The organism is Plantactinospora endophytica (assembly GCF_016862915.1).
GTDB lineage: Bacteria > Actinomycetota > Actinomycetes > Mycobacteriales > Micromonosporaceae > Plantactinospora > Plantactinospora endophytica.
On record NZ_BONW01000012.1, the window covers coordinates 1 to 205,639 of the forward strand.

At 72.4% G+C, this 205,639-nt stretch carries 185 protein-coding genes, 2 pseudogenes and 2 riboswitches; of the genes and pseudogenes, 95 read left to right on the forward strand and 92 right to left on the reverse strand.

All coding sequences use genetic code 11. The features are described from left to right. Positions 1–66: 66 nt before the first annotated feature. Positions 67–1,023 (reverse strand): annotated as a pseudogene (locus Pen02_RS12110) (RecB family exonuclease); the annotation flags it as partial. 136 nt (positions 1,024–1,159) lie between these two features. Between Pen02_RS12110 and Pen02_RS12115 the strand changes: the two are divergent. The 8 genes from Pen02_RS12115 to prcA all read left to right on the forward strand — a co-directional run bounded on the left by Pen02_RS12115 (position 1,160) and on the right by prcA (position 10,415). Further along, positions 1,160–2,314: a M50 family metallopeptidase gene (locus Pen02_RS12115; protein WP_372445602.1), complete on the forward strand. Its 1,155-nt coding sequence runs from the start codon at positions 1,160–1,162 to the stop codon at positions 2,312–2,314. Then, positions 2,311–3,261 (forward strand): tRNA (adenine-N1)-methyltransferase, encoded by a 951-nt coding sequence (locus Pen02_RS12120; RefSeq protein WP_203866090.1) that lies wholly within the window; start codon positions 2,311–2,313, stop codon positions 3,259–3,261. Before Pen02_RS12115 ends, Pen02_RS12120 begins: the two co-directional genes overlap by 4 nt. 164 nt (positions 3,262–3,425) lie before the next feature. Beyond that, positions 3,426–3,998: a hypothetical protein gene (locus Pen02_RS12125; RefSeq protein ID WP_203866091.1), complete on the forward strand. Its 573-nt coding sequence runs from the start codon at positions 3,426–3,428 to the stop codon at positions 3,996–3,998. Between the two features lie 477 nt (positions 3,999–4,475). Then, positions 4,476–6,257 (forward strand): proteasome ATPase, encoded by a 1,782-nt coding sequence (gene arc, locus Pen02_RS12130; protein WP_203866092.1) that lies wholly within the window; start codon positions 4,476–4,478, stop codon positions 6,255–6,257. A gap of 281 nt (positions 6,258–6,538) precedes the next feature. Beyond that, complete coding sequence (dop, locus tag Pen02_RS12135; RefSeq protein WP_372445603.1) at positions 6,539–8,056, forward strand: depupylase/deamidase Dop; 1,518 nt, start codon at positions 6,539–6,541, stop codon at positions 8,054–8,056. A 96-nt stretch (positions 8,057–8,152) separates the two neighbouring features. Next, positions 8,153–8,368 (forward strand): ubiquitin-like protein Pup, encoded by a 216-nt coding sequence (locus Pen02_RS12140; protein ID WP_101366062.1) that lies wholly within the window; start codon positions 8,153–8,155, stop codon positions 8,366–8,368. Between the two features lie 285 nt (positions 8,369–8,653). Beyond that, on the forward strand, positions 8,654–9,493 hold the full coding sequence (gene prcB, locus Pen02_RS12145) for a proteasome subunit beta (RefSeq protein WP_203866093.1): 840 nt from the start codon (positions 8,654–8,656) through the stop codon (positions 9,491–9,493). A 61-nt stretch (positions 9,494–9,554) separates the two neighbouring features. Then, positions 9,555–10,415, forward strand: coding sequence for a proteasome subunit alpha (gene prcA / locus Pen02_RS12150; protein ID WP_203866094.1), 861 nt, complete (start codon positions 9,555–9,557; stop codon positions 10,413–10,415). A gap of 202 nt (positions 10,416–10,617) precedes the next feature. On the opposite strand, the gene rfbD is transcribed toward prcA, so the two are convergent. Both rfbD and rfbB read right to left on the reverse strand, forming a co-directional pair. After that, entirely contained in the window at positions 10,618–11,592 is a 975-nt protein-coding gene (rfbD, locus tag Pen02_RS12155; protein ID WP_275413569.1) for a dTDP-4-dehydrorhamnose reductase, read from the reverse strand. After that, positions 11,589–12,605, reverse strand: a complete 1,017-nt coding sequence (rfbB, locus tag Pen02_RS12160; RefSeq protein WP_203866095.1) for a dTDP-glucose 4,6-dehydratase — start codon at positions 12,603–12,605, stop codon at positions 11,589–11,591. The genes rfbD and rfbB overlap by 4 nt, the downstream gene beginning before the upstream one ends. A gap of 96 nt (positions 12,606–12,701) precedes the next feature. On the opposite strand from rfbB, the gene rfbA reads away from it, so the two are divergent. The 3 genes from rfbA to Pen02_RS12175 all read left to right on the forward strand — a co-directional run bounded on the left by rfbA (position 12,702) and on the right by Pen02_RS12175 (position 15,314). Beyond that, entirely contained in the window at positions 12,702–13,574 is an 873-nt protein-coding gene (gene rfbA / locus Pen02_RS12165; protein ID WP_203866096.1) for a glucose-1-phosphate thymidylyltransferase RfbA, read from the forward strand. 114 nt (positions 13,575–13,688) lie between these two features. Next, positions 13,689–15,047 (forward strand): Pup--protein ligase, encoded by a 1,359-nt coding sequence (gene pafA, locus Pen02_RS12170; RefSeq protein ID WP_203866097.1) that lies wholly within the window; start codon positions 13,689–13,691, stop codon positions 15,045–15,047. 60 nt (positions 15,048–15,107) lie between these two features. Then, positions 15,108–15,314, forward strand: a complete 207-nt coding sequence (locus Pen02_RS12175; RefSeq protein ID WP_203866098.1) for a hypothetical protein — start codon at positions 15,108–15,110, stop codon at positions 15,312–15,314. 198 nt (positions 15,315–15,512) lie between these two features. Here Pen02_RS12175 and Pen02_RS12180 read toward each other — a convergent pair whose 3' ends face one another. Together Pen02_RS12180 and Pen02_RS12185 are read right to left on the reverse strand one after the other, a co-directional pair. After that, on the reverse strand, positions 15,513–16,595 hold the full coding sequence (locus Pen02_RS12180; RefSeq protein WP_203866099.1) for a DUF3866 family protein: 1,083 nt from the start codon (positions 16,593–16,595) through the stop codon (positions 15,513–15,515). Positions 16,596–16,613: 18 nt separating this feature from the next. Further along, positions 16,614–17,546 carry a cation diffusion facilitator family transporter gene (locus tag Pen02_RS12185; RefSeq protein WP_203866100.1) on the reverse strand — a complete coding sequence of 311 codons (933 nt, stop codon included), beginning with the start codon at positions 17,544–17,546 and terminating at the stop codon, positions 16,614–16,616. A 103-nt stretch (positions 17,547–17,649) separates the two neighbouring features. Between Pen02_RS12185 and Pen02_RS12190 the strand changes: the two genes are divergently transcribed. The 6 genes from Pen02_RS12190 to Pen02_RS12215 all read left to right on the forward strand — a co-directional run bounded on the left by Pen02_RS12190 (position 17,650) and on the right by Pen02_RS12215 (position 22,532). Further along, complete coding sequence (locus Pen02_RS12190) at positions 17,650–18,651, forward strand: helix-turn-helix transcriptional regulator (RefSeq protein WP_203866101.1); 1,002 nt, start codon at positions 17,650–17,652, stop codon at positions 18,649–18,651. Positions 18,652–18,707: 56 nt separating this feature from the next. Then, positions 18,708–19,799 (forward strand): helix-turn-helix transcriptional regulator, encoded by a 1,092-nt coding sequence (locus Pen02_RS12195; protein ID WP_203866102.1) that lies wholly within the window; start codon positions 18,708–18,710, stop codon positions 19,797–19,799. Positions 19,800–19,809: 10 nt separating this feature from the next. After that, entirely contained in the window at positions 19,810–20,064 is a 255-nt protein-coding gene (locus Pen02_RS12200; RefSeq protein WP_203866103.1) for a hypothetical protein, read from the forward strand. A gap of 219 nt (positions 20,065–20,283) precedes the next feature. After that, a complete protein-coding gene (tatA, locus tag Pen02_RS12205; RefSeq protein WP_203866104.1) occupies positions 20,284–20,583 on the forward strand; it encodes a Sec-independent protein translocase subunit TatA in 300 nt (99 codons plus the stop codon). Positions 20,584–20,598: 15 nt separating this feature from the next. After that, the gene (tatC, locus tag Pen02_RS12210) at positions 20,599–21,546 is read left to right on the forward strand and encodes a twin-arginine translocase subunit TatC (RefSeq protein ID WP_203866105.1); all 948 of its coding nucleotides are present in this window, start codon (positions 20,599–20,601) and stop codon (positions 21,544–21,546) included. Positions 21,547–21,581: 35 nt separating this feature from the next. Beyond that, positions 21,582–22,532, forward strand: coding sequence for a diacylglycerol kinase family protein (locus Pen02_RS12215; protein ID WP_203866106.1), 951 nt, complete (start codon positions 21,582–21,584; stop codon positions 22,530–22,532). 270 nt (positions 22,533–22,802) lie between these two features. On the opposite strand, the gene Pen02_RS12220 is transcribed toward Pen02_RS12215, so the two are convergent. Continuing rightward, entirely contained in the window at positions 22,803–23,579 is a 777-nt protein-coding gene (locus Pen02_RS12220) for an HAD family hydrolase (protein ID WP_372445604.1), read from the reverse strand. 86 nt (positions 23,580–23,665) lie between these two features. Between Pen02_RS12220 and Pen02_RS12225 the strand changes: the two genes are divergently transcribed. Next, positions 23,666–26,446, forward strand: coding sequence for a DEAD/DEAH box helicase (locus Pen02_RS12225; RefSeq protein ID WP_203866107.1), 2,781 nt, complete (start codon positions 23,666–23,668; stop codon positions 26,444–26,446). Between the two features lie 213 nt (positions 26,447–26,659). Next, a complete protein-coding gene (locus Pen02_RS12230; RefSeq protein WP_203866108.1) occupies positions 26,660–27,553 on the forward strand; it encodes an MHYT domain-containing protein in 894 nt (297 codons plus the stop codon). Positions 27,554–27,701: 148 nt separating this feature from the next. Here the strand turns inward: Pen02_RS12230 and Pen02_RS12235 are convergent, their stop codons facing one another. Next, on the reverse strand, positions 27,702–28,631 hold the full coding sequence (locus Pen02_RS12235) for a 5'-3' exonuclease (RefSeq protein ID WP_203866109.1): 930 nt from the start codon (positions 28,629–28,631) through the stop codon (positions 27,702–27,704). A gap of 80 nt (positions 28,632–28,711) precedes the next feature. Then, positions 28,712–29,176, reverse strand: a complete 465-nt coding sequence (locus Pen02_RS12240) for a DUF6069 family protein (protein WP_203866110.1) — start codon at positions 29,174–29,176, stop codon at positions 28,712–28,714. A 230-nt stretch (positions 29,177–29,406) separates the two neighbouring features. On the opposite strand from Pen02_RS12240, the gene Pen02_RS12245 reads away from it, so the two are divergent. The 3 genes from Pen02_RS12245 to Pen02_RS12255 all read left to right on the forward strand — a co-directional run bounded on the left by Pen02_RS12245 (position 29,407) and on the right by Pen02_RS12255 (position 32,283). Then, a complete protein-coding gene (locus Pen02_RS12245) occupies positions 29,407–30,519 on the forward strand; it encodes a M24 family metallopeptidase (RefSeq protein ID WP_203866111.1) in 1,113 nt (370 codons plus the stop codon). Then, on the forward strand, positions 30,516–31,655 hold the full coding sequence (locus tag Pen02_RS12250; protein WP_203866112.1) for an acyl-CoA dehydrogenase family protein: 1,140 nt from the start codon (positions 30,516–30,518) through the stop codon (positions 31,653–31,655). Before Pen02_RS12245 ends, Pen02_RS12250 begins: the two co-directional genes overlap by 4 nt. A gap of 103 nt (positions 31,656–31,758) precedes the next feature. Next, positions 31,759–32,283: an Lrp/AsnC family transcriptional regulator gene (locus tag Pen02_RS12255; protein ID WP_203866113.1), complete on the forward strand. Its 525-nt coding sequence runs from the start codon at positions 31,759–31,761 to the stop codon at positions 32,281–32,283. On the opposite strand, the gene Pen02_RS12260 is transcribed toward Pen02_RS12255, so the two are convergent. Continuing rightward, a complete protein-coding gene (locus tag Pen02_RS12260; protein ID WP_203866114.1) occupies positions 32,195–32,824 on the reverse strand; it encodes a histidine phosphatase family protein in 630 nt (209 codons plus the stop codon). The two genes, Pen02_RS12255 and Pen02_RS12260, sit on opposite strands and share 89 nt — an antisense overlap. A gap of 8 nt (positions 32,825–32,832) precedes the next feature. Next, positions 32,833–33,045 (reverse strand): hypothetical protein, encoded by a 213-nt coding sequence (locus Pen02_RS12265; protein ID WP_203866115.1) that lies wholly within the window; start codon positions 33,043–33,045, stop codon positions 32,833–32,835. A gap of 366 nt (positions 33,046–33,411) precedes the next feature. Between Pen02_RS12265 and Pen02_RS12270 the strand changes: the two genes are divergently transcribed. From Pen02_RS12270 to Pen02_RS12280, 3 genes are read left to right on the forward strand one after another with little or no spacing between them, the layout of a single operon-like run. Beyond that, a complete protein-coding gene (locus Pen02_RS12270) occupies positions 33,412–34,242 on the forward strand; it encodes a basic amino acid ABC transporter substrate-binding protein (RefSeq protein WP_203866116.1) in 831 nt (276 codons plus the stop codon). Positions 34,243–34,299: 57 nt separating this feature from the next. Further along, entirely contained in the window at positions 34,300–35,163 is an 864-nt protein-coding gene (locus Pen02_RS12275; RefSeq protein WP_203866117.1) for an amino acid ABC transporter permease, read from the forward strand. Positions 35,164–35,169: 6 nt separating this feature from the next. Further along, positions 35,170–35,958 carry an amino acid ABC transporter ATP-binding protein gene (locus tag Pen02_RS12280; RefSeq protein ID WP_203866118.1) on the forward strand — a complete coding sequence of 263 codons (789 nt, stop codon included), beginning with the start codon at positions 35,170–35,172 and terminating at the stop codon, positions 35,956–35,958. Here the strand turns inward: Pen02_RS12280 and Pen02_RS12285 are convergent. Then, positions 35,955–37,202, reverse strand: a complete 1,248-nt coding sequence (locus tag Pen02_RS12285; RefSeq protein WP_239140519.1) for a DUF2786 domain-containing protein — start codon at positions 37,200–37,202, stop codon at positions 35,955–35,957. The two genes, Pen02_RS12280 and Pen02_RS12285, sit on opposite strands and share 4 nt — an antisense overlap. 277 nt (positions 37,203–37,479) lie before the next feature. On the opposite strand from Pen02_RS12285, the gene Pen02_RS12290 reads away from it, so the two are divergent. Beyond that, on the forward strand, positions 37,480–38,742 hold the full coding sequence (locus Pen02_RS12290) for an endonuclease/exonuclease/phosphatase family protein (RefSeq protein ID WP_203866119.1): 1,263 nt from the start codon (positions 37,480–37,482) through the stop codon (positions 38,740–38,742). Between the two features lie 51 nt (positions 38,743–38,793). On the opposite strand, the gene Pen02_RS12295 is transcribed toward Pen02_RS12290, so the two are convergent. Then, positions 38,794–39,243: a carbohydrate-binding protein gene (locus tag Pen02_RS12295; RefSeq protein ID WP_203866120.1), complete on the reverse strand. Its 450-nt coding sequence runs from the start codon at positions 39,241–39,243 to the stop codon at positions 38,794–38,796. 150 nt (positions 39,244–39,393) lie between these two features. Here Pen02_RS12295 and Pen02_RS12300 point away from each other — a divergent pair, with 150 nt between their 5' ends. After that, on the forward strand, positions 39,394–40,026 hold the full coding sequence (locus Pen02_RS12300; RefSeq protein ID WP_203866121.1) for a hypothetical protein: 633 nt from the start codon (positions 39,394–39,396) through the stop codon (positions 40,024–40,026). A gap of 120 nt (positions 40,027–40,146) precedes the next feature. On the opposite strand, the gene Pen02_RS12305 is transcribed toward Pen02_RS12300, so the two are convergent. From Pen02_RS12305 to Pen02_RS12335, 7 genes are all read right to left on the reverse strand, one after another. Then, positions 40,147–40,818: a DNA alkylation repair protein gene (locus tag Pen02_RS12305; protein ID WP_239140522.1), complete on the reverse strand. Its 672-nt coding sequence runs from the start codon at positions 40,816–40,818 to the stop codon at positions 40,147–40,149. 164 nt (positions 40,819–40,982) lie between these two features. Continuing rightward, positions 40,983–41,624, reverse strand: coding sequence for a hypothetical protein (locus tag Pen02_RS12310; protein WP_203866122.1), 642 nt, complete (start codon positions 41,622–41,624; stop codon positions 40,983–40,985). Between the two features lie 150 nt (positions 41,625–41,774). Next, a complete protein-coding gene (locus Pen02_RS12315) occupies positions 41,775–42,920 on the reverse strand; it encodes a GDSL-type esterase/lipase family protein (RefSeq protein ID WP_203866123.1) in 1,146 nt (381 codons plus the stop codon). Continuing rightward, entirely contained in the window at positions 42,917–43,912 is a 996-nt protein-coding gene (locus tag Pen02_RS12320) for an NADPH:quinone reductase (protein WP_239140524.1), read from the reverse strand. Before Pen02_RS12320 ends, Pen02_RS12315 begins: the two co-directional genes overlap by 4 nt. Beyond that, positions 43,912–44,211, reverse strand: a complete 300-nt coding sequence (locus Pen02_RS12325; protein ID WP_203866125.1) for a hypothetical protein — start codon at positions 44,209–44,211, stop codon at positions 43,912–43,914. Before Pen02_RS12325 ends, Pen02_RS12320 begins: the two co-directional genes overlap by 1 nt. Positions 44,212–44,240: 29 nt before the next feature. Then, positions 44,241–44,846 carry a TetR/AcrR family transcriptional regulator gene (locus Pen02_RS12330; RefSeq protein WP_203866126.1) on the reverse strand — a complete coding sequence of 202 codons (606 nt, stop codon included), beginning with the start codon at positions 44,844–44,846 and terminating at the stop codon, positions 44,241–44,243. 500 nt (positions 44,847–45,346) lie between these two features. Beyond that, positions 45,347–46,807 carry a glycoside hydrolase gene (locus tag Pen02_RS12335; protein WP_203866127.1) on the reverse strand — a complete coding sequence of 487 codons (1,461 nt, stop codon included), beginning with the start codon at positions 46,805–46,807 and terminating at the stop codon, positions 45,347–45,349. 201 nt (positions 46,808–47,008) lie between these two features. Between Pen02_RS12335 and Pen02_RS12340 the strand changes: the two genes are divergently transcribed. From Pen02_RS12340 to Pen02_RS12350, 3 genes are all read left to right on the forward strand, one after another. After that, the gene (locus Pen02_RS12340; RefSeq protein WP_203866128.1) at positions 47,009–47,164 is read left to right on the forward strand and encodes a hypothetical protein; all 156 of its coding nucleotides are present in this window, start codon (positions 47,009–47,011) and stop codon (positions 47,162–47,164) included. 312 nt (positions 47,165–47,476) lie between these two features. Beyond that, the gene (locus tag Pen02_RS12345) at positions 47,477–48,229 is read left to right on the forward strand and encodes a hypothetical protein (protein WP_203866129.1); all 753 of its coding nucleotides are present in this window, start codon (positions 47,477–47,479) and stop codon (positions 48,227–48,229) included. Positions 48,230–48,795: 566 nt separating this feature from the next. Then, positions 48,796–48,993 carry a CsbD family protein gene (locus Pen02_RS12350; RefSeq protein WP_203866130.1) on the forward strand — a complete coding sequence of 66 codons (198 nt, stop codon included), beginning with the start codon at positions 48,796–48,798 and terminating at the stop codon, positions 48,991–48,993. A 12-nt stretch (positions 48,994–49,005) separates the two neighbouring features. On the opposite strand, the gene Pen02_RS12355 is transcribed toward Pen02_RS12350, so the two are convergent. Further along, a complete protein-coding gene (locus tag Pen02_RS12355) occupies positions 49,006–50,445 on the reverse strand; it encodes a KamA family radical SAM protein (RefSeq protein WP_372445605.1) in 1,440 nt (479 codons plus the stop codon). Between the two features lie 173 nt (positions 50,446–50,618). Here Pen02_RS12355 and kdd point away from each other — a divergent pair, with 173 nt between their 5' ends. The 9 genes and pseudogenes from kdd (at position 50,619) to Pen02_RS12400 (ending at position 61,550) form a co-directional block, all read left to right on the forward strand. Further along, a complete protein-coding gene (kdd, locus tag Pen02_RS12360; RefSeq protein ID WP_452623659.1) occupies positions 50,619–51,692 on the forward strand; it encodes an L-erythro-3,5-diaminohexanoate dehydrogenase in 1,074 nt (357 codons plus the stop codon). Positions 51,693–51,696: 4 nt separating this feature from the next. Beyond that, a complete protein-coding gene (locus tag Pen02_RS12365) occupies positions 51,697–53,298 on the forward strand; it encodes an amidohydrolase (RefSeq protein WP_203866131.1) in 1,602 nt (533 codons plus the stop codon). A 21-nt stretch (positions 53,299–53,319) separates the two neighbouring features. After that, positions 53,320–54,927 carry a lysine 5,6-aminomutase subunit alpha gene (gene kamD / locus Pen02_RS12370; protein ID WP_203866132.1) on the forward strand — a complete coding sequence of 536 codons (1,608 nt, stop codon included), beginning with the start codon at positions 53,320–53,322 and terminating at the stop codon, positions 54,925–54,927. Positions 54,928–54,977: 50 nt separating this feature from the next. After that, the gene (kamE, locus tag Pen02_RS12375; RefSeq protein ID WP_275413570.1) at positions 54,978–55,778 is read left to right on the forward strand and encodes a lysine 5,6-aminomutase subunit beta; all 801 of its coding nucleotides are present in this window, start codon (positions 54,978–54,980) and stop codon (positions 55,776–55,778) included. Continuing rightward, positions 55,775–56,173 (forward strand): annotated as a pseudogene (kal, locus tag Pen02_RS12380) (3-aminobutyryl-CoA ammonia lyase); the annotation flags it as partial. The gene kamE and the pseudogene kal, both read left to right, overlap by 4 nt. A gap of 83 nt (positions 56,174–56,256) precedes the next feature. Beyond that, positions 56,257–57,600: a glutamate mutase L gene (locus tag Pen02_RS12385; protein WP_203866134.1), complete on the forward strand. Its 1,344-nt coding sequence runs from the start codon at positions 56,257–56,259 to the stop codon at positions 57,598–57,600. Positions 57,601–58,382: 782 nt separating this feature from the next. Further along, positions 58,383–60,026 carry an apolipoprotein N-acyltransferase gene (gene lnt / locus Pen02_RS12390; protein WP_372445608.1) on the forward strand — a complete coding sequence of 548 codons (1,644 nt, stop codon included), beginning with the start codon at positions 58,383–58,385 and terminating at the stop codon, positions 60,024–60,026. Continuing rightward, positions 60,023–60,835, forward strand: a complete 813-nt coding sequence (locus Pen02_RS12395) for a polyprenol monophosphomannose synthase (protein ID WP_239140528.1) — start codon at positions 60,023–60,025, stop codon at positions 60,833–60,835. The genes lnt and Pen02_RS12395 overlap by 4 nt, the downstream gene beginning before the upstream one ends. 157 nt (positions 60,836–60,992) lie before the next feature. Further along, a complete protein-coding gene (locus tag Pen02_RS12400) occupies positions 60,993–61,550 on the forward strand; it encodes an FxsA family protein (RefSeq protein ID WP_203866135.1) in 558 nt (185 codons plus the stop codon). 203 nt (positions 61,551–61,753) lie between these two features. Here Pen02_RS12400 and Pen02_RS12405 read toward each other — a convergent pair whose 3' ends face one another. Both Pen02_RS12405 and Pen02_RS12410 read right to left on the reverse strand, forming a co-directional pair. After that, entirely contained in the window at positions 61,754–62,095 is a 342-nt protein-coding gene (locus Pen02_RS12405) for an RNA polymerase-binding protein RbpA (RefSeq protein WP_101366032.1), read from the reverse strand. Between the two features lie 236 nt (positions 62,096–62,331). Beyond that, a complete protein-coding gene (locus tag Pen02_RS12410; protein ID WP_203866136.1) occupies positions 62,332–63,486 on the reverse strand; it encodes a coiled-coil domain-containing protein in 1,155 nt (384 codons plus the stop codon). 191 nt (positions 63,487–63,677) lie between these two features. Here Pen02_RS12410 and Pen02_RS12415 point away from each other — a divergent pair, with 191 nt between their 5' ends. Together Pen02_RS12415 and Pen02_RS12420 are read left to right on the forward strand one after the other, a co-directional pair. Further along, complete coding sequence (locus tag Pen02_RS12415) at positions 63,678–64,388, forward strand: class I SAM-dependent methyltransferase (RefSeq protein WP_203866137.1); 711 nt, start codon at positions 63,678–63,680, stop codon at positions 64,386–64,388. Positions 64,389–64,567: 179 nt separating this feature from the next. Further along, positions 64,568–65,245, forward strand: coding sequence for a DUF899 domain-containing protein (locus Pen02_RS12420; RefSeq protein WP_203866138.1), 678 nt, complete (start codon positions 64,568–64,570; stop codon positions 65,243–65,245). Between the two features lie 74 nt (positions 65,246–65,319). Here Pen02_RS12420 and Pen02_RS12425 read toward each other — a convergent pair whose 3' ends face one another. Both Pen02_RS12425 and Pen02_RS12430 read right to left on the reverse strand, forming a co-directional pair. Further along, positions 65,320–66,324 carry an NAD(P)H-dependent glycerol-3-phosphate dehydrogenase gene (locus Pen02_RS12425; protein ID WP_203866139.1) on the reverse strand — a complete coding sequence of 335 codons (1,005 nt, stop codon included), beginning with the start codon at positions 66,322–66,324 and terminating at the stop codon, positions 65,320–65,322. Positions 66,325–66,465: 141 nt separating this feature from the next. Beyond that, a complete protein-coding gene (locus Pen02_RS12430; protein ID WP_203866140.1) occupies positions 66,466–67,101 on the reverse strand; it encodes a TetR/AcrR family transcriptional regulator in 636 nt (211 codons plus the stop codon). A gap of 88 nt (positions 67,102–67,189) precedes the next feature. Here Pen02_RS12430 and Pen02_RS12435 point away from each other — a divergent pair, with 88 nt between their 5' ends. Beyond that, complete coding sequence (locus tag Pen02_RS12435) at positions 67,190–69,604, forward strand: PEP/pyruvate-binding domain-containing protein (protein WP_203866141.1); 2,415 nt, start codon at positions 67,190–67,192, stop codon at positions 69,602–69,604. A gap of 335 nt (positions 69,605–69,939) precedes the next feature. Beyond that, the gene (locus Pen02_RS12440) at positions 69,940–70,821 is read left to right on the forward strand and encodes an endonuclease/exonuclease/phosphatase family protein (protein WP_239140530.1); all 882 of its coding nucleotides are present in this window, start codon (positions 69,940–69,942) and stop codon (positions 70,819–70,821) included. Positions 70,822–70,874: 53 nt separating this feature from the next. Here Pen02_RS12440 and Pen02_RS12445 read toward each other — a convergent pair whose 3' ends face one another. After that, positions 70,875–71,828 carry a helix-turn-helix transcriptional regulator gene (locus Pen02_RS12445; protein WP_203866142.1) on the reverse strand — a complete coding sequence of 318 codons (954 nt, stop codon included), beginning with the start codon at positions 71,826–71,828 and terminating at the stop codon, positions 70,875–70,877. 91 nt (positions 71,829–71,919) lie between these two features. Here Pen02_RS12445 and Pen02_RS12450 point away from each other — a divergent pair, with 91 nt between their 5' ends. After that, entirely contained in the window at positions 71,920–72,336 is a 417-nt protein-coding gene (locus Pen02_RS12450; protein WP_203866143.1) for a VOC family protein, read from the forward strand. 129 nt (positions 72,337–72,465) lie between these two features. Here the strand turns inward: Pen02_RS12450 and Pen02_RS12455 are convergent, their stop codons facing one another. From Pen02_RS12455 to Pen02_RS12470, 4 genes are all read right to left on the reverse strand, one after another. Then, positions 72,466–73,590, reverse strand: coding sequence for a serine/threonine protein phosphatase (locus Pen02_RS12455; RefSeq protein WP_239140532.1), 1,125 nt, complete (start codon positions 73,588–73,590; stop codon positions 72,466–72,468). Between the two features lie 153 nt (positions 73,591–73,743). Beyond that, entirely contained in the window at positions 73,744–74,283 is a 540-nt protein-coding gene (locus Pen02_RS12460) for a DUF1062 domain-containing protein (protein ID WP_239140534.1), read from the reverse strand. A gap of 389 nt (positions 74,284–74,672) precedes the next feature. Beyond that, positions 74,673–74,927, reverse strand: coding sequence for a hypothetical protein (locus Pen02_RS41750; protein WP_239140536.1), 255 nt, complete (start codon positions 74,925–74,927; stop codon positions 74,673–74,675). Positions 74,928–75,156: 229 nt separating this feature from the next. Further along, a complete protein-coding gene (locus Pen02_RS12470; protein WP_203866145.1) occupies positions 75,157–75,624 on the reverse strand; it encodes an HNH endonuclease in 468 nt (155 codons plus the stop codon). Between the two features lie 178 nt (positions 75,625–75,802). Between Pen02_RS12470 and Pen02_RS12475 the strand changes: the two genes are divergently transcribed. Both Pen02_RS12475 and Pen02_RS12480 read left to right on the forward strand, forming a co-directional pair. Continuing rightward, positions 75,803–76,798 carry a tyrosine-type recombinase/integrase gene (locus tag Pen02_RS12475; protein WP_203866146.1) on the forward strand — a complete coding sequence of 332 codons (996 nt, stop codon included), beginning with the start codon at positions 75,803–75,805 and terminating at the stop codon, positions 76,796–76,798. Positions 76,799–77,095: 297 nt separating this feature from the next. Then, positions 77,096–77,776 (forward strand): histidine phosphatase family protein, encoded by a 681-nt coding sequence (locus Pen02_RS12480; RefSeq protein ID WP_239140537.1) that lies wholly within the window; start codon positions 77,096–77,098, stop codon positions 77,774–77,776. Positions 77,777–77,800: 24 nt separating this feature from the next. Here Pen02_RS12480 and Pen02_RS12485 read toward each other — a convergent pair whose 3' ends face one another. The 3 genes from Pen02_RS12485 to Pen02_RS12495 form a co-directional block, all read right to left on the reverse strand. Next, positions 77,801–78,292, reverse strand: a complete 492-nt coding sequence (locus Pen02_RS12485) for a cytidine/deoxycytidylate deaminase family protein (RefSeq protein ID WP_203866251.1) — start codon at positions 78,290–78,292, stop codon at positions 77,801–77,803. A gap of 528 nt (positions 78,293–78,820) precedes the next feature. Beyond that, positions 78,821–79,837, reverse strand: a complete 1,017-nt coding sequence (locus tag Pen02_RS12490; RefSeq protein WP_203866147.1) for an ABC-2 membrane transporter-related protein — start codon at positions 79,835–79,837, stop codon at positions 78,821–78,823. Continuing rightward, positions 79,834–80,751, reverse strand: coding sequence for an ABC transporter ATP-binding protein (locus Pen02_RS12495; RefSeq protein WP_203866148.1), 918 nt, complete (start codon positions 80,749–80,751; stop codon positions 79,834–79,836). Before Pen02_RS12495 ends, Pen02_RS12490 begins: the two co-directional genes overlap by 4 nt. Before the next feature lie 118 nt (positions 80,752–80,869). Here Pen02_RS12495 and Pen02_RS12500 point away from each other — a divergent pair, with 118 nt between their 5' ends. From Pen02_RS12500 to Pen02_RS12525, 6 genes are all read left to right on the forward strand, one after another. Continuing rightward, positions 80,870–81,400 (forward strand): hypothetical protein, encoded by a 531-nt coding sequence (locus Pen02_RS12500; RefSeq protein WP_203866149.1) that lies wholly within the window; start codon positions 80,870–80,872, stop codon positions 81,398–81,400. Between the two features lie 113 nt (positions 81,401–81,513). After that, on the forward strand, positions 81,514–82,770 hold the full coding sequence (locus tag Pen02_RS12505; RefSeq protein WP_203866150.1) for a sensor histidine kinase: 1,257 nt from the start codon (positions 81,514–81,516) through the stop codon (positions 82,768–82,770). Then, a complete protein-coding gene (locus Pen02_RS12510) occupies positions 82,767–83,426 on the forward strand; it encodes a response regulator (protein WP_203866151.1) in 660 nt (219 codons plus the stop codon). The genes Pen02_RS12505 and Pen02_RS12510 overlap by 4 nt, the downstream gene beginning before the upstream one ends. A 140-nt stretch (positions 83,427–83,566) precedes the next feature. Next, on the forward strand, positions 83,567–83,818 hold the full coding sequence (locus tag Pen02_RS12515) for a hypothetical protein (protein WP_203866152.1): 252 nt from the start codon (positions 83,567–83,569) through the stop codon (positions 83,816–83,818). Beyond that, on the forward strand, positions 83,815–84,132 hold the full coding sequence (locus tag Pen02_RS12520; protein ID WP_203866153.1) for a type II toxin-antitoxin system PemK/MazF family toxin: 318 nt from the start codon (positions 83,815–83,817) through the stop codon (positions 84,130–84,132). Before Pen02_RS12515 ends, Pen02_RS12520 begins: the two co-directional genes overlap by 4 nt. Positions 84,133–84,373: 241 nt before the next feature. Beyond that, positions 84,374–85,468, forward strand: coding sequence for an RNA polymerase subunit sigma-70 (locus tag Pen02_RS12525; protein ID WP_239140539.1), 1,095 nt, complete (start codon positions 84,374–84,376; stop codon positions 85,466–85,468). Between the two features lie 256 nt (positions 85,469–85,724). Here the strand turns inward: Pen02_RS12525 and Pen02_RS12530 are convergent, their stop codons facing one another. After that, positions 85,725–86,312, reverse strand: a complete 588-nt coding sequence (locus Pen02_RS12530) for a dihydrofolate reductase family protein (RefSeq protein ID WP_307837712.1) — start codon at positions 86,310–86,312, stop codon at positions 85,725–85,727. Positions 86,313–86,497: 185 nt separating this feature from the next. After that, positions 86,498–87,016, reverse strand: a complete 519-nt coding sequence (locus Pen02_RS12535) for a MarR family winged helix-turn-helix transcriptional regulator (RefSeq protein ID WP_203866154.1) — start codon at positions 87,014–87,016, stop codon at positions 86,498–86,500. Positions 87,017–87,085: 69 nt separating this feature from the next. Here Pen02_RS12535 and Pen02_RS12540 point away from each other — a divergent pair, with 69 nt between their 5' ends. The 3 genes from Pen02_RS12540 to Pen02_RS12550 all read left to right on the forward strand — a co-directional run bounded on the left by Pen02_RS12540 (position 87,086) and on the right by Pen02_RS12550 (position 89,460). Continuing rightward, on the forward strand, positions 87,086–88,321 hold the full coding sequence (locus Pen02_RS12540) for an MFS transporter (RefSeq protein ID WP_203866155.1): 1,236 nt from the start codon (positions 87,086–87,088) through the stop codon (positions 88,319–88,321). A gap of 61 nt (positions 88,322–88,382) precedes the next feature. Beyond that, complete coding sequence (locus tag Pen02_RS12545) at positions 88,383–88,883, forward strand: GNAT family N-acetyltransferase (protein ID WP_239140543.1); 501 nt, start codon at positions 88,383–88,385, stop codon at positions 88,881–88,883. A 151-nt stretch (positions 88,884–89,034) separates the two neighbouring features. Continuing rightward, positions 89,035–89,460 (forward strand): Hsp20/alpha crystallin family protein, encoded by a 426-nt coding sequence (locus Pen02_RS12550; RefSeq protein WP_203866156.1) that lies wholly within the window; start codon positions 89,035–89,037, stop codon positions 89,458–89,460. A 75-nt stretch (positions 89,461–89,535) separates the two neighbouring features. On the opposite strand, the gene Pen02_RS12555 is transcribed toward Pen02_RS12550, so the two are convergent. Further along, positions 89,536–90,552 carry a helix-turn-helix transcriptional regulator gene (locus Pen02_RS12555; RefSeq protein ID WP_203866157.1) on the reverse strand — a complete coding sequence of 339 codons (1,017 nt, stop codon included), beginning with the start codon at positions 90,550–90,552 and terminating at the stop codon, positions 89,536–89,538. A 90-nt stretch (positions 90,553–90,642) separates the two neighbouring features. On the opposite strand from Pen02_RS12555, the gene Pen02_RS12560 reads away from it, so the two are divergent. Next, positions 90,643–91,635 (forward strand): tyrosine-type recombinase/integrase, encoded by a 993-nt coding sequence (locus Pen02_RS12560; protein ID WP_203866158.1) that lies wholly within the window; start codon positions 90,643–90,645, stop codon positions 91,633–91,635. Positions 91,636–91,675: 40 nt separating this feature from the next. On the opposite strand, the gene Pen02_RS12565 is transcribed toward Pen02_RS12560, so the two are convergent. Together Pen02_RS12565 and Pen02_RS12570 are read right to left on the reverse strand one after the other, a co-directional pair. Further along, positions 91,676–92,047 (reverse strand): VOC family protein, encoded by a 372-nt coding sequence (locus Pen02_RS12565; protein ID WP_239140545.1) that lies wholly within the window; start codon positions 92,045–92,047, stop codon positions 91,676–91,678. Positions 92,048–92,119: 72 nt separating this feature from the next. Then, complete coding sequence (locus tag Pen02_RS12570; protein WP_203866159.1) at positions 92,120–93,826, reverse strand: acyl-CoA dehydrogenase family protein; 1,707 nt, start codon at positions 93,824–93,826, stop codon at positions 92,120–92,122. Between the two features lie 278 nt (positions 93,827–94,104). Between Pen02_RS12570 and Pen02_RS12575 the strand changes: the two genes are divergently transcribed. After that, a complete protein-coding gene (locus Pen02_RS12575; protein ID WP_203866160.1) occupies positions 94,105–94,566 on the forward strand; it encodes an Rv0361 family membrane protein in 462 nt (153 codons plus the stop codon). An 84-nt stretch (positions 94,567–94,650) separates the two neighbouring features. Here Pen02_RS12575 and Pen02_RS12580 read toward each other — a convergent pair whose 3' ends face one another. The 4 genes from Pen02_RS12580 to Pen02_RS12595 form a co-directional block, all read right to left on the reverse strand. After that, a complete protein-coding gene (locus tag Pen02_RS12580) occupies positions 94,651–95,322 on the reverse strand; it encodes a thymidine kinase (RefSeq protein WP_372445609.1) in 672 nt (223 codons plus the stop codon). Between the two features lie 238 nt (positions 95,323–95,560). Next, on the reverse strand, positions 95,561–95,932 hold the full coding sequence (locus Pen02_RS12585) for a hypothetical protein (protein ID WP_203866161.1): 372 nt from the start codon (positions 95,930–95,932) through the stop codon (positions 95,561–95,563). Positions 95,933–96,002: 70 nt separating this feature from the next. Continuing rightward, complete coding sequence (locus tag Pen02_RS12590) at positions 96,003–97,379, reverse strand: MFS transporter (protein ID WP_203866162.1); 1,377 nt, start codon at positions 97,377–97,379, stop codon at positions 96,003–96,005. A gap of 43 nt (positions 97,380–97,422) precedes the next feature. After that, positions 97,423–98,196, reverse strand: a complete 774-nt coding sequence (locus tag Pen02_RS12595) for a glycerophosphodiester phosphodiesterase family protein (protein WP_203866163.1) — start codon at positions 98,194–98,196, stop codon at positions 97,423–97,425. Between the two features lie 77 nt (positions 98,197–98,273). Here Pen02_RS12595 and Pen02_RS12600 point away from each other — a divergent pair, with 77 nt between their 5' ends. Further along, entirely contained in the window at positions 98,274–99,626 is a 1,353-nt protein-coding gene (locus tag Pen02_RS12600; protein WP_203866164.1) for an Hsp70 family protein, read from the forward strand. A 162-nt stretch (positions 99,627–99,788) separates the two neighbouring features. Here the strand turns inward: Pen02_RS12600 and gnd are convergent, their stop codons facing one another. From gnd to Pen02_RS12620, 4 genes are all read right to left on the reverse strand, one after another. Next, the gene (gene gnd, locus Pen02_RS12605; protein ID WP_203866165.1) at positions 99,789–101,255 is read right to left on the reverse strand and encodes an NADP-dependent phosphogluconate dehydrogenase; all 1,467 of its coding nucleotides are present in this window, start codon (positions 101,253–101,255) and stop codon (positions 99,789–99,791) included. A 108-nt stretch (positions 101,256–101,363) separates the two neighbouring features. Continuing rightward, positions 101,364–101,999, reverse strand: coding sequence for a hypothetical protein (locus Pen02_RS12610; protein ID WP_203866166.1), 636 nt, complete (start codon positions 101,997–101,999; stop codon positions 101,364–101,366). Beyond that, a complete protein-coding gene (locus Pen02_RS12615) occupies positions 101,992–103,920 on the reverse strand; it encodes a dynamin family protein (protein WP_239140554.1) in 1,929 nt (642 codons plus the stop codon). The genes Pen02_RS12610 and Pen02_RS12615 overlap by 8 nt, the downstream gene beginning before the upstream one ends. Next, positions 103,917–105,434: a dynamin family protein gene (locus tag Pen02_RS12620; protein WP_203866167.1), complete on the reverse strand. Its 1,518-nt coding sequence runs from the start codon at positions 105,432–105,434 to the stop codon at positions 103,917–103,919. Before Pen02_RS12620 ends, Pen02_RS12615 begins: the two co-directional genes overlap by 4 nt. Before the next feature lie 211 nt (positions 105,435–105,645). Between Pen02_RS12620 and Pen02_RS12625 the strand changes: the two genes are divergently transcribed. The 4 genes from Pen02_RS12625 to Pen02_RS12640 all read left to right on the forward strand — a co-directional run bounded on the left by Pen02_RS12625 (position 105,646) and on the right by Pen02_RS12640 (position 114,123). Further along, on the forward strand, positions 105,646–108,306 hold the full coding sequence (locus Pen02_RS12625) for a helix-turn-helix transcriptional regulator (protein ID WP_239140555.1): 2,661 nt from the start codon (positions 105,646–105,648) through the stop codon (positions 108,304–108,306). 112 nt (positions 108,307–108,418) lie between these two features. Next, complete coding sequence (locus Pen02_RS12630; RefSeq protein WP_203866169.1) at positions 108,419–108,949, forward strand: LuxR family transcriptional regulator; 531 nt, start codon at positions 108,419–108,421, stop codon at positions 108,947–108,949. Positions 108,950–109,156: 207 nt separating this feature from the next. Next, positions 109,157–111,079 (forward strand): RNA ligase family protein, encoded by a 1,923-nt coding sequence (locus Pen02_RS12635; RefSeq protein ID WP_203866170.1) that lies wholly within the window; start codon positions 109,157–109,159, stop codon positions 111,077–111,079. Between the two features lie 2 nt (positions 111,080–111,081). Continuing rightward, positions 111,082–114,123: a poly(A) polymerase gene (locus tag Pen02_RS12640; protein ID WP_203866171.1), complete on the forward strand. Its 3,042-nt coding sequence runs from the start codon at positions 111,082–111,084 to the stop codon at positions 114,121–114,123. A 115-nt stretch (positions 114,124–114,238) separates the two neighbouring features. On the opposite strand, the gene Pen02_RS12645 is transcribed toward Pen02_RS12640, so the two are convergent. Then, positions 114,239–115,021 carry a lysophospholipid acyltransferase family protein gene (locus tag Pen02_RS12645; protein ID WP_203866172.1) on the reverse strand — a complete coding sequence of 261 codons (783 nt, stop codon included), beginning with the start codon at positions 115,019–115,021 and terminating at the stop codon, positions 114,239–114,241. Positions 115,022–115,227: 206 nt separating this feature from the next. Here Pen02_RS12645 and Pen02_RS12650 point away from each other — a divergent pair, with 206 nt between their 5' ends. From Pen02_RS12650 to Pen02_RS12660, 3 genes are all read left to right on the forward strand, one after another. Continuing rightward, a complete protein-coding gene (locus Pen02_RS12650; protein ID WP_203866173.1) occupies positions 115,228–116,718 on the forward strand; it encodes a cytochrome ubiquinol oxidase subunit I in 1,491 nt (496 codons plus the stop codon). Positions 116,719–116,780: 62 nt separating this feature from the next. Next, a complete protein-coding gene (gene cydB / locus Pen02_RS12655) occupies positions 116,781–117,779 on the forward strand; it encodes a cytochrome d ubiquinol oxidase subunit II (protein WP_203866174.1) in 999 nt (332 codons plus the stop codon). 171 nt (positions 117,780–117,950) lie between these two features. After that, positions 117,951–118,820, forward strand: coding sequence for a siderophore-interacting protein (locus Pen02_RS12660; RefSeq protein ID WP_203866175.1), 870 nt, complete (start codon positions 117,951–117,953; stop codon positions 118,818–118,820). 137 nt (positions 118,821–118,957) lie between these two features. Here the strand turns inward: Pen02_RS12660 and Pen02_RS12665 are convergent, their stop codons facing one another. From Pen02_RS12665 to Pen02_RS12680, 4 genes are all read right to left on the reverse strand, one after another. Beyond that, the gene (locus Pen02_RS12665) at positions 118,958–120,268 is read right to left on the reverse strand and encodes a hypothetical protein (protein ID WP_203866176.1); all 1,311 of its coding nucleotides are present in this window, start codon (positions 120,266–120,268) and stop codon (positions 118,958–118,960) included. After that, positions 120,265–120,789 (reverse strand): SigE family RNA polymerase sigma factor, encoded by a 525-nt coding sequence (locus Pen02_RS12670; protein ID WP_203866177.1) that lies wholly within the window; start codon positions 120,787–120,789, stop codon positions 120,265–120,267. Before Pen02_RS12670 ends, Pen02_RS12665 begins: the two co-directional genes overlap by 4 nt. A gap of 232 nt (positions 120,790–121,021) precedes the next feature. Continuing rightward, on the reverse strand, positions 121,022–122,476 hold the full coding sequence (locus Pen02_RS12675; protein WP_203866178.1) for a glycine hydroxymethyltransferase: 1,455 nt from the start codon (positions 122,474–122,476) through the stop codon (positions 121,022–121,024). Positions 122,477–122,495: 19 nt separating this feature from the next. Next, a riboswitch (ZMP/ZTP riboswitch) is annotated at positions 122,496–122,586 on the reverse strand. A gap of 77 nt (positions 122,587–122,663) precedes the next feature. After that, positions 122,664–123,383, reverse strand: coding sequence for a hypothetical protein (locus Pen02_RS12680; RefSeq protein ID WP_203866179.1), 720 nt, complete (start codon positions 123,381–123,383; stop codon positions 122,664–122,666). 213 nt (positions 123,384–123,596) lie between these two features. Between Pen02_RS12680 and Pen02_RS12685 the strand changes: the two genes are divergently transcribed. Both Pen02_RS12685 and Pen02_RS12690 read left to right on the forward strand, forming a co-directional pair. Continuing rightward, positions 123,597–124,325, forward strand: a complete 729-nt coding sequence (locus Pen02_RS12685) for an SDR family NAD(P)-dependent oxidoreductase (RefSeq protein ID WP_203866180.1) — start codon at positions 123,597–123,599, stop codon at positions 124,323–124,325. A 529-nt stretch (positions 124,326–124,854) separates the two neighbouring features. Next, on the forward strand, positions 124,855–125,871 hold the full coding sequence (locus Pen02_RS12690) for a tyrosine-type recombinase/integrase (protein ID WP_203866181.1): 1,017 nt from the start codon (positions 124,855–124,857) through the stop codon (positions 125,869–125,871). A gap of 143 nt (positions 125,872–126,014) precedes the next feature. On the opposite strand, the gene Pen02_RS12695 is transcribed toward Pen02_RS12690, so the two are convergent. The 3 genes from Pen02_RS12695 to def form a co-directional block, all read right to left on the reverse strand. Continuing rightward, positions 126,015–128,717, reverse strand: coding sequence for a hsp70 family protein (locus tag Pen02_RS12695; protein ID WP_203866182.1), 2,703 nt, complete (start codon positions 128,715–128,717; stop codon positions 126,015–126,017). Between the two features lie 237 nt (positions 128,718–128,954). Continuing rightward, on the reverse strand, positions 128,955–129,734 hold the full coding sequence (locus Pen02_RS12700; protein ID WP_203866183.1) for an endonuclease/exonuclease/phosphatase family protein: 780 nt from the start codon (positions 129,732–129,734) through the stop codon (positions 128,955–128,957). 284 nt (positions 129,735–130,018) lie between these two features. Then, positions 130,019–130,522, reverse strand: a complete 504-nt coding sequence (gene def, locus Pen02_RS12705; RefSeq protein WP_203866184.1) for a peptide deformylase — start codon at positions 130,520–130,522, stop codon at positions 130,019–130,021. Positions 130,523–130,878: 356 nt separating this feature from the next. On the opposite strand from def, the gene Pen02_RS12710 reads away from it, so the two are divergent. After that, positions 130,879–133,875: an SCO1167/SCO6262 family helicase gene (locus tag Pen02_RS12710; RefSeq protein WP_239140557.1), complete on the forward strand. Its 2,997-nt coding sequence runs from the start codon at positions 130,879–130,881 to the stop codon at positions 133,873–133,875. A 151-nt stretch (positions 133,876–134,026) separates the two neighbouring features. Further along, on the forward strand, positions 134,027–135,265 hold the full coding sequence (locus tag Pen02_RS12715; protein ID WP_203866185.1) for an SWIM zinc finger family protein: 1,239 nt from the start codon (positions 134,027–134,029) through the stop codon (positions 135,263–135,265). Between the two features lie 137 nt (positions 135,266–135,402). Here the strand turns inward: Pen02_RS12715 and Pen02_RS12720 are convergent, their stop codons facing one another. Further along, a complete protein-coding gene (locus Pen02_RS12720) occupies positions 135,403–136,617 on the reverse strand; it encodes a chorismate-binding protein (protein WP_203866186.1) in 1,215 nt (404 codons plus the stop codon). Positions 136,618–136,740: 123 nt separating this feature from the next. Here Pen02_RS12720 and Pen02_RS12725 point away from each other — a divergent pair, with 123 nt between their 5' ends. Beyond that, positions 136,741–136,941, forward strand: coding sequence for a DUF5999 family protein (locus Pen02_RS12725; protein ID WP_101365960.1), 201 nt, complete (start codon positions 136,741–136,743; stop codon positions 136,939–136,941). 55 nt (positions 136,942–136,996) lie between these two features. Here Pen02_RS12725 and gcvP read toward each other — a convergent pair whose 3' ends face one another. Then, positions 136,997–139,858 (reverse strand): aminomethyl-transferring glycine dehydrogenase, encoded by a 2,862-nt coding sequence (gcvP, locus tag Pen02_RS12730; protein WP_203866187.1) that lies wholly within the window; start codon positions 139,856–139,858, stop codon positions 136,997–136,999. Between the two features lie 79 nt (positions 139,859–139,937). Continuing rightward, positions 139,938–140,034: riboswitch (glycine riboswitch) on the reverse strand. A gap of 330 nt (positions 140,035–140,364) precedes the next feature. Here gcvP and Pen02_RS12735 point away from each other — a divergent pair. From Pen02_RS12735 to Pen02_RS12755, 5 genes are read left to right on the forward strand one after another with little or no spacing between them, the layout of a single operon-like run. Further along, positions 140,365–142,038 (forward strand): ABC transporter substrate-binding protein, encoded by a 1,674-nt coding sequence (locus tag Pen02_RS12735; RefSeq protein ID WP_203866188.1) that lies wholly within the window; start codon positions 140,365–140,367, stop codon positions 142,036–142,038. A gap of 9 nt (positions 142,039–142,047) precedes the next feature. Next, positions 142,048–143,031: an ABC transporter permease gene (locus Pen02_RS12740; protein ID WP_203866189.1), complete on the forward strand. Its 984-nt coding sequence runs from the start codon at positions 142,048–142,050 to the stop codon at positions 143,029–143,031. After that, complete coding sequence (locus Pen02_RS12745; RefSeq protein ID WP_203866190.1) at positions 143,031–143,954, forward strand: ABC transporter permease; 924 nt, start codon at positions 143,031–143,033, stop codon at positions 143,952–143,954. The genes Pen02_RS12740 and Pen02_RS12745 overlap by 1 nt, the downstream gene beginning before the upstream one ends. After that, positions 143,951–145,051: an ABC transporter ATP-binding protein gene (locus tag Pen02_RS12750; RefSeq protein ID WP_203866191.1), complete on the forward strand. Its 1,101-nt coding sequence runs from the start codon at positions 143,951–143,953 to the stop codon at positions 145,049–145,051. Before Pen02_RS12745 ends, Pen02_RS12750 begins: the two co-directional genes overlap by 4 nt. After that, positions 145,048–146,013: an ABC transporter ATP-binding protein gene (locus tag Pen02_RS12755; RefSeq protein ID WP_203866192.1), complete on the forward strand. Its 966-nt coding sequence runs from the start codon at positions 145,048–145,050 to the stop codon at positions 146,011–146,013. The genes Pen02_RS12750 and Pen02_RS12755 overlap by 4 nt, the downstream gene beginning before the upstream one ends. A 42-nt stretch (positions 146,014–146,055) precedes the next feature. Here the strand turns inward: Pen02_RS12755 and Pen02_RS12760 are convergent, their stop codons facing one another. Next, positions 146,056–146,847, reverse strand: coding sequence for an ABC transporter permease (locus Pen02_RS12760; protein WP_203866193.1), 792 nt, complete (start codon positions 146,845–146,847; stop codon positions 146,056–146,058). Next, on the reverse strand, positions 146,844–147,806 hold the full coding sequence (locus tag Pen02_RS12765; protein ID WP_203866194.1) for an ATP-binding cassette domain-containing protein: 963 nt from the start codon (positions 147,804–147,806) through the stop codon (positions 146,844–146,846). Before Pen02_RS12765 ends, Pen02_RS12760 begins: the two co-directional genes overlap by 4 nt. A gap of 205 nt (positions 147,807–148,011) precedes the next feature. Here Pen02_RS12765 and Pen02_RS12770 point away from each other — a divergent pair, with 205 nt between their 5' ends. Beyond that, entirely contained in the window at positions 148,012–148,746 is a 735-nt protein-coding gene (locus Pen02_RS12770) for a GbsR/MarR family transcriptional regulator (RefSeq protein WP_203866195.1), read from the forward strand. Positions 148,747–148,778: 32 nt separating this feature from the next. Here Pen02_RS12770 and Pen02_RS12775 read toward each other — a convergent pair whose 3' ends face one another. Continuing rightward, positions 148,779–149,951, reverse strand: a complete 1,173-nt coding sequence (locus Pen02_RS12775; protein WP_372445610.1) for a macrolide family glycosyltransferase — start codon at positions 149,949–149,951, stop codon at positions 148,779–148,781. Positions 149,952–150,079: 128 nt separating this feature from the next. Between Pen02_RS12775 and Pen02_RS12780 the strand changes: the two genes are divergently transcribed. Further along, entirely contained in the window at positions 150,080–150,679 is a 600-nt protein-coding gene (locus Pen02_RS12780; protein ID WP_203866197.1) for a TetR/AcrR family transcriptional regulator, read from the forward strand. A gap of 80 nt (positions 150,680–150,759) precedes the next feature. Here the strand turns inward: Pen02_RS12780 and Pen02_RS12785 are convergent, their stop codons facing one another. Continuing rightward, on the reverse strand, positions 150,760–151,395 hold the full coding sequence (locus Pen02_RS12785) for a carbonic anhydrase (protein ID WP_203866198.1): 636 nt from the start codon (positions 151,393–151,395) through the stop codon (positions 150,760–150,762). Between the two features lie 258 nt (positions 151,396–151,653). Here Pen02_RS12785 and mgrA point away from each other — a divergent pair, with 258 nt between their 5' ends. Together mgrA and Pen02_RS12795 are read left to right on the forward strand one after the other, a co-directional pair. Then, a complete protein-coding gene (gene mgrA, locus Pen02_RS12790) occupies positions 151,654–152,649 on the forward strand; it encodes an L-glyceraldehyde 3-phosphate reductase (RefSeq protein ID WP_203866199.1) in 996 nt (331 codons plus the stop codon). A gap of 170 nt (positions 152,650–152,819) precedes the next feature. Further along, on the forward strand, positions 152,820–154,373 hold the full coding sequence (locus tag Pen02_RS12795; RefSeq protein ID WP_203866200.1) for an FAD-dependent monooxygenase: 1,554 nt from the start codon (positions 152,820–152,822) through the stop codon (positions 154,371–154,373). On the opposite strand, the gene Pen02_RS12800 is transcribed toward Pen02_RS12795, so the two are convergent. Next, positions 154,269–155,027, reverse strand: a complete 759-nt coding sequence (locus Pen02_RS12800; protein WP_203866201.1) for an HpcH/HpaI aldolase family protein — start codon at positions 155,025–155,027, stop codon at positions 154,269–154,271. The genes Pen02_RS12795 and Pen02_RS12800 overlap by 105 nt on opposite strands. A gap of 184 nt (positions 155,028–155,211) precedes the next feature. Between Pen02_RS12800 and Pen02_RS12805 the strand changes: the two genes are divergently transcribed. Together Pen02_RS12805 and Pen02_RS12810 are read left to right on the forward strand one after the other, a co-directional pair. Beyond that, the gene (locus Pen02_RS12805; protein WP_203866202.1) at positions 155,212–155,673 is read left to right on the forward strand and encodes a Het-E N-terminal domain-containing protein; all 462 of its coding nucleotides are present in this window, start codon (positions 155,212–155,214) and stop codon (positions 155,671–155,673) included. A gap of 53 nt (positions 155,674–155,726) precedes the next feature. Further along, positions 155,727–158,465, forward strand: a complete 2,739-nt coding sequence (locus tag Pen02_RS12810; RefSeq protein WP_203866203.1) for an ATP-binding protein — start codon at positions 155,727–155,729, stop codon at positions 158,463–158,465. Positions 158,466–158,591: 126 nt separating this feature from the next. On the opposite strand, the gene Pen02_RS12815 is transcribed toward Pen02_RS12810, so the two are convergent. The 17 genes from Pen02_RS12815 to Pen02_RS12895 all read right to left on the reverse strand — a co-directional run bounded on the left by Pen02_RS12815 (position 158,592) and on the right by Pen02_RS12895 (position 173,355). Beyond that, a complete protein-coding gene (locus tag Pen02_RS12815; protein ID WP_203866204.1) occupies positions 158,592–160,331 on the reverse strand; it encodes a GumC domain-containing protein in 1,740 nt (579 codons plus the stop codon). Then, complete coding sequence (locus Pen02_RS12820) at positions 160,316–161,071, reverse strand: ABC transporter ATP-binding protein (protein ID WP_203866205.1); 756 nt, start codon at positions 161,069–161,071, stop codon at positions 160,316–160,318. Before Pen02_RS12820 ends, Pen02_RS12815 begins: the two co-directional genes overlap by 16 nt. Before the next feature lie 289 nt (positions 161,072–161,360). After that, the gene (locus Pen02_RS12825; protein ID WP_239140559.1) at positions 161,361–162,077 is read right to left on the reverse strand and encodes a DivIVA domain-containing protein; all 717 of its coding nucleotides are present in this window, start codon (positions 162,075–162,077) and stop codon (positions 161,361–161,363) included. Beyond that, positions 162,074–163,252 carry a globin domain-containing protein gene (locus tag Pen02_RS12830; RefSeq protein ID WP_203866206.1) on the reverse strand — a complete coding sequence of 393 codons (1,179 nt, stop codon included), beginning with the start codon at positions 163,250–163,252 and terminating at the stop codon, positions 162,074–162,076. Before Pen02_RS12830 ends, Pen02_RS12825 begins: the two co-directional genes overlap by 4 nt. A 2-nt stretch (positions 163,253–163,254) precedes the next feature. Beyond that, positions 163,255–163,701 (reverse strand): group I truncated hemoglobin, encoded by a 447-nt coding sequence (locus Pen02_RS12835; protein WP_239140560.1) that lies wholly within the window; start codon positions 163,699–163,701, stop codon positions 163,255–163,257. A gap of 252 nt (positions 163,702–163,953) precedes the next feature. After that, positions 163,954–164,709 (reverse strand): SanA/YdcF family protein, encoded by a 756-nt coding sequence (locus Pen02_RS12840; protein WP_203866207.1) that lies wholly within the window; start codon positions 164,707–164,709, stop codon positions 163,954–163,956. Positions 164,710–164,920: 211 nt separating this feature from the next. Beyond that, entirely contained in the window at positions 164,921–165,559 is a 639-nt protein-coding gene (locus tag Pen02_RS12845) for a MerR family transcriptional regulator (RefSeq protein WP_372445606.1), read from the reverse strand. A 214-nt stretch (positions 165,560–165,773) separates the two neighbouring features. Then, complete coding sequence (locus Pen02_RS12850; protein WP_101365933.1) at positions 165,774–166,238, reverse strand: bifunctional nuclease family protein; 465 nt, start codon at positions 166,236–166,238, stop codon at positions 165,774–165,776. A 289-nt stretch (positions 166,239–166,527) separates the two neighbouring features. Then, positions 166,528–167,235: a transcriptional regulator FtsR gene (ftsR, locus tag Pen02_RS12855; protein WP_203866208.1), complete on the reverse strand. Its 708-nt coding sequence runs from the start codon at positions 167,233–167,235 to the stop codon at positions 166,528–166,530. Between the two features lie 152 nt (positions 167,236–167,387). Continuing rightward, positions 167,388–167,840 (reverse strand): oxoglutarate dehydrogenase inhibitor Odhl, encoded by a 453-nt coding sequence (gene odhI, locus Pen02_RS12860; protein WP_101365931.1) that lies wholly within the window; start codon positions 167,838–167,840, stop codon positions 167,388–167,390. Positions 167,841–168,054: 214 nt separating this feature from the next. Then, positions 168,055–168,435 carry a glycine cleavage system protein GcvH gene (gene gcvH / locus Pen02_RS12865; protein ID WP_203866209.1) on the reverse strand — a complete coding sequence of 127 codons (381 nt, stop codon included), beginning with the start codon at positions 168,433–168,435 and terminating at the stop codon, positions 168,055–168,057. A 67-nt stretch (positions 168,436–168,502) separates the two neighbouring features. Next, entirely contained in the window at positions 168,503–169,504 is a 1,002-nt protein-coding gene (locus Pen02_RS12870) for a DUF881 domain-containing protein (protein ID WP_203866210.1), read from the reverse strand. 11 nt (positions 169,505–169,515) lie between these two features. After that, a complete protein-coding gene (locus Pen02_RS12875) occupies positions 169,516–169,848 on the reverse strand; it encodes a small basic family protein (RefSeq protein ID WP_203866211.1) in 333 nt (110 codons plus the stop codon). Continuing rightward, positions 169,845–170,747, reverse strand: a complete 903-nt coding sequence (locus Pen02_RS12880; RefSeq protein WP_203866212.1) for a DUF881 domain-containing protein — start codon at positions 170,745–170,747, stop codon at positions 169,845–169,847. Before Pen02_RS12880 ends, Pen02_RS12875 begins: the two co-directional genes overlap by 4 nt. Continuing rightward, entirely contained in the window at positions 170,744–171,394 is a 651-nt protein-coding gene (clsA, locus tag Pen02_RS12885; RefSeq protein ID WP_203866213.1) for a cardiolipin synthase ClsA, read from the reverse strand. Before clsA ends, Pen02_RS12880 begins: the two co-directional genes overlap by 4 nt. Positions 171,395–171,750: 356 nt before the next feature. Continuing rightward, positions 171,751–172,191: a DUF2267 domain-containing protein gene (locus Pen02_RS12890; protein WP_203866214.1), complete on the reverse strand. Its 441-nt coding sequence runs from the start codon at positions 172,189–172,191 to the stop codon at positions 171,751–171,753. Between the two features lie 45 nt (positions 172,192–172,236). Next, complete coding sequence (locus Pen02_RS12895) at positions 172,237–173,355, reverse strand: golvesin C-terminal-like domain-containing protein (RefSeq protein WP_239140568.1); 1,119 nt, start codon at positions 173,353–173,355, stop codon at positions 172,237–172,239. 177 nt (positions 173,356–173,532) lie between these two features. Here Pen02_RS12895 and Pen02_RS12900 point away from each other — a divergent pair, with 177 nt between their 5' ends. Beyond that, positions 173,533–174,939 (forward strand): selenium-binding family protein, encoded by a 1,407-nt coding sequence (locus tag Pen02_RS12900; RefSeq protein ID WP_203866215.1) that lies wholly within the window; start codon positions 173,533–173,535, stop codon positions 174,937–174,939. Continuing rightward, entirely contained in the window at positions 174,936–175,574 is a 639-nt protein-coding gene (locus Pen02_RS12905; protein WP_203866216.1) for a hypothetical protein, read from the forward strand. The genes Pen02_RS12900 and Pen02_RS12905 overlap by 4 nt, the downstream gene beginning before the upstream one ends. A 56-nt stretch (positions 175,575–175,630) precedes the next feature. Here Pen02_RS12905 and Pen02_RS12910 read toward each other — a convergent pair whose 3' ends face one another. Further along, the gene (locus Pen02_RS12910; protein WP_203866217.1) at positions 175,631–176,788 is read right to left on the reverse strand and encodes an XdhC family protein; all 1,158 of its coding nucleotides are present in this window, start codon (positions 176,786–176,788) and stop codon (positions 175,631–175,633) included. A gap of 263 nt (positions 176,789–177,051) precedes the next feature. Between Pen02_RS12910 and Pen02_RS12915 the strand changes: the two genes are divergently transcribed. After that, a complete protein-coding gene (locus tag Pen02_RS12915) occupies positions 177,052–177,264 on the forward strand; it encodes a phosphatidylethanolamine-binding protein (RefSeq protein ID WP_203866218.1) in 213 nt (70 codons plus the stop codon). A gap of 14 nt (positions 177,265–177,278) precedes the next feature. After that, on the forward strand, positions 177,279–177,782 hold the full coding sequence (locus tag Pen02_RS12920) for a hypothetical protein (RefSeq protein ID WP_203866262.1): 504 nt from the start codon (positions 177,279–177,281) through the stop codon (positions 177,780–177,782). 39 nt (positions 177,783–177,821) lie between these two features. Here Pen02_RS12920 and Pen02_RS12925 read toward each other — a convergent pair whose 3' ends face one another. Continuing rightward, entirely contained in the window at positions 177,822–178,043 is a 222-nt protein-coding gene (locus Pen02_RS12925) for a hypothetical protein (protein ID WP_203866219.1), read from the reverse strand. A 212-nt stretch (positions 178,044–178,255) separates the two neighbouring features. Between Pen02_RS12925 and Pen02_RS12930 the strand changes: the two genes are divergently transcribed. Further along, positions 178,256–178,909, forward strand: a complete 654-nt coding sequence (locus tag Pen02_RS12930; RefSeq protein ID WP_203866220.1) for a hypothetical protein — start codon at positions 178,256–178,258, stop codon at positions 178,907–178,909. Between the two features lie 107 nt (positions 178,910–179,016). Here Pen02_RS12930 and Pen02_RS12935 read toward each other — a convergent pair whose 3' ends face one another. Further along, a complete protein-coding gene (locus Pen02_RS12935; protein WP_372445607.1) occupies positions 179,017–179,196 on the reverse strand; it encodes a hypothetical protein in 180 nt (59 codons plus the stop codon). Positions 179,197–179,460: 264 nt separating this feature from the next. Here Pen02_RS12935 and Pen02_RS12940 point away from each other — a divergent pair, with 264 nt between their 5' ends. After that, entirely contained in the window at positions 179,461–180,552 is a 1,092-nt protein-coding gene (locus tag Pen02_RS12940; protein ID WP_203866221.1) for an SRPBCC domain-containing protein, read from the forward strand. Between the two features lie 10 nt (positions 180,553–180,562). Here the strand turns inward: Pen02_RS12940 and Pen02_RS12945 are convergent, their stop codons facing one another. Together Pen02_RS12945 and Pen02_RS12950 are read right to left on the reverse strand one after the other, a co-directional pair. Then, a complete protein-coding gene (locus Pen02_RS12945) occupies positions 180,563–181,978 on the reverse strand; it encodes an exo-beta-N-acetylmuramidase NamZ family protein (protein WP_239140572.1) in 1,416 nt (471 codons plus the stop codon). A gap of 63 nt (positions 181,979–182,041) precedes the next feature. Next, positions 182,042–182,239, reverse strand: coding sequence for a hypothetical protein (locus tag Pen02_RS12950; RefSeq protein ID WP_203866222.1), 198 nt, complete (start codon positions 182,237–182,239; stop codon positions 182,042–182,044). A 142-nt stretch (positions 182,240–182,381) separates the two neighbouring features. Here Pen02_RS12950 and Pen02_RS12955 point away from each other — a divergent pair, with 142 nt between their 5' ends. Further along, a complete protein-coding gene (locus Pen02_RS12955; RefSeq protein WP_203866223.1) occupies positions 182,382–183,422 on the forward strand; it encodes a DUF6461 domain-containing protein in 1,041 nt (346 codons plus the stop codon). A 113-nt stretch (positions 183,423–183,535) separates the two neighbouring features. On the opposite strand, the gene Pen02_RS12960 is transcribed toward Pen02_RS12955, so the two are convergent. Beyond that, on the reverse strand, positions 183,536–183,835 hold the full coding sequence (locus tag Pen02_RS12960; RefSeq protein WP_203866224.1) for a hypothetical protein: 300 nt from the start codon (positions 183,833–183,835) through the stop codon (positions 183,536–183,538). Positions 183,836–184,088: 253 nt separating this feature from the next. Here Pen02_RS12960 and Pen02_RS12965 point away from each other — a divergent pair, with 253 nt between their 5' ends. Beyond that, the gene (locus Pen02_RS12965; RefSeq protein WP_203866225.1) at positions 184,089–185,264 is read left to right on the forward strand and encodes a low temperature requirement protein A; all 1,176 of its coding nucleotides are present in this window, start codon (positions 184,089–184,091) and stop codon (positions 185,262–185,264) included. A 94-nt stretch (positions 185,265–185,358) separates the two neighbouring features. On the opposite strand, the gene selB is transcribed toward Pen02_RS12965, so the two are convergent. Together selB and selA are read right to left on the reverse strand one after the other, a co-directional pair. Next, entirely contained in the window at positions 185,359–187,131 is a 1,773-nt protein-coding gene (gene selB, locus Pen02_RS12970; RefSeq protein WP_203866226.1) for a selenocysteine-specific translation elongation factor, read from the reverse strand. A gap of 1 nt (position 187,132) precedes the next feature. After that, complete coding sequence (selA, locus tag Pen02_RS12975; protein WP_203866227.1) at positions 187,133–188,476, reverse strand: L-seryl-tRNA(Sec) selenium transferase; 1,344 nt, start codon at positions 188,474–188,476, stop codon at positions 187,133–187,135. 158 nt (positions 188,477–188,634) lie between these two features. Here selA and selD point away from each other — a divergent pair, with 158 nt between their 5' ends. Then, complete coding sequence (gene selD, locus Pen02_RS12980) at positions 188,635–189,648, forward strand: selenide, water dikinase SelD (RefSeq protein WP_203866228.1); 1,014 nt, start codon at positions 188,635–188,637, stop codon at positions 189,646–189,648. 109 nt (positions 189,649–189,757) lie between these two features. On the opposite strand, the gene Pen02_RS12985 is transcribed toward selD, so the two are convergent. From Pen02_RS12985 to fdh, 6 genes are all read right to left on the reverse strand, one after another. Beyond that, positions 189,758–190,867: a substrate-binding domain-containing protein gene (locus Pen02_RS12985; protein ID WP_203866229.1), complete on the reverse strand. Its 1,110-nt coding sequence runs from the start codon at positions 190,865–190,867 to the stop codon at positions 189,758–189,760. A 73-nt stretch (positions 190,868–190,940) separates the two neighbouring features. After that, entirely contained in the window at positions 190,941–192,242 is a 1,302-nt protein-coding gene (gene mmsB / locus Pen02_RS12990) for a multiple monosaccharide ABC transporter permease (protein ID WP_203866230.1), read from the reverse strand. Continuing rightward, on the reverse strand, positions 192,239–193,786 hold the full coding sequence (mmsA, locus tag Pen02_RS12995; RefSeq protein ID WP_203866231.1) for a multiple monosaccharide ABC transporter ATP-binding protein: 1,548 nt from the start codon (positions 193,784–193,786) through the stop codon (positions 192,239–192,241). Before mmsA ends, mmsB begins: the two co-directional genes overlap by 4 nt. A 502-nt stretch (positions 193,787–194,288) precedes the next feature. Next, complete coding sequence (gene nrfD, locus Pen02_RS13000) at positions 194,289–195,431, reverse strand: NrfD/PsrC family molybdoenzyme membrane anchor subunit (RefSeq protein ID WP_239140573.1); 1,143 nt, start codon at positions 195,429–195,431, stop codon at positions 194,289–194,291. Then, positions 195,428–196,477, reverse strand: a complete 1,050-nt coding sequence (locus Pen02_RS13005) for a 4Fe-4S dicluster domain-containing protein (RefSeq protein ID WP_203866233.1) — start codon at positions 196,475–196,477, stop codon at positions 195,428–195,430. Before Pen02_RS13005 ends, nrfD begins: the two co-directional genes overlap by 4 nt. A gap of 2 nt (positions 196,478–196,479) precedes the next feature. Continuing rightward, on the reverse strand, positions 196,480–199,815 hold the full coding sequence (gene fdh / locus Pen02_RS13010) for a formate dehydrogenase (RefSeq protein ID WP_203866265.1): 3,336 nt from the start codon (positions 199,813–199,815) through the stop codon (positions 196,480–196,482). A gap of 247 nt (positions 199,816–200,062) precedes the next feature. Between fdh and Pen02_RS13015 the strand changes: the two genes are divergently transcribed. The 3 genes from Pen02_RS13015 (at position 200,063) to Pen02_RS13025 (ending at position 203,250) form a co-directional block, all read left to right on the forward strand. Beyond that, the gene (locus Pen02_RS13015; RefSeq protein WP_203866234.1) at positions 200,063–201,331 is read left to right on the forward strand and encodes a cytochrome P450; all 1,269 of its coding nucleotides are present in this window, start codon (positions 200,063–200,065) and stop codon (positions 201,329–201,331) included. 56 nt (positions 201,332–201,387) lie between these two features. Then, positions 201,388–202,047: a maleylpyruvate isomerase N-terminal domain-containing protein gene (locus Pen02_RS13020; protein WP_239140575.1), complete on the forward strand. Its 660-nt coding sequence runs from the start codon at positions 201,388–201,390 to the stop codon at positions 202,045–202,047. A gap of 180 nt (positions 202,048–202,227) precedes the next feature. Next, entirely contained in the window at positions 202,228–203,250 is a 1,023-nt protein-coding gene (locus tag Pen02_RS13025; RefSeq protein WP_203866235.1) for a magnesium transporter CorA family protein, read from the forward strand. Between the two features lie 220 nt (positions 203,251–203,470). Here Pen02_RS13025 and Pen02_RS13030 read toward each other — a convergent pair whose 3' ends face one another. Beyond that, positions 203,471–204,238 carry a hypothetical protein gene (locus Pen02_RS13030; protein WP_203866236.1) on the reverse strand — a complete coding sequence of 256 codons (768 nt, stop codon included), beginning with the start codon at positions 204,236–204,238 and terminating at the stop codon, positions 203,471–203,473. Between the two features lie 269 nt (positions 204,239–204,507). Here Pen02_RS13030 and Pen02_RS13035 point away from each other — a divergent pair, with 269 nt between their 5' ends. Both Pen02_RS13035 and Pen02_RS13040 read left to right on the forward strand, forming a co-directional pair. Next, positions 204,508–204,864 (forward strand): hypothetical protein, encoded by a 357-nt coding sequence (locus Pen02_RS13035; protein WP_203866237.1) that lies wholly within the window; start codon positions 204,508–204,510, stop codon positions 204,862–204,864. After that, on the forward strand, positions 204,861–205,520 hold the full coding sequence (locus Pen02_RS13040; RefSeq protein ID WP_203866238.1) for a nucleotidyl transferase AbiEii/AbiGii toxin family protein: 660 nt from the start codon (positions 204,861–204,863) through the stop codon (positions 205,518–205,520). Before Pen02_RS13035 ends, Pen02_RS13040 begins: the two co-directional genes overlap by 4 nt. Positions 205,521–205,639: the final 119 nt, after the last annotated feature.

Below are 205,639 nucleotides of genomic sequence, written 5' to 3' on the forward strand. Positions count from 1 at the left end.
CCTCGGAGCCGGAGCCGGAGCCGGAGCCGGAGCCGGAGCCGGAGCCGGAGCCGGAGCCGGAGCCGGAGCCGGAGCCGGAGCCGGAGCCGACCGGGCGCCGGGCCGGGACGGTGGCGGGATCTGGACCGGGGCCGTCGGGTCGGCCGAGGCGGTCGGCTCGGGAAACGGCGGGGGAGTTCCACCGAAGGTCGGGCAGTGCGCCTGGTGGCTGCACCAGTCGCAGAGCCGGCTCGGCTTGGGCCGGAAGTCGCGGGCCCGGGTGGCCTGCTCGATGGCCCGCCAGAGCGCCAGCACCGTACGCTCGAACCGGACCAGTTCCTCGGCGTCGGGCGTGTAGTCGCACACCTCGGCGTCCTTCAGGTAGAGCAGGCGCAGCACCCTGGGCACCACGCCCCGGGTACGCCACAGCACCAGGGCGTAGAACTTGAGCTGGAACAACGCCCGAGCCTCGAACGCCTCGCGGGGCGCCCCGCCGGTCTTGTAGTCGACCACCCGCAGCGCGCCGTCCGGGGAGACGTCCAGCCGGTCGATGTAGCCCCGGATCAGCAACTGGTCGTCCACCACCGTGGACACCAGGCTCTCCCGCTCGGCCGGCTCCAGCCGGCGCGGATCCTCGACCGTGAAGTAGCCGTCGAGCAGGTCGCGGGCCGAGGCCAGGAACTCGACCGGGCCGGCAAGGTCGCCGGTGGTGAAGATCTCGGCCAGCTCCGCCTGCTCGGCCACCAGCCGGTCCCACTGCGGCGCCACCAGGTCGCCGGCGGCGGCCGGGGTCCGCTGCTCGGCCGGCAGGTCGAAGAGGCGCTCCAGCACCGCGTGCACCAGCGTGCCCCGGGCCTGTTCGAGGCTCGGACGCTCCGGCAACCGGTCGATGCTGCGGAACCGGTAGAGCAGGGGACAGGTCTTGAAGTCGGCCGCCCGCGACGGTGACAGCGAGGCGGTGACCTGCACCGAGGGTGTGCTTCCGGCCGGGCTCTCCGCCGGGCCACCCGGGGCTGTCTGCGATGTCACCGTCTCCGCCGTCATGTCCGGAAGGCTATGTCACGGGTACGACCGAACCCGGCCCACCCGCCCCGCCATGCGTACCCGTGCCGATCATCCGCGGCCGCCACGGCTGAACCGGCGGGTTCCACCGGGCGGGATGTTCCGTAGCATCGGACCGATGGAGGAAAACTCGCGACCGCGGCGCGGTACGCCCCGGCGGCCCGGCCTCACCATCGGTCGGGTCTTCGGCGTCCCGGTCTACCTCAACCCCTCCATGCTGCTGCTGGTGGCCCTGATCACCGTCATGTACGGCGAGTTCGTCCGGCAACAGCTCGAGTTGTCGCAGCTCACCGGCTATCTCGTCGGGCTCGGTTTCGTGGTCCTGCTGCTCGTCTCGGTGCTGCTGCACGAGCTGGGGCACGCGTTGACCGCCCGTCGGCACGGGATCGGCGTCCGGGGCATCACCCTCGAACTGCTCGGCGGCTACACCGAGATGGAGCGGGACGCGCCGAGCCCTCGGGTGGACCTGTTCGTCTCGCTGGCCGGTCCGGCGGTCTCCCTGGTGCTCGGGCTGGTGGGGGTCGGCGCCACGCTCGCCCTGCCGGACGGCACCCTGGCCAACCAGTTCGCCTTCCAACTCGCCGCCAGCAACGTGCTGGTCGCGCTCTTCAACATCCTGCCCGGACTGCCGCTGGACGGCGGTCGGGCGCTGCGGGCCGGGGTCTGGGCGCTCACCCGGGACCGGCACCTGGCCACCGAGGTGGCCGGCTGGTTCGGCCGGGGCGTCGCGATCGTGACCGCCGTGCTCTTCACCCTGCTGACCTGGCTGGGCGGGCTGCCGTGGCTGGGGCTGGCCCTGGTGCTGCTGGTCGCGTTCACCCTCTGGCAGGGTGCCGGCCAGACGATCCGGGCGGCCCGGATCAGCCGGCGGTTCCCGCTCATCGACCTGGCCCGGCTGGCCCGACCGGTCTTCTCGGTGCCCACCGGCACGCCGCTGGCCGAGGCGCAGCGTCGCGGTGCGGACGCCGGAGCGCCCGGCTCGGCGCTGGGCGTGGCGGACTCGTCCGGCCGGCTGGTGGCGCTGGTGGACCGGACCGCCGCCGAGGCCGTACCCGTGGAGCGCCGGCCCTGGGTGGCGGTGGACGCGGTGGCCCGGGGCGTGGACGGGGTGCCGAGCCTCGCCGTCGGGCTCGGCGGGGAGCAGGTGGTGAACGCCGTGCAGGCCCACCCGGGCGCGCAGTATCTGGTGACGTCAGGCGAAGATGTGGTCGGCGTTCTGCATATCGCCGACCTGGCGCAGCTCCTGGAGCCGAAACGGAAGATGACTCAGTGACCGCACAGCCCACCGCCGTTCCCGCCGCCCCGCCCGCACCGGTGCCGGCCCACCGAGGCCCGTTCCGCCCCGGTGACCGGGTCCAACTCACCGATCCGAAGGGGCGGATGCACACGATCACACTGGAACCCGGGCGGTCGTTCCACACCCATCGCGGCGCGCTCGAACACGACGCGTTGATCGGGTTGCCGGACGGAAGTGTGATCACCTCGACCGGTGGTACGGCCTACCTGGCGCTGCGCCCACTGCTCGCCGACTACGTCCTCTCCATGCCGCGCGGCGCCCAGGTGATCTATCCCAAGGACGCGGCCCAGATCGTCGCGATGGGGGACATCTTTCCGGGCGCCAAGGTGCTGGAGGCCGGCGTCGGTTCCGGCGCGTTGACCTGTTCGCTGCTCCGTGCCGTCGGCCCGGACGGCGAACTGCACTCGTACGAACTGCGCGAGGACTTTTCCGAAATCGCTCGCAGAAATGTGGAATCCTTCTTCGGTGGACCGCATCCGGCCTGGAATCTCCGGGTAGGCGACGTGGCAGACTGCCAGGAGTCTGGTTTCGACCGGATCATTCTTGACCTCCTCACCCCCTGGGAGGCGCTCGACATGGTCGAACGCGCACTGGTGCCGGGCGGGGTCTTCATCGGCTACGTCGCCACCACGCCGCAGCTCTCCGAGTTGGTCGAGGCGCTGCGCGAGCGCGGCGGGTTCACCGAGCCACGGGCCTGGGAGTCGCTGGTCCGGGACTGGCACGCGGACGGGCTCGCCGTACGCCCGGACCACCGCATGATCGCGCACACCGCCTTTCTCGTCTCCAGCCGCCGGCTGGCGCCCGGGGTCACCGCGCCGCCGCGCCGCCGCAAGCCGAGCAAGGGCGCCGAGGCGTACGCGCTGCGCCGGCAGGCCCAGGCACGGCAGGAGGCCGAGGCGACCGCCGGGAGGGCTGCGGAATGACCCTTTCCCGCCGGAGTCGACGCATCAGCGGGCGTGCCGAGCACGGCGAGGAGAACGAATGAGCGAGCGAAGCGAGCGGGTCGGCCAGCTCGGTGCGGATGTGCCTGATGGCGGCGCGGAGCGTAGTGGAGTGCCGGCATGAGTGACCGTGCCGGGGTGCCGGCATGAGCCGGCCGGCGTTCGGCGGGGGAGACCTGCCGGCCGTGTTCCCGGACTGGTCGCCGTACCAGGACCTGGAGTCGGCCGCCCGGGCGTACCTGCGCGATCCGGACGTCGCGATGGAGGCGCTGACCGGGGTGCTCAAGGGTGCCTCGGTGCTCGGCTTCACCCTGGAGCGCTTCGTCAACGAGGTGAACGGGGTCTGGCAGGAGGTCGCGATCTGCGACGGCAGCCGGCTGATCCTCTGGCACGGCGAGGACGTGCCGCCGGACGACGGGCCGGCCGGCTCGATGACGTCGTCGTTGCGGGTGGTGCCGGTCTCCACGGTCAGCGAGGTCGGCTGCCGCCGACGGTTGAGCCGTACCCCGACCGGCCAGATCCGGGTCGACAGCATCGACGTCTACCTGCTGCTCAGCTCGCTCGACGAGGGCGTGCCCGGCGACGAGGCGCACGTACCGCCCCGGCACGACGCGCTGCGGTTCGGCAAGACGCTCGACGACGGCGGTGCGGGGCAGATCGCCCGGTTGGAGGAGTTCGCCCGGCTGGTCGCCTCGGTCGTCGGCCGTCCGACCCTCTGAGCCGGCCGCTGCCGGAGTACGTCCCGGTCCCGCCCGCCGTGTCCCGGAAGCGGCCCGGCCAACCGGTTTTCGGGTTTCCCGGAATCCGTGTCCGGTCGCGCCGTCTTCCGCTGGCGGATTCCGGGAATCGCGCACCGCACGCCGGATCCGTCCGGTGGTCGGCCGCGACGTCTGGCGGCGCCGCGAGGCTGCTCGTGCGTGGCTCGGGTAGGTGCCGCGAGCGGGCCGGCCGCAGGCACGGAGTTCCTGGTCAGACGGGCTTTGTGGGGTGCCGGTGCGGGGTCGGTGCCGCCGCCTGGCGCGGGCGCGGGAAGCCCGTCCGGCACGCCGCGACGGTACCCGGATCCGGCGGCGCCGGCCCGTCCGGTCGTTGACGAAGTGATCAAGGTTCGGCGACGAGGGTGTTGCGTGGAACCGAATCAGCGTCATAGCGGTTAGTGTTAGGGCAGAACGTTCAAGCCCCCGGGGAGGTGGGACGTGGCACGCAGCGACGACGCGGACTCGCGCGCCGCACGGTGGGAGAAGGAGGCCCACGATCTCTCCACCCAGGTCGCGTTTCTTCAAGAGGAACTCGCTCTGGTGCGGCGCAAGTTGACCGAAAGCCCTCGACACGTCCGGCAGCTTGAGGAACGGCTGGCGGCGACACAGGCGCAGCTGGCTCGACTCACGGAGAACAACGAGCGGCTCGTGAACACCCTCAAGGAGGCACGCGCCCAGATCGTCACCCTCAAGGAAGAGATTGACCGGCTGGCGCAACCGCCCAGCGGTTATGGTGTCTTCCTGGCTCGGCACGACGACGGTACGGTCGACGTCTTCACCGGCGGCCGCAAGCTCCGGGTGGCGGTGTCACCCTCGCTCGACGTCGCGGAGCTGCGGCGTGGGCAGGAGGTCCTGCTCAACGACGCGCTCAACATCGTCGACGCGTTCGGCTACGAGCGGGTCGGCGAGGTCGTCATGCTCAAGGAGGTGCTGGACAGCCCCTCCGGCGGCGCGGGCGACCGGGCGCTGGTGATCTCCCATGCCGACGAGGAGCGGATCGTCCACCTCGCGGAGACCCTGATCGGCGCGCCGTTGCGGGCCGGTGACTCGCTCATGATCGAGCCCCGCTCGGCGTACGCGTACGAGCGGATCCCGAAGAGCGAGGTCGAGGAGCTGGTCCTGGAGGAGGTGCCGGACGTCGACTACGGCGACATCGGTGGCCTACAGGCCCAGATCGAGCAGATCCGGGACGCCGTCGAGTTGCCGTTCCTGCACGCCGACCTCTTCCGCGAGCACCAGCTCCGGCCGCCGAAGGGCATCCTGCTCTACGGTCCGCCCGGGTGCGGCAAGACGCTGATCGCCAAGGCGGTGGCCAACTCGCTGGCCAAGAAGATCGCCGAGCGGCGGGGCGAGGAGAAGCACACCAGCTTCTTCCTCAACATCAAGGGCCCGGAACTGCTCAACAAGTACGTCGGCGAGACCGAGCGGCACATCCGGCTGATCTTCCAGCGGGCTCGGGAGAAGGCCGGTGAGGGCACTCCGGTCATCGTGTTCTTCGACGAGATGGACTCGGTGTTCCGAACCCGGGGCTCCGGGGTCTCCTCCGACGTGGAGAACACCATCGTTCCGCAGTTGCTGAGCGAGATCGACGGTGTCGAGGGCCTGGAGAACGTGATCGTGATCGGTGCCTCCAACCGGGAGGACATGATCGACCCGGCGATCCTCCGCCCCGGCCGACTCGACGTGAAGATCAAGATCGAGCGGCCGGACGCCGAGGCGGCCCGGGACATCTTCTCCAAGTACATCCTCACCGGCCTGCCGCTGCACGCGGACGACCTGATCGAGCACGGCAACGACCCGCAGTCGACGGTCGCGGCCATGATCGAGGCGGTCGTGCTGCGGATGTACTCGGAGACCGAGGAGAACCGCTTCCTCGAGGTCACCTACGCCAACGGGGACAAGGAAGTCCTCTACTTCAAGGACTTCAACTCCGGTGCGATGATCCAGAACATCGTCGACCGGGGCAAGAAGATGGCGATCAAGGAGTTCCTCTCCTCCGGGCGCAAGGGGCTGCGGTTGCAGCACCTGCTCGACGCCTGCGTCGACGAGTTCCGGGAGAACGAGGACCTGCCCAACACCACGAATCCCGACGACTGGGCCCGGATCTCCGGCAAGAAGGGGGAGCGGATCGTCTACATCCGTACCCTCGTCTCCGGTGGCAAGGGCGCGGAGGCCGGCCGGTCCATCGAGACCGCGAGCAACACCGGTCAATACCTGTAACCTGCGACGGCATCTGTGGGCGCCGCGATCGCGGCGCCCACAGTGCTGTGCGGGCCGACACCGCACGCTCGGAATTACCGACACCGAATCGGGCGAAGGGGCGATGAAGGCGTACCGTGGCCGTGTCGACACGCCGGGCGAACAATCCGGCGACGGCGCGGACTAGGCTCAACACATGGGTAAGCGGAGCGAGGCGGCGGCATGAGCGAGCGTAGCGAGCGAATCATCAGGCTCAGGGTGGTTGTGCCTCATGGCGGCGCCGAGCGGAGCGAGGCGGCGGCATGAGTGTTCGGCGGATCATGGGCACCGAGGTGGAGTACGGCATCTCCGTGCCGGGCCAGGCCGGAGCCAACCCGATGGTGACCTCGTCGCAGGTGGTGAACGCCTACGGCGCCCGTCCGGAGCTGGCTCGGGGTGGTCGGGCCCGCTGGGACTACGAGGAGGAGTCCCCGCTGCGGGACGCCCGGGGTTTCACCTACTCCGGTGCCGCGTACGACCCGGCGGAGGCGCTGGCCGACGAGGACCTCGGGCTGGCCAACGTGATACTGACCAACGGTGCCCGGCTCTACGTCGACCACGCCCACCCGGAGTACTCGACTCCCGAGGTGACCAACCCGCTGGACCTGGTCCGCTGGGACAAGGCCGGCGAGCGGGTGATGGCCGAGGCGTCCCGACGGGCCGCCACCATCCCGGGCACCCACCCGATCCACCTCTACAAGAACAACACCGACAACAAGGGTGCCAGCTACGGCTCGCACGAGAACTACCTGATGCGCCGGCAGACCCCGTTCGCCGACATCGTCGCCTACCTCACGCCGTTCTTCGTGACCCGGCAGATCGTCTGCGGCGCCGGGCGGGTCGGTATCGGGCAGGACGGTTCGCAGCCCGGCTTCCAGATCTCCCAGCGGGCCGACTTCTTCGAGGTCGAGGTCGGCCTGGAGACGACCCTGAAGCGGCCGATCATCAACACCCGGGACGAGCCGCACGCGGACGCCGACAAATACCGCCGCCTGCACGTCATCATCGGCGACGCCAACCTGTCGGAGATCTCCACCTACCTCAAGGTGGGTACCACCGCGCTGGTGCTCACGATGATCGAGGAGAAGGCGCTCACCCCGGACCTGGCCATCGCCGACCCGGTGGGCGAGCTGAAGGCAGTCAGCCACGACCCGTCGCTGACGCATCGGATCCGGCTGCGCGACGGCCGCCGGCTGACCGCGCTCGACCTCCAGTGGGCGTACTTCGAGCGGATCCGTTCCTTTGTGGACGAGCGGTACGGCGACGACCTCGACCACGACACCGCCGACGTGCTCGAACGCTGGGAGGGCGTACTCGACCGGCTGGGCCGGGACCCGATGCTCTGTGCCGGTGAGCTGGACTGGGTGGCGAAGCTGCGGCTGCTGGAGGGCTACCGGGAGCGGGAGAAGCTCGGCTGGGCCTCGCACAAGCTGCAACTGGTGGACCTGCAGTATTCCGACGTACGCCCGGAAAAGGGCCTCTACCACCGGCTGGTGAGCCGGGGCTCGATGGCGACGCTGCTGCCCGAGGAGCTGACCCGCTCGGCGATGACCGAGCCGCCGGAGGACACCCGCGCCTACTTCCGGGGCCGCTGCCTCGCCCAGTACGCCTCGGAGGTGGTGGCGGCGAGCTGGGACTCGGTCATCTTCGACGTCGGCCGGGAGTCGTTGGTGCGGGTGCCGATGATGGAGCCCGAGCGGGGTACCCGCAAGCACGTCGGGGCGCTGTTCGACCGGTGCGCGAGCGCCAAGGACCTGCTGGAGACGATCACCGGTGGCTGACGCCGGTCCGCACGCCGCCGGCAGCGGCGGTGCCGGAGGATTCGTCGTCCATCCGAGGTAAGTTTTCCCCAGGCGATCGTGGAGGAGGCAGCAGATATGGCTACCCGTGACACCGGCGGTCAGTCGCAGTCCGGCAAGGCACGCCGGGACGAGGAGGTCGACGAGGTCGCGACCGAGGCGAACCCGGAGGTCGCCGAGCGGCACGCGGAGATCACCGAGGACGTCGACGACCTGCTGGACGAGATCGACTCGGTACTCGAGGAGAACGCCGAGGAGTTCGTCCGGGGCTACGTCCAGAAGGGCGGACAGTAGCCGTACCCCGACCGGGTCGTGCGTGGGTCCGCCCACGCCGAACCGGGCGCGGTGCGAGGTGGTGGGCCGCGACGACCGCACCGGCACGGCGGTGGCCGGGCGGTGCGCCGCCGCGACACGCCGGAGCCGGAACGGCGCCGGGAGTGGCGCAACACGACGACGACGATCATCGCACCGGGGAGATCCGGGGGATACTCTGCTTCAACCGCAACGGTGGCCTCGCCCGGTTCCCGCGCTGACGCGGGGGATCCGGGCGACGTGATGAGACAGGCTGAGAGGGAGCACGTGGCAGCGGCTTTTGATCCATCCGGGCGTCTACCAGACGTGTTCCTCAACGTGGGGACATCGTCGTTCACGCAGTTCCTGAGCACGGCGGCCCCCGACCTGCTGCCCGGTCGCCGGCCGCTGCCGCCCGGGTCCGCCAGCGCCCTCGCCCCGCACGCCACCACCATCGTCGCGCTGACCACCGCCGACGGGGTGGTGATGGCCGGCGACCGGCGCGGGACCATGGGCAACCTGATCTCCAGCCGCGACATCCGCAAGGTGCACCCGGCCGACGAGTACTCGCTGGTCGGCTTCGCCGGCACGGCGGGGATCGCGCTGGAGATGGTGCGGTTGTTCCAGGTGGAGCTGGAGCACTACGAGAAGATCGAGGGAGCGATGCTCTCCCTCGACGGTAAGGCCAACCGGCTGGCCGCGATGATCCGGGGCAACCTCGGCGCGGCGATGCAGGGGCTCGCGGTCATCCCACTCTTCGCCGGCTTCGACCTGGCCGCCACCGACCCGGCCCGGGCCGGCCGGATCTTCAGCTTCGACGTGGCCGGCGGTCCGTACGAGGAGACCGGCTACGACGGCATCGGCTCGGGTTCGCTGTTCGCGAAGGCGGCCCTGAAGAAGCGGTACCGCCCCGGGCTGAGCGCCGACGAGGCCATCCGGATCGCCGTCGAGGCCCTCTACGACGCCGCCGACGACGACAGCGCCACCGGCGGTCCCGACCTGAGCCGCCGGATCTACCCGGTGGTGATGACGGCGACCGCGGAGGGCACCAACCGGCTTCCCGACGCCGAGGCGGCTGCCGTCGCCGAAGCGGTGGTCGCCGCCCGGATGGAGAACCCGGGCGGCTGACCCGCCCCGCAGCACCGCCAACCCGCCGTCGCCAGCAGAACCGGTTAGGAGAACCGCCGCCGTGGCCATGCAGTTCTACGCCTCACCCGAGCAGATCATGCGCGACCGCTCGGAGCTGGCCCGCAAGGGCATCGCGCGCGGCCGGAGCGCCGTGACGCTCAGCTACGAGGGCGGGGTGCTCTTCGTGGCGGAGAACCTCTCCAGCGCCCTGCACAAGGTCAGCGAGATCTACGACCGGATCGCCTTCGCGGCGGTCGGCCGCTACAACGAGTTCGAGAACCTGCGCCGCGCAGGGGTCCGGATGGCCGACACGATCGGGCTCAGCTTCGACCGGCGGGACGTCACCGGCCGGGCGCTGGCGAACGCGTACGCCCAGACGTTGGGGGCGATCTTCACCGAGCAGTCCAAGCCGTTCGAGGTGGAGATCTGCGTCGCCGAGGTGGGCAGCACCCCGGAGGCGGACGAGCTCTACCGGATCACCTACGACGGTTCGGTCAACGACGAGCCCGGCCGGATGGCGATGGGCGGTCAGGCGGAAGCGGTCACCGGGGCACTGCGCGAGGAGCACCGGCTCGACATGTCGCTCAACGACGCGGTCCGGCTGGCCGTACGGGCACTGGGCAGCGTCGGTGGCGAGGGTGGTGCGCCCCGGACCATCGCGGCCAGCCAGCTCGAGGTGGCGATCCTGGACCGGCGGCGGGTCGGGCGTACCTTCCGCCGGATCACCGGTGCCGCCCTGGTCACGCTGCTCAACGGTGCGCCGGCCACGGCCGACGGCGGCGAGGCGGCCCCGGCCGACCCGAAGCCCCCGGCTCCGGGTCCGGACAAGCCGGCCGAGTCCGCCGGCTCGGCGGACCTGGAGGGCAAGGAGAAGCCGACCGGCGGCGGCAAGTCCGGCAACGGCAAGGACAAGCCGAAGTAACCGCGGCCAGTCCGGGGAGGGCTCCGACTGCCGCGCCTGGCGAGACGGGTCGATCTGGGCGAGATGGTCGGGGGACCGCTCCGGTTGTCGCGCCTGGCGAGACGGGTCGATCTGGGTGGGATGGTCGGGGGACCGCTCCGGTTGTCGCGCCTGGGGAGATGGGGCGGTCACCTGCCTTGGGTGCGTCCTGCTTTCCGAGCCGCTACCGCGAGCCGGTCGGGAGCCGGAAGTCGGGGGAGCGGCCCGGGGCGGGGATGCCGGGACCGGAGGTCAGGGTGCCGTCCGGTTGTAGTGCGTCGACGAGCATCGCGTGCCAGTCCGCCATCGGTGGCAGTCCGGCCCTGGCCCACCCGGCGTGGCCCAGCACGCTGTAGCCGGGCCGGCGGGCCGGACGGGGGAACCGGTCGCTGCTGGTGGGGCGGATCCGGTCCGGATCGAGCCCGGCCCGGGCGAACACGGCGCGGGCCAGGCCGTACCAGGTGGTCTGGCCGGCGGCGGTGCCGTGGTAGATCCCGGCCGGGGCGGTGCCGGCGAGCGCGGCGGCACCGAGGTCGGCCAGCCGCTCGGCGAGCGCGTACGACCACGTCGGCTGTCCGAGTTGGTCGTCCACCACGTCCAGGTGCGGGCGGTCGGCGGCCAGCCGGAGCATGGTGGCGACGAAGTTGGGGCCGTGTGCGCCGTACAGCCACGCGGTGCGTACCAGGTAGCCGGTCTCCGGGAGCAGTCGGGCCACGGCGAGGTCCCCGACCAGCTTGCTGCGCCCGTACGCGTTGACCGGGGCGGTCGGGGCGTCCTCGGGATAGGGCCGGTCGGCGTCGCCCGGGAAGACGTAGTCGGTCGAGACGTGCAGCAGCCGTGCACCGGCCTCGGCACAGGCGTCGGCGAGGTTCGCCACCCCGGTGCCGTTCACCGCCGTGGCGGCCGCCTCCTGCTGCTCCGCCCCGTCCACATCGGTCCACGCGGCGGCGTTCACCACGATCCGGTGGCCGCGTACCGCCGCCCGGACGGCGGCCGGCTCGGTCAGGTCGAGGTCGGCCCGGGTGGCGCCGGTGACCTGCCCGGCGTACCGGGCGGAGAGCACGGTCACCAGGTCCCGGCCGAGCATCCCGCCGGCCCCGGTGACCAGCCAGGTCGGCTGCTCGGTGGAGCACGGCTCGGTGGGCTGCGGGGCGGTCACGGAAGCACCGTCCCGGGTCGCCCGGTCTGTTCGGCGCGCAGTCGTGTCTTCAGCGGCTCCCACCAGGCGCGGTTCTCCCGGTACCAGGTGACCGTCTCGGCGAGCCCACGGTCCAGGCCGATCCTGGGCGCGTACCCGAGTTCTTCGCTGATCTTGGTGATGTCGAGCGAGTAGCGGCGGTCGTGCCCCGGCCGGTCGGCGACCGGGGTGACCCGGTCCCAGCCGGCGCCGCAGGCGGCGAGCAACCTGGTGGTCAGCTCGCGGTTGGTCAGCTCGGTGCCGCCGCCGATGTGGTAGACCTCGCCCGGTCGCCCCTTGTCCTGCACCAGGGCGATCCCGACGCAGTGGTCGTGCACGTGCAACCAGTCCCGGACGTTGCCGCCGTCGCCGTAGAGCGGCACGGTGCCGCCGTCGAGCAGGTTGGTGACGAAGAGCGGGATCACCTTCTCCGGGAACTGGTACGGACCGTAGTTGTTGGAGCAGCGGGTCAGCACCACGTCCATCCCGTAGGTGCGGTGGTAGGCCAGCGCGAGCAGATCGGAGCCGGCCTTCGCCGCCGAGTACGGCGAGTTCGGCGCCAGCGGCGTCGCCTCGGTCCAGGAACCCTCCTCGATCGAGCCGTAGACCTCGTCCGTGGAGACGTGCACGAACCGGCCGGTCCGGTGCCGCAGCGCCGCCTCCAGCAGGGTCTGCGTGCCGAGCACGTTGGTGGTGACGAACGGCGCCGCCTCGTGGATGGAGCGGTCGACGTGGGACTCGGCGGCGAAGTGCACGATCACGTCGTGCCCGGGGGTCACCTCGTCGACCACGGCCGGGTCGCAGATGTCGCCGACCACCACCCGGAGCCGGGGATCGTCGCGTACCGGGTCGAGGTTGGCCAGGTTGCCGGAGTAGGTGAGCTTGTCCAGCACCGTGACGGCGCTCGGCGCGAGCCGGGGACCGGTGCCGGTCAGCAACATGCGTACGTATTCAGAACCGATAAATCCGGCTCCACCGGTCACCAGGATCCTCATGATTCGGGAAGTTTACGCGCCGGCCGGTATCAGCGGAGTATCGAAGCTGTCGGGGAATTGACTTTCGCACGCGCCGACCCCCGGTAACCTGCGCGAATGCGCGGAATCCTGCTGGCGGGCGGTACCGGATCGCGGCTGTGGCCGATCACCCAGGCCGTCTCGAAACAGCTCATGCCGATTTTCGACAAACCGATGGTCTATTACCCGCTGTCCACGTTGGTCATGGCGGGAATACGGGAAATTCTCATCATCACCACGCCCGGCGATCAGGCGCAGTTTCGGCAACTGCTGGGTGACGGCTCCCAGTGGGGCCTCCGGCTGGCGTACGTCGCACAGCCGAGCCCGGACGGAATTGCCCAGGCATTCCTGCTCGGCGAGGAGTTCCTGGCCGGTGATTCGGTCGCGCTGATCCTCGGCGACAACATCTTCTACGGCGCTGGCCTCGGCCGGAGCCTGGCCCGCAACGGCGACCCGGACGGCGGTCGGATCTTCGCCTATCCGGTGGCGAACTGCGAGGGTTACGGAATTGTCGAGTTCGACTCCGACGGGCGGGCGTTGTCGATCGAGGAGAAGCCGGAGAAACCCAAGTCGCGGTACGCGGTCCCGGGCCTCTACTTCTACGCCAACGACGTGGTGGAGATCGCGAAGAGGCTGACCCCGAGCGAGCGGGGCGAGCTGGAGATCACCGCCGTCAACCAGACCTACCTGGAGGCGGGCCGGCTCCAGGTCACCGCGCTGGACCGGGGTACCGCCTGGCTGGACACCGGCACCTTCACCTCGCTGGTCCAGGCCGGCGAGTTCGTCCGGGTGATCGAGGAGCGGCAGGGCCTCAAGGTGGGCTGCATCGAGGAGGTGGTCTGGCGCAGTGGGCTGATCTCCGACGAGCAGCTCCGCGAGCTGGCCGGGCCGCTGTGTCGGAGCGGCTACGGCGAGTACCTCTTCGGCATCCTGGAGGATCCCGGCCGGTGACCGGCCCGGCCCGGCCGCCCGGCGGAGCTCCCGGACGAGCCGCGACCCGGGTTCCCGCACAACGCGACGGCCCGACAGTGACCAACCCGGGCCTCGGGCGACTAATCTCCAAGCATGGAGCGGCGAATCTTCGGCCTTGAAACCGAGTACGGTGTCACCTGCACCTACCGCGGCCAACGGCGGCTGTCCCCGGACGAGGTCGCCCGTTACCTCTTCCGCCGGGTGGTTTCCTGGGGACGCTCGAGCAACGTGTTCCTGCGCAACGGCGCCCGGCTCTATCTCGACGTCGGCTCCCACCCGGAGTACGCCACCCCGGAGTGCGACTCGGTCTCCGACCTGGTCGCGCACGACCGGGCCGGTGAGCGGATCTTGGAGGGCCTGCTGGTCGACGCCGAGAAGCGACTGCACGACGAGGGCATCGCGGGCGAGATCTACCTGTTCAAGAACAACACCGACTCGGCCGGCAACTCGTACGGCTGCCACGAGAACTACCTGGTGTCCCGGCACGGCGAGTTCGGCCGGCTGGCCGACGTGCTGATCCCGTTCCTGGTGACCAGGCAGCTCATCTGCGGGGCGGGCAAGGTGTTGCAGACCCCGCGCGGTGCCGTCTACTGCCTGTCCCAGCGGGCCGAGCACATCTGGGAGGGCGTCTCCTCGGCGACCACCCGGAGCCGGCCGATCATCAACACCCGGGACGAGCCGCACGCCGACGCCGAGCGGTACCGGCGGCTGCACGTGATCGTCGGCGACTCGAACATGAACGAGGTCACCACCCTGCTCAAGGTGGGCAGCGCCGACATCGTGCTGCGGATGATCGAGGCCGGGGTGGTGATGCGCGACCTGTCGCTGGAGAACCCGATCCGGGCGATCCGGGAGGTGTCGCACGACATCACCGGGCGGCGGAAGGTCCGGCTGGCCTCGAACAAGGAGATCAGCGCGCTGGAGATCCAGCAGGAGTACCTGGCCAAGGCGACCGAGTTCGTCGAGCGGCGGGGCGGGGACCAGACCGCGAAGCGGGTGGTCGAGCTCTGGGGCCGGGTGCTGAACGCGGTGGAGAGCGGCAACCTGGACCCGGTCTCCCGGGAGATCGACTGGGTGACCAAGCTCCAGCTCATCGAGCGGTACCAGCGCAAGAACGACCTGCCGCTGTCGCACCCCCGGATCGCCCAGATGGACCTGGCGTACCACGACCTGCGCCGGGGACGCGGCCTCTACGGGCTGCTGGAGCGGCGCAAGCAGGTGGACCGGATCGCCACCGACCCGGAGATTTTCGAGGCGAAGGAGACCCCGCCGCAGACCACCCGGGCCCGGCTGCGCGGCGAGTTCATCCGGCACGCCCAGGAGAAGCGCCGGGACTTCACCGTCGACTGGGTGCACCTGAAGCTGAACGACCAGGCCCAGCGCACGGTGCTCTGCAAGGACCCGTTCCGGGCGTACGACGAGCGGGTCGAGCGGTTGATCGCCAGCATGTGAGGCGGCATTCCGGCGGGGGCGCCGATCACCGGATGAACATTCGTTAGGCTGACCCCCGCTATGACGCATCCAGACGGTCGGAACGACGACGACGAGCACCGCCGCCCCGAGCTGATCCGGCAGAACCGGGTCGAGCGGCGGCGGGCGAAGATCCGGGAGGAGATCGAGCGCAACCGCCGGGGTGAGTACAGCGTGCCCACCTGGGTGCTCACGCTCGCGCTCGTCCTGGTCGTCGGCGGCTGGCTGGCGCTGGTCTTCCTGAGCTGACCCGACGCTCGTCCTGCGCTGACGCTCGTCCTGCTCTGAGTTCTTCCCGTACTGACGTTCGTCGTGGCGGACGTGCGTCGCGGGCCGTGTCGACGCCGCCCCGACCAGAGCTAGCGGCCGACTCTCCCAGATCGCTCTGGCGGGCGCCGTCCGACCAGATACGGACCGTGCGCCGGGGCCTGCGGCGCGGGCCCGGGGTCAGCGCAGGCTGGCGGCGTGCCGGCCGGCGGCGGCGGCGGTGAGGAAGTAGGCGTGCTCCTCGGCCAGCCCCCGGCCCATCGTCGAGAGCGGCACCGGAGTGGCCCGCAGCGCCTCGTCCAGCCCGTGCACCGGCACCCGGACGATCCGGTGCCGCCGGGCCAGCCGGGCCAGCGCGGGCTCGACCAGCGCCGCCAGCTCCGACGGCAGCTCGGCCGGCAGCACCAGGTCGGCGGCGGCCAGCGCGACCCGGCCGTACGCGGTGACGCTGTGGTGGGACAGCCCCCGGTGCCGTTCCCGCGCGTCGGCGCCGGAGATCCGCAGCGAGCCGACCGGCCGACCGCCGAGGGCGGCGACCGCGTTGACCGCCTCGCCGACCGCCACCCCGGAGAAACCCCATCGGGTACCGGTGCCGAGGTTGCCCGGCCCCTGCGCCACGATCGCCACGTCGGCCCCGAGCACGTGCCGGGCGGCCAGCAGCCCGCTGTGCAGGTTGGTGGCCTCCAGGTCGCCGCCGAACGCCTGCCCGACGGTGACCGTGCCGGCGAGTGCGCCGCGCAGCCCGGCCAGGCTCCGGGAGAACCAGGCCGGCAGCGCCCCGCCGTCGGTCATCAGGTACGCGATCCGGGCGTCGGGCGCGTCGGCCCGGACCCCGGCGACGATCGCCGGCAGCGCGGAGTGCAGGTCGGCGGTGACCACCGGCAGCCCGTCGAGGTCGTCGGCGTCGACCAGGGCCGCCCGGTGCGGGGACGCCTCCTCGTCGACGCCGAGCAGGATCGGTTGCAGCGGGGTGTAGCGGGCCTTGACCAGATGCCCGGCGTCGCGGGTGTCGACCGTCTCCGGCGGGTCCGGCGGCAGCCGGTCCGGCAGCGCCACCACCAGCGCGTACCCGCCGGTGCCGAGTCCCATCAGCAGCGCGCCGACGTTGAGCAGTACCCGGTCGCCGGGCTCGGGGGTGCCGACGAGTTCCGGGTACGCCAGTGCGCGTACCGGCGTGCCGTCGGACTGCCGGACGTCGAGTTCGACGGCACCGTGCCAGCTCCGCCGGACCGCCGTGACCGTGCCGGACCGCCATCGCACCATGGCCGGCAGGGTAACCGGCTAGGGCCGACCGGTCCGGGTCGGGTCGAGGAAGACGTACCGGACGTGCGGGAAGCGGGCGACCAGCCGGCGTTCGGCCTCCTCGGCGCCGGCCTCGATGTCCGCCCCGGTCGCCTCGTCCCGGAAGTCGACCTTGGCCGCCACCAGGATGTCGTCCGGACCGAGGTGCATGGTGAGCAGGGTGTCGACCCGGTCCACCGTCGGCAGCGCGGAGAGTTCCCGGTGGATCTCGTCGTGCATCGGCGGCGGTACCGCCCGGCCGACCAGCAGCGAGATGTTGCTCCGGGCCAGCGTGGTGGCGACCACCAGCAGCAGTACCCCGATCACGATCGAGGCCAGCCCGTCCCAGACCTCGCTGCCGGTGAACTGGGACAGCCCGAGGCCGGCGGCGGCGATCGAGATCCCGACCAGTGCGGCGCTGTCCTCCAGGAAGACCGCCTTGACGGTGGTGTCGGCGGTGCCGCGCAGGAAACGGGCCGGACTGATGCCGCGCTCCCGGGACGCCCGCCGGATCTGCCGGACCGCCCGGGCCAGCGACACCGTCTCGATCAGGAACGAGATCGCCAGCACGAGATAGGAGACCAGGAACTCCCCGGTGTGCTCGCCACCACGTACCGTGTTGACGCCGTGCGTGATGGAGAAGCCGGCGCCGACCACGAAGGTGAAGATCGCGGCGATGAACGCCCAGACGTAGCTCTCCTTGCCGTACCCGAACGGGTGCTCGACGTCGGCGGGCCGGGAGCCCCGGCGCAGCGCGGTGAAGAGCAGCACCTCGGTGGTGGTGTCGGCGACCGAGTGGGCGCCCTCGGAGAGCATCGCGGCGGAGCCGGAGATGAGCCCGGCGGCCACCTTGGCCACCGCGATCGCCAGGTTGGCCACCCCGGCGACCACGACGGTGAGGAGGCTTTCCGAGGTGCCGCCGCGTTCGGCCATACCGCCAGCCTAGGAGGCCGCCGGGGGCCGGCGGCGGCGGACCGCCCGGCCCGGGGTGCTGCGGGTACCCGGTTCGTGATCCGACACTGCTAGCGTCTGTGTCGTGTCGCGGACCCGTACCGAACGCCTGGTCAACCTGGTGATCTGTTTGCTGTCCACCCGACGGTTCCTGACCGCCGCGCAGATCGCCGCGACCGTGCCGGGCTATGAGCATGATCCGGACGACCCACGTGACCACGAGGCGTTCCAGCGCAAGTTCGAGCGGGACAAGGCCGAGCTGCGTGAACTGGGCGTGCCGCTGGAGACCGGCACGGCCAGCGCCTTCGACGCCGAGCCGGGCTACCGGATCGCACACCGCGAGTACGCGCTGCCGGACATCCCGCTGGAGCCGGACGAGGCGGCGGCGGTGGGCATCGCCGCCCGGCTCTGGCGGCACGCCGGGCTGGCCCAGGCGGCCTCCTCCGGGCTGGCCAAGTTGCGGGCCGCCGGGGTCGACGTCGATCCGCAGGCCACCCTCGGGATGGAGCCGGTGGTCACCGTCGACCCGGCGTTCGCGCCGCTGACCGCGGCGGCCCGGGATCGGCGTACGGTCGCCTTCGACTACCGGGTACCGGACGGCGACGCCCCGACCAGCCGCCGCCTGCAACCGTGGGGCGTGGTCTGCTGGCGCGCCCGGTGGTACGTCGTCGGCCACGACCTCGACCGGGACGCCGCCCGCTGTTTCCGGCTCTCCCGGATCGTCGGCGGGGCCGTCCGGCTGCTCGGCAAGCCCGGCGCGTTCACCCCGCCGGTCGGCGTCGACCTGATCAGCCACGTCGCCCGGTTCTCCGGTCCGGTGGAGCGTTCCGGCCGGGCTACCGTGCTGGCCCGTTCGGGGCGGGCCGCCGGACTGCGCCGATGGGCCCACGAGGTGACCAGCGGGCCGGACGGCGACCGCCTGGTCCTGCCGTACGCGGACGCCGAGTCGCTGGCCGGTAGGCTCGTCGGCTACGGTCCCGATGTCCGGGTGCTCGACCCGCCGGAGGTCCGTGACGCCGTCATCCAGCGGCTCAAGGAGATCACCGCCCGGCACGACGAACTGGCCGCCGCCCGGACGTCGGGGTAACGCGGAGCGGACCGGGCGCGGGGGCGCCCGGGAACTGACCAGAGGGGGGAGCCGGCGTGACTCGTCCGGCGCAACGGTCCGGCGGCGCTGCGCGGACCTCGGCCGACCGGCTGGCCCGGCTGCTTAACCTGGTGCCTTACCTGTTGGCCAGGCCGGGGATCGAGCTGTCCGAGGCGGCGGCCGACCTCGGGGTGACCGAGCGGCAGCTCCGCGAGGACTTGGAACTGCTCTGGGTGTGCGGGCTGCCCGGGTACGGGCCGGGCGATCTGATCGACATGGCGTTCGACGGCGACCGGGTCACCATCACCTACGACGCGGGGATCGACCGCCCGCTGCGGCTCACCCCGGACGAGGCGATGGCGCTGGTGGTCGCGCTGCGGATGCTCGCCGAGACGCCGGGGATGGCCAACCGGGACGCGATCGAGCGGGCCCTCGCCAAGATCGAGAACGCGGCCGGCGAACTCGCCGACGCCCCGGTCGCGGTCCGGATGCCCGGGGACAGCGACCGGGTGGCGGCGTTGCGCGGGGCGGTGCAGCGGGGCCGGGCACTCCGGATCACCTACTACGCCGCGACCCGGGACGAGACGACCGAACGCACTGTCGACCCGATCCGGGTGCTGATGGTCGGCGGGCTGGCCTACCTCGAGGCCTGGTGCCGGCGGGCGGAGTCGATGCGGCTGTTCCGGGCCGACCGGATCGACGCCATGGTCGAACTCGACGAGCCGGCGGCGCCACCACCGCAGGCGCGGCTGCACGACGTGAGCGCCGGCATCTTCCGCCCCGACCAGGACCTGCCGCTGGTGACGCTGCGGGTCGGTCGGTCCAGCCGGTGGATCACCGAGTACTACCCGTGCGAGCGGGTCGAGCCGGATCCCGGCGACGCTGCCGGGGACACCGGCCGGGAGTGGCTGGTCGCGTTGCGGGTCACCGACCTGGGCTGGGCCCGCCGGTTCGTGCTCGGGCTCGGACCGGACGTCACCGTGGTCGCCCCGCCGGAACTCGCCGAACAGGTACGCGACCGGGCCGCCGCCGCCCTCGACGCGTACGCCAACCTGCCGCCGGACGGCGCACCGGAGCCGGGCGCCCCGCGCTCCGGCGCCGAACTGGTCGGGGGCGCCGGTCCGGCGACTCCGACCGGAAGCCACTAGGCTGACCGACGTGGTGAAGTGGATCGTGCTCGCGGCCGTCCTGTTCGGGCTGCTGGTGCTCGGGCTGGCCGTCCGCCGGGTGCTGACCCGGCTGCCACGGCTGCAACGGGCCGCCCTGGCCCTACAGGACCGCCAGCAGCAGGCCGAAGACCTCCAACGGGTGGCGCTGACCGTGCAGGACCGGGCCGAGGCCATGCAGCAGCAGGTCGAGACGCTTCAACAGCGGCTCGTGCTGATCCGCACCAAACGCGGCGGCGACGACTAGCCTGTCGGGCCGGCGGCGACGAGTGACCCCTGGCGCGGCGGCACAGAACAGCCCTGGTCAGGCCCGTTGACCGCATGGTTGACGGACGTCCCGCGTTGGTCAAGACTTCACCCGCTGGCCGGAAAGTCACCAGCCTGGCGGGTGGCACTCCTACCCGACGCACGTACGATGGGCCAGGACACACCCCTTTGCTGGACAAAACATCGAACTGGAGCTTCCATGGGCGCGCTCAAGCCGTGGCACATCTTCGTACTCGTGGCTGTGCTGGTCCTGCTGTTCGGCGCGAAGCGCCTTCCGGACGCGGCCCGCTCGCTCGGTCGCTCGCTGCGGATCATCAAGGCCGAGACCAAGAGCCTCTCCGAGGACGACAAGGACCTGGCCGAGAAGGCCGACGCGCAGGCGGGCCGCCAGCCGCTGCCGGGTGACTCGACGGTCCACCCGACCAGCGTGCACCAGCCCGGTTACCAGCCGCCCGCGCCGCCGGTCAACGACCCGGTGCAGCGCGTCCGCGACAACTGACCGGAGCCCGTACCCGTGGCCTTCGCCCTGCGCCGGCGCGGTCGGAGCAACTTCGAGCGGGCCTCCGACGGCTCGATGACGCTGATCGAGCACATCCGGGAGCTGCGTAACCGGCTGTTCAAAGCCTCCCTTGGCATCGTGGTCGGCTTCGGCCTCGGTATCTGGCTGGCCAGCGACGTCCGGCACCTGCTCCAGCAGCCGTACTGCGAGCTCGACGGTTCGGTGGTGGACGGCAAGTGCCAGTTCACCCAGCTCGGCCCGGCAGACATCCTGCTGCTCGACCTCAAGATCGCACTCTGGGTCGGGTTGATCATCGCGGCACCGGTCTGGCTCTACCAGCTCTGGGCGTTCATCGCCCCCGGCCTGCACCGGCACGAGCGGAAGTACGCCTACATCTTCACCGCGTTGGCCGCCCCGCTCTTCGCGGCCGGTGCGGTGCTGGCGTTCTTCGTGGTCTCCAAGGGTTTGGAGTTCCTGGTCGGCCTGGCCGGCGACGACGTCGCCAACACGCTGGAGATCACCCGCTACATCTCGTTCGTCACGAACATGATCCTGATGTTCGGGGTGGCGTTCGAGTTCCCGTTGATCGTCCTGATGCTCAACTTCGTCGGGCTGGTGACCGGCCGGAAGATGCTCGGCTGGTGGCGGATCGCCGTCTTCGTGTTCTTCCTCTTCTCGGCGATCGTCACGCCCACCCCGGACCCGTTCGGGATGACCGCGCTGGCCATCTGCCTCTGCGCGCTCTACTTCGCGGCGGTCGGGGTGGCGATGCTCAACGACCGGCGCAAGGGGCGTGGTAAGGAGATCTACTCCGGGCTGGACGACGACGAGGTCTCACCGCTGAACGTGGAGCCGGAGCCGGTCACCGCCGGTGAGCGGGTCGACGCCGTCACGCCGGTCACCGCACCGGACCCGGTCGCCGCGCCGCAACCGATCGACCGGCGCTACGACGACATGACCTGAGCGGATCTGTCGGAGGCGGCACGGCGAGCGGTACGGTGCTCGCCGTGACCGCCAATGATCTTCCCAGCGCCGGTGTCGCCGGTCGACTGGCCGACGGGCACCTGGCGGTACTCGCCAACCCGACCGCCGGACGCGGTCGGTACCGGGGACTGCTGCCGGCCGTACTCGATCGGTTGGGTGCGGCGGGGCGGCCGGTACGGCTACTCGAAGCCGGCAGTGCCGCGCAGGCCGGCGCGGCCTGCCGGGCCGCGGTCGCGGACGGTGCCGCCGCCCTGGTGACGGTCGGCGGTGACGGCACGGTGCATCTCGGGCTCCAGGCGGTGGCCGGCACCGGGGTCGCCTTCGGTCCGGTACCGGCCGGCACCGGCAACGACTTCGCGGTCGGCACCGGCTTTCCGGCCGACCCGCTCGCGGCGGTCGAGGTGATCGCCAGCGCGGTCGCCGCCGGCCGCACCCGCCCGGCCGACCTGGCCCGGATGACCGGGGCGGACGGCACCGGGCGGTGGTACGGCGCGGTGCTGGCGGCCGGCTTCGACGCGCTCGTGAACGAGCGGGCGAACCGGATGTCCTGGCCGCGTGGGCCGCGCCGGTACGACCTGGCCATCCTGGTCGAGTTGGCCCGGCTCCGCCCCCGCCGCTACCTGCTCCGGCTCGACGGTGTGGCCCGGGAACTCGACGCGGTGCTGGTGGCGGTCGGCAACTGCGCCAGCTACGGCGGGGGGATGCGGATCTGCCCGACGGCCGACCCGACCGACGGGCTGCTCGACGTGGTCTACGCCGGCCCGATCGGCCGGACGACGCTGACCCGGATCAAGCCCCGGGTCTACCGGGGCACCCACCTCGGGCATCCGATGGTGCACACCCAACGGGTCCGTACGCTCGAAATCGTCGCCGAGGACATCGTCGGGTACGCCGACGGCGAGCGCGCCCTCCCGCTGCCGGTCACCGTGACCGCCGTCCCCGGTGCCGTACACCTGCTGCGCTGATCGCCTGGGGCACCGCTGCCGGCGGTGGCCGGGCCGAGCGGCGGTCGCCGGGCCGAGCTGGGCACACCCGTGCACGAGACTGTCGAGCTGCCCCGTTCGTGCTCCCGCCCGACGCGGGCTGGTCAGCGGCCGTTCGCGAGCGCCAGGTCCGGGTTCGTGATCCCGCGCGACGCGGGCTGGTCAGCGACCGTCCGCGAGCGCCAGGTCCGGTCAGCGACCATCCGCGAGCGCCAGGTCCGGTCAGCGGCCATCCGGAAGCGCCAGGTCCGGTCAGCGGCCGTTCGCGAGCGCCAGGTCCACGGCGGCGGTCAGCCCGTTGGCCCGGCCGGCCTCGGCCGCCGGCAGCACCAGCACGGCACAACCGGCGCTCACCGCCCCGGCGTCGGCCGGGGTGTCGCCGACCATCAGGGCCCGCTCCGAGTCGACGCCGAGCAGGCCACAGGCCCGGTAGAAGATCGCCGGGTCCGGTTTGCAGCGCCCCACCTCGTAGGAGAGCACGAACGCGTCGACCAGGTCGGTGAGCTGCCAGGCGTCGAAGAGCGGCCGGAGATCGAACCCGATGTTGCTGACCACCGCCACCGGCACCTTGGCGGCGCGCAGTGCGCGCAGGGTCGCCTCGGTGTCCGCGTACGGGACCCAGCCGTCGGGGACCAGGAGACGGTCGTAGAGGGCCTCGGCGAGGCCGCTCACCCCGCTGTCGACCGTGTCGGCCAGCCCCACGAAGGCGGCCCGGTGGGCGGGACCGTAGAGGTCCCGTTCCGCCCACACCTCGGCCAGGTGCGGGGGTACCCGGGTCGGCAGCGGGCCACCGGCCCGGCCGGCCATCACCAGCCGGTCGGCCAGCGCGGTCGCCCGGGTACGGTCCAGCGTCGTCCCGCAGGCCGCGGCGGCGGCCTGTACCCAGGCGACCGGCTCCTCCACCTGGGCGAGGGTGCCGTGGAAGTCGAAGAGCACCGCGTCCACCGGGCGCCGGGGTGGCGTTGCGGGGGCGGGCTCGGCGGCTCCGTTCGACGTACGAGGCTTGGGCGGTTCGGCATGGTCCGGCACGTCGTGCACCCTACCGACCGGCTCCCGGGGGCCCGCCTTACGGCCTGCCGGCGTGCGACCACCCGGTACGCATTAATCTTGGGTTCATGTCGAGCCCTGCCGAGCGGTACGCCGCGGCGCGCCGCCGGGCCGCGCAGGCCAGCATGTTCCCCGCGCTTGACGAGTTCGCCCAGCAACTGGGGTTCGATCTCGACGACTTCCAGCGTGAGGCCTGCCAGGCGTTGGAGCGGGGCAGCGGTGTCCTGGTCTGTGCCCCGACCGGCGCCGGCAAGACCGTCGTCGGCGAGTTCGCGGTGCATCTGGCGCTGCGCTCCGGTGCCGATCCGGACGGGGTGCCCCGGAAGTGCTTCTACACGACGCCGATCAAGGCACTCTCGAACCAGAAGTACCACGACCTGGTGGACCGGTACGGCTCGGCGCAGGTCGGGCTGCTGACCGGGGACAACGCGATCAACGGCGACGCGCCGGTGGTGGTGATGACCACCGAGGTGCTGCGGAACATGCTCTACGCGGGCTCGTCGAGCCTGACCGGGCTGGCCTACGTGGTGATGGACGAGGTGCACTACCTCGCCGACCGGTTCCGGGGCGGGGTCTGGGAAGAGGTGATCATCCACCTGCCGGAGTCGGTGACCCTGGTGTCACTCTCGGCCACCGTCTCCAACGCGGAGGAGTTCGCCGACTGGCTGGTCACCGTACGCGGTGAGACCGAGGTGGTGGTCAGCGAGCACCGGCCGGTGCCGCTCTGGCAGCACATGCTGGTCAACCGGCGGATGTTCGACCTGTTCCACGACGCCGACGCCGCCCGCAAGCACGACGTGCACCCGGAACTGCTCCGCTACACCCGGGAGATGTTGCGCCGGCTCGAACTCGGCGACGGCCGTACGCACGGGCCGGGGTGGGGGCGCAGCGGACCCAAGGGACCCCGCTGGCGTGGACCGCTCCGGGCCGACATCGTCGAACGGCTCGACCGGGAGGGGTTGCTGCCGGCGATCCTGTTCATCTTCAGCCGGGCCGGCTGCGACGCCGCCGTGGCGCAGTGTCTGGCCGCCGGGCTGCGGCTGACCAGCCCGGACGAGCGGGCCGAGATCCGCCGGGTGGTGGAGAGCCGGATCACCAGCGTGCCGGGCGAGGACCTGGCCGTGCTCGGCTACTGGGAGTGGCTCGACGGGCTGGAGCGCGGGCTGGCCGCCCACCACGCCGGAATGCTGCCGGCGTTCAAGGAGGTGGTCGAGGAGCTGTTCGTGCGCGGTCTGGTGAAGGCGGTCTTCGCCACCGAGACGCTGGCGCTCGGCATCAACATGCCGGCCCGGTGCGTGGTGCTGGAACGGCTGGTCAAGTTCAACGGCGAGGCGCACGTCGACCTGACGCCGGGGGAGTACACCCAGCTCACCGGGCGGGCCGGTCGACGGGGCATCGACGTCGAGGGGCACGCCGTCGTGGTCTGGTCGCCGGAGGTCGATCCCCGGCACGTGGCCGGGCTCGCCTCGACGCGTACCTATCCGCTGCGGTCGAGTTTCCGGCCGTCGTACAACATGGCGGTGAACCTGGTCGGGTCGGTCGGTGCGGCGCCGGCCCGGGAGCTGCTGGAGTCGTCGTTCGCGCAGTTCCAGGCGGACCGGTCGGTGGTCGGGCTGGCCCGGCAGGTGCAGCGCAACGTCGAGACCGTCGAGGCGTACGGCGCGGAGGTGCGCTGTCACCACGGGGACTTCGACGAGTACTTCGGGCTGCGGCTGGCGATCGCCGACCGGGAGCAGGCGCTGGCCCGACAGGGTCAGTCCCAGCGTCGGGCGGCGACCCTGGCCGCGCTGGAGCGGCTGCGGGTCGGTGACGTGATCCGGGTGCCGTCGGGCCGGCGGGCCGGGCTGGCCGTGGTGCTCGACCCGGGCGTGGGCGGGTTCGGCGAGCCCCGCCCGCTGGTGCTGACCCAGGACCGCTGGGCCGGCCGGATCACCCCCGGCGACTTCACCACCCCGGCGGAGGTGCTGGCCCGGATCCGGGTACCGAAGCACTTCAACCACCGTTCGCCGGCCGCCCGCCGGGATCTCGCGGCGGCGGTCAGCGGCACCGGGCTGGACCGGCACGCCCGGCGCGGTGGCCGGTCCCGGGGCGGTGCGGGCGAGGACGAGCGGCTCACCCAGCTCCGGGCCGAACTGCGCCGGCACCCCTGCCACGGCTGCCCGGACCGGGAGGAGCACGCCCGCTGGGCGGAGCGCCGCCGTCGCCTCGAACGGGACACCGACGAGCTGCGCCAGCGGGTCGCCGGGCGTACCGGATCGTTGACCCGGACCTTCGACCGGGTCTGCGGCATCCTCACCGCCCGGGGCTACCTGTCGGAGGCCGGCGAGGTGACCGACGCGGGCCGGATGCTCGGCCGGATCTGGACCGAGGCGGACCTGCTGGTGGCGGAGTGCCTGCGGCGCGGGGTCTGGGCCGGACTCTCCCCGTCGGAGCTGGCCGCCGCCGTCTCGGTGGTGGTCTACGAGGCGCGTCGGGACACCGACGAGCGGGCCTCGGTGCCCCGGGGGCCGGTCTCCGACGCGGTCGGCGAGACGTTGAAGATCTGGGCCGAGCTGGAGTCCGACGAGGCGGCCCGGGGGCTGGAGGCGACCCGGGAGCCCGACCTCGGCTTCGTCTGGCCGGTGTACCGGTGGGCCCGGGGCGAGGCGCTGGCGAAGGTGCTGGCCAGTGGCCACAACCTGGACGGCGACATGCCGGCCGGCGACTTCGTCCGGTGGGCCCGGCAGGTGGTGGACCTGCTCGGGCAGGTCGCGGACTCGACCGGTGCCTCGGTCGAGCTGCGCGGTACCGCGCGGCAGGCGATGGCGACAATCAACCGAGGGGTACTCGCCTACCACGGCGCCACCTGACGGGCGGATCGAGCCGGGCTCGACCGTTCGGCCAGCCGGCGACTTCCGTCAGGACAGCCGGCGCTCCTCCGCTGATGATCTTTACGGTCAGCCTGACCACGCCCCGTCGGCCGGCAGATGCGCCCGAACGCACCGTTGTTACTGCTCGGACCGCAAGTGATCATCATGCGCGGGCGCGGAACCGCCGTGCGACGGCGCGAGGAGATCACCGACATGGCCAGTATCGACCACTTCCAGTACGGCCCGATCACGCCCCTGCTGAGCTACGGCCTCTCCGTCCTCGGCTCGTTCCTGGGGCTGCTCTGCGCCGTACGGGTCCGGGAGGCCCGGTCGACGGGTCGCCGGATCTGGTGGTTGATCCTCGCCTCCTGGGCGATCGGCGGTACGGCGATCTGGACCATGCACTTCACCGCCATGCTCGGCTTCAACGTCCCCGGTACCCCGATCCGCTACGACGTGGCGGTGACCGTGGCGAGCGCCCTGGTGGCCGTACTCGCCGTCGGGGTGGGACTGGTCGCGGCGGTCTTCGCCGGGCAGGTCTCCTGGCCCCGGCTGCTGCTCGGCGGGATGTTCGCCGGGCTCGGCGTGGCCGGTATGCACTACATGGGCATGTCGGCGCTACAACTGCGCGGGCGGATCGACTACGAGGGGTCGCTGGTGGCGGTGTCGGTGCTGATCGCGGTGATCGCCGCGACCGCCGCGCTCTGGCTGGCCGTGCACGTACGCGGCACCCGGGCGGTGACCGGGGCCGCCTTCGTGATGGGGTTCGCGGTCAGCGGCATGCACTACACCGGGATGGCCGCGATGTCGGTGCAGCACCAGCCGTCGGCTCCGACGCCGAACGGTGCCAGCGGGGCCAACCTGCTGCTGCCGATCATGCTGATCGTCATCTTCGTGGCGTTCGTACTCTTCTACGCGCTGCTGGCCACCCCGACCGAGGACGACCGGGCGGCGTCGGCCTACCTGGCGGACCGGGCCGCCGAACGGCTCGCCGCCGACCGGGCGGCCGAACGGCACGCCGAGGAGCAGGCCGCCGAGCGTGCTGCCGAGCGGGCCGTGCAGACGTCCGGCCCGGGTCGCCGGTTCAGGACCCGCCAGCCCTTCTGAGCCCCGGCGAGGGTCGCGACCGCGCTGCGGCCACGCCAGGTCCGGACCATCTCCACCAGCAGCTCCACCGTCCGCAGACCGCACGTCATCACCTCCTGCGCAGGCCGTGCCCGCACACCGGCACGTCCTGCCCTCGGTGCCGGACCGGTCAGGCCGAGACCGTGTTGCCGGCGAGGGCGTCGACCAGGCGGCGGCACGGGCCGGCGAGGTTCCACTGTTCGGCGAGCGCGAGCAGCCGGTCGGGGTCGACCGGTGCCGTCGGCAGTGTGGGGTCGAGCGGCGGCAGCGGCACGTCCAGGGCGACCCGGACCACCGTCGGCGCCACGGCCAGGTAGTCCCGGGCGGCGTTCAGCTTGCCCCGCAGCCCGGGCGCGAAACCGGAGGCCGGATCGTCGAGGGCGGTGAGGATGCCGTCCAGGCTGCCGTACCGGTCGACCAGCCGGGCCGCTGTCTTGTCGCCGACGCCGGCCACCCCCGGCAGGCCGTCGCTGGGGTCGCCGCGCAGCGCGGCGAAGTCGGCGTACCCGGCGGCCGGCACGCCGTACTTGGCTCGGACGGCGGCGTCGTCGCAGTCCTCCAGTTTGGCGACGCCGCGCCCGCAGTAGAGCAGCCGCACCGGCCGGTCGTCGTCGACGAGTTGGAACAGGTCCCGGTCGCCGGAGACCACCTCCACCGGTGCCGGCGAGCTGGTGGCGAGCGTGCCGAGTACGTCGTCGGCCTCGTAGCCGTCCACGCCGATCGCCGGAATGCCGATCGCGGCCAGCAGTTCGAGGATCAGCGGCACCTGCGGGGAGAGGGTGTCCGGCACCACCTCGCCACCCTCCGGGGCCACCCGGTGCGCCTTGTACGTCGGCAGCAGCGCCACCCGCCAGGCCGGGCGCCAGTCGTAGTCGAGGGCGCAGACCAGCCGGTCGGGCCGGCGGGTGCGGATCAGCGTGGCCAGCATGTCCAGGAAGCCCCGGACGGCGTTGACCGGGCTGCCGTCCGGTGCCTTCGCGGCCGACTCCGGGATGCCGAAGTAGGCCCTGAAGTAGAGGCTCGGGGCGTCGATGAGGAGCAGGGGGCGGCTGTCGTTCACCCGGACAGCCTGGCACAGCCCCGCCCGACCCCGCCGCAGGGCGTACGGCGGCGGGTCGGGCGGGGCTGTGCGCGTCGGGTTCAACGGCGGACCGGGGTGTGGCGCAGCATCGGGACCAGCGCGGCGGCGACCACGACGTGCATCACGCCCAGCAGGATCTTGGTGTCCGTGGTGGCCAGTTCGATGCCGAGCGGGACGAAGGACAGGACCAGGACCACGGTCGCCAGCCCGGTCCAGATCGCCCGGGCGTGCCGGGTGAAGCGTTCCAGCAGGGCCAGCGTGCCCCAGCCGAGCAGCCCGAACACGGCGGTGATGACGGCGATCTCGGCCACGATCAGCGGGTGCGGCACCGGGTTGCCCGGGTCGGTCAGCACGAAGTCCGTGCCGAGGGCGCGACCGCCCAGGTAGATCGCGCTGTTGCCGAGCACCGCGGCACCGACGGCGAGGAGCCGGAACCTCCGGACCCGGCCCCTGCCCGGGTTGGCGTCCGTGGCGCTGGCGGTGTCGGCCGGGGTGTGCGGCTGGGCGGCGGTGATGGTGGTCATCTCGGACTCCTCGGGTTCGTCGCTGTGCGGGGCTTGCGGTGCCTGGCGGCGGTGCCGGCCATGGGAGAACTCTGTCACCGACAACTTTTATTGTCAAGACATCTCGCCTTGTCGGTTGGCGACCGCCTGACGGGGGTGCTTTCCGGCGGACATCGCCCTGGCCGGCGGGCGCACGGGTCGGGGCAGTCCCGCCGGTCGATTCGGCCCGAACGACCGTTAAGCTGTCGGATGTGGGTGACGAAGACCTCTATCCGCCGTACCGGCTTGCGGCGGCGCAGAAAGCCACCGCCGAAGCGGGCCTGGACGCCCTGCTCATTCCGCCCGGCTCCGACCTGCGCTATCTGACCGGCTACCACGCGCACGCCCTCGAACGGCTCACCTGCCTCGTACTGCCGGCCACCGGTGAGCCGACCCTCGTCGTACCGACCCTGGAGCGGCCGGCCGCCGAGGCGTCCCCGGCGCCCCGCACGGGCGTACGCATCGTCGACCATCCGGACGGCACCGACCCGTACCCGCTGGTCGTGGCCGCCCTCGGCGGGCCGGTCGGTGCGGTCGGGCTCGGCGACCGGATGTGGGCCGAGCAGGTCCTCGCGCTGCGTGCCGCGCTGCCCGGCAGCACCCAGCGGCTGGCCGGCGAGGTGCTGCGGGCCCTGCGGCTGCGCAAGTCGCCGGCCGAGGTGGCGGCACTGCGCGAGGCCGGCGCGGCGATCGACGCGGTACACGCCCGGATGGCCGAGTGGCTGCGCCCCGGCCGCACCGAGGCGCAGGTCGCGGCGGACATCTCGGTCGCGATCCGGGAGGCCGGGCACGCCACCGCCGACTTCGCCATCGTCGCCGCCGGCCCGAACGGCGCCAGCCCGCACCACGGCACCTCCGACCGGGTGATCGGCGCCGGCGAACCGGTGGTCGTCGACATCGGCGGGACGATGCCCTCCGGCTACTGCTCGGACTCCACCCGCTGCTACGTCGTCGGCACCCCGCCGGCCGACTACACCGACTACTACCAGGTGCTGCACGAGGCACAGCGGGCCGCCGTCGGCGCGGTCCGGCCCGGGGTCAGCGCGGCGGCGGTCGACTCGGTCGCCCGCGAGGTCATCGCCGACGCCGGCTACGGCGCCGCCTTCCTGCACCGCACCGGGCACGGGATCGGGCTGGACGGGCACGAGGATCCGTACCTGGTCGCCGGCAACGAGCTGCCGCTCGAACCGGGGATGGCGTTCTCGATCGAGCCGGGGATCTACCTGGCCGGCCGGCACGGCGCCCGGATCGAGGACATCGTGGTCTGCACCCCGGACGGGGTGGAGCGGCTGAACACCGTCTCCCGAGAGCTGGTGCGGCTATGAGCGTCGACCGGATCCTGCCCACCGACGAGGCGTACGAACTGCTGGACCTCGTCACCGAACTCGCCGACCGGGAACTCGCGCCCCGGGCCGCCGACTTCGAGCAGCGTGGCGTCTTTCCCCGGGAGGTGCTGCGTACCCTCGGCCGGGCCGGACTGCTCGGCCTGCCGTACCCGGAGGAGTACGGCGGCGCGGCCCAGCCGTACGAGGTCTACCTCCAGGTGCTGGAGATCCTGGCCAGCCGGTGGCTGGCGGTGGCCGAGGCGGTGAGCGTGCACACCCTGTCCTGCTACCCGGTGGCCAGCTACGGCGGCGAGCAGGTACGCAAGCTGCTGCCCGACATGATCGGCGGCGAACTGCTCGGCGCGTACTGCCTGTCGGAGCCGCAGGGCGGCTCCGACGCGGCGGCGCTGACCACCCGGGCCACCCGGGACGGCGACGACTACCTGGTCACCGGCACCAAGGCCTGGATCACGCACGCCGGCAGCGCCGACTTCTACAACGTTTTCTGCCGTACCGGCGGCCCCGGCGCCCGGGGCATCTCCTGCCTGCTCGCCGACGCCGGCACCGCCGGAATCGCGCCGCAGACCCCCGAGCGGACCATGGGGCTGCGCGCGTCACCGATCGCGCAGATCGCCTTCGACGACGCGCGGGTGCCGGCCGGCCGGCTGGTCGGCGCCGAGGGGGAGGGCTTCCGGATCGCGCTGTCGGCGCTGGACAGCGGCCGGCTCGGCATCGCCGCCTGCGCGGTCGGGCTGGCCCAGGCGGCGCTGGACTACGCGGTCGACTACGCCCGGCAACGGGAGCAGTTCGGCCAGCCGATTATCGACTTCCAGGGGCTGGGCTTCCTGCTGGCCGACTCGGCGACCCAGGTGTCGGCGGCCCGGGCGTTGACCCTGGCGGCGGCGCGGTTGCGGGACGCGGGCCGGCCGTACTCGATCGAGGCGGCCAAGGCGAAGCTCTTCGCCACCGACGCGGCGATGCGGGTCACCACCGACGCCGTCCAGGTGCTCGGCGGGGCCGGCTACGTCGCCGACCACCCGGTCGAGCGGTACATGCGGGAGGCGAAGGTGCTCCAGATCGTCGAGGGGACCAACCAGATCCAGCGGCTGGTGATAGCCCGCTCGCTGGCCCGCTGAGCCGACGGTCGGGCCGCCGCCAGCTATCGACCTGATAACGTGCTGCGGCGGCACGGCCTGTCCCACGTCGTCCGGAACGCTCTTTACCGGTAGGTTTCACGCCGTGGAGGAGACCGATCGGGCCATCGTGGCGGCTCTGGCCGCCGACGGCCGGCTGTCGTACACGGATCTGGCCGAGCGGGTGGGGCTGTCGGTGTCCGCCGTGCACCAGCGGGTCCGCCGGCTGGAGCAGCGCGGCGTGATCAAGGGGTACGCGGCGCGGATCGCGTTCGAGGCGATCGACCTGCCGTTGAGCGCCTTCGTGGCGATCCGCCCGCTGGACCCCTCACAGCCGGACGACGCCCCGGACCGGCTGGCCCACCTGCCGGAGATCGACTCGTGCTACTCGGTGGCGGGGGAGGACTTCTACCTGCTGCTGGTCCGGGTGGCCAGTCCGGTCGACCTGGAACGTGTGCTCCAGGAGATCCGTACCGCCGCGAACGTCACCACCCGGACCACCGTGGTCCTCTCCATCCCGTACGAGAGCCGCCCGCCGAAACTCAGCTTGGTGTCGAAGGTCGCTGCGGAAACGGCGGCTCCCCGGCTGCGGGCCCTGCCGCCCGACCCGGCGAGTTCCAGCGCAGGATGACCGGTCGGCCGTGCTCGTAGCCGAGCGCGGAGACGGTGGCGGTGTCCAGGCGCAGCCGGCCGCCGTCCGCCGGGGACAGTCCGATCCACCGTGCCCCGGCCACCCGCAGGCTGTGCCCATGCGCGACCAGGGCCACGTCACCGGTGTCCAGCAGCGCGGTCGCCCGGGCGAGTACCCGGTCCAGCCGGGCACCGACCTGCTCCGGGGACTCGCCGCCGGGGCAGCCGTCGGTCCAGAGCACCCAGTCGAGGCGCTCCCGCCGGATCTGTTCGCTGGTCAGCCCCTCGTACTCGCCGTAGTTCCACTCGCCGAGGTCCTCGTCGACCTCGGTCACGGTCAGCCCGGCGAGCTCGGCGGTACGCAGGGCCCGCCGCCGGGGGCTGCAGAGTACGGCGGCGAAGTTGCGTCCGTCGAGTTCCCGCGCGACCTCGCGGGCCTGGCGTTCACCGTCCGGCGTCAGTTCCAGATCCGTGAACGAGGTGTGCCGGTGGCTGGCACTCCAGGCGGTCTGACCGTGGCGGACGAGGACGATCTCTGGCATCCGTCCAGTCAACCAGGGCCACCGCCGACGGTGTCGTCCCCACCCGCGATGCCGAGGGTTCCGGTCGGCCCGGAACCGGGGCAGGTGCACGGCAGCCCGTACGAGTCGTACTCGGTGCAGCCCTCGTCGGTGTGCGCGCTGTACGGGTGCGACTGGCCGTAGTGACTGCACTCGCAGGACGGGTCGTCGGCCGTCCGGCCGGACGGGGCGTCGTCGATCATGCGTTCGCTCCGGGGGATAGGGATCGGATGTCGGTCGTGGCCGGAACGGCGGTCAGCGGCTCCGGGGCCGAGGTTTGTCTGCACCTGAGACTTCGTGGCGGGGCTCGGAGTCACGGGTTCCGCCGGAAAACTTCGGTCGGGCGCGCCGGACGCGCCGTGTCCGGCGGTCCGCTGGCGCGCCGCCGGCCAGCGGGTGGGGAGGTCCGCCCGGTGTCCGGCGGTCCGTGGTCGTGCCGCCGGTGAGCCGGTGCGGGAGGTCCGCCTGGTGTCCGGTGCCGGTGCGGGCTGACGTGCGGTTCTTGCCATCTGGATCGTGGCTTAACCTATGGGGAAGATATGTTTTGCTCGACTGGGGAGGATGCGCGGATGGCGAAGCTTCGAGGTGCCCGCCGTGGTGCGGCGCTGGCCATGGGTACGGTGTTGGCGGTCACCGGTCTGGTCGGCTGCGCGAAGGAGGACACCGGCGGTACCACCGCCGACGGCGTGCAACTGGTGAAGACCGGCAAGCTCACCACCTGCACCCACCTGCCGTACTCGCCGTTCCAGTCCAAGGACGCCAGCGGCAAGGTGGTCGGGTTCGACGTCGACATCGTCGACCTCGCCGCCAAGAAGCTCGGCGTGACGCAGGAGATCGTCGACACCCCGTTCGAGGGGATCAAGTCCGGCGCCGACCTCAACTCCGGCAAATGCGACGTGGCCGCCGCCGGGATGACCATCACCGAGCCCCGCAAGCAGGTGCTGGACTTCAGTGCGCCGTACTTCGACGCCACCCAGGCGCTGGTGGTGCCGGTCGGGAAGTCGTACAAGGCGCTCGCGGACCTGGTCGGCAAGCGGCTCGGGGTGCAGGGCGCCACCACCGGAGAGGACTACGTCAAGCAGCAGGTCCAGCAGCAGAACCTCAAGATCGAGGTGGTCTCCTACAAGGACCTGGCCGCCGCGCAGCAGGCGCTCGTCACCGGGCAGATCGAGGCGGCCGTCGGCGACCTGCCGGTCTGGAACGAGTACGTCACGAAGAACCCCGGCAAGGCGGTCGTCGCCGGCGGCTTCGACACCGGCGAGCAGTACGGTCTGGCGGTCAAGAAGGGCGGCAACCCGAAGCTGCTGGAGACCATCAACCAGGCCCTCGCCGAGGCCCGGGCCGACGGCAGCTATGACAAGATCTACGAGAAGTGGATCGGTGCGAAGCCGACCGTCTGACCGACTCCGGCCCGACGACGTCGCGCGGTGGTCACCGCCGCGTGATCTGGGGGAGGCATGGCAGATCCTGAGACACTGACGACCGGGGCCGAGGCTCGACCGGCCCCGGTCCTGTCGCCTCCCCGGCGACGGCTGGGCCGCCGGCAGCGGCAGCGGTTCTGGCGACTGGCCGGCTACCTGGTCTTCGCCGCCGTACTGCTCACCGTGGTGGCGGCGGCCGACTGGGGCCGGCTCGCCGACTCGTTCTTCCGGCCGGACGTCGCCGGGGAGATGTTCCCCGAGGCGATCACGGTCGCACTGCGCAACACCATCGTCTACACGCTGCTGGCGTTCGCCTTCGGGTTGGCGCTCGGCCTGGTGCTGGCCCTGATGCGACTCTCGTCCATCGGGCCGTACCGCTGGTTCGCCACCGGCTACATCGAGCTGTTCCGGGGACTGCCCTCGCTGCTGGTGCTGTTCATGGTCGGCTACGGCGTACCGCTCGCCTTCCCCGACCGGGAGATCCCCGGCGGCGTGTACGGCGCGGTCACCGTCGGCCTCGGCGCGACCGCCGCCGCCTACATGGCGGAGACGATCCGGGCCGGGATCCAGGCCGTGCCGAAGGGACAGCTCGAGGCGGCCCGTACCCTCGGCATGTCCCATCCCCGGGCGATGGTCTCGATCGTGCTGCCGCAGGCGTTCCGGATCGTCATCCCGCCGCTGACCAACGAGATCATCCTGCTCACCAAGGACACCTCGCTGGCGTACGTGCTGGGGGTGACCGCGACCACCATCGAGCTGACGAAGTTCGCCGGCGACGCCCTCAACACCCAGGTCAACCCGACCCCGCTGGTGGTCGCCGGCCTGCTCTACCTGGCGATCACGCTGCCGCTGTCACAACTGGTCCGGTGGCTGGAACGCCGGTCCGCGAAGGAGAGGTGACCGGCGGTGCCCGCGATCGAGATCCGTGACCTGCGCAAGTCGTTCGGCAGGTTGGAGGTGCTGCGCGGCATCGACCTGTCGGTGGAGACCGGCGAGGTCGTCTGCGTGATCGGGCCGTCCGGGTCGGGCAAGTCCACCCTGCTGCGCTGCGTCAACCTGCTCGAAGAGCCGTCCAGCGGTTCGGTGCACGTCGACGGGGTGGAGGTCACCGACCCGGACTGCGACATCGACGCCGTACGGCGCCGGATCGGCATGGTCTTCCAACAGTTCAACCTCTTCGGCCACCTGCGGGTACGGGACAACCTCACCATCGCGCAGCGCCGGGTGCTCCACCGGTCCAGGGCCGAGGCGGAGCGGATCGCGACGGAGAACCTGCACCGGGTGGGCCTGGCCGAGAAGGCCGACGCCTATCCCGCACAGCTCTCCGGCGGGCAGCAGCAGCGGGTCGCCATCGCCCGTGCGCTGGCCATGGACCCCCGGCTGATGCTCTTCGACGAGCCGACCAGCGCGCTCGACCCGGAACTGGTCGGCGAGGTGCTGGCGGTGATGCGTTCGCTCGCCGCCGAGGGCATGACCATGCTGGTCGTCACGCACGAGATGAGCTTCGCCCGGGAGGTCGCGTCCCGGGTGGTCTTCATGGACGGCGGTACGGTCGTCGAGTCCGGTCCGCCGGAGGAGGTCTTCGGCTCGCCACGCGAGGCCCGTACCCGTGAGTTCCTGCACCGGGTGCTCGAACCGACCCGGGTGAGCGAGGCCGAGATCGGCGCGCACGCGTCCGCACCGCTCGCCGGCTAGCGATCCCGGGCCGGCGGTCCGCCCGGCGCGGGGTCGCGGACGGGCAGGGCCGCCCGGTCGGCGGCCCGCTGGCCGGACTCCCAGCCCTCGCGGCTGTCCACCCGGCTGCCCCGGGTACGGACCGTACGCGGGAAGATCCGCCGCATGGTCTCCCGGACCTGCTCGTCCCGGGAGGCCAGCACCGGCAGCAGGTCGGCCGGGTCGACCACCCCGGTTCCGTTCCCCCGACCGGTCACCTCCGCCGTCGCGGCCCGGGCGGCGCCGGCGAGCCGTTCGTCGATCCGCACCGAGAACGCCACCAGGAAGGACTGCCGGAACGCCTTCAGCCGGGCCCGTCCGGCCTTGCCGCCGGGCGGTTCGGTCCGGGCCATCGCCCGGTGCGCCTGCACCAGCAGCGAGGTGTAGAGCAGGTCGACCGCGTCGATGTCGGCGTCGAAGCCGAAGACGGTGCTGAACGCCAACTCCGGCGACCAGACCGTGTGACAGCGGTTGGCCCGGGCGACGGCGTCCAGCAGGGCGGCCTTCTCCTTCTCGTACGGGTGGTCCACGCCGATCCGGCGGGCGAGGGGTACCACCTCCACCGGGTCGGCGGTGCGGGCGACCAGCAGCGCCACGTCGAGGCTGTGCCGGGTGACGAGTTCCTGGGCCTTGGCGGTGTACGCCTCCGCCTCGGCCGGGAAGGTGGTCGACTCCGCCTTGGCCAGCAGGGCGCGTACCCGGTCCGGCAGCCTTCTGTCGAGCCCGGCCGGCCCGACCGGACCCGACCGGTCTGCGGGCGCGGCGGTCCCCGGCGGTGGGACGAGCACCTCGATCGGCGGAAGCGTGGCCAGGACGGTGAGCAGACTCAACACCAGGTCGAGTACGGCCACCCGGTCGAGCCGCCAGCGGGCGGCGACCTCGTCGAGGTACGTCGCGTCCCCGGCCCACCAGACCTGTGCGCCGAGCGTGTCCGCCTGCGCCAGCCACCGCTCGTCGACCGTGTTCCGAGGAAACCGCCGCAGGTGCGCGGCGACCGCGTCGGTCACCAGCGCGGCGTGCTCCGGTCGGCCCCGCCGGGCGACCACCCGGTGCAGCTCGGCCGGCTGCCACCCGCCGCCCCACAGCCGCGCGCACGTTTCGTGCACGGTGGCGACCAACTCCGGGTCGACCTCGGCCGACGGCAGAACGGTCAGTGCGTCCAGCCCGGATTCGTAGTCCACCGCTCCGGCGAGAACCGCCCTGATCCGCTCCCGCACCGCTGCCACCGGCCCAAGGCTACGGACACCGGGCCGGACGGTTCACCGGATACCGCGATCAGTGGCGGCGCACACCGCGTCACCCGTCGACGGCGCACCATCCGGGGTCACCCCTCGGCCCGCGATCGAGCCGTCGGGGATCGTCATGTCCGGGCGGGAGGGCGGACGGCCGGGCGGCGGCGGTGCCCGCCGGGGTGGCGGGACGTGCACTATTCACCTCGTCGCCACCGCGTCGTCGGTGTCCGGCGATAGACACGCGGACGACATCAAACGCCGAGGAGGAACAATGTCCCCCAGTTCCAGGCGAGCCGGCTGGCTGGCGGTCCGCGCGGGAGCGCTCGCCGCCGCCGTCACCGTCGCCGGGCTTCCCGCCGTCGCGTCGCCGGCCCTGGCGCAACGCGGCGACGAGGTGCGGTTCGCCACCTTCAACGCCTCCCTCAACCGTGGTGCCGACGGGGCGCTCCGGTCCGACCTTTCCACCCCGGGCAACACGCAGGCCCGGACGATCGCCGAGATCGTGCAGCGCAGCCGGCCGGACGTACTGCTGATCAACGAGTTCGACTTCGACCCGGTGGCCGCCCGGCTGTTCCAGGACAACTACCTGTCGGTCGGCCAGAACGGCGCCAAGCCGGTGCGGTACCCGTACCGGTTCATCGCGCCGAGCAACACCGGGATCGCCTCCGGCTTCGACCTGAACAACGACGGCACCGTGGTCACCCAGCCGGGCGCGGCCGGGTACGGCGACGACGCGCTCGGCTTCGGCGCCTTCCCCGGCCAGTACGGCATGGTGGTCTACTCCCGCTACCCGATCGACACCCGGCACGCCCGTACCTTCCAGACGTTCCTCTGGAAGGACATGCCGGGTGCGATGCTGCCCGACGACCCCGCGACCGCCACGCCGGCCGACTGGTACTCCCGGGAGGAGTTGGCGGCGGTCCGGCTGTCGTCGAAGAGCCACTGGGACCTGCCGGTCCAGCTCGGTCGCCGGACGGTCCACTTCCTGGTCAGCCACCCGACGCCGCCGGTCTTCGACGGTGCGGAGGACCGCAACGGGCGGCGCAACTTCGACGAGATCCGGTTCTGGGCCGACTACGTGCGGCCGGGCGGCGGCCGGTACATCTACGACGACCGGGGTCAGCGGGGCGGGCTGCGGCCCGGCGCGGAGTTCGTGATCGCCGGGGACCTGAACTCCGACCCCTTCGACGGTGACAGCATCCCGGGTGCGGCACAGCAACTACTGGAGCACCGGTGGATCGACGACCGGTTCGTGCCGTCCAGCGCCGGCGCCGCCGAGGCCGGCGCCGTGCAGGGCGGCGCCAACACCACGCACCGGAGCGCGCCGGTCCAGGACACCGCCGACTTCGCCGACGTGCCGGGGCCGGGCAACCTGCGCGCCGACTACGTGCTTCCGTCGGCGGGGCTGGACGTACGCGGCGGCGGCGTGTTCTGGCCGGTGGCCGGGGATCCGCTGTCCCGGCTGACCGGGACGTTCCCGTTCCCCAGCTCCGATCACCGGCTGGTCTGGCTCGACCTGCGCGTCCGACGCTGACGAGGTAGGGGTACGGGGCTGCCGACCGGCGCGGCCCCGTACCCCGCAGTGTCAGGTCAGTTCGATGTAGTCGAGTTCGGCGTACCCGGTGCCGCAGCCGAACGACGGTGCGCCCTTGGCGAGCCGGATGACGTTGTACCCGGCCCGCAGGTTGACCGTGCTACTGACCGTCGCACCGAACTGGCCCCACGCGCCGGTCGGCGGATAGCTCACCGTGGACCACGCCCCGCCGTTGTACGCGAGCCCGTGCGTCGCGGTGGCTCCGGTGGCGTTGGCGTAGCCGATCCGCATGGTGTACGCCCGGGCGGTCGGCACGTTCACCACGAAGTCGACCCAACTGGTGGTACGCGGATCGCCGGTGTCGTCGATCTGGCCGACGTACGCGCCTGCGGAGGCGCTGGAGTTGCCGAACCGGTTGGCCCGAAAGACGGCGGCGTTCTCCGCCTCGTACCGCTGCTGGTAGCCGGGCACGCCGCTGGTCGGCTCGGAGCCTTGGCACACACGCCGGTCTCCGCCGGGATGGTCGTGCCACCTCCCGTCGAACCCGGTTCGCTGGTTGTGCCGGTCGACGTGACCCTCGCTCCGTAGCCGCCCGCCACGACGGGTGTCCTGGCCGGGCCGCCTCACCAGCGTCTGGAAGAATCCCGGGCCGTGTCGGAAGATCACCCACCCGAGATCGACGAGGACGGGACGATCGTCGAGAGCAGCTATGTCGCCGGCTGCGCGATCGATCCGGAGCTGGCCGGCCAGATCGTCGGGTTGGCCGAGCTGCCCTGGGACGATCCCGGCACCGTCGACCGGGCACTGCGTGACCTCGGCTGGTCCGACGACGACGTACCGGTCGACGAGGCCCGCTTCGTCACCGCCGCCGGTCACGTCGGCTACGGCGACGACTGCCTCTACCTCCCGTTCGCGCACTCCTACTCGGTGGGCGGAGAGCTGTGGCCGGAGGACTTCTGGGGCTCGCTGCCCGGCTGGTCCAGTCAGCGGGGCGCCGGCCGGGAGGAGTTCGACGCGCACCTCGACGCCGCCGTCGACCGGTTCGCCGAACGGCTCGGTCCACCGGAGTGCGACGTCCGGACCGAGGGCCGGCGCCAGGGCATCGGCCGGTACTCGTGGCGCTACGCCGCCTGGCGGCGTGGCGGCAACATCCTCGTGGTCGGCCCAGCCCTCGACGGTTTCTCCTACGGTCAGGACGAGGAGGCCGTCGTCTACCTCGGCGGGTTCGCCCCGGACGCCCCGTTCCCGGCCGCCGCCGACTTCCTCAACCTGATGCGCTGCTAGCGCCAGGTACGGCCGTCGACTCCGGGGACGCGGCCGACCTTCCGACCGATGCGGCCGACGTCTCGACCGCTGCCGGCGACGATCGGCGGTTCTCCGGGCGCGGAGTCCGCCAGCGCGCGGCTACCTCTCCTGCTGGCGGCGCACCAGCTCGGTGATCCAGGTGGGCGCGAACGGGGACGTGCAGCCGGGCGGAGTCGGGTAGTCCTTCAGCACCTCCAGCCGCTCGCCGATGTCGATCGCGCGGGCGCGGTGCACGGCGTGCTCGATCCCGATCTGGGCCAGGCAGTGGTTCATCGCCCACTGCAGGCGGTCCGGGGCGGCCTTCATCTCCGCCTCGATGACGTCGAGCAGTCCCGCGAGGTCGAGGCCCTCGGGCTGCTTGGCCACGCGTTCGGTGGTGAGCGCCCAGCCGGCGCTCGCCACCACCGGGTCCGGGTCGGCAAACCAGGCCAGCCGCAGCTCTTCGGAGTGCGGGTTCTTCTTCACCACGTAGTTCACGAGCCAGTCGTGCACCTTGGGGGCGCGTGCCTCGCGCAGCATGGCGTCCAACTCGGCACGCGTGTACGCCTTCGGCCGGCTGACCAGGATCGCCAGCAGTCTCGCCGCGGTGTCGTCGGTCTTCCAGAGCTGGCGCGCGAGTTCCTGCTGCGTCTTCAGCCGTTTCGCGATCGCGCGCAGCTTGCCGAGGTTCACCCCGTGGTCGTCACCGTGCTTCTCGTTCACCCTGCGTGCCTTCGGGTCCTCGAGCGCCGCCAGCTCGGCCAACACCTCGGCCACCGCCGTCCCGGTCACCTCAGCCTCCTCTCCGTCCGGCCCGGACCGGCCGTTCGCCCGCCACCTCCGCGACGCGTTCTCGCCGCGTTGACGCTGCTGCGAGACGCAGCGTACGACGGACGTCCCCGACCGGCGGCGTCGACCCACGCCCGGGATGACGCCGACCTCGGCCTCTCGCCGAATCAGGTGGCGCTCACCAGCTCGCGGGCGGCGTCGAGCAGTTGTTGCCGTGCCGCCCAGACCTGGTCCACGGTGAGCGCGCGTTTCCGCTCCCACGGGATGCTCCGCCAGATCTGGTGGACCACCGGTCCCTTGCCCTTGTTGCGGGCCCGCCGGTCCAGCTCCCAGACATAGGTCCACAACAGCACCGCGTCGCGCAGCTCCCGGCGGCCTCGGACGAGGTCCCTGGCCTGTGCCTCGGTCATCGGGAGCCGCTGCGAGGCGGCCAGGTGCTTGACCGCGAGGGCCTGGGTCCGACCGAGTGCGGTGCGGTCGGTCGGGCCTTCGGCCGCGTACAGCACGATGCGTGCCGAGACGAGGCGGTTGTCGAACTCCAGGTGTTCGACCCGGAACGAGGTCGAGAAGAACGACGACAGCAGGTTTGCGAACGGGCCGTGCGGGTCGAGTGCCGCGAGTTCGGCCGGCAGTTCGGCGCGGTGCTCCGCGACCCAGGCGGCGGCGGTACCCGGACGCGCGAGGCGTGTCGCGGCGTCGACCGAGAGCAGTCCGGGGTTGTCGACGGAGGCCCGGTCGAGCCACATCAGCAGTTCGTATGCCCTCGCCTGCAGTGTCAACAGCTCCGCGATGTCCGGATAGCCGAGCATTGTCGTCCTCCCGCCGGGAGCCTGCCACACGGATGCCCGGCGTCCAACGGCATTGCCGGTCGGCCCGGGATGTCTGCGGTGCCCAGGAGCCCGCGCCGAAGACTGCGATCCGGGTGGTCACGCGCTCGGCCGTCCGCCGACAGGCGGTCCCTAGAGCGCGAGGTCGGCCAGGTCGACGGCGTCGGCCATCACCTGGGCGCCCCTGTCGTTCAGGTGGATGCCGTCGCCGCTGTCGAGTGCGGGGTGGATGCGGTCGGGGTCATGCGGGTCCGCGACCGCTCGGGCCACGTCGAAAACGGCGTCGACGGCGTCGGTCGTCCGGATCCAGTCGTTCACCTCGCGCCGGACTGCAAGGCCCTCCGGGGTACCGATTTCCGGGCCGGCGCCCGCGAACGGACCGATGGTGGCGAGGAGGATCCGCAGGCCGGCCCGGTGGGCGCGGTCGGCCAGCGTGCCGAAGCCCTCGACGAGGGCGTCGGCGGTGGTCGGCGGCTCGCCCAGTATGCCGGGCAGACCGATGTCGTTGATGCCGAGATGCACCAGTACGTGGGTCAGGGCGGGGATCGAGAGGACGTCGCGGTCGAACCGTGCCAGCGCGTGTTCCCCGGCCCCGTCGCGCAGCAGACGGTTTCCGGCCATGCCCTGGTTGACGACCCAACCTCGATCTAGGCGCCGGTTGAGGAAGTCGACGGAGCGACGATTAGCGCTGGTCGTGGTGCCGACTCCCTCGAACCAGGAGTCGCCGAAGGCCACCGCGATCGCGGTGTCGCGCGGGGCGAGCACGTCGACGCCGGACAGGAAGAACCTGCCCTCCACCCGTTCGGCCCGGGGGAGTGCCGGAGACGTGACCTGGTTCCCGTCGACTGTCCGGGCGACCTCCGCCGGCAGGTGGGAGTAGGTGGCCAGGCCGGTCTTCTCCGGGAGGTAGAGGCTGAGCAGCAGGTCCGTGCCGGCGGCAACGGGGAGGTCGACCGGGTCGGTGACCACCTCCTCGCCGGCCGGGACGACGTACCGGCCGGCGCCGTCGAAGGTGAGCGCCGCCCGCCGGTCACCGACGGCGACCGTCGCGGCCCCGATGGTCAACGGGGTACGCCCGTAGCGGTTCGTCAGGCGTACCCGGAGCGCCTCGCCACCGCCGGCCAGGTGCAGCACCTGACGTACGGTCTGGTCGGCGAAGCCACGGGGTTCGTTGAACCGGACCTGCTGGTAGGGATCGAGTACCGCGGTGCGGAAACCGGCTGCCCAGATCGTGGCCGTTCCGGTGTTCCCGGCCGCACCGGTGCCCAGGTTCGTCATCGCGGGTTTCCGTCGATGTCGAGTACGACCCGGCCCCTGGCCGCGCTCCGTTCGGCCAGTTCGTGTGCCTGGGCGATCTCCGCCAACGGCAGCCGGGCGGCGATCGGGTAGCGCAGGTCACCGGCGACCAGAGCGGCGGTCAGTTCGGTCGCGGCGGCCTCGTTCGCCGGCTCCGGGAAGTCGTCGTTGCTGAGGAACCGGACCGTGATGTTCTTGAAGCCGAGCGGCCAGTACGGGATGCGCGGCTCCGCCTCACCGGTGGCGTAGGTGGCGATCACACCGCCGTACCGGAGGACTTCCAGGTTGGTCGCAAGGTTGGCGTCGAAGGCCAACTCGGCCACCCGGTCGATCGGTTCTCCACCGGTGTGTTCGAGGATCCGCGCGGCCACGTCCCCGCCGGAGGTGTCGACGGCGTGGTGCGCGCCTGCGGCCAGCACCGCGTCGACCTGGTCGGGGGTGCGTACCGTCGCGATCACGGTGGCGCCGCCCCGGCGGGCCACCGCCAACCCGGCCCGGCCGACCGCGCCGAGGGCTCCGGTGACGAGTACCCGCTGACCGGTCACCGGCCCGTCGGCGAAGATCGCCCGGTGCGCGGTGATGCCCGGGATGCCGAGTCCGGCCGCCTGTTCGTACGGCACGTCGGCGGGCAGCGTCACGGCGTGCGCGGCGGGCACCACCGTGTACTCGGCGGCGGTGCCGAACGGGCGGTACGACTGCGCCAGGTAGACCCAGACCCGTTCGCCGACCCGCCCTGGGTCGACACCGGGGCCGACGGCGTCGATCGTCCCGGCGCCGTCGCCGTGCGGGACGACCCGGGGGTACGACATGGTCGACCCCCACCAGCCCTGCCGTTTGCCCAGGTCGCCGACGTGGATTCCGGAGACGGACACCCGGACCCGGACCTCGCCGTCGCCCGGCGACGGATCGGGCAACTCACCGACCTGGAGCACCTCGCGCGCCGGACCCTGCCGGTCGTACCACGCCGCGCGCATCACGCACCCACCGGTTCGGTCGTGGTGCCCTCCTCGACGCTGATCACCTCGTCGATCAGCGAGAAGAACGCCTGGATGCCGGGGCGGTCGCCGCCCCGACGCCGGGACTCGGCGAAGTCCTCGGGCGAGCGCCAGAAGACGATGTCCAGCCAGACGTCCTCGGTCAGCCGGATCAGTCGCGCGCCGAGGAAGCCGGTGCGGTCGGTCTCGAAGTCGCGCAGCATCGCCGGCCGGGTGGCCAGCAGAGTCTCGGCACGTGCTGCGGGCGCGCGGAAACGGGTGATCTCGACGGTGGTCATGGCTCCTCGATCCCTCGGGTATCTGACGGTCAGCCCTCGACGCCCAACATCAGCCGGAGCTGGGTCAGCAGGACGTCGCGGAACTCGGCGGGTGACGGGGTGGGATGGTGCTGGACACGCGAGATGATCAGCCCGGCCAGAGCCGAGAGCAGGAGCTGTGTCACGGCCTCGGCGTCGTGGCGCAGGGTGAACTCACCCCGTTCACCGCCTTCCCGTACGGCGGCCAGGAACGGTGCCCGGTAACGCGCCTGCACCTCCGCGCTGTACTCGCGGAGGTCGTCGTCCCGCATCGCGGATCTCCAGAACTCGACGAGGACCTGCCGGGTGGTCTCGGAGTTGTGCAGACTCCGGTCCACCATCGCGACAAGTCGACGCCACGGATCGGTCTCGGCGGTGGCCACCGTGGCCAGGGCCGCCACCTCCCGGTCGGTGAAGACCTCCATGGCCTCGATGACCATGTCCTCGCGTGAACCGAAGTAGTTCTGCAGCGTGCTGATCGCGACGCCGCTGGCCGCCGAGACGTCCGTGAACCGGGTGTGCTCGTACCCGCGAGCGGCGAGCACTCCTGCGACGGCTTCCAGTACGGCGGCCCGCCTCGCCCCGCCAGCCCGTCGTCTCCGCACCGTCATCGCCATCGCGTCACACCCCGGGCCAGCCTTTCCGACTTGATCACGGCGCCAGACCCGGACCGGTCCCCGTCACCGGGCGGCCGGACAGCACCCCGGACCTGTCCGGCGCGCTGCGGGTACGCGATCCACGGGTCGTCGACCGCCCCGGATGCGTGCTGGTCACGTGCCGGCCGACGGGCTGTCGGCACGGAGATACGGTACCGCCGTACCGACCGGGCCGAGCAATCCCCGACTCCAAGTGTTATCCAGAACACCCGGCTTTGCCCGGCTTGCGCCCGAGCCGGTCCGCCGAGACCTGCGGCAGGCGCCACGCGGCCGAGCGCGTCGTCCGGCCGGCCCGGCCCGGCCCGGCCACACTCCGAGGTCGCCCCGGCCCGCAGCCCCGATCGGATCGTCCGCGCCGTTTCCACACAACTCGGCGGGGCTCCGCCGGGGACGACAGGCGCGCGGCGTCCGGCGCCCCAACGGGCAGCCGACGAGGCGGGATGGTCAGCCAGGGAATCCGATCATGCGCTCACCCCGTCGATTTCGAGGGTCTGCACCGAGGCGGCGGGGAACGCGAGGCTCACCGACTTGCCGTCGAGCCGGACGTCGGCGCGGCGGGTGTAGCGGTCGCTGCCGGCCGGGACGGTGGTCCAGCGGGCCACGCCGCCGGTGACCGTGCCGAAGGCGGACAGGTCGAACGTCAGGGTCTGCGCCGCGCCGGCGTTGACCGCGACGATGACCAGGCGCCGGGCGGCCCGGTCGTAGGCGGCCACCGCGCTGCCGTTGCCGGTGTTGAGGATCCGCATGCCCGCCCGGATGTGCCGGGTGAACTGCGCCAGTACGTAGTACTTCGGCTGGACCGCCCCGGGCGTACGCGTGCCAGGGTTGTACGCGATGGCCGCCCACCCCGCGCTCGGGTCCATCACCTGCCAGTAGACCCAGGCGGTGGGGTGCAGCCAGGTCCAGTCGAGGCACAGGTTCTTGGCCATGGTGATGCCGGTGCCGTCGCTGTCGCCGGTCTCCGAGTTCCAGAGCACCTTGCCGGCCGCGCGGACGTCGTTGTAGAGCAGGTCGCGCCGGCCACCGCTGCCCTGGTAGCCGTGCACGTTCACCTGGCGGACCACCGCCCTGGTCGCGGCGTCGAAGCTGTTCCAGGTGGTGCGGGCGAGGTCGTAGCTGGTCTCGTCGGAGGCCGAGACCGCGACGCCGGGAAGCCCCTGGTTGTCGAGCGCGGTGCGCAGGTGGGCCAGGACCGTGCGCTGGATGCCCGCGTCGATGTGGCAGCCCTCCTGGGTACCCGTCGCGGTCCACCAGTTCGACGACGGCTCGTTGAACGGGTCGACCGTCCGGAAGTTCACCCCCCAGGTATCCCGCGCGCGGCGGGCGGTCACCGCCAGGTGGTGCGCGTGCTGTGCGTAGTTCCAGGACTGGAGGTTGTTGCCGCCACCGGCCGCACCGGACGGGTTGTGGTTGAGGCACATCCACCACATCGGGGAGTTGGCGAACAGTTCGCTGATCGCGCCCCGCTGGGTGGCCTTCACCAGGGCCGCCCGCTGGTTGGCGTCGGCGTTCCAGTTCCACGCCGAGGAGGTCGGGTCGGTGTTGCGCCAGTCCTGCCAGAAGCCCTCGATCTGCTTGAACGCGGGGATGTTGGGCGAGGCCGCCATGGTGGCGCCGTCGACCGAGTTCCAACTACAGGCGCCCAGGTTGTAGCGGGCGATGGTGAGGCCGAGTCCGGGCAGCGTGGTTCCGTTGTACGCCACCGACCTGGTGGTGAAGAAGATGTCGGCGAAGTCGTCCCGGTTGCCGAAGACGTTGGCCCACCAGGCCAGCGAGGTACCCCAGCCCTCCCAGGCACCGAAGTCTGCGGCGGGGGTGACGGTGATGGTGGCGTCCGCCCGCGCGGTGCCACCGCCCAGCAGACTGGTCACCGCGCCCGCGACTGCGCCGGCACCGCCGAGCACGGTCCTTCGTGTGACCATCACGCTCTCCAATCGGTTCGCGGCGGGCGTCGCGGCCGGGATGAGGCTCCGACCCGCACTCCCCGTACCGGGCCGCCACCTTCTCATAGAAGATTTTCGATGTCTAGTAGTTGTCCGAAGGGTTATCGGAAGCTTTGGACACACGTCGCGAGCGTTGCCTCGCAGCGTGTCGCCGTGGATGCCGGACACGAGGGATCGTCCGTGATCCGGACGGACGACGGCGCGCGGCGGCTCGACATCGACCGCCACACCAATGGCGGCATCGGGACCGCGACGAGCCGGGGCCTGAACACCTGGTCCGGCATCACCCGGGTGTCCTGTTCCGGGGGCCGGTACGGCACGGTCGCCCGCCGCTGATTCGACGTGCACCGGCCCGAACGCCGGCCTCCGGCACCGGAGGTCGGCGGCAACCCCAGCCCCCGCTCGACCAGGCCCGCGACGGCATCGGGAGATCCGGTGTGGGTGGCGATGCCGGTGTTGGCCAGGGACGCCAATCCGGCCGGTAGGCGGTGGCGGGCATCGATGGGAGACTGGGCGCGATGGCGCCGGTCGCGCGGTCCCGGGTCCGGAGACCGGGTTGCTCGAATACCGCGAGGTCTCCCGGCGCCGGCGGTGTCCTTCGCCGAGGCGGCCCCCGGGCGGCCGGTCGAGCGGGCGGGAGGTACGGCGGTGGATCGGAGCGTCGTCCTGACGGTGATCGTCACGGTCGCCAGTACTGCCGTGGTGCTGGGAGTGGTGTGGCTCTGGACCGAGGCGGAAACGCGTCGGCAGCAGGACGACGAGCAGTATCTGGTGACCGAGGTGTCCGGTTGGGCGGCCCGCAACGGTTGGACGGTGCCGGCCGAGCCCGGCATGGCGCTGGCCCGTGAACTCGATCTGCGGAACCATCCCGGTCAACGGGTGGTGGTCACGATCGAGGGCGAGTACGCCGCCCGGCGCGCTGCGGTGCTGTGCTGTGTGGACACCCGTGAAGAAGGTGGCCGGTACTCCGTCGCGCTGGTCCGGCTCGACCGGGCTCGGCCCGAGCTGGCGGTGGGGCAGCGGTTGCGCTACCAGATTCGCTCGGCCGCCAATCCGTCTCTGCCGGACGGACCGGACCGGGACGGGCGGTTCGATCGTTCCCTGAGGGTGGGTGCCGACTCGGATCCGACCGCCGCAGCCCTGCTCACCGCGCCGGTTCGCGCGGCATTGCTGGACTTGCGGCGGTTCGGTGCCGGCTGGTGGCAGTTCCGTAGCCAGGGCGACATGTCGGAGTTCGTGCGGGTACGCGGCGACGTTCTCCGGGTGATCGTCGCCGGCTGGGCACCCGGTACCGAGCCGCGCGCCTTCCTGGACGCCGTCTCCCGGCTGGCGGCGGCCCTGCCAGGTGCCCCCGCACCGGTGCTGGGGGACGGCCCCCAGGCAGGTACGCCGCCGAACTGAACCGCAACAGCGGCCCGTTGACCAGGTACGGCCGGTGACCGTCCCGGCTGTCGTCGCTGTCCGAGCCGTCCCACTCGCGGGTGTTGCACAGCGACAAGAGCCGGTCACCGACTGCTGCCCGCCTGCCGTTTTCGTTGACTTCAAGCTAGCATCCTAGGATGCGCTACACGACGTGCCCACCGGCACAGGCGTACAACGACAGTGCCGGCACCGACTACCGCACCCGCTCGACAAGATCAACCTGAGCAGTGGGTCGACAGAGGCAGGGCGGCAGGGCCGGGACGCACGACGGCGAACGCGGCCCGGCCGCCTTTGCTCGGTGGCTTCAGGCGGAGGTAGCTCGGTTGGCAGTCCGACGGGCCGAGGGGCCGGCAGGCGGGGCCGAGGGGACGGAAGCGGGTGCCGAAAGCGTCGCCGGGCCGAGGGCCGAGGCTGGCGTGACCTGCGGCGATATGACCGCTTGCAGATCAGACATGACGATTAGGCAGGTTTCATCACAGGCTCGTCGGGCAAGTCACGTGCGGGGCAGCCGCCGCGAGCGGAGCCATCGAGGTGAGGAGTGCGACATGAGTGCCATGGACAAGATGCGCAACAAGGCGGAGGAGTTGAAGGGCGCCGCCAAGGAACGGATGGGCGACCGCACCGACAACGAGCAGATGCGTGGTGAGGGCGCCTCCGAGCAGATGCAGGCGAAGGCGAAGCAGGCCGGCTCCAACGCCAAGGAAGCCGGCCGCAACGTCAAGGAGACGTTCGACCGCCGTTGACGGTCGAACGTCTCAGGCGACGGCCTGGGAGCCGTGCCGGGCCCACCAGGCCCGGCCGGCCTCGGGCAGGGTGTCGATCGGGTCGTAGTAGGCGTAGCGCCGGTCCAGGGCGGTCTCGTCGGCCGACTCGATCGACGTACGGTAGTTCTTGGTCCAGTACGAGATGCCGCGTTCGCGGTCGTACTCGGTGACCATGTGCACCCAGCGCTTGCCGACGAACGGGACGTCGCAGACGATCCGTGGGGTGGCGTAGCCGGGCAGGTAGCCCATCATGTCGTGCTGGAGCCGCTGGGCGTGCCAGACCGGCACCCGCCAGTGCTCGGCGTTCGGGATCATGTCGCACATGTAGAAGTAGTACGGCAGGATTCCGGCCTCGCCCTGTAGCGCGAAGCAGAGGTCGAGCAGGTCGGCGGCGGTCGCGTTGACTCCACGCATCAGTACGCCCTGGTTGCGTACGTCGCGGACGCCGACCTCCAGTGCGGTCTGGGCGGCCCGGGCGACCAGCGGGGTGAGCGACTGGACGTGGTTGACGTGGGTGTGGATGGCGAGGTTGACGCCGCGTCGGGCGGCGGTCCGGGCAACCCGTTCGAGTCCCTCCACCACCTCCGGCTGGAGCCAGTGTTGGGGAAGTCCGGCGAGTGCCTTGGTGGCGAGCCGGATGTCCCGGATCGTCTCGATGCCGAGTAGCCGCATCAGGTACGACTCGAGATTGCGCCAGGGGACGTTGGCGACGTCGCCGCCGGAGACCACCACGTCCCGTACGCCGGGGTGGGCGCGCAGGTAGTCGATGTGTGCGTCGTACCGGTCGACGGGTTTGAGGCTGAGTCGGAGCTTGTCGACGGTCGGGGTGGAGTTGCCGACGAGGTCCATCCGGGTGCAGTGCCCGCAGTACTGCGGGCAGGTGGAGAGCAGTTCGGCGAGGACTTTGGTGGGGTAGCGGTGGGTGAGCCCTTCGGCGACCCACATGTCGTGTTCGTGCAGTGAGTCGCGGGTGGCGTAGGGGTGCGAAGGCCAGTCGGTGCGTCGGTCGGTGACGAGCGGCAGCATGTAGCGGCGGATCGGGTCGGCCCGGAAGGTGTCGGTGCTGGGCGGGCCGTCCGGCACCATCGTGTTGAGCATCTGGGGCGGGACCAGCATCGACATGGTGGCCTGGGTGGCCTGGTCGGCGGTGAGGTCGGCGTAGCAGTCGTCGTCGACGGTGTCGCCGAGTACGGCCCGGAGCTGTTTGACGTTCTTGACGCAGTTGGCGCGCTGCCACTGGGCGGATTCCCACTGTTCGCGGGTCACCTGGCGCCAGCCGGGGAAGCGGGTCCAGTCGGGTTCGACCAGGGCCCGGCGACGGTATTCGTAGGGCTGGCCGGCGGCGGGCGGCTGTTCCGGTGTGGCGGGGTGCGCCGGGCCGGTGGGGTTGCGGGGGGCGAGCACGGCGGTTGCCGGTTCGACCTGGGTCACGACGCCTCCTCCAGATGCGGGTGCCGGTGGGTTTCGGCGGGGCCGGTGGGCCTCGACCTCGAACGCTACTGGAAGATTTCCCGTCTAGGAAATATCCTGCCGTAAGTTTTCCTGTTCATGGTGGGCGTGCGTGTTGATGCGTCGCCGGACGGGCGGTCGGGAGGAGGCAGCGGGTGGGGACGACGCCGGAAGGTGTGGCGGGAACGTCGGCGGTCGGGCTCGGTCGGGTGGTCGAGCCGGTCGGCGTACTGCCGCAGGCGGCGTACCGGCTGGACGCCCGGGGTGAGATCGCCGCCGACGAGGTCCGGATCCGGGTGGAGCGGCTGAACCTGGACGCGGCGAGCTTCCGGCAGTTGTCGGAGAAGCACGCCGGGGACGGTGCGGCGGTCCGGGCCGAGGTGCTGGGGATCATCCGCGAGCGCGGCAAGATGCACAATCCGGTCACCGGCTCCGGCGGGATGCTGGTCGGCACGGTGGCCGAGGTCGGTCCGGAGTCACCACTGTCGGTCCGGCCGGGTGATCGGGTGGCGACGCTGGTGTCGCTGACCCTGACTCCGCTGGCGATCTCCGACGAGCTGGCCGGCTGGGACGGCCGGTCCGAACAGGTGCCGTGCGACGGGCACGCGATCCTGTTCGGCCGCTCGATCGTCGCCGTACTCCCGGACGACCTGGACCCCCGGCTCAGCCTGGCGGTGCTGGACGTCTGCGGCGCCCCGGCGCTGACCGCCCGGACCGTGCGGAGCTACGCGGACCGCGCGGCCGCCGCGCCGACGGTGGCGGTGCTCGGCGGGGCGGGCAAGAGCGGGTCGCTGGCCCTGGCCGCGGCCCGGCAGGCCGGCGCGGCCCGGACCGTCGGTGTGGTGCCGGTACCGGCCGAACGGGACCGGCTGGTCGCCGCCGGACTCGCCGACGAGGTGGTACTCGCCGACGCCCGGGATCCGGTGGCGTTGGCGGCGGCGGTGACCGGCGCACTGGGCGGGCCGGCGGACGTCACCGTCGTCTGCGTCGACGTCCCCGGCTGCGAGCACGGGGCGATCCTGGCCACCGCCGACGGCGGTACGGTGGTCTTCTTCTCCATGGCGACGAGTTTCGCCGCGGCCGCGCTCGGCGCGGAGGGGCTGGCCGCCGACGTGACGATGCTGATCGGCAACGGCTACCTGCCGGGGCATGCCGAGTACGCGATGTCGTTGCTGCGTACGGTGCCCGGAGTGCGGGCGCTGTTCACCGACCGGCTCGCGGCAGACTGACGTCATGACGAACCCCTCGATTCTCTACCGTGGCGGCCGGTTGTACTGCCCGGCCGATCCGCGGGCCACCGCGCTGCTGGTCCGGGACGGCCGGATCGACTGGCTCGGCGTCGACGCCGACGCTCCGACCGCCGACCGGGTGGTGGAGTTGGACGGCGCCCTGGTGACTCCGGCGTTCGTGGACGCGCACGTGCACGCCACCGACACCGGGCTGGCGCTGTCCGGTCTGGACCTGTCCGGGGCGCGGTCGGCCGCCGACGTCTGTGCGGCGGTGGCCGGGTTCGCGGCCGAGTTGCCGGCCGATGCGGTGGTGCTGGGGCACGGCTGGGACGAGTCGGCCTGGTCGGACCGGCGGGTGCCGGACGCGGCGGAGCTGGACCGGGCGGCCGGTGGCCGGCGGGTGTACCTGTCCCAGGCGTCGATCCATTCCGCGCTCTGCTCGTCGGCGCTGCTGGCGGCGGCGCCGGAGGCGACCGGAGTGCCGGGTTTCGACGCGTCGGGGTGGCTGCGCCGGGACGCCCACCACGTGGTGCGGGAGCTGGCGCTGGGTTCGGTGACCGAGGCGCAGCGTCGGGCGGCGCAGCGGGTGGCGTTGCGCCGGGCGGCGTCGCTGGGTATCGCGGCGGTGCACGAGTGCGGCGGCCCGGAGATCTCCAGCGAGGCGGACTTCACGGCCGTGCTGGCGCTGTCCGGTGTCGACGGCCCGGAGGTGTACGGCTACTGGGGCGAGCTGATGGGTGCGGAGCGGGCCCGTGCGCTGGGTGCGGCCGGCGCCGGCGGTGACCTGTTCGCCGACGGGGCGTTGGGTGCGCGTACGGCGCACGTGTCGGTGCCGTACGACGACGGTGAGCCGGGGGCGTGCGGGCACGGCTACCTGACGTCGGCGCAGGTCCGGGACCACCTGTTGGACTGTGCGGAGCACGGGATGCAGGGCGGTTTCCACGCGATCGGGGACGCGGCGGTCGACACGGTGGTGTCCGGGTTCGCCGGTGCGGCGGAGGTGCTCGGGGTGGAGCGGCTGCGGGCGGCGCGGCACCGGGTCGAGCATGCCGAGATCATGAACAAGCGGCTGATCGCCGGCTTCGTCGAGTACGGGATCGTGGCGAGCATGCAGCCGGCGTTCGACCGGCTGTGGGGCGGCGAGCAGCGGATGTACGCGTCCCGGCTGGGGCTGCGGCGATCGTTGGAGTCGAATCCGATGGGTGCGATGCACGGGGTCGGGGTGACGTTGGCGTTCGGTTCGGATTCGCCGGTGACGCCGCTGGATCCGTGGGGTTCGGTGCGGGCGGCGGTGGCGCACTTCAATCCGGTGCAGCGGATGAGTGTGCGGGCGGCGTTCGCGGCGCACACCCGGGGTGGCTGGCTGGCGGTGCCGGCGGGCGCGGGTGGCCGGGATCCGCGGCTGACCGAGGGGATGCTGGTGCCGGGGGCGGCGGCGACGTTCGCGGTCTGGTCGACGCCGGCCGGGGTGGACGACGGTGGGCTGCCGGTGCTGGTGTCGGCGAGTGCGGAGGAGCGGGGGCCGGACGATCCGACGCCGTTGCCGACGTGTCGCCGTACGGTGCTGCGCGGTGCGGTGATCTACGACGGGGAGGACGCGTCGTGAGGAAACGGTGGGGGGTCGGCGATGTCGCCGGTTAGCGGGTCGGGCGGCAAACTGGCCCTGGATCCGGTGCTGGTGGCCCGGGCGCGGGAGTTGGCCCGCCGGGCCGGGCAGCCGGTGGTGGAGTTGGCCCGGGGCCATACGACGGTGTCGGTGGAGCGGGCGGTGTTGCGGCTGGCCGGGGTGTCCGGGGCGGATCCGGACGGGATTCCGTGGGTGAACCGGCTGGTCGACGCGGTCGTCGCCGAGGTCGGTCTTACGCACGGGGTGGCGGCGCCGGTCTTCGACGCGCTGGCCCGGGAGCTGGGTGCGCCGGTGCCGGCGGGTGCGGACGTCGGGGTGGCGTTGACGCTGCTGGCGCAGAAGGCGGCGGCCGGGTCGGTCCGGTTCGAGGTGCCGGCGGGCCGGGCGGCGCGGTCGGCCCGGGCGGCGGCGCGGCGGGCGGTCGGCGTGGGTCTGCGCCGGATCGACCGCCGTCGGGCGGAGCGGGATCGGCTGGTACGTCGGCACGGCGATCCCGCGCAGCGGCCGTGGATCTATCTGATCGTGGCGACCGGTGACATCTACGAGGACATTCCGCAGGCGCAGGCGGCGGCCCGGGCCGGTGCGGACGTGATCGCGGTGATCCGGTCGACGGGGCAGTCGTTGCTGGACTACGTGCCGGAGGGGGCGACCCGGGAGGGGTTCGCCGGCACGTACGCGACGCAGGAGAACTTCCGGCTGATGCGGGCGGCGTTGGACGACTCGTCGAAGGAGTTGGGCCGGTACGTGCGGTTGACCAACTACGCCTCCGGGTTGTGTATGCCGGAGATGGCGGTGCTGGCCGGGCTGGAGCGGCTGGACATGATGCTCAACGACTCGATGTACGGGATTCTGTTCCGGGACATCAATCCGGTGCGGACCTTCGTGGACCAGCGGTTCTCCCGGCAGGTGCACGCCCGGGCCGGGATCGTGATCAACACCGGTGAGGACAACTACCTGACGACGGCGGACGCGGTTGACGAGGCGCACACGGTGACGGTGTCGCAGTTGCTCAACGAGTACTTCGCGCACGAGGCGGGGTTGCCGGACGCGCAGTTGGGGCTGGGGCACGCGTTCGAGATCGATCCGGATCTGCCGGAGTCGTTCCGGCTGGAGTTGGCGCACGCGCTGCTGGCCCGGGAGTTGTTTCCGGACGCGCCGCTGAAGTGGATGCCGCCGACCCGGCACATGACCGGGGACGTGTTCCGGGGCAATCTGCTCGACGGCTTCTTCAACCTGGTGGGGACGATGACCGGGCAGGGCATCCTGCTGGTCGGGATGATGACGGAGGCGGTGGTGACGCCGTGGCTGTCGGACCGGGACATCGCCCTGCAGAACGTCCGGTACGTCCTCGGTGCGGCGGGCGGGCTGCACGAGGACTTCGTACCGGCGCCGGGCGGGTTCATCCAGCGGCGGGCGACGACGGTGCTCGGCGAGGCGGTGACGCTGCTGGAGCGGATCGTCGACGGCGGGCTGTTGCCGGCGATCGCGGACGGCACGTTCGGGATCACCCGGCGGCCGGCGGACCGGGGCCGGGGCCTGGACGGGGTGGCCGTGCACGCCGACGACTACTACAACCCGGCGACGGAGCTGCTGGAGGCGGGATCGTGAGCGCGGGGCGGACGACCGGGCGGCGCGGTGCCGAGGCGCCGGGGGTCGACGTGGGCGGCGGGCCGGTGGTGCGGCCGTACGGGGACGCGACCGGGGACGGGATGGTGCAGGTGTCGTTCACCCTGCCGGTGCCGCACGACAAGCGGGCCGAGGGGGCGGCGCTGCAGTTGGCGGCGAAGATGGGGCTGGAGCCGGCGATGCTGGTGCACGCCCGGCAGATGGGTGACGGCTTCACCTTCTTCGTCGTCTACGGGCGGGTGAACCATCTGGTGGACCTGGCGGCGGTGCGGGTGGTGGAGCGGGACTATCCGCTGTTGTCGGCGAAGGAGGTGAACGCCCTGGTCCGGCGGCGGCTGCGCCGCAAGTTGTCGGTGGTCGGGGCGTGTATCGGCACCGACGCGCACACGGTCGGGATCGACGCGATCCTGAACGTGAAGGGGATCGCCGGGGAGAAGGGCCTGGAGTACTACCGGGAGTTGCGGGTGACGAACCTGGGTGCCCAGGTGAGCGTGCCGGATCTGGTGGCGGCGGCCCGGGCGGAGCGGGCGGACGCGGTGCTGGTGTCGCAGGTGGTGACGCAGCGGGACGCGCACCTGCACAACACCCGGGAGATGTCGGCGGCGTTCCGGGAGGCGATGCCGGCGGGTCGACGTCCGCTGTTGGTGGTCGGTGGTCCCCGGTTCGACGAGTTGATGGCCGGCGAGTTGGGAGTGGACCGGATCTTCGGTCGGGGTACGACGCCGGGTGAGGTGGCCAGCTATCTGGTGCACCGGCTGGTGGCGGGCGCGCCGGTGGCGCGGGCTGATCGGGAACGGTCAACGGGGCGGGCGACGGTGGAGGTGGACGGATGACCGGACAGGGCGGGGCGACGGATCCACGGCTCGGGGTGACGGTGCTGCACCGCCGCTACGTGCCGTACGCGCACGCGCACTACGCGGGGAACCTGGTCGACGGGGCGTACGCGCTGGGGTTGTTCGGTGACGTGGCGACCGAGGTGTGTATCCGGACCGACGGTGACGAGGGGTTGTTCGCCGGCTACTCGGAGGTGCGGTTCCAGGCGCCGGTACGGGCCGGTGACGTGCTGGAGGTGGCGGCGACGGTGGTCCGGGTCGGCAGCCGCAGCCGTACCCTCGAATTCGAGTGCCGGGTGGTGTGTCGGGGCCGGCCGGACCGGGGTGAGTCGGCGGCCGAGGTGCTGGACCCGCCGCTGGTGGCGGTGACCGCCGTCGGCACGGTGGTGATCCCGGTCCCCACCGCCGCCGGAGCTGTCGGACCGGTCCCCGGCTCGGCCGAGCCGGCGGCGGCGACCGACGGCGGGCCCTGGTAGCGGTGACCTCGTACGCGGTCTGCGCCGACGTCGGTTCCACCTGGACGAAGGTGGCGGTGGTGGATCTCGCCGACGGCACCTTGCTGGGCGCGGCGGCCGGCCGGACCACTGTCGGTACCGACGTGCTGCACGGCCTCGACGCGGCGGTGGCCGAGGCGACCGCCGGCCTGTCCGGTGCCGCCGCCGTGCCCTGGTACGTCTGTTCGTCGGCCGGTGGCGGGCTGCGGCTGGCGGTGCTCGGTTACGAGGAGCTGATCACGGCGCGGGCCGGGTACCAGGTCGGGTTGTCGGCCGGGGCCCGGGTGGTGCACGTCGGTGCCGGTCGGCTCGATCGTGCGGGGCTGGCGGCGTTGCGGGCGGCTCGGCCGGACGTGGTGTTGCTGGTCGGCGGGACCGACGGCGGTGACGCCGAGGTGTTGACCGCGAACGCCGACCGGCTGGCCCGGGCACGCTGGCGGGTGCCGGTGGTGGTGGCCGGGAACGCGGTCGCCGCCCCGGCGGTCCGGGAGCTGCTGGCCGGGCGCGGGGTGCCGGTGACGGTGGCCGGCAACGTCCTGCCGTCGATCGGCGTACTGGCGGCGCAGCCGGCCCGGGCGGCGATCCGGGAGGTGTTCCTGCGGCACGTGATCGGCGGCAAGCGGCTGTCCCGGGGTCCCCGGTTCGCCCGGCTGGTCCGGGCGGCGACCCCGGACGCGGTGCTGACCGGGGTGGCGGCGCTGGCCGACCGGCTCGGCGGGGACCTGCTGGTGGTGGACGTCGGCGGGGCGACCACGGACGTGTATTCGGTGCTGGTGCCGGACGAGCGGGCCGGTGGCCCGGCGCGGCCGGCCGCCGGGACGTTGTGGCGGGCCCGGACCGTGGAGGGCGACCTCGGGATGCGGTGGAGCGCGCCGGGGGTGGTCCGGGCGGCGGTCGGCGAACGGCTGCTGACGCCGGGCGAGGAGGGGCCGTTGGAGGCCGTGGCGGCGACGCTGGCCGCCGAACCGGGCCGGCTGGTGGTCCAGGAGCCGGAACGGGTCGCCGAGCGGCGGATCGCCGCCCTGGCGGCGGTGGTCGCGGTGCGCCGGCACGCCCGGGGCGGCGGGGCGGCCGGGCAGCCGGCCCGGGACCTGCGCGACGTGCGGCTGCTGGTCGGTTCCGGCGGGGTGCTCCGGCACGCCGGGCCGGAAGCGGCTGCCGGGATGCTCGACGGGGTGCTGACCGACCACGCCGGTGGCTGGCCGCTGCCGAGGTCGGCCCGGACAGTGGTCGACGTCACGTACGTGCTGGCGGCGGCGGGCCTGTTGGCGCAGCCGCATCCGGTGGCGGCGGCCGGGTTGCTGCGCCGGCACCTGCTGGCCGACTGATTCCGCCGGCCGCTACCACTGTGCTGATCTTCCGGCGCCGGTGTCGGTACGGCGCGGCGGCTCCGACACGCCGCATCGAACTCCGACGACTGGCCGGGGGGCGGTTGACAGTGCCCGGGGGGTACCACGTACCGTCTTTGAGTCCTACAACGGGAAGCGGCTGTTGTTCGCTTCGTCCCTTCGTCCGCTGGCCGAGCGACATGTTTTGGTTCGTCGCAACGGCCAGGTCCAGCGGGCGGGGGTCGGCGGGGCGGCGCGAACCGGCTGCGGTTACCGGTGCTCGGGCAGGGTGGTGCAGGCGGCCAGTAGACAACGGCCCGACGGGAACAGCCAGTTCACGTCCGGTCGGTCCGAAGGTCGCACGGCAATGCCCTACCGCACCGGCCGGGGAGGGCCTGGGAGCATCGGGGCGCGGCTTGTCGGCCGCGCCCCGATTTTCGTTCCCCGGCTTTTCGTTCCCCGGCCGCGCTCCGCCCTTCGTCCCCGCCTGATTCCCGATCCTGCCGGGTCCGGTTCGCTACTGCCGGATGTGCCGCCGGATCCGGTTTCGCTGCTGTCGGGTCTGTGGGCCGGCGCGACGACGGCTCGCCCTGTCGCCTCGGGCGACGATCGGTGTTTACTCGGTGTTTCGCCTGGTCCGAGCCGTTTTCCGGGCGGCGGTGCGGTTCGCTGATCGCCGCGACTGCCGGGCCGGGCGGCCGGGCCGGTAGCCTTCCGCAGGTGGGTCCCACCGGCGTCGGGGCCGGTGGCGCGGAAGAAGACGTGAGGCGCGCGTGACAGTGGTGGACACGGCCGAGCCGACCGGCGCCGCCGAGGGCGGAGACCGGCCCGCCGAGCCGGCCGGAAGACCCCTGCCGCTGTGGCTGGCGCTGCCGGCCGCGGTCGCCGCCGGGCTGGCGCTGCTGCTGGCGTTTCCGCCATACGGGATGTGGTGGCTGGCACCCGTCGGGGTGGCGCTGCTGACGGTGGCCGTACACCGGCGGCGGATGCGGGCCGGGTTCGGGCTCGGCACTCTCGCCGGGCTGGCGCTGTTCCTGCCGATGCTGAGCTGGACGAACCTCTACACCGGTAGCGTGCCGTGGCTGCTGCTGTCCGGGTTGCAGGCGGTCTACCTGGGGCTGCTGGGGCTGGCGATCGCGTTCACCGGTCCGCTGGTGGACCGGGTCCGCTGGTCGTGGCCGCTGGTCACCGGACTGCTCTGGGTGGCGCAGGAGGCGCTGCGCGACCGGACCCCGTTCGGTGGTTTCCCGTGGGGGCGGCTGGCGTTCAGCCAGGGCGACTCGCCGATGCTGCGGCTGGCCGCGTACGGGGGTGCGCCGCTTGTCACGTTCGCGGTGGCGGTAGCCGGCGGGCTGCTGGTCGTGGCGGTGTGGCGGCCGTGGCGCGGGCTGCCGGTGGCCGGCGTGCTGCGCGGGGCCGGGCTGGTGGCCGGGGCGGTCGCGCTGGTGGCGGTGGGGCTGCTGGTGCCGCTGGGCGGTGGCGGGTCCGCAACGGCGCAGGTGGCGATCGTGCAGGGCAACGTGCCCCGGATGGGGTTGGACTTCAACGCCCAGCGGCAGGCGGTGCTGGAGAACCACGTCAGCGCCACGATCGAGCTGGCCCAGCAGGTGGCGGCCGGCCAGGCGGAGCAGCCGGACCTGGTGGTCTGGCCGGAGAACTCCAGCGACGTCGATCCGACCCGCAACGCGTCGGCGGGGCAGCGGATCTCGGACGCGGCGAACGCGATCAACGCGCCGATCCTGGTCGGTGCGGTGCTGCTCGGCCCCGGCGAGGGGCAGGTGCGCAACGCGGGGCTGGTGTGGCTGCCGGGTACCGGCCTGGACCGGTCGCAGATGTACGTGAAGCGGCATCCGGTGCCGTTCGCCGAGTACGTGCCGTTGCGCAGCATCGCCCGGATGGTCAGCAAGGAGGTCGACCGGGTCCGGAACGACTTCGTCGCCGGTACCGAGCCGGGGGTGTTGCGGGTCGGCGGGGCGACGCTCGGCGACGTGATCTGTTTCGAGGTCGCCTACGACGAGGTGGTCCGGGACACCGTCACCGGTGGGGCGCAGGTGCTGGTCGTGCAGACCAACAACGCCACCTTCAACGTTGCCGAGGCCGAGCAGCAGTTGGCGATGGTACGGCTGCGGGCGGTGGAGCACGGCCGGGAGGCGTTGATGGCGTCCACCGTCGGTGTTTCGGGGTTCGTCGGGGCCGACGGGCGGGTAACCGGGGCGACCGGGTTCAACACCAGGGCGGTGGTGACCCGGCAGATGCACCTCGGGGAGGCCCGTACGGTCGCCACCCGGGTCGGCCTGTGGCCGGAGGTGGCGCTGCTGGCCCTGGCGGTCGCGGCGCTCGCCGCCGCCGTGGTGACCCGTCGGCGTCCGCTTCCCGGGGTCGGTACGGCGACGGCCGGCGACCCGGCGGATGCGGAGGAGCGGTGAGTCAGGGGAACGGGGCGGACGACCACGGGGACGGGTATCCGGGGGTGGGCCGGGTGCTGGTGGTGGTGCCGACATACAACGAGGCCGACAACATCGGGGTGATCGTCGACCGGGTGCACCGGGCGGCGCCGGCGGTGGAGATCCTGGTCGTTGACGACAACAGTCCGGACGGCACGGGGGCGATCGCCGACCGGATGGCCGGGGTCGACCGGCGGGTGCACGTGCTGCACCGGCCCGGCAAGCAGGGCCTCGGCGCGGCGTACGTGGCGGGGTTCGGCTGGGCGGCCGAGCACGGCTACGACGCCGTGGTGGAGATGGACGCGGACGGCTCGCACGCCCCGGAGGAGTTGCCCCGGCTGCTGGACGCGGCCCGGGACGCGGACGTGGTGATCGGTTCCCGCTGGACGTCGGGCGGTCAGGTGGTGAACTGGCCGTGGCACCGGCAACTGCTGTCCCGGGGCGGCAACCTCTACACCCGGGTGGCGTTGGGGATGCCGCTGTCGGACGCGACCGGCGGGTTCCGGGTGTACCGGGTGCCGGCGCTGGCCCGCCTCGACCTCGACTCGGTCGCCTCGCAGGGGTACTCGTTCCAGGTGGAACTCTCCTGGCGGGCGCACCGGGCCGGGCTGCGTACGGTCGAGGTGCCGATCACGTTCGCGGAGCGGGAGCGGGGGACCAGCAAGATGAGCCCGGTGATCATCGGTGAGGCGTTGTGGCGGGTCACCCTCTGGTCGATGGCGGACCGACGGGTGGCGCCGGGCCGGGGACGCCGTGACTCCGCCGGCGACCAGCGGCTGCGCTGGCCGTGAGGCGGGGCCGGCCGAGGCGTCTCGGCGAGGCGTACGACGGCGGTGACGGCCACGGTGGTCGGGCAGCCTCGGCGGCGTGCGGCTGCCGTGGTCGTGACCAGGGGCGTGTCATGCTGGACGTACGGGGTTTGTGGGCCCGACATCCGGATGGGGTGACATGCGCCGAGGGTTGAGGTTCGTGCCGCTGGCACTGCTGCTGACCGGGATCGTGGAGGTCGCGGTCTTCGTGCTGCTCGGGCGGTGGATCGGGTTCGGCTGGACGATCCTGCTGTTACTCGCCGTCTCGCTGCTGGGGTTGGTCCTGCTGCGCCGGGAGGGGATGCGGGCGTGGCGGGGGCTGCGGGCCGCCGTCGAGGGTGGCCGGCCGCCGGGCAGCGAGGTCAGCGACGGTGTGGTGGGCCTGCTCGCCGGGCTGCTGCTGGCCGTTCCCGGCCTGTTCACCGGGGTGGCCGGGCTGCTGTTGACGGTGCCGCTGGTACGCCGGCTGGCCCGGGGGCAGGTGCAGCGGGTGGCCGAGCGCCGGGTTTCCGCCCAGGTCGCCGGGGACCTGTTCGGTCCGCGCCGGGTACGGGTCCGGCGGGGCCAGCCGCGACCGGACACCGGTCCGGAGCCGACCGACGCGGGTACTACCGCCCCGACGGCGGGGCCTGCCACACCGAGCAGCGGTACGGGGCCGGCGATCGAGGGCGAGATCGTGGAACCGCGACCACACTGACGTACCGTGCAGCCGCGACCGGACCGACGGATCGTGAAGCCCGGACCAGCCTGCTGCTGACCTGCCCACCCGCTGCCACCCGACGGGGCCGCCCGGGCGCACCGAACCCGGCCGGTGAGCCGGTACCACGAGTTGCCGCTTGCCCGAGAACGCAGACCGCCCCCACGGCGACTCCGTGGGGGCGGTGCGGGTGTTGCCGGCTGTCAGGCCCGGCCGCGCCGGGTCCGGACCTCCTCCAGCCGCTCGGCGAGAATGCTCTCCAGTTCGGCGATCGAGCGCCGCTCCAGCAGCATGTCCCAGTGGGTACGCGGCGGCTTGGCCTTCTTCTGCTCGGGCTCGCTGCCGTCGACCAGCCGGGCGACGCTGCCGTCGAACTTGCATTCCCAGGTCATCGGCACTTCGGCATCGACGGCGAAGGGCACCTCGAACTGGTGGCCCTTGGCGCAGAGGTACTCTCGGGTCTGTCGCGGGGCAAGCTCGGTGTTGCGGTCGGACTCGTAGCTGACTGCTCCCAGACGGCTCCCGCGCAGCATGCGCTCGCCCATGATCGGCTTTCCCCTCGGTCGTGATGCTGGTTCTTATCGGTGTAACGACAGGTACCGGGTGGGCGATTCCCGCCGCCGGCAGAAACGTACAAGTGGTCAAACGCTCCGAGCGTAGCCGGATCTCCTCAGTGGTGATCGAGGTCACCTGTAGTGGGGCTCTTTTGCCGGGATATGTCGTGTTGTTCCGGCTGTCCGGTCTGCCGCGTCCGCCCGGGGCGGCACCGGAGTCCGGACGGTCACGGATCGGCGGCCGCGTCGGCGGGAGGCCCGCCGGCCGGGACCGGTGCGGCGGGCGGGGCGGCGAGGGTCCGGGCGGTGAGCCCGGCCAGTGCGGCGGCGAGGTCGCTGACCTGGGTGGAGAGCTGGCCGGCCCGGTCCCGGGCCGCGTCGCGGTCGGCTTCCGCCGTGGCCAGTCGTACGGTCAGCTCGCCGAGTCGGCTCTCCGCGGTGGTCGCGGCGTCCCGCGCGGCCCGCAGATCGGTCCGGGTCCGTTCCAGGTCGGCGGTGACGGCCGCCGCCGTGCTGCGGGCCTGACTGGCCTCCGCCGCCGCCCGCTCGGCCTCGGCGGCGTGCCGTGCCGCGTCCCGGGCGGCGTTCTCGGCGTCGGTGCGGGCGTCGGCCGCCGCCGCGCGGAACCGTTCCGCCTGGCCGACCGCCTCGGCGGCCGACCGGGCCGCCCGGGCCGACTCGGTCCGGGCCGCGTCACGGTCCCGGGTCAGTTCGGCGACCTCCCGGGTCAGTTCGGCCAGCCGGCGCCGGTCGGCGTCCGCCTCGGTGCGCAGCGCCTGCAGTTCCCGGCGGGCCGCGTCCCGGTCCTGCTCGGCCTGGGTACGCAGCGCGGCGGCGGCGCTGGCCGCCTGCTGTGCCGCGTCCCGGGCGGTGAGCGCGGCGGCGGTCTCGGCACGGGCCTGCTCGGCGGTCCGGGCGGCCTGTGCGGACTCCTCCCGGGCGGCGGTCCGGTCGGCGACCGCCGCGCTGGCCGCCTGTTGTGCCTGGTGCAGCGTGACCGCCGACGCCTCGGCGTCCCGGCGGGCCTCGTCCCGTTCGGTCTGTGCCGCCGCGATCTGGGTGGCGGCCTCGGCGCGGACCTCGGCGAGCTGGCGTTCCACCCCGGCCGGGGACAGTTCGGCGTGCAGCGCCTCGGCGAGCGCCTCGGTGACCTGGTCGAGCCGGTCGACGACCTCCCAGGTGCGGGCCACCTGGCCGGCCAGCCCGGGCGCGTTGCGGTGCCGCATCCGCTGGTTGCGGGAGGCCCGCTGGCAGGCGCCGTCGTTGTCCCGGCAGTACCGGAACGGTCGGCCCGCCGCCGCCCGCTGCGGCACCGGCCGTCCACAGTGGGCACAGGGCCGGGTCTCCCCGGGCAGCTCCGGAGTGGGGGTGCGCTCGTCCATCGCCGGGGAAGTCTAGTGTGCGCCGGCAGCGGCGCCCGCTGGCAGCGCCTGCGCCGAAACGTGATCCTGCGTCGGCGCGGGTAAATGCGATGCCCGACGCCGGCCGGACCGGTGATACTGGCGCCTCGGCCCGGTCGCGGCCCACACCGCGTACGACGACGGACGGGGGCCGGGAACCCGGTGGAGGACCGATGACCCCGCAGCACCCCGACTGGTGGCTCGACGAGCTGGCGCACGCCGGCCCCGAGCACCTCGATCCGACCTACGTCGACGGCTACGACCGCAAGGCCGGGCACGACCCGCAGGCCGACCTCGACCTGCTGCGCCGGCACGGGCTGGACGCCGACGCCACCCTGGTCGACCTCGGCGCCGGTACCGGCCGGCTCACCCTGGCCGCCGCGCCGCACTGCCGGCGGGTCGTCGCGGTGGACGTCTCGGCGGCGATGCTGGCCCGGCTGCGGACCGGCGCCGAACTGGCCGGGCTGACGAACGTCGAGCTGGTCCGGGCCGGCTTCCTCAGTTACACCCACCAGGGCCCGCCGGCCGACGTCGTCTACAGCCGGCACGCGCTGCACCAGTTGCCGGACTTCTGGAAGGCGGTCGCACTGACCCGGGTCGCCGCCATCCTCCGGCCCGGCGGGGTCCTGCTGCTGCGCGACCTGGTCTACACCTTCGAGCCGGCGCAGGTGGGGGAGCAGTTCGAAACCTGGTTGGCCGGGGCGGCCGAGTCCACCGCCGACGGCTGGACCCGCGCCGAACTCGCCACCCATATCCGCGACGAGCACAGCACCTTCAGTTGGCTACTCGAACCGATGCTGGTCAAGGCGGGCTTCCGGATCGTCGAGGCCACCCCGAGCCGCGCCCCGGCCACGTACGCCAGCTACGTCTGCGTCCGTACCTGACGGCCGGTCGACAGCCGGACGCCCGTCGTCGCCTCGGCCCGGAATCGACACGATCACGGAACACAGGTGTCGGGGAGCTGGACCGCCACCAGCACAACCCCAGGATCAGCGCGAAAGCTGGGATGCTGGACGGCGGATCAGGTCACTGTGTGTCAGGATGGACGAAGGAGAACTCGATCATGGCTTTGCCACCCGTTGTCGATGACGCTGCCTGGCGTAAGGAGCTGGACGAGCTGCGCGCCCGTGAGAAGGCCGCCACCCGGGAACTCGACGCGATCGCCGCGCAGCGACGACGGCTGCCGATGGTGCGGATGCCCGAATACACCCTGGTCGGAGCCGACGGACCGGTCCGACTCGTCGACATCTTCGACGGCAGATCGCAGTTGATCGTCTACAACCACATGTGGAACCCGGACGCCGAGTGGCAGTGCGGCGGCTGCACCAGCCTCACCTCGTCGTGGACCCGGCTGGGCTTCCTCGACAACTACGACGCCCGATTGGTGATCGTCACCCAGGGCCCGATCGAGGCCGCCCTCGCCTACGCCGAACGCGTCGGCAACACGATGACGTGGTACTCCACCGCCGACAGCCCGTTCGGGGCCGACGTCGACGCACCACCTGGCGGCGGGTTCGCGATGAACGTCTTCCTGCGCGACGGCGAGACCGTCTACCGCACCTGGCACACGACCGGCCGCGGCGTCGAACAGCTCACGTACACGTTCGCGCTGGTCGACGTGCTGCCCTACGGCCGGCAGGAGGACTGGCAGGACTCCCCGGAAGGCTGGCCGCAGAAGCCTGCCTACAGTGGCTGGCTCGACTCGCCCGACGTCGCCCGGCTGTACGGTCCCGCGACCTGACCTGACCGCCTGGACCGGCGAGCTGGCTGGCGGCGGCGCCCAGTGGTGTCCGGCCGGCTCGGCGGCGGCGACGGTCAGCGGCGTTCGGGTTTCGCCGAACGGGCCATCAGCTCCTTCACGGCAACCTGCGGGGACTTTCCGCCCCGCACGATGTCGACGACCATCTCGGCGATCGGCATCTCGACGTCGTGCCGACGGGCCAGGTCGAGTACCGACTCGCAGGAGGTGACCCCCTCCGCCGTCTGCCGGGTCGCCGCGACCGTCTCGTCCACCGTCATGCCGCGACCCAGGTTGGCGCCGAAGGTCTGGTTACGGGACAGCGGCGAGGAGCAGGTGGCGACCAGGTCGCCCATCCCGGCCAGGCCGGCGAAGGAGAGCGGGTCGGCGCCCATCGCCAGGCCGAGCCGGGTCGTCTCGGCCAACCCACGGGTGATCAGGGACGCCTTGGTGTTGTCGCCGAGGCCGAGCCCGCCGGCGATCCCGACCGCCAGGCCGATCACGTTCTTCACCGCCCCGCCGATCTCGCAGCCGACCACGTCGGTGTTGGTGTAGGGGCGGTAGTAGCCGGTGTGGCAGGCGCCCTGGAGTCGCCGGGCCACCTCCTCGTCCCGGCAGGCGACCACGCTGGCGGCGGGCTGGCGCCGTACGATCTCGGGGGCGAGGTTGGGGCCGGAGACGACCGCGATCCGGCGCGGGCCGGCGCCGGTGACCTCCGCGATCACCTGGCTCATCAGCTTGGCGGTGCCGAGTTCGACACCCTTCATCAGGCTGACCAGCACACTGTCCGGGGCGATCGCCGGTGCCCAGCGGGTCAGGTTGGCCCGCAGGGTCTGCGACGGGACGGCGAGCACCACGAATTCGGCGTCCCCGGCGGCTTCGGTCGGGTCCGTGGTGGCGGTGATGCCGGTCGGCAGCGGGATGTCCGGGAAGTAGTCCGGGTTGCGGCCGGTGCGGTTGACCGCGTCGACGAGGTCGGGGCGCCGCCCCCAGAGGGTGACCCGGCAGCCGGCGTCGGCGAGGATCATCGCGAACGCGGTCCCCCAGGAACCCCCGCCGAAGACTGCGATACGGGTGGTCACGCCAGCGGCCTCCGTTGCTCCGGCGCCGCCCGTACGCGGCGCGCGTCCCGGTCGTAGCGTACGGGGTTGGCGGCGTCGGCCCGTACGGCCGAGCGGGTTCTCGGGCACTGCCGCCCGTCGACCGGTCGCGGGGGCCGTCGGTTATCCGCCGGACGTGGCAGGGGCGCCGGCCGGGTCCGGTGTGGAGCCGAACAGCAGCCCGAGGTATGCGTCGAGGGCCGCCACCGCCTCCTCGCCGGAGTAGTGCCGTCCGAGGACGTGGATGCCGAGACCGTCGACCAGTGCCAGCAGAGCGGTGGCGGCGTGCAGCGGGTCGGTCCGTGGCGCATTGTCGCTGGTCGCCTGCACCGCACGGATCTGGTCGGCGAGGAACGCCCGCATCTGGCCGGAGCTGTCCCGCAGCCCGTCGCCGATCGCGGGCTTGACGGCGGCGTAGGCGAGGAAGGCGAGCGAGACGTGGCCTTCGAGCCGTCGGGTCTCGTCCAGCGGCAGGATCTGGATCATCAGCGTACGGATCAGTTCCGCCGGACCGAGGGGCTGGCCGGCGCCCGCCTCGGCGGTGATCCGCTCCTGTGCGTTGCTCATCACCATGTCCAGGGCGAAGGTCATCATCTCGTCCTTGGTGCGGAAGTAGTGCTGCACCATGCCGGTCGACACCCCGGCCTCGGCCGCCACGTGCCGGAGGCTGACGGCCTCCAGGCCCTGGCTGGCGGCGAGCCGCATCAGGGCGTCGGCGAGCTGTTTGCGGCGGGCGAGATGGTCCGCTTTCCTGGGCACCCACCCACTTTACATTGCGGTCGTATTGACATGGGGTCGTCGCCACGATTACATTGCAGTCGTATTGCAAAGGGAAGGGGACCCTGAAGTGAACGTGATCGCGCTGGCCGAGACGTCCGCCGAGCTGGTGGAACTCGTCGGCGGCAAGGCCGCCGGGCTCGGCGAGCTGATCAGGATCGGCGAGCGGGTGCCGGCCGGCTTCTGCCTGACCACCACCGCCCACGAGCACGGAGTGCTGCCACAGGACGAGGTGGACGCGGCGTACCGGGAACTGGGCGGCGGGCCGGTCGCGGTCCGGTCCAGCGCCACGGCCGAAGACCTGCCGTACGCGAGCTTCGCCGGCCAGCAGGACACCTTCCTGGGCGTCACCGGTGCCGACGAGCTGCACAGCGCCATCGCCAAGTGCTGGAGTTCGCTGCACACCGAGCGGGCCGTCGCCTACCGCGAAGCCAACGAGATCGACCAGCGGACCGTCCGGATGGCGGTGGTCGTCCAGCGGATGGTCGACGCCACCGTCGCCGGGGTGCTGTTCACGGCCAACCCGCTCACCGGCTGCCGTACCGAGATGGTCGTCGACGCCGCACCCGGGCTCGGCACCACCGTGGTCGACGGCACCGCCCCGGCCGACCACTACGTCCTGCACGACACCCCGTACGACGAGCGCGGCTGTCTCACCCCGGCCCAACTGGCCGAACTGCACCGGGCCGGGGAACGGATCCAGGCGCACTTCGGCGTACCGCAGGACATCGAATGGGCGTTCGACGCCGACGGTGTGCTGTGGCTGTTGCAGTCCCGGCCGATCACCACGCTGTTCCCGCTGCCGCCGCCGACCGACCGGCCGCTGCCGCGCATCTACCTGGAGTTCGGGCACGTGCAGGGGATGCTGCGCCCGGTCACCCCGATGGGCATGTCCACGCTCCGGGTGATGATCGCCGGCATCCTCGACACGTTCGGCGTCAAGGCCGAGATCGTCGACATCGGCGGGCGCCTCTACGGCGACCTGACCGACCAGGTCCGGAACCCGGCCACCCGCAAGCGCCTGGTGAAGCTGATGGCGGTCGACTTCGGCCCGCGCGCCCAGGCGGTCGTCGCACACGTCCTGACCGACCCCCGGTTCGCCCCGGTGCCGGGCAGCCGGTCCGGAGCCGGTGGCGCGCTCGGCCCCGCACTGCGTACCGCGCCGCGGGCGGTGGCCGGCATCGTCGGCGCGCTGGCCCGGCCGGAGAACGCCCGGATCCGGCTGTTCCAGGAGATCGACCAGCTCCGGCAGCGCACCGCCGTCGCGTCGGCCGGGCTGCGTACCGCGACCGAGCGGCTGAACTACGTCGAGGCGCAGGACCACACCACCCGGTACGACCGGATCATCTGGCCGATCGTCGCCGGCATCCTGACCGCCGCGCTGCCGGCCGAGCTGCTCAAGGGGGTCGCCAGCCAGGCCGAGATCCACGCCGTACTCGGCGGCATGCCGCACAACGTCACCATCGAGATGGACCTGGCGCTGTGGCGGCTCGGCGAGCGGGCCCGGCCGCACCGCGAGCTGCTGTCGACGACACCGCCGGACGCGCTCGCCGCGCGGTACCTCGCCGGCACGCTGCCCGAGATCGGCCTGGCGGAGTTCCTGGACGCCTACGGGCACCGGGCCGTTGCCGAGGTCGACCTCGGGGTGCCCCGCTGGGCCGAGGATCCGACGCCGGTCTTCGCCTCGATCGCGAACTATCTGCGGGTCACCGATCCGGAGCAGGCCCCCGATCGGCGGTTCGCCCGTGCCGCAGCCGAGGCCGAGGCGAAGCTCGCCGAACTCGTCGGGCGGGTGCGGCGGCGTCGCCCGGTCCGGGGCCGGATCGCCGGGTTCCTGCTCCGCCGGGCCCGGGTGCTGGCCGGGCTGCGCGAGTCGGGCAAGTTCGCCGGGCTGTATCCGCTGCGGGAGAGCCGCCGGCAACTGCTGCTGGTCGGCGCGGAACTGGCCGACGGGGGGTTGCTGGACCGGGCCGACGACATCATGTTCCTGACCGTCGCCGAGGCGCGGGCCACCGTCCGGGACGGTGCCGACCAGCGGGACCTGGTCGCCGAGCGGCGGGCGACGTACCGGCGGGAGCTGCGCCGCCGGCACGTACCCGTCTCGGTGCTCTCCGACGGCACCGACGTCGAGGCCGTGCTCGCCCCGGCCACCGCCGCACCCGGCGCGCTGCGCGGCGTCGGCGCGGCCCCGGGTACGGCGACCGGCCCGGCCCGGGTCGTGCACGATCCGGCGACCGCGCACATCGAGCCTGGCGAGATCCTCGTCGCACCGACCACCGACCCCGGCTGGACGCCGCTGTTCCTGACCGCCGGAGCACTGGTCACCGAGACCGGCGCGGCGATGGCACACGGCCCGACGGTGGCCCGGGAGTACGGCATCCCCGCCGTCATCTGCGTACCCGGTGCCACCGGTACGATCAGAACCGGTCAGGTCGTCACCGTCGACGGCAGCGCCGGAACAGTCACCGTCCACCAGGGACAGTAGGCTGGCCCCGGCCCAGTCCCGCCACGCAGACCGACGGACCGGGTGGCCCCGGACCGGTCCCATGGGCCCCGCCAGGCACAGCAAAGCGGTCCGGTCCTGGTTGGCCACGGTGCTCCGGTAACACCGGTAGACCGGCGCGAAGCAGAGGTGGACGACGACCGCCTGCCCGACCCGGAGCGGACGGCCGTCCTGTCGGCCACCGCCGGGGCGCGGCGAGCCGGTGAGCACGGTGGGAGGAGCCGATCCTGGAGGACCAGCCGACGACCGTCCGGCGGCCCCCGGACGCGCGCGGCCGTTCGGCCTGGCGACGCGGCCGGGCGACCGCCGCAGCCGCCGTGCTGGTTAGCCTGCTGCTGACCTGCCATCCGCTGCTACCCAACGGGATCGGCCGGCTGGGCAGCCTGGTGCAGACCTTCCTGCCCTGGCTGGGCCTGGCCGTCCCGGTACTACTGGCGCTCGCGGTGCTGCGCCGCTCTGCCGTAGCGCTGGTCGCCCTGTCGCTGCCGGCCGCCGCCTGGCTCGGCCTGTTCGGCGGTGCACTGCTGCCGGCGACGGAATCGGGCGGCATCACCGTGGTCCAGCACAACGCCAGCGACGAGAACGCCGACCCGGCCGGCACGGCCAGGGCGCTGACCGAGGCCCGGCCCGACCTCATCGGACTCCAGGAACTGACCCCGCCGGCGCTGTCGGCGTACGCGGCGGCGCTGGCGCCGGACTATCCGTACCACTCGGTGCGGGGCACGGTCGGGCTGTGGTCGAGGTATCCGCTGGTGGACGACCGGCTGCTGGACATCCGGCCGGCCGGGTTCGGCACGGACTGGAACCGTGCACTGCGCGCCACGGCACGAATGCCCGACGGCGACGTCGCCGTGTACGTCGCGCACCTGCCGTCGGTACGGCTCGGCCTTCCCGACGGGTTCGGCAGCGCGCGGCGGGACGAGAGTGCCCGGCTGCTGGCCTCGGCGGTCGCCGCCGAGCGGCTCGACCGGGTCATCCTGCTGGGCGACCTCAACGGCACCGTGCACGACCGAGGGCTGGCGCCGCTGCGGGCACACCTGCCGTCGACCGGATCCGCCTTCCCGTTCAGTTGGCCGACGGCGCTGCCGGTCGCCCGGATCGATCAGGTGATGGCCGGGTCGGCGACGGTCACGGACCTCTGGTCGCTGCCGCCGACCGGCAGCGACCACCTGCCGATCGCGGCCCGGATCAGGCTCTGACCGGCCCGCTGCCGTCCGCCGCGCCGAGCCGCGTCGGGGTTGAGCGTTCAGATTCAGCCGTGTTCGGCGGCGTAGCGGTCGGCCAGTTCGGTGCCGATCCGGGCCAGTTCGGCGCGTACGGATCGCGGTTCGAGCACCTCGATCATCGCTCCCCAGCCGGCGAGCTGCCGGGCGATGTCCAGCGGGGTCGGCGCGGCGACCCGGACTTGGGTACGCCCGTCCGCCACCTCCCCGTCGGCGTGGCAGTGCAGGCCGAACTGGTCCCGCAGCACCGGTACGAACCGGGTTTCGACGAGTACGGTCGCCCAGGTGCGGGATCGGCGTTGCTCCACCTCGCCGACCACCTGGTGCCACGCGGCGGTGAGGGTGAAGTCGGCCGGACGCTCGGCGGGCTCTGCGGTCGGCTCGGCCGCGACGATCCGGTCGACCCGGAAGGTCCGCTGTCCCCGATCGGTTCCGGCGACCAGATACCAGACGTCGTCCTTGTCGACCAGGCCCCACGGGTCGATTAGGCGTTCGGTGTGCTCGCGGCGGCTGTCGAGGTAGTCCAGCCGGACCTTCCGCCGCCCGATCACCGCCGCTTGCAGCAGGTCGACCAGTTCGGGCCGGTGCCGGACCCGCCCGCTCCACCGGGTCGGATCGGTCATCGTGGCTTCGGCCGCCGCCTCGGCGTCGGCCCGGAAGGTCTGCGGCAGGGCCCGGAGGAGTTTGCGCAGTGCCGCCCTGGCCTGGTCCGAACCGGCGGCGGCCGGGCCGAGCAGCAGGAACAGCTCCCGTGCCTCCGGGGCGGACAGTCCACTGAGGTCGGTACGGGCACCGCCGACCAGTGACCAGCCACCGTTACGGCCCGGCTGCGGGTACACCGGGACGCCGGCCGCGGACAGCGCCTCCAGGTCGCGGCGGGCGGTGGCCACGGAGACTTCGAGTTCGTCGGCCAGTTCGGCGGCGGTCACCCGGCCCCGGGCCTGCATCAGCAGGAGGGCGGCGACGAGACGGTCGGCACGCATGTCCCCAGCCTGCCAAGAAAAGTGCTCAATTGGTGAGCACTTTCAGCCGGAGGATGAATGTCGTCAGTACTCGAAGGGAAGGAACGCAGCCATGTTGCGCGGACTCACCACCATCAGCCTCTTCGCCGACGACGTCCCGGCCGCCCGGAACTGGTACGCGGAACTGCTCGGCACCGACGCGTACTTCGTACGCCCGGCCGAGGGGACACCGGCGTACGTCGAGTTCCGGATCGGCGACTACCAGCACGAACTCGGCATCGTCGACAGCCGGTACGCCCCGCACAGCCACTCGGAGAAGCCGGGCGGCGCGATCGTCTACTGGTACGTCGACGACGTCCAGGCGAGCTTCGACCGGCTGCTGTCGCTGGGCGCCACGGTGCACGAGAAGCCGACCGAGCGTGGCCCTGGCTTCGTCACCGCGTCCGTGGTCGACCCGTTCGGCAACCTGCTCGGCATCATGTACAACGAGCACTACCTGGAGGTTCTCCGGTCACGGCCGCAGCGGTGACCCGTGTCGCCGGCCACGGCCCGGGGCCACGGTGCCGCACGGGACCGAACTGCCCGGGCCGTGGCCAGGTCGACCGGATCTCGGGGGAGTAACCGGGCGATCGACTTCCCGGACGAGACGTCGGGGCCGCTACCTCGTCAGCGGCGCGGGCTGCGCGAGGCCGGGCACCTCGGCCATCGCGCGGGCGACGGCCTCCGCCGGGTACGGCGCGGTCCGGCTCTCGCCGAACAGATCCCAGTAGAAGTCGTTCACGATCGCCGCGATCGGGGCGTACCGGCTGACGATCGCCGCCACCTCGGCCGGTACGCCCACCACCTCGGCGCCGGCCGCACAGCGCCGGACGTACTCGTTACGCGCCACCGGGCCGCCGGTGCGCGGGGTGGGTACCCCGCAGACGTTGCTGACCAGCCAGTTGACGAGCCGGGTCAGCGCGTAGCAGAGGTCGTGGCTCAAATTGCGGGCGACGAAGTCGGCCTCGGCGGGGGAGAGGTCGAACCGGGGCGACGTGGCGAGCCCGAGGTCGGCGAGGTAGAGCCGCCGGCCGTCGGTGAGGATGTTGCCGAAGTGGGCGTCGAAGTGCAGCAGCCCGCTGGCGTTCATGGCGGGGATGTCGGTACGCAGGCACCGTTCCACCATCTCGGCGGCGGCGACGACCGCCCCGGCTCCGGACCGGAGTCGACCGTCCAGCCAGTTGTCGAGGGTGTCCGGGATGTACTCCAGGAAGAGCAGGACGGACGCCGACGCCGACGCGAGCGCCTCGATCCGGACCCGCACCGCCGGTGACCCGTCCCAGTAGGCGACCACCCGTTCGACGTCGACGAGTTCGTCGGCCAGCGGTGGCGCGCCGGGCAGCAGGCGCCAGTGGTACATCAGGGGAAAGGCCGCCGACTGCCCGCCGATCACCTGTTGGGTCGTCCAGATGGTCGCGGCCAGTTCCCGCCAGGCGCCGAACCCGGGGCCGCCGACGCCGTAGTGGCAGTACGTCGGCAGCCCGAACAGGTTCGCCGTCGACCGGACGTTCTCCGGACGACGCTCCAGGTCGGTCAGGGGTACGCGCTTCACGAAGACGGGTACGCCGTCCACGTCCAGCACTGCGGAGGTGCCGCCGATACCGGCGCCGAGGTGCCGGGCGCCCGCCACGAGCCGGCCGAGTTCCTGGTCGCTCAGCAGCGCCAACGCGGTCGCCACCCGGCCGTGCCCGGCCAGACGTGCACCGTGCGAGTTCTCCGTGTCGTGGCGGGTGAGTGCGATCAACCTCGTACCCTCCGGCTCCGTCCCAGGGTTTCCAGCATCCGGGCCCGGCAGCCCGGTACGTCGCGTTCGCCGCATCGGACATCATCTCTCCTGGGACACCGGTTCGGTGGGTGTCGCCGGGCGGATCGGGTGGCCCGCCCGGCGACCTCCCCGCTAGTCCGCGGCCATCACGGTGAAGGTGAATCCGGCGCTCGTCGTACGGCGCAGCGGAACATCACACTTGATCCGCCGCAGTACCTCGTTCCTGCTGAGGCCGAGCCCCTGCGCGATGAGCCGTTCCGGGCGCACCGGTACCGGATCCTCGAAGACGACCGCCACCTGGACCGGCCATGCCTGGTCGAGCGATCCCGACGGGATGTCCAGCCGCCAGGCGCCCGTCCAGTCCAGGCTGAACCGGTTGCGTCGGGCGAGCAGCGGGTCCAGCAGCCTGGACGCCACCAGTTCCGGATCGTTGACGCGGTAGCCGTGGAGTTCGGCCGGATCGAAGGACCTGACCGACGTCCGCTCGTACACCGTGAGTTTGCTCGTCCGATCGCAGGACACGCAGCGGACCAGCAGCCACACGTCCAGCAGCTTGCTGTTGGCGTTGACGCGGAACCTGCCCTCGGCGGTGGTGGCCGACTCCGACCGGCAGTCCACGCACCGCAACGAGAGCAGCGGCAGCCTGGTCCGCCGAACGACCCAGGGCAGCACGATATGAGGTTGTGAAGACATGATTTCCAGACCTGATCTCTAGACCTGACACGAGGCCGATCAGCGCGGCCTCGAACGCTGTATGACCGGGCGCATCAGGGCAGCCCGGCGGAACCGACGGAGGCGTCGGCTACAGGTGAGTGGAAAAAGGTGTCAGGTCGAGAGAGCAGGCGGGGTCACGCGGTCTTGTCCTCATTCTCACGGCGACGGGCCGCAGGCAACGTACGGGAACGAGGCGCGAGACTCAAACGATTTCCGACCGGCACCGTGTCAGTGCCACCGTCCGAAACCGTGTCGGTGCCACCGTGTCCCGTCGGCGGCCAGGGCGATGGTGTCCCGGCGTAGCCCCATGGCGCCCAACGCTACGCCGAGCCTCGTCGAACGCGTTCTCAGACCGCGCGGACTTCGGCGAGCCGCTTGACCGCGTACTCGTCGTCCCAGCAGACAGCGGCTTCCCATGCGGCCGACGCTTGCGCGGCGATGTCGTACGCGTCGTCGTCGAGGCCGGCGGCGTTGTCGGGCAGCACGAGATCGAGGTCGGGGACGTCGACGCGCACGCCCCACACGTCGTTGGCGACTCCGCCAGCGAGCGGTGCGATGCGAGCGACGCCTTCACCCCACTGCCCGAGCGCCTCCCACCCCACGGGCCACATCCCAGCGGTTCCCAGCAGCACTGTTCTCGGAGCGCGGGCCGCCCGATTATTGGATTTCCATTACCGGTAATCCAATAATCGGGTTTTATGGCACCCGAGGCGGCGTCCGGAGCCTCGGGAGGGGGTGCATCATAATGACAGTTATTTACCGTAAGGATTTACGCTGGTGTACTACGGTCGTCGGCGGTCCGATTCCGGGAGCGGCATCCGGCGGCCGGCGTCAGTTCGTTGTGCGGCCGTAGCTGGCGCGGCCCTCCGCGACCTGGCGTGCCTGCCGTTCGCGCCACCGCTGCTGCGCGTCCGCGTTGCAGCGTCGGCAGACCTTGCGATAGCGGCCGGTGCGGGGGTCGAGCTCACGGTCGTGCCCGTTGCGGCACCGAGGTTCCTGCTTGCGGCTGCGACAGTTCTCGGCGTGACTGAGCTGACGCAGGTGGCTCGGCTCGATACAGTCCGGCACCCCGCAGACGTGGTCGACTTCCCGCTCGGGGTCGTAGTCACCGACGAAGACGACGTATGCGGCGATGTGCGCCCATGCCCGACCCGCCACCTTCTGGTGCACGCCCCGCCGGCTCCCGTAGCCGCGTACGACGAGACAGCCGTCCGCCGTGCGCGCCGAGCGGTCCAGCAGGTACGTCCGGAGCGTCTCCTCGGTGAAATGGCGGGACAAGCCGCTGATCTGGGAGAGCACGTCGGGAGGATAGCGGGCACCTGCGATACGTCCCGTGGTCGGCGGCAACGCCCCGCTGTCCCGACCCGGCCGGGTCCAATCCGAGCTGTCCCGACCAGGCCGGGTCCACTCGACGAGTGGCGTCCCGCCGGGCGTGCCCCGGCACGAATCCGCGGCCCGGTCTGAGAGTCTTCCTCACATGCCGTCTTCCGAGGTCGTGCCCCGCAGGTCGAGCAGTCCCGCGCTGGCCGCCGCCGGGTCCGCCGAGTTCACCGAAGCCTGGCTGGACAACCGGCGGCTGTCCGAGCACACCCGCGAGGCGTACCGGCGGGACGTCGCCGGGTGGCTGAGCTGGTGCGACGGCCGAGACCTCGATCCACTGCGGGCCACGTTCCTCGACGTCAACGCGTACGCCCGTCAGTTGGAGGCGACGCCCGCGCTCCGGAGTGGCCGTCCGCTCACCCCGACCACCGTCGCCCGCCGCCTCTCCGCCCTGTCCAGTTGGTACGAGTTCCTGGTCAAGCTGCACGCCGTCGACACCAATCCGGTGGCCGCCGCCGACCGCCCCCGGGTCGACCGGGACCACTCCGCCACCATCGGCTTGACTCCCGACGAGGTCGACGCGTTACTGGCTGCGGCCGAGGCCGACACGGGACCGACCGCCGTCCGGAACCGGGCCACCATCACCCTGCTTGCCGACCTGGGGCTGCGGGTAGGCGAGTTGATCTCGCTGAACCTGACCGATCTCGGTACCGAGCGTGGGCATCGCAGCATCCGCTTCGTCGGCAAAGGCGGCAAGGTCCGGCGCCGCGCCCTGACCCCTGGCAGCGCGTACGCGGTGGACGCCTATCTGGCCGCTCGGGCCGCCGGCCAGGGGCTCACCGTGCCGGAGGTGACCGGCCCGCTGCTGGTCACCGCGACCGGTGCGCGGCTGGATCGGAACTCGGTGTTCCGGCTCGTCCGCCGACTCGCCCAGGCAGCGGGCATCCACGCCTGGGCGAGGCTGTCGCCGCACTCGCTGCGGCACGCGTTCGCCACCACCGCCCGCGCCGAAGGGGTGTCCCTGGAGGACGTGCAGGACGCGATGGGTCACGCGGACCCGCGTACGACCCGCCGCTACGACCGGGACCGGCACAACCTCGACCGCGATCCTGCGTACGCCATCTGGGCGGCCCGCGCCCGCCGCCGAGGCTGACGACGGGATCGGCGGACACGAGGCCCGGGTGTCGGCGGTCAGAGCGCCGTACGGTGGATACGGTCGGCCGTTGCTCGACGCGCTCTCTGCCCACCCGCTCCCCGTCCGGGTCCACGACACGTTCGACATCGGCCAGATCGAGAGTGCGCCGAACCGTATCGGCCAGGTCCAGAGTTCGCCGAACCGTAGGCCGGGTCGAGAGTTCGCCGGACGGTCGACCACTGGCCACACCGACCGTGGGAGGCAGGGCTGAGCAGCGACGACGGCCGTACCGTCGATTGCCTCGCGGAGTTGACGGTGTTGCGGCACGGGCAGAGCACGGCGAACGCCGCCTTCGTCGAGGCGGCGGCGGCCGGACGACCCGACACCGACGTGCGCGGTCGGGACCGGGACGTGCAACTGTCGACGCTGGGCCGGGAACAGGCCGCCGCCAGTGGGCGCCGGTTGGCGGCACTGCCGGCGGAACGACGGCCGCAGGCGGTGATCTGCTCGCCGTACCGTCGGGCGCGGCAGACCTGGCGGATCGCCTCGGCGGCGGCCGGGGCGAGCGGGGTTCGGCTACCGGAGGCGTCGGTCGACGAGCGTCTGCACGACCGTCTGATGGGCGAGTGGGAACTGCTGACCGGCGCCGCGATCGCGCAGCGGTTCCCGGCGGAGGCGGAGCGGCGCCGGGCGACCGACGAGTTCCACTACCGGCCGCCGGGCGGTGAGTCGCTGCTCGACGTCGGATCCCGACTCGTGCCGCTGCTCGACGACGCGCACCGGACGTACCCGGGGCAACGGCTGCTGCTGGTCGCCCACGACGCGGTGGTGCTGATGCTCCGGCACCTGGTCGAGGGGCTGTCGCTGGACGACCTGCGTGCCGTCGTCGCCGCCGGGCCGGTCGCGAACGCCTCCTTCACCCGGTGGACGAGGAACGACGACCGGATGACGTTGGCGGAGTACAACTCGGTCGCCCACCTGTCCACCGGCGACTGACGACCGGGGTGGCGGTGCCGCGCGTCACTTCCAGCGACTGTCCCACGGATCGTCGGGTGGTCCGAGTACGTGCGCGTTGATCTCGACGACGAGGTGGCCCAGGTCGCCGATCTCGACGACGTCGACGCCACCTGTCCGGAGGGTCTGCACACCGTCGCAGTCGGCGAACAGCAGCGGCTCGCGCAGCGCCAGTACCACTCGGGTGATGCCGGCGGCGAGCAGCAAACTGGTGCAGGGAACCGGCCGGGACCGGCGTACGGTGCAGGGCTCCATCGAGGTGTAGACGGTGGCCCGGGAGAGGTCGAGGTCGTCCCGGCCGGCGAGCTTCGTCAGGGCGGCCTCCTCCGCGTGGTGGTGCGGATCGGTCTCGCCGGTGTAACCGCTGGCCAGCGCCTCGCCGTACTCGTCGACGACGATCGCCCCGACGGCGTAGTGGGTCGGCGAGGGCGGCGAGAGCCGGGACAGTTCGATGGCCGCCCGTAGCCATCGCCGGTCCTGGTCGGGTCCGCCGCTCATGTCCGGCCGCGACGATCCGTCGGCGCGTACCCGCGAGCGGTCGGCGTCGTCGGCGGCGCTGCCGGCCGGGTCATCCGCCCCGACGACGGTCACCACGTCGCCGACGCGGTGCGGAACCTGTCCCGCCACGGCGACGCACCCCCCGACCCTCCCGCGCCTCTCGGTGTTCGGCCACCCCGCCCTACGCTACGGCGCGACCGAGGGCGTGCCCCGCGACTTTTTCGGCGCCGTGCCGGAAGACACGTTTCTCGGCGCTGTGCCGTGATACACGACGACATCATGGCCGAGATCACCGACCCGGTGGCCGCCGGGGCGTCCGTGGCGTCCTCCCCGGTCGCCGGACTCGACGAGCGCTCGCCGGGCGGTGCGTTCTCCGGCGGGCAGCAACAGCGGCTCGCTCCCCGGGTGGTGCCGGAGAGTCTGCGACGAGCGCCTGGTGCTGGCTCGTCCCAGACCCTCCGGGCCCGTGTCGCCCCGCCGGCCGCATCCCGCCCGGCTCGGTGCGAGCGGGATGCGGCCGGCCAGCGGTCAGGTGACCCGACGGCGGATCCGCCACAGGCCGAAGCCGCCCAGCAGCACGCTGAGTCCGAGGTAGATCGCCGACTCCAGCCACTGGAACGGCCAGTACCGGTGCTCGGGTTGGTAGGCCAGGTCGACGTGCAGGTCCAGGTCGCCGAGGCAGCGGGCGGTGTCGCCGAACGTGCCGGTCGCCCCGGTCTTCGGCGGGCTCATCAGGCAGTCGTCGAACCGTCCGGCGTCGAGTGCCCGGCCGTCCGAGGTACGCAGCTCGCTGGTGTACGTGACCCAGGCGTCCGGAACGGTCACCCCCCGTACGACGGCGGCGCCGGTGATGCTGCCGAGGCCGCGTACCTGGTTGATGGCGTCGGCGGTCATCGGTCGGGTGACGGTGGCCGGCGGCATCAGGTGTGGGCGTATCAGGTTCGGCATGCCGAACTGGACGACGGTGAAGGCGAGCACCGTCAGCGCCATCGCCGGCAGGGTACGCCGGACGACGAGCCCGAGCACGGTGCCGAGGGTGACCGCGAACAGGGCGTACCCGATGGGGGTGATGTTGCGGGCGCCGAACACGACGGTGCTGAACCGGTCGTCGGCGGCCGTGTCGACCGGGCTGGCGGCCCAGGTGAGCAGCAGGCTCGCCAGGCCGGCCACGGCCGCGGCGGCCAGGGCGACGAAGAGCAGCCGGGTGGCGAGCCAGCGCCGCCGGGAGACGCTCTGGTTCCACACCAGCCGGTGGGTGCCGGCCTCCAGTTCGCGGGCGACGAGCGGGGCGCCCCAGAACATCCCGAGGATGCCGGGGACGAGCCCGAGCAGGCCGGCCAGGATCAGCAGGGTGTTCTGGTATTCGCCGACGAACTGGGCCATCGCCTGGGCACAGTCGCCCTGCGGCTGGCACCGTGCGAGGTAGCCGGCCCGGCTGTCGCGGATCCGCAGCCCGAGGTGCAGCAGGTAGGCGGCGAGCACAGCCAGGGCACCGACGCCGACCAGCGCCTGGGTCCGGAACTGTCGCCAACTCAGCCAGATCATCGCCGGACCTCCCCGGCAGGCACGGCGGCGCGGGCGGCCGTCGGGTCGGCGGCCCGGGTCAGGTAGCCGAGGACCATTTCCTCGAGCCGGACCGGCTCCGTTGGCCACGGTGTCGGCGGCAATCCACCTTCGGCCCGGACGAGCACCCGACTGTCCCGGTCGGCGTGCTCGACGTGGATCACCTCGACCCCGGCCGGCAGCCGGTCGAGCTGGTCGCGGGGGACGAGCAGCCGGTGGTGGCCGGCCAGCAGATCGGGTACGTCGCCGGCCACCTGCACCCGGGACCCGGAGAGTACGACCAGGTGGTCGCAGACCCGTTCCACGTCGTCGAGCAGGTGCGACGAGAGTACGGCGCTGGCGCCGAGTTCGGCGACGAACTCCCGCAGGTTCCGCATGAACCCGTCACGGGCCAGCGGGTCGAGCGCGGCGGCCGGCTCGTCGAGAATCAGCAGCTCAGGGCGTTTCGCGGCGGCGACAGTCAACGCCAACTGCGCCCGCTGGCCGCCGGAGAGCCGTCCGGCCCGTTGCGCCGGTTGCAGCCCCACCTGGGCGATCCGGCGTTCGGCGAGCGCCTGGTCCCAGGAGGGGTTCAGCCGGGCGCCCATCCGCAGGTGGTCGGCGACGGTGAACGACGCGTACACCGGGGTGTCCTGGGCGACGAAGCCGACCCGGGCCAGGTGTGCGGCGGTCGACGCCGGGCGTGACCCGAGCACCTCCAGGGTGCCCGAGGTCGGCGTGATCAACCCGCAGGCCAGTTGCAGCAACGTCGACTTACCGGCCCCGTTCGGGCCGACCAGGCCGATCACCCGCCCGGCGGGGATCGTCAGGGTGCAGTCGGTCAGCGCCGGTCGGCGGCCGTAGCGTTTGGTCAGGTGCTCGGCGTGCAGCACCGGACAGGAATCCCGTGTTGGCATTGCCCCATCGTCGGCACGTCGCCGGGCGCCGGCATCGGTCCACGGCACGGTCGGCGGCGCCCGGAACCGTACTTCCGGCCGGTTCGGGGCGGGTCGCACCGTTCCTAGCCTTCCGGGCATGGATCACACGGAACACCCGGCGGGGCCGGGCAGGGTACTGGTCGACGTCGGGCTCGGCGTGCTGTCCGCCGCAGGGTCGGCCGGCACGGCGTACCTGTTGGCGACGAGTTGGGGCGGCGCGTACTGGGTGTTCGGCTGCGCGGTCGGGGTGGTGGTGACCGTGCTGGCCCTGTCGCGCGCCCGGCGACGGAGCTGGCCGGTCTTCACCGCCCTGGTCGTCGCCGGGCTGGCGGTCGGGCTGGCCGGGCTCGCCGACCTGCCCCAGGAGCCCGGTCCGGTCACCGCTCTGGCGCTGGCCGTGCTGACCGGTTCCGCGCTCCGTACGCTGCCGGCGCCGAGGGCCGCCGCCGTGGCGGTCGCGGGCTTCGGCGTGGTCGCCGGCAGTTGGCTGTCCGCCGGCCCGGGGTTCACCGCCGTAACGGTGTGGAACCTGGCGGGCTGGATCGCCGCCGTGCTGACCGGCCTGGGTCTGCGGGCCGCCGGGACGCACACGACCGAGGGGGAGCGGGCGGACCCGATCCACCGGTGACGGGAGTGCCCGGCGCAGTGCCGTCCTGGCCTGGTCCGAACCGGCGACCCCGTCCACGGGCTTACGTCCGTGGACGGATGCCGGCTCCGCGGGTCGGTGGCTAGTCTCGCGGCGTGGACGCCAGCTCGTACCCGCTCCGGCCGCCGCTGCGGCACCGCCTTCCTCCGGTGGCGCGATCGGCCCTGGTCTGGTGCGCGATCGCCGCGTTTCCCGTCGTACTGGTCGTTACCGTGGCGTTCCTCGCAGGCGACGACCCTCGATACCACAACGCCGTCCAGACGATCCCCCGCTACGCGCTACCGGTCCTGACGATGGCACTGCCCGCCGTCCTGCTTCGGCGGGTCCCGCTGGTGACTCTGACGCTGATTCTCCTCGCGGCGGCGACCATGACGGTGACGGTCCATTCGCCGTTCACCGGCCATCCGAGCGACCTGCGCTACCTGGAGCTGCTGGCGATCAACCTGACCGTCGGGTACGTCGCGGCGACCCGGTCGCGCCGGCTCTCGGTGCCGGTGGCCGTGTTGACGCTCTGCCTCGAGATCCTCGTCGGCTACCTCAACCCGGGCGACGCCAACCCGGTCTTCCAGCCGGAGATCCCCACCCTGGCGATGCTGGCCACCTGGATGATCGGCAACTCGGTCCGGTCCCGGCGGCAGTACGCCGACGCGCTGCGCTCGCAGGCGACCGCCCAGGCGGTCACCGCCGAGCGGCTGCGCATCGCCCGTGAGCTGCACGACATGGTGGCGCACAGCATCGGCATCATCGCGATCCAGGCCGGGATGGGCAGCCGGGTGATCCAGTCCCGGCCGGCCGAGGCCGGTGCCGCGTTGCGGGCGATCGAGACGACCAGCCGGGAGACCCTCGCCGGGCTGCGGCGGGTGGTCGGCGGGCTCCGCCAGGCGGACCGGCCTGATTCGGGTTCGCGGGAACATCCGGACCCGTCCGACCCGGGTTCGCGGGATCCGGCGCCGGGGCTGGCCGACCTGGAGCGGCTGGCCACGGTGACGGCAGAGGCGGGGGTGCGGGTCGAGCTGTGCTGGCGGGGGGACCGGCGCCCGCTGCCCGCCGACATCGAGCTGTCCGCGTACCGGATCGTGCAGGAGGCGGTGACCAACGTCGTCCGGCACGCCGGTACGGCGGACTGCCGGGTCGTCGTCGACTACCGGGAGGAGGAGCTGTGCGTGGAGATCGTCGACGAGGGGCGCGGCGGCCCGGTCGCCGGCACCGGCTTCGGGATCACCGGGATGCGGGAACGGGTCGCTCTGCTGCACGGCGAGTTCCGCGCCGAACCGGTGGCCGAGGGAGGTTTCCGGGTGGCGGTCCGGCTACCGCTGCCGGAGAACGTGCCGGTTTCCGCGGAGCCGCGATGAGTGTCCGGGTGGTGCTCGCCGACGACCAGCCGCTGGTCCGGTCCGGCCTGCGGGTGCTCGTTGCCGAGACCTCCGACCTGACGGTGGTCGGTGAGGCGGGGACGGGCGCGGAGGCGGTCCAACTGGCCCGGGACGTCCGGCCGGACGTGGTGCTGATGGACATCAGGATGCCCGGCATGGATGGGATCGAGGCGACCCGGCGGATCGTGGCCGACGGCGGGCCGGTCCGGGTACTCGTGCTGACCACCTTCGACGAGGACGCGCACGTCTACGGGGCACTGCGGGCCGGGGCGAGCGGTTTCCTGGTCAAGGACATGGCCGTGGACGACATCCTCGCGGCGATCCGGGTGGTGGCCGCCGGAGACGCGCTTATCGCGCCGAGCGTCACCCGCCGACTGATCGCCGGTTTCGTCGGGTCCGGCCCGGCGCCCGCCCGGCCGGCCGGTCCGGTGGCCGGCATCACCGAACGGGAGCGGGAGGTGTTGACCCTGATCGGGCTGGGCCGGTCGAACAGCGAGATCGCCGACGAGCTGTTCATCACGGTGGCGACCACGAAGTCGCACGTGGCCCGGCTGCTGACCAAGCTCGATGCCCGGGACCGGGTACAGCTCGTGATCATCGCGTACGAGCTGGGTCTGGTCGCGCCCGCCCGCTGACCGGTGCCGTTTCGTTGCCGGAGCACAGGCGGCTGTGCGTTGCGGGGTGGCGTCGGTCGGTGCCCGACACGGTGCGCTGCCGACCTGACACGCCATACGTGAATACCTCCGCCGATACCACCGGGCGTACCATCGCGGGTATGGCGGACAAGGTCACCCTGAGCCTGAACCCGGACACGCTGGCCCGAGCCCGTGCGGCGGCGAAGCAGGACGGGCTGTCGCTGTCGGCCTGGATCGACCGGGCGGCCCGCAAGGAGGCGCTGCGCTGCGCGGCTCAGCAGCACGAGGCGTGGCTCGCCGCCAACCCGGAGGTCCAGGACGAACTCGACGCCTTCGACCGGTACGCCGACAAGGTCGACGCGGGCTGGTCCGACCTGGCCGGCGCCGCGTGAACCGGGGCGAGATCTGGACCATCGGCGATCCCGCCCAGCAGGCCAAACACCGGGTGATCGTGCTGTCCGGCGATGCACACAACGACCGGCCGGCCGCGTCGCCGTACTGCGCGCCGATCGTCCGGCAGCGTGGCAGCAGCGAACTGCCGCCGTTCGTGGTGCCGCTGGCCGAGACGGATCCGATGACCGGGGTCGTGGTGGTGAACCGGCTGCGCCGGATCCCGACGGCGGTGGCGGTTGAGCGGGTGGGGATGGCGACCGGAGCGAGCATGGCCCGGATCGGTGCGGCGCTGAGCGACCTGTTCGAACTCTGACCGGATCACTGGCGTGACGCCTCCGCCACCAGCGCCACGGCTTGCCATCGAGGGTGTGCCCGTCCCGGATGGATCGACCCGACCCGTCCGGCCCGGCGAACGGCCCGGTGTGAGCGGCTGCACCGATCAGAAATCCTCCGCCCGGTCGTCAGTTCTGTGAGTTTCTCGCACCGGTGGAAGGATTGCTGACGATGACCGAAATCCTCCGCCCGGTCGTCAGTTCTGTGAGTTTCTCGCACCGGTGGAAGGATTGCTGACGATGACCGATGCCAGACTGCCGAGCGCCGACGAGGCCACGTTCATCGCAGCGGTCCGCTCAGGCGACACGACGCGGTTCGCGCGAATCACGGAGCGTCACCGGCGTGAGTTGCAGGTGCACTGCTACCGGATGCTCGCGAACTACGAGGACGCCCAGGACATGACGCAGGAGACGTTCCTGCGAGCGTGGAACAAGCGGGAGTCGTTCAAGGGCCACGCGGCCCTGCGGACCTGGCTGTACCGGATCGCGACGAACGCCTGCCTCGACTTCCTGGAGAAGCGCAACGACCGCACACCCGTACCGTCCGAGCTGGCGGACGTCGGCTCCGAGGTGCTGTACCTGCAGCCGTACCCCGACCGGATGCTCCCCGAGGACCCGCAGGAATCGGTCGTGGCGCGGGAAACGGTCGAGCTGGCGTTCATCGTCGCCGTCCAGCACCTGCCGCCGCGGCAGCGGGCGGTGTTCATCCTGCGCGACGTCCTCGGCTGGCCGGCGTCGAAGGCCGCCGACGCCCTCGAGCTGACCGTCGCATCGGTGACCAGCGCACTGCAGCGGGCCCGTGTGACGATGCGCGAGCAGGTGCCCGACCGCCGCCTCGACTGGCGGCGACCCGCCACTCACGAGCTGTCGAACGACGAGCGCGGCGTGGTGAAGTTGTATGTCGACGCCCATGAGCGCAACGACCTCGACGGGCTGACGGCCCTGCTCCGCGACGACCTGCGGTTCGTGATGCTGCCCGAGGCGGGCACCTCGGTCGTCACGGCCAAGGACGCGGTGGACGGCTGGGTCTCCGGTGGGCTCTTCCAGCCCGGCCACGACGACTGGCGCGGTATCACCACGACGGTCAACCGCATGCCCGCCGCCGCGCTTTACCTCCGCACCCCCGACGACCCGGAGTACCGGCTGTTCGCAATCGCGGTCCTGCACATCGTCGACGGGAAGATCGCCGAGCTCACCGGATTCGACGCCACCGACAAACCATGGCTGGACCTACCTTCGACACTGGGATCAGACAGGTCCCCATCGTCGACGAGTCCGGCGCCACGGGCCGGCGTCACCGAGGTCACCGCGGAATGAGCACCCTGACCAGCTGAACACCAACGCGACAACGCGAACACCGCCGCCCCGCCAGCGTTGCCGGTGGGGCGGCGTCATGCCCGAAGAACATCGTCACGATCAACGACGCCGTCGTCCTCATCTACAGCGAGTCGGTCAACAGCTCGCTCAGAACGCAAGGAAGGGCGCGGGGAAGGTTCCCGCACAGCCGAAGGTCAGGGTGAGCACGTCGGCCAGGATTCGACCTGGCCATCCGAGCCGAGCATTTGGCCCGTGCTCATCGCCTCGTCGCGTATCGGGTCAGCAGGATGCCGCCGGGAAATGTCCGCGTCTCCACGAGGTTCAGGTTCACCCAGGTGTCCAGCGCGGTGAAGAACGGCGTGCCGCCGCCCACCAGGACCGGGTAGGTGACCAGCACGTACTCGTCGATCAGCCCGGCCCGCATGGCCGCCCCGGCGAGCGTCGCGCCGACGATGTCCATCGGGGCGGCGTCCTCTGCCTTGAGCCGGGTGATCTCGGTGACCGGGTCGCCGCTGAACAGGCGGGTGTTCCAGTCGACCTTGTCGATCGTCGAGGAGAACACCATCTTCGGCATGTCCCGCCAGCGGCGGGCGAACTCGATCTCAGCCGGTGTGGCGCCGGGCTGCTGGTCGGCGGTCGGCCAGTGGGAACTCATCGTCTCCCACAGCTTGCGCCCATACAGCGCCAGGCCCGTCACCGCCACCCGGTCGGACCACCACTGGAACAGTTCGTCGCTCGACGACGAATCCGGTCCGTCACCCCCACTCCAGCCGAGGTCGTCGCCGGGCGCGGCGATGTAGCCGTCCAGGGTCACATTCATACCAAAGGTCAGTTTCCGCATCATGCCAGCCTCTCGTGAGTCGATCTAACACGTACAGACGGGCGCGGCGCGGAAACCTAATCGGTGCGCGATCTGCGTCCGCAGGTAGTCCTCGCGTTCCGGACTCGGCTCGGCGGCCTCGGCTCGACCGTCGCCGGGAGGACCCGTCCGACCCAGCTTCAGGATCGGCGGTGGTGGTGCGGGGCCGGTCAGGGCGTCGGGGGCCGTTCGGCGGCGATCATGACCCGGCGCAGCAGCTCGGAAAGGGTGCGCCGCTCGTCGGCGGAGAGCACGCCGAGCAGCCTGTACTCCTCGTGGCCGAGGACGTCCATCGCGCCGAGCCAGGCGGCCCGGCCCTGCGCGGTCAGCTCGATGTCGACCCGCCGCCGATCCTCGGCCGACGGTGCGCGCCGGACGAAACCACGGGCGACCAGGGTGTCGATCCGGGCGGTCACCGACGGCGGCGCCAGGTTCAGGTCTTCGGCGAGCTGCGACGGCACCGCGCGGCCGTGCCGGCCGGCGAGCGCGTGCAGGGTGTCGAACTCGGGTCGTTGCAGGTCGAAGTCGACAAGCGACTTCTCCCGGACCCGACGCAGGTGGTTGGCCAGCAGCTTGGCCCGGGTCACCGCACCCTCGACGTCCGGGTCGAGTTCGGGGAGTACGGGCAGCCAGCGGGCGACGTGCCCGTCGGTCCAGTCCTGCTGCTCCACGCCGCCCTGGTGTTCCACGCCACGATCCTACGTCGAAGCAGAATTATTCGTTGACGAAAGATTCGATGTCGAAATAATCTGCCCGACGTGACCCACCCATTCCGGCTCCGCACCTTCCAGTTGCTCTTCGTCGGCCGTACGCTCTCCGCGCTCGGCGACGCCGTCGTGCCGGCCGCGCTCGCCCTGGCCGTACTGCGGGCCACCGACTCCAGCTCCGCGCTCGCCCTGGTGCTCGGCTGCGCGATGGTGCCGCAACTACTGCTGTTACCCCTCGGTGGGGTACTCGCCGACCGGTTCGACCCCCGGCTGGTCGCGATCGGCACCGACCTGGTCCGCTGCGCCGTCCAGATCTTCGTCGGCATCGAACTGCTCGGCGGCGACCCGACCCTGCTGTCGATCGCCGCCGCCTCGGCGGTCGGTGGGGTGGCCTCGGCGTTCTCGATGCCGACCAGTTCCCCGCTGGTCGCCGGAGTGGTCGACGGCCCCGGCCGGCAACGAGCGAACGCCGCACTGGGCGCCGCCCGTAGCGCCACCGCCCTGGCCGGGCCGGCGCTGGCCGGTGCGTTGATCTGGGCGGCCGGCCCCGGCTGGGCGTTCGTGCTCGACGGCGTGAGCTTCGCGGTCAGTGCCGCCCTGCTGGCCGTGCTCCGGGTACGCCGGACACCGGTGCAGCGCCGCCCACTCCTCGCCGACCTGCGGGAGGGCTGGGCCGAGGTGCGCTCACGCGACTGGTACTGGACCAGTCTCGTGGCGCACGCGGTCTGGAACGGCGTGGCGGCGGTGCTGGTCACCCTCGGTCCGGCGGTGGCGATCGACAGACTGGGCGGCGAGGGCGTCTGGGTACTGGTCCTCGAGGCGGGCGCCATCGGACTGCTGGTCGGCTCGCTGCTGGCCGGCCGGGCCCGGCTCCGCCGGCCGATCCTGGTGGCGAACCTCGGCCTGGCCACGTACGCGCTGCCGTTGACCCTGTTCGCGGTGGCCGCACCGGCCTGGACGGTGGTGGTGTCGTACGGCATCGCGCTGGCCGCCCTCGGTTTCCTCAACCCGGTCTGGCAGACCGTCGTGCAGACCGAGATCCCGTCGCACGTGCTCGCCCGGGTCACCTCGTACGACTGGCTGTGCTCGCTCGCCGCGATGCCCCTCGGGTACGCGCTCGCCCCGCTCGCCGCCGACGCCTGGTCGCCCGCCGTACCGCTGCTGTTCTCCGCCGTGGCGGTCGCGGTGGCCTGCCTGGGCACCGCCGCCGCGCCCGGGGTGCGTCGGCAGTTCACCACCCGGCCCGAGCCGGAACCCGCCCCCGAGCCGGTCGACGCGCTCCCTTGACCTGCGGCGGGGCGCGGGCCGGCGCCGGAAAACCGCTGGACGCGAGGGCCAGACTGACCGGGTGGACACCATCCTGACCCGGGGCTGGACGATCCGTGCCGAGCCGGTCCACGGTGCGGTCGCGGAAGCACTGCTGCGGGACTACTACACGGAGATCGTCAGCCGGTACCATCGCCGTCCGACCGAGGACGCCGAGGTCGACGAGGTGTTGGCGGACGAGCCGAGCGACGATCTGACTCTGCCGACCGGGCTGTTCCTGGTCGGCTGGTACGACGGCGAGCCGGCCGGCTGTGTCGGGCTGCGGCTGGGCGCCCTGCCGTACGCCGAGGTGACCCGGGTGTTCGTCCGGCCAGCGGCGCGACGGCGCGGTGGTGGGGCCCGGCTGCTCGCCGCCGTCGAGGAGGCTGCGGCGGCGCACGGCGTCACGGTGTTGCGGCTTGACACCCGGCACGACCTGGTGGAGGCCCGGGCGCTGTACGCCCGGCACGGCTACCGGGAGGTGCCGGCCTTCTCGGCGTCGCCGTACGCCGACCACTGGTTCGAGAAGCGGCTCGTCGGCTGACCGTCGTCCTCGCGGAACGGCTTCGTCGGACGGTCGGGGCTACGGCGGTGGGAGTTGACGGCGGCGGGGCGTGCGCGGTAATAAATAAGAGGACTTGAGTCACCTCGACTCAACTTAACCTTCGGCGCAGGAGACCCGAGGAGGATCGACGATGTTGATGCGTACCGACCCGTTCCGTGAGATCGACCGGATCGCCGAGCAGTTCTTCGGCACCACCAGCCGACCGGCGGTGATGCATCTGGACGCCTACCGCGACGGCGACTACTTCTACGCGGTCTTCGACCTGCCGGGCGTCGACCCGGAGAGCATCGAGTGCACCGTGGAACGCAACGTGCTCACCGTCCGCGCCGAGCGGCGTCGGCCGACCGGCGACGGGGTGGAACTCGTCGCCGCCGAGCGGCCGATGGGGATCTTCACCCGCCAGCTCCTGCTCGGCGACACACTGGACACCGAGAAGCTCGAAGCCGGCTACGAGGCCGGAGTGCTGACCCTGCGCATCCCGGTGGCCGAGCGGGCCAAGCCGCGCCGGGTCGAGATCAGCGTGGCCGGCGGCGGCCCGCGCCAGATCCGCTCCTGACCCGCGACACATCCCGGTTCCGGCGCCCGCCCGTCCACGCTCCGACACTCTTGGACGGACGGGCGCCGGATCGGCTCAGTCGGCGGAGCGGTCCGGGGCCACCGGTCGGTCCGGGGTGATCTGGTACCGGTCGGCCATCGCCCGCGCGGTGGCGGTGAACGCCTCCCGCAGCGCGGCGGGGGCGAGCACCTCGACGTCGGCGCCGAGCTTCAACAGCTCGATGTGCCCGTGCCGGACCGACTCGATCGGCACCGCCGTGTAACGCCAGCCGGCGTTGTCGACCGGTCCCGCCGCCGCCCGCGCCATCCGGGCCATCGCGGGCGGGAAGACGAACGGCATCAGCTCCAACGCCGCCTCGGTCAGGCGTACGGTCGCGGTGGCCCGGTAGACGCTCTCCTCGTACCGGCGGGTCCAGGCGTCCCAGAAGGCGGCCAGGTCGAAGTCGTCGGGGCGGGTGAACGTCTCCGCAAGTACCGTCAGCTCCAGCACGCTGGCGATCCGGTACGCCCGGGGCTCGCCGTCGCCGGGCTGGGCCACCAGATACCACCGGCCCGCCTTGAGCACCACGCCCAGCGGTGCGAGCCGCCGGGTCACCTCCCGGGGCGTTTTCCACCGGCGGTACCGGATCTCGACCATGCGCTCCCGCCACACCGCGTCGGCGAGCGCGGCCAGGTGCGGGGTCGGCTCGGCGTGCCGGAACCAGCCGGGGGCGTCCAGGTGGAAGCGGTGGCGGGCCCGGGCGGCCCGGCCGCCGAGGTCGGCCGGGAGCGCGGCGAGCAGCTTGAGTTCGGCGCCGGCCAACACGGTGCCGAGGCCGAGTTCGGCGGCCGGGCCGGGCATACCGGCCAGGAACAGCGCCTCCGCCTCGTCGGCGGTCAGCCCGGTCAACCGGGTCCGGTAGCCGTCGAGCAGCCGGTAGCCGCCGGCCGGGCCGCGATCGGCGTAGACGGGTACGCCGGCGGCGCCGAGCGACTCGACGTCCCGGTAGACCGTCCGGACCGACACCTCCAGCGCGGCGGAAAGTTCCTGCGCCGTCATCCGCCCCCGGGCCTGCAACAGCAGGAGCAGGGAGACGAGTCGGCTGGCACGCACGAGCAAGATTATCCCGTTATTACCCGAGAGTTGGAGATCGTCGGGCGCGTCTGGCGGGTCTTGGGCGAGTGGTCTGAAAAACTTTCTCGCGTGTCCCGATCCACCCTGGTTCGCCGGGCGGCGACCCGGCCGGCGCCGACGTACACGCCGGCCGACTTCACCGAGGCCTGGCTGCGCAACCGCCGGTTGTCCGAGCACACCCGGGCCGCCTACCGGCGGGACATCGCCGGCTGGCTCGCCTGGTGCGCCGACCGTGGGCTCGACCCGCTCGGCGCGACGTTTCTGCACGTCAACACGTATGCGCGGGATCTGGAGTCGAGCGTCGACCCGCGCAGCGGACGCCCGCTGACCCCGGCCACGGTGGCCCGGAAGCTCTCCGCGCTGTCGAGCTGGTTCACGTTCCTCGGCAAGCTCGGCGCGGTACCGACCAATCCGGTCTCCGGCGCCGACCGGCCGCGAGTCGACCGCGACCACTCCGCCACCGTCGGCCTGACCTCCGAGGAGGTCGACGCGCTGCTCGCCGCCGCCGAGGCGGACACCGGGCCGAACGCGCTGCGCAACCGGGTGGTCCTCGCCCTCCTCGCCGACCTGGGGCTGCGGGTCGGCGAACTCGTCGCACTGGACCTGGCCGACCTGGGCCAGGAACGGGGGCACCGCAGCGTGCGGTTCGTCGGCAAGGGCGGCCGGGCCCGCCGTCGGGCGTTGACCCCGAGTTCGGCGTACGCGGTGGACGCCTACCTGGCCGCCCGCGCGATCGTGGCGGGCCGGCCGGTCGAGCAGTTGACCGGTGCGCTGCTGGTGACCGCCACCGGCAACCGGCTGGACCGGCACGCGGTGTTCCGGCTGGTCCGGCGGTTGGCCCGGGTGGCGGGCATCCCGGCCTGGGAACGACTCTCCCCGCACTCGCTGCGGCACGCCTTCGCCACCTCGGCCCGGGCCGAGGGGGTGCCGCTGGAGGACGTGCAGGACGCGATGGGGCACGCCGACCCGCGTACCACCCGACGGTACGACCGGGACCGGCACAACCTGGACCGGGACCCGGCGTACGCGATCTGGGCGGCCCGGGCCCGCCGCCGGAGCTGACCGGGCCACCCGGTCACGTCGGCCCGGGTGGCCCGACGGCTCAGTCCTGGGCCCGCAGGCAGATGCAGAACGGCTGACCGGCCGGATCGGTCAGTACCCGCCAGCGGTCACCGCCCGGCTGGAAGTCGGGTCGGGCGGCACCGGCGTTCCGGCAGGCCGCCTCGGCCTTGTCCAGGTCGTCGACGTAGAGGTCGAGGTGGTAGCGCTTGCTGCCGGAGCTGTCCGGCCAGGACGGCGGCGCGTAGCCGTCGACCAGCCCGAAGCCGATCGAGGCGTGCCCGTCGCTGATCATCGCGTACTCGTCGGTGCTGGCGGTGACGTCCCAGCCGAGCGCCCGGGAGTAGAACTCGGCGTGCGCGCGGGGGTCGGGGCTGTCGAGGTTGACCATGATGAGGTCGCCGATCTTTTCCATGCGGCCAGCCTGCCCGCCGTACCTGACACCTTCTGGCAGGTACGGCGCCCGTTCTTGCCGGGCCGGTGTCGGTCAGCAGAGCACGTCCAGTTCGTGGTGTGCGTCGGCGGCGATGTCCGTGCCGCGCAGCCAGCGCCGCGCCCAGAGCCGGGCGGCCACCTCCGCCGTCTCGTCGCCGCCGGCCGCCTGCTCGACCAGCAGGGCGGTGGCCAGCGCGTACGCCATCCGCAGCGCCAGCCCGCGCGCACCGGCCAGCAGTGCTACCGACTCCGGCTCGGCGGTCACCTCGGCGACCGAGTTCCGTAGCTCCGCCGCCGTGTCGCCGAGCGCGTCGGCCAGCGCGGGATGCAGCCGGCGGGCGGTGTCGGTGGCGGCGTCGAGCCGCTCCAGCAGCGGTGCGCCGGCCTCCTCCCGGACGACGGCCCGCAGCACGTCCAGCGCAAGCACGTTGGTGGTGCCCTCCCAGATCGGCAGCACCTGCGCGTCCCGCAGCAGCCGGGGAATCCCGGTGTCCTCGACGTATCCGGCGCCGCCGAAGCTCTCCACGTACTCGCTGGCGGAGGAGACCGCGAGCCGTCCGGTGGCCAGCTTGGCCAGCGGCGCCACGATCCGCAGTTCGGCGGCGGCGGCCGGATCCGCGCCCACCTCGACCCGGCCGAGCAGCGCGAACGCGTGTCCGGCCAGCACGAACGCCCCGGCCGCGTCCACCGCCAGGGTACCGAGGGTGGCCCGGTGCAGGGGCGAGCCGATCAGCCGACCGCCGGCCACCTCGCGGCTGTCGGCGTACGCCCGCGCGTACGCGAGCCCTCGGCGCATACCTCCGGCGGCTGCCGCCGCGTTGTGCAGTCGGGTCACCACGACCAGGGTCATCGCCCGGCTCAGTCCCGGCTGGTCCGGGTCGCCGAGCGGCCAGGCGTACGCGTCGCGCAGTCCGATCTCGGCGGTCGGCAGTGCCCGGGTGCCGAGCTTGTCCTTGAGCCGGTGCACCGTGATCCCCGGGGCCGGGGCGTCCCGGTCGGCACCCGGGTCGGCCAGCGGGGAGTCGGCGGCGTAGCGGGGGACCAGGAACGGCACCAGCACCCGGCTGCCCCGGCCGGCGCCCTCCGGCCTGGCCAGTGCGACGGCCAACTCCGCGTCGGCTGCCGAGCAGAACCACTTCTCGCCGGTGAGCCGCCACGAGCCGTCGTCGGCGCGTCGGGCGGTGGTGGTCGACCGGGCCAGGTCGGAGCCGCCCTGCGACTCGGTCATCCACTGCCCGCTGCTGACCGCCCGGGCCGGGTCGGTGGCGGTGAGCCGGGGCAGCCAGGTGTCGCGTACCGCCGGATCCACCTCGGGGCGGGCGAGCAGCGCGGCGGCGCCGTCGCTCATCGCCACCGGGCAGGAGAAGGTGGCCGACTCGGGTCCGTACAGGTGCAGCAGGGCGTGCTGCACGACCCGGGCCGCCGCCCCCCAGGTGCTCCGGGCCGCCGGCAGGTACGGCAGCGCGACCACGGCGTGCCGGGCGGCGGCGGCCCGCTGCCCCTGCCAGCCGGCGGAGGTCTCGATCCGGTCGATCCTGGCCCCCCACGGCCCGTACCGGACCAGGGTCGGCGGATGCGCCTCGGCGTCGGCGTGCGCGGCCCGCAGCGGCCCCGTGACCTCGGCGGCGAGCGCGGTCAGCCGGTCCGCCGCGGCGGCGTGCCCGTCCGGGCCGAGCCGGCGGTCCAGCCAGGACCGCAGCAGCCGGTCGCTGGAGTACGGGTCGGCGGGTACGGGTACCGCCTGGACGAAGCGCTGCATGGTCTGGTCCTTGGGGGTCGAGGGCCGGCCGGCGAGCTGGCTGGCGGTGCGGGGTGGTCCCGACGGTAGACCACGGCCGGCACCGCCGCGCCCACTGCTCCGGCCACGGCCGGTCGACTGGAATCGGCCGCTTCGAACCATGGCGGGGTCGACCAGCGCCGGCCGCTCCGGATCACTGCTGGTCGGCCGGTATCGGACCCGGTGGCGCCGGATCCGGGGGCGAGTACCTCCCGGCGTTCGGCGTCGCCGGACGCCGCCGGCTATCTACCGTCGGTGGCATGGGCTACGAGTTGCCGGGGAGCGGACGCCCGGCACGTCGACCGCGCCGCTTCCGGGGCGTGCTGTCGCTGGTCGCGGTCGGCCTCTTCGTCTGCTGTGTGGGCGCCGCCGGCCTCGGCGCCTGGAACTACCAGCACGTCCGGCAGTCCTCCGGCGCGGCCCGGGACGCGGCGGAGGCGTTCCTGCACGACGTGACCAGCGGCGACCCGTCCGGCGCCTACGACCGGCTCTGCGGCGACACCCGGGAGCGGTGGAGCCGGGACGACTTCGAACAACGGCTCTCAGTCCCGCCGACGATCACCCGGTACGCCATCGACGACGTCTCGGTGGCCAGCGACCGGGGACAGCTCCGGGGCACCGTCACGGCGAAGCTGACCCGCCGGTCCGGTGCGGTGGACCGGCGGGAGATGCCGATGATCAAAAACGGCGACCAGTGGCAGGTCTGCGGCGACCCGTTCTGACCCGGATCGAGGCGACCGCCGACCTGCCGCCCGCCGCTCCGACGGACCGTCCCGGCGCCGGACCTCAACAATTGTCGCCGAGCCTCAGCGGTTGTCGCCCAGGTCGCCGGAGCGGAAGTGTCGCCGGCAGAGCACCTGGTAGCGCACGTCGGCCGCCTCGACGGTGTCCCCGATCACCACCTGCTCGCCGTGCCGGGCCACCGTCCCGCCGACCACCCGGGCGTTGAGCTGCCCCGGCCGTCCGCACCAGCAGAGCACCTCGACCTGGATCCGGGACACCTCGTCGGCGAGTTCGAACAGCCGCTGCGCCGCCGGGAACAGGCAGGACCGGAAGTCGCTGGCCAGCCCGAACGCGAAGACGTCCACGTCGTAGCAGTCGACCAGCTCGGCCATCTGCTCGACGTGCCGTACCGTGTAGAAGCACGCCTCGTCGCAGATCAGGTAGTCGAGTCGATCGCCCTCGGCCCACCGGCTCTTGACGAGTTCACAGAGGTCCAGTTCCTCGGTGACCTCGATGGCCTCGTGGGCCAGCCCGATCCGGGTGGTGATCTGCGGGCCGAGGGAGCGGTCGATCCGGGTGAGCACCAGGCCGCGCCGGCCCTGCCGGGCATGGTTGTAGTTCATCTGCAGGGCCATCGTCGACTTTCCACAGTCCATCGGTCCCCAGAAGAACTTGAGGGCGGCACCCTGGCGTAGCCGGCCGTCCCCGGCGGAGAAACACGCCTGGGCGAGCGCGGACTCGTCGCCGGCGGACAGGGATCGGCTGGGGCGGCTGTCGTCGGTCACGGTCGGGGAGCCTAAGCCACCAGGCGTTACCGGTTCGACCCGCCGTGTCGTTGACCACTCTGGCCAGCCGACGCCGCCGCGCCGACCAGCCGCCCCGGACCTCTTCCATCCCGACGTGGTCCGGGCCGCCGACCCGACCGCCGGGCTGGTCCGCACACCGGCCGGAGTGCGCCCCGCTCCAGCAGGCGACCCCGGTCCAGCGGGCGGCTCAGCCCGGGGCGGAGCCGTCGGTCGGCAGCCGGCCCGTGATCCGGGCCCGCTCGTCCGCCGACAGCGCCGGCACGAGATGCTGGTCGACGAGGTGCCGCAACTCGGCGGCGAGGGCCTGGTCGCCCTGGACCAGCTTCCGCAGCCGACCCTCCCAGGTGTCGGCGAGGGTACGTTCCAGCGCGGGGTCACCGGACTGGCGGGCGGCGAGCACCTCGGCGCGTACCTCGGTCAGTTCCGTGGCCACGTCGTCCGCCTCGGCCGGCCGGACCCGCCGCCAGAACGCGACCGTCTCGGCCCTGGCCGCCGGCCAGCCGGCACCGGCCATCGCACCGACCAGTGCCGTACCGGCCGCCAGCTCGATCGGCTCCATTCCGCGCCTCCTGACCACGTACCGCCCCGGCCCACCCTAGGACAGATCGCGCGGCGGGGACGGCGGCTGGTCAGAGACGTTCCGGCGGGGTGTTGCCGGCCGCGACGATCGCCCGCCGGATCGGCACGGCGGCCAGCAGCACGAACCCGATCACGAAGAACGCCAGCAGCGAGACGATCGCCACCCGGTAGCTCTCGGTGAGCCCGTACGCCAGCCCGAACAGCAGCGGCCCGAGCCAGCTCGTACCCTTGTCGGAGATCTCGTAGATCCCGAAGTACTCGGCCTCCTTGCCCTTCGGGATCAACTGGCTGAACAGCGACCGGCTCAACGCCTGGCTGCCGCCGAGTACGATGCCGATCCCGCCGCCGAGCAGCACGAACGGCACCGCCTGGTTGGCCGGCAGCCGGAACGCGACCGCCAGCACCACGGTCCAGAGCACCAGGCTGATCAGGATCGTCTTCCAGGCGCCGATCCGCTTCGCCAGCGCACCCATCCCGAGCGCGCCGGCGAAGGCCAGGAACTGCACCATCAGGATCGTCGGCACCAGTACGTCGTCGGAGAGTTTCAACTCCTCGGTGCCGTACACCGCCGACAGCGAGATCACCGTCTGGATGCCGTCGTTGTAGACCAGGTAGGCGACCAGGAAGAACAACGTCAACGGGTACGCCTTCAGGCTGCGCAGCGTGTGCCAGAGCTGCCGGAACCCGTCGAGCAGTACCGGTCCCTGGGCCGGGCCGGCGACCGGCGGCCGGTTGCGCAACCGGATCAGCGGGATGGTGGTGAACGCCGCCCACCACACGCCCGCCGACACCATGCTGTACCGGGCGACGTCGCCGGTGTCGAGCCCGAGCGAGTCCTTGAACAGCACCGCCGCGACGTTGAGCGCCAACAGCAGCCCGCCGCCGATGTAGCCGATCGCCCAGCCGATGCTGGAGACGCTGTCCCGTTCCTCCGGCCCGGCTATCTGCGGCAGGAACGAGTAGTAGACGACGATGCTCGCCCCGTAGGAGATGTTCGCGACCAGCAACAGCCCGGCGCCGAGCAGGTAGCGGTCGCCGGTCAGGAAGAGCAGCCCGATGGTGGCCGCCGAGCCGATGTAGGCGAAGAGCGCCAGCATCTCCTTCTTCCGCGCCGACCGGTCGGCGACGGCACCGACCAGCGGCAGCACGAAGACGGTCAGGAAGACCGACAGCGACACCATGTACGGGAAGAGCGAGCCGGGCGCGATGTCGAGGCCGAGCAGGCTGATCCGGCCGCCCCGGCACGGGTCGTCGGAGGCGCAGCCGGCGGCGGACTTCGCGATCGACGTCAGGTACGGGCCGAGGAAGACCGTGATGACCGAGGTGTAGAACGCCGAGTTCGCCCAGTCGTAGAAGTACCAGCCGACCCGCTCGTGCCGGGTGCTGGGCGGCGCGTCCGGCGCCGTCGCGGGGATGGTCTCGGCCATGTCGGTCCTCGTGTTGGGGGTCGGGCGGCCCGGACCGGCCGACCTACCGATCGGTCGGCCAGTGGCCGCGGCTCTGGTACGCCTCGCGCAGCACGTCGACGTGATCGGTCATGATGCCATCCACACCGAGGTCGAGTAACTCGTTCATCTCGGTGACTTCGTCGATGGTCCAGACGTGCACCTGGAGACCGAGCCGGTGCACGTAGTCGACGAACCGGCGGTCGACCACCTTGATCCCCCGGTAGCGGACCGGCACCTGGGCGGCGACCACCGACGGCGGCAGCACCAGCCGCCGGTTGGCCAGCGAGGCGAGCCGGAGCCGGGCCACCCCGCGCAGCCCGAGCGAGGTGGCGATGCGCGGCCCGGCCAGGATCCGCAGCCGGGCCAGCCGGGCGTCGCTGAACGAGGCGAGCAGCACCCGCTCGCCGGCACCGGCCCGGTCGACGGTACGCACGGTGGCGGTGACCGCGCCGTCGGCCTTCACGTCGACGTTGAACCGCACCTGCGGCCAGGCGTCGAGCACGTCGTCGAGCCGGGGTACCGCCGCCGCGCCGCCGACCCGGATCGTCTTCAGGTCCGCCCAGCGAAGTCCGGCGATCCGGCCGTGCTCCCCGGTCATCCGGTGCAGCGTCGGATCGTGGAAGACCACCGGCACCTCGTCGAGGGTGGCGTGCACGTCCGTCTCCACGTACCGGTAGCCGAGGCCGACCGCCCGGGCGAACGCCTCGGTGGTGTTCTCGTCGCCGCGTGCGGCACCGCCCCGGTGCGCGAACGCCAGCGGGGTCGGCGCGTCGAGGTAGGCGAAGTCCCGGATCACGGAGCGAGTATGCCCGGCCCGGTTGTCCGCCCGGTGACCGCACGGGGAACTGAGGGCGGTTCAGTAGGGTGCTGGCCATGCGGCTGCTCGCCATCGACTTCGGTACCTCGAACACCGTCGCCGTGCTGCGGGGCGCCGACGGCCGGGTCCGGCCGCTGCTGTTCGACGGTACCCCGCTGCTGCCGTCGGCGGTCTGCCTCGACCCGGCCGGCACGCTGCTGACCGGGCGGGACGCGATCCGGGCGTCCCGGCTCGACCCGGCCCGGTTCGAGCCGTACCCGAAGCGGCGGGTCGACGATGGCGCCGTGCTGCTCGGCGACCGGGAGGTACCGGTTACCGAACTGGTCGGGGCGGTGCTGCGCCGGGTGGCGGCGGAGGCGTACCGGCAGGTCGGCGGGGTCGACGAGGTCCGGCTGACCCATCCGGCCCGGTGGGGCGAGCGACGCCGGTCCGTACTGGTCGCGGCGGCCGGGGTGGCCGGGCTGCCGGCGCCCCGGCTGGTCGCCGAGCCGGTCGCGGCGGCGGCGTACTACCCGGCGGTGCTCGGCGCGGCGGTGCCGCCCGGCCGGGCGCTGGCCGTCTACGACCTGGGCGGCGGCACCTTCGACGCCGCCGTGGTACGCCGCACCGGCCCCGGTTTCGACGTGCTGGCCGAGTCGGGCCTGACCGATCTGGGCGGGCTGGACTTCGACCAGGCCCTGGTCGAGCATCTCGGCCGGGGTTACGCCGACGGCCGGACCGAGGTGTGGCAGGCGCTGCTCAGTCCGGCGGACGCGGCACAGCGCCGGGCCCGGGAACTCCTCTACGACGACGTCCGGGCGGCCAAGGAACTGCTGTCCCGGGCCGCCAGCGCCGACCTGCACCTGCCGGCGCTGGACCTGCGGGCGCACCTGACCCGGGAGGAACTGGAGGCGCTGATCCGGCGGCAGCTCCTCCAGACGGTCACCTGCCTGGCCCGGACGATCGCCGCCGCCCGCCTCGATCCGGCCGACCTGCTCGGGATCTTCCTGGTCGGCGGCTCCAGCCGGATTCCGCTGGCCGCCGGGCTGATCCACGCCGAGCTGGGCATCGCCCCGACCACCCTGGAACAGCCCGAGACGGTGGTCGCCGAGGGCGCCGTCCGACTCGACGACCCGCCGGCCCGGTCCGGATCGGCAGCGCCAGGACCGGCCCGGATCACGGCTCCGGAACCGGAGTGGTCGGCGGGCGCAGTCCGCCAGGTTTCGGCGTGGCCGCACCAACCCGGGCCGGGCCGGTCGGCGGCGGTCAGCCCGGCCGGCCTGCGCTCGCCTGTGCCGGGCAATGCCAGCACCCGAAGGAAGCCGTTCTGGGCCGGCACGCGCGGGCTGGTCTGGACGGGCGCGCTGGCGCTGCTGGTGGTCGTCGCGCTCGTCGTCCTGGTCGCGGTGGTCGCCGCCGGGTCCGGCTGACCGGCCCGACCCGGCACTACGCGGTGGACCGGACGCCGACCCGGCCTTTGCCCAGGGGAAGCTTGCGGCACGGCACGGACGTCGCACCGTGGCGGCGCTGCGGGCCTGCGCCGCCGAAGCCCGACCGCCGGCACTGGAGTCCGGCGGTCGGGTCGCAGCGGATCAGGCCGGGGACTCGGCGCGGTCGCCCGCCCACCGGGTGTGGAAGCTGCCCTCGGTGTCCACCCGCTGGTAGGTGTGCGCGCCGAAGTTGTCCCGCAGCCCCTGGATCAGCGCGGCCGGCAGCCGGTCCCGCCGCAGGCCGTCGTAGTAGGCCAGCGAGGAGGCGAAGGCGGGGGCCGGTACCCCGGCCTGCGCGGCGTAGCTGACCACCCGCCGCCAACTGGCGACACTGTCCGCGACACCCTGCACGAAGTACGGCGCCACCAGCAGCGTCGGCAGCTCCGGGTCCGAGTCGTACGCCTCGCGGATGCGGTTCAGGAAGCGGGCCCGGATGATGCAGCCGCCCCGCCAGATGGTGGCCAGCGCGGCCGGGTCGATGTCCCAGCCGTACTCCTGGCTGCCGGCCCGGATCTGGTCGAAGCCCTGCGCGTAGGCGACGATCTTCGACGCGTACAGCGCCTTGCGGACGTCCTCCACGAAGGCGTCCCGGTCGACCTCACCGGTCGGCGCCTCGCCACCCGCGTCGGCGTACGCCCGGGCCGCCGCGGCCCGCTGGTCGGCGTGCCCGGACAGCGAGCGGGCGAACGTCGCCTCGGCGATCCCGGTGATCGGCACCCCCAGGTCGAGCGCGCTCTGCACCGTCCACCGGCCGGTGCCCTTCTGCTCGGCCTGGTCGAGGACGATGTCGACGAACGCCTTGCCGGTACCGGCGTCGACGTGCCCGAGCACGTCGGCGGTGATCTCGATCAGGAAGGACTCCAGGTCGCCCTCGTTCCAGCCGGCGAAGATCTTCCCGATCTCGGCCGGCGTGGCACCCAGCCGCCCCCGCAGCAGGTCGTACGCCTCGGCGATGAGCTGCATGTCGGCGTACTCGATGCCGTTGTGCACCATCTTGACGAAGTGCCCGGCGCCGTCCGGCCCGATGTGCGCGCAGCACGGCTGCCCGTCGACGACTGCGGCGATCGACTCGAAGATCGGCCCGAGCTTCCGGTACGCCTCGACGGAGCCACCCGGCATGATGCTCGGGCCGAGCAGCGCACCCTCCTCGCCGCCGGAGACACCGGTGCCGACGAAGTGCAGCCCGTGCTCCCGCAGCGCCTCCTCCCGACGCCGGGTGTCGGCGAAGTGCGCGTTGCCGCAGTCGATGACGATGTCGTCCGGCTCCAGCAGCGGGATCAGCTCGTCGATCACGTCGTCGGTCGGCCGACCGGCCTTGACCATCACGATCACGGCACGGGGCCGCTCCAGCGAGGCGACGAAGTCGGCCAGCGACTCGCTCGGCACGAACGTGCCCTCGTCCCCGTGCTCGGCGACCAGGCTCCGGGTCCGCTCCGGCGACCGGTTGTGCACCGCCACCCGATGCCCGTGCCGGGCCAGGTTCCGGGCCAGGTTGCGCCCCATCACCGCGAGCCCGGTAACACCGATCTGCGCCGTGGCGCCGGTGCTGCCACTCGTCTGCTCCGCCATCTGCCGCTCACTTCCGTCTTAGGCCACGGTTCGGCCGGTTGCCAGTACCCGTGCCGGCGTCGGAGGAGCGCTCGCAAACCCGCAGCAGGGCGGAAGGCCCGGTTTCCGTCAGCGCTCGTCCGGCGACCAGAACCGGGCAAGCGTACTCGTCGCCGGGTCGTCGGACGCGGCCAGCGCCGCCCACGGGTCACCGTCGGCCGGCGGTTCCGTGCCGGCGTACCCGGCCAACTCGTCCGGGTCGACCGGGGCCTCGTCCGCCCCGTACAGCGGTGCCGGGATGCCGTCGACCGGCTGGCCGAGCAGGGCGGGATCGGTCCACGGGAAGCCGTCGACCGGCTCCGGCGGCGCGCCGAGGTCCGGTACGGCGGACGGGTCGTACCAGTCCGGTCCGGTGTCGACGTACGGGTCGAGGTCCGGGTCGGCGCCGACCGGCGGGTCAGCCGCACCGAAGCCGACCTCGGCGGGTACCTCCGGATGGTCGTCCGCGCCGTGCCCGGGCTCGTCCGACGGGTACGGGTCCGCCTCCGCGTACGGGTCGGTCGGCAGGTCGTCGTACCCGATCGGCATCGGCGGGTCGGCAGGCGCCCCGGGCACGTCGCCCGGGTCCGGGTCGGCGGCGCCGAAGCCCTCGACCGGATAGCCGCCGTCGTCGGGCTGGTCCGGGCTCAGGTCGCCGAAGTCCTCGCCCTCCGGGCCGCCGAAGTCCGGCTGGTCGGCGGACCAGCCGCCCCAGTAGTCAGTCATGTTCCCGCCCTCGTGCGTCGGTGGCCGGCGGCGGGGCGAGCACCCGGGCCCGGACCAGCACCTCGTCGACCTGCTTGACCCGGGCCCGGGCCGTCTCCCGCTCCGCCTTCGTCGCGGCGCGCCGCCGGGTCCGGATGGCGGTGTCCTCGGCCGCCGCCGCGTCGATCTCCGCGATCCGTTCGTCGAGCTGCCGCAGCCGACGCTCGATCGCGTCGTCCAGGGCGAGCGTCAGCGCGTACTGGAGATCCGTGAACCGGTTGGTGATCTCGTCCGACAGCGCCGCCCGGGCGTCGGCGACCACCTCCCGCAGCCAGAGCCGGGCCTGCTGGCGGTCGGTGTGCACGCGGCGCCGGTACAGGATGAAGCCGCCGGCGGCCAACCCCAGGCCGAGCCCGGCGAACGGGATCAGCAGGCCGCCGCCGACCAGCGCGCCCGCGCCGAGTGCCGAGGCGCCGGCCATCGCGCCCCGGCCGGCCATGAACGCCATCGACCCGGCCGACATCGCGATCATCATGTTGTCCGGCCCGCCGCCCTCCCGGCGCGGCTTGCTGGCCAGCGCGTGCCGCAGCGTCGCGTTCAGCCGGCCGAGCACGAACCGCAGCTCCTCCGGCTGGAACACCTCGGCCAGCACCCGCTCGCCGACCTGCCGGAACCGCACCTCCAGATCCTCCGACAGCCGCACCGAGAGCGCGTGCAGCGCCTCGTCGACCTGCTGCGGCAGCCCCTTCAGCTCCTCGCCCCGGGCCTTGTCGATCCGGTTCAGGAACTCCTCCTGGAGACTGCCGACGTACCCCCGGAGCAGCCCGGTCGCCTCCACCCGGGCCCGCTGCGTCTCGGTGCTCAACGCCAGCGACCACTGCCGCGACTCGGTACGCTTCCGCGCCGCCAACGCCGCCCGGTCCTGCTTGATCCGGGCCAGGTCCGCCGGATCGGGGTCGATGGCCCGCAGCCGGTCACCGAGTTCCAGGTCGTACCGGACGAGTTCGCTGCGTACCGTGCGCAGCAGGTTGGCCTGCCGGAGCAGGTGCCCCCGGCCGGCGACGCCGATCAGGGCGTGCTGCAACTCGGCGATCCGGGACTCCCGGATCAGTTCACCGGCCGCCTCGGCCGGCATCGTCCGGGCCAGTTCCGCCAGCCGGGCCGAGACCGGAAACCACGACGCACCGCCGAACCGGGGAGCGTGGGCCTGCAACTGGGCCCGGTTGTCGGCCAGGATCGTCCGCCAACCCGGATAGGCGTCGGTCTTGGTCAGCGCGAAGACCACCAGGTTGACCCGCTTGCTCGCCTCGATCAGGAAGTCCAGCTCCGGCTGGGCGAACGGGGCGGCGGCGTCGACCACGAAGAGCAGCGCGGTGGCCCGGGCCGCCGCGTCCAGGGCGATCTCGGCGTGCGCCGGGTCGAGCCCTCCGGTGCCCGGGGTGTCGACCAGGCTCAGGTATTGCAGCAGCGGCGCCGGATGGGTCACCTCGATGTGCCGGGGCGGACGCTGGTCGTCCGGCAACCGGCCCAGCGGAGTGGCCCAGTCCCGCAGGTCGGACAGGCGCAGCGGTAGCGGCTCGGCCCGGCCCGGCAGCCAGGCCCGAGCGCCGGCCTCCGGCCCCGGCACCAGTTCCAGATAGCAGGCGGTGGCGACCGCGACGTCGACCGGCGACAGGCCGGGCACCCCGACCAGCGCGTTGACCAGGGAACTCTTTCCGCGTTTGGTCTCGCCGACCACCACCACCGACGGGCGGGTGACCACCTGGCGGCGCAGCGTGTCGACCTCGGCGGCGGCGTCCGGGGCGACCTTGCGCAGGAACGCCAAACCGCCGTCGACGGCCCCGGTCAGTGCGGCCCCGAGCGCCGCCTCCGGACTGGCACCGCCACTGCGCGCGGCCGGCGCGGCGCCACCGGCACCGGTGGCCGTACGGCCGGCGGTCACCGCAGGCTCCCCTCGGCACGTACCCGCTGGGAGAGCAGGAAGAAGCCACGGTGCGCCACCTGCGCCACCCGGGACTGGGCCGGGCTCGCCCCGGCGACCGCGTACACCCGCCAGCGGGTGGCCGCCTCCAAAGCGGCCCGGGACAACTGCTCCGGTGCGGCGGCCGGCAGGCTCAGGATCCATCTCGGGTCGGTGGAGAGCGCCAACCGGGTCAACTCCTGCTCCATCGGCTCCGGCAGCTCCACCGACCCGGAGCTGACCAACTGGGCCACCTCCAACAGCCGCAGGCGGTGGTATTCCGGCTGTTGCAGCACCTGCTCGATGGCGTCCCGGAGCAGTTCCCGCTCCTCGGGCCGGGGCGCGTGGCTGGCCAGCTTCTCCAGGGTGGACAGTCCCCAGCCGGCCTTGATCGCGTCGGTACGCCACCGGAACGCCTGGTCGAGCGTGTTGCGCAGCCGGGGGAACCCGGACGCCTGGAACAGCAGCCGGACCAGGTCACCACTTGCCAACTGCGGCTGGGCGACGAACTGGGCGATGGCGAAGCCGATGCCGTACAGGTCGAGCAGCCGCAGCAGCCGTTCCCGCTGCTCCCGGGGTACCGGACAGTCGCGGGAGGTGAACAGGTCGACCGAGGCGAGCAGCACCAGCCGCTCGGCGTGCGGCAACCGGGCAATCGCCCGCAGTGCCTCGCAGTCGGCGGCGGTCAGCCGGCCGGCCTCGGTCGTCTCGGCCAGCAACCCGACGATCGGCACCACCTCGGAGACCACCCGGCGCAGCACACCGGTCTGGTCGGCGGCCAGCGGACCGGCCACCGGCCACGGGTCGGCCGCGCCGCCGACCAGCTTGTCGACCTTGTTGAACAGGCCCAGCGAGTTGATCGGGTTGCTGGCCAGCCGCGCCGAGACCGACCGGAACGCCTCCAGCGCCGCCACGTCGTCGTCCCGGACCGACTGGGTGAAGACGTAGACGATCGCCTCCGCACCGGCGATCGCGCCGGCCGAGTCGTCGTCGATGTTGTCGTCGAACGGCGCCGCGGCGGCCTCGAACAGGAACCGGCGGGCGCCCGCGCTGACCGAGCTGTTCGTCGACGCCAGACCGGGAGTGTCCAGCACGGTCAGGTCCCGCAGATGGTCACTGGTCAACGTGACGTCGACGTAGGAGATCTCGGCCCGGGGCACGCCGAGCCGCTGCGGGATCATGCCGGCGTCGTCCAGCGGCAGGCTGAGCCGGCTGCCGTCCCGGCGTACCACGTCGACCCGGTCGGCGGTGCCGTAGCGGAACTGGGTGACGATCCGGGTGCACTCGCCGACCTCGGTCGGCGCCACCCGCCGACCGATCAGCGCGTTGACCAGCGTCGACTTACCGGCCTTGAGCCGGCCGGCGATCGCCACCCGCAGCGGCTCGTCGAGCCGGCGGCGTACCCCCGACACCTGGGTTCCGGTAGCGGCACCGAGTCGCGGACCGACCTCGTCACAGAGGCCGGCGACCCGGGCGCTGAGCGGACCTGCTCCCATCGCTCGTCAGCCGGCGGTGCGGTCGGCGACAATGGCAGGAACCCGGTGGTGGAGCACGCTCATCTCGTCTGCTGTCCTTCCGACACGACGGCGGGGGCGGGCTGCCCCTGCCGGACATCACACTACGAATATCCTGCCGGCGCAGGATCCCATGTTCGTGCCACCGTCTTCCACGGTGGTGAGGCGTCGACGGGGGCGGGGGAGGAGCACAGTGCGGCACGCGTCGCTCGGCGATCTGTCCGACCAGTTCCGCGCCGCCGACCCGCCGGCCGGCGATCCGGTACCGGACGTCGTCGCGGTCGGCTCCAGCCTGCTCGCCACACCCGGCCTGGTGGTACTGCACAGTGGACCCGGCGGCGGGCGCAGCACCGCACTGTCCCGGCTCGGCGCCGCCTTCCGGGGACCGGTATTCGCCGGAGGCGGCCTGGCCAGCCTGCCCACCGAACCGGCGTTCGCGCTGGCCCGCGCGGTCCGGGTACGACTGCCCGGGCACGATCCCGCGCTGCTCGCCGAGGCGGTCCGATCCCGGGTACGCACCGGCCTGCTGCTCCTCGACGACTTGCAGTGGGTCGATCCGGCCACTCTCGCCGCCCTGGTGCCGCTGGCCACACACTGCCGGGTCGCGGTCGCGCTGCGTACCCCGCACCGGCTGCCGCCCGGGGCGGTGGCGGCACTGCGCTCCGTCGCGGCCGGCTGGCTCGCCGTACCGCCGCTGACCGACGCCGAGTCGACGGACCTGGCCGGGCGGATCGCCCCCGGGCTCGGTCCGTCGACCGTAACCGACCTGGTCCGCCGCTCCGGTGGGGTACCGCTGGCAGTGGTGACCCTGGCCCGCCAGGCCGCCACACGCGGGCCGGCCATACCTCGACCCGCCGGCCCGACGGTCGGCTCGCCCGTGTCGGGGCAGGCACATCCCTCCGGCGCGACTGCCGGTCCCCGTCCCGCCGGACACCCTGCGGAGCCGGTGCCGGCGGACCGCGACGCCGCACAGGTCGGCTACGCGGTGGCGGCGGCGCTGGCCGACCTGACCCGGCCGGCCCGGACCACGATGGCCGCGCTCGGCCTGCTCGGCCGGCCGGCACCGGCCAGCCTGCTCGGTGCCGGTGTCGACGAACTCGCCACCGCCGGCCTGGTCACCGCCGGCCCGGGCGTCGACCCGCTGGTCGCCCCGGTGTCGCCGTACGTCGCCGAGGTTGCCGCCGGGCTGCTCGACGAGGCCGGCCGGCAGGGCCTGCACCGGCGGCTGGCCGACCTGGTACCCGCCGACGAGGCGGTCCGGCACCTGGCGGCGGCCGGTGACGGCGCGGCGGCGTACCGGCGGGCACTGGCCGTGGCGGCCACCGCCGCGACCGCCGGCACCCGGGCCGAGGTGCTGCTGCTCGCCTGCGCGCTGCCCGGCGTCGAGCCGGAACCGGCCGTCCGGGTCGACGCCGCCCGCGCCGCGCTGGCCTGCGGCCGACCCCGGGCCGCCGTCCGGGTGCTGAACACCGCCGTTCCGCTCGGCGTCGCCCCCGACCTGCTGCGGGCGGAGGCGCTGGTCCAGCTCGGCGACCTGGCCGGCGCCCGGTCGGCGGTGGCCCGGGTACCCGACTCGGCCACCCCGGACCAGCTCGCCGCCCGGGACCGGATCGTGCTGCTCGCCCAGCTCGGCCCCGATCCGGCGGAGGCGACCCGGACCGCCGACCGGATCACCGCCCGACACGGCCCGGAACCCGCACACCCGGGGCTGCGGACCGCGCTGGCGGCGGTACGCGCCGCGAACCGTGCCCCGGGCTGGGAGCCGGCGCTCGTTTCGGCCGCCGCGTCGGCGGGTGCCGCCGGCGACCCGCTCTCCGCCCGGTGGGCCGCCTGGCTGCTGGTCGAGACGCTGCTCGCCGACGGCCGGCTGGTCGAGGCCGGGCAGGCCGCCGAGGCGGCCGAGCGGGCCTGCGCCGCCGACCTCGCCTACAGCTGGCAGACCCGGTTCCTGGCCGCCCGGTTGTGGTGCGCGGCGCTGCGCGGCGGCCTGCCCGCACTCGGCGCCGACGAGGCGCTGCCGCCCGACACCGCGCTGCGCCGGGCCAACGACCTGACCGACCGGACCCTGCCCGGCCTGGCCCGGGGCTATGCGGTGGCCGCCGCCAGCCTGGTCGAGGCCGACGGCGGCCTGCTCGGCCCGGCCCGGTCCCGACTGGCCGCCACCGCAGGAGGTTCCGTCGGCGCCGACGCGCTGCTCGACTGGGTCAGCCGGGAGGCGGCCTGGCTCGACGGCCAGCCGGAGCGGGCCGGCGGGTCACCGTCCGGCGGCCCGCCACTGATCGACGGGCTGCGCCAGATCACCGGCCGGTGGGCGGTCTACGACGGCGCGGACGGCGGCGGTCCGAAACTGGTTGACGGGGCCGTCACCACGGTGCCGACCGAACCGGCGCCGGTGTGGCTGACGCTGGCCGCCTGGGACAGTCCGGGCGGCGACCCGGCCGGCTTCACCCGGGCCGCCGCCGGCTGGCGGGAGCTGGCGGTCCGCGAGGAGGTGCGCTGCCTGCTCGCGGCCGGCCTGCACGAGCCGGACCCGGCCCGGAGCGTCCCGGCGCTGCTGGCCGCCGAGGAACGCGCCGAGCGGGCCGGTCTGGTGGTAGTGCTCGGCCGGATCCGCCGGGCGCTGCGCCGGCACGCCGTACGCCGCGACGTCCGGGGCGCCCGCGCGGACGGCGACCTCACCGACCGGGAACGTGAGGTACTCCGACTGGTGGCGGCCGGCGAACCGACCCGACGCATCGCCGGACAACTGGGTATCTCCACCGAGACGGTGGAAACCCACGTCCGGTCCGGGATGCGCAAGCTCGGCGCCCGCACCCGTACCGAGGCCGCGGCCCTCGCGCTGGAGGTGCTGTGAGCGAACCTCTCTCCACCTCGCCTGGCGGTCGACGGACGGCACGCTCGGACGCGTCGCGTGGGCGCCGCGCGGTTCGGGTCGAAGAAGGTTCACTGGTGCTGGAGGTGTCGCGATGAACGATGCACCGCGCTACGTCGTACCGTCGGCGACCGACGCGACCACGGTGCTGCGCCGACTGGCCCGGGACGGCTGGTCGACCCGGGAGGGGTTCGCGGTCGCCGAGCCCGCCTGGGATCTCGCCTCGGCCCGGCTGGTGCTGTTCGGCCGGGTACCCGACGCCGACACGGTCCGGTTGGCGGTGCTCGCCGCCGCCCGGGGCGCCGGCGTGGTGGCCATCGTGGACCCGGCCACCGAACTGGGCCGGGCACTCGTCGACGACCTCGGCCGACTCGGGCCGGTCTACCGGGATCCGGACGACGTGCCGGAGTCCGACGCCGAGTCGGTGGTGAGCCGACTGATCCCGGAACAGCGGGCTCTGCTGGAGCGGCTCGCCGACGGCGAGACCATCGCCGCCGCGGCGGCGGCCGAGTTCCTGTCGCTGCGTACCGCGAACCGGCGGATCGCCCAGGCCCGCGAGGCACTCGGGGTGCGGACCACCCGGGAGGCCGTCCTCGCCTACCTGCGGCAACGCCGCTCCGGCTGACCGCGCCGACCCTGGTGCACGGAAGGTCCTTCGGCACGACGGTGCTCCTGGCGGTGCGCGCTACGGTGATCCTGGCGGTGGGACGGTCGGCCTGCTGGGCTGGCGTCCAAATTGGCTGGCCCGGCCCGCCCGGTGCTGCGTACCGTTTCTGATCACCGGGCCGGTCGTCGGGGGCGGCTCCGGGCCGGTCGTCGTCGGGAGCGGATCATGCGGGTGTCGTACCCTCGTACCCCGCACCTGCCGTGGTCACCGGGGATCGCCGGGGACGACCTGCGGGCCGGTGACCTGTCCGGCCTGCGGGGCCGGGAGGTGGTGGTCACCGAGAAACTCGACGGCGAGAACACCACCCTCTACCGGGACGGCCTGCACGCCCGCTCGCTGGACTCGGCGCACCACCCGTCCCGCGCCCCGCTGAAGGCGTTGCACGGCAGGATCGCCGCCGGGCTGCCGGACGGCTGGCGGATCTGCGGGGAGAACGTCTACGCCCGGCACTCGATCGGCTACCAGGAGCTGGCAGGCTGGTTCTACGCCTTCTCCGTCTGGGCCGGCGACCGGTGTCTGGACTGGGACCGCACGGTCCGGTTCACCCGGCGGCTGGGCGTACCGGTGCCGCCGGTGCTGTGGCGGGGCACCTTCGACGAGCGGGCCCTGCGTACGCTGCGGCTGGACCCGACCCGGCAGGAGGGCTACGTCGTCCGGACCGTCGACGGCTTCACCCACGCCGAGTTCGGCGCCCGGGTCGTGAAGTGGGTACGCCGCGACCACGTACGCACCGACGCGCACTGGATGCTGGCCCCGGTGGTGCGCAACGGACTCGGCCGGCACGCCGCGCTCTGGGAGGTGCGCTCCGGCGGCGCGGTCGACGTACCGGCACTGCTGGCGGCCACCGTCGGCGACACCGGAAGGGGCGACACCGGCGACGACCCGAGCCGATCCGGCGCACCCGACGACGACGCCCGGACGGTCGACCACGCGGAAGAGGTCGACGGGTGGACTGGGAGTAGTTCTCGCGTACCCATGGTGCGTTGGACGGTCGAGCAGGACGAGGCGGCAGTCGCCGACGTTCGGGCCCGACTCGACCTGCTGGGCCGGTCCGGCGATCCGCGCCTGGCCGGGGTGCTGGCCGTCCTCCTCGCCCGGTCCCGCCGGTCGGGGCTGGCACCCCGGCTGGTGGCACCGCTCGGCGTGCCGCTGGCCCGCCGGGTCGCCGAACTGGTGGAACTGCACACCGGTCTGCACCGCCGGTTTCCCGACGAGGGACGTCGGGCCGGCCTGATCCGGCTCGCCGACGCGACCGACGTCGGTGTGCTGCACGCCGTCGCCGCCTCGGTGCTGACCGGTCGGGACGACGCCGCCAGCATCGAGGCACGGGAACAGGTCGCCTGGTCGGAGCTGTACGCCGACGAGGCCGCCCTGCTCGGCGAGGCGCCGCTGCGCCCGTTGCGGGCCGGCCTGCGTACCGCGCTGGACGGGCACGACCCCGAGGTGGCGGACCGGTGCTGGGCCGAGGCGCGCCAGGCGTACGCGGCGGGCCGGATCAGCACCCCCGAGGAGGCGTCGGCGGCGACCTGGCGGTGGCGGTCCGGCCGGTTCCCCCGACTCGTGGTCACGGTCGGGCCGGCCGGCAGCGGCAAGAGCACCTTCGCGCAGCGCCTGCCGGGCGTCGACGCCGTCGTCTCCCTCGACGAGCTGCGTCAGGCCCGGGGCTCCCGCGCCGATCAGCGGGCGAACGCGGCGGTCCTGCGCGCCGGCCTGCACCGGCTCGACACCCTGCTGGCGGATGGCGCGACGGTGGTCTGGGACGCGACCGCACTGAACCGGCAGCAGCGTGCCCTGGTGCACGCGGTCGCCGGTCGCCGCGACGCGCTGACCACGCACGCGGTACTGCTGGTTCCGGCCGACGTGCTGACCCGGCGCAACGGCGGGCGGGCCCATCCGGTGCCGCCGGAGGTACTCGCCGGACAGCTCCGCCGGTTCCGCCCGCCGCTGCCCGGCGAGGCGCACCGTACCTGGTACGTCGGTCCGGACGGCACGGTCGGCGACGTCGCCGGCAGCCTCGCCGACGAGGAACCGGAGATCCCGGCCGCCGGGGAGCCGGCACTGCCCGGCCACGCCGCAGGGTGGTGGTGACCGTGCGGACCAGTGAAGAGATCTACCACCGGATCCGCTGGGATCCACGCTTCGACCCGGCCCGGTTCGTGCTCGGGGTGAACGTCCGGGGCACCGCCCCGAAACGGGTGCCGCTGCCCGCGTTCACGCCCGGCGGCGACATCCCGTGGCACCGGGTGCTGTTCATCGAGGCGGACGGCGAGGTGGTCTGGGACCGGGTCGCCGGCCTGGACCGGATCGACTCGGCCCGGGCCGGCCGCAGCCGGGTCGCGCGGCTGCTCCGGGCACCGATCTTCACCGCCGGTACGCCGGTGCGCTGGTCGGCCGCCCCGACCGAGGGTTGGCACCCCGCACCCGCGCGGTCCGGCATCCCGGCCCACCCCGGCGGCCCGGCCCGGCTGCGGGTACTCACCTGGAACACCCTCTGGGACCGCTACGACAGCGACCGGATCGACACCGTCCGACGCCGGCCACTGCTGCTGGCCGCGCTCGACCGCGCCGACGTGGACGTGATCGCCCTCCAGGAGGTCGAGGCCGACCTGCTGCACCTGCTGCTGGGCACCCCGTGGGTCCGCGCCGGCTACACGGTGGACACCGACCCGACCGGCCGGGACGTCGACGACACCGGACTGCTGCTGCTCAGCCGTCTGCCGGTCCGGGAGGCCGGCCGGCACCCGCTCGGCCCGCACAAGGGGGTCGCGGCGATCACCGTGGAGACCGCCGCCGGCCCGGTGGTGGTGGTCGCCACCCACCTGACCAGCGACCACACCGAGGGCGGGGCGGCCCGGCGCCAGGTCGAACTGGCCCGGCTCGCCGAGGCGCTGGCCGGGATCGACGGTCCGGTGGTCCTGCTCGGCGACTTCAACGACGGCGGGACCGGTCCCGGCGTCCTGCCGGAGGTACGGGACGCCTGGGCGGACGTACACGGGGCCGGTGACCGTACCCCGACCTTCGATCCACTGGTCAACCCGTTGGCGGCGGTCTCCTCCCTGTCCGGGCGGCCGGCCCGGCTCGACCGGGTACTGCTGCGCGGCACCGGGCTGCGGGCCGACGCGGCCGTCCTGCTCGGCGACGCCCCGGCGACCCCGGACGGCCTCTTCGTCTCCGACCACTACGGCGTCGCCGTGGACGTTGTACTCGCCGACCCGTCCGGCCAGCACGAGCCGCCCGGCGCCGACGGTCAGCCGCACGCGGGAACGGGACGGCCCGGCGTCGACGCCCTGCCGACCGCCCGTACGGCGGTCGCGTGGCTTCCACCGGCCGCCTGCCGGCCCGCGATCGAGGAGATCCGCCGCCGGTACGACCCGCAGGTCGACCGCTGGCCGCCGCACGTCAACCTGCTCTACGGCTTCGTTCCGGAGTCCGCCTTCGCGCAGGCCGCGGCACTGCTGGCCGAGGTCGCCGCCGCCACCGCGCCGTTTCCGGTCCGGCTGGCCGGAGTACGCGACTTCGCCCACCGCGACCACCACACCGTCTGGCTCGACCCGGCGGCGGCCGGCCCGCAGCCGTGGACCGGACTGTGGTCGGCTCTGGTGCGGGCGTTCCCGCAGTGCCGAGGGCATCTCGACGGTTACGTCCCGCACCTGACCCTGGGCCGGGTGCCGGATCCGGGCCCGCTCGTCGCCGACCTCGTCGCCCGGCTCGGCGACACGTCGACGCAGGTCGGTGACCTGGTTCTGCTGTCCCGCCGGGGCACCGAACCGATGCGGCCCCGGGCGGCGATCACCCTCGGCACCGGCGAGCTGCGCTGGCTCGACGCCGAACCGGCCGGCTCGCTCGACGCCGAACCGGCCGACCCGGACCCGACCGGCTGGCCGGCGACCGGCCCGGGCCCGAGCCGGTCCGGATCAGGCGCGGACGATCCCGGCGTACCCGGGGAAGAGCGGCCCGATCCGCTGACCTCGCAGGTGCTGTCGCGGCTGCGGGACGGCCTGCCGGAGGCGGTGGTGCACGTCGTCGGCTCGCGGCGACTCGGCTGCGCCCTGCCCGGCGCCGACCTGGACCTGGTGCTGGCGCTGCCCGGCGAGCTGGACCTGTCGGCGGTGCAGGCCCGGGTGCGGGCCGGACTGCCCGCCGCGACCGGGCTGCGGCAGGTGGTCGGCGCCCGGGTGCCGGGACTGCGGATGCGGGTCGGTGACCGGGACGTCGACCTGGTGGTGGCCGCTTCCGGGAACGTCCCGGTGGCGGCGGCGGTGGCCCGCCGAGCCGAGCTGGGGACGGCGTCGGCAGTCGCGCTGAGCGCGGTCGGCGACGCGGAGGCGCTGCTCGCGGCGGTCCACCCGCACCGGTCCGCGTTCGTCGGGCTGGCCCGGCAGGTGAAGGCCTGGGCGCGGGTACGCGGCCTCGACTCGGCGCCGTTCGGCGGGCTGCCCGGACTGGCCTGGACCGTACTGGCCGCCCGCACCGTACGCCAGGCCGGCGACCTGCCACCGGCCGAGCTGCTCCGGCAGTTCTTCGCCGACTGGGCCGCCTGGGACTGGCGGACGCCGATCGCCCTGCACCCGACCGACGGCCCCGCTGACGGCCACGCCGACGGTCCGGCCGGTGTGGACGGCTTGTCGACCGGGCCCGACACGGATTCGCCGGTGCGGATCCTGACCCCGAGCGCGCCGGTCCGGTTCTGCTCCGGGCAGGTCTCCGTGGCCGGCCGGGACCTGCTGACCCGAGAGCTCTACGCCGCATGGGAACTGCTCGACGCGACGCCTGCCGCACCGGATCCGGCCGCCGCGCTGTTGACCCCGCCGCCGCTGCACCGCCGGCACGCGTCCTGGGCGGTGGTCACGGTACGGGCGGTCCGGGGCGAGGCGTTCACCGCGACGCTCGGCCGGGTCCGGGGCCGGATCGTCGCCCTGCTCGCCGCTCTTGAGCGGGCCGGGACGGCGGAGCCGCACGCCTGGCCGCGCCCGTTCGAGACCGCCCCGGACCTGACCCGGTACGCCATCGGCCTCGGTCCGGCGGCACCGGATCCGATCCGGTTCGCCGAGGCCGTCGCGGGCTGGACGGCCGGCCTGCCCGGCGCAGGCGTCGACCGGCTGGCCGGTGGTGAGGTGCCGACCCTGCGTTGAGCGCGGGTCGCCGGCCTCGGTGAAGACCCTGTCCAGCCGCCTTCCTGGTGGGAATGTCGCAGGCGGCGATCGCATCCGGACGGCGCCCGCCAGGGCGATCCGGGAAAGACAGCCGCTAGCTCTGGTCGGGGCGGCGTCGGTGCTGGCGGCGGGTCTCGGTCGGCCGGGTCGGGTCGACGTAGCGGGGCCGTTCGGGTTCGTCGGTGCGCAGCGGCACCAGGTTGACGGTGAGCGCCTCGATGATCGCGTCGGTGGCCCGGGCGGCGGCGCCGGGGCTGGCCGGGTCGATTCCGGACAGGTCGACAGGCGGCCCGAAGTGCACCCGGATCACCGGCCGGCGCACGATCGCCCGGCCGACCGCCCGGAGCATCCCGCGCGGTGCGGCGTACGGCAGCACCTCGTGGGCGCCCCACTGGGCGACGGGTACCACGGTGGCGCCGCTGGCGAAGGCGAGCCGGGCGGTGCCGGTCTTGCCCCGCTCGGGCCACATGCCGGGGTCGAGCCCCATCCGCCCCTCCGGGTAGACCAGCACCACCGAGCCGTGCGTGACGGCCGCCGCCGCGTGCTCCAGGGCGAGCCCGGCGTGCGGGGTACGCCGGTCGACCCGGATGTGTCCGCTGGCCCGCATCGCGGAGCCGACGATCGGGGCCCGGAACACCCCGCCGGTGGCCATGATCCGGGGCGCGATCCGGCGTACCCGGCAGGCGGCGGTCAGCACGACCGGGTCGAACGGGTTGACGTGGTTGGCGGCCAGGATCAGCGGGCCGCGTCGCAGCTCGTCCGGCACGTCGCCGGTGACCCGCAGTCGGGCGAGCAGCCCGACCACGCCCCGGGCGAGCACCTGGAGGAACAGCCAGAAGCGGGGGGCGCGCCAGGGTGCGGCGGTGGTGGTCTCCATCAGCGGTCGATCGTCGCACGGACCGGCCGGCCGCGAGGCCCGGGGCGGGAATGTCGCACCTGCCGGTCGGGGGACCGTCGGGTGGGGCCGGCTGTCCGGCGTGCGGGCGGTACGCGCCCGGCGGACGTGATCGACCTCCCAGTGGCACCGTCTACGACGACAGGTAGTATTTACTACGTCCGGTAGTAAATACCTGGGGGTCAACCGTGGACGCGCTCGACGTCGCCCGGTGGCAGTTCGGTGTCACCACCGTCTACCACTTCCTCTTCGTACCGCTGACCATCGGCCTGTCGGTGCTCGTCGCGATCCTGCAGACCCGCTGGCACCGGACGGGGGAGTTGCGCTATCTGCGGCTGACCAAGTTCTACGGCAAGCTCTTCCTGATCAACTTCGCGATGGGTGTGGTCACCGGCATCGTGCAGGAGTTCCAGTTCGGCATGAACTGGAGCGACTACTCGCGCTTCGTCGGCGACGTCTTCGGCGCCCCGCTGGCGATCGAGGCCCTGCTCGCGTTCTTCCTCGAATCCACCTTCCTCGGCCTGTGGATCTTCGGCTGGGACCGGCTGCCCCGCCGGATCCACCTGGCCACCATCTGGGCCGCCGCGATCGGCTCCACGCTCAGCGCGTACTTCATCCTGGCCGCGAACTCCTGGATGCAGAATCCGGTCGGCTACCGGATCAACCCCGACACCGGCCGGGCGGAACTCACCGACATCGTCGCCGTACTCACCAACAAGGTCACCCTGGTCACCTTCCCGCACACCCTCGCCGGCTGCTTCCTGGTCGCCGGGGCGCTGATGGTCTCGATCGCCCTCTGGCACCTGCGCCGCCCGAGCGGACGCAAGGCCGACGAGGCCGGCAGCGACGCCGGCGCCCGGCAGGACCCGGCGACGGACGGGAACACCACGGCGGGGGAGGACCGGGCCGCGTTCCGGTTCGCCGCCCGGTTCGGTGCCTGGGTCACCCTCGCCGCCGCCGTCGCCGTCGTGATCACCGGCGACCTGCAAGGCAAAATCATGACGCAGGTACAGCCGATGAAGATGGCCGCCGCCGAGGCGCTCTACACCACCGAGGCGCCCGCCTCGTTCTCCGTACTCACCGTCGGCAGCCTGGACGGCGACCGCGAACTCTTCGCCATCAAGATCCCGTACCTGCTCTCGTTCCTCGGCACCGGTGACCCGAACGGCCAGGTCCAGGGCATCAACGACCTCCAGGCCCAGTACGTCGCCCAGTACGGCCCCGGCAGCTACACCCCGGTCATCCCGGTCACCTACTGGAGCTTCCGATTCATGATCGGCTTCGGGCTGGCCGCCGCCGCCATCGCCGCATGGGTGCTCTGGGCACAGCGCCGTGGCCGTACCCCGAACTCCCGCTGGCTGGTCCGGGCCGGCCTGGTCATGCCGGTCCTACCACTCGCCGCGAACTGCTTCGGCTGGATCTTCACCGAGATGGGCCGCCAACCGTGGGTCGTCTTCGGCGAGATGCTCACCCGCGACGGCGTCTCCCGCAGCGTCTCGCTGGCCGAGGTACTCACCTCGTTCACCGCCTTCACGCTCGTCTACGCCACCCTCGCCGTCGTCGAGGTCCGGCTGCTGCTCCGGTACGCCCGCGCCGGCCTGCCGGACACCACCCCGCCACCCGAACCCGCACCCGGTGCCGACGACGACGAGAACCGGCCACTCGCCTTCGCCTACTGAAACCGGCCCCGCCACCCCACGCCACGCCCATCCGACCACGACCGACCCGACCGGAGTCCACCATGGACCTGCCCACCGTCTGGTTCCTGCTCATCGCCGTCCTCTTCACCGGCTACTTCATCCTGGAGGGCTTCGACTTCGGCGTCGGCATGCTGCTACCCGTCCTCGGCCGCGACGACCGGGAACGCCGGGTACTCATCAACACCATCGGCCCGGTCTGGGACGGCAACGAGGTCTGGCTGATCACCGCCGCCGGTGGCCTCTTCGCCGCCTTCCCCGGCTGGTACGCCAGCCTCTTCTCCGGCTTCTACCTGCCGTTCCTGCTCGTCCTGCTCGCACTCATCTTCCGTGGCGTCGCCTTCGAATACCGGCACAAGCGCCCCGACGCCCGTTGGAAGGCCCGCTGGGACGCCGCCATCTTCCTCGGCTCCCTGATCCCCGCCGCGATCTGGGGAATCGTCCTCGGCAACCTGCTACGCGGCGTACCACTCGACGCGCACCACGATTACACCGGCGGACTCCTCGACCTGCTCAACCCGTACGCCCTGCTCGGCGGGGCGACCACCACCGCGCTGTTCGTCACGCACGGCGCCGTCTTCCTCGCCCTCAAGACCACCGGCGACATCCGGGCCCGGGCCGGCCGGCTCGCCGCCCGAAGCGCCCTGGCCACCACCCTCGCCACCGGCGCCTTCCTGGCCGTCGGCCTGACCATCCGGAACACCCCGGCCGCCGTCGCACTCGCGGTCGCCGCCGCCGTCGCCCTGGCCGGCATGCTGGCCGCCACCCGGGTACGCCGGGAGGGCTGGGCCTTCGTCGGCACCGCCGCCGCGATCGGACTGACCGTCGCCACCCTCTTCGCCGCGCTGTTCCCGACCGTGCTGCCCTCCACCACCGACCCGGCCGGCACCCTCACCGTCGCCAACGCCGCCTCCAGCCCCTACACCCTCAAGGTGATGACCTGGGTGGCCGCCTTCTTCACCCCCGTCGTCCTCGCCTACCAGGGCTGGACCTACTGGGTCTTCCGCAAGCGGATCGGAGTCGCCAACATCCCGCACCCGTGACCACCCCGCCCGGCCACCGGCAGGTTACTCCGGCGATTTGAGACTTTCCCCGCCATCGCAGGCTGCCCACCACGCCAACGTCCGAGCCAAGTCTCACCAAGGACTTCAATGAAACAATTGAAGCGAAAGGCTCGCACAGGGCACCGACTTCCGTAACCTCCGGAGGCCCCGATGGCACAGATCCCGATCCGGTACATCCGAGTCGCCGACGTCGCCCGGGTCACCCCACAGATGGCCCGGATCACCTTCACCGGCGACGACCTCGCCGACCTCCACCTCGACGGCCCCGACCAGCAGGTGAAGCTCTACTTCCCGAGGCCGGACCAGCACCGCCCCCGGCTACCGGACCCCGACCCCGACCTCTGGCGCTGGTACGCCGGCTTCGCCGACATCCCCGAACCCGAACGCCCCTGGACCCGCAGCTACACCATCCGCGCCCACCACCCGCACGGCAACCTCGTCGACATCGACTTCACCCTGCACGAACACGCCGGCCCCGCCACCCGGTGGGCCCAGTCCGCCCGCCCCGGCGACACCATCGGCATGTTCGGCCCGTCGGCGGTCTTCGCCCGCCCCGTCCCGCTCGGCAGCACCGACTGGATGCTGCTGGCCGGCGACGAATCCGCCCTCCCGGCCATCGGCACCATCGTCGAGGCGCTGCCCGCCGGCAGCCGCGCCCACGCCTACGTCGAGATCCGCGATCCCGCCGAGGAACAGCGGTTCGACACCGACGCCGACCTCACCCTGCACTGGCTGCACCGAGGCGACCCGCCCGCCACCCACGGCAGCCTGCTGCTCGACGCCGTACGCGCCGCGACCTTCCCGGCCGGCACGGTCTTCGCCTGGCTGGCCGGCGAAGCCGGCACCGTACGCGCCCTGCGACGGCACCTCGTCGACGACCGTGGACTGCCGAAACAGTCGATCGACTTCACCGGCTACTGGCGACGCAACCTGACCCAGGACGACGACCCGACCGCCGAAGACCTCGCCGACGCACACGAACGCCTCGCCGACACCACCGCCACCGCGCACGCCGGATGAACCCCGCCGCGCCAGGAGCCGGAGGTGTCGGCTCCCGGCGCGGCGCAAGTCCGTCCGCCGACCGTCACCGCCGCCGACACACCCGTCGCCACCATCTCCGACCGCCGCCCACTCCTGGCAGGTGCTCGCGCGCACCGTCACCGCAGCGGAAACGTCCGAGCCGGCCCGGTCGACGGCGTCACCCGCACCTCCACCGCAGCCGCCGGCAACAGAGCCGCATCCCGGCCCGCGTCCCGCCACCCGCCACCGCCGACGACCCGATACCCGAACGCTGCCCCCTCGGCAGCCACCACCGTGCCCTGCCCGTCCGGCAGCCGCAGCCGCACCGGCAACACCGCCGACCAGTCGACCACCACGCCCGCCACCGGCCGCAACGGCTCACCCGCCGGCCCCAACAACGCAATCACCCGGGACGGATGGTCGTCGTACTGCACCGTCGTCACCAACAGCAGCCGGCCGTCCGGCGAAACCCCGTACACGGTCAACAGCGGAGAACCGTCGTTCGTGTGCGTACCCCACCGGTCGTAGAAGTCGGCAAGCGAATCCGGCTCGTCAACGTACCGCTGCACCACCTCCGACGGCTCGCCGCCCCACACCGCCTCCGCACCCGGCAACACGTGCTCGTGCAGCGGGGGAGAGGGCCGGTGCCGCCTCGGTACGAACAGGATCTCCCAGGCGTTGCTGAGATGCACCAGGTCCCGCCGACCACCGGGCCGGCGGAACAACGCGACAGTGATCTTCTCCCGCTGCGGCGGCACCGCCAACACCGCCGCCCCGTCCCGGAACCGCACCGGCACGAACGTCCGCACCACCCGCCCGTCGGCGGCGAACCGCAAATCCCCGGAGAACTCCACCGACCGCCCCACGTCCAGCACCAGCAGCACGTCCCGGTTCTCGCCCAGCAGCGCCGCCTGCGAGTTGCCGTCCAACCCGTCCTCGCCGACCTGCTCCACCGTCATCACCCGCAACCCGTTCCCGACCGACTCCACGAACGCGGCCACCGCCGCCAGCCGCGCCCCACCCGGAGACGCCACCACCGGATGCTCCGCCGTCCGCTGCATCACGAACGCCGCCGGCCCCGCCGGGGTACCACCCGCCCACACCACGTGCGGCGCCCCCCGTACCCCGGAATCGGTGTCCGCCATCGCCTGCCGCCACACCTCCAGCAACCGCCGCACGAACACCTCGTTACCGGCCAGATCGCCCCGGGACGGCTGGTCGAACAGCGGCGCCGCGACCTCGACCCGGCCACCACCGCCCGCCCACCGGAACACCCCACCCGTCGACGCCGCCCCGACCACCAGCAGACCGGCCGCCAACACACCCCGCCGCCGCACCACCCGCCGCCGCCCACCCCGACGTACGTCGTCGAGCAGACCCGGCGGCTCACCCAGGTGCGCCGTCGCCCGGCGCAGGGCACCCCGCACATCCACGTCGTCGATCGTCATCGCGCACCCCCGGCACCGTTGGAAACAGACGAGACGAGACCGGTACCGGCCAACACCGCCCGCAGCCGCGCCAACCCCCGCGCCGTGTGGCTCTTCACCGCACCCTCGGAACAGTCCAGCGCGGCGGCGACATCCGCCACCGACAGATCCTCCAGAAACCGGAGCACCACCGCCGCCCGCTGCCGGTGCGGCAACAACCGCAACGCCGCCACCACCGACTCCCGGACCAGCACGTCCTCGGTACGGTCCGGCGTCGACGGATCGACATCACCCAACGCCCGCTCCGGCCGCCTGGCCCGCCGCCGCCACCGACTCGCCGCCCGGTTCACCAACGCCCGCCGCGCGTACGCCTCCGGCACCGTCCGCACCCGACGCCAGCGCAGATAGACCTGCTCCAGCACCTCCTGAAGCAGGTCCTCCGCCTCGTGCCGATCACCCGTCAGCAGATAGGCGACCCGTAACAGGGTCACCGACCGCGTCCGGACGAAGTCGTCGAAGTCCGCGCCACGCGACTCTCGCATCCACCCTCCCGGTCCCGTCGCCAGCAAAGACGCCACGGACCGCCGTGAGGGTTACCGCCACCACCACCGATCTCGACCCGGCCCCGGCCCCGGCCGGCGGATGCGGGTCACTCCGCCGAGCACCGCGACGAGCCAACAGGCGTGACGTGCGGGCACACCCGGGCCACCGGCCGGACCCGGCGCCGCTGTCAGCTCAGCCAGGCCGCCCGCCGTCGCCCGTGGTCGACCACGGTCACCCCAGGTCGACCACCGGATACAGCGGATAGTTCGACAGCAGGTCGGCGGCCTGCCCCGCCACCCGCTCGGCAACCGCCCGCTCCAACACGTACCGGGCCTTCGACCCGGCACCGTCCGGCCCGACCCCCGGGCGGGTCTCCGACAACACCGTGTGCAGCAACCCGGCCACCTCGTCCATCTCGGCCACCCCCAGCCCCCGAGACGTCAACGCCGGCGTACCGAGCCGAATCCCCGACGTGTACCAGGCACCGTTCGGATCCCGAGGCACCGAATTCCGGTTCGTCACGATCCCGGCGTCCAACAACGCCGCCTCCGCCTGCCGCCCCGTCAACCCGTACCCCGACACGTCCACCAGCAGCAGATGGTTGTCCGTACCACCCGTCACCAGCCGGGCACCACGGCGCAACAGCCCCTCCGCCAACGCCACCGCGTTCTCCACCACCCGACCCGCGTACGTCCCGAACTCCGGCCGGCGGGCCTCCGCCAACGCCACCGCCTTACCCGCCATCACGTGCGGCAACGGCCCACCCAGCACCATCGGACAACCCCGATCCACCTGGTCGGCCAACTCCGGCCCACACAACACCATCCCGCCCCGCGGACCCCGCAACGACTTGTGCGTCGTCGTCGTCACCAGATGCGCGAACGGCACCGGATCGAAGTCACCCGTCAACACCTTCCCGGCCACCAACCCGGCGAAGTGCGCCATGTCCACCAGCAACGTCGCCCCGACCTCGTCCGCGATCTCCCGCATCAGCCGGAAGTTCACCCGCCTCGGGTACGCCGAATAACCGGCCATCAGGATCAGCGGCCGGAACTCCCGGGCGATCCGGCGCACCTCGTCGTAGTCGAGCAACCCGGTCTCCGGATCCGTCCCGTAACTACGCTGGTCGAACATCTTCCCCGAGATGTTCGGCCGGAACCCGTGCGTCAGATGCCCGCCCGCGTCCAACGACATGCCCAGCATCCGCTGGTCACCCAACTCCCGCCGGAGCACCGCCCAGTCCCCGTCGGTCAACTCGTTCACGTGCCGCACCCCGGCCCGGCGCAACGCCGGCGACTCCACCCGATCCGCCAACACCGCCCAGAACGCCACCAGGTTCGCGTCGATCCCCGAATGCGGCTGCACGTACGCGTGCGCCGCCCCGAACAACTCCCGGGCATGCTCCGCCGCGACCGACTCCACCGTGTCGACATTGCGGCAACCGGCATAGAACCGCCGGCCGACCGTACCCTCCGCGTACTTGTCGCTGAACCAGTTACCCATCGCCAACAACACCGCAGGCGACGCGTAGTTCTCCGAAGCGATCAACTTCAACGACTCGCGCTGGTCGGCCAACTCCGCACCGATCGCGTCCGCGATCCGGGGCTCGACCGCACGCACCACGTCCAACGCCGCCCGGAACGCGACGGACTCGGTGCCGAGCTGTGACAACTGCTGACTGGCCACAAAAGCCTCCTGGGCAGAAGAAAACGGCCCAGGCGCACGGCACACGTCACTCGACGGGACCGCTTCCCGATGGTTGACCCCATCCCAGCACGCCAGTCACGGTCCGGACCGAGCGTACCAACCCGCCCGGCCCGGAGCGACCAACCCGCCGACCGGCCCGAGATGTCGAACCGGACGGCAGCGGCACTCAGCCCGCGTCGCGTAACTCCGCCAGCCGCGCCTCGATCTCCGCCAACTCGGCCCGAAGCTTCTCCGCCTGCTGCTCGGCCTCCCGCCGCTCCACCGCCATGATCTGCTCCACCGCCTCGTGCACCCCCGGCACGTCGATCAGCGCCACCATCTTCAACGCCTCGGCCGGCTTGATCACGTACGGCTTCGCCAGCGACTTCGCCCCCTGCGTCGCCGCCAGCGTCCACTCACCGTCCGCATACGTCAACGTGACCGTCAGCCCCGCCGGACCCTTCGGCTTGGCCGCCTTCACCGGCCGCCGGGCCGCCGGCCTCGCCTCACCCTCACCATCCGCCGGTGCGGCCGGGGGACTGTCCACTGCGGTCACTTTTGCCTCCTCGCGGGGCGCCGGAACCGGCTCCCTGACAATCTTGAACTCTGGTTCGACGACCGGCTCGGGCTCCGGCTTCGCCGCCGGGCGCCGCGCCGTCGCACCCTTCGGCGCCACCGCCAGATCCGTGGGGGAGAAGGGCAACTCGTCCCGGCCGAACCGGACCACCACCCACTCCTCGGACACCTCCGGATCGGTCAACTCCACCACCTGACCGAGCTGGCCGGCAATCTGCCCCGCCGACTCGGTGAACACCACCTTCGGCTTACGGCCACCCGCCAACGCGTCCCTGATCTGCTGCAACTCCTCGGTGGACAACCCCTGGTCGGCGGTACGCGCGGCAGCCATCAGATCCCTCTTCCGTACACCTGTTTGATTCATGACTTACTACCAGGCCGGCCCGACAACGTCGAGACAAACACACCATCCGAGATCAACAAACCGCAGGAGCGGACCGGCCCGACCACCTCCGGCCCATCCGCACCTGGCACGATCGCCATCTGTCGGACCTGCGGAGAATAGACACCCGGGACCGCGAACGACTTCGAGGGGGAGAGGCCCATGACTCCGGTGACGGTGGTGACCGGCGGCGGCCGGGGAATCGGCGCCGCGACCGTACGACGACTCGCCGCCGCCGGACACGACGTCGTGTTCTGCTACCGCCGCGACAGCGACGCCGCCGACGCCGTACTCCGCGACATCGCCGCCGCCGGCCGGCAGGGCCACGCCGTCCGGGCCGACACCACCGACCCCGACCAGGTGGTACGACTCTTCGACACCGCCGAGAAGCTCGGCGAACTGACCGGCCTGGTCAACAATGCCGGGGTCACCAGCCCGATCGGTCCGTTCGTCGACCTGACCGTTACCGACCTGCGCCGGGTCGTCGACGTCAACCTCATCGGGTATGTCCTCTGCGCCCAGCAGGCCGCCCGCCGACTCCGGCCCGGCGGGGCGATCGTCAACGTCTCCTCGGCCGCCGCCACCCTCGGCAGCCCCGGCGAGTACGTGCACTACGCCGCCGTCAAGGCCGCCACCGACACCCTCACCGTCGGCCTGGCCAAGGAACTCGCACCCCGGGGCATCCGGGTCAACTGTGTCGCGCCCGGCGTCGTCGACACCGAGATCCACACCATCTCCGGGGTACCCGACCGGGCGCAGCGGGCCGCCGGCCGGATCCCGCTCGGTCGCGCCGGTCGGGCCGACGAGATCGCCGCCGCGATCGTCTGGCTGCTCGGCGAGGACGCCTCCTACACGACCGGAACCGTGCTGCGGGTGGCCGGCGGCATGTGACCGCGTCCGAGGCCGGGTTGCGCAGGGTGCCGTTGCCCTGCATCCGGCCGTCCGAACGGACCGACAACCGGGCCAGGTTGCCAGGTCGATAATCTACATTATGTCAACTAGTCGAGATCGGGTCCGCTCCGGTGGCTGTTTCGGGGTGAAGAACTACATCCCGGAGATTCGGCCACTTCCGTCAGACGTTCTCCCCGCCGCGCGGCACCTCAAGAGCGCCGAACCCGACCTGACGGCGAGGCTGGCTGGGTTGGCGCCCCGAGCACGATGACCCCGCATCGTCCTCGTGCTCAGGTCGGTGTCGGAGACCTGGAACGTCGTGGCCGACCGGAACGCCGGAGCGACCGTCGTCGGTCGCCGTTCACCTGCGAGCAGTTCGCCACCGGTTTCGGTGTGACGGAAGCCGTCCCGAGCACCGGCCGGTCGGCCGCTCTCCCGGTCTGGCCCCGACCGGTGTCGGGCCGGCCACGAGAGAGTTTCAAGATCGCCTGACTCGCCGAACTGTCCTGAATCATGCATAATATTCGTTATGCAGGACAAAGAGGACTTTCTGCTACTCCCCCTCGTCGAGCAGTTCCTGACCTCCCGGGCCACCCGCAAGCCCTCCCCGCACTCGCTGGCGGCGTACCGGCGGGACCTGCTGGGGGTCGCTCAGTTGGTCGCCGACGACCCCGCCACTCCCCTCCCCCTGGCGGAGCTGCCGATCCGCGCCCTGACCTCCCGGTCGCTGCGGGCGGCCTTCGCCCGGTTCGCCGCTCCCCGGGCCGCCGCCTCCATCCACCGGGCCTGGTCCACCTGGAACGGTTTCTTCGACTTCCTCGTCGCCGAGGCGGTCGTGGGCGGAAATCCGATGCCGGCGGTGGCCAAGCCCCGGGTGCCGCCCGCGCCGCCGAAGCCGCTGCGCGGCGAGCGTACGCCGGAGCAGTTGCTGGCCGGGGTCGCCCGGCCGGACCAGCGGCAGCGCCATCCGTGGCCGGAGCGGGACCTCGCGGTGCTGGCCCTGGCGCTCTGTGCCGGGCTGCGCCTGTCCGAGCTGTTGGCGCTGCGGACGGGGTCGCTGGTCGGTCGGGAGGGTGAGCGTCGGGTCGAGGTGACCGGCAAGGGCAGCCGGTCCCGGATGATTCCGGTGGAGCCGGAACTCGACCAGGTGATCGTGGACTATCTGGAGAGCCGGCGTCACCGCTTCGGGTCGCGTACGGTCGGGCCGGACTCGGCGCTGCTGGTCGACCGGCACGGTGTGCCGCTGCGCCGGGGCGGCCTGCAATATCTGGTGGAGTCCTGCTATCGGCGGGCCGGGATCACCGACCGGGTGCCGCCGGGGGCGCGACTGCACGCGCTGCGGCACACCTTCGCGACCCGGCTGGCCGAGGACGGGGCGAGCGCGCCGGAGATCATGCGGTTGCTGGGGCACGCGAGTCTGGCGACGAGTCAGAACTACATCGAGGTGACCGCCGAGCAGGAGCGGGCGGCGGTACGGGCGAACCGCACCAACCGGTCGCTGGGCCGGCTGCTGTCGGGGCAGCTGGCCACGGGCGGGTCCGATTAGCGGCTGCCTCGCGGCTCGGGTTCCGGTGGACCGGCCGGGTCTGGGTGGACCGGGGCGGAGCCCGGACGGCGCCCGCCGGAGGATCCCCGTCGACTCCGTGGGGGCGGTCCAGGAGGCCGCGCGGGGCCGCGCCGGGACGGTAGCTAGCCGGGTGCGGCGGTGCGCAGGCCGGAGATGTTGAGTACCAGGGTGCGCCGGTCGGCGGTGACGACTCCGACCAGGTTGCCGGCGATCGCCACCTGTTCGGGGACCTTGTCGCCGACGGCGAACCGGTCGGTGCCTTCGTCGGTGGTGGTGTCCTCGACCTGGAGGTGCCAGCGCGTCGGTGAGCCGGTGACGGTGCCGAGGACGAGTCGTCCGTCGGCGGCGGCTTCGAGGTTGGCGCGCTCGGGGAGTTTTCGCCGCGCCTCGCCGCTGGTGCCGCTGATCAGTCGGGGGTTGCTGAGCGAGTCGAAGGTGCCTCGTCCGGTGACCAGGGTGTCGCCGTGGGCGTACCAGTTCTCGTCGGAGTGTTCGGTGGGTACGGTCCAGTCCGGCTTTCCGCTGCGGGTGTTGATCGCGACGACGCGGTGCTCGGCGCTGTTGGTGATCGCGACGCAGATCCGGGTCGGCGCACAGGGTTTGATCCGTTCGACGATGTCACCGGCGGCGAGCGGCACGGTCCAGCGCTGCCGCAACCGGGGTACGTCGTAGGCGGCGAGGACGTGGTCGTCGCCGGTGGTCTTGCCGATCACCGTGTTGTCGTGTGCGGTCCAGAGGTCGGGTTCGAGGGGTAGTTTGCCGCTTCCCCGGACCTTTCCGGTGTTGGCGTCGAGCAGGTAGCCGCGGTCGTTGGCGGAGTCGAGTTCGACGATGGTCTGGGTGCCGCCGGGCGTGTCGTGGTAGCTGCCGGCGACGGCGGGCAGGGCGCCGGGGGCGGGTGTGCCGGGGGTGCGCCACTGGCGTACCGGTTCGGCGCGGTGTTCGTCGATGGTGAGCAGGTCGGGTTCGCCGGACTTGTTCCACACCTGGCGGCCGGTGCGCAGGTTGACGCGGCTGATCGCGAGTTCGTCGGAGTCGCCGAGGGTCTCGACGATTGCGTCGGTGCCGTAGTAGGCGACGTCGGCGCGGTCGGGCCAGGGGCGTTGCCAGAGCAGCCGTCCGTTCCTGCCGTCGAGTACGGCGCGGACGTCTTCGCCGCCGTTGGTGACGGAGTCCTCACCGTCGACGACGATCAGGTCTTCGACGGCGGTGATCCGCAGGTCTCTGGGTTCGATCGGCAGGGTTGCCGTCCATCGGGGTGGACCGGTGGCGGCGGTCAGTGCGATGACTTCGGTGCTGCGGTTGCCGGCGACGGCGGAGATCACGTCGGTGCCGCGTACGGTGACGGCGGCGGCGCCCCGGCGGCTGCTGGAGTGGCTGTTGGCCTGGTCGAGGGTTCCGGTGGCGGGCGGGCCGGCGTCGAGGATGCCGAGGTTGAGGGCGCCGATCTGGTTGGTCAGCCACTCCCCGCCGACGACGACGGTGCCGACGCAGCCGGCGACGGCGAGGAACGTGGTGCTGGTGACGAGGAGTCGGCGGATCCGTCGGCGGCGCGGGCTGGCCGGTGGTGCGGGTGGCGGCGTGGTCGGTCGCGGAGGGCCGGCGGGTGGGTGTGGCGGTTGTCCGCCGGTCGGGCCGGGTGGTGGCAGGGGCGGCGTCGGTGCGGACGCGGCTCCGGGTGTCGGCGGGAAGCTGACCGGGGGGTGGGGCGGGCCGCTGGTTGGGGTGGCCGGGTGGCGGGTGGCGGTGTCGGGTCCGGTGTGGTGGATGGCGCCGTACGCGACGGGGAGTTCGGGTTGTTCGGGGACGGTGGGTGCGATGCCGAGTCGGGCGTGCAGGCGGCTGGCGACCAGGGGCAGTCGGCTGGATCCGCCGACGAGCAGCAGGCCGGTGAGGTGGCGGGCGTCGACGCCGGCCCGGTCGAGGGTGCGGCGGGTTTCGTCGACGGCGCGGGCGACGAGTGGTCCGGCGATCCGGTCGAGTTCGTCGCGGGTGAGGTGCAGCGGGTCGTCGCGGCCGGGTACCTGGACGGGGGCGCTGGCGGTGCGGGAGAGCATTTCCTTGGCGGCGCGGACCTCGGTCCAGAACGTCTGCCGGTCGCGGCGTTCGGCGGGGGTGTCGGGGTGGTGCAGTCGTCGCCACTGTTCGGGGTCGCGGAGTGCGACGAGTTGGCCGAGGTGGGCGACGAGGGCGTCGTCGATGTCGAGGCCGCCGAGGTCGTCGAGGCCGCCGGTGGCGAGGACGCGTAGTGCGGTGGGTTCGCGGCGGACGACGGCGACGTCGAGGGTGCCGCCGCCGAAGTCGAAGATGCCGATGGCGCCGCCGACGGGTAGTTGCTGGTGGAGGACCTGGGCGCAGTAGGTGGCGGCGGCGACGGGTTCGTCGAGGAGGCGTACGGGTCCGAGGCCGGCGTGGGCGGCGGCGGTGCGGAGCAGGGTGCGGCGGGGTTGGCCCCAGTCGGCGGGGCAGGTGAGGACGGTGGTGGCGGCGGGGTCGACGCCGGCGGTACGGGCTTCGTCGGCGACTCGGCGCAGGGTGGCGGTGAGGAGTCGTTCGACGGGTACCTCGTCGGTGCCGAGCAGCAGGGTGCCGTCGTCGATGCGGCGTTTCGGGTGTGGTTCGTAGCGTTGCGGGTCGGTGCCGCCGAGCCGGACGGCGTCTCGTCCGGTGTGCACGGTGCCGTCGGGGCCGAGGTGGGTGGCGGAGGCGAGCAGGGGGCTGCCGTCGAAGAGCAGGGTTCGGGCCGGTTGGTGGGTGTCTCGGCGGACCATGGCGACGGTGTGGGTGGTGCCGAGGTCTATGGCGAGCCGGACCGGCTGGTCCACCGATGTCACCTCCGGGTGCGGCGGCGCGGCGGGGGTCGGGGCGCCGCGTGCGGATGCTACTTCCCGGTGTGCGGGTGGCGGGTCGGGGGTTGGCTGGTTCCCGGTCGGGTGCGTCGGCTGGTTCGCGGAGGTGGTCGGGTGGTGCTGCTCCCCCCGCCGGGCACGTGGCTCGGTCCGCCGGGTGCGGGCGGCGGTGTTCGACGAGGTAGGTCCGGCTGCCGGTCGCCGTCGTGGTGTTCAGGCGAGGTCGATGACGAGTGGGCGGTGGTCGGAGATGGTGGCGACGGGTGTGTCGGCGGCGGTGACGGCGGGCAGTGCGTGGCCGTCGCGGGGGTCGGCGAGGATGTGGTCGAGTTGGACCCGGGGCTGTCTGGCCGGGTAGGTGGGGCGGCGGGCCAGGGAGCGCCAGCCGGAGACGAGGGTGGCGAGGCCGGCGGGCAGGTTGAGGTCGCCGAGCAGGATCCGGGGTGCGGGCAGGGTACGCAGGGCGCGGATGACCTGGCGCAGTTGTCGGACGTTCCAGCCGGGTACGAAGGACAAGTGGGTGGCGGCGGCGGTGATCGGCCCGTACGGGGTGTCGAGGATGGCGGCGAGGACGACCCGGGGTTCGTCGCGGAGCATGATGATTCCGCCGCGTGGGCCGGGGTCGATCACCGGGGAGCGTACGGGTGCCGAGGCGAGGCGGGTTACCTGCCAGGACCGGACCGGGTACCGGCTGATCAGGCCGATGCCGTAGAGGGGTTCGCCGTGTCCGTCGTCGTCGTGGGTCAGCGGCCGGAACCGTTCGCCGGGGGTGCCGACGACGGCGGCGGCGAAGCGGTGTTCGGGGGCGTTCATCGCCTGGGCGGCGATGGCGGTGAGGTCTAGGTGGTTGCTGCGGGACTGGTCCCGGTCGACTTCCTGGAGGGCGAGGATGTCGGCGTCGAGGGTGGCGACGGCGGCGGCGAGCCGGGTCTCGTCGACGAGGCCGTCGTGCGGGGATCGGCCGTGCAGCACGTTGAAGGTAGCCAGGCGCACCTGCACACCTTACGGCGGGATGTGCGACAGTTTCGGCGTGATCTTCAAAGCGCTGTGTTGTTCCGCGCTGGTGTTCGTGGCGTTGGGCGTGCTCGGCATCTGGTTGCGGCGTCGTCGGGGTCGCTGAGCGGCCTGGTCGCGGCGGGACTCGGCCGGCCCGCACGGTCAGGAGACCGGGGGCGGATGGCGGAGATCGTCTCGTTGGCCGGCGGCGTGTTCGGCGGGGCGTACGCCGGGCCGCTGTCTGCCCGGGCCCGTTCGGGAGTTGCCCGTCGGGTCGGGGGTTACCGGTCGGGGGTGGCGAAGCGGCCGGCGCGGATCTCGCGGAGGGCGCGGCGTCGGGTGTCGCCGCGCAGCGTGTCGACGTAGAGCCGGCCGAGGAGATGGTCGGTTTCGTGCTGGAGCGCGCGGGCGAGGAAGCCGCTGCCGGTGATGGTGAGCGGTTCGCCGTGCTGGTCGAGGCCGTGTGCGGTGGCGTGCATGGCGCGCGGGGTCGGGAAGTAGAGGCCCGGGATGGAGAGGCAGCCCTCGTCGTCGTCCTGTTGTTCGGTGGAGAGTTCGAGGGTGGGGTTGATCAGGTGGCCGCGGTGCCCGTCGGCGTCGTAGACGAAGACCTGGGCGCTGATGCCGATCTGGGGTGCGGCGACGCCGGCCCGGCCGGGTGCGCCGAGCAGGGTGTCCATCAGGTCGGTGACGAGGCCGCGTAGTTCGGCGTCGAAGCTGGTGACCGGTTCGCACGGGGTGCGGAGCACGGGGTCTCCGATGATCCGGATGGGCCGCATCGTCATGACCGGAACCTTATCGGTTCGTTACCCGTGCCGGGTGTGCCGGCGTCCCTCCGGGGTGCTGGCCGGGCTGGACGAGTTGCACACCATCCTTCGGTTCTGCCGGGAGTCGCAACTCGTCGCGGAGCCCCGGTGGTGCGGTCGGCGCGGACGGGCGGCGCGATGGCGGTCGGGCGGGCGTCGGGAGGACGGCGTCTTGGGTGGTGGCCGGTGGGCTGCGTCGATCGCCCGGGCGGGATTTCCGTATGACGTACGGTATAATGCTCGGGGCCAGTTCGGGTGGCGTTCGGTCGAGGCGGGGTCGCCCGGCGGGGCGGCTGGCAGGTGAGGGGGCGCGACCGGACATGCGACCGGATCCGATGGTGGAAGTCGACCGGGACGAGCGGTGGACGGTGGGCTGTGCGGTGGTGTTCGAGCCGGCCGATCCGCCCCGGGCCGGGACGGTGGCGTTCTGGCGGCCGGACGGCGGCCTACTGCCGGGCGACGGGCCGGGGCGGGCCGGCGAGCTGACCGTTGTCGTACCGGACGGGTCCGGGGTGCGGGCCCGGGTGGTACCGGCCCGGCGGCTGGCGGTCGGTGCGGCGCTGCCACTGCTGCTGGCTGGCCGCGCCGACCGGACGTCGGACCCGGTCGATCCGGCGATGGCCTACTGGGCCGCGGCGACGGTGCTGGCGCTGCACCTGGTGGCCCGGCGGCGGATCCTGCCGACGGTGTCGCCGGGCGGCTTCGACGCCTGGTCGGTCGGGGCGCTGGACGCCGCCGACGCGGCCCGGATCCGGGAACTGGCCGGGGCGATGCCGACCCGGGCCCGAGCGAGGCCGCTGGACCCCGGCCCGGCCTACCCGCCGTCGTCGGACGGATCGGCGACCCGGGACGAGCGGGCATCCCGGGAAGACCCGTCCCTGGGCCGGTCGCACCCGGAGGGGTCGGGGATTCCGGTGGAACCGGGCCCTGCGGTCGGGCCGACGGCACCGCTGCTGCCGGAGGCGGCCGGGCTGCTGCGCGCCTTCCTCGACGCGGTCGCCGACACCCTGCCCCGGTCCCCCGCCGCCCGGCACGCCGCCGGGACCGACGTGTTCGCCGCGCCGGCACCGCAGCCGGTGCCCCGGCTGCGCGGCTGGGCCGAGGAGGTCTCCGCCGGCCTCGACTCCGGGGTACGCGTGTCGGTGCGGCTGGAGGCCGTCGACGGCGACTTCGCCCGGCCCGGACTGCGGGCGGTGGTGCAGGTGCACAGCCTCGTCGACCCGGCGCTGGTGGTCGACGCGGCAGCACTGTGGCAGGGCACCGTCGCCGAGTTCGGGGCACGGGCCCGGATCGACGCCACGCTCGCGATCCGCCGGGCGGCGCAGGTCTGGCCGCCGCTGCGCTACCTGCTGGACGCCGCCGTCCCCGACCAGCTCGTGCTGACCGACGAGGAGGTGACCGAGCTGGTCGCCGACGCGGCCGGCCGGCTCGGCGCGGTCGGGGTGGCGGTGCACTGGCCCCGCGAGCTGACCGCCGGACTGACCTCCCGGGCGGTACTCGGGTCCGCCGAGGCGCCGCCGTCGGACCTGGCCGCGTTCTTCGGCGGCGACGGGCTGCTCCGGTTCGACTGGCAGCTCGCCCTCGGCGGGCGACCGCTGACCGCCGCCGAACTGGACGTGCTCGCCGAGGCGCACCGGCCGGTGGTTCGGCTGCGGGACCAGTGGGTGCTGGTCGACCCGGAGCTGGCCACCCGGGCCCGCAAGCCGGGGCTGCCGCCGCTGGGCGCGGTCGAGGCGCTCGGTGCGGCGCTGACCGGGACGGTGGAGGTCGACGGGCGTCCGGTGGAGGTCGACGCCACCGGCTGGCTGGACCGGCTGCGGCGGCGGATCGCGGACCCGGAGCGGGCCGGCGCCGGGAACGAGGACGAGAACGCGCCGGGACGCGCTGGCGACGAACCGGAGCGGGTCGGGGTGCCGGCCGGACTGACCGCCACCCTGCGGGACTACCAGGTACGCGGGCTGCGCTGGTTGGCCCGGATGACGGAACTGGGCCTCGGTGGCTGCCTCGCCGACGACATGGGGCTCGGCAAGACCGTCACCCTGATCGCGCTGCACCTGCATCGGCAGGCGGATCCGGCGACCGCCGGGCCGACCCTGGTGGTCTGTCCCGCCTCGCTGCTCGGCAACTGGGAGCGGGAGATCAACCGGTTCGCCCCGGGTACCCCGGTGCGGCGCTTCCACGGCGCCCGGCGGGACCTGACCGGGCTGGCCGACGGGTTCGTGCTGACCACGTACGGCACGATGCGGCTGGACGTGGCGCGGCTCGGTGCACTGCGGTGGGGGCTGGTCGTCGCCGACGAGGCGCAGCACGCCAAGAACCGGGCGTCGGGTACCGCTCGGGCGCTGCGTCAGCTTCCGGCCGCCGCCCGGGTGGCCCTCACCGGTACCCCGGTGGAGAACAACCTGTCGGAGCTGTGGGCGATCCTCGACTGGACCACACCGGGGCTGCTCGGTCCGCTGCCCCGGTTCCGGGCCCGGTGGGCGGCGCCGATCGAGTCCGGCCGTGATCCGGAGGCGGCGGCGCGGCTGACCCGGTTGATCGGGCCGTTCCTGTTGCGCCGCCGCAAGTCCGATCCGGGGATCGCGCCGGAGCTGCCGCCGAAGACCGAGACCGACCATCCGGTCGGGTTGACGGGTGAGCAGGCCGGCCTGTACGAGGCGGTGGTCCGGGAGACGTTGGAGCGGATCCGGGACAGTTCCGGGATGGCCCGCCGTGGCCTGGTGCTGCAACTGCTGACCTCGTTGAAGCAGGTCTGCAACCATCCGGCGCACTACCTGAAGGAGGCGCGGCCCCGACTGGCCGGTCGTTCCGGCAAGCTGGAACTGCTCGACGAGCTGGTCGACACGATCCTCGCCGAAGGCGGCGCGGTGCTGGTCTTCACCCAGTACGTCGCGATGGCCCGGCTGATCGAGCGGCATCTCGCCGACCGGGGCGTACCGGCCCAGTTGCTGCACGGCGGCACCCCGGTGGCCCGACGCGACGAGCAGGTACGCCGGTTCCAGGGCGGTGACGTGCCGGTCTTCCTGCTGTCGTTGCGGGCGGCCGGTACCGGTCTGAACCTGACCCGGGCCGATCACGTGGTGCACTACGACCGGTGGTGGAACCCGGCGGTCGAGGAGCAGGCCACCGACCGGGCGTACCGGATCGGGCAGACGCGTCCGGTGCAGGTGCACCGGCTGGTCACCGAGGGGACGGTCGAGGACCGCATCGCCGCCCTGCTCGCCGGGAAGCGGGATCTCGCCGACGCGGTACTCGCCGGCGGGGAGGCCGCGTTGACGGAACTGTCCGACGCCGAGCTGGCGGCCCTGGTCGAACTGCGGGGGCCGGCTTGAGGTGGGCTGCGAGGGCCGGCGTGCGGCGGGTGGCGGAGCCCGGCCCGGCCGGAACGGCACGGCGTCCGGGAACGCCGCCCCGGAACACGGGAACGCACCAGGACGCGGGAACGCGGCGGAGCACGGGACGACGGGGCGGGGTGGTGGCCGGATGAGCGCCGACGACCGGGTACGGGGGTTTCCGGCGTTTCCGCCGGGGCGGCGGGGCCGGCAGAACCGCTCCTGGTGGGGTGACGCCTGGATCCGGGCCCTGGAGGACAGCGCGCTCGACCAGACCCTGCTGCGTGGCGGGCGCCGGCTGGCGTCGACCGGGCACGTCGGTTCGATCACCGTCAGTTCGGGCCGGATCGCGGCCGAGGTGCACGACGGGGTGCGGGACGTGCCGTACCGGACCCGGGTGTTCGTGGAGCCGATGACCGACGCGCAGTGGTCCCGGTTCCTGGACCAGGTGGCGGCGAAGGCCGGGCACATCGCCGCGCTGCTCGACGGGGAGATGCCGCGTGACCTCGCCTCGGCGGCCGACGACGCCGGCATCTGGCTGCTGCCGGGCCTCGGCGACCTGCAACCGGAGTGCGACTGCCCGGAGTGGGCCGCGGCGGCGTGCCGGCATGCCGCCGCGCTCTGCTACCAGGTGGCCTGGCTGCTCGACGCCGACCCGTTCGTGCTGCTGCTGATCCGGGGCCGGGGTGCCCGGGAGGTCGTCGCCGAGCTGCGCCGACGGGGCCGACGGCCGACGGCGACCCCGACGGATCGGGCGCGGCGGCCCGGTGCCGGGGTGCCGGCCGAGCGGGCGTACGCCCGGCCGGATCCGCCGCTGCCCGCTCCCCCGCCGTTCGATCCGGAGCCGGGGGTGTCGGGGCCGCCGCTGCCGGGCGCCCCGGGGGTTCCGGCGGAGGCGCTGCGCGGGCTGGTCGAGAACGCCGCCGGCCGGGCCGCCGCGCTGCTCGGCGCCGTCGGTGCGGAGGTCGACGGGTGGGTGTTGCCGGAGGGGTCGGACGCGGTCCGGCTCGCGGTCGGGGCGACCGGTCCGGTGCTGGCCCGGCTGCGGCAGGCGAGCGGGCGGACCGGCCGGGAGTTCGACCGGGCGGTCCGGGCCTGGGAGTACGGCGGCCACGGCGGGCTCGCCGTGCTGGACGAGTCGTGGCGGCCACCGCCGGTACGGCTGGCCCGGGCTCGGGCCAGCCTCGCCACGGGTGGGGCCGGTGACGAGTTGCCGGAACCCCAGGTGTGGCGCAACCGGTGGACGTTCCCGGAGCAGCGGGCCCAGTTGCGGTTCGGCCGTGACGGCCGGTGGTATCCGTACCGGGAGGTGGCCGACGGCGACTGGTGGCCGGCCGGGATGCCCCGGACCGACCCCGCCGACGCGCTGGCCGACCTGCTCGGCGCCTGAACCGCACCCGCACCCGCCCTCGGCCGAGAACCCACCGTCCCGCCGAGGACCGATGCCGGTCCGGCGGGGCCGGGAGCACCGGGTGCCGGCCGGGCCGGGGCCGGGAAGCCCGGAACGGCGGCCGGGCGGTGCGGGGGTCAGCGGGGCGGGTGGTGGCCGGCCAGGGTGGCCCGGACCGGGCGGGCCTTTGCCGCCGCCTCGGCGACCTCGGCCGCCGGGTCGCTGCCCCAGGTGATGCCGCCGCCGGCCCAGACGTGTACCCGGTCGGTGTCGGCCGCCACGGTCCGGATGGTCAGTCCGAGGTCGAGCCGGTCGGGGCCGATCCAGCCGAGCCCGCCCATGCTGGCGCCCCGGCCGACGGGTTCGAGGGCGGCGATCCGGGCCAGCGCGGAGAGTTTGGGGGCGCCGGTGACGGAGCCGCCGGGGCAGACCGCGCGGAGCAGGTCGGCGAGCCCGTGGCCGTCGGCGAGGACGGCGGAGACGGTGGACTCGGCCTGCCACAGGTCGGACCAGCGGCGGATGGCGTACAGCTCGTCGACGCGTACGGTGCCGGTGCGGGCGATCCGGGCGAGGTCGTTGCGTTCCAGGTCGACGATCATCACATGTTCGGCGCGTTCCTTGGCGGATTCGAGCAGTTCCCGCCGACCCGGTCCGGTCGCTGGCCGGGTGCCCTTGATCGGCCGGGTGTAGACCCGACCGTCGGTCACCTCGACCAGGGTCTCCGGGGAGGCGCAGCCGATCGCCCAGCCGTCGCCGGTGAGCACGCCGCCGTAGCGGGCGCCGGGCAGCCGGGCAAGCCGGCGCAGCGCCGGTCGCGGGTCGCCGGTGTACTCGGCGCAGCCGTGTCCGACGACGTTGACCTGGTAGATGTCGCCGGCCGCGATGGCTTCCCGGGCCTGGTGTACCGCGTCGGCGTGCTGTTCCGGCGTCCAGCTCTCGGTCCACGGGCCGAGGGCCCAGTCGTCGGTCCGGGTTCGGTCCGGCCGGCCGTTCGGGGTGGGGTCGTCGTGTCGGTAGACCACCGCCACCAGGTCGGGGACGGCGGGGGCCGGGCTGGCCGGGCCGGTGGCGGCGCCGACCATCCGCGCTCCGGCGGCGGCGGAGACGAAGACGGCGGCGCCGCAGACGGTGCCGGCCGGCGCGTCGGGCGGGTGGGTGCCGGGCCGGGTCAGGTCGCGGACCGGGAGGCCGTGTCCGGCGAGGAACTCTTCCAGCAGCGTGGCGGGGTCGTCGGGACCGTCGGCCCGGCATTGAAGCCGGTCGTGTTCGACGAGCCGGGGTACGCAGCTCGCGGGCGCTCCCGGGGGCGCGAATGGGAGCGCTTCCACGACGTACGGTTCGATCTGCCTCATCCGAAAAGTGGATTTCCTCGGTCAGAGACGGATACCCGCTCGTCATCACTGGGTGTGAAGGGGTACCGTCCGTCACTGGTCATGTGAACCATGCCACAGCGCCCCCATAGTCCGGAGAACCCGATGTGCCAGCACGAACCGACCTGCCCCTCCGCTGAAGCAACCGACCGGGAAGCGGCCCGCGTCCTCGCCTGCTTCCGTGAGCAGGGGTGGAGCCTGCTCTGCAACGGCGTCATCCTCTTCGAGGACACCGGTGAGCTGCTGCCCGACGGCAGCACCATAGCGCCGCACCGTGGCCCGGCCCGGCACGCCCTGGTCGGTTAAGCCATTACTCAAAGTGACCGACCGGCACCTGACGCGCCGGTCGGTCAACTATCCGTCAGTTCTCGAACGCCTCGGGCGGCGGGCAGGCGCAGACCAGGTTGCGGTCGCCGTACGCGCCGTCGATGCGACGTACCGGCGGCCAGTACTTCGCCCGCCGGTCGACCCCGGTCGGATAGCCGGCCACCGACCGCGGGTACGGGTGAGACCACTCGTCGCCGGTCACCATCGCCGCGGTGTGCGGCGCGTTGGCGAGCGGGTTGTCCCCCTTCGGCCACTCCCCTGACCCGACCTTGTCGATCTCGGCCCGGATCGCGATCATCGCGTCGCAGAACCGGTCGAGTTCGGTCAGGTCCTCGCTCTCGGTCGGCTCGACCATCAGGGTGCCGGCCACCGGGAACGACATCGTCGGGGCGTGGAAACCGTAGTCGACCAGCCGCTTCGCCACGTCGTCCACGCTGACCCCGGTCGCCTTGGTCAGCGGGCGCAGGTCGAGGATGCACTCGTGCGCGACCAGGCCCTTGTTGCCGGCGTAGAGCACCGGGAAGTGGCCGCGCAGCCGTGCCGCGACGTAGTTGGCGGCGAGTACCGCCACCCCGGTCGCCCGGCGCAGCCCGTCCGGCCCCATCAGCCGCAGGTACGCCCACGGGATCGGCAGGATGCCGGCCGAGCCGTACCGGGCCGCCGAGATCGCCGGCCGGCCGTCGGCACCGCTCGGGTCGCCCGGCAGGTACGGGGCCAGGTGTGCCCGTACCGCCACCGGGCCGACCCCGGGGCCACCGCCGCCGTGCGGGATGCAGAACGTCTTGTGCAGGTTCAGGTGGGACACGTCGGCGCCGAACCGGCCCGGCTTGGCGTACCCGAGCAGGGCGTTGAGGTTGGCCCCGTCCACGTACACCTGGCCGCCCGCGTCGTGCACCTTGGCGCAGAGCGCGGCGATGCCGCCCTCGTAGACGCCGTGCGTGGACGGGTACGTGACCATGATCGCGGCGAGGGTGTCCCGGTGCGCCTCGATCTTGCGGTCGAGGTCGGCCAGGTCGACGTCGCCGTCGGGATCGCAGCCGACCACCACCACCCGCATTCCGGCCATCACCGCGCTTGCCGCGTTGGTGCCGTGCGCCGAGGACGGGATCAGGCAGACGTCCCGGTGCCCCTCCCCCCGGTCCCGGTGGTAGGCGCGGATCGCCAGCAGGCCGGCGAGTTCGCCCTGGGAGCCGGCGTTCGGCTGGACGCTGACGGCGTCGTACCCGGTCACCTCGGCCAGCCAGCCCTCCAGGGAGCCCACCAGGTCGCGGTAGCCGGCGGTCTGCTCGTCCGGGGCGAACGGGTGCACGTTGGCGAACTCGGGCCAGCTCACCGGCTCCATCTCGGTGGTGGCGTTCAGCTTCATCGTGCAGGAGCCGAGCGGGATCATGCCCCGGTCCAGGGCGTAGTCGAGGTCGGCGAGCCGGCGCAGGTAGCGCAGCATCGCCGTCTCGGAGTGGTGCGACCGGAACACCGGGTGGGTCAGGTAGTCGCTGGTCCGGGCGAGCCCGGCCGGCAGCGCGGACGGCGGGTCCGTCGGTGCCGGGGAGCCGGTCTGCCCGGCGACGGCGCCGAAGGCGTCCAGCACGGTCGCCAGGTGCGCCTCGGTGGTGGTCTCGTCGCAGGCGATGCCTACCTGGTCGGCGTCGACCAGCCGCAGGTTGACCCCGCGCCGTCGGGCCTCGGTGACCACCTCGGCGGCCCGGCCCGGGAACCGGGCGAGCACGGTGTCGAAGAACGCCTCGTGCACGATCTCGACCCCGTCGACGGTGCGCAGGCCGGCGGCGAGCGCGGCGGCCCGCCGGGCGGTGCGTTCGGCGATCGCCCGCAGCCCGACCGGACCGTGGTAGACGGCGTACATGCTGGCCATCACGGCGAGCAGCACCTGGGCGGTGCAGATGTTGCTGGTCGCCTTCTCCCGGCGGATGTGCTGTTCCCGGGTCTGGAGCGCCAGCCGGTAGGCGGGGTCGCCGGCCGCGTCCCGGGAGACCCCGACCAGCCGGCCGGGCAGCATCCGCTCCAGGCCGGCCCGGACCGCGAGGTAGCCGGCGTGCGGGCCGCCGAAGCCCATCGGTACGCCGAACCGCTGGGTGGTGCCGGCGGCGATGTCGGCACCGATCTCGCCGGGTGGCCGCAGCAGGGTCAGCGCGAGCAGGTCGGCGGCGACGGTGACGAGTGCCCCGGCGGCGTGTGCGGCGTCGACCAGCGGGGTGTGGTCGACGACCGCGCCGGAGGCGCCCGGGTACTGCAAATGCAGGCCGAAGTAGTCGTCCGGCGGCGGTTCGGTGGCCAGGTCGAGGACGCGTACCTCGATGCCGAGCGGCTCGGCCCGGGTGGCCAGTACGGCGAGGGTCTGCGGCAGGGTGTCGGCGTCGACGACGTACACGTTGCTCTTGCTCTTGCCGGCGCGGCGGGCCAGGGTCATCGCCTCGGCGGCGGCGGTGCCCTCGTCGAGCATGGAGGCGTTCGCGGTGGCCAGCCCGGTCAGGTCGGTGACCATGGTCTGGAAGTTCAGCAGCGCTTCGAGCCGCCCCTGACTGATCTCCGGCTGGTACGGCGTGTAGGCGGTGTACCAGGCCGGGTTCTCCAGCACGTTGCGGCGGATCACCGCCGGGGTGTGGGTGCCGGAGTAGCCGAGGCCGATCATGGAGACGGCGACGGTGTTCCGGTCGGCCAGCGCCCGCAGTTCGGCGATCACCTCCTCCTCGGTGGCGGCCGGCGGCAGGTCGAGGTTGCCGGTCCAGCGGATCACCTCGGGAATGGCGGCGTCCATCAGGTCGTCGACCGAGGAGTAGCCGACGGTCTCCAGCATCCGGCGTTCGGCGTCGGCGTCCGGGCCGACGTGCCGGTCGGCGAACGCTCCGCCGTCGCGGGTGGGGTACTGCGCTGTGGTCATGGGGGCACTCCCGGGCGAGGTCGACGCTGCAACCTCCCCCTCTGTCACGTCCGCAACGTCGCGGAGCGCTCCACAGTCGCCTGCCCGCGGGCTCCTTTTGCCTGAGAGGTTCCGGGGAGGATTTGCCCCTTCGGCGCCGCCCCACGCTGCCGGGCGGTCTCTCGCTCGCGAGTGTTGTCGGCCTGGCAACGGTACCAGTGCCCGGATTTCATCCTGGTTTCGGCTGTTCACCGTTGATCGTCGGGCGGCGGGGCCGACCGGGCCGTTCCGGCCGGGATGGCGGCGGACGCCAGATGATCGACAGAACCGGTTAAGCGGGCACCGTCGAGCCCGATTTCCGCCTGCTTTCGGATACACCGGAGGGGAGGAAAGCGCCGCTCCGGGGCGACCTAAAATCGCTTGACATCTATTGACTCTGAACCGGTTCGGTGTTGTCATCGATCTCACCTGCCCCGGAGAGACCAGGTGGCATCCCGTCCGCAGCACACCCGACCCGGGAGGCAACGATGCGCCCCACCCTCGCCCGCCGGCTGCTCGCCGCGCTGGCCACGGCGACGCTGGTCGCCGGCGGCACCGCCGGCTGCGGCGACGACGGCGACCGGTCCACCGACGCCGAGGGCAAGATCATCAATGTCTTCTCGGGGGCGAACGCCGGATTCGTGCCGAACTTCAACCCGTTCTCCCAGAACAGCGTCGCCGGCACGATGAGCGTGCTCTACGAGGCGCTGCTCTACTTCAACGGCGCCCGGGCCGACGACGTGCAGCCGCAGCTCGCCACCGGGTACGAGTTCGCCGACAACGGCCGGCGGCTGAACTTCACCATCCGGGAGGGGGTGAAGTGGAGCGACGGGAAGCCGTTCTCGGCCGAGGACGTGGCCTTCACCTTCACGCTGATCAAGGACAACCCGAAGCTCAACCAGAACGGCCTGCCGATCGTCGAGGCGGTGGCCACCGACCCGACCCACGTCACGCTCACCTTCAGCCAGGGCGTCTACACCCGGCTGAACCTGATCGCCGGCCGGACCTGGATCGTGCCGAAGCACATCTGGTCGACCATCGCCGACCCGTCCGCGTACACCAACGAGAAGCCGGTCGGCACCGGCGCGTTCACGGTCGCCTCGTTCAGCCAGCAGAACTACGTCTTCGAACGCAATCCGAACTACTGGGAGAGCGGCAAGCCGAAGATCAGGGGGATGCGGTTCCACCAGTTCGCCAGCGCGGACAGCGCGATCGCGGCACTCGCCGCCGGGCAGCTCGACTGGGCCGGCTCGTTCATCGCCGACATCGACAAGCAGTACGTCAGCAAGGACCCGGAGCACAACAAGTACCTCAACGAGTCGCAGCTCTACCTGACGAACCTGATCCCGAACCTGGACCGGGCGCCGTTCGACAGCGGCGCCGTCCGTAGGGCGATCAGCCTCGCCCTGGACCGCGACCAGATCATCAGGCTGGCCTTCTCCGGCTACGGCAAGGAGGCCAGCCCGGCCCAGTTGCCCCGGCCGCTCTGGGACGACTACATCAAACCGGAGTACAAGGACCGCAAGCTGGAGTTCGACCCGGCCCGGGCCGAGCAGACCCTCCAGGCCGACGGCTGGGCCAAGGGCGCCGACGGGGTCTACGCCAAGGCCGGCCGCCGGCTGTCGTTCACGGTCAAGGTGGTGCAGGGATACAACGACTACATCTCCGCGTTGCAGATCATGGGCCAGTCGCTGAAGTCGGTCGGCATCGAGATGAAGACCCAGGAGGTCTCGTTCACCGCCTTCTCCACCGACCAGCAGACCGGCGACTTCGACGTGATCATCACGAACCTCTACAGCGAGGGAACCGCGTACTCCTGGTACAGCCGGGCGTTCGCCAGCAAGACCACCGCCCCGCTCGGGCAGCAGGCCGGCTCCAACTACGGCCGGTTCCGTAACGCCGCCGTCGACGCCGCCCTGCTGGCGATGGAGAACACCCCGCCGGACCAGCGGGACGCGATCCGGGAACACCTGTTCAAGATCCAGGACGTGATCGTCGAGGAGTTGCCGTACATCCCGATCCAGCAGTCCAGTTCGTTGATCGAGTACCGCACCGAGAACATCGGCAACTTCCCGACCGAGCAGAACCACTACGCGCTGACCACCCCGTACAACGGTCCGGACATGGGGATCGTGGCCAAGAACCTCACCCCGGCCGGCTGAGCCGCCCCGATGGGCTACCTGCGGCGCAAGGCGCTGTTCTACCTGGTCGCGGTCTGGGCGGCGGTCACCCTCAACTTCCTCATCCCCCGGCTGATCAAGGGCAACCCGGTCGACGCCGTACTGGCCAAGACGCAGAACATGACCCCGATGTCGCCGGAGGCCCGGCGGGCCCTGGAGTTGCAGTTCGGGGTCTCCGACGACCCGCTCTGGCAGCAGTACCTCGGCTACCTCGGCAACCTGCTGCGCGGCGAGTTCGGGCTGTCGGTCGCCTACTATCCGACCCCGGTGTCGAAGGTGCTCAGCCAGAGCCTGCCGTGGACGGTGGTGATGGTCGGCATCGCCACCGTACTCAGCGTGCTGCTCGGGATCGCGTTGGGCACCCTGGCCGGCTGGCGGCGCGGCACCTGGCTCGACGCGCTGGTGCCGACCACCACCTTCCTGGCCGCGATCCCGTACTTCTGGCTCGCCCTGGTGCTGCTCTGGCTGCTCGGCGGGGTGCTGGGCTGGTTTCCGCTGAACAGCGGCTACAGCTACGAGACCACCATCGGGTTCAACTGGCCGTTCCTGCGCAGCGCCGTCCACCACGGGATCCTGCCGGCGGCGTCGATCGTGGTCGCCTCGGTCGCCGGCTGGCTGCTCGGGATGCGCAACATGATGGTCTCCACGATGGCCGAGGACTACGTGCTGACCGCCGAGGCCAAGGGGCTGCGGCCACGCCGCATCATGATCCAGTACGCGGCCCGCAACGCCGTACTGCCCAGCGTGGCCGGGTTCGCCATCACCCTCGGCTTCGTGGTCAGCGGCTCCATCGCCACCGAGATCGTCTTCTCCTATCCCGGTGTCGGGATGAACCTGGTCGCCGCCGTCGCCAACGCCGACTATCCGCTGTTGCAGGGCATCTTCCTGGTCATCTCGCTGGCCGTGCTCGGCGCCAACTTCGTCGTCGACCTGCTCTACGCGCTGATCGACCCGCGTACCCGGCAGGCCGGCTGATGGCGACCGTCGAGACGCAGCGCGACGTCACCGGCGACGTCGTACCCGGGGTGGTGGTGCCGGACCGCCGGCCCCGCTGGCGCGGCCTGCTGCGCTCCCGCAAGCTGGCGTCCGGGCTGGCGATCGTCGGGTTCTTCGCCGTGGTCGCGGTGCTCGGCCCGCTGCTGGTCGGCGACCCGAACCTGGTCAGCGACGACCGGCTGCTCGCCCCGTCGGCCGAACACCTGCTCGGCACCACCACCACCGGCCAGGACGTGTTCCGGCAGCTCGTCGCCGCCACCCGGGGCTCGATGCTGGTCGGCCTGGTCGTCGGGCTGCTGGCCACCGTGGTCTCGGTGCTGGTCGGGGTACTCGGCGGCTACGCCGGCGGACACGCCGACGAGAGCCTCTCGCTGGTCAGCAACGTCTTCCTGGTGCTGCCCGGCCTGCCGCTGGTGGTGCTGATCACCGACTACGTGCAGACCCGGGGCGCCCTGGCGATCGCGCTGATCGTCTCGATCACCGCGTGGGCCGGGTCGGCCCGGGTGCTGCGGGCCCAGACGCTGTCGCTGCGGTCCCGCGACTACGTCGACGCGGCCCGGGTCAGCGGCGAACCGGGCTGGCGGATCGTCACCTTCGAGATCCTGCCGAACCTGCTGCCGCTGATCGCCGCCCAGTTCGTCTTCGCGGTCGTCGGCGGCATCCTCACCGAGGCGGCGCTGGCCTTCCTCGGCCTCGGCGGCTCCGGGTCGTGGGGCACGATGCTCTACTTCGCACAGAACTCGCAGGCGCTGTCCCAGGGCGCCTGGTGGTGGTTCGTGCCGCCGGGGCTGTGCATCGCGCTGGTCGGGGCCGGACTCGCGCTGATCAACTTCAGTCTCGACGAACTGATCAACCCGAGGCTGCGGGTGCCCCGCCGCCCCCGACGGACCGGACCGGCATGACCCTCGACAGCACGCCCGGCACCGACGTGGTGCTCTCCGTCCGCGACCTGAGCGTCGTCTACGACGGCGCCGATCCGGTACGCGCGGTCCGGGGCGTCAGCTTCGACCTGGCCCGGGGCGAGGTGCTCGGCATCGCCGGCGAGAGCGGCTGCGGCAAGTCCACCCTCGCGTACGCGGTCACCCGGCTGCTCAAGCCGCCCGGCCGGGTCGCCTCCGGCCAGGTGCTGTTCCGTCCCGCCGACGGCCCGCCGGTCGACCTGTCGACGCTGCACGGCGAGGCGCTGCGCCGGTTCCGCTGGAACCGGGTCGCGATGGTCTTCCAGGGCGCGATGAACGCCCTCAACCCGGTGCTGTCGGTACGCCGGCAACTCGCCGACGTCTTCACCGCGCACCGCCCCGAACTGCGCCGCGCCGAGCGGGAGGACCGCTGCCGGGAACTGCTCGACCTGGTCGGGATCGGCCCGGAGCGGCTGTCGTCGTACCCGCACGAACTCTCCGGCGGGATGCGCCAGCGGGTGCTGATCGCGATGGCGATGGCGCTGCGCCCCGACGTGGTGGTGATGGACGAGCCGACCACCGCGCTGGACGTGGTGGTGCAGCGCGACATCCTGACCGAGATCGACCGGCTCCGGGCCCGGTTCGGCTTCGCGGTCGTGTTCATCACCCACGACCTGTCCCTACTGCTGGAGATCAGCGACCGGCTGGCCGTCATGTACGGCGGCCGGATCGTCGAGTACGGCCGCGCCGCCGACCTGCACACCGCCGCGCACCACCCGTACACGGTCGGGCTGTTGCGCTCCTTCCCCCGGCTGCGTGGCGAGCGGACGGTGCTGCACGGTATTCCCGGCAGCCCGCCGGACCTGTCCCGGCCCCCGGCCGGCTGCGCGTTCACGGCCCGCTGCCCGTACGCCTTCGACGACTGCCACCACACCGACCCGGCGCTGCTGACCGCCCACACCACCGGGCCGACCACCCGGGCCGCCTGCCTGCACTACGACCCGGCGGTACGCCCCGACGGCCCGCCCGAGGCGCTCCACGCCGGCCGGTTCGACCCCGACCCGGGCCCCGCGCCGTCGACCGGAGGTGCCGGGCGATGAGCATTCTGACCGTCAGCCACCTCAGCAAACACTTCCCGCTGCGGGACGGGCGGCACCGCCGCACCCTGCGGGCGGTCGACGACGTCTCCTTCGAACTGCGGTCCGGGCAGACGGTGGCGCTGGTCGGCGAGAGCGGCAGCGGCAAGTCGACGATCGCCCGGATGCTGGTCCGGCTGACCCGGCCGACGGCCGGCGAGATCCGGCTCGACGGCACGCCGGTCGCCACCGGCCGCCGGGCGGTCCGCCGCTACCGCCGGGACGTGCAGATGGTCTTCCAGGATCCGTTCGCGTCGCTGAACCCGGCGCACACCGTCGAATACCACCTGCGCCGCCCACTGCGCCTGCACGGCGTCGCCAGCGGTACCGCCGACGTCCGGGCGGCCGTGCACGACCTGCTGACCCGGGTCAACCTCACTCCGGCCGACCAGGTCGCCCGGCGGCTGCCGCACGAACTCTCCGGCGGGCAGCGCCAGCGGGTGGCGATCGCCCGCGCGCTGGCGCCCCGGCCCCGGATCCTGCTCGCCGACGAGCCGGTGTCGATGCTCGACGTGTCGATCCGACTGGAGATCCTGAACCTGGTCGACCGGCTCAAGCGGGAGGAGGAACTGGCCGTCCTGTACGTCACCCACGACCTGGCCACCGCCCGCTACTTCGCCTCCTCGATCATGGTGTTGTACCGGGGCCAGGTGGTGGAGTCCGGCCCGAGCGACGAGGTGATCCTGCGTCCGGCGCACCCGTACACCCAACTGCTGGCGTCGGCGGCGCCGGACCCGGGCAGCCCGCGTACGGCGGCACCGGGCGGGATGCGGGCACTGCGCGGCGGGCAGCAGCCGGCCACCGGCAGCGGCGGCTGCCTGTTCCGGGACCGCTGCCCCGCCGCGATGGACGTCTGCCGCACCGAGGTACCGGAGTTCCCGGTCGCCGCCGGGCACATGGCCCGCTGTTGGCTGCGCCAGCCCTGACCGGTCAGCCCTCGCCGCCGGCCCGCCCGTGGTGCGCGCCGGTCACCGGGTGGGCTCGCGGTTGTAGAGCTTTCTGGCCCACAGGTAGCCGCCGAGGGCGATCAGGGCGCACCAGCCGATGGCGAGGATCGCGTTGTTGCCCATCGGGGTGCCCATCAGCAGCCCGCGCAGGGTTTCGATGAACGGGGTGAACGGCTGGTATTCGGCGAACCATCGCAGTCCAGCGGGCATCGAGTCGGTGGGGACGAATCCGCTGCCCATCATCGGCAGGATCATCAGCGGCGTCAGCATGTTGCTCGCGGCCGCGACGCTCCTGGCCACCATGGCCAGTGCGACCGACAGCCAGGTGAGCGCGAAGATGATCAGCACGATCACGCCGATCACGCCGAGCCATCCACCGAGGTCCGCGGTGGGCTGGAAACCCACCAGCAGTGCGACGCCGGTGACCATGGCCATGCTCAGCAGGGTCTGGGTCAGGCTGCCCAGCACGTGGCCGGTGAGCACCGAGACCCGGGCGATGGCCATGGTGCGGAACCGGGCGACGATGCCCTCGGTCATGTCGATGGCCACCGAGATCGCGGTGCCCTGCGCCGCGGTGGCCGCGGTCATCAGGATGATGCCGGGGACGACGTAGTTCACGTAGGCGTCCCGGCCGCCCGACGACCCGCCGAGACCGCTGCCGAGGATGCCGCCGAGGACGTAGACGAACAGCAGCAGGAAGATCACCGGAACCCCGGCGGCGGTGAGGGTGAGCGTCGGGTAGCGCAGCATGTGCCGCAACTGGCGGCGCAGCATGGTCGCCGAGTCGGTGAGGGCGTGGGTGGCGGTGCTCATCGGGCGGGCTCCTGTTCCGCGACGGGGTTGCCGGTCAGAGCGAAGAAGACGTCGTCGAGATCGGGGGTGTGTACCTGGAGTTCGTCCACGGTGATCGAGACGCGGTCGAGCCGGTCCAGCAGCGCGCGCAACGACCGGACGTCGCCCTGGCCGGCGACCTGCAGGGTGAGTGCCTCGTCGTCGCGGGACACCACGTCCAGGGTCTGGGCCGCGTGGTCGTGGCCGCGTGCGTCGGTGAAGCGCAGCGTGATGTGGCCGCCGCCGACCTGCCGCTTGAGTTCCTCCGCCGTGCCCTGGGCGACGATCTTCCCCTGGTGCAGCACCGCGATCCGGTCGGCGAGTCGGTCGGCCTCGTCGAGGTACTGGGTGGTGAGGAAGATCGTCACGCCGTCGTCGGTCACCAGCCCGCGGATGATCTCCCACATCGTCCGTCTGCTGCGTGGGTCCAGCCCGGTGGTCGGCTCGTCGAGGAAGATCACCCGGGGGCGGCCGACCAGCGTCATCGCGAGGTCCAGGCGGCGGCGCATCCCACCGGAGTACGTCACCGCAGGCTTGCGGGCCGCGTCCACCAGGTCGAAGCGTGCCAGCAGGTCGGTGGCACACTGCCGCCGTTCCCGGCGGGGCAGGTGGTGCAGGTCGGCCATCAGCAGCAGGTTCTCCTCGCCGGTGAGGAAGCCGTCGACCGCGGAGAACTGGCCGGTGACACCGATCGCGGCACGGACCGCGTCCGGATCCCGGACCACGTCGTGGCCGGCGACCCGCATCTCCCCCGCGTCGGCGCGGATGAGCGTGGACAGGATCTGCACCATGGTGGTCTTGCCCGCGCCGTTCGGGCCGAGTAACGCGAAGACCGATCCTGCGGGGATGTCGAGGTCGATGCCGTTCAGCACCACGTGGTCGCCGTACGCCTTGCGTACGGCAGTCGCCACGAGGGCGGGGTGATCGAGGTTCGTGGTCATGGGTTTCGCTTCCGTCGACGAGCTCCGGACCTTCACAGCTCGGCAAAAATTACGTTGCATACACCAATCCGTCAATCAGGACTAGGCGAAGCAACTGCGTAGCCGCAGGTGAAGCGGGAGGAATCGTTGCATGGCGCCTGCCCGCTAATGCAACGGCGTTGCGTTGCATTAAGCTGGCTCCGACGTCGACAGCGGAGGATGTCCGATGCCCGGTGACAGACTCACCCTCCAGGACCGGCGGCAGATCGCCGCGGGACTGCGCGAGGGACTGACCTACGCCGCCGTCGGCCGCCGCGTCGGCCGGCCAACCTCGACCGTCACCCGCGAGGTGGTGCGCAACGGCGGGCCGCGCGGCTACCACGCCGAGGCGGCCCACCAGGTCAGCACCCGACACCCGCGCCAGCGCCGGACCGGTGCGCTGACAACGTCACCGGGAGGAGCCGACCTCGGCGGGCGCGATCCACGGCTCGTCGACGAGGTGGGCGCGCAGAGCACGGAGCTGATGATCCAGGCCGGGCTCCCGCAGATGATGGCCAAGGTGCTCGCCGCGCTCTTCACCACCGACGGCGGCAGCCTCACCTCCGCGGAACTCGTACGACGCCTGCACGTCAGTCCCGCCTCCGTCTCCAAGGCCATCGGCTACCTGGAAAACCAGGTACTCGTCAGACGCGAACGCGACCCCCACAGTCGCGCCGAGCGCTACGTCATCGACGACGACGTGGTGTTCCGATCCGTCATGGCCAGCGCGCGTAACCAGAACCAGATCGCCGAGGCTTGCGCGGCCGGAGCCCAGAAACTCGGCGCCACCACCCCCGCCGGTGCGCGACTGGAGAACACCAGCCAGTTCCTCCGTCACGTCGTCGACGACCTGGTCCGCTCGGCCGAGCACTGGCACAAGGTCTACTCCAGCCGCCCCCGGAAGGCATCCGAAACCGACTGACCCGACGCCGCCGGCCCGCGATGCGGCTCGGGTCAGGCCGGTACGGGGCTGGGCAGTTCGGCCTCGATGAGGTCGGCCGCCCGGTCGGCACCGGCCTGCTGCCGCACCCGGCGTCGGATCTCGGCGCACCGGGTCGCCACGTCGGCGTCGGAGGTCAGCGCCAGCAGCGCCTCCCGCAGGCCGTCGGCGGTGACCGTGTCGGACTCGACCACCCGGGCGATTCCGAGGGCGGCGAGCTGCTCGGCGTTGGCGAACTGGTCGGCGGCCTGCGGTGCGGCGATCATCGGGGTACCGCAGTACAGGCCCTCGCTGCTGCCGCCCATCCCGGCGTGGGTCAGGAAGGCGTCGGCCTGCTCCAGGATCGCAAGCTGCGGCACCCAGGGATGCACCTCGACGGTGTCCGGTACGGCGCCGAGGTCGGCCGGGTCGACGTGCCGGCCGATCTGCAGCACGGTGTGCCAGCCGGGCAGGTCGGCGAAGGCGTCGACGCAGCGGCGGTAGAAGTCGGGGTGCCGGGTGAAGGCCGAACCGAGGGAGACCAGCAGTACCTTGTCGGCGGTGGCCGGGCGGGTCCAGGACCCCTGGGCGGACCGGTCGCCGAGCACGGGTCCGACGAAGCTGTAGACGCTCGGGTCGACCCGGTCCGCGTGCGGTTGCAACGCCTCGGGGATGAGCACGAGGCACCGCGCCGGCCGGCCCTGGAAGGCGACGCTGTCGGTCACCGACGACCCGTTCGCGGCCAGCCAGGCGGTGAACCGCCGGTAGTAGTCGGCGCCGCGCGGGTCGGCGCGGATCGACTCGACGACCGGCGCCATCTCCTCCTCGTAGCCGGTCCAGGCCACGAAGGTCGGCGAGAGCTGGATCGCCGGGATGCCCCACTCCTCGCCGAGCAGCCGCGCCGGTGCGCCGGCGATGTCGTAGAGGAACAGGTCGGGGCGGTCGTCGGCGTATGCGCCGCGCAACTGCGGAAGCATGGCGATCGCGTCGTCGAGGAAGAGCGTGAGATGGTCGATCGGGTCGTCGCTCCACTCCTCGTCGGGGCCGGGCAGGGTCGACGCGTACGGCTTGAGTTCCGCTCCGGCGCCCGCGACGACCTCGGCGAACGTCGGGGCGTTCGCGTACGTGACCCGGTGGCCCCGGGCCACCAGGGTGCGTACGACGTCCAGGCTCGGGTTGACGTGCCCGTGGGCCGGGATGCTGACCATGGCGATGTGGGACACGGTTCTCCTCGGATGAAATGACGAGACGCAGCGTCTCGCCTCTTCCGCCAAGGTTGCCGTGCGCCGGCCCACCCTGTCAAGACGGATCGTCTCGTCTCGGTTAAGGTGAACCCATGCCTGGACCGAACGCCGCCCGCCGCAACGAACGGTCGCGTCGGGCGATCCTCACCGCCGCGCTCGAACTGCTGGCCGAGACCAGCTACCCCGACCTGACCGTGGAGGCGATCGCCGCCCGGGCCGGCGTCGGCAAACAGACCATCTACCGCTGGTGGCGCGGCAAGGGCGGGGTGATCCTGGAGGCTCTGGTGGACGCCACCGACGCCGACGGCGAACCCCGGCTACCCGACACCGGCGACCTCGGCGCCGACCTGCGTACCGTGCTCAGGGCCATCGTCGCCGAGTTCGCCGACCCCCGGCTGTCCGCCACCACCCGGGCGCTGACCATCGAGACCCTGGCCGACGACACGCTCGCCGCCCAGGTCCGCGACCAGATCCTGCGGCCACAGCTCGACGCGGTGAAGGTCCGGCTGCGGGCCGGGCAGGACGCCGGCCAGGTCCGCACCGACGTCGACCTGGACCAGGTCGTCGAACTCCTCGTCGGCCCGGTCTACCACCGCTGGCTGCTGCGCACCGGGCCGCTCACCGACGACTACGCCGACGGCCTGGTGGCACTCGCGCTGGCCGCCACCAGCCCGCCGGAGAGGCCCGGGTGACAGCCGCCAACCGCCGGTCGGGGCGGAACGCCCAGCGGTCGGCAGCGCGGGCCGGTGCGGGGAAGCCCGGGTGACAGCCGCTAACTGCCGGTCGGGGCGGCGCCGGAGACGGTGACGGTGACCCGGCCGTCCGCCAGCCGGTAGAACATGCCGACGACGTCGCACCGGCCGGCGGCGACCGCGTCGGCCAGCTCGGTGTCCGGCCGGGTGATCGTCTCCACGGTGTGCTGGGTGTGGATCGCGGAGATCCCGGCGTCGTCGGTGACCTGCCGGGCGTCCGCAGTCGCGATGCTCGGGGTCACCCGTTCCACGATCGCCCCCAGGTTCCGGCCGGGCAGCCGGCTGCCGTCCAACGCCGCCCGGGTCGCCTGGATCGCACCGCAGGAGTCGTGGCCGAGTACCACCACCAGCGGCGCGCCGAGCACGACCACGCCGTACTCGATGCTGGCGGTCACCTCGGGGCCGACGATGTGCCCGGCGGTGCGGACCACGAACAGGTCCCCCAGCCCTCGATCGAAGATGATCTCGGCGGCGAGCCGGGAGTCGGAACAGCCGAACACCACCGCGAACGGCCGCTGCGCGGCGGCGACCACGGCCCGGTGCTCGGCATCCTGGTGCGGATGGATCCGGGTACCGGTGACGAACCGCTCGTTACCGGCCAGCAACTCGTCGAGTGCTTCGGCCGGGGTCGCCGGGCGGTGGTCCAGGTAAGCCATGACGTCCCCTTTTGTCGACGGCACCACCTGCGGCGGTGGTGAGCGAGGTCGGCGCCTTCGGCGACCTGAAACACGTACCGATCAGATATCACGGATCAGCCCCGCCAGTCCGCTCCGGCGGGGCCGAGCGTGAGCGACGGAACACCGGACCGGCCGGCGGAGACGACCACCGACCCGAGCGGTACCCGACACGTTACGGCCGGCCACCGGCACCGGCCGGTCGCGACGCGGCCGGAGCGGATCAATAGGGTGACAACCGTGACCTACCTTCCCGCGGACGACCGCTACGACTCGATGACCTACCGCCGGGCCGGCCGCAGCGGCCTCCGGCTCCCCGCCATCTCGCTCGGCCTCTGGCACAACTTCGGCGACGAGCGGCCGTGGCAGCAGCAGCGGGACATCTGCCGCCGGGCGTTCGACCTCGGGGTGACGCACTTCGACCTGGCCAACAACTACGGCCCGCCGGCCGGCTCCGCCGAGGAGAACTTCGGCCGGACCCTCGCCGCCGACCTCGGCCCGTACCGCGACGAGCTGGTCATCTCCACCAAGGCCGGCTACTACATGTGGCCCGGCCCGTACGGCGAATGGGGCTCCCGCAAGTACCTGGTGTCGTCGCTGGACCAGTCGCTGCGCCGGATGGGCCTCGACTACGTCGACGTCTTCTACCACCACCGGCCCGACCCGGACACCCCGCTCGAAGAGACGATGGCGGCACTGGACGCCGTCGTACGCGCCGGCAAGGCCCTCTACGTCGGGCTGTCGAACTACACCTCCGAGCAGACCCGGCAGGCGGCCGCGATCCTGGAACGACTCGGTACGCCGCTGCTGATCTCGCAGCCGTCGTACTCGATGCTCAACAGGTGGACCGAGGCGGACCGGCTGCTGGACACCCTCGAAGAGGTCGGCGCCGGCTGCATCGCCTACAGCCCGCTCGCCCAGGGCGTGTTGACCGACCGCTACCTGGACGGGATTCCGGCCGACTCGCGGATCCGGACCAGCGTCTTCCTCAACGAGACCGACCTCGACGAGACGACGATGGCCACCGTCCGGGCGCTGCACGACATCGCCGGACGGCGCGGCCAGACCCTGGCCCAGCTCGCGCTCGCCTGGGCGCTGCGGGACCCCCGGATGACCAGCCTGATCATCGGCGCCAGCAGCGTCGCCCAGCTCGAGGCGAACGTCGCCGCCCTGGACAACCTGACTCTCACCGACAGCGAACTCACCGAGATCGGCGGGCACCTCACCGCCGGCTGACCGTCCCGCTTCCCCGGCGACGTCGCCCGCACCGTCGCGCCGGCCCGGGAACCGCGGGAACTCACCCGCTGGTCCTCCCGGGCCGGCCGGCCCGGTTTCCGACATCGAGCCAAGTCGGATCTTGAGCACACCATGGGACGGCGAAATTCCGCTGGCTAGCTTTGCCGGCTATGGGGGACAACAGAACAGTACCGGCGATCATTGTCGGATGTGGACCGACCGGAGCGACCGCCGCGCTCGAACTGGCGCACTATTCCATTCCGTCCATTGTGCTCGACTCGGGCGCCGACCGGCCGCAGGGATCACGCGCGATCGCCATTCACCGCACCGCGCTGGCAGTCTGGGAGAAACTCGGCTGCGTCGAGCCGATGCTGGCGCGAGGCATCGCCTGGCGTACCCGGAAAACCTATTACCGGCAGCACGAGATGCAGACCCAGACCGCAACCGCACCGGCACCCGGAGAACTACCGCCCTTCCTCAACCTGCCGCAGCACGAAACCGAACACCACCTGCTGGCGGCGATGGCCCGTTCACCCCTGGTCGACCTGCGCTGGCAGCACACCGTGGTCGGCCTGCACCAGGACGCCGACGGGGTCACCGTCACCGCGCGGACACCGTCCGGCCCAGTGTCGATCCGGGGCCGATACCTACTCGCCTGCGACGGCGCCCGCAGCGCCACCCGCAAACTGCTCGGGCTCGACTTCCCGGGCCGGACGTACCCGGACCGGTTCCTTATCGCCGACATCCGCGCGAAACTGCCCTTTCCGGCTGAGCCACGGTTCTTCTTCGACCACCCCGCCAACCCCGGGCACAACATCCTCGTCCACCCGCAGCCGGACGACGTGTGGCGCGTCGACTGGCAACTCGGCGGCGACGCAACCGTCGAGGACGAGCGCTCCCCCGAGGCGATGGACAACCGAATTCGGGCGCTGATCGGGGACCTGCCGTACGAGCTGGTGTGGTTGACCGACTACCGCTTCCACCAGCGTCTGCTGCGCCGACTCCGACACGGCCGGATCTTCCTGCTCGGGGACGCCGCGCACCTGGTCGCGCCGTTCGGGGCACGGGGCATGAACGGCGCCATCCACGACGTGGAGAACCTGTGCTGGAAGCTCGCCTACGTGCTGACCGGCCGTGCCGGGCCGGACCTGCTCGAGACGTACCAGACCGAACGCTGGGCGGCGCAGCGGCACAACCAGGAGGTCACCGAGGCCACCATGCGGTTCATGGCACCCCGGACCCGCTGGCAGCGGCTGCGCCGGAACGTGATCCTGCGACTGCGACTGCGGCGGCTCGTCGACAGCGGCAGAATGAGCACGCCGTACACGTACACCACGTCACCGCTGTCCCTGCCCGACGACGGAGGGAACTGGGACGGGGCGCCGGCGCTCGGATCCAAGCTGGTACCGGCGGATCCGGACGTACGCCGACGACTCGGGCACGGCTTCACAGCCCTGTACTCCTCGCCCGACCCGGTCGACGCCGTCGGTGTCGTGACGATGCCGCCCGACGAGGTGTCGCCACCGGGCACCTGCTACCTACTGCGGCCGGACGGACACGTCGCGGCACGGCGACGGGACATCGCACCCGCCGACCTGCCCGCCCTGGTACGGACGGTGCTAGGCGAGCCGGTCCCGCACACCCTGGCTCAGCACGGCCACGTCGGTGGCCACGTTGACCATGACGAAGCCCTGCTCGAGCCGCTCGGCGGCCGCCTCGGGTGACGAGCAGTAGATCCCTGCCGGCAGCCCGGCCGCCGTGGCCGCACGCAGGATCTCGTCCAACGCCCGGCGGAAGTCCGGATCGCGGCTGTCCGAATCCGGACCGAGGCCCAGCGAGATCGCGAGGTCGACGGGGCCGACGAAGACGCCGTCGAGTCCCGGCACACCACAGATCTCGTCGAGGTGCTCCAGTGCCGCACGGTTCTCGATCTGCACCATCGCGATCGTCTGCTCGTTGGCGATACGCAGGTAGTCCGGCGCGGCCACGTCGAAGGCGAGCCCCGCCCAGGCACTGCCGAAGCTGCGCTGCCCGACCGGCGGGAACTTCGCCGCCGCCACGAACGCCTCCGCCTCGGCGCGAGTGTTGACCATCGGGCCGATCACGCCCCACGCACCCGCGTCCAGGGCCCGTTTGACGTTCTCCACACCCGGGCTCGCCAGCCGTACCAGCGGTGCCGGGCCACGAGCGTCGGCGATCGCCGCCACCATCCGGGTCATCGTCTCCGCACCCACCGGGGCGTGCTCGACGTCGACGACCAGCCAGTCCGCCGGCATCCGGGCCATCAGCCGGGCGGATTCCACGCTGGGCAACGCCAGCCAGACTCCGCGCACCGGCTCGCCCCGCCGCATCCGATCCTTCAACGTGTTACCCCGCATCCGGCCGAGCCTATACCCGGGTCGGCGGTCACCGGCGGGTCGATCGTGATGCCTGTTCCGGCGGTGAGCGGAGGGCAGGACGTCGGCGAGTCCGACCAACCGGGAGGACTATCTGGTGATGCGTCGGTCGCTTATCGTAGGCGTCGAAGGTCATCGGTGAACGCGTTGCAGGAGGGGCGGGTCGGTGACAGGCGTAGAGCTGATCATGGCGGCGTTGGTCGCCGGGGCAGGTGTGGGTGCGGGTGATGCGGCGAAGGCCGCGGTGCTCGATGCGTACACCGGGCTGCGGAATGTGCTCCGGCGTCGGTTGGCCGGCCGTCCTTCGGCGGTGCAGGTCCTGGATGCCGAGTCGACCGACCCTGAGGAGTGGCGGGCAAGACTGGGCGCGGAGTTGACCGTGGTCGGCGCCCACCACGACGAGGAAGTCCTGGCCATCGCCCGTCAACTGCTGGAACTGGCCGACCCGGCGGGGATCCGGACCGGGAGGTACGACCTGGACCTACGTGGGGCGCAGCAGCCACAGGTCGGCGACAACAGCGTACGCATCGGCACCAGCTACGGCCCGGTCGCGGGCACGATGACGGGGCCGGTCACCGTGATGCTTTCCGGGCAGCCGCCGATCCCCCCACAATCGCCGGAGGCGTAGCAGGGCCACCTGCCTCCGGTCGGTACATCGCGGGCCCGACAGCCGGCAATAGTGTGGACAGCGGCCGAGCCGCCACCGCACCCGACCCCGGTCACATCGGGGTGTTCAACGCTCCGGTCACCATTTTCGGCTCCGCGCTGGCCGCGCAACCAGCACCGGTACGGGTGGTGCGGACCCTGCGGGCCGACGTCGCGACGTTCACCGGCCGTGCCGACCAGGTGCGAACGATCACCGAAGCCATCGGGGACGCCGGAGGTGGGGTCGTGGCCATCCACGCCATCGACGGTATGCCGGGAGTCGGCAAAACCGCCCTTGCTGTGCACGTCGCCCACCAGCTCGTCGACCGGTACCCGGACGGTCAGCTCTTCGTCGACCTGCACGCCCACACCATCGACCACACCCCGGCCGATCCGGCCGACGTCCTGGCCGGGCTGCTGATGGCCACCGGCCTGTCCCCCGACCACATTCCCGACGGTCTCCAGGATCGCGCCGCGCGGTGGCGCGACCAGGCATTCGGGCGACGCATGCTGCTGGTCCTCGACAACGCCGCCACCGGCGACCAGGTTGCCCCGCTACTACCCGGATCGGGTTCGTGCATGGTTCTGGTCACCAGCCGCCGCCGGCTGACCAGCCTGCGCCGCAGCTACGGCGCGACCCTGCTGCCGCTCGGGGTACTGCCCGAACCCGACGCCGTCGAGCTGTTCAGCCGGGTCTGCCCCCGACGCCTCCACGTCAACGAACACCCCGCAGTAGTCGACGTGGTACGGCTGTGTGGCCGGCTGCCGCTGGCCATCGCCATTCTCGCCGCAGGCATCGACCCGGACCACGCCGATCCGGTCGGTGAGTTGGCCGATGAGCTGACGGCTGCCCAGGACCGGTTGGTCAACATCGACGAACGCCTTGACGACCGGGACATCGGGGTGGCGTCCGCGTTCACCCTGTCCTACCAACGCCTGACCGCCGACCAGCAACGCGTCCTGCGGCTGATCAGCCTCACCCCGGGCGCCGACGTCGACACCTTCGCCGCTGCGGCTCTGACCGACCTGCCCCTGGCGGTGGTCCGCCGGCACCTACGCAACCTGCACTCCCACCGCCTGTTGGAACACAGCACCGGGCAGCACCGGTACCGCCTGCACGACCTGATCATCGCGTACGCCCGGGCGCAAGCCACCCCCGCCGAACAGGACGAGGCCGTCAGCCGGCTGGTCGACCACTACCAACATGTCGCCTACGTGGCCGCCGCGCGAATCCGCCTTCGCTCCTCACCGGCGCGTCGCACTGTGGTCCCGGCGACTAGCAGTCCGGTGCCCGACCTGCCCGACCCTGCCCGGGCCACCACATGGCTGCGCACCGAAAGGGCCAACCTGCTCGCCTGCATCGCGCACGCTCGACAACAACAAGATCACACCCGGACGGTCAGCCTCGCCGTCAGCCTTGCTCCACTGCTGGGCCTGGACGGGCCCTGGCCCGAGGCCATCGAACAACTGAATCACATCCTGGCCACCTGCCGAGATCTTGGTGACCTGCACACGGAAGCCTGGGCGGTCGCCGAGCTCGGCGTCCTCCGGCGGATGATCGGGGAGTTCCCGCAGGCCACCGACGTACAGGAGCAGGCCCTGGCCAAATTCCGGGAGCTCGACAACCAGGTCGGCGAGGCGTGGTCCCTCGCCGAACTCGGTGTCCTCCGACGGTTTCTCGAGGAACTCCCGCAGGCCACCGACCTGCAGGAGCAGGCCCTGGCCAAATTCCGCAACCTCGGTAATCAGCACGGCGAGGCGTGGTCCCTCGCCGAGCTCGGCGTCCTCCGGCGGATGATCGGGGAGTTCCCGCAGGCCACCGACCTGCAGGAGCAGGCCCTGGCCAAATTCCGGGAGCTCGACAACCAGGTCGGCGAGGCGTGGTCCCTCGCCGAACTCGGCGTCCTTCGGCGAGAGGTCGGAGACTACGCCCAGGCTGCCGCTCTGATGGAGCAGGCCCTGACCCTGAGCCGGAACCTAGGCAACGGAATGGACGAGGCCTACATCCTTACCATGCGCGGCGTCCTGTACAAGTTGGCCGGCGACTACACCCAGGCCGCCACGCTGCTGGAGCAGTCTATGACCATCAGTCGAGAACTCGGCGACCGCAACCGCGAGGCATGGACCTGCGGCGAGCTGGGTCTCGTGCGGATGACGACCGGCGACTACACCCAGGCAGCCGCACTGATGGAGCAGGCCCTGACCACCTTCCGGGACCTCGGCAGTGGCCTCGGTCAGGCATGGCTCTACGCCGACCTGGGTGTCCTGCGACGGATGACCGGCGACTACGCCGCAGCCGCCACCCTGCTGGAGCAGTCCCTGGCCACCTTCCGGGGCCTGCCCAACAACTACGGTCAAGCATTCGCCCTCGCCAACCTGGGTGTCCTGCGACGGATAGCAGGGGACTACATCCGCGCCGCCACGCTGCTGGACGAAGCCCTGACCGCCTTTCAGGACTCCGGCGACCGCAAACGCGAAGTGGAGATCCTCAACTATAAGGGCGATCTGCTGCGAGCCTCGGGTGAGCCTGGACAGGCGTACACCTGGCACGACCAGGCACTTCGACTGGCCCGGGACCTGGGCCAACCGCTCGACGAGGCGCGGGCCCTGGCAGGTATCGGCCGGTGCACCCTGGCCACCGGTGTCGCCGCCGGTCTCGGCGACCTGCAACACGCCTTGGCGATCTTTCAACGCCTGGGCGCCGCAGAAGCCCCCGAACTCGAAGCCGAACTCGAAGCCGAACTCGAAACCATCACCGACGCTTCCCGCCGATAGCTCCTCGGCGACACCGTCCTCCCCGGCCACGGCCCGGGAACAGCGGGAACCCACCCCGCCCGGCAGGCACCGCTCCGGACGCGGGCCCGTTCACCTGCCGGCGCCGAGAACACCGTGATTGATCGGCTACTCCACGGTGCCCGGCTGTCGGGACGGTAGGACGATCCACGTGCCGAGCGCGTACATCGCGAGGCCGAGGACGACGAAGCCCAGCGCCACCGGGTACCGCAGGCCCGGCGGCATGTAGGTGGCGAGGAACCAGGTGTGGTGCAGCATGTCGCGGCTCACGAACACCGCCGCCAGGATGCCCTGCGGGATCAGCGGGATCGCGGCGAAGCCGAAGCACCACCACGCCACCGCCTTGCGGGGTTTGGACAGTTCCGTGAACCGTGACTGGACCGTCCCGCCGGCCTTGCGGCCGGTACGCATGGTGGACAGCAGTTCCGGCCCGCGCTCCCGGAGCCGGGCCGAGGCCAGCCGCCCGAAACCCCACCAGCAGAGCGCACCCGTGACAATCCCGACGACCACCCCGGCCCAGCCGAACCGGATCGCCACGAAACCCGCCGGCAGCGCGGTCGCGACGATCAGGGCGAGCGCCAGGTACGCCTGACCGGTCAGGCTTCCCTCGTCCTCGCTGGTCCGCAACGGGTTGTTCGCCCGCTTGTGCGGGTCGGTGCCCGGCACCAGGCCGTAGACGGAGATCAACGGGACCAGGCCCGCCGCGCCGCCGAGCAGCGCCGGCAGCAGGGCGAGGATCAGCGGCCACGGGCCACCGGTGACCGCCGTACAGACCACGGTCAGCAGCACCGCCACCGGGGCGTGCGTCGCCAGCCACGCGAGCTGCCGTCCGCGTACGTCCGAAGCGGCCGGCGTCATCAGCGTCAACCACAGCGCCGTGCCGTCGGTACCGTAGACGTTGGCCGCCATCGCGCCCGCCATCACGATGAACACCGGGCCCGCGTACGGCAGCATCCCGTTCCACCCCACCAGCAGCGGGCTCGCGGCGAAGCAGACGCCGTAGGCGAACGCGAACGTGAACTGGTAGTTCCGCACCAGGTCGCGCGACGAGGTCCGCAGTTCCTTGGCGACGATCGCCCCGTCTGCGGTGCGCGCGAGGAAGGGCCTGCGGGCCCGCCCCGACGCCCGGGACGCACCGACCCGCAGCCGCAGCAGCGCCGCCCACGCCAACAGCAGCAGCGCGATCAGCCCGGCGAGCGCGCCGAGAGCCCACCACGACCCGCGCACCGCCAGCAGCCCCCAGCCGGACGGCAGGTACCGGACGAGCGGCGGCACCCCGGTCTGCCCCAGGGCCAGGAACACGACCCAGATCTGCCCGAGCCCGGCCAGGATCGCGCCGTTGAGCACGCCGGTGCTGATCGCGCCCAGCCGGCTGCGCAGCGCCAACCCGACCAGCCCCACCGCCACCTTGGACAGCAACACGAAAACGGCCAACTGCAGCAGCATCGCGGGTACCGCGACCAGCGCCGCGACCGGGCCGAGCCGCGCGCCGGCGACGACCAGCCCGAGCAGCGCGGTCAGGCTGACCAGCGGCGGCAGTCCGACGAACGCCGCCGCCAGCAGTCCGACCGCGAGACGGCGCGGCGGCAGGCCCAGCAGGGTGAAGTACTCCGGGCGCAGCGTCTCGTCACCGCCGCCCATGAAGACCGGGCCGAGGAGCCAGCCCAGCAACCACACCGCGTATGCGGCGGCGAGCAGGTCCAGGTCGCGGACCGCGAGATAGATCGTGCCGCCGGCGAGCACGATTCCCAGCACCGCGCCGAGTCCGGCGCTCTGGGCCCGTTCCCCGCGCAGGGCGTGGCACAGCGCCGCGACCTTCATCGCGGCCATCGTCAGCGCGACAGCCACGACAACTCCTTGACCCCGCCGTCCTCGCCGCCGACCAGGGCGACGAACGTGTCCTCCAGCGACCGCGACCCGCGTACCTCGTCGAGCGGGCCCGCCGCGGCCACCCGCCCGGCGTCGACCACGGCGACATGGTCGCAGAGCTGCTCGACCAGCGCCATCACGTGACTGGAGAGCACGATGGAGCCACCGCCCCGGACGAAGCCGCGCAGGATCGTCTTGATCGTGGCGGCGGAGACCGGGTCCACCGCCTCGAACGGCTCGTCGAGCACGAGCAGCCGGGGCGCGTGCAGCAGCGCGGTCGCCAGGCCGATCTTCTTACGCATGCCGGTCGAGTACTCGATCACCAGCGTGCCGCCGGCCCCGGACAGCTCCAGCACGTCGAGCAGTTCGTCGGCCCGACGCAGCACCTCGTCGCGCGGCATCCCGCGCAGCAGGCCGAGAAACGTGAGTACCTCGCGGCCGGTCAGCCGCTCCGGCATGGCGAGCCCGTCCGGCAGTACCCCGACGAGCGCTTTGGCCTCGTCGGGGGCGGACCAGACGTCGGCGCCGAAGATGCGGGCGGTACCTTCGTCGGGCCGCAGCAGGCCCACGGCCATCGAGAGGGTGGTGGTCTTGCCGGCACCGTTCTGCCCGACGAGCCCGTAGAAGGAGCCCTGCGGCACCCGCAGGTGGATCGCGTCGACGGCCAGCTTCTCGCCGAACCGTTTGGTCAACCCGTTGATTTCCAGCGCAGGCGTCATCGATCCCCCGGTACGTGGCGCGCCGAAATGGCGTCGACATGTTGTACCGGATCTTGGCGACGGTGCGCCAGAGCCGTCCGGGTCGGAGTCCGTGCACTGTGTATGCCGGCGGCGACCTAATCCTGTGGGGTGACCCGGGGCATCGCGCCGGGGGTGGCACGTTCCGGCGCTACCGGGCCCACGGCAGGGGCACAGACCGGCCGGCCGGCGACCGTCCGGTCGCCGGCCGGACACCGACAGCACACTCCAGAGTCCCCACCCGGCCACGCCGACAGGCCAGGACGGTGCCTCACATCTGGCGCGGATGCTCCGGACGCGGCGACAGCGCCGGCCGACCCGACCCCTGCGGCGCGGCGGCAACCTGCGCACCGGCCTCCCGAGCGATCCGGTCCATCGTCCGGGCCAGATGCTCACTGCCGTCGTCGAGATGCCGCGCCGCCGCCTGCATGTGCGAGATCATCATCTCGCCGAAGATCCGCAGCGCCTCCCGGGTCGCGACCGAGTCGTCGAAGTTCGACCCCGCCTGCGCCCGGTAGTCCTGCACCGCCCGCTCGGCCTCGTTCCGGGCGTCCTCGGCCGCCGCCCGCAGATAGTTCTCGTACTGCACCCGGGCGTACTCGGCGACCCGTCGGGCGTAGTCGTGCGCCTGGGCGATGATCTGCTCCGCCTCCCGCTGCGCCGCCGACAGCAGGTTCACCTCCTTCGCCCCCGGCAACTGCGGCCGGCTGCTGGCACTGGGCAACACCCCGTGCCGGTGCAGCTCCACATGGTCGTGCAGCCGCTGGTTCTCCGCCCGCAGATCCGCCAACTGGGTCGCCAACAGGTCCAACTCGTCGGCGACCTGGTGCCGGAACCGGTCCACGTCCCGGTCGTCGTAGCCACGCCGGGTGAACGACGAACTGCTGAACTCCCACCGCCGGACCCGGTCCGCGGTCATCCGGACCCGCGGACTCGGACCGGACAGCGCCGTGGCGCGGTCGTACTCGCTGATCGGGCTGGCGCTCACTGCGTACCTCCGTCTGCCGGCCTCTGCTCCTGCACCTCACCGGTCCGCCGTCCGGGCGAATACCACTGCCCACCCAGCGCCTCGTAGTGCAGCTGCCCGGCGTGGTAACCGGCCTGCGCCAGGCCACTGACCGAACCCGACACCATCGGATCGGACCCGCAGACGAAGACGTGCCGGTTGCGCCAGTCGCCGTCGGCGAGGGCGCGGTCCACCACCTGGACGAACTCACCGGGCCGTGACGGGTCGGCATTGACCACGTACGTCACCCGGAACCATGGATACGACGCCGCCAGCTTCTCGGTCGCCTCGACGTCGTAGAACTCGGTACGGGACCGGGCACCGACGTACGCGTCGACCCGCCGGCCACCGCCCTCCGCCGCCACCTGCTCCACCAGCGCCTTCAACGGCGCCCAGCCGGTGCCGTTGGCCAGCAGCAGCAGGTCGCCACCGCCGGCCGCCCGGCGCAACGTCAGCCGCTCCCCCACCGGGGCCGCCAGATGCACCTGGTCACCGACGCTCGTGCCGTACACCAGCCGGGAACTGACCGCACCGCCCGGCGCCGCCCGCACGTGCAACTCGATCGTGCCGTCGGCACGGGACGCGTTCGCCGGCGAGTAGTACCGCCACGCCCGGGTCGCCGGACTCGACACCCCGATCGACTGACCCGCCTCGAACGGCAGCAGGTACTGCGGACGCAACGTCAACACCGCGATGTCGAACGTCCGCGACTCGTGCGCGACGACCTCGCCGACCCACCACGGCGGGCTGACGTTCTCCGCCGCCGTCGCACCGTCGGACATCACCTTCGCGACCAGCCCGTACGCCGCCGTCCAGTCCGCGGCCAGGTCCTCGGTCCACTGCTCGCCGAGGAAATGCGCCAGCGTGGCCAGCAGCGCCTCACCGACCGCCGGATAGTGCTCCGCCCGGACCGCGAACTTGCGGTGGTCGGCACCGAGCGACTGGAGGAAACCGACGAGCTGGTCCACCTGATCCACGTTGGACACGATGTGACCGAGGGCGGTGACGAGCCGGTCCCGCTGCCCGGCCATGTTCGTCGGGAACATCTGCCGGACGTCGGGATGGGCGAGGAACAGAGTCGAGTAGAAGAAGAGCGGCACCTGGTCGCCGTGCCCGGCGACCAGGTGCCAGCTCTGCTTGAGACGAGCGACGTCCACGGTCAAACGCCCGCCGCAGTACCGCTCGACACCACCTGGTCGCGCACCGCACCCAACGTCGCCCGAACGTCGTCCAGGATGTCGTCGGGCACGCCGAGAGCGGTCAGGGTGTCGATCAGGTGCCCGCCGACCTTGGCGTAGTGCTCGTCCGGGATGTTCAGCGGCTGGTGCGCCTCGGCCAGGCCGCGCCCGGCGTAGGTGTTCGGCCCGCCCAGCACCACGGTCAGCATCAGCGCCAGGTGCCGCCGCTGCTCCTCCATGTTCACCGAGGTGAAGTAGCCGGCCAGCTCGGGGTCGGCGAGCACCCGGTCGTAGAACAGCCGCACGGCGGCCTTGACCGACTCCGCCCCGCCGATCCGCTCGTAGTGGGAGGGGCGGGCGGCACCGTTGCCGTTGGTCGTGGCGCCGTCCTCGGGCGATGCCACTGCACTGTCTTGGGGATCCGTCACGGTCTTCCTTCCGGCGCGAGGGGGATCGCGCGGCGTGTGGGGGGTGGCACCAACAGTGCCGACCCGGCGGGCGGACGGCCGACGGGCGGCACTGGGTGGGGACACTACCCCGCCCACCCGTTCCGTGTCATGCAACCCGAATCGGTGTCATCCGTACCCAACCGGGGCGGCGATCATCGCTGTCGATCTGAACCCGACCCATCATCCCCATCGGACCCCGCCCCGGCGACCCCGGTCACGGTGCGCGACGACTCATCCCGCCAACGCGTCCCGGACCCCCGGCTCCGCCGGGCCGAGGAACACCGGATCCCGCCCGGTCACCACGTCGTAGACCGCCTTCACCGCCGCGAAGTTCTCCCTGAACCCGCCCCACCGCCAAGCCCGCTCGAACCGGCGTACCGAGTCGTCGCCGACACCGACCGCATCCAGGCCCACCCGCCGGCACACCGTCACCGCCCGCTCGACATGGAAACTCTGGGTGACCACAATGGCCCGGTCGACGCCGAAAACCCGCCGCGCCCGTGAACACGAGTCGTAGGTGTCGAAGCCGGCGTGGTCCTGCACCACCTTGCCGGCCGGCACGCCGCGCTCCACCAGCCAGCGGCTCATCGCACCCGGCTCGTCGTACTCCCAGCGCCCGTGGTCGCCGGAGACCAGCAGCGCCCGGACCTTGCCGGCGTCCAGCAGCTCCTTGGCCAACCCCAACCGGGCGGCCAGGAACGGCGACGGGGTGCCGTCCGGATACACCTGCGCGCCCAGCACCAGCGCGACCGGCGCCGCCGGAACGTCCGCCACCGCGAAGACATGGTTCTGCGCCGACCGCCGCACCCAGACCACACTGCCGACCACCGACACCGGCAACAGCAGCGCCGCGACCAGCAGGCCGAACCCGATCGTGCGCCGCCACCGACGGAGTCTCGGCGCGGCGGCGGCCACGGCCCGGACCAGGGCGGCGAATCGACGGGTACGACCGGAGCCGGACGATTCCGGCGACACAGCAGACGGCATACCGCCAATTATGCGGTGGCGATCATGACAGCTCGGCGGCACCGGAACCGGACACCCGACAACCTGCGTTCCGGAACGGGCGACCAGAACTCGTCACCACCGCTCCGAAATCGTCACCACCGCTCCGACAAACACCGGGCGGGGTCACGGCGGCGACCAGCGGGCGGGCTGACGTCCCAGCCAGCGGCGACCAGCCGCCCCGCCCGGGACGTCAGCCCGCGCGCCGACGAGCCCGGCGGGCCGCCAACTCGTCACCGGCCTCCACCGCCGCCGGCTCCGGCGACTCGCCCGCCAACGGCACCTCACCGGCCGGCTCCGCCGGCAGATGCGACAGCGAGCCCTGGACCTCCTTGAACGCCCCACCGATGGCGATCCCGAACACCCCCTGCCCACCCTGCAACAGGTCGACGACCTCCTCCGGAGAACGGCACTCGTAGACCGTCGTTCCGTCCGAGATCAGCGTGATCCCGGCCAGGTCCGCCACCCCACGCGACCGCAGCGCGTCGATCGCCCGCCGGATGTTCTGCAACGACACGCCCGCGTCCAGCAGCCGCTTGACCACCTTCAGCACGACCAGGTCACGGAACGAGTAGAGCCGCTGCGTCCCCGACCCGGAGGCGTCCCGCACACTCGGCACCACCAGCGCCGTACGCGCCCAGTAGTCGAGCTGCCGGTAGCTGATCCCTACCGCGTGGCATGCCGTCACGCCCCGGTAGCCGACCGAGCCGTCCTCCACCGACAACCCCGGGACCGGGTGCTCCTCCGCACCCCCACGAGGCCCGTCGACGTGCCGCTGATCCATACCCTGAGGATTCGACCTACCCGGATCAGGGTCCTGTGGCTCATGCATCGGACAACCTCCCCGCCCGTGCGGTGACACGTCGTTTCCGGGACGTGCACCCCTCGACAGGCCCAACCCTATAGGCCGGCTGGAGGGTTGCCCGGCAGGAAATGCCGCGACACGCCGCACTCGGGGATCACCGCAGGGTTACCACACGGGCGAATGGATCGTTACCCGACAACCAGCCGCCGACACCGACCCGGCCGACCGGACCGAGCCGCCGTCAGCCGGCGAAGTCCTCCGGACGGACCTGCTCCAGGAACTCCCGGAACTTCTCCACCTCGTCCTCCTGCTCGTCCGGAATGATGATCCCGGCCTCGGTGAGCACCTGCTCCGCACAACGGATCGGCGCACCCACCCGCAACGCCAACGCGATCGAGTCGGACGGTCGGGCCGACACCCGCAGACCGTCCCCGATCAGCAGATCGGCGTAGAAGACGTTCTCCTTCAACTCGACGATCTCCACCGCCCGCAGCGGGGCCTGCAACGCGGCGAGGATGTCCCGGAGCAGATCGTGGGTCAGCGGCCGGGCCGGCTTGACCCCCTGCTGCTCGTAGGCGATCGCGGTGGCCTCCACCGCACCGATCCAGATCGGCAGATAACGGTCGCCCTCGACCTCTCTGAGCAAAACGATCGGTTGGTTGGTGGGTAGCTCCACCCGAACCCCGACCACGCTCAGCTCGCGCACCGCTGCCTCCGTGTCGCCGTCGTCTCGTGCCCCACCACCGTCCTGCGGCGGCCGATGCTACCCGCCGCCGAGGCTGGTATGCCCCTTCCCTGCACGGTACACGGGCTCGGATAACACCGCCCCACGCGCGCCGCCTGCGTACCCGCCGCACCGCACGGGTTACCCCGGGAAGCGTACGCCACGCCCACCGCCGCAGATCTTTCCTGCTGTCCGAGTGCGCCAAGCCACACCGACACAGCGTCAACCGGCGCAGAGCCGGCCCGGACGGCATCAACCGCCGCCCCGACCGTCACCGCCCCAACGTCCCGCGCAACCCCACCCGGACCAGCGCCGCGTGCAACCGCTGCGACAGGCCCACCAACTCCCGCGCCGCCTCCGCCGCCCGCGCCCGGGCCGCCGGATCGCTCTGCCGAGCCAACGGCGCCACCAACTGGGCGAACAAACCCACCTCGCGATCCGCCGCCGTCCGATAACCACGCAGATGCCGTGGCTCCAGCCCGTACGCCGCCAACCCCGCCACCGCCTGCGCGATCACCAACGCGTCCGCGTCGTACCAGCCCGGCGGATGCGACACCAACAGCCCCATCCGCTCCAACTCGGCCAACAACGGCTCGGCGAGCCCGCTACGGGACACCAACTCGGACCGACCCAGCCGGGCATCGGACGACTCGGCAACCGGAGCGGCAACCTCCCGCCCCGGCACCTCACCGTCCGGCCCCACCGCGACCAGCGACGGCCGATGCCGCTCCGGCCCCGGCAACCCGTCCCGGTCCGCCTCCGCGAGCTGCTCCCGGATCACCCGCAACGGCAGGTACTGGTCACGCTGAGCGGTCAACACGAACCGCAACCGCGCCACGTCGTCCCAGCTGTACTTGCGGTAACCCGCCGGCGTGCGCTGCGGCTCGACCAGACCCTCGGACTCGAGAAAGCGCAACTTCGAGATCGTCGTGTCGGGAAACTCGACCCGTAGCTGCGCCAACACCTCACCGATACTCATCAGCGAACCCTTTCCCACCTCCCCCTGCGGTCCGTCGTGACCGTGAGTGGAAGTCGGAGGCCGCGCGCCGCGCGGATCAGCTGGGAAAAGGTTCGGTGGCTGGCCCCGAGCGGCCGTCCCCGGGCCGGGAACAGCCGCCGCCGCACTCTCGCTCACCCCCGGACGGCCCCCTCCTCCGGACGCGGACCGGCGATGAAGACCAGCCGGAACTTGCCGACCTGGACCTCGTCGCCGTTGCTCAGCGTCGCTGCCTCGACCCGCTCCCGGTTCACGTACGTCCCGTTCAGCGAACCGACGTCGCGGACGGTGAACGTGCCACCGTCCCGGTGGAACTCGGCATGCCGGCGGGACACCGTGACGTCGTCCAGGAAGATGTCGCTGTCGGGGTGCCGACCACTCGTCGTCACATCGTGGTCCAACAGGAACCGGGCGCCGGCATTCGGGCCACGCCGAACCACCAGCAACGCCATCCCCGGAGGCAGCGAGCCGGACATCCGGCTCGGCACCACGTCGGTCTCGGGCCCCTCCAACATCTCGTCGAGAGAACCAAGGTTCAGCGTCGATGTGACGTCGAGTGGGGGGAACTCGTCGTCTGGGCGCGTCATTGGGACCACCTCACGGATCTGTTCGGTCGGCGTCGGGTGTGACGGGTCTGGCCGCCGGGCGCCCTAGAGGCCCAGCGGCTGGCTCCCCCGTGCCCGGGAAGGCATTTCCGCAACGCGCAACTATTGGTTCTCGGTCGACTGGGCGAGCCTAGCCAGCGCCGAAATACAGGGCAACCAGACGCGCGGACACAACCGCGCGCCGACGTCACCACGATCAGCTCTCGGTCAGCTCCCGATAAGCCTCGGCGGTGAGCAATCCGGCCACCGCCGACGCGTCACTGGGCGCGATCTCGACCAACCACCCCGAACCGTACGGATCAGTGTTGATCACCTCGGGGGTGTCCCCGAGCTGCTCGTTGCGCGCCACCACCGTGCCGGTCAACGGCGCGTAGATCTCCGAAACGCTCTTCGTCGACTCGACCTCGCCGAACGATTCGCCGGCCTGCACCGTCGCACCCTCGTCGGGGAGCTGGACGTACACGATGTCGCCCAGCGCGTCCTGCGCGAAGTGGGTGATGCCCACCCGCACCGGTCCGCTGCCGTCGCCAGCCACCCACTCGTGCTCGGCGGTGTACCGCAGGTCCTCAGGAATCACCAGACGCGTCCTTCGTCGTCGCACCAGTCAATGCCGGGACGCCCGATCGCCGCCCCGACCACGCCGGTCAGGAGACCGGACGCGCATGTTGCAGATCCTTCGGCGGGCTGAGGGCCGTCACGTCGACCACCTCCCGCTCCTGGATCGCCACGTTACCGCCGTCGCCGCTGACCGATGCCACCACCCCGCCCGGGATGTTCAGTGCGGTTTGCATGGTCTTCGGATCGCCGATCACCGTGATCGTGTACGGCCCCGTCAACCGTCGCCCACTCACCGAGATCCCGCCGTCCGCGTCGAGGAAGTACGTCGACGCGATGATCCGTACCGTGGCGCCGTCACCACCGGAAATCTGCATCGCCTCCGCACCCGCGCCCCGCAGCTCCTGCACCGCGTCCAACACCCGAGACGCCGCGATCGGCTTGCTCACCGGCGCGAAACTCACCGTCAGCCCCGGCCCGCGCGCCGGCAACCGCCCCGACAGGATGCCCAACTCGTCGGCCCGGCGCGTCGCCTCGTCCAACGCCGCCTGCCGCCCCTCGGCACCGGAGTTCAACTGCCGCTGACTCTCCTCCAGACCGGCGATGTCCTGCCGGACCCGCTCCTCCTGGGCGTCCAGGTCCGACAGGATCCGCACCAGGTCCTCCTGGCGGGTCGTCTCCAACGACGCGTCCGTGGAGTTGGTCCGCAACTGCACCACCAGGGTGAACCCCAACAGCGCCAGCAGTACCCCGATCATCGCGTTCGCCGCCGTCAGCCGGGGCAGCAGTCGGCGAACCGGCGACACCGTCCCGGACCGGATCGGCACCGTCTCGTCGCCCTCCGGCGCCGGCTCCCCGCTACCCGGCAGCGGCACCGTCGGCCCGTCGTCCGCCGACAGCCGGACGGTGGGCCCGTCGTCGGCCGACACCACGGCCCCGTCCACGCCACCCGGCCGCTCCGCCGCGCCAGACCCCTCCCGACGCCCCGACGCCGCTGGTGTGGCGGGCGTGTCCGGGGTCGACGCCGGACCGCCGGGCGTCACCCGCCCGGCCGCCGCGTCCCGGCCGTTCTCGTCGCTCGTCTCCGCCATCGCCGTCGAACCTACGCCCGGAACAGGTGCCGGCGAATAGCCGCCACGTTGCCGAAGATCCGGACACCCAGTACGACCACGACACCAGTGGACAACTGCCCACCCACCCCGAGCTGGTCACCCAGATAGACGATGAGGCCGGCGACCAGGACGTTCGAGATGAACGAGATCACGAACTGCTTGTCGTCGAAGATGCCGTCGAGCTTGGCCCGCACCCCGCCGAACACCGCGTCCAACGCCGCCACCACGGCGATCGGCAGATACGGCTGGAGGGCCGACGGAACCGTCGGATCCAACCAGACGCCGAGCAACACCCCGGCGAGCAACGCGAGCACAGCGATCATCGGCCGCCTCCATGCGGACTGGGGGACGCCCCGCCGCCGCCCGACGACCCGGACGGCGTCGGAGCGGGCGAGGGCGAGGGGGTGGCATAGCGCAACTGCGGCTCCGTCGCGGCCGGCAGGGTCAGGTCGTCGACGCTCCGGAACTCGAACGACATCCCGTGCTCCTCCGAGACGCTGTCCAGCAGCCGGGCCGCCGCACTGTCCCGGAACCGGCGTTCGAGCTGACCGGGACCGATCGCGGACACCTCGTACGGGCCGATCACCGGCTTGAAGTCGACCAGGATGGCACCACCGGCCGCCCGGATAGTGGAGGTGGCGGTCAACCGCTGCCCGTTGATCGAGACCGCCTCCGCACCGCCGCTCCACAACGCGTTCGCGATGTCCTGGAGGTCCCGGTCGAGCACCCGGCCGAGATTCGTCCCGCCGGCACCCGTGACCGCGTCCGACTCCTTCGACGCGTCCGCGACCCGGACCACCAGGCCGTCGCCGCGTACCCGGCCCAGCCCGGTGGCCGCCTCCAGGTTCCGCAGGTTCGCCGCCGCGCTGCCGGACAGCGCGGCATCCCGCTGCCGGATCACCTCGGCACGCAACCGGTCGGCCCGGTCGGTCAGCGTCGCGTTTTCCGCCTCCCGCTGCTTGATCTGGGCCACCAGCCCGGCCCGCGCCTCGCTGCGGCTCGGCTCCGCCGCCATCGTCTGGCGGTACGCCACCGCCAGCAGCAGCCCCAGCAGGACCAGGGTGAACAGGCTCACCGCCCGGGGTAGCGAGCGCCGCCAACCGACAGCGGGATCGGCGCGACGGCGCCGCTGCGCGGCATCGGCGTACCCGGGATCGAGCGGGTTCTGGAACAGCTCGGTGAGGAAATCGGGCGTGTACGTCCGCCTGCCCTGCTCGGTCATCCCACCTCCGCCCGCGCCGACCGGGCCGACCGGATCAGTCGGCCCGCCTGGATCACGTAAAGCCCGCCGGCCAGCCAGTACAGCGCCAGCCCCCACAGGGCCAGCCCCCAGCCGATCGCCCCGGCAGCGGTCGCCGCACCGGGAACCGCCGCCGCGAGCAGCAGCACCGGGAACGCGGCCAGCAACACGAACGTCGCCGTCTTGCCGAGGTAGTGCACCGGCGGCGGCCGGTAGCCGTAGCGGCGGAGCAGGGCCAGGTTGACGGTCATCACGACGTCCCGGGCCAGCAACGCGACGGTGAACTGCCACGGCACCACCTCGCGCACGGTCAGCGCGACCAGGGTGGCCAGGATGTAGAGCCGGTCGGCGACCGGGTCGAGTAGCTCGCCGAGCCGGCTGACCTGGCGCAACCGGCGGGCGACGAAGCCGTCCACCCAGTCGCTCAGGCCGCCGACGGCCAGTACGACCACGGCGGCCACGTCCGCCTCGGCGACCAGGAACAGGTAGAGGAAGAGGGGTACGCCGAGCAGCCGGACGAAACTGATCAGGTTGGGGACGGTGAGGATCCGCCCCGTCGAGCCGACGGGCCCGGCGGCGGCGTCACCGGTTGGCTGGGCACTATTCGCCCGCGCCGGCCGACGCGACACCGAACCTCCCTCCGCGCCACGGCCCGGCGTCCGCACGATGGCGGAGGACGGTCCAGAAACCGGTGCGCGCTCCGGCCGGCTCCTCCCCCGGAAACGCCTGACGCATTCCGGACGAGCCCCGGCACCTGGCACAGCCCCGGTTACGGCGCATTCGGCTCCCGTGGCTGCTCAATTGCCGTGCCACTATATCCGGCCCGATTTTGGCGCGGTCGTCCGTGTCCGGTGTCTTCGGGTTTTGGCGGCCTTGTGTGAGCGGAGCCACGTCCTGTAAGGCATCCTAGGATGCTAGCCCAGAACCGGGGCCGGCGGCGGGAACCTGGCGGGAGGGGCGAGACAGATCCGGGATGCGCGGGGCGTCAGCCGCTCAGGCCGGCACGGCCGAACAGCGGGGCGTACCCGGACGGTAGTTGGGTCAGCACGTCGTTGAGTTCGCCACCGGAGACGGCCTCGGCCACCGTGCACAACACGGCACTGGCGTCCCATTCGGCGGTCCGGGCCGTCGCGCCGGCCCCGGTGGCGATCCTGGCCAGGAACTCCCGCGAGCCGAACGCGCCGGCGACGCCCTGCCCGGCCGAAATCAGCGTGGCGGCCAGCGGGCCGGGAAGCTGGGCGGCCAGGTCCTCGGCCTCGTCCGGGGTCAGCCGCTGGGCCAGGATGCCGAGCACCAGGTGCGTCACGCGTTCCGCCTCCGCCGGGTCGGCGTACTCGCCACGGTCGCGCACCTTGGCGACGAACTCGTCGTACCGCACTCCCCCACCCCCGTAGCCGATCTCCGGTACGCCGTTACCCGCCGGCACGCCGATGATGCGCGCCGACGGGTATCGGGAGCGGGTGTGCCGGGGTCAGACCCGGGTGACGCGGACGGCGTCGGCGACCACGTAACCGGCGGCACCGCTCCACCGGCTCACCCCGACCACGTTCTTGTCCCCCGCCGTCAGCGTGAAGGTGCCCAGCGAGCGCCACGCCCCGCCGCCGGTGCTCTGGTCCACCACCACGGTCTGGTTGCCGCTCTTGGCCAGCACGACGTACGGGGTGGCGGTGTTGTAGCCGGCGATACCGGGGTACCAGGCGTCGATCCGGTACGTCCCCTCGGCCGGGATGTTCACCTTGTAGTAGGCGACGTCGCTGACCGCGGCCGGGTTGGCGTACCGGTAGTCGGCGCCGTACCGCTCGGCGGAGTACGTCGAGGTGAGCCAGTTGGCGCTGGCGGTGAACCGGCCGCTGGTGGTGTTGTCGACGATGGCGCTGAAGGACGGTGGCGGGTCGCCGCCCCCGCCCGCGAGCACGTCGGCGACGTCGGCGCGCAACTGCGGGAGCAGGTTGTAGAGCCCGTTGCCGGGACAGATGGTGGCGACGTAGTCCCGGTGCCCGTAGATCCGGGACGCGGCGATGTTGTACTGGTCGCAGATGTACGCGCAGAACTGCACCAGGCTGTCGTAGAGCGCGGCCGGCGGGGTGGCACTGGTGTAGGTGCCCTCGTTCTCGATGCCGATGCCCTTGTCGTTCTGGCCGGGGCAGTGCGCGCCGACCACCATGCCGCTGCCGGCGCGCAGCCGGGACAGGCTGTTGTGCCGGCCCTCCATGACGTAGCCGCCCCGGCTGATCGTGAAGTGCTGCCCGGAGTCGGACCAGCCGTTGCCGTCCATGTGGAAGTTCTGGATGCTGCGGGCCATCGCGAACGCCTGCGCCTGGGTGTAGTTGGTGGTGTTCGCCCCGGCGGTGTGGTGGATCACGATCTTGTCCGGCGACGACGAGATGACGCTGAGCGAGCCCGGCGAGCGGGCTCCCCAGGTGGCGCAACTGGCGATGGTCGGTACCGGGACCGCGAGCGCGGCGGCCGTGTCGGGCGCGGCCAGTGCCGGTGGGGCGCCGGTGACGGAGAGTCCGCCGGTCGCGGCGCCGACGCCGAGGAAGACCGCGCCGCGTACGACGTCGCGGCGGGACAGGGGGTTGCCGGTCACGGTGGACCTCCGAAAAAGGGGGTTGAAGGTTTCTTTGATCGCGGCGATCGAGATTGAAGGAATTCTTACCAGAGGATCGACGTCCACCGCTAGGGGCCGACTCTTCCTGTGTATCAATCTATTCCGATAGGTTTGATAGGCGATGCACGTGCCGGCGGACCGCGGACAGGAGCAGCCATGACCAGATGGACCCCGGACCCGACCTTCTACGCCTCTCCCCGGGACGCCGTGCAGGCGCCGCCGGAGAAACTGGCCTACGTCGCCGCCTTCGACCGGACGGCGCAGCGCCCCGACGCGATCGCCGTGGTCGACGTCGACCCCGACTCCACCGGCTACGGCACCGTGGTGGGCTGGACGGACCTGCCGTACACCGGCGACGAGCTGCACCACTTCGGCTGGAACGCCTGTAGCAGCGCACTCTGCCCGACCGCGCCGCACCCGCACGTCGAGCGCCGCTACCTGATCGTGCCCGGACTGCGCTCGTCCCGGATCTACGTGCTGGACACCCGGCCCGACCCGGCCCGGCCGGAGGTGGTCAAGGTGCTGGACCCGAAGGAGCTGGCCGACGGGGCCGGCTACTCCCGGCCGCACACCGTGCACTGTGGCCCGGACGGGATCTATCTCTCGGCCCTCGGCGGAGCGCACGGCGACGACGGCCCCGGCGGGATCGCCGTACTCGACCACGACACCTTCGAGGTACGCGGCGGCTGGGAGGCGGACCGGGGACCGCAGTTCCTGGCGTACGACTTCTGGTGGCACCTGACCGAGGACGTGCTGGTCAGCTCCGAGTGGGGTACCCCGTCGATGATCGAGGACGGCATCGTCGGCGAGCTGCTGCTCGGCCGCAGGTACGGCCACGCGCTGCACTTCTGGGACCTGCGCCGGCGGCGGCACGTGCAGACCGTCGACCTCGGCGACCAGTACCAGATGCCGCTGGAGCTGCGACCGGCGCACGACCCGACGAAGGCGTACGGTTTCGTCGGCGTGGTGATCAGCGTCGAGGACCTCTCCGCATCGATCTGGGTCTGGCACCGCGACGGCGAGCGCTGGGCCGCCACCCGGGTGATCGACATCCCGGCCGAGCCGGCCGACCCGGAGCTGCTGCCCGAACTACTCAAGCCGTTCGGCGCGGTACCGCCCCTGGTCACCGACATCGACCTGTCGGTCGACGACCGCTTCCTCTACGTCTCCTGCTGGGGCACCGGCGAACTCCTCCAGTACGACGTCAGCGACCCGTTCCACCCGGTCAGGACCGGGTCGGTTCGCCTCGGCGGAATCGTCGGTCGCGTCGCCCACCCGGCCCGGCCGGACCTGCCGCTGGCCGGCGGTCCGCAGATGGTCGAGGTGAGTCGGGACGGCCGGCGGGTCTACCTCACCAACTCGCTCTACGGCGCCTGGGACGACCAGTTCTATCCGGACGGGGTCGGTGCCTGGCAGGCCAAGCTGGACGTCGACCCCGAGGCCGGCGGGATCACGGTCGACCAGCGGTTCTTCCCGCACGGCGACGACTTCCGGGGGCTGCGGGTGCACCAGACCCGGTTGCAGGGCGGCGACGCCTCCTCCGACTCGTACTGCTTCAGATGACCTGGGCCCAACTCGCCGGGCTGGTCGCGCTCGGCGCGTTCCACGGGCTCAACCCGGCGATGGGCTGGCTGTTCGCGGTCGCCCGGGGTCTCCAGGAGGGCAGCCGGGCGGTGCTGCTGCGGTCACTGCCGGCGATCGCGGCCGGGCACGGCGCCTCGGTCGCCGTGCTGGCCAGCCTGGTCACCGCCACCCGATCGATGCTGGCCAGCACCGTGCTGGCGGTGTCGACCGGCGCCCTGCTGGTTGCCTTCGGGCTGTGGCGGATGCTGGCCCGGCGGCACTTCCGGTGGGTGGGGATGCGGCTCTCCCTGGCCCAGCTGGCCGGCTGGTCGTTCCTGGTCTCCTCCGCGCACGGTGCCGGGCTGATGCTGCTTCCCGTGCTACTGGCCGGGCCGGCACCGGCCGGGGCCGGGCACGGCGGACACCTGGCCGCCGCGCCGGCCGGCGCGCTGTCCGGGCTGGTCGCGGCCGGCGTGCACACCGTGGCGATGTTCGCGGTGGCCGCCGGCTGCGCGCTGCTGGTGCACGAGGTACTGGGTACCGGGGTGCTGCGGCGGGCCTGGCTCAACCTGGACCGGCTCTGGGCGGGGGTACTGGTCGCGACCGGCCTGGTCACCCTGGTCACCGCAACCTGACGCGGCTTCCGTCGACAGGCCGGCACAGCGCCCGGCCGAGGGCTCGGGGCCGGGCGTCAGCCGACCGGGGTCGCCTCGTCGGGCACCTGGGCCTCGTGGTGGATCCGGCCGGAGAGCGCCGACAGCGGGCTGCCCGTACCGCCCCAGCGACCGGCCACGACCTCGGCGGCGATGCTGACCGCGGTCTCCTCCGGGGTACGCGCACCGAGGTCGAGCCCGAGCGGTGAGGAGAGCCGGGCCAGTTCCTCCTCGGACAGGCCGGCCGACCGCAGCCGGGCCAACCGGTCGTCGTGGGTACGCCGGGAGCCCATCGCGCCGACGTAGCCCAACGGCAGCCGCAGCGCCACCTCCAGCACCGGCACGTCGAACTTCGGATCGTGGGTGAGTACGCAGACCACCGTGCGCTCGTCCACCCGACCCGCGTCGGCCTGGGCCCGCAGGTAGCGGTGCGGCCAGTCAACGACCACCTCGTGCGCGTCGGGCAGCCGGCGCGGGGTGGCGAAGACCGGGCGGGCGTCGCAGACGGTCACCCGGTAGCCGAGGAACGCGCCGATCCGGGCCAGCGCGGCGGCGAAGTCGATCGCCCCGAACACGATCATCCGGGGCGGTGCGGCATGCGACGCGACGAAGAGCAGCAGGTCGTCGCCGCGGCGCTGGCCGTGGTAGCCGTACCGGAGGGTGCCGGTGCGACCGGCGGCGAGCAGGCCACGAGTGTCGTCGGTGGCGGCGGCGTCCAGCCTGACGCTACCGAGGGTGCCGGCCGTCCGGTCCGGCCAGACGACCAGTCGCCGGCCGAGCCGCCCGGCCGGGTCGGAGTCGTCGACCGACACGCAGGTCACCACGGCCACCGGCTCACCGGCCCGGATCGAGGCCGCCACCTCGGCGAACTCGCCGAAGCCGGTCGGGTCGACCCGTTCGACGTAGACGTCGAGGGTGCCGCCGCAGGTCAATCCGACCGCGAAGGCGTCGTCGTCGGAGACCCCGTACCGTTGCAGGGCCGGTCGTCCGGTGGCGGTGACCTGCCGGGTCAGGTCGTAGACGGCGCCCTCGACGCAGCCGCCCGAGATGCTGCCGACCGCCGCCCCGTCCGGGCCGACCAGCATGGTGGCACCGGCCTGACGGGGCGCGGAGTGCCAGGTGGCCACGACGGTAGCCATGCCGACCGGCTCGCCCGCCCGCCACCAGCGGTCCAGCTCGTCCAGCACGTCACGCATGACCGATCACCCGTACCCGTTTCCGCCCGCCTCTCGGCCGGCAACGACCCCGCCACGGCGCTGCCGCACCGGTGACGGCAACCCGGCCTTGTCGGCCGATCGTCCCATATGTCCGATCGCCCGTACCGGCCGACCCGGGGCGGACCGCACTGGAAGACTACGCGGGCACCCGAGCGCCGTCCGAGCCGTCACGCTGCGTGAATGGCCCGGACCCGGGCGGGTAGACCAGCCGGGACGGCGCCCGACACGACGGGAGGCAGCCCATGCCAGGACCACGACCGGGCAGCAACGCGTACGACGTGGAGCGCGCGCGGCTGCGCAAACGGATCGACAACTCCGGCCGGCGCAACACCGACGGAACCGCCGACACCGCCGCCAACCGGCATCTGCGGGAGGACGGCGACCGGCCCGGTTTCGTCCGGGGCGAACGGGGACTCGGCCCCAAGGGTGAACGCGGCCCCGGAGAACCGAAGTGACCGGCCGGGGTGCGATGGTGGGCCTGCTGGACCGGCCGGCGCCGGGCGGCCCGGTCACCGACGCGGTGGACGGGGCGATCGCCGGCGCGGTCGGCAGTGTCGCGCTGAACGTGGTGACCTTCCTGGACATGACCCTGCGGGGCAGGCCGGCCAGCGACACCCCGGAGGAGAGTGCCGGGCGGCTGACCCAGGTACTGCACATCGGTCTGGGGCCCGAGGACCGGGCGGCGAACCGCCGCTCGGGCCTCGGACCCCTGCTCGGCTACGCCACCGGCGTACTGTCCGGGGCCGCGCTCACCGTCGTCGGGCTGCGCCGGCTACCCGGGCCGGTGGCGGCCGGGCTGTTCGGTGCCGGTGCGATGCTGGCGTCCGACGGCACGCTCACGGCGCTCGGCGTCACCGATCCGCGCCGTTGGAGCCGTACGGACTGGCTCGCCGACATCGTGCCGCACCTGGCGTACGGGCTGGTCGCCGTGGCGACCCTCGGTCAGCTACGCCGTTCCCGGCGCCCGCGCTGACACCAGTACGACACCGCGACGGATGCCGTACCGAACCGGTCAACCCACCCCACGCGCCTCGCTGCGGCCGGCAGCCCGCTGGTCGGGATCCTCGGCGACCGGCCGGGCCGACGGGCCGTACGGAGACACCTGCTCGGGCGGGATCCGCCGGCCGTCGCCGCCCCGGACCCGTGCCGGGTCACCCGGGCGCGGACGCTTGCTCTCCTGCACCGTCGGGTTCAGTTCGTTGCGGCGCATCTCCGGCTGCTGCACGTTCGTCATCGCCGTCCCCTTCCGCCGTCGTACCGCTCGATGGTGGGCGCCGGCCGGCGTCGGTGCGCCGACCGGCGGGGTGCCCCGGGGGTTCGCAACCGTCCGGTTCGCCGGGCGCGTCACGCACGACCGGGTACCCGGCCTGGGGTTACCCGGTGCGGGAGGCGCCATTCGGTCGGCCGCCCCGGTGCAGCCAGCGGCTGCGCGGGTAACCGGACGGGATGAACCGTGACCGCGCCCTGGTACGGGTGCTGCTGGACCGGCAGGGCCGGACGTACGCCGACGAGGCGGGCATCCGGCTGGCCGACCGGCCCGGCCCGCTCTACCAGTTGCTGCTGCTCACCACGCTGCTCAGCACCCGGATCCGAGCCGGGGTGGCGGTGGCCGCCGCCCGGGAGCTGTTCGCCGCCGGCTGCCGCACCCCGCAGGGCACCGAGTCGCTGGGCTGGCAGGGTCGGGTGGATGCGCTCGGTCGGGGGCACTACCGGCGCTACGACGAGCGGACCGCGACGATGCTGGGCAACGGGGCGCGGCTGTGCCTGGAGCGCTGGAAGGGCGATCTGCGCCGGCTGCACCGGGAGGCCGACGATGACCGGTCCGCCCTCCGCCGCGAACTGACCCGGTTTCCCGGCATCGGGCCGACCGGGGCGGACATCTTCCTCCGGGAGGCGCAGGCGGTCTGGCCGGAGCTGCGCCCGTACGCCGACCGCCGGGCGGTGAACGCGGCCGGCCGGCTCGGGCTGCCGTCCACACCGGACAAACTGGCCGGACTGGTCGGCGGGGCGGATTTCCCCCGGTTGGCCTCCGCGCTGGTCCGGGTCTCACTCGGGCAGCAGTCGATCGGCGAACTGACCAGGGCGGCGGGCGCTCGCTGACCGGACGGACAGCGGTCCGGACGGCGTACCTGGACGGCGGCGTACGGGACGGCGGTCGCGTCGAGGTCGAGCGGGACGCCGACGTGGTCCGGGTGACGGTGTTCGGGTCAACTCACCGGCTTGCCGGAGGCGGGTCGGGTCAGGTACCAGACGGTCAGGCCGGCCGCGACCGCCAGCAGCAGGACGGTGTTGGTGACCCTGCCGCCCTCGCTCCCGCTGCTGCCGAAGTAGATGACGGCGAGCGCGGCACCGACCGACAGTACGGTCCGCAAGCCCTTGTTTTTCACGCGAATCATACTAATTACGACAGAGCACCCGTCCCGGGAAACAGGTCAACACCCCCGATCCGGGTGACCCGGTGCGAGCCGGGTCGCCGGGCCGGGCGACGTTTCCGGCTCGACTCCGGGTGGCCGGTGCGGGGTACCGCGATCGCCGGGAAGTGGCGACGACGGGTACGGCGGATCGGACCAGGTTGAGGTGGCCGGTGGGCTGCGGCGGCGTGCCGGCGGGGTCGGGACGTACGGGGCGGCCGATGGCCGTACAGTTCCGCCGTGACCGAAATCCGGACCACCGTCGAGCTGCGTCACCCCCCGGAGCGGGTCTGGCGGGCCCTCACCGACCGCGAGCTGCTGCCGAAGTGGTTCGCCGAGCTGGCGCCCCGACCCTCGTCGATCAGCCGGTTCGAACTGCGCCCGGTGGACCTGCCCCAGCTCGACGAGCTGATCGTCGTCGAGCTGGTCGAGGTCGAGCCGGCACACCGGCTGGTGCTGCGCTGGCCGGAGGCCGGTCAGTCGACCCTGATGGAGTGCGAGCTGACGCCGACCGCCGAGGGCTGCCGGCTGACCGTGGTGCAGGGCGACGACGAGGAACCCTGGTTCCCGGCCGACCTGACCGAGCGCGAGGAGTGCTACCAGGGCCTGCTCGACACCCGGCTGCCCGCGGTGCTGGACTGGCTGGCGTTCCGGGAGGTGGAACTGCCCGCCCCGACCGAGGTCATCAGCACGGTACCGGCCGGTCGTTCCGGACCGGACCGGCGGTCCCGGCGCCGGCTCGCCGCCGTGCTGGCCGTGCTGGCCCTGGCGGTCGGCGCGGGCGTCGTGGCCACCGGCCTGCTCCGGGGACGCGGTGGCGACTCGCCGTCCGGCGCGCCGGCCACCGTCGCCGGTGCCGCGCCGAGCACCCCGGCGGGTACGGCCACCCCGGCGGCTCCGACCCCGGGTACCGGCGTCACCCCGGTACAGCCGAGCCGGCCCGTCAACCGGCCCAGTCCGACTCCCCGGCGTACCTCCGCCGCGCCGCCCGTGAACCCGCCGAAGGCGGGCCAGCCGAGGCTGACCGCCGCCTACGCCACGGTGTCGAGCCGGCTCCTCGGGTACGAGGGCGAGGTGGTGGTGACCAACGACGGCGACGCGGCCGCGACGGGGTGGACGGTGGTGATCACCCTCTCCGGCGGCGCCCAGGTGTCGGGCGCCACCGGGGCGGAGAGCTACCGGCAGGAGGAGCAGCGGGTCACCTTCACCGGCGCACCACTCGGGGCCGACCGGTCGGCGACGATCCGGTTCGAGGTCGAACGCGACACCACGCTCACCCAGAAGCGGCCGACGAGCTGCGCAGTGGGCGACCAGCCCTGCACGGGGCTCTGAGCCGGGCGGTTCAGTAGAGCAGGTACGGCCGGCGCCGGCGGTCGAACGCGGCCAGCTCGGCCGACCAGGCGTCGACCACGTCCGACACGTCCGCCCCGGCGTCGATCATCGTCCGCAGCCGGGTGGAGCCGGTGAGCTTGTCGATCCAGTACGGCCGGGCGGCGTCCCAGGTGTCCGCCCGCCAGGCGAAGGCCGGATATTTGCGCGACTCGACCAGCAGCGCGACTCCGGTACGCACCGGGTCGAACCGGGCCGGGTCGACGACCTTCACCTCCACGCCCGCGCAGAGCTTGTTGAGCAGGTTCGGCTTCTGCCCGGCGGCGGTCGGCGAGAAGTACGCCTCCCGGAACTCGACCCCGGGCAGGTCCCGGGCGACGAGCCGGTCCACCAGGTGGTAGTCGAAGTCGGTGGCCAGCCCGCCGATCAGCTCAAACGGCCGGGTGGTGCCGCGCCCCTCGGTCATCGACGCCACCCCCTCGAACATGCAGGTGCCGGGATAGACCAGCGCGGTGTCCGGGGTCGGCATGTTCGGGCTGGGCAGCACCCACGGCACGCCGGTGTCGACGGCGAAGTCTCCGCGCCGCCAGCCCTTGCATCTGATCACCGTCAGGTCGACCGATCGGCCCGCCTCGGCCGGCAGGAACTCGCCGTTGTAGAACCGGGCCAGCTCGCCGACCGTCATACCGTGCTGCTGCACGATCTCCTTCTTGCCGACGCCGGAGGTGAACGGCGTGGTCATCATCGGCCCGTACGCCCGCCCGCCGATCGGGTTCGGCCGGTCGAGTACGACGTACCGGCGGCCGAGCCGGGCGGCGGCGACCATCGAGTCGTAGAGGGTCCAGATGTAGGTGTAGAACCGGGCGCCGACGTCCTGGATGTCGAAGACGACGGTGTCGACACCGGCCTGGGTGATCAGTTCACCCCACTTCGCCTGCGAGGCGCCGTACGCGTCGTAGACGGTGACGCCGGTCCGGGCGTCGATCCCGGTCCCCTCGCTGCCGCCGGCCTGGGCCGACCCCCGGAACCCGTGCTCCGGCCCGAACGCGGCGGTCAACTGGACCCGGCCGGAGCCGTGCATCAGGTCGACCAGGTGGCGGTAGCGGGCGTCGACTCCGGTGGGGTTGGACAGCACCCCGACCCGCTGGCCGGCCAGGGCGGCGAACCGGCTGTCGACCAGGACGTCCAGCCCGGTGCTCACCCGCCGGCCGGGCCGGCCACCGGATCCGCCGGCTCCGGCCGGGCCGGGGCCGTCGTCGGGGGCGGCGGAGGCGGCGGCGCCACCGAGGCTGCCGGCGGTCGCGGCGCCGAGTGCGCTCGCGGCGGCGGTGCTGGCGAGGAACCTTCTGCGGTGCACGACGGCCTCCCGGGGGCGGGGCTGCGGGCGGGTGACGTCCTGGAAGTTACCTACGTCACACGGACTGGTCAAGAAGGAAAACTACGGAACGGCCCGCGACCTGCGGCTGCCCGGCGCGGATCGGTCAGGTCGCGGCTACTCCGCTTCCAGATCACCGAGCTCGATGTTCTGGATCATCAACCAACGGGCCAGCGCCGGCATCCCGTACAGCCACAGCGGGGCGGACTCGGTGGTGCCGTTGGTCGCGTAGATGGCGAACCGCAGGTCGGGAGCGTGCATCGCCTCGATCCGCCAGCGATGGTTCTTGTCCCGCCAGATGGCGGATGGGTCCATGCCCCTCACGCTAGTGCGCGCTCCGATAGCCTTCGCCGAGTTTTGTCGCACCGGTGGGGTTGGCTCGGACCGGCCGTGTTCCGCCATCGGAAGCGGCCGGCACGACGGCGACCGGCGGGTGCCGGGGTTGGACGGGGGCAGGATGCGTGAGTACGACTGGCTGGCGGACCACGGACTCGACGAGGCGTTCTGCCTGACCTTCGTCCGGGACCCGGACGACACGGCGGTGCTGTGCCGGTTCGGCGTCGACCCGGCGAGCCTCCAGTCGCTGACCGGCGTGGACGATATCGCGGAGCTGCCGTTCGAGCACGTCGTGGTGGCCGGCCGGCTCGACGGCTGGGTCTTCGTGCTGGAGGAGAACGGCTTCGAGGGCAGCCGGCCCGAGGTGCTGCGGGCCGTCTCGGCCGGCACCGAGGCGGTCTCCGTCTACACCAACGTCAACGCCAACCGGCGGTTCGGGCACGCCGTCGACGGAGTGCTGCGGACCGGGTTCGACCCGAGTTCGCCGGTACGTCGTTGGGGTGACGCGCCGGACGCCCTGGTACCGCTGATGCGCCAGGTCGGCCTTCCGGTCAGCGGGGACGGCGGCTGGTCCGGTGCCGGGCTCGACGCCGGGCTCCGGCTGGCCGACGTGATCACCGGCGTACACCTCGACGGCGCGCGGCTGGCCGGGCCGTTGACCACCGGCCGGCTGGTACCCCTGCTCTCGGACCCGCCCGAGCGACCGACCTGGATGCTCCGCGAGGACGCCGAACTGCTCACCGCGATCACCTCGGCCCCGCCGGACCTGCTGCGCCGGGTAGTGGCGGCCGAGGCGCGACGGCGCGCGGACGGCGCCGGGATCAGCGGCGAGCCGGTGGTGGCGGAGGCGCTGGCCGAGATCGACCGGGGCGGCGGCCGGACCGTGCCGGACAACTCCGGACTCGGCCGGCTGCTGCGCGAACTCGGCTACCGGTCGGACATCGCCGGCACCTCGCTGGCGTTGCCGACCCAGCGGGGCCGGATGACTGACGCAGAGCGACGGCAGGCGTTCGCCCGACACTCGGCCGGACTGGCGGTGCAGGCAGCGCTCTTCCCCGACCAGGTACGGGCCGCGTACGAGGTGCTCGGCTGGGTGGCCCCGGCCCGTGACCCGGACCGGGTCGCCCGACGGGCCCAACTCCTCGCCGAACTGCGCGGCTGACCGTCCGGGCAGCGGTTCGCCCCCGCCCGTCGGGGCCGGCGGTGCAGTCCAACACCCCGACCGGAGGGGTTCGACGGCGCAGGTGGTCGCAGGTTGGGTGGAGGGTGTCGCGGCTACCGGGCGAGGTCGGCCAGCAGCCGCCGGGCCCGTCGTAGGTCGTCGCCGACGACGTCGTCCAAGTCGGCGTCGCGCCGCACCGCCAGGCAGGCGTGCAGCAACCGGACCGCCTCCGCCGAGCGCCGGTCCCGGGCGAGGAGCAGCTCGGCCAGGCAACACCGGGCCGTCACCCGCGTTCCGGCATCGCCGTCCCGGTCGGCCGAGGCGATCGCCGCCCGCAGCACCGTCTCGGCCCGGCCGGGGTCACCGTGGCGGAGCAGCAGTACCGCCTTGTGCAGCAGACTCGACGCCCGCACCTGACACCGCTCCCCTTCCCCGGACCGGATTCGGCGTGTCCGGGGCGACCCTAGCTCGCACCGAGATCACGTCGACGAGGGTGCCGACGGTCACCGGCGCCCGGTCGGAATCGAGGAAGGCGATCGTCGGAGAACCGGGGAGCCGGCCCGCCCCGCCGTGGTACGACTGCTTCGACAGCGGGTGGGCGACGAGTCCGCACAGGTCAGGGCGTCGCCCGGCAGCCGGTGCGGTGGGTGGGAGAACGGGCGGCCGATGGCGACGGGCAGGCACTCCTCCCTGATCCGGGACCCGGGCAAGCCGCAGCGGGCCACTCCCGTGGAACTCTTCTACGATCTCGTCTTCGTCTTCATACTGGCCCGGCTGGCCGAGACGCTGATCGAGGATCTGACCCTGCTCGGGGCGTACGAGACGCTTCTGCTGCTGCTGGCGATCTGGTGGGTGTGGTCGTACACCAACCTGGCCACGGACACCCTCGACTCGAGGCGGCCCCCCGTCCAACTGGTGGTCATCACGATCATGCTGGGCAGTCTGCTGATCTCGACCGCGGTACCGGAGGCGTTCGACGGGCGGGCCCTCCTCTTCGCCTCCGCGTACGTCGGGATCCACCTCTTCCGCAGCATCGCCCTTGCCGTGATCCTCCGGGACCACCGGCTACGCAACCGGCCACTGCGCGGCATCTTCTGGTTCAGCCTCTCCGGAGGACTCTGGTTCGCCGGGGTCTTCAGCCCCGGGCTGCCACGGCTGCTGCTCTGGACGGCGGCGCTGGGCATGGACTACCTGGGGCCGGTACTGCGCTGGCCCACCCCGAGGATCGGACGCTCGCCGGCGTGGGAGTGGAACACCGCCGGTGAGCACCTGGCCGAGCGGTACCGGCAGTTCATCATCATCGCCCTCGGCGAGACCCTGGTCATCACCGCCCGCACCGTCCGCCGCACCGACTACGGGGCGGGGCAGGTGGTCGCCGTGCTGGTCTCGTTCGCCACCACCGTGCTGCTCTGGTGGATCTACTTCTACCGGGCCAGGGAGAAGCTCGGCAGCGCCATCACCGGCTCGGCCGACCCGGCCCGGGAGACCAAGTGGGCCGGGTACGCCCACCTGATCATGGTGGCCGGCGTCGTGCTGACCACTGTCGGCGACGAGTTGATCATCCGCCATCCGACGGAGGACACCCCCGAGGGCTGGGTCGGGGTGATCATCGGCGGCCCGGTACTCTTCCTCGCCGGCCGTACCCTGCTGGGACACGAGGTCTTCGTCCGCGTCGCCCGGCCCTGGCTGGTCGGGATCGCCGTGCTGATCCTGATGGCACCGGGAATGGTCTTCGTGCCCCCGCTCGCGGTCTCGGTCTGCGTCATGCTCGTCCTGCTCGGAGTCGTCCTCGCCGACGCGATCTTCCTTCGGGAGCCGCGCGAGACACCGGGAACCGGCTGACGGATCGGGCGCGTCGCGCGATCCTCGTCCGGGAGCCGCGTGACACACCGGGAACCTCTGACGGACCCGGAGCGTCGTCGTCGGAACCGAGGAACTACGGGCCGCCGGCCCCGGACAGCACGATCCGGGCGTCGTCGGGCAGCCGGCGGGTGGCGCCGCGCCGGTCCAGCAACTCCAGCAGCGGCACGGCGACCCGGCGGGTCGTACCGAGGGCCTGTCGGGCGGTGCTGAGAGTGAACGGCTGCGGCAGCTCGGCGAGTACCCGGATCGCCTGCTCGGGGGCGTCCGGCAGCAGCACGACGTTGTCGGCGAGCTTGAGCAGCGCGCCGGCCCGTACCGCCGCACCGATCTCCCGGTGCCCGAGCCCGAACTCGGCGAGCCGGGCCGCCTCCGGGGCGACGAACGGCCGCTCGGCCAGCTCCGCGCCGACCCGGCGTACCGCCCGGGCGACCTGCTCGGGCAGCACCCCGGTCACCCCGGCCCGGCTGATCCGCCCCTCCCGGGCCACCAGCGGCGCGGCGAGCAGCGCCTCGACCAGCGCCCGGTCCGGCAGGTCCAGCAGCCGGCGCGCGGTCTCGACCGGCATCCCCGGCTCCAGCGGATGCGCCTGCGCCCACCGGGCCACCTCGTCGACCAGTCGGCGCCCCAGGTCCCGCCAGTGCGCGGGGTCGGCGTGCCAGTCCCCGGCCACCGGCGCGGTCGCCACGGTCACGCCCATCCGTTCCAGGTCTGCACGGCGGGCCAGGCCACGCCGGGCCAGTTCGCCGGGCTCGTCGGGGCGGCCGTCCAGCCCGGCCAGCACCGCCGCCCGGGCCACCGCCGCACCACGCCGGCCCAACCTCGGCGGTACGACGTCGAGCACGGTCACCCCGCCGGCCACGTGCCGCCGACCGGGGTCCCGCAGCAGGGCCCGGTCACCGATCCGCAGCGGCAGCGGCCGGTCCAGCCGCAGCCGGGCGGTGTCGGCGCCGAGCGGGCGTACCCGGGCGGTCACCGCAGCGGAGCCGACGTGCAGGGTGACCTCCGCCGGCAGTTCGACCACCGGATCGCCGGCCAGCCGGACGTCGACCAGGTCGGTCTGCTGGAACCGTCCCGGGGTGAGCAGCGCGTCGCCCCGGCCGACCTGCTCCCGGGCGACGCCGCGCAGGTTGACCGCGACCCGGGCCACCCCGGCGACCCGGTCCACCTGACACCCCAGGGTCTGTAGTCCCCGGATCCGGACCCGCTGCCCGGTGCCGGTCAGCTCCAGCTCGTCGCCGGTACGCAGCTCGCCCGCCCCGAGGGTGCCGGTCAGCACCGTGCCGCTGCCCTTGATGGTGAAGGCCCGGTCCACCCAGAGCCGCACCGGCTCGGCCGGCTCGGGTACCGGCAGCGACGCGGCGAGCCGGTCCAGGGCGGCCCGCAGTTCCGGCAGGCCGGCGCCGGTGACCGCGCTGACCGCCAGCGCGTCGACCCGGCCCAGCGAGGTCGCCGCGATCTCGGCGAGCGCCTGCCCGGTCGCGGCGGCCGGATCGGCGAGGTCGCTCCGGGTCACCACCAGCAGCCCGTGCCGGACCCCGAGCGCGTCCAGCGCGGCCAGGTGCTCGGCGGACTGCGGCATCCAACCCTCGTCGGCGGCGACCACGAAGAGCGCGGCCGGGGCCGGCCCGATCCCGGCGAGCATGTTCGGCACGAACCGCTCGTGTCCGGGTACGTCCACGAACGCCAGCACCGCCCCGGACGGCAGCGCGGTCCAGGCGAAGCCGAGGTCGATCGTCATGCCCCGGCGCCGCTCCTCGGCCCAGCGGTCCGGTTCCATCCCGGTCAGCGCCCGGACCAGCGTGGACTTGCCGTGGTCGACGTGTCCGGCGGTGGCGACGACCTGCACCTCAGTGCTCCTGCCAGGGCCGGGGCAGCCGGGCGACGGCGGCCCGCACCGCCTCGTCCCGCTCGACGGGTACGCAGCGCAGGTCGAGCAGCAGCCGGCCCCGTTCCAGTCGGCCGATCACCGGCGGGTCGCCGAGGCGCAGCGGTTCGGCGTACGCCTCGGGGAGGGCGAGGGCCCACGAGTCGAGGGTGACCTCGGGGGCGCCACCGCCGCCGACGACGGCGTCGCTGGCCACCACCTCGGCCTTGAGGCCGTCGGCCGCGAGCTGGTCGCGGAGTCGCTCGGTACGCAGCCGCAGCGCGGCCGGGGTGGCCCGCAGCGCCCGCCAGGTCGGGGTCTCCGGCCCGGTCAGCGTCGCCTCCAGCGCGGCCAGGGTCAGCTTGTCCACCCGCAGCGCCCGGGCCAGCGGATGCCGGCGCAGCTTCTCGACCAGCTCGCCGTCGCCGAGCAGCAGCCCGGCCTGCGGGCCGCCGAGCAGCTTGTCGCCGCTGGCGGTGACCAGTGCCGCGCCGGCCCGCAGCGCCGTGGCGGCGTCCGGCTCGTCGGGCAGCAGCGGGTCCGGCGCCAGCAGCCCGGAGCCTATGTCCACCACCACCGGTACGCCGAGAGTGGCCAGCTCCTCGACCGGTACGGCGGCGGTGAAGCCCCGGACGACGAAGTTCGACGGATGCACCTTGAGTACGAACGCCGTCCGTGGCCCGACCGCCCCGGCGTAGTCGGCCAGCGCGGTCCGGTTGGTGGTGCCCACCTCGCGCAACGTCGCTCCGGTGCTGGCCAGCAGGTCCGGCAGCCGGAACCCGTCACCGATCTCCACCAGCTCGCCCCGGCTGACCACGATCTCCCGACCGGCCGGGTCCCCGTCGGGGCGGCTCCCGGCGGTGAGTGCCGTCGCGACCAGGGCTAGGGCGGCGGCCCCGTTGTTGACCACGTGCACCGCGCCGGCCGCCGGTACCGCCTCGGCGAGCGCGGCCAGGGCACCTCGACCGCGCCGGGCCCGCCGTCCGGTGCGCAGGTCGAGTTCCACGTCGGTGTGACCGGCCGCCGCGACCACCGCCTCGACCGCTGCCGCCGAGAGTGGCGCCCGGCCGAGGTTGGTGTGCAGCACCACCCCGGTGGCGTTGAGCACCGGGCGCAGCCCGGCGACGGTCTCCGGCAGCGCGGCCAGGGTGGCGGTGACGACCTCCTCCGGCGGGATCTCACCGCGCCGGACCCGCTCCTGTGCGGCGCCGAGCACGGCCTTGAGCCGGGTCCGCCCGAGGGTGACCTCGGCGGCGGCCAGCCGGGGGTCGGCGAGCAGCACGTCGGTGCGTGGCACGCGCCGCCGAGGGTCGGACGCCCCGTTCATTTCCACCTCGTTCCTGAACCCTTTCACCGGCACTTAACCACACCTGATCTCCAGGCGCCGGGGGAAGTCCCGGCAGCTCGGCGGTGTGACCGGCCGCACACGGCAGGCGCGACAATCGACGGCTGCCGGCGACCGGCGGCGGATGGGACAGTGGTCCCGTGACGACCACGGAACGCCACCGACTCACCCAGTACGCGCACGGCGGCGGCTGCGCCTGCAAGATCCCGCCCGGGGAGTTGGAGCAGGTGGTCGCCGGACTGGTCGGCACGACCGCCCCGGCCGGGCCCGGCGAACTGCTGGTCGGACTCGACGACGGCGACGACGCGGCGGTGGTCCGGCTCGATTCGGGTACGGCGGTGGTGGCGACCGCCGACTTCTTCACTCCCGTGGTCGACGACCCGTACGACTGGGGCCGGATCGCCGCCGCCAACGCGCTCTCCGACGTGTACGCGATGGGCGGTACTCCGGTGGTGGCGGTGAACCTGCTGGCCTGGCCCCGTGAGGTGCTGCCGCTGGCGCTCGCCGCCGAGGTGCTGCGCGGCGGGCTGGACGTGGCCCGGGAGGCGGGCTGTCACGTGGCGGGCGGGCACAGCGTGGACGACCCCGAGCCGAAGTACGGGATGGCGGTCACCGGGATCGCCGCCCCGGACCGGCTGATCCGCAACGACGCCGGTCGGGCCGGGCTGCCGCTGACCCTGACCAAGCCGCTCGGCGTCGGGGTGCTGAACAGCCGACACAAGCAGACCGGTGAGACGTTTCCGCAGGCGGTGGCGGCGATGACCGAGTTGAACCGGGCCGCCTCCACCGCCGCCGTGGCGGCCGGGATCCGATGCGGCACCGACGTGACCGGGTTCGGCCTGCTCGGTCACCTGCACAAGCTGGCCCGGGCGTCCGGGCTGACCGCCCGGGTCGACGCGTCCGCCGTACCGTATCTGGACGGTGCCCGGGCGGCGCTGGCCGAGGGGTTCGTCAGCGGCGGCACCCGGCGCAATCTCGACTGGGTGCGGCCGCACCTCGCGGCTACCGGGGTCACCGAGGACGAGTTGCTGCTGCTCGCCGACGCGCAGACCTCCGGCGGGCTGCTGGTCGCGGGCGAACTGCCCGGCCACCCGGTGATCGGCGAACTCCTGCCGGCCCGCAGCGACGGGGTCACGCTGGTGGTCAGCGACTGACCCGGCCCGCGCCGGGCCGGACAGGCTGACCGGGACCACCCGACGAACGAACGGGTCCCCGGGATCGGTGATCCCGGGGACCCGTCGAGGTGCTACCTGCCGGTGCTGCTTACTTGGCGCCGGTGGTGAGCGGGGCCAGCTTCGGGTCGTTGGCGTACGCCTCGACCACGTTCTTCTTGGTGACGATCAGCGGCTCGAGCAGGTTCGCCGGGACGACCTTGACACCGTTGTTGTAGGACTCGGTGTCGTTGGTCTTCGGGTCGTTACCGGCCTGGAGGGCCTTGACCATCTCGATGGTCTCCTTGACCAGGTTCCGGGTGTCCTTGTTGATCGTCGAGTACTGCTCGCCGGCCACGATCGACTTGACCGACTCCACCTCGGAGTCCTGGCCGGTGACCACCGGCAGCGGCTTGCCGGCGCCCTTGACCGAGGTCAGGATGGCCCGGGCCAGGGTGTCGTTCGGGGAGAGCACACCGTCCAGCGTCTTGCTGCTGTAGGTGGAGGTGAGCAGCGAGTCCATCCGCCGCTGGGCGTTCTCGGCCTTCCAGCCGTCGGTGGCGGTCTGCTTGATCTCCTTCTGGCCCGAGCCGACCACCACGTTGCCGGCGTCGATCTCCTTCTTCAGCACGTCCATCGCGCCGTCGAAGAAGACGCCCGAGTTGTTGTCGTCCGGCGAGCCGGAGAACAGCTCGATGGTGTACGGCCCGTTCGGCTTCTTCGCCTTCATGCCCTCCAGCAGCGCCTGGCCCTGGAGCTGGCCGACCTTGAAGTTGTCGTACGCGACGTAGTAGTCGACGTCCTTGGTGTTCTTGATCAGCCGGTCGTAGGCGATGACGGTGGCGCCGGCCTGCTTGGCCTGCTCGACCTGGGTGGTGAGCTGCGCGGCGTCGGTCGCGCCGATGACGATCACCTTGGCGCCCTTGGTGACCATGGCGGAGATCTGTGCCTGCTGGTCGGCCACGGTGCTGGTCGCGCCCGCGTACTGCACGTCGGACTGGAAGCCGGCCTCCTTGAGCCCGTTGGTGAACAGGTCACCGGCGAGTACCCAGTTCTCGGAGGTCTTGGCCGGCAGCGCCACACCGATCAGCGAGTTGGCGGCGAAGCCCTTGGCCGAGCCGGCCTCCTCGCCGCCGCCGTCGCCCGAACGCTCGGAGCAGGCCGTCAGGGCCAGCAGGGCGATGGCGCCGGCGGCGACACCCCTGGCGAGATATTTACGCATTTTGGCAGGTTGCCCTTCTTCGGAGGTGGTGATGAGGTGGGACGGAGGTTTTCCGTCCCACCGGCGGTGACCGTCAGCCGGCCACCGGAGTCTTGGCGGGCTCCTGATCCGTCTCGACGTTGGATCCCGGCCCGGTGGGCGGTGCCTCCCGGCGGAACGGGCGGGTCACCGATCCGATGACCGAGAAGCGCCCACGGTTCTTGTTGTAGACGTCGAGCGCGACGGCCAGCAGCAGCACCAGACCCTTGATGATCTGTACCCGGTCCGAGCCGACACCCATCAGCTGGAGACCGTTGTTGAGCACCGCCATCACCAGGCCACCGACGATCGACCCGCTGATGGTGCCGAGGCCGCCGGAGACGGCGGCGCCGCCGATGAAGACCGCCGCGATGGCGTCCAGTTCCCAGCCGATCCCGTCCTGCGGCCCGGAGGCGGCCGACCGGGCGACGAAGATCATGCCGGCCAGCGCGGCCAGGATCGACATGTTCATCATGACCAGGAAGTTGACCCGCTTGAGCTTGACGCCGGAGAGTTCCGCCGCCCGGGCGTTGCCGCCGACCGCGTAGATGTGCCGGCCGCCCGCGGTGTTCCGGGTGATGAAGGAGTAGATCACCACCAGTACGCCGAGGATGATGCCGGAGATCGGGAAACTGGTGCCGACCCGGCCACCAGCGAACCGGAAGGCCGCGTAGAGCACCACGGCGATCGGCACGGCGACCCGGATGAGCGAGATCCACATCGGCGCGACGTCGGCGTCCATCTCCCGCCGGGTACGCCGGGCCTTCCACTCCCGGACCACGATGGCGACCGCGACGAGCAGCCCGAGCAGCAGGGTGAGGTTGTTGTAGCCGGTGTTCGGGCCGACCTCCGGCAGGAAGCCGGCGCCGATCACCTTGAAGCCCTCCGGCACCGGGATGGTGTCGGCGCTGCCGATGAACTGGTTGCCGCCCCGGAACAGCATCATGCCGGCCAGGGTGACGATGAACGCCGGTACCCCGATGTACGCCACCCAGAAGCCCTGCCAGACGCCGATCGCGGCGCCGACGGCCAGGCCGAACAGGATCGCCACCGGCCAGGGCAGCGACCAGTCCTGCATGGCCCGGGCCACCACGATGCCGACGAACGCGGCGATCGAGCCGACCGACAGGTCGATGTGGCCGGCGACGATCACCATCAGCATCCCGATGGCCAGGATCAGGATGTACGAGTACTGGCTGACCAGCGAGATCAGGTTGCTCGAGTTCAGCGTCAGCCCGTCGGTCAGGATCTGGAACAGCAGGACGATCGCCACCAACGTGAAGATCATCCCGAACTGCCGGGCGTTGGATGTCGTCCCCGCGAACAGGGACTTCTGGAGTTCCTTTATGCGACTCACCGGATCTGCGCCTTCTTCGCTGAGGTCATCTGCTTCATGAGGAGTTCCGGATCGGCGTCCCGCCGCTCGATGTTGCCGGTGATGGTGCCCTCGAAGACCGTGTAGATCCGGTCGCAGAGGCCGATCAGCTCCGGCAGCTCAGAGGAGATGACGATGACACCCTTCCCCTGGTCGGCGAGTTGCTGGATGATGCCGTAGATCTCGTACTTGGCACCGACGTCGATGCCCCGGGTCGGCTCGTCGAGGATGAGCAGGTCCGGGTCGGTGAACATCCACTTGGCCAGCACCACCTTCTGCTGGTTGCCGCCGGAGAGCTTGGTGACACCCTCGTCCACGGTCGGGGCCTTGACCCGCAGGCTCTTCCGGTAGCCCTCGGCGGCCTTGTACTCGCGTACCTGGTCGACCACGCCGTGATCGGCGATCTTCGACAGCTTGGCGGAGACCACCGAGGTCTTGATGTCGTCGAGCAGGTTCAGACCGAGCGACTTGCGGTCCTCGCTGACGTACGCCAGACCGTGCTTGATGGCGTCCGCCACAGACTTCAGCACGATCTCCTGGCCGTCCTTGAAGATCTGGCCACCCTGGTAGACCCCGTACGACCGACCGAAGACGCTCATCGCCAGCTCGGTACGCCCGGCGCCCATCAGCCCGGCGAAGCCGACGATCTCGCCCCGGCGGACGGTGAAGCTGGAGTTCTTGGCGACCATCCGGTCGGCCGAGATCGGGTGCCGGACGGTCCAGTCCCGCACCTCGAAGAAGACCTCGCCGATCTTGGGGGTGTGGTCGGGGAACCGGCTGTGCAGCTCCCGGCCGACCATGCCCCGGACGATCCGGTCCTCGTCGACCCCGTCGGCCTTGATGTCCAGGGTCTCGATCGTCTTCCCGTCCCGCAGGATCGTGATCGAGTCGGCGACCTCGGCGATCTCGTTGAGCTTGTGCGAGATGATGATCGAGGTGATGCCGCGCTGCTTGAAGCCGCGCAGCAGGTCCAGCAGGTGCTGGGAGTCGGACTCGTTCAGCGCGGCGGTGGGCTCGTCCAGGATGAGCAGCTTGACGTCCTTGGCGAATGCCTTCGCGATCTCGACGAGCTGCTGCTTGCCGACGCCGATGTCCTTGATCAGCGTGTCCGGGTCCTCCCGGAGGCCGACCCGGGCCATCAACTCCAGGGCCTGCCGGTTGGCGGACTTCCAGTCGATCGCGCCGCCGCGCCGGGGCTCGTTGCCGAGGAAGATGTTCTCGGTGATGGACATTCCGGGCACCAGCGCGAGTTCCTGGTGGATGATGACGATGCCGGCCTGCTCGCTGGCCCGGATGTCGGAGAATCTGCTCTCCGACCCGTGATAGCGGATCTCTCCGGAGTAGCTGCCGTACGGGTAGACCCCGCTGAGCACCTTCATCAGGGTGGACTTGCCGGCGCCGTTCTCCCCCGCGATGGCGTGGATCTCGCCGCGCCGGACCACCAGGTTGACGTCGGAGAGCGCCTTGACCCCCGGGAACTCCTTGGTGATCGCGCGCATCTCCAGCAGTACGGGAGCGTCGCTCATCGCCGACCCTCCCCGGTCCGGGCCGGTACGGCGGACCGGCGGACGGCAGCCGGAGCGGGCCGCCCGTCGTCGGGGCGCCAGTGGGAACCGCGCGCGTCCAGCGGCTGGTCGCCGCGCCGCGTCATCAACACCATTGTTGCCTCCGGGCAGGTCGTCAGACCGGCTGACATACTTTTGTTGCCTGGAGGAACTTATTGGAAGGCGAGGAAGTTTCGCAAGATTTCGTGACCTGGTCTTGACAAACTCACAGGGTCCCGGCTCGTCGGCCGGCGCCAGGAGTTCTTGCGGGCATCGCCCGTCCGCCTCGCCACCCGATCGGGACGTTCGACCGGAGCATCCGGAAACGCGGCGGATACGCTGCGGAAGCACCGCCGCCCGGTTCCGCACCCGGTCGGCCCGCCGGTCCCGGAGATCCGGTCGAGGTCCGGCCGTGCGGGCCCGCTCACCCTACGTCGGACCCGTCCGGGCCCCGCCACACCGGCCACCCGAAACGTGCGGCTGGTCACGCCGGAGACCCCCCGCCGCCAGCCACGCCCGGACCCGTGGACGGCACCCGTTCGTGGTCACCGGCCGGCGCCGACCTCGCTCCCGCCCGCCGCTCCCGCTGCGGCAGCACGGTGTACTTCGGGTCCCGGGCGGAGGCCACGCCGGCCTCGAAGACCCCGAACCGGGTCAGCACCGAGGAGGCCAGCAGCGCCGCCCCGGACAGCACGGCGAGGGCCCGGCTCCGTCGACCCAGCAGTGCACCGGCGGTACCCACGGCGAGCAGTAGTCGGGCGCCGCGCAGCAACCGAGCCGGCCGGCCGACCCGGTACGGCTCGCCGGTCAGTCCCAGCCGGGACATCCGGCGCTCGGCGATCGTTTCGACCACCGCGCCGGCCACCGCCAACCGGGTCGCCGGGGCGTTCTGCCCGGTCGGCGCGACGACCAGCCCGGCGCCCGCCCCGGCGACCAGCGCGCTGCCGGCGAACAGGAACGGCAGGTCCGGGTACGCGTCGTGCCAGGCCGGCATCGCGGTGTCGGCGAGCAGTACCCCGGTGTACGTGGCCAGCACCGGCGCCGTCGCGGCGGCGGCCAGCCCGGCGACCCGACCGGCCGGGGGCAACAGGCGGCGGAGCAGGCCAGGCCCGCCGTGCCGGGACAGCGCCGGGGCGACCTCGCTGATCGCGGCCAGCCCGGCCGCCGGCCCGAACGCGGCCAGCGTCCAGGTGCCCACCGACAGCGGCGAGGTCGGCTTGAAGACCCGCAGCATGTGGTGGAACCGGGCCGGCCGGCCGAGATCGTTGACCAGGAAGTAGGTGCTCGCGCCGACCGCGCCGAGCGAGACGAGCCGGGTGGCGCGGCGCAGCGCCGGCCTGCCGGTCAGGTCCGCACCGGCGGCCAGCAGCGACGCGCCGGCGGCCAGCCCGCCGGCGAACAGGTACGCCGGGATGTCATGCCGCCACACCGGCGCCTTGACCACCGGCCGGCCGTAGTAGGAGGCGAACTCGGCCGGCGGGACGATCACGGGATGCCCGTCGATCAGCCCCGGCCGGCGCTTGTCACGCCGACCGACCGGTGCACCGCCGCCCGGCGGGTCGAGGACGGCCCGGAACGCCCGGAACCGCTCCCCCGGCGACTCGCCGCCGCCGGGCCGCCCGGTCACGACGGCCGCCCGACGAAGGCGGCGACCACCGCGGCCGTCATGGTCAGCGCGGCCAGCCCGGCCCGGCGCCACATCCGGGGCAGGTCGCGGGTGGTCACCACCGGATCCGGCGGCAGGCCGTACACCTCGGGCTCGTCGAGCAGCAGGAAGAACGCGCCGTCGCCGCCCACCCCGTCGTCGGGGTCGTGCCCGTAGAGCCGGGCCTCGGGTACGCCGTCGGCGTGCAGCCGGTCGACCCGGGCCCGCGCCCGATCGCGCAGTTCGTCGAGTTCGCCGTACTGGATCGACTCGGTCGGGCAGGCCTGGGCGCAGGCCGGCATCCGCCCGGCGCCGATCCGGTCGTAGCAGAGCGTGCACTTCCAGGCCCGGCCGTCGCCGCTGCGCTGGTCGATGACGCCGTACGGGCAGGCGGGGACGCAGTATCCGCAGCCGTTGCAGATGTCCTCCTGCACCACCACCGTGCCGAACTCGGTGCGGAACAGCGAACCGGTCGGGCAGACGTCCAGGCAGGCGGCGTGGGTGCAGTGCTTGCAGACGTCGGACATCATCAGCCAGCGCAGGTCGGTACGCCCGTCCCGCTCCGCGTCCCGGCCGGGCAGGCCGGTGCCGGGCATGCCGAGGAACTGGCTGCCCGCCGCCATCGCGCCGGCCGGGGCGGGATCGGGTGCCGGTAGCACGCCGGGCCTGGTGCCCTGGTCGACGGCGGTACCGGCAGCCGCCTCGGCGGTGGCCCGGGTGATCGGCGGCCCGCTCGGGGTACCGGCCATCGGCGGCGACGACTGCCAGCCGGCCGGCCGGGCCTGCTCGACGAAGGCGACGTGCCGCCACGAGTTCGCGGTCAGCGCCCCGGTGTTGTCGTACGACATGCCGAGCAGGTCCAGCCCGCTCTCCGGTACCAGGTTCCACTCCTTGCAGGCCACCTCGCAAGCCTTGCAACCGATGCAGACGCTGGTGTCGGTGAAGAAGCCCATCCGGGGTGGCGGGTCGACGTGACCTGCCTGCTCGGCGGGGTTCACCGGGGCGGTCGTCCGACGGGGCTCGGCCATCCTCATCCCTCCCGTTCGTGGCTGTCGCGGTCGGTCCGCTGCCGCCCCGGCCCGGTCTCGTCGTCCGGGGCGCCGTCGTCCGCCGGTCGGGTGCCGTCGCGGTCGGCGGTGACGATCGGCGGGTGGTGCCCGTCGAGGCCGGCCCGCCGCCGGTAGTCGGCGAGGTAGTCGAGCAGGTCCGGGCCGGTCGGGCGCCGGCCGGGCCGGACGTCGCAGGTGCCGACCTTGCTCTCCTGGATCAGCACGTTCGGGTCCAGGGTGGCCCCGAACAGGTCGTTGGCCGGCTCGCCCGTCACCAGGCCGGCACTGCCGAAGTGGTACGGCAGCCACACCTGGTGGATGATTCGGCCCTCGATCCGCAGCGGGGTCAGCCGGTCGGTCACCATCACCTTCGCCTCGATTACCCCCCGGCTGGTCACCAGGTGTGCCCAGCCCAGGTGGGTCAGCCCGCGTTCGACGGCCAACTCGGGCGCAACCTCGACGAACATCTCCGGCTGGAGTTCGGCCAGGTGCCGGACGGTGCGGCTCATCCCGCCCGCGGTGTGGTGCTCGGTCAGCCGGCTGACGGTGAAGACGTACGGGAAGACGTCGGCGTGCGGCTCCGGCGGGCTCGGGTTGGTCGGGTTGTCCGGCCGCTCGTAGACCTTCCGGGTCGGGTTGGCCTGCTGGCCGTAGAGCGGGTTGCGGACCGGGGACTCGACCGGCTCGTAGTGCGTGGGCAGCGGCCCGTCCAGCGCCCCGGACGGCGCGTAGAGCCACGCCTTCCCGTCGCCCTGCATGATGAACGGGTCGTCGCCGGCTATCCCGGCGACCCCGACGGCGTCCTGGGCCGGCCGGTACGTCGGCGGCTTCGTCTTCTCGAAGTCCGGCACGTCGTACCCGGTCCACTCGCCCCGCTCCGCGTCCCACCAGACGTACCGTTTTCGGTCGCTCCACGGTCGGCCCTCGGGATCGGCCGAGGCCCGGTTGTAGAGGATCCGCCGGTTGAGGGGCCACGCCCAGCCCCACTCCAAGGCGACCCAGTTCTGCTCGCCGCCAGGCTTGCGCCGGGCGGCCTGGTTGACGCCGTCGGCGAAGACCCCGGTGTAGATCCAGCAGCCGCCGAGGGTGGAGCCGTCGGGCTTCATCTCGACGTAGGAGGCCAGCGGACGGCGGGTGGCGATCTCGTACCCGTTGATCTCCCGCAGTACCGCCTCGGCGTCCGGTTCGGCGTGCGGGCCCTCGGTGGGATAGTCCCAGGCCAGGTCGAGCAGGGCGCGGTCCCGGGGCCGGGTGGAGCCGGCCAGTTTGCTCCGGACGATCCGGCCGAGATGGTAGGAGAACCAGAGTTCGGAGCGGCAGTCGCCGGGCGCCTCGACGGCCTTCTCCCGCCACTGCAACAGCCGCTGGGTCTGGGTGAAGCTGCCCGGCTTCTCGACGTGCGAGGCGGCCGGCAGGAAGAAGACCTCGGTACGGCACCGCTCGGGCGCGATCTCGCCGGTCTCCACTTCCCGGCTGTCCTTCCAGAACGTCGCGCTCTCGATCATGAACAGGTCGCGGACCACCAGCCAGTCCAGGTTGGCCATGCCGAGCCGCTGGGCCCGGCCGTGCGCCGAGCCGACGGCCGGGTTCTGCCCGAGCAGGAAGTAGCCCTTCACCTTGCCGTCGATCATGTTGAAGACGGTCTGGTACGTGCCGTGGTCGCCGGTCATCCGGGGCATGTAGTCGTAGCAGAAGTCGTTCTCCGGAGTCGCCGCCGCACCCCAGTACGCCTTGAGCAGGTTCACCGCGTACGCCCGGGCGTTGCCCCAGAAACCCTTCTGCCCCGGGTGCTGGATGCTGGTGCACCAGTCCTCGAAGGTCGGGTGCTGGGCGTGGTTCGGCATCGGCAGATAGCCGGGCAGCAGGTTGAACAGGGTCGGGATGTCGGTCGAACCCTGGATGCTGGCGTGCCCGCGCAGCGCCAGTACCCCGCCGCCGGGCCGGCCGATGTTGCCGAGCAGGAGCTGGATGATCGCCCCGGTCCGGATGTACTGCACGCCGACGCTGTGCTGGGTCCAGCCCACCGAGTAGACCAGCATGGTGGTCCGGTCCCGCGTCGAGTTCGCCACCCAGGCGTCGGCGACCTCCTGGAACTTCTCCCGGGGTACCCCGCAGACCCGCTCGACCATCTCCGGGGTGTAGCGGGCGTAGTGCCGCTTGAGGATCTGGTAGACGCAGCGCGGATGCTGGAGCGTCTCGTCCCGCTGCGCCTGGCCGGCGACCGGTGGGCCGTGCGACTCGTGCCGCAGCCCGGCTGCGGTGTCCCGCTCGGTGGCGGTGTCGACCTGCCCGTTGGTCTCGTGCCCGGCGTACTGCCAGCTCCGCTGGTCATAGCTGGTCCGGTCCGGGTCGTACCCGGAGAAGAGCCCGTCGAGGTCCTCGGTGTCCCGGAACTCGTCGGTGACGATGGTGGCCGCGTTGGTGTACGCGACGACGTACTCCCGGAAGTCCAATTCGTTCTCCAGGATGTGCCGCACGATGCCGCCGAGGAACGCGATGTCGGTGCCGGCCCGGATCGGGACGTAGCTGTCGGCGAGCGCGCTGGTCCGGGTGAACCGGGGGTCGACGTGGATCACCTTGGCGCCCCGGCGCTTCGCCTCCATCACCCACTGGAAGCCGACCGGATGCGCCTCGGCCATGTTCGAGCCCTGGATGACGACGCAGTCACTGTTGATCAGATCCTGCTGGAAGTCCGTCGCGCCGCCGCGACCGAAGCTGATCCCCAGACCGGGGACGGTGGCGGAGTGTCAAATCCGGGCCTGGTTCTCGATCTGGAGCGCCCCCATCGCGGTGAACAACTTCTTGATGAGGTAGTTCTCCTCGTTGTCCAGGGTGGCCCCGCCGAGGCTGGCGATGCCGAGCGTGCGGTGCAGCGGCCGGCCCCGGTCGTCGACGTCCTCCCAGGTGGCGTCCCGGGCCGCGAGCACCCGGTCGGCGATCATGTCCATCGCGGTCGGCAGGTCCAGCTCTTCCCACTCCGTCCCGTACGGGCGGCGGTAGAGCACCCGCTGCTGCCGCAGGTCGCTGGTGACCAGACCCAGACTGGCGGCCCCCTTCGGGCAGAGCCGGCCCCGGGAGATGGGGCTGTCCGGGTCACCCTCGATCTGGGTCACCCGGCCGTCCGAGACGTAGACCCGCTGGCCGCAGCCGACCGCGCAGTAGGGACAGATCGACCGGGCGACCGAGTCGGCGGTGTCGGTGCGCGGGGTCAACGCCTTCGAGGCGGCGGACTTCGCGGCGGCGCCCCGGCCGAGCGGATCGGTACCGGTGAGCTGGCGGTAGACCGGCCATCCCTCGATCCAGGTGCGGACCCCCATCGTCAGCACCTCCTCCAGCGACGAGGCCGGTTGCCCGACCATCCGAGGGTAGGTCAGCCAGACGGTGCCCCGAGGGCAAGCGGCGAAACCCCGCAGCACCGGAAATATCCCGAGAAATTTCGGCCCCCGGTGCCGGTCGCTCGCGGACGGTCCGACCAGCTATAACAGGACGAAGGGCAGCAAACCTCAGGGGTACCAATGCGAATGATCATGACATCCGAGGCGATTGGGGCAGTACCCTGACGCGATGTCTGTCGATCAATCCACCGAAACCGGCTCGGATTCCTCCCCCCGCATCGACTTCGACCACCACTCCCCGGAGTACCGCGCCAACTGGCGGGCGATCTCCGACGACCACCTGGCGCGCTGCCCGGTCGGCCGGACCGACGCGTACGGCGGCTTCTGGGTGGTCTCCGACCACGCCAGTCTGAGTCAGGTGATGCGGGACGACGCCACCTTCAGTTCGGGGCGCAACACCGAGGACCCGTCCGACCCACGGCAGGGCATCGTGATCCCGCCGAACCCGATCCGCCAGTTGCCGCTGGAGCTGGACCCGCCGGAGTACACCCCGTACCGGCGGCTGCTGAACCCGTACTTCTCCCCGACGGCGGCCCGCGAGGCGCAGCCCTTCCCCGAACAGGCCGTCGACGCCCTGCTGGACCGGGTCTGCGCGAGCGGTCGGATGGACCTCGTCCTGGACTTTGGCAACCCGCTGCCGGCGATGGCCACCATGAAGCTGATCGGGCTGCCGCTGGACGACTGGCACGTCTACGCCGAACCGATGCACCGGGTCGCGGCCACCCCGCCGAGCGCCCCCGACTACCTGCACAACGTGCAGATCATGGGTCAGCTCGGCGGTGCCATCGCCGCCCAGGTGCCGAGGCTGCGCGACGAGCCGGGCGAGGGACTGCTGAGCGGGCTCGCCAAGGCCACCGTCGACGGACGGCCGCTGCCGGACGAGGAGGTGGTGACCATCGCGCTGCTGGTGATCCAGGGCGGCGTACACACCACCACCGCGCTCTTCGCGCACACCATGCTCTGGCTGGCCGAGCATCCGGAGCAGCGGAAGAGACTGGCCGCCGACCCGGCGCTCTGGGAGCACGCCACCGAGGAGTTCGTCCGGGTCTTCCCGCCCGCGATGGGCTTCGCCCGGACCGTCACCCGGGACGTGGTGGTAGGCGGGCAGCAGATGCGGGCCGGCGACCGGGTGATGATGTCGTTCGCCGCCGCCAACCGGGACCCGGCGGTCTTTCCCGACCCGGACGAGGTACGCCTGGACCGCTCCCCCAACCGGCACACCAGTTTCGGCGTCGGCATCCACCGCTGCATCGGGCTGAACCACGCCCGGGCCTGGTTCCCGCTGATGGTGCGGCGGGTGTTCGAACGGATGCCGGACCTGGTCGTCGACCGGGACGACGCGGAGCAGAACGAGAGCGTCGGCGTCATCAACGGGTTCGTCACCCTCCCGGCGACGTTCACCCCGAGCGAGCCGCTCGGGGTGCCCATGCCGGACTGAACCATCCACGGCGCGTCCGCCGGGCGGTCCTCGGGAGCGTCCGGCGGGGTGTCCGGATGTCGGCCGGGGACGGTACGTTCTCCGCCGACCGTCCGACCAACCACCCGGGGGTACCGATGACCGTCAGCGCGGACGACCTGGAGACGGCGGTGGCGAGTGTCGTCGACGCGCTCCGCCCCGGCACCGACCGGGACTGGACGGTGCCGGCGGACGGACTGGACTGGGACTGCTGGCACACCGGCGAGCACCTCGGCGACTGCCTGCTGTCGTACGCGATGCAGCTCGCCGCCCGCCCCGCCGACCGGTACGTGCGGTTCCTGGCCAACGTCGACAAGGAGGCGACCCCGGCCCAGGTGCTGGAGTTCGTCGAGGGTTCCGGGCAGGTCCTCGCCGCCATGGTGCGGACCGCGCCGACGTCGGTCCGGGCCTGGCACCCGCAGGGGATGGCCGACCCGGCGGGCTTCGCCGGGATGGGCTGCGTCGAACTGCTGCTGCACGGCGACGACATCGCCCGGGGCCTCGGCCTGGCCTTCACACCGCCGGCCGAGCTCTGCGCCCGGGTGCTGGCCCGGATGTTCCCGCAGGTGGCACCCGAGCTGACCGGGGTCGACCCGTGGCCGGCACTCTGCTGGGCCACCGGCCGCACGGAGCTGCCGGGCCGGCCCCGGCTGCACGAGTGGCGCTGGCACGCCGCGCGGCCGGGCGAGGACGCCTGACCGACCACGGAACGGGCGGGCTGGCGGGCGAGAACGTCTGACCGGATATCCCGGCCGGACCGGCCCAGCTTTTTGGCCGGGCTTTCCGGCCGAGGTTCCGGGCTCAGGTTCGACGAACCACCGCGCTGGCGGTCACCGCCCGCCTACCGTCAGGAGTGTGCAGCTAGAGGCGGCGGGCCGATGACCAACTCCCGCATGTACCGCGACGGCGCCCTCGTCGACCAGGGTTTCCCGCCGACCGAGGTCGGCGACCGGCTCGCCGCCGACGACCGGGTGGTGATCTGGCTCGACATCTGCAAGCCGACCGAGAACGACCTGAAGCTGCTCGCCGACGAACTCGGGATGCACCAACTGGCGGTGGAGGACGTCGTCCAGCAGGCCCAGCGGGCGAAGCTCGACCGGTACGACACGCACCTGTTCCTGAACACCTACATGGTGCGGCTGGACGCGGCCGGCGGACTGACCGACAACGAGGTGTCGGCGTTCATCAAGCCCCGGGCCCTGGTCACGGTGCGGTACAACGACCGGTTCGACATCCGGGAGGTACTGGCCCGCTGGGACGAGACCGTCGAACTCTCCGGGCACGGCATCGCGTTCCTGCTCTACGGCCTGCTGGACACGCTGATCGACGGCCACTTCTCGGCGGTGCAGCAGCTCGACGCCACGCTGGAACGGGTACAGGCCGCGATGTTCAAGGACGGCGGTGCGGCAGGCGGCGGCGCTCGCGACGGTGACGCCAGTCAGGCCGGCACGATGGACCGCAACGAGGTACAGCGGCGGATCTTCCTCGCCCGGCGGGACCTGGTCCGGCTGCGCCAGGTCACCCTTCCGATGCGGGAGGTGGTGAACGCCCTGATGCGGCCGACCATGCACACCGTCGACCAGACGATGCTGCCGTACTACCAGGACCTGTACGACCACGTGCTGCGGGTGATCGAGTGGAGCGACTCGCTGCGCGACCTGAACACGACGATGCTCGAGACGAACCTGATGTTGCAGAACAACCAGCTCAACCTGATCGTCAAGCAGGTCACCGCGTGGGCGGCGGTGATCGCCGTACCGACGGCGGTGACCGGGTTCTTCGGCCAGAACCTCGCCTTCCCGTGGCGGCACACCCCGGCGGAGTTCATCGTCTCGCTGGTCGTGACGTTCGGGCTGGCCATCGCCCTGTACGTGATCTTCCACAGGAAGACCTGGATCTGATCACAGGAAGACCTGGGTCTGGTCGACGGTGTCCCGGACGGATCGGGGAGGCCGGCGGTGTCGCCAACCTCCCCGATCCGATCCCGCCAACGACCAACCGCTACGACTGCTGCCGGTCGACCGCCACCGGTCAACTACTTCGACCGCCGACCGCCGACCGTTGATCGGCCGGTCAACGGGTCACCGGGTCACCGGGTCACCGGGTCACCGGATCAGCCGGTCAGCGGGACCAGAGGTCCTGGACGATGTCCGCGGCCTGGTCCTCCCACTGCGCGTACGCGTACGGGTACGCCGACACCTGCACCGCCTGGGCGGCGTCGGTCAGCGGCAGGTCCCACCAGCGGTCGACCCGCTTGAGCCCGTCGAAGAACGCACCGGCCGAGTAGTCGCGGTCCCGGATCTGGTCCGGCGAGCCCCAACCCGAGGACGGCCGCTGCTGGAACAGCCCCAGCGAGTCGTGGTCGTTCCACTCGCCCAGGTGGCCGAGGTTGCGCAGCTTCGACTCCTGGAGCGAGGTGGCCACGCCGATCACGGCACCCCGCTGGCCCATGTCGAGCTTGCGGGCCACCCGGACGATCTCCCGGGCGTTGTCCCGCTGGTCGTCGTCGAGGTCGATCCGCGACTGGGCGCCCTGCACGCCGTAGGGAGTCAGCTTGCCCCGGGACGCCTTGTCGTCCGAGTTCCCTCCGCCGTCGGCGGGTCGGTTGCCGTCGTCGTGCGACTCGTCGGCCCGCATCGACTGGCTGTACGCGGCCCGCTGCGTGCCCGGGTCGCCGGAGGCGGCCACCATGCCGGCCGGACCGGCCACCGCCGAGCAGGCGGCGGCGCAGGTGAGGCCGGCGACTGCCAGCGCGGACCGACGGGCGATCGGCGTTTCGGCGACGGCCGGAAGCCGGCGCACCACCGGATGTGCGGCGATGGCGGGAAGCCACCGCGTGGTTGCGGTCTCCGTGATGGCGGGGAGCCATCGTCCGAAGATCGGATTCATGGTTGCCCTTTCGCTTCGGGATTCCGGGAGGCACTGCCCGCGCCGGGCTCTCGGCCGGCGCACGTAGGAGGTACGCCCGCGGTCCAGGGGGCTGAGCTCACGGGCGTACCGGTTTGAACAACCAGCCGGGCCAGTCCGGCATTCCGGATTTGAGCAGCCACCGGCCACGCCCGGGTCGGCCCGGTCCGAGGGCCGGCGGGAGGCCGGACAGACCAGCAAAATCGGGTACGGATAATCCGGACCGGCCCGCTTCCGGCTACCCTGAGCCCATGCAGTACGCCGCCGCGGCCGGAACCGGCGTGGCCTACCTGGCCCGTCCGGGCCGACCTGCCGTGGTGAGCCCGACCGTCGCCGAGCTGACCGGGCCGACCTCCGGCACGGTGGTACTGCCACTGCGCCTGATGTGGGGGCCGGACCGCACCTTCGACCTGGACGATCCGGACCAACTGCTCTGGATGTACGAGAACGTCCTGCGCGAGACCACCCGCTCCGACGACCTGCGCCGGTTCCTCAACGGCCGGGTCCTCCGCCGGGTCTGGACCGCGCTCAACCTGCCGCGCGGCGTCCGGGCGGCATGGGAGCGACGGCACCCGTCGCTGGCCGCCGCCGAGCGCCGGGCGGCATGACCACCACCCATCTCGACGACTTCTACCGCCAGGTCGCCCGGGTCGCCCTCTCCGTCGCCGACAAGCACGGGTTCGTGCTCGGCGGCGGAGTCGCCTGGGCGGCACACGGGCTGGTGTCCCGGCCGACCGAGGACGTCGACCTCTTCGCCGACGTCGACGGCGCGGCGGCCAGCGCGGAGGCGGAGGTCCGGACCGCGCTGGAGGCCGCCGGGTTCGCGGTCGCCGACGAGGACCCGTCGCACGACCTGGCCGGGCTGTTCAGCGGGTTCGAGCTTGACATGAAGGACTTCCTGGTCAGCCGGGGCGGGCGGCGACTGCGGCTCAGCCTCGGCCGGTTGGACCGGCACCGCAGCCCGGTGGTGATGGACCTCGGCCCGGTCATGCACGTCCAGGACCTGGTCGCCAGCAAGACCGCCGCCCTGGTCACCCGCCGCGAGGTCCGCGACTACATCGACGTCGCGGCGGCACTCGACCGGTACGCCGTGGCGGACCTGATCCGGCTCGCCACCGAGTACGACCCGGCGATCGAGCCGGACGACATCACCGCTGCCGGCCGCTACCTGGACCGGCTCCCCGACCAGCGCTTCGCCCGGTATGGCCGGGACGCCGCGCAGGTCCGGTCGATCCGGGACAGACTGGCCGACTGGCCCCGCTGACGCCCGGGCACGGAGCCCCGGCCCGGTCACCGCCGACGGTACCGGTCCACTGAGCGGGCCGGACAGCCGACGACGGCCGGACCCGTGTCGGATCCGACCGTCGTCTCGTGCCCTTAGCT

Excerpts from the sequence above, each read along its gene's own strand:
- Pen02_RS12115 (WP_372445602.1), top strand. The coding sequence starts at position 1,160 with ATGGAGGAAAACTCGCGACCGCGGCGCGGTACGCCCCGGCGGCCCGGC.
- Pen02_RS12125 (WP_203866091.1), top strand. The coding sequence starts at position 3,426 with ATGAGCCGGCCGGCGTTCGGCGGGGGAGACCTGCCGGCCGTGTTCCCG.
- dop (WP_372445603.1), top strand. The coding sequence starts at position 6,539 with ATGAGTGTTCGGCGGATCATGGGCACCGAGGTGGAGTACGGCATCTCC.
- Pen02_RS12140 (WP_101366062.1), top strand. The coding sequence starts at position 8,153 with ATGGCTACCCGTGACACCGGCGGTCAGTCGCAGTCCGGCAAGGCACGC.
- rfbB (WP_203866095.1), bottom strand. The coding sequence starts at position 12,605 with ATGAGGATCCTGGTGACCGGTGGAGCCGGATTTATCGGTTCTGAATAC.
- rfbA (WP_203866096.1), top strand. The coding sequence starts at position 12,702 with ATGCGCGGAATCCTGCTGGCGGGCGGTACCGGATCGCGGCTGTGGCCG.
- pafA (WP_203866097.1), top strand. The coding sequence starts at position 13,689 with ATGGAGCGGCGAATCTTCGGCCTTGAAACCGAGTACGGTGTCACCTGC.
- Pen02_RS12175 (WP_203866098.1), top strand. The coding sequence starts at position 15,108 with ATGACGCATCCAGACGGTCGGAACGACGACGACGAGCACCGCCGCCCC.
- Pen02_RS12180 (WP_203866099.1), bottom strand. The coding sequence starts at position 16,595 with ATGGTGCGATGGCGGTCCGGCACGGTCACGGCGGTCCGGCGGAGCTGG.
- Pen02_RS12185 (WP_203866100.1), bottom strand. The coding sequence starts at position 17,546 with ATGGCCGAACGCGGCGGCACCTCGGAAAGCCTCCTCACCGTCGTGGTC.
- tatA (WP_203866104.1), top strand. The coding sequence starts at position 20,284 with ATGGGCGCGCTCAAGCCGTGGCACATCTTCGTACTCGTGGCTGTGCTG.
- Pen02_RS12225 (WP_203866107.1), top strand. The coding sequence starts at position 23,666 with ATGTCGAGCCCTGCCGAGCGGTACGCCGCGGCGCGCCGCCGGGCCGCG.
- Pen02_RS12230 (WP_203866108.1), top strand. The coding sequence starts at position 26,660 with ATGGCCAGTATCGACCACTTCCAGTACGGCCCGATCACGCCCCTGCTG.
- Pen02_RS12240 (WP_203866110.1), bottom strand. The coding sequence starts at position 29,176 with ATGACCACCATCACCGCCGCCCAGCCGCACACCCCGGCCGACACCGCC.
- Pen02_RS12250 (WP_203866112.1), top strand. The coding sequence starts at position 30,516 with ATGAGCGTCGACCGGATCCTGCCCACCGACGAGGCGTACGAACTGCTG.
- Pen02_RS12260 (WP_203866114.1), bottom strand. The coding sequence starts at position 32,824 with ATGCCAGAGATCGTCCTCGTCCGCCACGGTCAGACCGCCTGGAGTGCC.
- Pen02_RS12265 (WP_203866115.1), bottom strand. The coding sequence starts at position 33,045 with ATGATCGACGACGCCCCGTCCGGCCGGACGGCCGACGACCCGTCCTGC.
- Pen02_RS12270 (WP_203866116.1), top strand. The coding sequence starts at position 33,412 with ATGGCGAAGCTTCGAGGTGCCCGCCGTGGTGCGGCGCTGGCCATGGGT.
- Pen02_RS12275 (WP_203866117.1), top strand. The coding sequence starts at position 34,300 with ATGGCAGATCCTGAGACACTGACGACCGGGGCCGAGGCTCGACCGGCC.
- Pen02_RS12290 (WP_203866119.1), top strand. The coding sequence starts at position 37,480 with ATGTCCCCCAGTTCCAGGCGAGCCGGCTGGCTGGCGGTCCGCGCGGGA.
- Pen02_RS12310 (WP_203866122.1), bottom strand. The coding sequence starts at position 41,624 with ATGCTCGGCTATCCGGACATCGCGGAGCTGTTGACACTGCAGGCGAGG.
- Pen02_RS12315 (WP_203866123.1), bottom strand. The coding sequence starts at position 42,920 with ATGACGAACCTGGGCACCGGTGCGGCCGGGAACACCGGAACGGCCACG.
- Pen02_RS12320 (WP_239140524.1), bottom strand. The coding sequence starts at position 43,912 with ATGCGCGCGGCGTGGTACGACCGGCAGGGTCCGGCGCGCGAGGTGCTC.
- Pen02_RS12325 (WP_203866125.1), bottom strand. The coding sequence starts at position 44,211 with ATGACCACCGTCGAGATCACCCGTTTCCGCGCGCCCGCAGCACGTGCC.
- Pen02_RS12330 (WP_203866126.1), bottom strand. The coding sequence starts at position 44,846 with ATGGCGATGACGGTGCGGAGACGACGGGCTGGCGGGGCGAGGCGGGCC.
- Pen02_RS12335 (WP_203866127.1), bottom strand. The coding sequence starts at position 46,807 with ATGGTCACACGAAGGACCGTGCTCGGCGGTGCCGGCGCAGTCGCGGGC.
- Pen02_RS12350 (WP_203866130.1), top strand. The coding sequence starts at position 48,796 with ATGAGTGCCATGGACAAGATGCGCAACAAGGCGGAGGAGTTGAAGGGC.
- Pen02_RS12365 (WP_203866131.1), top strand. The coding sequence starts at position 51,697 with ATGACGAACCCCTCGATTCTCTACCGTGGCGGCCGGTTGTACTGCCCG.
- kamD (WP_203866132.1), top strand. The coding sequence starts at position 53,320 with ATGTCGCCGGTTAGCGGGTCGGGCGGCAAACTGGCCCTGGATCCGGTG.
- Pen02_RS12400 (WP_203866135.1), top strand. The coding sequence starts at position 60,993 with ATGCGCCGAGGGTTGAGGTTCGTGCCGCTGGCACTGCTGCTGACCGGG.
- Pen02_RS12405 (WP_101366032.1), bottom strand. The coding sequence starts at position 62,095 with ATGGGCGAGCGCATGCTGCGCGGGAGCCGTCTGGGAGCAGTCAGCTAC.
- Pen02_RS12410 (WP_203866136.1), bottom strand. The coding sequence starts at position 63,486 with ATGGACGAGCGCACCCCCACTCCGGAGCTGCCCGGGGAGACCCGGCCC.
- Pen02_RS12415 (WP_203866137.1), top strand. The coding sequence starts at position 63,678 with ATGACCCCGCAGCACCCCGACTGGTGGCTCGACGAGCTGGCGCACGCC.
- Pen02_RS12420 (WP_203866138.1), top strand. The coding sequence starts at position 64,568 with ATGGCTTTGCCACCCGTTGTCGATGACGCTGCCTGGCGTAAGGAGCTG.
- Pen02_RS12445 (WP_203866142.1), bottom strand. The coding sequence starts at position 71,828 with ATGCGTGCCGACCGTCTCGTCGCCGCCCTCCTGCTGATGCAGGCCCGG.
- Pen02_RS12450 (WP_203866143.1), top strand. The coding sequence starts at position 71,920 with ATGTTGCGCGGACTCACCACCATCAGCCTCTTCGCCGACGACGTCCCG.
- Pen02_RS12475 (WP_203866146.1), top strand. The coding sequence starts at position 75,803 with ATGCCGTCTTCCGAGGTCGTGCCCCGCAGGTCGAGCAGTCCCGCGCTG.
- Pen02_RS12485 (WP_203866251.1), bottom strand. The coding sequence starts at position 78,292 with ATGAGCGGCGGACCCGACCAGGACCGGCGATGGCTACGGGCGGCCATC.
- Pen02_RS12490 (WP_203866147.1), bottom strand. The coding sequence starts at position 79,837 with ATGATCTGGCTGAGTTGGCGACAGTTCCGGACCCAGGCGCTGGTCGGC.
- Pen02_RS12495 (WP_203866148.1), bottom strand. The coding sequence starts at position 80,751 with ATGCCAACACGGGATTCCTGTCCGGTGCTGCACGCCGAGCACCTGACC.
- Pen02_RS12500 (WP_203866149.1), top strand. The coding sequence starts at position 80,870 with ATGGATCACACGGAACACCCGGCGGGGCCGGGCAGGGTACTGGTCGAC.
- Pen02_RS12510 (WP_203866151.1), top strand. The coding sequence starts at position 82,767 with ATGAGTGTCCGGGTGGTGCTCGCCGACGACCAGCCGCTGGTCCGGTCC.
- Pen02_RS12515 (WP_203866152.1), top strand. The coding sequence starts at position 83,567 with ATGGCGGACAAGGTCACCCTGAGCCTGAACCCGGACACGCTGGCCCGA.
- Pen02_RS12530 (WP_307837712.1), bottom strand. The coding sequence starts at position 86,312 with ATGATGCGGAAACTGACCTTTGGTATGAATGTGACCCTGGACGGCTAC.
- Pen02_RS12550 (WP_203866156.1), top strand. The coding sequence starts at position 89,035 with ATGTTGATGCGTACCGACCCGTTCCGTGAGATCGACCGGATCGCCGAG.
- Pen02_RS12565 (WP_239140545.1), bottom strand. The coding sequence starts at position 92,047 with ATGGAAAAGATCGGCGACCTCATCATGGTCAACCTCGACAGCCCCGAC.
- Pen02_RS12570 (WP_203866159.1), bottom strand. The coding sequence starts at position 93,826 with ATGCAGCGCTTCGTCCAGGCGGTACCCGTACCCGCCGACCCGTACTCC.
- Pen02_RS12575 (WP_203866160.1), top strand. The coding sequence starts at position 94,105 with ATGGGCTACGAGTTGCCGGGGAGCGGACGCCCGGCACGTCGACCGCGC.
- Pen02_RS12585 (WP_203866161.1), bottom strand. The coding sequence starts at position 95,932 with ATGGAGCCGATCGAGCTGGCGGCCGGTACGGCACTGGTCGGTGCGATG.
- Pen02_RS12590 (WP_203866162.1), bottom strand. The coding sequence starts at position 97,379 with ATGGCCGAGACCATCCCCGCGACGGCGCCGGACGCGCCGCCCAGCACC.
- Pen02_RS12600 (WP_203866164.1), top strand. The coding sequence starts at position 98,274 with ATGCGGCTGCTCGCCATCGACTTCGGTACCTCGAACACCGTCGCCGTG.
- gnd (WP_203866165.1), bottom strand. The coding sequence starts at position 101,255 with ATGGCGGAGCAGACGAGTGGCAGCACCGGCGCCACGGCGCAGATCGGT.
- Pen02_RS12610 (WP_203866166.1), bottom strand. The coding sequence starts at position 101,999 with ATGACTGACTACTGGGGCGGCTGGTCCGCCGACCAGCCGGACTTCGGC.
- Pen02_RS12620 (WP_203866167.1), bottom strand. The coding sequence starts at position 105,434 with ATGGGAGCAGGTCCGCTCAGCGCCCGGGTCGCCGGCCTCTGTGACGAG.
- Pen02_RS12630 (WP_203866169.1), top strand. The coding sequence starts at position 108,419 with ATGAACGATGCACCGCGCTACGTCGTACCGTCGGCGACCGACGCGACC.
- Pen02_RS12635 (WP_203866170.1), top strand. The coding sequence starts at position 109,157 with ATGCGGGTGTCGTACCCTCGTACCCCGCACCTGCCGTGGTCACCGGGG.
- Pen02_RS12645 (WP_203866172.1), bottom strand. The coding sequence starts at position 115,021 with ATGGAGACCACCACCGCCGCACCCTGGCGCGCCCCCCGCTTCTGGCTG.
- cydB (WP_203866174.1), top strand. The coding sequence starts at position 116,781 with ATGGACCTGCCCACCGTCTGGTTCCTGCTCATCGCCGTCCTCTTCACC.
- Pen02_RS12660 (WP_203866175.1), top strand. The coding sequence starts at position 117,951 with ATGGCACAGATCCCGATCCGGTACATCCGAGTCGCCGACGTCGCCCGG.
- Pen02_RS12665 (WP_203866176.1), bottom strand. The coding sequence starts at position 120,268 with ATGACGATCGACGACGTGGATGTGCGGGGTGCCCTGCGCCGGGCGACG.
- Pen02_RS12670 (WP_203866177.1), bottom strand. The coding sequence starts at position 120,789 with ATGCGAGAGTCGCGTGGCGCGGACTTCGACGACTTCGTCCGGACGCGG.
- Pen02_RS12680 (WP_203866179.1), bottom strand. The coding sequence starts at position 123,383 with ATGGCTGCCGCGCGTACCGCCGACCAGGGGTTGTCCACCGAGGAGTTG.
- Pen02_RS12685 (WP_203866180.1), top strand. The coding sequence starts at position 123,597 with ATGACTCCGGTGACGGTGGTGACCGGCGGCGGCCGGGGAATCGGCGCC.
- Pen02_RS12690 (WP_203866181.1), top strand. The coding sequence starts at position 124,855 with ATGCAGGACAAAGAGGACTTTCTGCTACTCCCCCTCGTCGAGCAGTTC.
- def (WP_203866184.1), bottom strand. The coding sequence starts at position 130,522 with ATGACGATGCGGCCCATCCGGATCATCGGAGACCCCGTGCTCCGCACC.
- Pen02_RS12710 (WP_239140557.1), top strand. The coding sequence starts at position 130,879 with ATGGTGGAAGTCGACCGGGACGAGCGGTGGACGGTGGGCTGTGCGGTG.
- Pen02_RS12715 (WP_203866185.1), top strand. The coding sequence starts at position 134,027 with ATGAGCGCCGACGACCGGGTACGGGGGTTTCCGGCGTTTCCGCCGGGG.
- Pen02_RS12720 (WP_203866186.1), bottom strand. The coding sequence starts at position 136,617 with ATGAGGCAGATCGAACCGTACGTCGTGGAAGCGCTCCCATTCGCGCCC.
- Pen02_RS12725 (WP_101365960.1), top strand. The coding sequence starts at position 136,741 with ATGTGCCAGCACGAACCGACCTGCCCCTCCGCTGAAGCAACCGACCGG.
- gcvP (WP_203866187.1), bottom strand. The coding sequence starts at position 139,858 with ATGACCACAGCGCAGTACCCCACCCGCGACGGCGGAGCGTTCGCCGAC.
- Pen02_RS12735 (WP_203866188.1), top strand. The coding sequence starts at position 140,365 with ATGCGCCCCACCCTCGCCCGCCGGCTGCTCGCCGCGCTGGCCACGGCG.
- Pen02_RS12740 (WP_203866189.1), top strand. The coding sequence starts at position 142,048 with ATGGGCTACCTGCGGCGCAAGGCGCTGTTCTACCTGGTCGCGGTCTGG.
- Pen02_RS12745 (WP_203866190.1), top strand. The coding sequence starts at position 143,031 with ATGGCGACCGTCGAGACGCAGCGCGACGTCACCGGCGACGTCGTACCC.
- Pen02_RS12750 (WP_203866191.1), top strand. The coding sequence starts at position 143,951 with ATGACCCTCGACAGCACGCCCGGCACCGACGTGGTGCTCTCCGTCCGC.
- Pen02_RS12755 (WP_203866192.1), top strand. The coding sequence starts at position 145,048 with ATGAGCATTCTGACCGTCAGCCACCTCAGCAAACACTTCCCGCTGCGG.
- Pen02_RS12760 (WP_203866193.1), bottom strand. The coding sequence starts at position 146,847 with ATGAGCACCGCCACCCACGCCCTCACCGACTCGGCGACCATGCTGCGC.
- Pen02_RS12765 (WP_203866194.1), bottom strand. The coding sequence starts at position 147,806 with ATGACCACGAACCTCGATCACCCCGCCCTCGTGGCGACTGCCGTACGC.
- Pen02_RS12770 (WP_203866195.1), top strand. The coding sequence starts at position 148,012 with ATGCCCGGTGACAGACTCACCCTCCAGGACCGGCGGCAGATCGCCGCG.
- Pen02_RS12775 (WP_372445610.1), bottom strand. The coding sequence starts at position 149,951 with ATGGTCAGCATCCCGGCCCACGGGCACGTCAACCCGAGCCTGGACGTC.
- Pen02_RS12780 (WP_203866197.1), top strand. The coding sequence starts at position 150,080 with ATGCCTGGACCGAACGCCGCCCGCCGCAACGAACGGTCGCGTCGGGCG.
- Pen02_RS12785 (WP_203866198.1), bottom strand. The coding sequence starts at position 151,395 with ATGGCTTACCTGGACCACCGCCCGGCGACCCCGGCCGAAGCACTCGAC.
- Pen02_RS12795 (WP_203866200.1), top strand. The coding sequence starts at position 152,820 with ATGGGGGACAACAGAACAGTACCGGCGATCATTGTCGGATGTGGACCG.
- Pen02_RS12800 (WP_203866201.1), bottom strand. The coding sequence starts at position 155,027 with ATGCGGGGTAACACGTTGAAGGATCGGATGCGGCGGGGCGAGCCGGTG.
- Pen02_RS12820 (WP_203866205.1), bottom strand. The coding sequence starts at position 161,071 with ATGACGCCTGCGCTGGAAATCAACGGGTTGACCAAACGGTTCGGCGAG.
- Pen02_RS12840 (WP_203866207.1), bottom strand. The coding sequence starts at position 164,709 with ATGCCGTCTGCTGTGTCGCCGGAATCGTCCGGCTCCGGTCGTACCCGT.
- Pen02_RS12845 (WP_372445606.1), bottom strand. The coding sequence starts at position 165,559 with ATGCATGAGCCACAGGACCCTGATCCGGGTAGGTCGAATCCTCAGGGT.
- ftsR (WP_203866208.1), bottom strand. The coding sequence starts at position 167,235 with ATGAGTATCGGTGAGGTGTTGGCGCAGCTACGGGTCGAGTTTCCCGAC.
- odhI (WP_101365931.1), bottom strand. The coding sequence starts at position 167,840 with ATGACGCGCCCAGACGACGAGTTCCCCCCACTCGACGTCACATCGACG.
- Pen02_RS12870 (WP_203866210.1), bottom strand. The coding sequence starts at position 169,504 with ATGGCGGAGACGAGCGACGAGAACGGCCGGGACGCGGCGGCCGGGCGG.
- Pen02_RS12875 (WP_203866211.1), bottom strand. The coding sequence starts at position 169,848 with ATGATCGCTGTGCTCGCGTTGCTCGCCGGGGTGTTGCTCGGCGTCTGG.
- Pen02_RS12880 (WP_203866212.1), bottom strand. The coding sequence starts at position 170,747 with ATGACCGAGCAGGGCAGGCGGACGTACACGCCCGATTTCCTCACCGAG.
- Pen02_RS12900 (WP_203866215.1), top strand. The coding sequence starts at position 173,533 with ATGACCAGATGGACCCCGGACCCGACCTTCTACGCCTCTCCCCGGGAC.
- Pen02_RS12905 (WP_203866216.1), top strand. The coding sequence starts at position 174,936 with ATGACCTGGGCCCAACTCGCCGGGCTGGTCGCGCTCGGCGCGTTCCAC.
- Pen02_RS12910 (WP_203866217.1), bottom strand. The coding sequence starts at position 176,788 with ATGCGTGACGTGCTGGACGAGCTGGACCGCTGGTGGCGGGCGGGCGAG.
- Pen02_RS12915 (WP_203866218.1), top strand. The coding sequence starts at position 177,052 with ATGCCAGGACCACGACCGGGCAGCAACGCGTACGACGTGGAGCGCGCG.
- Pen02_RS12920 (WP_203866262.1), top strand. The coding sequence starts at position 177,279 with ATGGTGGGCCTGCTGGACCGGCCGGCGCCGGGCGGCCCGGTCACCGAC.
- Pen02_RS12925 (WP_203866219.1), bottom strand. The coding sequence starts at position 178,043 with ATGACGAACGTGCAGCAGCCGGAGATGCGCCGCAACGAACTGAACCCG.
- Pen02_RS12930 (WP_203866220.1), top strand. The coding sequence starts at position 178,256 with ATGAACCGTGACCGCGCCCTGGTACGGGTGCTGCTGGACCGGCAGGGC.
- Pen02_RS12950 (WP_203866222.1), bottom strand. The coding sequence starts at position 182,239 with ATGGACCCATCCGCCATCTGGCGGGACAAGAACCATCGCTGGCGGATC.
- Pen02_RS12955 (WP_203866223.1), top strand. The coding sequence starts at position 182,382 with ATGCGTGAGTACGACTGGCTGGCGGACCACGGACTCGACGAGGCGTTC.
- Pen02_RS12965 (WP_203866225.1), top strand. The coding sequence starts at position 184,089 with ATGGCGACGGGCAGGCACTCCTCCCTGATCCGGGACCCGGGCAAGCCG.
- selA (WP_203866227.1), bottom strand. The coding sequence starts at position 188,476 with ATGAACGGGGCGTCCGACCCTCGGCGGCGCGTGCCACGCACCGACGTG.
- Pen02_RS12985 (WP_203866229.1), bottom strand. The coding sequence starts at position 190,867 with ATGCGTAAATATCTCGCCAGGGGTGTCGCCGCCGGCGCCATCGCCCTG.
- mmsA (WP_203866231.1), bottom strand. The coding sequence starts at position 193,786 with ATGAGCGACGCTCCCGTACTGCTGGAGATGCGCGCGATCACCAAGGAG.
- Pen02_RS13005 (WP_203866233.1), bottom strand. The coding sequence starts at position 196,477 with ATGGCCGAGCCCCGTCGGACGACCGCCCCGGTGAACCCCGCCGAGCAG.
- Pen02_RS13015 (WP_203866234.1), top strand. The coding sequence starts at position 200,063 with ATGTCTGTCGATCAATCCACCGAAACCGGCTCGGATTCCTCCCCCCGC.
- Pen02_RS13020 (WP_239140575.1), top strand. The coding sequence starts at position 201,388 with ATGTCGGCCGGGGACGGTACGTTCTCCGCCGACCGTCCGACCAACCAC.
- Pen02_RS13025 (WP_203866235.1), top strand. The coding sequence starts at position 202,228 with ATGACCAACTCCCGCATGTACCGCGACGGCGCCCTCGTCGACCAGGGT.
- Pen02_RS13030 (WP_203866236.1), bottom strand. The coding sequence starts at position 204,238 with ATGAATCCGATCTTCGGACGATGGCTCCCCGCCATCACGGAGACCGCA.
- Pen02_RS13035 (WP_203866237.1), top strand. The coding sequence starts at position 204,508 with ATGCAGTACGCCGCCGCGGCCGGAACCGGCGTGGCCTACCTGGCCCGT.
- Pen02_RS13040 (WP_203866238.1), top strand. The coding sequence starts at position 204,861 with ATGACCACCACCCATCTCGACGACTTCTACCGCCAGGTCGCCCGGGTC.